The 166,988-nt window shown below is 38.2% G+C and carries 161 protein-coding genes, 2 pseudogenes and 1 CRISPR repeat array; of the genes and pseudogenes, 38 read left to right on the top strand and 125 right to left on the bottom strand.

What is annotated here, in order from left to right:
- Positions 1-141 precede the first annotated feature (141 nt).
- Genes GSF09_RS09015 through idi form a run of 4 tightly spaced genes read right to left on the bottom strand, consistent with a single transcriptional unit; the run spans position 142 to position 2,382 of the window.
- The gene (locus GSF09_RS09015) at positions 142-408 is read right to left on the bottom strand and encodes a hypothetical protein (RefSeq protein WP_159800613.1); all 267 of its coding nucleotides are present in this window, start codon (positions 406-408) and stop codon (positions 142-144) included.
- A 58-nt stretch (positions 409-466) separates the two neighbouring features.
- On the bottom strand, positions 467-1,438 hold the full coding sequence (locus GSF09_RS09010; protein ID WP_159800612.1) for a type I phosphomannose isomerase catalytic subunit: 972 nt from the start codon (positions 1,436-1,438) through the stop codon (positions 467-469).
- 1 nt (position 1,439) lies between these two features.
- Complete coding sequence (locus tag GSF09_RS09005) at positions 1,440-1,850, bottom strand: 6-carboxytetrahydropterin synthase (RefSeq protein WP_159800611.1); 411 nt, start codon at positions 1,848-1,850, stop codon at positions 1,440-1,442.
- 4 nt (positions 1,851-1,854) lie between these two features.
- Positions 1,855-2,382, bottom strand: coding sequence for an isopentenyl-diphosphate Delta-isomerase (gene idi, locus GSF09_RS09000; RefSeq protein ID WP_159800610.1), 528 nt, complete (start codon positions 2,380-2,382; stop codon positions 1,855-1,857).
- Between the two features lie 128 nt (positions 2,383-2,510).
- Here idi and GSF09_RS08995 point away from each other — a divergent pair, with 128 nt between their 5' ends.
- The gene (locus tag GSF09_RS08995; RefSeq protein WP_159800609.1) at positions 2,511-2,927 is read left to right on the top strand and encodes a hypothetical protein; all 417 of its coding nucleotides are present in this window, start codon (positions 2,511-2,513) and stop codon (positions 2,925-2,927) included.
- 15 nt (positions 2,928-2,942) lie between these two features.
- Here the strand turns inward: GSF09_RS08995 and GSF09_RS08990 are convergent, their stop codons facing one another.
- From GSF09_RS08990 to GSF09_RS08975, 4 genes are all read right to left on the bottom strand, one after another.
- Positions 2,943-4,496, bottom strand: a complete 1,554-nt coding sequence (locus tag GSF09_RS08990; RefSeq protein ID WP_159800608.1) for an NAD(P)/FAD-dependent oxidoreductase — start codon at positions 4,494-4,496, stop codon at positions 2,943-2,945.
- A 75-nt stretch (positions 4,497-4,571) separates the two neighbouring features.
- The gene (locus GSF09_RS08985) at positions 4,572-5,366 is read right to left on the bottom strand and encodes a DUF3667 domain-containing protein (RefSeq protein ID WP_159800607.1); all 795 of its coding nucleotides are present in this window, start codon (positions 5,364-5,366) and stop codon (positions 4,572-4,574) included.
- A gap of 3 nt (positions 5,367-5,369) precedes the next feature.
- Positions 5,370-5,630, bottom strand: coding sequence for a hypothetical protein (locus GSF09_RS08980; RefSeq protein WP_159800606.1), 261 nt, complete (start codon positions 5,628-5,630; stop codon positions 5,370-5,372).
- A gap of 24 nt (positions 5,631-5,654) precedes the next feature.
- Positions 5,655-5,921 (bottom strand): hypothetical protein, encoded by a 267-nt coding sequence (locus GSF09_RS08975; RefSeq protein WP_159800605.1) that lies wholly within the window; start codon positions 5,919-5,921, stop codon positions 5,655-5,657.
- A gap of 131 nt (positions 5,922-6,052) precedes the next feature.
- Here GSF09_RS08975 and GSF09_RS08970 point away from each other — a divergent pair, with 131 nt between their 5' ends.
- Entirely contained in the window at positions 6,053-6,286 is a 234-nt protein-coding gene (locus GSF09_RS08970) for a hypothetical protein (protein ID WP_159800604.1), read from the top strand.
- Positions 6,287-6,370: 84 nt separating this feature from the next.
- Here the strand turns inward: GSF09_RS08970 and recQ are convergent, their stop codons facing one another.
- Positions 6,371-8,566: a DNA helicase RecQ gene (gene recQ / locus GSF09_RS08965; RefSeq protein WP_159800603.1), complete on the bottom strand. Its 2,196-nt coding sequence runs from the start codon at positions 8,564-8,566 to the stop codon at positions 6,371-6,373.
- A gap of 87 nt (positions 8,567-8,653) precedes the next feature.
- Between recQ and GSF09_RS08960 the strand changes: the two genes are divergently transcribed.
- From GSF09_RS08960 to lptB, 4 genes are read left to right on the top strand one after another with little or no spacing between them, the layout of a single operon-like run.
- Entirely contained in the window at positions 8,654-9,619 is a 966-nt protein-coding gene (locus GSF09_RS08960; RefSeq protein ID WP_201309340.1) for an SIS domain-containing protein, read from the top strand.
- Positions 9,620-10,444 (top strand): twin-arginine translocase subunit TatC, encoded by an 825-nt coding sequence (gene tatC / locus GSF09_RS08955; protein WP_201309339.1) that lies wholly within the window; start codon positions 9,620-9,622, stop codon positions 10,442-10,444. It abuts the gene before it with no gap.
- A 3-nt stretch (positions 10,445-10,447) separates the two neighbouring features.
- A complete protein-coding gene (locus GSF09_RS08950; RefSeq protein WP_159800602.1) occupies positions 10,448-10,810 on the top strand; it encodes a carboxymuconolactone decarboxylase family protein in 363 nt (120 codons plus the stop codon).
- A gap of 18 nt (positions 10,811-10,828) precedes the next feature.
- Positions 10,829-11,614, top strand: coding sequence for an LPS export ABC transporter ATP-binding protein (gene lptB / locus GSF09_RS08945; protein ID WP_159800601.1), 786 nt, complete (start codon positions 10,829-10,831; stop codon positions 11,612-11,614).
- Between the two features lie 17 nt (positions 11,615-11,631).
- Here the strand turns inward: lptB and GSF09_RS08940 are convergent, their stop codons facing one another.
- Positions 11,632-12,507 carry a glycoside hydrolase family 25 protein gene (locus tag GSF09_RS08940; protein WP_159800600.1) on the bottom strand — a complete coding sequence of 292 codons (876 nt, stop codon included), beginning with the start codon at positions 12,505-12,507 and terminating at the stop codon, positions 11,632-11,634.
- Between the two features lies 1 nt (position 12,508).
- On the bottom strand, positions 12,509-13,255 hold the full coding sequence (locus GSF09_RS08935; protein WP_159800599.1) for a phosphatidylcholine/phosphatidylserine synthase: 747 nt from the start codon (positions 13,253-13,255) through the stop codon (positions 12,509-12,511).
- A gap of 186 nt (positions 13,256-13,441) precedes the next feature.
- Between GSF09_RS08935 and GSF09_RS08930 the strand changes: the two genes are divergently transcribed.
- From GSF09_RS08930 to GSF09_RS08920, 3 genes are read left to right on the top strand one after another with little or no spacing between them, the layout of a single operon-like run.
- Positions 13,442-14,431: a PorV/PorQ family protein gene (locus GSF09_RS08930; protein ID WP_159800620.1), complete on the top strand. Its 990-nt coding sequence runs from the start codon at positions 13,442-13,444 to the stop codon at positions 14,429-14,431.
- An 11-nt stretch (positions 14,432-14,442) separates the two neighbouring features.
- The gene (locus GSF09_RS08925; protein WP_159800598.1) at positions 14,443-15,585 is read left to right on the top strand and encodes a DUF4105 domain-containing protein; all 1,143 of its coding nucleotides are present in this window, start codon (positions 14,443-14,445) and stop codon (positions 15,583-15,585) included.
- Between the two features lie 41 nt (positions 15,586-15,626).
- Positions 15,627-16,340, top strand: coding sequence for a tyrosine-protein phosphatase (locus GSF09_RS08920; RefSeq protein ID WP_236564870.1), 714 nt, complete (start codon positions 15,627-15,629; stop codon positions 16,338-16,340).
- Here GSF09_RS08920 and GSF09_RS08915 read toward each other — a convergent pair.
- The 27 genes from GSF09_RS08915 to recR all read right to left on the bottom strand — a co-directional run bounded on the left by GSF09_RS08915 (position 16,329) and on the right by recR (position 46,627).
- Complete coding sequence (locus tag GSF09_RS08915; protein WP_159800596.1) at positions 16,329-18,704, bottom strand: tyrosine-protein kinase; 2,376 nt, start codon at positions 18,702-18,704, stop codon at positions 16,329-16,331. The two genes, GSF09_RS08920 and GSF09_RS08915, sit on opposite strands and share 12 nt — an antisense overlap.
- Before the next feature lies 1 nt (position 18,705).
- Positions 18,706-19,458, bottom strand: coding sequence for a polysaccharide biosynthesis/export family protein (locus GSF09_RS08910; protein ID WP_236564869.1), 753 nt, complete (start codon positions 19,456-19,458; stop codon positions 18,706-18,708).
- 129 nt (positions 19,459-19,587) lie between these two features.
- Positions 19,588-21,555: a polysaccharide biosynthesis protein gene (locus tag GSF09_RS08905; RefSeq protein ID WP_370515988.1), complete on the bottom strand. Its 1,968-nt coding sequence runs from the start codon at positions 21,553-21,555 to the stop codon at positions 19,588-19,590.
- Between the two features lie 87 nt (positions 21,556-21,642).
- Entirely contained in the window at positions 21,643-22,779 is a 1,137-nt protein-coding gene (locus GSF09_RS08900; RefSeq protein ID WP_159800594.1) for a DegT/DnrJ/EryC1/StrS aminotransferase family protein, read from the bottom strand.
- Between the two features lie 62 nt (positions 22,780-22,841).
- The gene (locus GSF09_RS08895) at positions 22,842-23,468 is read right to left on the bottom strand and encodes a NeuD/PglB/VioB family sugar acetyltransferase (RefSeq protein WP_159800593.1); all 627 of its coding nucleotides are present in this window, start codon (positions 23,466-23,468) and stop codon (positions 22,842-22,844) included.
- Positions 23,461-24,468, bottom strand: a complete 1,008-nt coding sequence (locus GSF09_RS08890; RefSeq protein ID WP_159800592.1) for a sugar-transfer associated ATP-grasp domain-containing protein — start codon at positions 24,466-24,468, stop codon at positions 23,461-23,463. Before GSF09_RS08890 ends, GSF09_RS08895 begins: the two co-directional genes overlap by 8 nt.
- 5 nt (positions 24,469-24,473) lie before the next feature.
- The gene (locus tag GSF09_RS08885; RefSeq protein WP_159800591.1) at positions 24,474-25,079 is read right to left on the bottom strand and encodes a sugar transferase; all 606 of its coding nucleotides are present in this window, start codon (positions 25,077-25,079) and stop codon (positions 24,474-24,476) included.
- Entirely contained in the window at positions 25,072-26,184 is a 1,113-nt protein-coding gene (locus tag GSF09_RS08880) for a glycosyltransferase (protein WP_159800590.1), read from the bottom strand. Before GSF09_RS08880 ends, GSF09_RS08885 begins: the two co-directional genes overlap by 8 nt.
- Positions 26,185-26,186: 2 nt before the next feature.
- A complete protein-coding gene (locus GSF09_RS08875; protein ID WP_159800589.1) occupies positions 26,187-27,059 on the bottom strand; it encodes a glycosyltransferase family 2 protein in 873 nt (290 codons plus the stop codon).
- 1 nt (position 27,060) lies between these two features.
- The gene (locus tag GSF09_RS08870; RefSeq protein ID WP_159800588.1) at positions 27,061-28,134 is read right to left on the bottom strand and encodes a glycosyltransferase family 4 protein; all 1,074 of its coding nucleotides are present in this window, start codon (positions 28,132-28,134) and stop codon (positions 27,061-27,063) included.
- The gene (locus GSF09_RS08865; RefSeq protein WP_159800587.1) at positions 28,124-29,254 is read right to left on the bottom strand and encodes a polysaccharide (de)acetylase; all 1,131 of its coding nucleotides are present in this window, start codon (positions 29,252-29,254) and stop codon (positions 28,124-28,126) included. The genes GSF09_RS08870 and GSF09_RS08865 overlap by 11 nt, the downstream gene beginning before the upstream one ends.
- A 1-nt stretch (position 29,255) precedes the next feature.
- The gene (locus GSF09_RS08860; RefSeq protein WP_159800586.1) at positions 29,256-30,362 is read right to left on the bottom strand and encodes a hypothetical protein; all 1,107 of its coding nucleotides are present in this window, start codon (positions 30,360-30,362) and stop codon (positions 29,256-29,258) included.
- 10 nt (positions 30,363-30,372) lie between these two features.
- On the bottom strand, positions 30,373-31,479 hold the full coding sequence (locus GSF09_RS08855) for a glycosyltransferase (protein WP_159800585.1): 1,107 nt from the start codon (positions 31,477-31,479) through the stop codon (positions 30,373-30,375).
- A 13-nt stretch (positions 31,480-31,492) separates the two neighbouring features.
- Positions 31,493-32,617, bottom strand: coding sequence for an EpsG family protein (locus GSF09_RS08850; RefSeq protein WP_159800584.1), 1,125 nt, complete (start codon positions 32,615-32,617; stop codon positions 31,493-31,495).
- A gap of 104 nt (positions 32,618-32,721) precedes the next feature.
- Positions 32,722-33,813: a non-hydrolyzing UDP-N-acetylglucosamine 2-epimerase gene (wecB, locus tag GSF09_RS08845; protein ID WP_159800583.1), complete on the bottom strand. Its 1,092-nt coding sequence runs from the start codon at positions 33,811-33,813 to the stop codon at positions 32,722-32,724.
- Complete coding sequence (locus GSF09_RS08840; RefSeq protein WP_159800582.1) at positions 33,810-34,799, bottom strand: glycosyltransferase; 990 nt, start codon at positions 34,797-34,799, stop codon at positions 33,810-33,812. Before GSF09_RS08840 ends, wecB begins: the two co-directional genes overlap by 4 nt.
- 9 nt (positions 34,800-34,808) lie before the next feature.
- Complete coding sequence (locus tag GSF09_RS08835; protein WP_159800581.1) at positions 34,809-35,819, bottom strand: ATP-grasp domain-containing protein; 1,011 nt, start codon at positions 35,817-35,819, stop codon at positions 34,809-34,811.
- Between the two features lies 1 nt (position 35,820).
- The gene (locus GSF09_RS13840) at positions 35,821-36,546 is read right to left on the bottom strand and encodes a DapH/DapD/GlmU-related protein (RefSeq protein ID WP_159800580.1); all 726 of its coding nucleotides are present in this window, start codon (positions 36,544-36,546) and stop codon (positions 35,821-35,823) included.
- Between the two features lie 2 nt (positions 36,547-36,548).
- Positions 36,549-37,631 (bottom strand): DegT/DnrJ/EryC1/StrS aminotransferase family protein, encoded by a 1,083-nt coding sequence (locus GSF09_RS08825; protein ID WP_159800579.1) that lies wholly within the window; start codon positions 37,629-37,631, stop codon positions 36,549-36,551.
- A gap of 109 nt (positions 37,632-37,740) precedes the next feature.
- Positions 37,741-39,177, bottom strand: a complete 1,437-nt coding sequence (locus GSF09_RS08820) for a lipopolysaccharide biosynthesis protein (RefSeq protein WP_159800578.1) — start codon at positions 39,175-39,177, stop codon at positions 37,741-37,743.
- The gene (gene rfbA, locus GSF09_RS08815; RefSeq protein WP_159800577.1) at positions 39,168-40,046 is read right to left on the bottom strand and encodes a glucose-1-phosphate thymidylyltransferase RfbA; all 879 of its coding nucleotides are present in this window, start codon (positions 40,044-40,046) and stop codon (positions 39,168-39,170) included. The genes GSF09_RS08820 and rfbA overlap by 10 nt, the downstream gene beginning before the upstream one ends.
- Before the next feature lie 18 nt (positions 40,047-40,064).
- A complete protein-coding gene (gene rfbB, locus GSF09_RS08810) occupies positions 40,065-41,111 on the bottom strand; it encodes a dTDP-glucose 4,6-dehydratase (protein WP_159800576.1) in 1,047 nt (348 codons plus the stop codon).
- 12 nt (positions 41,112-41,123) lie between these two features.
- The gene (locus GSF09_RS08805; protein ID WP_159800575.1) at positions 41,124-42,140 is read right to left on the bottom strand and encodes an NAD-dependent epimerase/dehydratase family protein; all 1,017 of its coding nucleotides are present in this window, start codon (positions 42,138-42,140) and stop codon (positions 41,124-41,126) included.
- A 19-nt stretch (positions 42,141-42,159) separates the two neighbouring features.
- Entirely contained in the window at positions 42,160-43,551 is a 1,392-nt protein-coding gene (locus GSF09_RS08800; RefSeq protein ID WP_159800574.1) for a UDP-glucose 6-dehydrogenase, read from the bottom strand.
- A 22-nt stretch (positions 43,552-43,573) separates the two neighbouring features.
- A complete protein-coding gene (locus GSF09_RS08795) occupies positions 43,574-44,845 on the bottom strand; it encodes a nucleotide sugar dehydrogenase (protein WP_159800573.1) in 1,272 nt (423 codons plus the stop codon).
- 24 nt (positions 44,846-44,869) lie between these two features.
- Positions 44,870-45,841, bottom strand: a complete 972-nt coding sequence (locus GSF09_RS08790; RefSeq protein ID WP_159800572.1) for an SDR family oxidoreductase — start codon at positions 45,839-45,841, stop codon at positions 44,870-44,872.
- 168 nt (positions 45,842-46,009) lie between these two features.
- Positions 46,010-46,627, bottom strand: a complete 618-nt coding sequence (gene recR / locus GSF09_RS08785; RefSeq protein ID WP_159800571.1) for a recombination mediator RecR — start codon at positions 46,625-46,627, stop codon at positions 46,010-46,012.
- An 86-nt stretch (positions 46,628-46,713) separates the two neighbouring features.
- On the opposite strand from recR, the gene GSF09_RS08780 reads away from it, so the two are divergent.
- The gene (locus GSF09_RS08780) at positions 46,714-48,225 is read left to right on the top strand and encodes a sodium:solute symporter (protein WP_159800570.1); all 1,512 of its coding nucleotides are present in this window, start codon (positions 46,714-46,716) and stop codon (positions 48,223-48,225) included.
- On the opposite strand, the gene GSF09_RS08775 is transcribed toward GSF09_RS08780, so the two are convergent.
- The 3 genes from GSF09_RS08775 to GSF09_RS08765 form a co-directional block, all read right to left on the bottom strand.
- The gene (locus GSF09_RS08775; RefSeq protein WP_159800569.1) at positions 48,200-48,568 is read right to left on the bottom strand and encodes a CoA-binding protein; all 369 of its coding nucleotides are present in this window, start codon (positions 48,566-48,568) and stop codon (positions 48,200-48,202) included. The two genes, GSF09_RS08780 and GSF09_RS08775, sit on opposite strands and share 26 nt — an antisense overlap.
- A 67-nt stretch (positions 48,569-48,635) precedes the next feature.
- Positions 48,636-49,703, bottom strand: a complete 1,068-nt coding sequence (locus GSF09_RS08770; RefSeq protein WP_159800568.1) for a carboxypeptidase-like regulatory domain-containing protein — start codon at positions 49,701-49,703, stop codon at positions 48,636-48,638.
- A 64-nt stretch (positions 49,704-49,767) separates the two neighbouring features.
- Positions 49,768-50,229 (bottom strand): gliding motility lipoprotein GldH, encoded by a 462-nt coding sequence (locus tag GSF09_RS08765; protein ID WP_159800567.1) that lies wholly within the window; start codon positions 50,227-50,229, stop codon positions 49,768-49,770.
- Positions 50,230-50,402: 173 nt separating this feature from the next.
- Between GSF09_RS08765 and GSF09_RS08760 the strand changes: the two genes are divergently transcribed.
- Positions 50,403-51,035, top strand: a complete 633-nt coding sequence (locus GSF09_RS08760; protein ID WP_159800566.1) for a MarC family NAAT transporter — start codon at positions 50,403-50,405, stop codon at positions 51,033-51,035.
- 24 nt (positions 51,036-51,059) lie between these two features.
- Here the strand turns inward: GSF09_RS08760 and GSF09_RS08755 are convergent, their stop codons facing one another.
- From GSF09_RS08755 to rpsL, 45 genes are all read right to left on the bottom strand, one after another.
- The gene (locus tag GSF09_RS08755; protein WP_159800565.1) at positions 51,060-52,304 is read right to left on the bottom strand and encodes a sulfate adenylyltransferase subunit 1; all 1,245 of its coding nucleotides are present in this window, start codon (positions 52,302-52,304) and stop codon (positions 51,060-51,062) included.
- A 3-nt stretch (positions 52,305-52,307) separates the two neighbouring features.
- A complete protein-coding gene (cysD, locus tag GSF09_RS08750) occupies positions 52,308-53,213 on the bottom strand; it encodes a sulfate adenylyltransferase subunit CysD (protein ID WP_159800564.1) in 906 nt (301 codons plus the stop codon).
- 1 nt (position 53,214) lies between these two features.
- Positions 53,215-53,934, bottom strand: coding sequence for a phosphoadenylyl-sulfate reductase (locus GSF09_RS08745; RefSeq protein WP_159800563.1), 720 nt, complete (start codon positions 53,932-53,934; stop codon positions 53,215-53,217).
- A complete protein-coding gene (locus GSF09_RS08740) occupies positions 53,903-54,166 on the bottom strand; it encodes a DUF2061 domain-containing protein (RefSeq protein WP_201309338.1) in 264 nt (87 codons plus the stop codon). Before GSF09_RS08740 ends, GSF09_RS08745 begins: the two co-directional genes overlap by 32 nt.
- Before the next feature lie 77 nt (positions 54,167-54,243).
- Complete coding sequence (locus GSF09_RS08735) at positions 54,244-54,657, bottom strand: Rrf2 family transcriptional regulator (protein ID WP_159800562.1); 414 nt, start codon at positions 54,655-54,657, stop codon at positions 54,244-54,246.
- A gap of 6 nt (positions 54,658-54,663) precedes the next feature.
- The gene (gene ctlX / locus GSF09_RS08730) at positions 54,664-55,599 is read right to left on the bottom strand and encodes a citrulline utilization hydrolase CtlX (RefSeq protein ID WP_159800561.1); all 936 of its coding nucleotides are present in this window, start codon (positions 55,597-55,599) and stop codon (positions 54,664-54,666) included.
- A gap of 10 nt (positions 55,600-55,609) precedes the next feature.
- A complete protein-coding gene (locus tag GSF09_RS08725; protein ID WP_159800560.1) occupies positions 55,610-56,524 on the bottom strand; it encodes a dimethylarginine dimethylaminohydrolase family protein in 915 nt (304 codons plus the stop codon).
- Between the two features lie 188 nt (positions 56,525-56,712).
- Positions 56,713-57,996: a citrate synthase gene (locus GSF09_RS08720; protein ID WP_159800559.1), complete on the bottom strand. Its 1,284-nt coding sequence runs from the start codon at positions 57,994-57,996 to the stop codon at positions 56,713-56,715.
- Positions 57,997-58,173: 177 nt separating this feature from the next.
- Positions 58,174-60,228 (bottom strand): T9SS type A sorting domain-containing protein, encoded by a 2,055-nt coding sequence (locus tag GSF09_RS08715; RefSeq protein WP_159800558.1) that lies wholly within the window; start codon positions 60,226-60,228, stop codon positions 58,174-58,176.
- A gap of 19 nt (positions 60,229-60,247) precedes the next feature.
- Positions 60,248-61,009, bottom strand: a complete 762-nt coding sequence (locus tag GSF09_RS08710; RefSeq protein ID WP_159800557.1) for a LytTR family DNA-binding domain-containing protein — start codon at positions 61,007-61,009, stop codon at positions 60,248-60,250.
- Between the two features lie 2 nt (positions 61,010-61,011).
- Complete coding sequence (locus GSF09_RS08705) at positions 61,012-62,976, bottom strand: tetratricopeptide repeat protein (protein WP_159800556.1); 1,965 nt, start codon at positions 62,974-62,976, stop codon at positions 61,012-61,014.
- Between the two features lie 143 nt (positions 62,977-63,119).
- Complete coding sequence (eno, locus tag GSF09_RS08700) at positions 63,120-64,412, bottom strand: phosphopyruvate hydratase (RefSeq protein WP_159800555.1); 1,293 nt, start codon at positions 64,410-64,412, stop codon at positions 63,120-63,122.
- Between the two features lie 123 nt (positions 64,413-64,535).
- Complete coding sequence (gene carA, locus GSF09_RS08695) at positions 64,536-65,651, bottom strand: glutamine-hydrolyzing carbamoyl-phosphate synthase small subunit (RefSeq protein ID WP_159800554.1); 1,116 nt, start codon at positions 65,649-65,651, stop codon at positions 64,536-64,538.
- A gap of 147 nt (positions 65,652-65,798) precedes the next feature.
- Complete coding sequence (gene rplQ / locus GSF09_RS08690) at positions 65,799-66,308, bottom strand: 50S ribosomal protein L17 (protein ID WP_159800553.1); 510 nt, start codon at positions 66,306-66,308, stop codon at positions 65,799-65,801.
- 33 nt (positions 66,309-66,341) lie between these two features.
- Complete coding sequence (locus GSF09_RS08685; protein WP_159800552.1) at positions 66,342-67,334, bottom strand: DNA-directed RNA polymerase subunit alpha; 993 nt, start codon at positions 67,332-67,334, stop codon at positions 66,342-66,344.
- 20 nt (positions 67,335-67,354) lie between these two features.
- Positions 67,355-67,960 (bottom strand): 30S ribosomal protein S4, encoded by a 606-nt coding sequence (gene rpsD, locus GSF09_RS08680; protein ID WP_159800551.1) that lies wholly within the window; start codon positions 67,958-67,960, stop codon positions 67,355-67,357.
- 85 nt (positions 67,961-68,045) lie between these two features.
- Complete coding sequence (gene rpsK, locus GSF09_RS08675; RefSeq protein ID WP_159800550.1) at positions 68,046-68,429, bottom strand: 30S ribosomal protein S11; 384 nt, start codon at positions 68,427-68,429, stop codon at positions 68,046-68,048.
- A 12-nt stretch (positions 68,430-68,441) separates the two neighbouring features.
- Positions 68,442-68,816 carry a 30S ribosomal protein S13 gene (gene rpsM, locus GSF09_RS08670; RefSeq protein WP_159800549.1) on the bottom strand — a complete coding sequence of 125 codons (375 nt, stop codon included), beginning with the start codon at positions 68,814-68,816 and terminating at the stop codon, positions 68,442-68,444.
- Positions 68,817-68,818: 2 nt separating this feature from the next.
- On the bottom strand, positions 68,819-68,935 hold the full coding sequence (ykgO, locus tag GSF09_RS08665) for a type B 50S ribosomal protein L36 (RefSeq protein ID WP_074961360.1): 117 nt from the start codon (positions 68,933-68,935) through the stop codon (positions 68,819-68,821).
- A gap of 10 nt (positions 68,936-68,945) precedes the next feature.
- Positions 68,946-69,161: a translation initiation factor IF-1 gene (gene infA, locus GSF09_RS08660; protein ID WP_108369278.1), complete on the bottom strand. Its 216-nt coding sequence runs from the start codon at positions 69,159-69,161 to the stop codon at positions 68,946-68,948.
- A 9-nt stretch (positions 69,162-69,170) separates the two neighbouring features.
- On the bottom strand, positions 69,171-70,514 hold the full coding sequence (gene secY / locus GSF09_RS08655) for a preprotein translocase subunit SecY (protein WP_159800548.1): 1,344 nt from the start codon (positions 70,512-70,514) through the stop codon (positions 69,171-69,173).
- A gap of 13 nt (positions 70,515-70,527) precedes the next feature.
- Positions 70,528-70,980, bottom strand: a complete 453-nt coding sequence (rplO, locus tag GSF09_RS08650; RefSeq protein WP_159800547.1) for a 50S ribosomal protein L15 — start codon at positions 70,978-70,980, stop codon at positions 70,528-70,530.
- Between the two features lie 11 nt (positions 70,981-70,991).
- On the bottom strand, positions 70,992-71,174 hold the full coding sequence (rpmD, locus tag GSF09_RS08645) for a 50S ribosomal protein L30 (RefSeq protein WP_159800546.1): 183 nt from the start codon (positions 71,172-71,174) through the stop codon (positions 70,992-70,994).
- Positions 71,175-71,186: 12 nt separating this feature from the next.
- The gene (rpsE, locus tag GSF09_RS08640; protein WP_159800545.1) at positions 71,187-71,711 is read right to left on the bottom strand and encodes a 30S ribosomal protein S5; all 525 of its coding nucleotides are present in this window, start codon (positions 71,709-71,711) and stop codon (positions 71,187-71,189) included.
- Between the two features lie 7 nt (positions 71,712-71,718).
- Positions 71,719-72,069, bottom strand: a complete 351-nt coding sequence (gene rplR, locus GSF09_RS08635) for a 50S ribosomal protein L18 (RefSeq protein ID WP_159800544.1) — start codon at positions 72,067-72,069, stop codon at positions 71,719-71,721.
- Positions 72,070-72,089: 20 nt separating this feature from the next.
- Positions 72,090-72,632: a 50S ribosomal protein L6 gene (gene rplF, locus GSF09_RS08630; protein ID WP_159800543.1), complete on the bottom strand. Its 543-nt coding sequence runs from the start codon at positions 72,630-72,632 to the stop codon at positions 72,090-72,092.
- Positions 72,633-72,649: 17 nt separating this feature from the next.
- The gene (gene rpsH / locus GSF09_RS08625) at positions 72,650-73,048 is read right to left on the bottom strand and encodes a 30S ribosomal protein S8 (RefSeq protein ID WP_159800542.1); all 399 of its coding nucleotides are present in this window, start codon (positions 73,046-73,048) and stop codon (positions 72,650-72,652) included.
- A gap of 21 nt (positions 73,049-73,069) precedes the next feature.
- A complete protein-coding gene (gene rpsN / locus GSF09_RS08620) occupies positions 73,070-73,339 on the bottom strand; it encodes a 30S ribosomal protein S14 (protein ID WP_159800541.1) in 270 nt (89 codons plus the stop codon).
- 3 nt (positions 73,340-73,342) lie between these two features.
- Positions 73,343-73,894 (bottom strand): 50S ribosomal protein L5, encoded by a 552-nt coding sequence (gene rplE / locus GSF09_RS08615; RefSeq protein WP_159800540.1) that lies wholly within the window; start codon positions 73,892-73,894, stop codon positions 73,343-73,345.
- Positions 73,895-73,896: 2 nt separating this feature from the next.
- Entirely contained in the window at positions 73,897-74,211 is a 315-nt protein-coding gene (gene rplX / locus GSF09_RS08610) for a 50S ribosomal protein L24 (RefSeq protein WP_159800539.1), read from the bottom strand.
- 11 nt (positions 74,212-74,222) lie between these two features.
- Positions 74,223-74,591: a 50S ribosomal protein L14 gene (gene rplN, locus GSF09_RS08605; RefSeq protein ID WP_035129796.1), complete on the bottom strand. Its 369-nt coding sequence runs from the start codon at positions 74,589-74,591 to the stop codon at positions 74,223-74,225.
- 2 nt (positions 74,592-74,593) lie between these two features.
- Entirely contained in the window at positions 74,594-74,851 is a 258-nt protein-coding gene (gene rpsQ, locus GSF09_RS08600) for a 30S ribosomal protein S17 (RefSeq protein ID WP_159800538.1), read from the bottom strand.
- Between the two features lie 19 nt (positions 74,852-74,870).
- The gene (gene rpmC / locus GSF09_RS08595) at positions 74,871-75,062 is read right to left on the bottom strand and encodes a 50S ribosomal protein L29 (protein ID WP_159800537.1); all 192 of its coding nucleotides are present in this window, start codon (positions 75,060-75,062) and stop codon (positions 74,871-74,873) included.
- A 12-nt stretch (positions 75,063-75,074) separates the two neighbouring features.
- Complete coding sequence (gene rplP, locus GSF09_RS08590; RefSeq protein ID WP_054407931.1) at positions 75,075-75,494, bottom strand: 50S ribosomal protein L16; 420 nt, start codon at positions 75,492-75,494, stop codon at positions 75,075-75,077.
- A 20-nt stretch (positions 75,495-75,514) separates the two neighbouring features.
- Entirely contained in the window at positions 75,515-76,261 is a 747-nt protein-coding gene (rpsC, locus tag GSF09_RS08585; protein ID WP_159800536.1) for a 30S ribosomal protein S3, read from the bottom strand.
- A gap of 8 nt (positions 76,262-76,269) precedes the next feature.
- Positions 76,270-76,683, bottom strand: a complete 414-nt coding sequence (gene rplV, locus GSF09_RS08580) for a 50S ribosomal protein L22 (protein WP_159800535.1) — start codon at positions 76,681-76,683, stop codon at positions 76,270-76,272.
- A 9-nt stretch (positions 76,684-76,692) separates the two neighbouring features.
- On the bottom strand, positions 76,693-76,971 hold the full coding sequence (gene rpsS / locus GSF09_RS08575; RefSeq protein ID WP_159800534.1) for a 30S ribosomal protein S19: 279 nt from the start codon (positions 76,969-76,971) through the stop codon (positions 76,693-76,695).
- A gap of 11 nt (positions 76,972-76,982) precedes the next feature.
- Positions 76,983-77,807, bottom strand: coding sequence for a 50S ribosomal protein L2 (gene rplB, locus GSF09_RS08570; protein ID WP_159800533.1), 825 nt, complete (start codon positions 77,805-77,807; stop codon positions 76,983-76,985).
- Positions 77,808-77,813: 6 nt separating this feature from the next.
- On the bottom strand, positions 77,814-78,104 hold the full coding sequence (rplW, locus tag GSF09_RS08565; protein ID WP_159800532.1) for a 50S ribosomal protein L23: 291 nt from the start codon (positions 78,102-78,104) through the stop codon (positions 77,814-77,816).
- 7 nt (positions 78,105-78,111) lie between these two features.
- Positions 78,112-78,741 (bottom strand): 50S ribosomal protein L4, encoded by a 630-nt coding sequence (rplD, locus tag GSF09_RS08560; RefSeq protein ID WP_159800531.1) that lies wholly within the window; start codon positions 78,739-78,741, stop codon positions 78,112-78,114.
- The gene (gene rplC / locus GSF09_RS08555) at positions 78,741-79,358 is read right to left on the bottom strand and encodes a 50S ribosomal protein L3 (protein WP_159800530.1); all 618 of its coding nucleotides are present in this window, start codon (positions 79,356-79,358) and stop codon (positions 78,741-78,743) included. The genes rplD and rplC overlap by 1 nt, the downstream gene beginning before the upstream one ends.
- Before the next feature lie 99 nt (positions 79,359-79,457).
- Positions 79,458-79,763 (bottom strand): 30S ribosomal protein S10, encoded by a 306-nt coding sequence (gene rpsJ / locus GSF09_RS08550; protein ID WP_020213633.1) that lies wholly within the window; start codon positions 79,761-79,763, stop codon positions 79,458-79,460.
- Between the two features lie 11 nt (positions 79,764-79,774).
- Positions 79,775-81,898: an elongation factor G gene (fusA, locus tag GSF09_RS08545; RefSeq protein WP_159800529.1), complete on the bottom strand. Its 2,124-nt coding sequence runs from the start codon at positions 81,896-81,898 to the stop codon at positions 79,775-79,777.
- 20 nt (positions 81,899-81,918) lie between these two features.
- Entirely contained in the window at positions 81,919-82,395 is a 477-nt protein-coding gene (rpsG, locus tag GSF09_RS08540) for a 30S ribosomal protein S7 (RefSeq protein ID WP_159800528.1), read from the bottom strand.
- A 25-nt stretch (positions 82,396-82,420) separates the two neighbouring features.
- Positions 82,421-82,828, bottom strand: coding sequence for a 30S ribosomal protein S12 (gene rpsL / locus GSF09_RS08535; RefSeq protein WP_159800527.1), 408 nt, complete (start codon positions 82,826-82,828; stop codon positions 82,421-82,423).
- A gap of 182 nt (positions 82,829-83,010) precedes the next feature.
- On the opposite strand from rpsL, the gene GSF09_RS08530 reads away from it, so the two are divergent.
- Positions 83,011-84,681: a hypothetical protein gene (locus GSF09_RS08530; RefSeq protein WP_236564867.1), complete on the top strand. Its 1,671-nt coding sequence runs from the start codon at positions 83,011-83,013 to the stop codon at positions 84,679-84,681.
- Positions 84,682-84,743: 62 nt separating this feature from the next.
- Here GSF09_RS08530 and GSF09_RS08525 read toward each other — a convergent pair whose 3' ends face one another.
- A complete protein-coding gene (locus GSF09_RS08525) occupies positions 84,744-87,485 on the bottom strand; it encodes a fibronectin type III domain-containing protein (protein ID WP_159800526.1) in 2,742 nt (913 codons plus the stop codon).
- A 213-nt stretch (positions 87,486-87,698) separates the two neighbouring features.
- On the opposite strand from GSF09_RS08525, the gene rlmB reads away from it, so the two are divergent.
- Complete coding sequence (gene rlmB, locus GSF09_RS08520; RefSeq protein WP_159800525.1) at positions 87,699-88,433, top strand: 23S rRNA (guanosine(2251)-2'-O)-methyltransferase RlmB; 735 nt, start codon at positions 87,699-87,701, stop codon at positions 88,431-88,433.
- Positions 88,434-88,439: 6 nt separating this feature from the next.
- On the opposite strand, the gene GSF09_RS08515 is transcribed toward rlmB, so the two are convergent.
- Positions 88,440-89,228, bottom strand: a complete 789-nt coding sequence (locus GSF09_RS08515) for a rhomboid family intramembrane serine protease (RefSeq protein WP_159800524.1) — start codon at positions 89,226-89,228, stop codon at positions 88,440-88,442.
- Positions 89,229-89,354: 126 nt separating this feature from the next.
- Between GSF09_RS08515 and GSF09_RS08510 the strand changes: the two genes are divergently transcribed.
- Both GSF09_RS08510 and GSF09_RS08505 read left to right on the top strand, forming a co-directional pair.
- A complete protein-coding gene (locus GSF09_RS08510) occupies positions 89,355-91,076 on the top strand; it encodes a S41 family peptidase (RefSeq protein ID WP_159800523.1) in 1,722 nt (573 codons plus the stop codon).
- A gap of 56 nt (positions 91,077-91,132) precedes the next feature.
- Positions 91,133-92,410 carry a replication-associated recombination protein A gene (locus GSF09_RS08505; protein WP_159800522.1) on the top strand — a complete coding sequence of 426 codons (1,278 nt, stop codon included), beginning with the start codon at positions 91,133-91,135 and terminating at the stop codon, positions 92,408-92,410.
- A gap of 4 nt (positions 92,411-92,414) precedes the next feature.
- On the opposite strand, the gene GSF09_RS08500 is transcribed toward GSF09_RS08505, so the two are convergent.
- From GSF09_RS08500 to radC, 7 genes are all read right to left on the bottom strand, one after another.
- A complete protein-coding gene (locus GSF09_RS08500; RefSeq protein ID WP_159800521.1) occupies positions 92,415-93,128 on the bottom strand; it encodes a hypothetical protein in 714 nt (237 codons plus the stop codon).
- A gap of 2 nt (positions 93,129-93,130) precedes the next feature.
- Positions 93,131-93,820: a YjjG family noncanonical pyrimidine nucleotidase gene (locus GSF09_RS08495; protein WP_159800520.1), complete on the bottom strand. Its 690-nt coding sequence runs from the start codon at positions 93,818-93,820 to the stop codon at positions 93,131-93,133.
- Positions 93,820-94,308, bottom strand: a complete 489-nt coding sequence (locus tag GSF09_RS08490; RefSeq protein ID WP_159800519.1) for a hypothetical protein — start codon at positions 94,306-94,308, stop codon at positions 93,820-93,822. Before GSF09_RS08490 ends, GSF09_RS08495 begins: the two co-directional genes overlap by 1 nt.
- Complete coding sequence (locus GSF09_RS08485) at positions 94,301-95,725, bottom strand: ABC transporter permease (protein ID WP_236564866.1); 1,425 nt, start codon at positions 95,723-95,725, stop codon at positions 94,301-94,303. Before GSF09_RS08485 ends, GSF09_RS08490 begins: the two co-directional genes overlap by 8 nt.
- Positions 95,722-96,351 carry an ABC transporter ATP-binding protein gene (locus GSF09_RS08480; protein WP_159800518.1) on the bottom strand — a complete coding sequence of 210 codons (630 nt, stop codon included), beginning with the start codon at positions 96,349-96,351 and terminating at the stop codon, positions 95,722-95,724. The genes GSF09_RS08485 and GSF09_RS08480 overlap by 4 nt, the downstream gene beginning before the upstream one ends.
- 84 nt (positions 96,352-96,435) lie before the next feature.
- A complete protein-coding gene (locus GSF09_RS08475; protein WP_159800517.1) occupies positions 96,436-96,864 on the bottom strand; it encodes a cytochrome c oxidase assembly factor Coa1 family protein in 429 nt (142 codons plus the stop codon).
- A gap of 15 nt (positions 96,865-96,879) precedes the next feature.
- Complete coding sequence (gene radC / locus GSF09_RS08470) at positions 96,880-97,578, bottom strand: DNA repair protein RadC (RefSeq protein WP_159800516.1); 699 nt, start codon at positions 97,576-97,578, stop codon at positions 96,880-96,882.
- A 90-nt stretch (positions 97,579-97,668) separates the two neighbouring features.
- Here radC and GSF09_RS08465 point away from each other — a divergent pair.
- Positions 97,669-98,242: pseudogene (locus GSF09_RS08465) on the top strand (DUF1287 domain-containing protein).
- A 128-nt stretch (positions 98,243-98,370) separates the two neighbouring features.
- Here GSF09_RS08465 and murC read toward each other — a convergent pair.
- The 4 genes from murC to GSF09_RS08445 form a co-directional block, all read right to left on the bottom strand.
- Complete coding sequence (gene murC / locus GSF09_RS08460; RefSeq protein WP_159800515.1) at positions 98,371-99,729, bottom strand: UDP-N-acetylmuramate--L-alanine ligase; 1,359 nt, start codon at positions 99,727-99,729, stop codon at positions 98,371-98,373.
- A 113-nt stretch (positions 99,730-99,842) separates the two neighbouring features.
- Positions 99,843-101,987 (bottom strand): S46 family peptidase, encoded by a 2,145-nt coding sequence (locus GSF09_RS08455; protein ID WP_159800514.1) that lies wholly within the window; start codon positions 101,985-101,987, stop codon positions 99,843-99,845.
- 161 nt (positions 101,988-102,148) lie between these two features.
- The gene (locus GSF09_RS08450; protein WP_159800513.1) at positions 102,149-103,561 is read right to left on the bottom strand and encodes a S41 family peptidase; all 1,413 of its coding nucleotides are present in this window, start codon (positions 103,559-103,561) and stop codon (positions 102,149-102,151) included.
- Positions 103,558-104,358 carry a DUF5694 domain-containing protein gene (locus GSF09_RS08445; protein ID WP_159800512.1) on the bottom strand — a complete coding sequence of 267 codons (801 nt, stop codon included), beginning with the start codon at positions 104,356-104,358 and terminating at the stop codon, positions 103,558-103,560. Before GSF09_RS08445 ends, GSF09_RS08450 begins: the two co-directional genes overlap by 4 nt.
- Before the next feature lie 222 nt (positions 104,359-104,580).
- Here GSF09_RS08445 and GSF09_RS08440 point away from each other — a divergent pair, with 222 nt between their 5' ends.
- Positions 104,581-105,615 carry a sensor histidine kinase gene (locus GSF09_RS08440; RefSeq protein ID WP_159800511.1) on the top strand — a complete coding sequence of 345 codons (1,035 nt, stop codon included), beginning with the start codon at positions 104,581-104,583 and terminating at the stop codon, positions 105,613-105,615.
- 4 nt (positions 105,616-105,619) lie between these two features.
- Positions 105,620-106,318, top strand: coding sequence for a LytTR family DNA-binding domain-containing protein (locus GSF09_RS08435; protein ID WP_159800510.1), 699 nt, complete (start codon positions 105,620-105,622; stop codon positions 106,316-106,318).
- Here the strand turns inward: GSF09_RS08435 and obgE are convergent.
- The 5 genes from obgE to hpt form a co-directional block, all read right to left on the bottom strand.
- Positions 106,315-107,316 (bottom strand): GTPase ObgE, encoded by a 1,002-nt coding sequence (gene obgE, locus GSF09_RS08430; protein ID WP_159800509.1) that lies wholly within the window; start codon positions 107,314-107,316, stop codon positions 106,315-106,317. The two genes, GSF09_RS08435 and obgE, sit on opposite strands and share 4 nt — an antisense overlap.
- An 83-nt stretch (positions 107,317-107,399) precedes the next feature.
- Entirely contained in the window at positions 107,400-108,041 is a 642-nt protein-coding gene (locus GSF09_RS08425) for a carboxypeptidase-like regulatory domain-containing protein (protein ID WP_159800508.1), read from the bottom strand.
- Between the two features lie 88 nt (positions 108,042-108,129).
- Positions 108,130-109,404: a hemolysin family protein gene (locus GSF09_RS08420; RefSeq protein ID WP_159800507.1), complete on the bottom strand. Its 1,275-nt coding sequence runs from the start codon at positions 109,402-109,404 to the stop codon at positions 108,130-108,132.
- An 11-nt stretch (positions 109,405-109,415) separates the two neighbouring features.
- Positions 109,416-109,991, bottom strand: a complete 576-nt coding sequence (locus GSF09_RS08415) for an adenylate kinase (protein WP_159800506.1) — start codon at positions 109,989-109,991, stop codon at positions 109,416-109,418.
- Between the two features lie 18 nt (positions 109,992-110,009).
- Positions 110,010-110,537: a hypoxanthine phosphoribosyltransferase gene (hpt, locus tag GSF09_RS08410; RefSeq protein ID WP_159800505.1), complete on the bottom strand. Its 528-nt coding sequence runs from the start codon at positions 110,535-110,537 to the stop codon at positions 110,010-110,012.
- A gap of 188 nt (positions 110,538-110,725) precedes the next feature.
- Between hpt and GSF09_RS08405 the strand changes: the two genes are divergently transcribed.
- From GSF09_RS08405 to GSF09_RS08395, 3 genes are all read left to right on the top strand, one after another.
- Positions 110,726-112,000 (top strand): sorbosone dehydrogenase family protein, encoded by a 1,275-nt coding sequence (locus GSF09_RS08405; protein WP_159800504.1) that lies wholly within the window; start codon positions 110,726-110,728, stop codon positions 111,998-112,000.
- Positions 112,001-112,081: 81 nt separating this feature from the next.
- Entirely contained in the window at positions 112,082-114,160 is a 2,079-nt protein-coding gene (locus GSF09_RS08400) for a TonB-dependent receptor (RefSeq protein ID WP_159800503.1), read from the top strand.
- Positions 114,161-114,179: 19 nt separating this feature from the next.
- The gene (locus GSF09_RS08395; RefSeq protein ID WP_236564865.1) at positions 114,180-114,728 is read left to right on the top strand and encodes a hypothetical protein; all 549 of its coding nucleotides are present in this window, start codon (positions 114,180-114,182) and stop codon (positions 114,726-114,728) included.
- 4 nt (positions 114,729-114,732) lie between these two features.
- Here GSF09_RS08395 and GSF09_RS08390 read toward each other — a convergent pair whose 3' ends face one another.
- Complete coding sequence (locus GSF09_RS08390; protein WP_159800502.1) at positions 114,733-116,016, bottom strand: MFS transporter; 1,284 nt, start codon at positions 116,014-116,016, stop codon at positions 114,733-114,735.
- Between the two features lie 62 nt (positions 116,017-116,078).
- On the bottom strand, positions 116,079-117,542 hold the full coding sequence (locus tag GSF09_RS08385) for a glycoside hydrolase family 130 protein (RefSeq protein ID WP_159800501.1): 1,464 nt from the start codon (positions 117,540-117,542) through the stop codon (positions 116,079-116,081).
- A gap of 211 nt (positions 117,543-117,753) precedes the next feature.
- Here GSF09_RS08385 and GSF09_RS08380 point away from each other — a divergent pair, with 211 nt between their 5' ends.
- The 3 genes from GSF09_RS08380 to GSF09_RS08370 are packed head-to-tail and all read left to right on the top strand — an operon-like array spanning position 117,754 to position 121,451.
- Positions 117,754-118,908 (top strand): 5-(carboxyamino)imidazole ribonucleotide synthase, encoded by a 1,155-nt coding sequence (locus tag GSF09_RS08380; RefSeq protein ID WP_159800500.1) that lies wholly within the window; start codon positions 117,754-117,756, stop codon positions 118,906-118,908.
- 2 nt (positions 118,909-118,910) lie between these two features.
- Positions 118,911-119,399: a 5-(carboxyamino)imidazole ribonucleotide mutase gene (gene purE, locus GSF09_RS08375; protein ID WP_159800499.1), complete on the top strand. Its 489-nt coding sequence runs from the start codon at positions 118,911-118,913 to the stop codon at positions 119,397-119,399.
- Between the two features lie 24 nt (positions 119,400-119,423).
- Positions 119,424-121,451, top strand: coding sequence for a M3 family metallopeptidase (locus GSF09_RS08370; RefSeq protein WP_159800498.1), 2,028 nt, complete (start codon positions 119,424-119,426; stop codon positions 121,449-121,451).
- Between the two features lie 29 nt (positions 121,452-121,480).
- Here the strand turns inward: GSF09_RS08370 and GSF09_RS08365 are convergent, their stop codons facing one another.
- Positions 121,481-122,302, bottom strand: coding sequence for a hypothetical protein (locus GSF09_RS08365; protein ID WP_159800497.1), 822 nt, complete (start codon positions 122,300-122,302; stop codon positions 121,481-121,483).
- 137 nt (positions 122,303-122,439) lie between these two features.
- Between GSF09_RS08365 and gcvP the strand changes: the two genes are divergently transcribed.
- The 3 genes from gcvP (at position 122,440) to GSF09_RS08350 (ending at position 126,880) form a co-directional block, all read left to right on the top strand.
- The gene (gcvP, locus tag GSF09_RS08360) at positions 122,440-125,289 is read left to right on the top strand and encodes an aminomethyl-transferring glycine dehydrogenase (protein ID WP_159800496.1); all 2,850 of its coding nucleotides are present in this window, start codon (positions 122,440-122,442) and stop codon (positions 125,287-125,289) included.
- Positions 125,290-125,327: 38 nt separating this feature from the next.
- Positions 125,328-125,699, top strand: coding sequence for a group III truncated hemoglobin (locus GSF09_RS08355; protein WP_159800495.1), 372 nt, complete (start codon positions 125,328-125,330; stop codon positions 125,697-125,699).
- Between the two features lie 122 nt (positions 125,700-125,821).
- Positions 125,822-126,880 carry a 3-oxoacyl-ACP synthase III family protein gene (locus GSF09_RS08350; RefSeq protein WP_159800494.1) on the top strand — a complete coding sequence of 353 codons (1,059 nt, stop codon included), beginning with the start codon at positions 125,822-125,824 and terminating at the stop codon, positions 126,878-126,880.
- Between the two features lie 2 nt (positions 126,881-126,882).
- On the opposite strand, the gene GSF09_RS08345 is transcribed toward GSF09_RS08350, so the two are convergent.
- The 4 genes from GSF09_RS08345 to GSF09_RS08330 are packed head-to-tail and all read right to left on the bottom strand — an operon-like array spanning position 126,883 to position 131,182.
- Positions 126,883-128,316, bottom strand: a complete 1,434-nt coding sequence (locus GSF09_RS08345) for an oligosaccharide flippase family protein (RefSeq protein WP_236564864.1) — start codon at positions 128,314-128,316, stop codon at positions 126,883-126,885.
- 38 nt (positions 128,317-128,354) lie between these two features.
- Complete coding sequence (locus GSF09_RS08340; protein WP_159800492.1) at positions 128,355-129,242, bottom strand: glycosyltransferase family 2 protein; 888 nt, start codon at positions 129,240-129,242, stop codon at positions 128,355-128,357.
- A gap of 36 nt (positions 129,243-129,278) precedes the next feature.
- Positions 129,279-129,911: a T9SS type B sorting domain-containing protein gene (locus GSF09_RS08335; RefSeq protein WP_159800491.1), complete on the bottom strand. Its 633-nt coding sequence runs from the start codon at positions 129,909-129,911 to the stop codon at positions 129,279-129,281.
- Positions 129,908-131,182, bottom strand: coding sequence for a hypothetical protein (locus tag GSF09_RS08330; protein WP_159800490.1), 1,275 nt, complete (start codon positions 131,180-131,182; stop codon positions 129,908-129,910). Before GSF09_RS08330 ends, GSF09_RS08335 begins: the two co-directional genes overlap by 4 nt.
- A 73-nt stretch (positions 131,183-131,255) precedes the next feature.
- Here GSF09_RS08330 and GSF09_RS08325 point away from each other — a divergent pair, with 73 nt between their 5' ends.
- The 3 genes from GSF09_RS08325 to GSF09_RS08315 all read left to right on the top strand — a co-directional run bounded on the left by GSF09_RS08325 (position 131,256) and on the right by GSF09_RS08315 (position 133,721).
- Positions 131,256-132,104 carry a glycosyltransferase family A protein gene (locus GSF09_RS08325; protein WP_159800489.1) on the top strand — a complete coding sequence of 283 codons (849 nt, stop codon included), beginning with the start codon at positions 131,256-131,258 and terminating at the stop codon, positions 132,102-132,104.
- 82 nt (positions 132,105-132,186) lie between these two features.
- Positions 132,187-132,927 carry an ABC transporter permease gene (locus GSF09_RS08320; protein ID WP_159800488.1) on the top strand — a complete coding sequence of 247 codons (741 nt, stop codon included), beginning with the start codon at positions 132,187-132,189 and terminating at the stop codon, positions 132,925-132,927.
- A complete protein-coding gene (locus GSF09_RS08315) occupies positions 132,927-133,721 on the top strand; it encodes an ABC transporter ATP-binding protein (protein ID WP_159800487.1) in 795 nt (264 codons plus the stop codon). Before GSF09_RS08320 ends, GSF09_RS08315 begins: the two co-directional genes overlap by 1 nt.
- Positions 133,722-133,744: 23 nt before the next feature.
- Here GSF09_RS08315 and GSF09_RS08310 read toward each other — a convergent pair whose 3' ends face one another.
- The 10 genes from GSF09_RS08310 to porU form a co-directional block, all read right to left on the bottom strand.
- Positions 133,745-137,530: a gliding motility-associated C-terminal domain-containing protein gene (locus GSF09_RS08310; RefSeq protein WP_159800486.1), complete on the bottom strand. Its 3,786-nt coding sequence runs from the start codon at positions 137,528-137,530 to the stop codon at positions 133,745-133,747.
- A 113-nt stretch (positions 137,531-137,643) separates the two neighbouring features.
- A complete protein-coding gene (locus GSF09_RS08305) occupies positions 137,644-138,711 on the bottom strand; it encodes a mannose-1-phosphate guanylyltransferase (RefSeq protein WP_159800485.1) in 1,068 nt (355 codons plus the stop codon).
- Between the two features lie 74 nt (positions 138,712-138,785).
- Entirely contained in the window at positions 138,786-139,382 is a 597-nt protein-coding gene (locus GSF09_RS08300; protein ID WP_159800484.1) for a SprT-like domain-containing protein, read from the bottom strand.
- Between the two features lies 1 nt (position 139,383).
- Positions 139,384-140,061: an SDR family oxidoreductase gene (locus tag GSF09_RS08295; protein ID WP_159800614.1), complete on the bottom strand. Its 678-nt coding sequence runs from the start codon at positions 140,059-140,061 to the stop codon at positions 139,384-139,386.
- Complete coding sequence (locus tag GSF09_RS08290; RefSeq protein WP_159800483.1) at positions 140,061-141,017, bottom strand: M20/M25/M40 family metallo-hydrolase; 957 nt, start codon at positions 141,015-141,017, stop codon at positions 140,061-140,063. Before GSF09_RS08290 ends, GSF09_RS08295 begins: the two co-directional genes overlap by 1 nt.
- A 109-nt stretch (positions 141,018-141,126) precedes the next feature.
- Positions 141,127-142,788: a pyruvate dehydrogenase complex dihydrolipoamide acetyltransferase gene (locus GSF09_RS08285; RefSeq protein ID WP_159800482.1), complete on the bottom strand. Its 1,662-nt coding sequence runs from the start codon at positions 142,786-142,788 to the stop codon at positions 141,127-141,129.
- Positions 142,789-142,790: 2 nt separating this feature from the next.
- Complete coding sequence (gene pdhA, locus GSF09_RS08280) at positions 142,791-143,792, bottom strand: pyruvate dehydrogenase (acetyl-transferring) E1 component subunit alpha (RefSeq protein ID WP_159800481.1); 1,002 nt, start codon at positions 143,790-143,792, stop codon at positions 142,791-142,793.
- A 196-nt stretch (positions 143,793-143,988) separates the two neighbouring features.
- The gene (cdd, locus tag GSF09_RS08275) at positions 143,989-144,471 is read right to left on the bottom strand and encodes a cytidine deaminase (protein ID WP_159800480.1); all 483 of its coding nucleotides are present in this window, start codon (positions 144,469-144,471) and stop codon (positions 143,989-143,991) included.
- Between the two features lie 3 nt (positions 144,472-144,474).
- A complete protein-coding gene (gene porV / locus GSF09_RS08270; RefSeq protein ID WP_159800479.1) occupies positions 144,475-145,653 on the bottom strand; it encodes a type IX secretion system outer membrane channel protein PorV in 1,179 nt (392 codons plus the stop codon).
- A gap of 41 nt (positions 145,654-145,694) precedes the next feature.
- Positions 145,695-149,546 carry a type IX secretion system sortase PorU gene (gene porU / locus GSF09_RS08265; RefSeq protein WP_159800478.1) on the bottom strand — a complete coding sequence of 1,284 codons (3,852 nt, stop codon included), beginning with the start codon at positions 149,544-149,546 and terminating at the stop codon, positions 145,695-145,697.
- A 206-nt stretch (positions 149,547-149,752) separates the two neighbouring features.
- Between porU and gldJ the strand changes: the two genes are divergently transcribed.
- From gldJ to GSF09_RS08230, 7 genes are read left to right on the top strand one after another with little or no spacing between them, the layout of a single operon-like run.
- Positions 149,753-151,417, top strand: coding sequence for a gliding motility lipoprotein GldJ (gene gldJ / locus GSF09_RS08260; RefSeq protein ID WP_159800477.1), 1,665 nt, complete (start codon positions 149,753-149,755; stop codon positions 151,415-151,417).
- Positions 151,418-151,474: 57 nt separating this feature from the next.
- On the top strand, positions 151,475-152,749 hold the full coding sequence (gene murF / locus GSF09_RS08255; RefSeq protein ID WP_159800476.1) for a UDP-N-acetylmuramoyl-tripeptide--D-alanyl-D-alanine ligase: 1,275 nt from the start codon (positions 151,475-151,477) through the stop codon (positions 152,747-152,749).
- Between the two features lie 38 nt (positions 152,750-152,787).
- Positions 152,788-154,563 carry a hypothetical protein gene (locus tag GSF09_RS08250; protein ID WP_159800475.1) on the top strand — a complete coding sequence of 592 codons (1,776 nt, stop codon included), beginning with the start codon at positions 152,788-152,790 and terminating at the stop codon, positions 154,561-154,563.
- 4 nt (positions 154,564-154,567) lie between these two features.
- The gene (locus GSF09_RS08245; RefSeq protein WP_159800474.1) at positions 154,568-155,032 is read left to right on the top strand and encodes a hypothetical protein; all 465 of its coding nucleotides are present in this window, start codon (positions 154,568-154,570) and stop codon (positions 155,030-155,032) included.
- Positions 155,007-155,492, top strand: coding sequence for a hypothetical protein (locus tag GSF09_RS08240; protein WP_159800473.1), 486 nt, complete (start codon positions 155,007-155,009; stop codon positions 155,490-155,492). Before GSF09_RS08245 ends, GSF09_RS08240 begins: the two co-directional genes overlap by 26 nt.
- Positions 155,493-155,496: 4 nt before the next feature.
- Positions 155,497-155,952 (top strand): hypothetical protein, encoded by a 456-nt coding sequence (locus tag GSF09_RS08235; RefSeq protein ID WP_159800472.1) that lies wholly within the window; start codon positions 155,497-155,499, stop codon positions 155,950-155,952.
- A 4-nt stretch (positions 155,953-155,956) separates the two neighbouring features.
- Entirely contained in the window at positions 155,957-156,409 is a 453-nt protein-coding gene (locus GSF09_RS08230; RefSeq protein ID WP_159800471.1) for a hypothetical protein, read from the top strand.
- 253 nt (positions 156,410-156,662) lie between these two features.
- Positions 156,663-158,934: direct repeats of the CRISPR family, unit length 47 nt; unit sequence GTTGTGAATTGCTTTCAAAATTGTATCTTTAGTAGATGATTCACAGG.
- Between the two features lie 723 nt (positions 158,935-159,657).
- Here the strand turns inward: GSF09_RS08230 and cas2 are convergent.
- The 4 genes and pseudogenes from cas2 to GSF09_RS13780 form a co-directional block, all read right to left on the bottom strand.
- Positions 159,658-160,005 carry a CRISPR-associated endonuclease Cas2 gene (cas2, locus tag GSF09_RS08225; RefSeq protein WP_159800470.1) on the bottom strand — a complete coding sequence of 116 codons (348 nt, stop codon included), beginning with the start codon at positions 160,003-160,005 and terminating at the stop codon, positions 159,658-159,660.
- Positions 160,006-160,014: 9 nt separating this feature from the next.
- Positions 160,015-160,923: a type II CRISPR-associated endonuclease Cas1 gene (gene cas1 / locus GSF09_RS08220; RefSeq protein WP_159800469.1), complete on the bottom strand. Its 909-nt coding sequence runs from the start codon at positions 160,921-160,923 to the stop codon at positions 160,015-160,017.
- A 31-nt stretch (positions 160,924-160,954) separates the two neighbouring features.
- Positions 160,955-165,601, bottom strand: a complete 4,647-nt coding sequence (gene cas9 / locus GSF09_RS08215; protein ID WP_159800468.1) for a type II CRISPR RNA-guided endonuclease Cas9 — start codon at positions 165,599-165,601, stop codon at positions 160,955-160,957.
- 282 nt (positions 165,602-165,883) lie between these two features.
- A pseudogene (locus GSF09_RS13780) lies at positions 165,884-165,967 on the bottom strand (transcriptional regulator); the annotation flags it as partial.
- A 608-nt stretch (positions 165,968-166,575) separates the two neighbouring features.
- On the opposite strand from GSF09_RS13780, the gene GSF09_RS08210 reads away from it, so the two are divergent.
- Positions 166,576-166,764: a hypothetical protein gene (locus GSF09_RS08210; protein ID WP_159800467.1), complete on the top strand. Its 189-nt coding sequence runs from the start codon at positions 166,576-166,578 to the stop codon at positions 166,762-166,764.
- Positions 166,765-166,988: the final 224 nt, after the last annotated feature.

Below are 166,988 nucleotides of genomic sequence, written 5' to 3'. Positions count from 1 at the left end.
GACTCGAACCCACGACCTGCTGATTACAAATCAGCTGCTCTAGCCAGCTGAGCTACACCGGCATCTCAATTCGGGTGCAAATATAATCCTGAAACTGATATTTCCAAAAAAAAACATGCACTTTTTACAAGTGTTTTTACGTTATAAATCGTTCACCTTGTCTACCAGCTTTTTAGCAGAATCTTCAAGCTCTTTATTAATTTGCCTGAAGTGCTGTTTTTTATTTTCTACATCTTTTTGGTTTACTTTTTTAATAAGGCTGTCAAAAACTGCAATAGCTTCATCCACCACAGCGTCAGATTCGGCAGTCGGCTTTCCGGTTGTAGTCATCTCCCAAATATAAACTGCCTCTATAATATCACCTAAAACGTAGTTGATATCCTTTTTTAAATTTTTTACGCTTGCCATTTTTATTATTTGTTTAAATTAATGTTGCAAAATTACAATTATTAGCGGGTTCAATTTGTTAAGAAATATATATTTCTAACAGTGTGGCATTGCCGTTAAGCGTAAAAGCCTTAACTGCTGCCGGAACCAGTATGGTATCACCTTTTTTAAAGTTGTGGCTTTTGCCTTCCAATTGTATGGTATATTCCCCTTCCGTACAAATATAAACCGAAAAACTTCCCCCATCCTTTTCAATTGATGCGTTACCATTTATGGGTAAATAATTGGTAGTAAAATAAGGGCAGTCAACCATCGGGTTACTTTTATTTTCCTCGGTAGTATACTGCTTTTGTGTATCGGTAGTGTTATAGTTCATTGCATCAAGTGCCTGCTCAACGTGCAGTTCCCTTGATTTGCCATTGGCATCTACCCTGTCCCAGTCATAAATCCTGTATGTAATATCAGAAGTTTGCTGTATTTCAGCAATTACAATGCCTGCACCTATAGCATGTATGGTTCCTGTTTCCAGAAAGAAAACATCGCCCTTTTTTACCTTTACCTCATTAAGTATTTCAATAAGATTTTTGTTTTGCAGGTGCTCAAGGTATTCTTCGGGGCTGGATTTCTTTTTAAAGCCTACAATAATGCGTGCGTCGGTATCTGCCTGCATTACATACCACATTTCTGTCTTGCCGAAAGAATTATGCCGTTGCTTTGCCAGTTCATCATTAGGGTGCACCTGTATTGAAAGGTCTTCGCGGGCATCAAGAAACTTAAACAGTAAAGGAAATTGCTTACCAAAACGGCTGTAAACCTTTGTGCCTAATAATTCTTGGGGAAAACTATCCAAAAGTTCAGTAAGCGGTTTGCCTTTATACGGTCCGTTATTAACAATGCTTACATCCCCCTGCACTGCCGAAAGCTCCCAGCTTTCACCTGTAGTTTCGGTAGGAAGGTTTTGTTTACCCAGGTTATCCCTAAGCTTTGTCCCGCCCCATATCCTGTCTTTAAGTATGGGTTCAAAAATTAATGGATATAATTCCATGCTCATATTATTCTCCTCTATAGGTTACAAAATTTCGTGGTGTTTCATACAATACTACCTCAAGAGCCATTGTATAATCCAGCCTTCTCCTTAGCTTGTTCCATATAACTATGGCTATATTTTCGGCAGTAGGGTTAACACCTGCAAATTCGGGCACATCAAGATTAAGGTTTTTATGGTCGAAAGCTACTTCAACCTCCTCATAAATAATATCCTTCAGTATCTTCATATCTATAACATAACCTGTTTGGGCATCAACAGGGCCTGTAACACTTACAATAAGTTCATAATTGTGGCCATGAAAGTTAGGGTTATTGCATTTACCGAATACAGCATCATTACGCTCATCATTCCACTCCGGGCGGTAAAGGCGGTGTGCTGCATTAAAATGTGCTTTGCGGCTAACGGTTACTTTCATCAGGTTATATTTTATGTTCTTCCAGGTAGTGGTAAAATTCTTCAAAAATTATTTTAAACCAAACAGTATAAATATCAGGGTTTGCCTTCATATCTTCCTTAACGGCATCTATACCCATCCATTTCCAACTCTCGGCCTCCTCGGTATTTATATCAGGCTCGCCGTCATAATAACCTATCATTACATGGTCAAGCTCATGCTCTGTAAGCCCGTTATCAAACGGTGCTTTATAAATAAACCAAAAAAGTTCTTTCAGTTCGGTTTTAATACCCATTTCCTCCATGAGCCTGCGGCTGCCTGCCTGCAGGTTAGTTTCACCTTCACGCTGGTGGCTGCACGTGGTGTTAGTCCATAAAAGGGGCGAGTGATATTTGTGTGCAGCACGCTGCTGCAGCATAATTTCATTTTTGGAATTAAGTATAAAAACCGAAAAGGCCCTGTGAAGCAATGCTTTTTCATGGGCTTCCATTTTTGCCATGAGTCCTATCTGCTCATCCTTTTCGTTTACCAGTATTACTTTTTCTTCTGCCATACCCTTTATTAGCTTTCAAAAATAAGAAAATCTTTGCGTTTTAAAAGTGCTTTAACCTTTCAACAACATGCGTTGATACTTAACTGCTGCATTTTACGTTTGTAATCTTAATCTTAAATAACGCAGAAATGAATAAATTTTCACTTTTTTTATGTTTCTCACTCTTAACCCTAAGCTGTAACAGCAATCAATGCCTTAACAGTAATGATACGCTGGAAAATAATCCACCTTCATCGCAGCAATATATTAATGCACTGGTAAGTGAACTAAAAAAGGCTTCTCCATCCGGTATTAATTACTATCTGGAAGATTACCGTGAGGAAAATGGCAAAACCTACATGGATGTAAAAATTTCCGGCGATAGTATATGTGCCAAAGCTACTTTAACTGTAAACATTATAGATGAAAAACTCGATAATATAGCAAAAACGAAAGGAATGGGGTATCGCGGTGCCGAACTGAAAAACCTTTCTTTCACTATAAATAAAGACACTGCCAATAATATAAGCCTTATATATAAAGATTTGGAAAAAGTAATAGACTAAAGCAGTCCTGAAAAATTAAATACACTTAAGCGCACATTTTTCGCCATCTATGGCGGCGGAAATAATACCGCCTGCATAGCCTGCCCCTTCACCACAGGGAAACAGTCCCTTAATCTGTACATGCTGCAATGTTTCAGGGTCGCGTGGTATGCGTACTGGCGACGACGTCCTTGATTCCGGAGCATGCAATATGGCCTCATTAGTAAGATAGCCCCGCATGGATTTTCCGAACTCGCTGAAACCCTGCCTTAGTGTTTGCGTAATAAACCCCGGGAAAACCTTTCCCAACTCAACGGGTGTTGTGCCGGGAACATAAGAGGTTTTAGGTATATCTGCCGATATTTTACTTTGGGTAAAATCAACCATCCTTTGTGCAGGTACACGCTGTGTTTCGCCTGCAAGATGCCATGCGTTCTGTTCAATACTTTTTTGAAATTCCATTCCGGCAAGGGCGCCAAATTTGGCAAAAGGCTTAAAATCTTCAAGCTTAAGTTCAACCACAATACCTGAATTGGCAGTTTCCTGGTCGCGTTTGGATGGGGACCATCCGTTGGTTACCACTTCGCCCGGGCTGGTGGCACAGGGGGCTATAACCCCGCCCGGACACATGCAGAAAGAGTACATGCCCCTGCCGCCCACCTGCTTTACTATGGCATAAGGTGCCGGCGGTAGGTATTCACCACGCCCTGCGGTAAAATCGCAACTGTATTGTATGCTGTCAATCAACTTTTGAGGATGTTCCGCCCTTACACCAAGTGCAAAAGGTTTTGCCTCTATGTATATTTTTTTCCTGTCCAGCAGTTCAAAAATATCACGTGCCGAATGGCCTGTAGCCAGTATTATCTTGTCGGCCTTTATAATATCATTAGTTTGTGTTACTATGCCCTCAACACAATTATTTTTAACAAGTATATCGGTAACCCTTGTATTAAACAATACCTGCCCACCATATTCAATTATTTTTTCGCGCATGGCTTTAATAATTTTGGGCAGCTTGTTAGTACCAATATGCGGGTGTGCTTCCACCAATATATCTTCCGATGCACCAAAGGCAACAAACAACCTTAAAATCCTTTCTACATCGCCCCGCTTTTTGGAACGCGTATATAATTTGCCGTCAGAATATGTGCCTGCCCCACCTTCGCCAAAGCAATAATTGGAATCTTCGTTAACAACATGGTCGCGGTTAATGGCTTTCAGGTCGCGGCGGCGTTCCTGCACATCCTTTCCTCTTTCTATAACCAGGGGTTTCAGCCCCAGTTCTATAAGCTGTAATGCCGCAAAAAGGCCTGCAGGCCCTGCGCCAATAACTATTACTTCCCTGCTGTTGGAAACATCATTATACTTTGGTAACGGTATGGTGCTTTCCTTAAAAGCCTCATTAATATACACCGCTACCTTAAGGTTTATTTTTACTGCTTTTTGCCGCGCATCGACAGAGCGTTTTACTATAGCCACGTGGCTTACCTCATCAGGTTTAACCTGTATAAGCTTTGCAACGTGGGCAGCAAGCAATTGTGGCTGTGCAGCCACTTCGGGCGCAACCTGTATCTGGAGTTCTCTTGGCATGCCGCAAAAGTAAATAATTTTCTACTGATTATACTTCTGCTTTATTTTGGGCAGGCTTTCATAAAAATAAAGTATTTATTGCGGTTTAAGGTACTGCAAAGCTTCCGGGCCTTTTATTGTTGCATAAAGAAACCCTAAAAGCGCAATTAACGTTATAAATACTATAAAGCTTGCAATTAACAATAAAACTATCCACACCATGCGCAAAAGTATTTGGCCTAAAGGCTTTTCATGATAAAATGACCTGAAGAACCATAGTAAAACAAGGGGGGTTATAAACATTGATTTACCTGAAATAGACATAACAAGCTCATGGTCATCCTTCAGGATAAACAATAAAGGATAAAGCAGCAAAATGTTTATTAAGGTATAAAATGACAATATATAAGCATTGATAATTACATGCTCATAATAATTATGCCCCCATTTCCTAAAAGCCAGTTTAGTAATCAGTGCAAAAAATGGAATTAGCAGCAACATTATGATTGAATTGTAACTTGATGTAAAAGTTACATAATCACTCATAAATTCCGAATTCATGTTTTGGTTTGAGTAATATTCACTCACAATTTCTTTAAATCCTATAATTTTAAAGGATATAAAAGCTGATATACCACTCAATACAAATGCCAGCAATATAGGCTTATAATGGTTAACCCTGTTGCCCTCAATAAATTCCCTTGCAGTTTTACCAGGATTTTTAATTATATTTTTTACGGAGTAAAGAAACCCTTTGTTGGTATGCAGGAAAGTGTATTGCACTTCATCCCATACATATTTACGGTCAATCCTTTTATACTTTTTCTGCCCACAATTAATACAGAAATTTCCTGTAATGCTTTCATGGCAATTTTTACATTTATCCTCCATCGGTTACAAATTTCTTGTTTTAATTTCCTTTAGCAGTAAATTTAAGTTTATCAGTATTGGAATAAATGTTAAAGGCATAGCAAAAAAAGGAATTAGTGCTCCCATAGGAATTTCCTTAAGTCCCTTTGTGGCAAAAAGATAAATCAAAATTGCAAACCCAATTAAAAAAACAATCCCAAATCCAATCACCACACCTTTCAGCAGGTCTTTTCTTTTTATCAGTTCTTTATCTGTAAGCCCTTTGTAATAATTATTCTTTTCCATAAACTTAAATACGTGATTTTTTGATTAGATTTTTTTAGTTAGGCGCCTGCTTTCCATTTCCTTCTTGATTTCGCCCTCTAAAATTTTATTGTTCTTTGAATTCTTCACTATCAGGTAAACAATCAGGAAAGGAGATAAAGTAAAAATATTAAAGCCGTTTACGGCACTATAAACCACAACACCCATTGAAAACCCAATAATTAACGAATCAATAATTTTGCCGTTCCTCAGTTTATTCATTTGCTGTAAAAGCTCCTTGTCGCTTAAGTCAGCAATTTTTTTATCTGTCATAAATAATAATTTTATGTGTACCCCCTTACAGGGCAAATATAAAAAAAGTACTATATAAGTTATATTTCTTTTTACAAGCAAGGGCAACATATAAAAATACCCTAATTTTACTGACTATTTTAAAAGAAGGTATGCGGAAAATTAAACTGATATGGGATTTCAGGGGGCCGGCGTCAGCAAAAACTGCCGAACATCATGAAATTCACCTTAAGGAGTATATAGCCATTGAGAAATTACCGCTTAATATAACGGGCTTTGATATAATAAATGATATGCACGCCACAGCATGGATGATTGTTACTGATGACTATATGATAACCGTAAGGGACGCGCTAAAACCGCACAGGGGAGAAATAGCGTCCTGACATAAAAATGAAATCATAAATTTAACTCTATAAAAAAACCGTGATTGCTATACAATCACGGTTGATATTTATTGCCTTAAAAGCTTAATTGGCTACCTCGCTTATAAATTTAATCCGCATAAGCCTGAGCTCTTCGGTGTCATAATCCCCATCAAACTCTTTAAGGGCATCCTTAATATTATCAGATTCCGATTCCATAAAATACTCATGTATTTCCTCCTGCTGGTCTTCATCCAGTATGTCATCAATCCAGTATTTAATATTCAGTTTGGTGCCCGAATATACTATCTGCTCCATTTCCTTTAGCAGTGCATCCATTTCCAGCCCTTTTGCCCTCGCAATATCATTTAGCGGAAGCTTCCTGTCTATATTCTGTATAATATACAGTTTAAGCCCCGAATTTGCTCCTGTAGATTTTACAACAAGGTCATCAGGACGCATTATATCATTATCCTCAACATAACGGGCTATAAGTTCGGCAAACTCTTTACCATATTTTTTTGCTTTACCCTCACCTACTCCATGCACACTGCTTAATTCTTCTATAGATATAGGATATTTTAAAGCCATATCCTCTAAAGAAGGATCCTGGAATACCACAAATGGCGGAACACCCAGTTTTTTGGCTACCTTTTTACGAAGGTCGCGCAGCATTGCCATTAAGGCCTCATCCGAAACACCTGATGATTTTGCCGAAGTTACTGTGGCTTCCTCATCACTTTCATTAAAGTCATGGTCTTCACTCATCATGAAGGACTGCGGGTTTGTAATGAACTCCCCGCCTTTTGGTGTGAGTTTTAACACTCCGTATGACTCTATGTCTTTAGAAAGGTAGCCTTCCACAAGTACCTGCCTTATTAAAGCCATCCAGTACTTTTCATCAAAATCCTTACCCTTGCCAAAAAACTCCTGTACATCGGTTTTATGGGCTTTAATCAGGGCATTAATTTTACCTGTAAGTGTAAAAATAACTTCCTTTGACTTATATAACTGGCGTGTATTTTTAACTGTTTCCAGCAGTAATTTAACCTGTTCCTTTGCCTCCGATTTTTTCTTGGGATTGCGCACGTTGTCATCCATATCGGCACCTTCGCCTGTTTCCTCGTCAAATTCCTCACCAAAGTAATGCAGCAAAAATTTACGCCTTGACATTGAAGTTTCGGCATAAGCCACCACTTCCTGTAATAAGGCAAAACCTATTTCCTGCTCAGCCACCGGTTTGCCGCTCATAAACTTTTCAAGCTTTTCTATATCCTTATAGGAATAATAAGCAAGGCAGTGCCCTTCGCCACCATCACGCCCGGCGCGGCCTGTTTCCTGGTAATAGCTTTCCAGCGACTTGGGTATATCATGGTGTATTACAAAACGTACATCAGGTTTATCTATCCCCATACCAAAAGCAATGGTTGCCACCACTACATCAACATCCTCCATAAGGAACATGTCCTGGTGCTTGGCACGTGTCTTGGCATCAAGTCCAGCATGGTAAGGCACGGCACTAATACCGTTAACCTGCAACACCTGTGCTATTTCCTCAACCTTTTTACGGCTAAGGCAGTAAATAACTCCTGATTTGCCTTTATGCTGGCGGATAAAACGTATTATATCCGACTCAACCGTTTTGGCTTTCGGGCGCACCTCATAATAAAGATTTGGCCTGTTGAATGATGCCTTAAACACATTGGCATCTGGTATATCAAGGTTTTTAAGTATGTCTTCCTGTACTTTTGGCGTGGCAGTAGCTGTAAGCCCTATAATGGGCACATCACCCAACTGCCTTATAATATTCCTTAAATTGCGGTATTCAGGGCGAAAATCATGCCCCCACTCCGAAATGCAGTGCGCCTCATCTATAGCTACAAAAGACAGTTTAACACCTTTAAGGAAATTTACATATTCCTCTTTGGTAAGAGATTCGGGTGCCACGTAAAGCAGTTTTGTTATGCCCGAAGTAATATCGCTTTTAACCTGGTTAACCTCTGTTTTGGTAAGGGATGAGTTTAAAACGTGCGCTGTACCCGGCTCTGATGACAGGCTGCGTATGGCATCAACCTGGTTTTTCATAAGTGCAATAAGCGGGGAAACTACTATAGCTGTACCCTCAAGCACCAGGGCAGGTAATTGGTAACATAATGATTTACCGCCACCTGTGGGCATTATAACAAATGTATTGTGGCCTGTTATTATACTTTTTACAACATCTTCCTGAAGCCCCTTAAATTTGTTAAAACCAAAATATTTTTTTAACTCTTTATGTAAGTCAATTTCGGTCGATTCCATTATTTATTCCTAGTAATTACATAAATTTGCAGAACATAAAGATACAAAAATCTTTAATACGCACAACTTTTTAAACATTTGCAAAGCTTGATAAATAAAGACGCTATACTGGCTTCTGCCAAAAGAACCATACTTTCTGAAAGTGAGAGTATTGCTGCCCTTGTTCAGTTTCTTGATGATGATTTTTACAAGGCTGCCGAAATTATTTACAACAGCAAAAACAGGGTTGTGGTTACCGGCATTGGTAAAAGTGCCATAATTGCAAGCAAAATTGTGGCAACGCTAAACTCTACAGGTACACCATCCCTTTTCCTACATGCTGCCGAAGCCATACATGGCGACCTTGGCATGGTACAGCCCGGCGATGTTGTAATATGTATATCAAAAAGTGGCAACAGCCCCGAAATTAAAGTACTGGTGCCTTTACTAAAACGCTTTGGCAATGTGTTAATTGGGATGACTGCCAATAAAGAATCTTTCTTAGGCACCGAATCCGATTATGTATTGCATGCGTATGTAGATAAAGAAGCCTGTCCTAACAACCTTGCCCCTACCAACAGTACCACAGCGCAACTGGTTTTGGGTGATGCCCTTGCCGTGTGCCTCATGGAAATGCGCGATTTTAAAAGTGATGATTTTGCAAAATACCATCCCGGTGGCGCTCTTGGCAAAAAGCTGCTGCTGCGCGTGGGAGATATGCTGGATACCACACATAAACCACAGGTAGGCCCTGCAAGCAGCATTAAAGAAGCAATTGTTGAAATTTCGGAAAAAAGGCTGGGTGTTACAGCGGTAGTGGAAAATAATAAAGTAACAGGTATTATTACCGATGGCGATATAAGGCGAATGCTGAATGACAGGGATAACATAGCAGGGGTAACAGCAGCCGATATTATGACAAGAAACCCAAAAACAATACAAACAACAGATATGGCTGTGGATGCGCTTAATAAAATGGAAAATTTTGCCATTACGCAACTGGTAGTGGTTGACGAGGGAGAGTATAAGGGCGTACTGCACCTGCACGATATTTTAAAAGAAGGATTGGTATAAATGGCTAAATCAAAAAAGAATAAATCCGGCGAAATGTCATTCCTTGACCATCTTGAAGAATTAAGATGGCTGCTTGTAAGAAGTTCTATCGCTATAGTAATTGGAGGATGTATAGCTTTTACCTTCAGCGATTTTATTTTTGATGAAATAATTTTCGCTCCAAAGAGAGGTGATTTTATTACGTATCGCTTTTTTTGTGATATAGCTACAAAGTATGACCTCGACAAGAGTTTTTGTATGGACGAGCTGCCTTTTGAAATACAAAGCCGCACGCTCGACGGGCAGTTTTCAACAGATTTATGGACTGCAATTACAGCAGGCTTTATACTTGCATTTCCCTTTATACTTTGGGAGTTTTGGAAATTCATAAGTCCTGCACTGTATGAAAAGGAGCGCAAGTATGCAGTATCTTTTATCATTACCACTTCTTTGCTTTTCTTTTTAGGCGTGCTTTTCGGTTATTACCTTATCACTCCCCTGTCGCTTAATTTCCTGGGCAATTACAGGATTAGTGCAGTGGTTAAAAATGACATAGACCTGCAATCCTATATAAGCGTTATAAAAACAACGGCTATTTCCTGCGGTTTGGTTTTTGAACTGCCTATTATAATTTATTTCCTTTCGAAAGTAGGGCTTGTAACCGCCGCTTTTTTAAGAAACTACAGGCGTTATGCCTATGTTATTATATTGATAGTAGCCGCAGTTGTTACACCGCCAGATGTGGTAAGCCAGCTTATAGTTACCTTTCCGCTGGTAATACTGTATGAAATGAGCATATTCATTTCGGCAAAAATGCATAAGAATAAAGAAGCTAAAACAGAATAAGAAATGGCAGATTTAGTACAGGAGTTTAATGATTACCGCCAGAAGATGAACGACAAGCTGCTGGCCGACAACAATAAAATTATAAAGCGTATATTTAACCTTGATACCAATGCCTATATGGAAGGTGCGCTTGATGTAAAAACCAAGGAACTTCTGGGCTTGGTAGCCTCGGCGGTATTGCGTTGCGACGACTGTATAAAATACCACCTGGAAACCTGCTATAAAGAAGGTTTAAGCAAGGAGCAGGTTATGGAGGCTTTAGGCATAGCCACACTTGTGGGTGGTACTATTGTAATACCCCATTTAAGAAGGGCGTACGAATTTTGGGAAGCACTGGAAAATAATGCAGGTACTACCTCCGTTTAAAAAGTATAGCATAAGCAAATGAAATTAAGGGCAGATAATTTAGTAAAAACATATAAGGGCCGCAGTGTTGTAAAAGGCATTTCGGTTGAGGTAAACCAAGGCGAAATTGTGGGGCTGCTTGGGCCAAACGGTGCCGGAAAAACCACATCTTTTTATATGATTGTAGGGCTTGTGAAACCTAACAGCGGTAAAATTTTCCTTGACAACATGGAAATTACCGATTTCCCTATGTACAAGCGAGCGCAGCACGGCATTGGCTACCTGGCTCAGGAAGCATCTGTATTCCGGAAACTGAGTATTGAGGATAATATTTTAAGTGTTTTACAGCTCACCAAATTATCCAAAAAAGAGCAGGAAGCTAAAATGGAGGAACTGATTGACGAGTTTTCATTACAGCACATACGCACCAACAGGGGCGACCTTTTATCGGGTGGTGAAAGAAGGCGTACCGAAATTGCACGTGCACTTGCTACCGACCCAAAGTTTATACTGCTTGATGAACCGTTTGCCGGGGTTGACCCGGTAGCTGTGGAGGACATACAGCGTATAGTGGCACAATTGAAAAATAAGAATATCGGCATACTTATTACCGACCATAACGTACAGGAAACACTTGCCATTACCGATAAAACCTACCTGATGTTTGAAGGCGGTATCCTAAAGGCGGGTGTCCCTGAAGATCTTGCCAGTGATGAAATGGTGCGTAAAGTATATTTAGGGCAAAACTTTGAGCTTCGTAAAAAGAAGCTGGACTTTCAACAGCATGTTAAAGCACCGGAAGTACCGGATGATGAAAGTTTTTAAGCAATATAAAGAAGGGCTTACTTTAAAGTAAGCCTTTTTAATTTTTCATAACTGCCGTTATAAATATTTACATCTACATTGCTGTTAATGCCTTTTATGCGAGCTTTATCAGTAAACTGCCAGAAAAGCCATTCTTTTCTTATCTCTTCTTCAAAAAAACTATAATTGGCAATCCATAAATTGTACCCGGCAAACTCCTTTTTTAAAAAATCGGTATAAAAGCTTTCACCGCTGTAAATAATGGGTGTCACACCATAATGCCGTTCTACCTTGTATAGCCATCGCTTTAAGCCACTTACTAAGCTGTCTGTACTTTGCCTGGTTGGTAATTTTTCAATGTCCAGCACAGGCGGTAAATCTCCCTTTTTCAGCTTAACGTTCTTAATAAAATTTTCAGCCTGCCTGATGGAGTTTTCGTCTGGCCTGTAATAATGGTATGCCCCTTTTATGAACCCTTTTGACGCTGCCCCTTTCCAGTTACGAAAATATTCAGCATCAGTCATATCAGTTCCCGCTGTAGCCCTGATAAAAACAAAATGGAGAGGAAATTCATTTTCTTCAGCATTAAAGTCTGCCCATGAAATCCTGCCTTGATAATGGGAAACATCAATGCCAAAAACTTTGTCCTTATGCCTTGATACAATTTCATAGATACGTAAATCAGCCAGTTTACGTTCTTCTTTTGTTAAGGCTTCCACACGCTTATTGGTTTTAAAGCCTAAATAATAAAGCAGACCGTTACGGTACTGGTAAACCATTGCCGTTAAAAAAGCAACAAGCAAAACAAGGAAAGAATACTTTAGTATTATACCCGGAGTTATCTTCTTGGTTTTTTTCCTTCGGGCAGCAGGCCTGCTATATGTATTACTTTTTCTTTCCGGATTACGGTTCATACTAAACCTGCCGTGATGAAGTAATGTTATTAACTACTGAAAGCAGTACATATAATAAAATAATAAGCGGAATGCCCAGGTACTGAAAGAAAAACAGCAGTAGTGCCGAAAGTATCAGGAATACAAACTGGATTTTATTGGTTTCCCAGTTAAAGTACTTAACTTTTAAAGAAAACAAAGGTATTTCAGCATTTAGTATAAAAGCACTTAAAAGGCTTATGGCTACCAGCACATATGGGTTGCTTAATGCCTCAAATATAAAGCCTGTTCCGTCAGAATGGTTCAAAATAACCGGCAGGCTCATTATCAGTAAGGCATTGGCCGGTGTAGGCAAGCCGATAAAAGAATCCGTCTGGCGGGTATCCACATTAAACTTAGCCAGCCTGTAGCATGAGGCCAGTGTAATAACAAAGCCCACATAGGGTAAAATGCCTAAATAAAAATTATCTGCAGTGAGGTTGTACTCTTCCCTTAAATCAACAATATTGGCTAATAGCTGAAACATTGCCACGCCGGGCACAACCCCGCTTGTTACCATATCTGCAAGGGAATCAAGCTGAAGCCCCACCTTGCTTTGCGCATTAAATATCCTTGCAAAGAAGCCGTCCCAAAAATCAAAAAAGATACCCATGCATACCCAAAAGAAAGCCATTTGCAGGTTAGTATCAAAAGCATACACCAAAGCTATAAGGCCGGATGCAAGGTTAAGCAGTGTTATAAAATTCGGAACATATTTTTTTATGGACATAGTAAAGCAATTTTATTACTGCAAAGTTAACACAATAAGTTAATAGAAATGGAGTTTAGTAATTGAGATTTTTATGTCATATTTGCACACAAAATAAAAGCTTTGAGAAAGTTATTATTAATTTCACCTTTATTCCTTTCCATCATTTCGTATGGCCAGTCAGTAAGGAAATACTCCAATGAATTTATGAATATTGGGGTTGATGCTGCTGCCCTGGGCATGAGTAATGCGGTTACAGCCCATACTTCTGATGTAAATTCAGGGTACTGGAACCCTGCAGGGTTGCTAAAGGTGGAAGACAAGCAGCTTTCTTTAATGCATGCCAGCTATTTTGCCAATATTGCACAGTATGACTATGCGGCCTTTGCCATGCCTATAGATGAAAGGAGTGCTTTTGGCGTATCGCTTATACGATTTGGTGTGGACGATATACTGAACACAACCCAGCTTATTGACAGCGAAGGCAATATTGACTATAACCGTATCAGCCTTTTTTCGGCAGCAGATTACGGCGTTATTTTTTCCTACGCCCGCTCCTTACCTCTTGATGGTTTAAACTATGGCGTTAATGCAAAAGTAATCCGGCGTATAATAGGCAAATTTGCCAATTCATGGGGGTTTGGTTTTGATATAGGCATACAGTATGAAACAGATAATGAATGGAAATTCGGCCTGATGCTTCGCGATATTACCACAACCTATAATGTTTGGAATATTGACGAAGACGAGTTTGAAACTATAAAAGATGCGGTACCGGGCGAAAACCAGGAACTGCCCGAAACCACAGAAATAACATTACCAAAGGCACAACTGGGCATTGCCAAGAAATTTGTAATACGCTATGATTACAGCATACTGGCTGCTGCAAACCTTAATATGCGCTTTGCCCAAACCAATGATATTATTTCTACAGAAGTAGTGAGTATAGACCCGGCTGTGGGGTTAGAGTTTGGCTATATTGATATTGTTTACCTGCGTGCGGGTGCCGGCAACTTTCAAAATATAATACAGCTTGACGGTTCGGAAAAATTAAGTTTTCAGCCCAATATTGGCGTAGGCTTTAAATATAAAGGCATAGCTGTTGACTATGCATTGACTGATATTGGCGACCAAAGTGCCGCACTATATTCAAATATTTTTTCTTTAAGGGTAGATTTGGGTATCTTTAGGCGATAAAAACAAACAAAATGCGCCGTTTAAAAGTACTATTAGTTTTACCGCTTCTTCTTTTATATTGCCAAAACTTTTTTGCCCAGATTCCGCTTTCAGACAAAGCCGAAATCACATTGCTTACCTGCGGGCCGGGTGAAGAACTGTATTCTGTATTCGGGCATACGGCTATTCGTATATATGATAAGGAAAGCAACATTGATGCGGTATATAATTTTGGCACGTTTGATTTTGACACACCCAATTTCTACCTGAAATTTGTTAAAGGCGACCTTAAATATTTTGTTTCTGTCAGCTCTTATGAGGAGTTTATTTACCAGTATGTTTACTACAACAGGGATGTATATGAACAGGTGCTTGATATAAGCCAGCGCCAGAAACAAAACATTTATAATGAACTTAACAGTACCTTGCTATCGGAAAAGCGCTACTACACCTATAAATTTATTGACCGCAACTGTACCACCATGGTAGCCGATATTTTGAGCAGGAATATCCCGGGAAAAATTTCTGAAGAAACATCAGATAAGGGTAAAACCAACAGGGAGATTATACATTCATACCTCGACAATATGTTTTTTGAAAATTTAGGCATCAACCTCATGTTTGGATATAAAACCGATAAAGTTTCCGATAAGCTTTTCCTGCCTCAGGAACTGCTGGAAGGAGTTGATAATACTAAAATTAAAGGAGAGCGATTAGCCCTACCCCCCGTACATGTATATAAAGCCAAAGAAAAAGAAAGCAACAAACCTTTTTGGAATAACTATTACTTCTTCTCAGCTATTATGCTGGCTTTAATGTTCTTTACCCGTAGTAAAACTGTTCTAAGAAGCTATCTCGCCTTAACCGGGCTGCTGGGGCTTTTCTTCTGTTTTGTAGGCTTCTATTCTTATCATACAGAGATAACACAAAACTATAATGCCTTATTAATTAACCCGTTGTTTTTACTATTATTGTACTTTACAATAGCCGGGAAAAAAAATACAATAGTAATAACATTATATATATGCATAGGGTTATTAATTTTATACCTTATTTTCACCTTTAATAAGCCTCATTTTGTTATGATACTGCCAATAGCCGCTACGAATATCATCATATTTATAAGGATATTGATGCAGGTTAAATTAAAGCAAAATACTATTACTAATCCTTAAAATTTATAACGTTGTTTATTTTTAATAAGCCTAAAGCTATATTGGCAGATTTAATTCCTGAAGGATATGTAGATATCCATTCGCACCTATTACCCGGAATAGACGATGGTGCAAAAACTAATGAGGATACCGTACAGCTAATACAAACACTAAACTCATATGGCTTTTCGGAATTTATAACAACCCCGCACGTTTTAACCGGGATGTATAATAATACCAGGGATGGCATACTCGAAACAGAAGAAACAACCAACAAACATTTACACTTAAATAATATATCACGGCTGTTAAAAGCTGCCGCTGAATATATACTGGATGAAACCTTTGTAGAACTTTTTAAAAAGGAACCGCTACTTACATTAAAGGATAATTATGTGCTGGTAGAAATGTCTTACCTTAATCCGCCTATACAGCTTTATGAAATATTGTTTGAGTTACAATTGGCAGGATATAAACCAGTACTTGCACACCCGGAGCGATACCTGTTTTACCACCAAAATTTTGAGGAGTATAAAAAACTAAAAAAAGCAGGCTGTTTGTTTCAAATCAACCTGCTTTCAGTAACCGGCTATTATGGTAAGCCAGTTTTAGATATCTGTAAAAAGCTTTTGGATAATAACCTCATTGATTATACCGGTTCAGATGTTCACCATGAAAGGCATGCGCAGTCTTTTAAAAATAAAATACTGTTGAAAAAACACGACGCCCTGCTGGCTGCACTTAATAATAACAGCTTTTTTAAATTATCTTCTTAAAATCCTGTCAAGCCAGCTTTTCTTGGGTACATCCTGCCCATAGCCATAACCGTAGCCGTAGCCGTAACCATAGCCGTAGCCGTAACCATAGCCATAGCCTTTTTTCTTACCTGTATCATTAATTATGATAGACATATTAGGCAGCTTGCCCTCTTCATATAATGATTGTGGTACAGACAGCATTCTCTTATCCAGATGGTTTGCCCTCACTACATATAGGAAGCTATGGGCATATTTAGCTATAATTAGCGTATCCGTTACAAGGCTTATAGGCGCTGTATCTACAATTATATAGTCAAATTCCTTTTGTAATTCAGTAAATATCATCTCTACTTTAGGATGCATAAGCAATTCGGCAGGATTAGGCGGGACTATACCCGGTGGGAGGACATAAAAGTTATCGTAGCCATCCAGCTTAACTATATAATCATTAACATTAGCATCATTGGTAGAAAGGTAATTGGTAAGCCCTTTTGAAGGGATATTGATGTATTCATCCAGTTTAGGATTACGGATATCCATACCGGCCAATAAAACTTTTTTTCCAGACAATGCAAAGGTTGAAGCAAGGTTTACTGATATAAACGTTTTTCCTTCCTTAGGTATTGTTGATGTAACAAATATAGTTTTGGCAGTGCCATTAGGAACCTGCCCCAGCATAAATTCGAGGTTAGTCCTGATTATCCTTAATGATTCTGCAGTGCTTGACCTGCTGTTAAGTGTAATGATTTCATTATTCATTTCCGCCTTAGGAACATCACCTAAAAACGGAACGGAAAGCGCATCAAGGTCATGCCTGCTGTGTACTTTAGTATCAAGAAGTTTAGCACCATAAATAAAAGCAAAAGGCAAAAATAACCCAATCATGCATGCAGCCAAATAAACCATTCTACCTTTGGGTGAAATAGGTATAGGGTTAGCATAGGCTTCATCAATAACTTTAGATATAGGTGCAGTTACAGCTAGTGATATGGCATTTTCCTCACGCTTTTGTAATAAGTATAAATATAAAGCTTCCTTTACTTTTTGTTGCCTGTCTATAACGCGGTACTCCCTTTCTTGGCGAGGCACTTCCTGAAGTTTACCCCCAAGCAGCCTTTCCTGCTTTTGTAAATCACGCTGCGCTATTTTTAATGAAGATTTTTTGTTTAGCAGGCTCTCCTTAATTGAACTCCTTACACCGGCTATCTGGTTATTAAGGTTAGCAATTGTAGGATTATCTGCAGTAGCATTTTCCTTGTAACGCTGCAGGTCTAAAACCAACTGGTTATACTCCCCTATTAAGTTAACGGAACTTCCATCATCTAATAAATTAGCCGGTATTAAATCATCATTTGATGCTTGGTTTACATAATTAATGAGGTAGTCAACAACTTTCATTTGGGAGGCTGTTTCTATAACATTCCCTTCATATTGATTTGAGGTTGATAAAAATAACTGTGCTTCCGAAACAATATCTGTTACCCGCTCTTTGCGTTTAAAAGACTCGGCATCAAGCTCCACGCTATCCAGCTCTTTAGTAATAGAATCAAGCCTTTGGTTGATAAAAATATCTGTTTTCCTTGCAACCATATTTTTATCATTAATAGCATCTTCATTATACTTTTGGATAAGCATATTCAGGAAGTCAACTCCTTTTTCCTTAACAGCATCAACAACCGATAATGTTATTACACTACTGGTCATTTTATTGGCTGCTGCAACTTTCAATGTCCCCCTGTATGTATTGGCAACTTTATCCAAGGAGCTTATTTTTACAATAATCTGCGGGGTTTTACCGGATAAGGCTGTAGAAGTTACTATCATGTCGCCCATGACAGTATTTATCTTATTCCCAAAATTATAGGTTCCCGATTTTTTTTCATTCATATCATATATCTCAAACTTTTCCTGAGATAATGCCTTAATGGTGAAAGTGGTATCGGTTTCATAAAAATCTTCTTCCCTGTTTATAAAATTAACTTTAAACGGAGACTTTTTATAGGCCTGAGATGTCCTTAATTTACCCTCATTAAAATAAGTAATATTAAAACCAAGCTCCTTAACGGTATTTTTAATAAGAGTCCTGGCTTTAAGTATCTCCATTTCATTATCAACATTGCTTTTTACGCTCGCCAGAGCGCCTAATTCGCTAAAAGCAGTTAACTCAGAGGCCATACCTCCCTTTTTATCATCTTTTATAAGTATAGTAGATGATATTTCATATTTGGGCGTAGAATAGCGCAGGTAAAGTTTTGCACATATCATACATATAACTACTGACAGTAAAAACCACCGCCAGTTAACCAAATAATCCAGCAGTAACTCCCGCAGCCTAAATTTGCTATCCTCTTCGTTTTGTATTACAGGTATATTTTGTTGCATGTTATCTGGTTACTAACGCTATAATTGTAATTAATAATGATATAGCCGAAATACCCACGGTTATGTTAGGTCCTACAGCAGAAGAATTCGCCTTTGTCCGGTTAGGGTTAACATAAACCAGGTCATTCTGGTCTAAATAGTAATAAGGTGAATTTATAAAGTCAGCTTTTGTAATATCAATATAAGCATGGGTCTTAACCCCTTCCATCTCGCGCACCACCAAAATATTTTTCCTGTTGCCGTAAATAGTCATGTCACCTGCCAACGCCAGGGCTTCTGGCAATGTAATCCTTTCTGTACCTACAGAATAGGCTCCCGGCCTTGCAACCTCCCCTAAAACTGATATCTTGAAGTTGTTAATACGCATATTAATTATTGGATCCTTAAGGTATTTTGGGTCTAACTTAGATTTTATAAAATCCACTGCCTCCGCTTTATTAAGTCCTGCCAACTTTAATTTTCCAAGTACAGGGAAGTCAATATATCCTTCTGCATCAATCAGATAGGATTGATAACGCACTCCACCGCCCAAACCATCATTACCGGAATTTATAATACCTATGGCAGGAAGGTTAAATGGTTCGGCCAGGGCCGCAAGAGATGGATCGGGTGCAGAAACAATTATCATTAATAAATCATCCGGCTTTAGTTTAGGCTCATAAGATTCACTATTACCGTTTTGAATTTCATCAATATTTTGCAGGTAAGTAATCTTCTTTTTGGAAACACAGGATGTTAACACCAGGGATAACATAAAAAAACACAATATTTTTTTGGCCATACTAAGGACTTTAGTTCTCTTTAAATTGGGTCAGGTAAATATAATTTGGGCAAATATAGTTTTTATGGAATAGCATTTATATTAAAATAAATTATTTTTAAGTTATAAAATCACTCTTTTACTATCCAAAGCTTCAAATCCGGAATTCATACTTATATACTCAGGTAAAATAGTTTTCATTTTAGCTACTATCTTTTCATTTTCAAAGCCATTGGCTATTGTTATAAGGTCATTAACAGAAATATGCAGTGTATCATATTCATCACATACTTCCTGGGCTATCATAATCTTATCATGATGCGTTGGCAGCGTTTTTGAAGTATCGTTCAACAACTCTTCATATAACTTTTCTCCCGGCCTTAAGCCTATAATCTTTATTGCAATATCCTTATCAGGCACAAAGCCTGCAAGCCTTATCATTTTACGGGCCAAATCAATAATTTTAACCGGCTTGCCCATGTCAAAAATAAAAATCTCCCCTCCTTTACCCATAGCACCTGCCTCAAGAACTAACTGGCATGCTTCGGGAATAGTCATAAAATAACGAATAATATCGGGGTGCGTAAGAGTAATAGGCCCGCCATTTTCTATCTGTTTGGTAAACAAAGGCACAACCGAACCGTTTGAACCCAATACATTACCAAATCTTGTAGTTATAAACTTGGTTTTGCAGGATTTATCATTACTTAATTTAACATACAACGACTGAACATATTTTTCTGCAATCCGCTTGCTTGCCCCCATAACATTGCTGGGGTTAACGGCCTTGTCTGTAGATACCATTACAAAGCTGTCCACATTATACTCGCAGGCCAAATCCGCTAAATTTTTTGTTCCTTGTACATTTACGAATATTGCCTGCGAAGGATTTTCTTCCATTAAAGGCACATGCTTGTATGCCGCAGCGTGGTAAACCACATCGGGTTTATAAACTTTGAATAATTCGGTAAGGGCACTTTTATTCCTTACATCCGATATAATAGTAAGCATCCTGATATCAAGCCCTAACTTACCCATTTCCAGCCCCAAGTGGTGCAAAGGTGTTTCTGCCTGGTCAAGCATAATTACTAATTTAGGCCTGAATTGCACTACCTGCCTTACTATTTCACTGCCTATAGACCCTGCTGCACCTGTAATTAAAACTACTTTATCCTTAAGCTGAGAGGATATCGATTTATTATCTAAAACAATCTGCTTCCTTTCCAGCAGGTCTTCTATCTGGAAATTCTTGATTTTTTTAGATATTTCTTTCTGGTCTTCCCAATCAGAAACCAAAGGGACTGTATAAACCTTATAATTAAACTCAAGGCACTCGTCAACTATAGTAAGTTTCTCTTCCTTCGAAAGGCTTTTATCGGCAATTATCAATGCCTGAGCCCCGAAAACCCTCATAAGGATTGAAACTTTTTTCTTGTGCTGTAAAATAGGCAGCCCGAGGATCATTTTCGATTTATTCTGGCTGTATTTATCAATAAAGCCAACCAGTTTAAATCTTCCCGGAACTTCCGATTTTAATGCATTAGCCACTGCTATTGCATTAGCATCAGTACCATAAATAATAGCCTTTATTAACTGGCCTTTCCTTATATTATAAAAATAGCTCTCAAAAAACTGTTTAACCAAAACCCTGTATAAAAACAAGCAGCTAAACGAAAAAATGGCATTTATTAATATACCTATGTTAAGGTAAAGCAAACTGCCTTCTACAGCTTTATAAATACTGTTTATTGCAAGGAGCAGGAAAGCTGTTGTAAATTGAGAGAAAAATATTTTTACAGCATCAATGTAAGAGGAATGCCTTATGATACCGGAGTAGGTCCTGAATGTCCTGAAAGAAAGTACACTTATAAATAAATATACAGGAATACTAATAACAAAAAGGCTTGGCTTTACATATAAAACCCCTGTCCTGTATATTAGTATATAGGATAAAATACCTGTTATTGAAACCACAAGTAAGTCCAATAGAAGGATAATCCATCTTGGTAAATATCCCAGATTGTGGATGCTTTGCCATAGCTTAGTATTCCCTAAAGCATGATCTACAGCATGATTTAAATTATCTTTAATCTTATTATCCACAAGTTAGTTGTAAGTTTATGTTAATGCAAATTTAACATTTTGCCGTATTTATCTTTGAAAGATATTCAAAATATTTTAAAAAAGCCCTGTAATTACTTCTTTTATCCTATCTCTTTCATTACCAGTTAAATTTGATCCTGAAGGAAGGCAAAGCCCGTCTTCAAATAATTTTTCGGATACCTTGCCGCCGTAATAAGGATATTTTTCAAATACCGGCTGCATATGCATCGGTTTCCATAATGGCCTGGATTCAATATTTTCAACTTCTAATGCTTTTCTTAAATCTTCACGTGTCAGGCTTTTGTCATTATCGGGTGAAATTGTAATTGCACTAAGCCAGTGATTAGAAAAATAATCAGAAGTTGGCTCTGTAAGCACAGTAACTGAATCATTACTTTTAAATAACCCGCTGTAAAAACTATTCATAGCCCTGCGCTTTTCTATATGGGCATCCAGCACCTCCATTTGTCCGCGGCCGATGCCTGCACATATATTACTCATCCTGTAATTATAACCAATCTCACTATGCTGGTAATGCGGGGCATTATCCCTTGCCTGAGTAGATAAAAAAACAGCTTTATCCTTTTTTTCTTTACTTTTTGTTACCAGCGCACCTCCACCGGATGTGGTAATTATCTTATTGCCATTAAAAGATAAAACCCCAAACTCACCAAACGTTCCGCATTTTTTTCCTTTGTAAGTACTTCCCAATGCTTCGGCACTGTCTTCCACTACCGGTATTTCATACCTGTTAGCTATTTCAAGTATTTCATCAGCTTTAAAAGGCATGCCGTATAAATGTACCGCAATGATAGCTTTAGGTTTTTTCCCTTTTGCTATACGGTCTTTAATGGCATCTTCAAGGGCATTAGGGCATAAATTCCAGGTATCAGGTTCGCTATCTACAAAAACCGGCGTAGCCCCCTGATATACAATAGGGTTGGCACTTGCCGAAAAAGTCATGCTCTGGCATATAACCTCATCACCGGCACCCACACCCAGCATTATCAGGCTTAAATGCAGTGCTGCCGTACCTGAACTCAAGGCAGAAACATACACATCCTGCGAAAGGTATTTTTCAATATCCTGTTCAAACCCATTTACATTGGGCCCAAGCGGCGCAACCCAGTTACTGTCAAATGCATCTTTTATATAAGCCTGCTCATTGCCACCCATATGTGGTGACGAAAGCCATATTTTACTCTTCTCCATGTATTATTGTGGATTTATTTGCTGCAAAAGTATTAATTTGAAATTTAGCTAAACATTAAATATTAAAATTCTGCTGCAGGCACACCTTTAACTTTAACGTTTTCCTCTATATTTTTAACCAGCATAGCCTGACCTCCCACAAGTGAATTATTGCCTACAACAACACCCTGCCTTGTTGAAGCACCTATACCCATATCTACACCTTCTCCAAGCTTTGTAAAACCAGCCAGGTTAACACCGGGTGCCAAAGATGAAAACCGGGAAATTGTGCAGTTATGCCCTATGGCACAATTCATATTCATTATTACAAAATCCTGTATTTCAGTTTCATAATTTACCGAAACACCCGGATACAATATAATGCCCTTACCTATACTTACCTGGCGGGATAACCAAACATTTTTAGAGATGAAATTAGGAAAATCCAACCCTTTGGAGCTTAATAGCTCCGCTGTTTTTTTCTTAGCCTGCGGATTGGCAATCCCAATAACTACGCTTAAGTCATCACTAAGATAATTATCGATTGACGAAACAGCACCTAAAACCTCCCTGCCATAAAAAATTTTGCCGTGTTTTTCCGGATTGTCATCCAAAAACCCTAAAACATCATAATCTCCAAAATCCTCAATATTGTAAGAAATATACCCCCCAACATTACCGGCACCAATAATCAATAATTTTTTAGCCATTTACAGCAAATTTTTCCAGTTCGTTTTTAAGGCCTTTCCTAACCGGCAGCTGCCATAAAAGTTTACACCAGTTATGGTTTCCTTCAATAAGCTCCGGCCCCTTTTCTGTTATTGCAATATCCCAGCCTATAGAGCGGTTTTCCGGAACCAAAAAAACTGCTTTTTCAAGCATTTCTTTTATCTCCTCCCAAAAAGGTATGGTAAAGCCAACTATCTGTGCTCCCGTAATAGGATGTACAGTTATGCCTTCGCGTGTTATATCGCTGAAAATTGCCGGGCCGTTAACTTTGCCCGTTTCAATATCAATAGGGGCTGCTGGATTACCTGCCGCCATATTATCTACAGCAGAATTTATAGTTATCCTGAAACGTGCACCCAGGTAATAAAGTTTTCCGTTTTCTATTTGTGTAAAAACCCGTATGGTATTTAAACCTGAAGGTGAAACCGCCATAATATCAGGGTGCTGCACAACATAATCTTCCAAAAGGTCAAGATTATTTTCCTTCATGTATTTTAAAAGCGATTCGGCAGTATAATCCTGGGTTTTAATTATTTTAACCTCAGCACCCACCTGTCCTTTTGAACCTTTTGCAACCAGTTTTCCAGACGGATTACTTAAAAATTCCTCAAGCAGTGATTTATTTGTTTTAAGAGCAGCATAGGTACTGTGTTTCCTTATAACAAAATCTTTATATTTTTCAAGAAACAGTATTTTATCTTCCAGCACATTGCGGTGGGCAGGCGGATTCATTTTAAGTTGGTATTCATACATATATCCTGTTCCGGCATAAGCTTTACGCTGCTCACTGTCAAGCTCATAAAACCTGAAATAAAAATAATCAAGTATAGATATATTGTATTTTAAAGATGAAGAAATTACATCTTTCCATAATTTAAAACCCGATATATTTTTTGCCCTTTTTACTTCACTTGTAAATTTTTTAAGCTTGGCTTTATCAAGCTCTTTCATATAATAGGCCAGGTAGATAATTCTTTTCATTACTTTTAATTTTTACCATTAAAGGGTTCCATAGGCCTGTCATCACTTTGATTTATGCCTTCCTTGCGGATAACTTTAAGCAGTGTGAGCCATAAAATTTTAATATCCAGCCATAAAGATACGTTGTCTATATAATATACATCAAGCCTGAATTTATCAGTCCAGCTTATACTGTTCCTACCGTTTACCTGTGCCCAACCGGTAATTCCCGGGCGCATTTCATGCCTTCTTAATTGTTCCTCATTATAAAAAGGAATATACTTAAACAACAGCGGCCTTGGCCCTATAAGGCTCATTTCCCCTTTTAGAACATTTATAAGCTGTGGCAATTCATCAACAGATGTTTTACGCACAATTTTTCCAAGTTTTGTTATACGCTCATTATCAGGCAATAGTTTACCCTCATTATCGCGCGCATCTGTCATTGACTTAAACTTTATAATATAAAACGGCTTGGCATTTTTACCCGGCCTTTCCTGAAAAAAGAAAGGCTTTCCATTATTTTGTATCGACAATAGAATTATGACTATTAACAATATAGGCGATAAAATTACCAGCCCGATAAGTGCTGCCGTAAAATCAATAACTCTTTTAAAGAAAAATTTATACATATGCCTTATAAATTTGTATCATTTGGGCCAAAGAATTGTGAATTAAAAATTTATCAACAGATTTCTGGCCTTTGGCGCCTATATCATTCCTTAATTCCTCATCTGCATACAGTCTCTTTACATAGTTTATAAATGCACTATGGTCATTCTGGGCAAACATAAATCCGTTTTCTTCATTCTGCACTAATTCTTTATGCCCCCTGTCTTCTGATATTATAACCGGTATGCCGTTAAACATCATCTCTGCCACTCCTAAACCCAAACCTTCCTGTTTGCTGGATGAAACCCCTATATCAGCAACAGAGATAAACTTTCCTATATCTTTTTGAAAACCTAAAAAATCGGTATAGTTATCAAGATTGTTTTCAGAAGCAAAATTCATCATTTTATCCCGTAAAACACCACCTCCGGCAAACAAAAATTTAATATTGGGGCAGGATTTTATAATTTCGGGCATTGCCTCTAAAATAAATCTATGGTTTTTCCTGTCAATAAATTCCGCTATATATAAAACAAGAATTCTGTTATTATAATTAAGGCTTTCCTTTGTAGCCTGCTTTTGAGATTTATCCGTAAGCTTAAGCCTCTTAGGGTCTATCCCTATACCGTTAATCATATACTTACCTTTACATCCAAATTTTTTTGAATGTAAATAGTCATAATCTTCTTTATTAATAGTTATCATGCCATCTGTTATATGAGACATAAGCCATTCCACCGGAAAAAATAAAAGCCAGTTGCTTAAAGGCCCGCCTTTATAAAAATGAAAGCCATGTGCAGTATATAATACTTTTGCACCCTTCCTCCTTGCTTTAATTGAGGCAAGCCTGGTTACAAAAGAAGCCATAGGAGTATGGCTGTGGATAATGTTATAATTGTTGGAATCTATAATTTTTTTAAGCTTCCTGTAAGCTTCTATATTTGTTTTGTCTAATGGTGACCTGCCAAAAGGAATATTCCATTGTTTATCTGCAAAAGGAATGGGGTTAGTGCCTTTATATGCCACATGAACCTCATATCCCTGGTTTTTAAACCATTCAAGATAAGGAATATGAAAGCTAAGCAAATGTATTTCAGTTGACGCTGTATAAAGAATTTTTTTCATTATTAATCATTCCTGTTTATGCGTTTTAAAGCATCATTAAATTTTTGTAATTCGGCTTTATCAGGGTATGCGCCTCTTTTCTTTAAAAAATAATCCTTACTTACAAACGGCGATAATACAGCAGTATATACAAATTTTAAAGAATTTATAGTAAATTCCTTAGCTGACTTTGCCGGGCTACTTTTAAAGGTAAGAACATTATTCCTTAATACATAATAGTATGTTTTTAATATTTTTGATTTAGTTACCGAGTTAAATTCTGAATAAAAATAAAGTACATCCTCTATATTGATATAAAATTTATCATCCATATACCTCACAAAATAATCCGTATCCTGTGCATATTTAAGGTTGAGATTGTATTTAATAAATTTGGCATCGGGAAGCCTTACCATAGCTGCAGCACGCGCTGGCTTATAGTTTTGCCCCATTTTATATTTAACAGGCTTAGTGGTGTAATTACATCTTATCCTTTCCAACTGAAAACCATCATTAAATGAGCCCATCCCGCAGCTTACAAGGCTAATTTGAGGATTTTTGATAAAAACATCCAACTGCTTCTGTATCTTTTCAGGATGGTAAAAATCATCTGCATCAAGATATGCCAAATATTCTCCTTTTGCAGCTTCCAGGGCAGCCTGCCTTGCATAAGGCCTGCCTTTATTAACTTCAAAATGAATAATTTTAAACCTCGGGTCAGTAAGGTTATCCAAATACTCCTTAGTACCATCTGTTGATCCATCATTAACAATAATACAAAACCAGTTAGCATGAGTCTGGCTCAACAGGCTGTTAACAGCCAGTGGCAATGTATTTATCCCATTATATACCGGCATCATTACACTTACCAGAGGAGATTCTTCATTATATGCCATACTACAAGTGAGAAGTTATAAAGTTTAAAAATTTATTTCCCGATGATTCCAGCGAAAGCTGATGCTGTAATTTAGAAGCCTCCATCCCCAATTGCTCCCTGTAGCTCTTGTCTGTTATTAAATTTTGCAATTGTTTTGCCAGTTCTTTAATATCCCCATCGGGCACCAGCAAACCATTTTTACCATTTTCAATAATATCCGAAGGCCCTGCAACTATATCAAAGCTTATACATGCCATTCCTGCCGCCATTGCCTCACAAAGGGCATTAGGCAACCCTTCGCTTCTGGAGGTAAGGCAAAATATTGATGCCTCAGAATACACCTTGTCAATTTCCAGTACCTTACCCAGAAAAGTAACTTTATCCTCTACATTTAGTTTTTTTACAAGCTCTTTAAGGTTGTCGCTTTCCGGGCCACCTCCGCCGGCCAACACAAGTTGCCAATCTGTATTTAACAGTGCATAAGCCTCAATAAGCCTGTCAAAGCCTTTTACTTTATAGTGGCGCCCCACGCCTAATATTTGTGGTTTTCTTTCCACATCATAAAGCTCTATTTGCCTTACAGCATTAGGAATAACTACCAAATTGATATTATTACCCAACATATTATATTTTTGCTGCGCTGCCCGGTTTGTTTGTGCTATAATTCCTTTTGCATCTTTATATGTCCATTTTTTAAGCATGGTAACAAGTTTGCCAAATTCCTTATCAGGGCTTGACCTGTCAGAAACATAAACAGGATATTTAAGTCCTTTTAATGACAGCAAAACTAAAGCATTATGATAATCCCCAAAAGACATAATGGTTGAAGGGCTAATATTTTTTACATTCTTCCTGATGTACTTTATCATTTTAATATAATACAGCCCTTTCGATATGTTATAATCAAAATCGGGTTCTATTAACTCTATACCATCATTAAGCTCATAAAACTTTTCAAACCTGTATAAAACTATATAATATACCTTATAGCCTTTCGAGTTAAAATAATTACCCAAACCTGACATAGCCCTTTCCAGCCCTCCCATTTGTAATGAGGGTGATATAAGGCATATTTTAGTATTATTATTTTCCATTCAGGTAGTCATTTAACTGATTTGAGCTTATAAATATTGCTTCAGGCCATTTTTGGGTAATTTTTTTTAAAAGCACATCAAGCTGTCTTAGGCTGTTATCCCTGTTAGATTTTTCTATTGCGCCTATATAATTTACCCTGTGGCTGCAAATTATAGCAGGCTTTTTCCATTTAAAGGCAACATCAATTCTATGGAGGCAATTATTTACCCAATCAGTGCCTGTTGAGAAAGAAGGCTCAAAAAAAGCGTTTCTTACGCTATAGCTTAATCCATACTTGTTTTTTTGGCCTATATAATGCATTACTTTTTTGTACTGCTCCTTTTTTAGGGAAGGCTTAAACTGATACAAGCCGCTTTGCAACTGCTTAATGCCTTGTTTTGCAACAGCCTGCTCAATAGCATCGTGCCATATATAGTTAGGTGCAATAAATGATTCTGCCGGATACCCTATAATATCTTTAAAAATTTCAAGCCCCTGCTGAACTGCTAAAACCTGGTCATTAATATCGTTTTCATTATCAATATCAAAAGCAGCCATATAATTTGTATAAAATGGTGACCTGGCATCTAAAGGGTATCCAAAAATGTTTTCATCAAATGCTGCAACAGCATCTTTATTCCCCTGCTTTAATGATGAAAGCCAACGTTTATAATTAAGGTGCTCGCGCCCATGAAACTGTGGGATAAATACTTTACTCTTAATACCCTCTTTCCAAAGATCAAATGAATTTTGATGCGTGTTAGAGTATTTCTTTAAAGTATCAGGAAAAAGTTCGTAATGGTATTTTTCAAAATTATCTTGCCTTATTCTTTCAAAATCCGGATTCACTACTATGGTATTTGCGGTAATAACAGGACTATTGCCACGTTTGTCTTTATATTTTGACAGTACATGGAACAAATTTTCTAAGTCTTCTGAACTCGCAAGTGAATCGTACTTATTATAGAAAGATTTATTTACAGGAATACCTTTATCCAGTAATGAATTGTAAGCCCTTTTCGAACTCATCCTTATACTGCCCCAGTCATCAGATTCAATAATAATTATTTTTTCATCTACCCTTTTACCCGGTATGGATTGCAGGTTATAAGATGCCGATTTGAGAATATGTTTAAACATATTATTTTTCTTCTATTAATTTACCCAAATCGGATACATTCATAAATTCAACTGACGGCCAGCGCTTTACTATATTTGCAAGCAGGTCGTTCAAATTTTTTAAACCTTTTTCCCGGTTGCCTTCATCAATAGAACCAACATAGTTAACCCTGTGTGAGCTTATTATAGCAGGTTTATTCCACCTGAAAGCAATTTCAATATCTTTTAAAACAGTACCTACGCTATCAGCATTAGTATCGTTAGGTTCAAACCTTGAGTTTCGTGTAATATACACTTGACCAAGGGAATTTTTTTGTCCCAGTTTATATACTCTAGTTTTATAATTTCCTTCACCCAAAGGCTCCAGATGTTTTTTTGCAACATCTATATACTTAATACCATTATCATTCAGAAAGGTATCTATCTTAGCAGTATGCAGTAATCCACTGGATGTGAAGTGACGGGCTTTATAACCAAATAGTTTTTCAAAAATAGTAAGTCCTTCACGTATTATTTTCTCCTGCATTTGCAGGCTTTTTTCGTTTTTGTAATCAAAAGCGGAAAGATAACCACCTTTATATTTCTGTAATAAATCCGATTTAATACCCAGGCTATTATTTTCAAAAGCTGCTATTACATTCTTATCACCATCTTTTAAGGCATCTAACCACAATTCAAAATTAAGGTGCTCCCTTCCATGAAATTCAGGATAAAACAAGCCTGTCTCAATCCCTTGTTTCCATAAGGAAAACACATCTTCATTAGGATAATACCTTTTAAGTGTTTCGGTTAATTCTTCATAAAAATATTCATTATAGCCTGAAGCCTTTATTTTATCAAAATCAGGATTAGCCACAACACTAACTGCAGTAAAAACAGCGGGATTTCCCTTGCTATCCTTATGTTTGGACAAAACATCAAACAAAGCTTGTAAATCCGTACTCCCCGCAAGGGTATCATAATAGTCAAACCTGTTCTTCTTCAGGTTAAGACCCTCATCTATCATAGTATCTCTCGCCTCTTTTGATCTTGTCCTTACGGCTCCCCAATCGTCCACTTCAAACACTACAATTTTGCGCTTGGTGCTCCAGCCTGGAATATTAGAAATATTTTTAATTAAATTTTTCATTAAGCTTTGATTAGTTAGTTAATTCTAAGAATTTCTTTGCTACATTTTTGATGTTATAATCATCTATATTATCAATTTTATGCGCATTGCTATAATTAGCATCAAAAAATTCATCAATAACTTTTCTGTCAACACTGCTATATTCTACATTTAAAATTGGCCTGCCCGAAAGCTTATAGTCTATAAGCTTGCTTGGCGACTGAATCACATCAGCATTATTAAAATTAACCAGGAAATCAGCCTGTGATAATATTTTTAAAAGTTCATTTCTATTAATGTAGGGCCTTACTTCAAGCTTATCTCCAAGCTGGCTTATAAATGGCTTTATTAAAGTATTATTTTTAGTGTATATAATAAATTTAAAAGGTTTATCAATAGTAACAAGTTCCTTTAAAAAAGGCACCGGATCCCTAAATCCAGGTATAAAACCTCCTGCATATATAAATGTGGGAACAGGGTTTGGCGTATAACTGCCTTTATCAACTTCATCAAAGTTAAAACCCTGTGGTATAATAACCATTTTTTTGTGAAACTCAGGATAATATCCTTTTTTGGCACTTTCAATCGGTATAGATATATAGTCGGTTTTCTTAAAAAACCACTTTTCTACATACTTAAAGTAAAACAGTTTTTTAAAGGAATCTGATATGTCGCCCATATAAGGGTCTCCGCAATCGGCAACCCATACTTTGGCAGGCTTGTGTGATTTCCCTATTGATGCTGCCACGCCCCAGTGAATAGGGTAAGGTACTGCTATAGAAATGAGCAAGTCGTATCCAGATTCATTTTTTAATGCTTTACTCACTCTGCCTACCAGTTGAACATCAGGATATTCCAACAATAAACCTAAGGCTCTTTTGAGCCCCCTTTTAATTGTACCGGATACACCTCCTCCTGAAAAGGTTATTTCAGGAAATTTATTTTTACCTAAGTCTTTTATAACAATATTATGTTCTTTTTCAAACTCTAAGTGTACGCTATCTTCTTTAGGTATATAAACTGTTACATCATGGCCCTGCCTTGCAAGTTCCTTTACCAGTTCTGTAGCACGGAACGCACGGGGAGATAACATTGGAAAAAAGCTTTTGGCAACAATCAATACTTTTTTTGTATCCATAAAGAAATTTATCTTAAAAAATAGAGTTTAACAATGGGTTGCTAAAGGTATACAAGCTAAAGGTATCCTTCGCTATGATTTTAAAATTATAAAAAACAACATACAAAATTAAAGGACTTGCAACATATACAAATCTTCTGGCAAATAAACTGGTTGAGTATTGTGTGTATATAAAATATAATGAAAATACAAACAATGATGCTGCCGAAATAAACCTACCCCCAGAGGGTATCAGTTGAAATATATTTGCAAATCCATAAAACAGCAGCGTAAAACTTAGCAGGCTATTTAAAGGCTTACTGTTTTTTATTTTTTTATAATTAAAATAAACAATTAGTAACATGGCTACCCTTATAAAAGTACCCATATATTTACTTAACGTATTAAATATTGTAACATTCGCACTCCGTTCTTCAACTACATCAATATAAACATCTGAAGTATATGCTTCAATTTTCGTACTGAATATATCAGGCAGATAGAGGGTTAATATCTCCCTTACGGCAGATACATTTAATTCTGCTATAAAAAAAGTTATTAAAAAGAATATAAAATATATATGAACCCTATTACCTGCAAAATAGTAAAGGGCAAGTATCGCTATTGGAAAAAGGAAAGAGAAGTGCATGAATGCAGAAAGGAGTATAAAAATTATATACTTTTTTTTGCCTTGCATAATAAACGGAAAGGCTCCATAAAAAAAGATGTGGCATGAGCACCAAAACCTGAAACCATTTATTTCCCAAATACCTATACTAAAGGCGAATAAAATAAAAATTATAAAATTAGTATATGACCATTTGTAGTTATGAGATAAAAGAAACCACAAATTCCTTGAGTAGAAAAAACCGAATATTATACCATAAACTCCAAATAATATTTGGGGATTATCTGTAAACTGTGCTAAAGTATAAGATATAATCGGCTCTATTATATCTACAGTTCCGTTTTCTCCACCATATAAATATTCTGAAAAACTATTGGAAGACAATTCCGTATGTGCAATCTCTATAAAACGTTCCTGATATGCAAATCCATCTGCTCCCTCATTTGGAATAACAAAATTATAACCATAGAAAGCAACAAAAAACCAAATAATATTTTTAGACCATAACTGCCTGTTGTTTTTTAATGACACAATTACAGCAATAAATGGCCATATAAAAAAAAGCAGATAGGAAAATAAGATTTCGTTTAAGTTACTTTTAAGTACAATATTGTATTTTTTGTCCTGAAGCAAGTTTAGTTGTATAATTTTATAAGTTGATCAACAATCCTTTCAGCTGCATGGCCATCCCAAAATGGTGGTATATCTCCTTTTTTCCACTCTCCTGAAATCAATTTATCAAGATTAGGCTTTATGCTGGCAGGATTTGTACCTATCAGCATATTAGTACCTATTTCAATTGTTTCAGGGCGTTCAGTATTATCCCTAAGAGTCAGGCACGGAATTCCCATTACGGTAGTTTCCTCAGTAATTCCTCCAGAGTCAGTAATTACTGCCTTACAGTTTTGTACCAGATAATTGAATTCATGATATCCTAATGGGTCTACAATAAATAAATTATCTGCCTTAATACCTAAATCGGTAAAGATTTTTGCAGTCCGGGGGTGTATTGGAAATATTACGGGAATACCTTCAACATTATTTACAATTTCATCTATAAGCCTTTTTAATTTCTCACCCTGGTCTACATTAGCCGGTCTATGAAGCGTCATGACTATATAGCCTTTTTCTTTTAAATTCAGTTCATCGAAAAAAACTGGTTTGGTAAACTTAGGCTTATTTGCCATGAGGGTATCAATCATAACATTCCCAACAAAAAAGATGCGATCTTCACTTACCCCACTTTTTTTAAGGTTTTCATTGGCAAATGTACTGGTAGTGAAAAACAGGTCTGTAATGCTATCCGTTACCATACGGTTAATTTCTTCAGGCATTGTAAGGTCAAAAGAACGTATGCCCGCCTCAACATGAGCTACATCTGTATTCAGTTTTTTCGCAACTATTGCACAGGCCATTGTTGATGTAACATCACCTACAACCAATACTAAATCTGTCGGATTGGCGGTTAACTCTTGTTCAAAAGCTATTAAAATAGCAGCTGTTTGCTCAGCCTGTGTACCTCCGCCACAACCTAAATTAGCATCTGGAGGAGGAATATTAAGTTGTTTGAAAAAAGTATCACTCATTTTTTCATCATAATGCTGACCCGTGTGCACTAAACGATATTGAACATTTTTACCATTTTGCTGTACCGATTTTATAGCATGAATAATAGGTGCTATTTTCATAAAATTCGGACGTGCACCAGCTATGAGTGTTATTTTCATTTTATAAGTTTACTTATGATGATTTTGAAATAGTTAGGTTTTGTTCTTAATTTAAGAATACTTCTTATCCAATTGATTTTTGAGTATTTATTTATAAATAAATGTATGGGTTGTGGATCGATTAATTGGTACATTTCTTTATAATTGTTGTTAAATAGCTTATAATTTAAAAGAGCATTATTATAAATAAGTTTTATATTTTCTGGAATTTTTTTATTGTAATCTTTCAAAAAATATATTCTCATTTCAGCCGATGACAATTTAAAACGTAATTTTTTTTCTAAATTCCCCGGTCTTGAAGCACTATTAGCTGAAAATCTGTAAACTGCAAGGACTTCGTCAATATAGCAAAAATCATATTTTGATATCATTAAAAGCCACATTGGTGTATCACCCATTAAAAATTTGCCTCTTACACTATCAATCTTATCACTTATTGAATCATACAGGCTTTTTCTAAACATTACTGTAGCAGTTCTTATTTTATAATCAGCTGCTATAAGTCCATTAAATATGTCATTTCTCGTTGTATATTCAACATTTTTAGTTGAGTATTTGTTAACATTCTTTTCCTCTCTTCCGTTAGAATATAGAAAATTACAATCACCATGGACTAAGCCATAATTATCATTGCTTTCTAATATATCAACCTGCTTTTGCAATTTATAAGGATCTGTCCAGAAATCATCTCCTTCACATATTGCTATATATTTGCCTTTAACTCTAGAAAAATTATATATCTTAGAAACTGGAATACCTTTACTATATTGGTTTTCTAATTGGTATATAGGTTTGATTAAGTCAGGATATTTCAACTCATAATGCCTAATAATTCTAGAAGTATTATCACTTGAAGCATCATCATGTATAAGTATTTCAATTTTAAATGATATTATTTGAAATAAAAAGCTTTCTAAACAAGCTTTTATATACTTCTCGTGATTATATGCTAAACAACATATACTAACTAATGGTAATTGATTCATTTCAGAATTTTATAAATTCACAACTCTCGGGACTAAATCTTTAGTAATAAAAAGTCCTTCTTTATAATTAAAATTATTCATGTCAGTAGGTTTATTTTCGAGCCATTCAATTATTTGCTTTGGTAAGTTTGCTCCAGCAATATGACTTAATGGATAATGTCCCGAAATACGACAATTCATTTCAATTACCTTAATCTCTCCATTATATTCAAAACAATCTACTGATAGTATTACTTCGTGTTTTAATAAATTACTCAATTTTATCCCCAAAGAGTTGAAATTATCAGAACTTATAGTCTGGCCGAGGTCAGTTTCTCCTGCTCGCATTTCAAGTTTGGATTTTGGAATTACCTTAACGAAATTGCCTTTCAAATCATTAATTACATCAAGCCCATATTCTTGACCTTTAAGCTTTTCTTGAATTAAAACCATTTCTTCAGGTGTTAGGCTTGACTCATATTTCAAATAACTATTATTTATTGCTTTTAAAGATTTATTGTAAAACACGTTCAACTCTTCATAATTATCAGCTATAAATATACCCATTGACGCCATTCCCCATCTAGGTTTAATGATAACTGGGAAATTTATTTCTTTGCTACTAATTGCATTTATAGCAGTCTCCTTTGATTTAAATGTTAAGGGCGTGCCAATATTATTATTTTTTAGAAATAAATATGTATTCCATTTGTCATTACAAATTTCAATAACATTTTCACCTGATAGTAAAAGCTTTATTCCATGACTTTCAATATTTTCTTTATTCTTTGCTAAAATTAATAAATCGATATCAAAAACTGATATTATTGCTTTTATATCATTGGATTTACAAAATTCAATGAGACTATCTATATAAGTATCATCATAAATTAAAGGTGATATAAAACTGCCATCAGCATCTTGTGTTGCAAGTGAAGGTGAAGAATTTGACGCATATACTTTACCTTTACCCTTAAGAATATCTTGAAAATACCTTATTAAATAACTTCTTCTGCCTGCTGATGTTACTAGTATATTCATTTTAATATTGTTTTAATGTTTTTATTATTTGTTTCACATCATCGGATTTAAGTAGTTGATAATTATCTTTTAGTATATTTTCCGACAAGTTCCACCACTGTAACTCATTTAATTCTGCAATAATATCATCACTAAATCTAAATTTTAAAATTTTAGCAGGATTTCCTACTACAATTGCGTATGGCGGAACATCTTTTGTTACAATTGAATTTGCGCCTATTACAGCACCATTGCCTATCTTTACACCATTTGAAATTGTAGAATTAGCACCAATCCACACATCATTTCCTATATTAGTTTTATTTATAAACCTTTCATACGCTGGCTCTTCACCTTTAGGTTTTATTCCATATACATCATTATAAAAAAAATCGTGCGTTGAGATTTTACTATAATCATGATTTGCAGCTCCAATAGTGATTCCCCAAGATATAGAGCAAAATTTTCCAATTACGGAATGCATAACTACATCGTTGCTTCCAAAATAGGTATGACTTCCAATATTAGAAAAATAAATTAATGTTGATCTATCAATTTTATTATATCTTTCTAGAAAACTATTAGTTAGTCTAGTGAAATCGCCAATTATACATTTTTCACCAACTGTAGAATTTATTACTCTGCAATCCCTGTATAAATATGAATTTGCTTTGATTTCAGAATTTTCAATGTGAATATCTTTAGCTTTAAAAACTGATTCATCAATATTTGAATTCTTTAAAATCATAATTAATTATTTTGAACTCTTAATAACAGCCTGCATATTAAATCTACCTCCTCCAAAGATAAATCAAAATATAAGGGCAGGCACAAAACTTTTCTTGAAATACTATCTGTTACATCAAAATCAGCGGGCTCCAGATAGGGTAATGTATTTGCCAGTGATGGATAAAAATACCTCCGCGTGCCAATTTCGTTAGTTTTTAATTTCTCAATACATTTAAGCATCAGCTCCTCACTATCAAAAACAAGCGGATAATAAGCATAATTCAGCGTACCTTGTTTATGCCAAACCGGCCTTACAGCTTTAAGTCCTGATAATTTACTATTATAATATTCTGTAATTTCTTTTCTTTTTTTATGAATAGCGTCTATAAAGTTAAGGTTTGTTAAACCCATAGCTGCATGAAATTCAGAATTTTTTCCATTAATTCCCAACTCTGCAAATGATTCCGGGCCGCTAAATCCAAAATTCCTGATGAGTGCAAGCTTTTTAAGTAATTCAGGATCTTTTGTTACAATTAAGCCTCCTTCCCCCGAATGGTATAATTTGGTAGCATGCAGGCTGCATACAGATATATCACCATATTCAAATATCGATTTCCCGTTTAGCTTTACTCCAAATGCATGGGCACCGTCATATATAACTTTTAGCCCGTGCCTTTTTGCAATCTCTTCAATTTTATGTACATCGCATGGGTTGCCATATACATGGGTAGCTAATATTGCAGTAGTATTATCAGTAATAGCCTCTTCAATTTTTGAGGCATCTATATTTAAGGTGTTTTTATCTATATCTACAAAAACCGGCTTACACCCTTCCCACACTATACTGCTTGTTGTGGCTACAAATGAAAAAGGTGTAGTGATAATTTCCCCCTTTAAATCTAATGCCTTTATAGCCATTTGCAAGGCAACCGTACCATTAGTTACAAAAAGCAGGTGCTTTACATCTAAATAATTTTTCAACTTCATTTCCAGGTCGCTGGCAAGGGGCCCCATATTGGTTAGCCATTGCCTTTGCCATATTCCGTCAAGGTATTTAGTATATTCCTCAATTGGAGGTAAAAAGGGCTTTGTTACGGGTATCATTTCAGCTTGCTTATTTCTGTTAAATGCAAATTAAAGTATTTCTTAAATAAATATGTTTTTATTAAATCAAATAAAGATAAATAAATTCATCATGTATATAAATACAACCTTATCTCCTTAATAAAATGTTTTTAATATCGTTATAGGAATCAAATTTTAATAGCCATGAAAATGCAAGGTATAACACCAGCCCTAAAGCAGGCCCCAAAGTTATCCTTACTATATCTGCTGTGGTTACCAAGGCGAAATAATCAAGTGCATAAATCCCCATACCCACAGCAAAAGATAATATAATAGCCGGCATTATATCTTTAAGCTGGCTTAGTGCAGGGTAATTAATATATTTACCAGTATAATATGAGTTTATAAAAAATGCAATAAAATTAGTAACCACCTGAGACCATATCAAACCCATAATACCAAACCTGATACTAATAATTATGCTGATTGAAATTATAACTTTCTTTAATATTTCAAGTCGCAAAAATAAATCGCTCCTGCCCTTTATTTTCAGTATACTTAAATTATAAGAATGTATAGGGAATAAAATTCCTGTTATACATAAAACCTGAAAATAGGGTACGGCCGGCAGCCATTTTTCAGTAAACAGGAACCTAAAAAGCGGCTCTGCCACTACGCCCATAAAAACCAATACCGGTGAAAGGCAAAATATAACAGTCTGCATAATTTGCCTGTAAACCCTTTTCAATCTTACATCATCATTATTAATTGATGCAAACAGAGGGTATGTTACCTTGTTTAAAGTGTTTGATATATTAACAACCGGCAATTGTTTCAAGGCATTAGCCCTTGTAAAGAAACCTACCTGGGCAGGTGAAAAAAAACGTCCTATAACTATCTGGTAAATATTTTGAAAAACTGTATTCAATATCCCTGAAATGGCCAGATTATAACCAAAACTAAAGTGCTCCTTAAACTTTGCCTTATTAAACACGAACGAAGGCGCCCATCCGGAACGAATCCATAATTGGATGCTGCTGAACAGTGATTGGAAAACCCCCATCCAAACCAGGCTCCAAACCCCATAATCCAGATAAGCAAGTGCAATACCCAGTAAACCTGAAACCAGTATTGACGGCAATGCAACCATCATCTGCATTTTAAAGTTCATTTCTTTTGTAAGCCTTGTTAACTGGACGGCAGAAAATGAATTTATTATAAATGACAAGCAATAAACCCTTACAATAGGGGTTAATATGGGCTGATCATAAAAATCGGCAATTAATGGGGAACAGAAAAAGAGTAACAGGTAGATGAAAATACTCATACCAAGATTAAAGAAAAAAACAGTGGAAAAATCTTCCTGGTCTGGTTTTGATTTTCGTATCAGGGATTGTGTCATCCCGCTGTCAACAAGAGAGGTTGCAAGTGCCATAAAAACACTAATCATTCCAATAAGGCCAAATTCGGCAGGCTCTAATATCCTTGCCATGACTAATGAAACAACAAAAGTGATACCCTGCGAACCAAACTGTTGGGTAAATGTCCAGACCATGCCGGACATGGCTGTTTTTTTTAAAGACATGCCCTTCTTTCTTTTATAATATCATTGAGATAAGCACCATATTTTGACTTTGCATAACGAACAGCAGCCTGTTCTAACTGTTCAATAGTTATAAAACGGCGTTCATAAGCTATTTCTTCTATACAGCCTATAACAGCACTTTGGCGGTTTTGTATTACCCTTATAAATTCTGTGGCATCATCAAGGGAATCTACTGTACCTGTATCAAACCAGCTCATACCCCTGGTCATTACACCTACTTCCAGTTCATTCATTTCAAGGTACATCTGGTTAAGAGTGGTAATTTCTTTTTCTCCCCTTGCCGAAGGCTTAACGCTTTTTGCCATCTCCACTACCCTGTTATCATAAAAATAAAGGCCGGGTACTGCGTATTTTGATTTTGGCTGCGCAGGTTTTTCCTCAATGCTTACAGCTTTAAGATCTTTATCGAATTCAACCACCCCATAACGTTCAGGGTCTTTAACAGGATAAGCAAATATTGCCGCTCCTTTAATATCTGTCTTGCTCCTTAAAAGCGTGCCTAACCCGTTACCGTAAAATATATTATCTCCCAGTACAAGGGCAACACTGTCATTTCCTATAAAGTCAGCGCCTATTATAAATGCCTCTGCCAAACCGTTTGGTTGTTCTTGTATGGCATATTCAAATCGGCAGCCTACCTGTGTTCCATCCCCAAGAAGTTTTTTAAATGCTTCCTGGTCATGCGGAGTAGTAATTATGAGTATTTCATTAATACCTGCCAACATTAAAACTGATAGCGGATAATATATCATAGGTTTATCATAAACAGGCAACAACTGCTTGCTTACGGATATTGTTAATGGATATAACCTGGTTCCTGAACCTCCCGCTAAAATAATGCCTTTCATAATACTCCGCTTTAAATTTTATTGATATTGTTTGCTGTAATACTCGGTATATGCCCCTGATGTAACATTTTTAAGCCACTCTTCATTATTCAGGTACCATTCAATAGTTTTTTCAAGTCCCTGCTCAAAAGTAACAGATGGTTCCCATCCCAGTTCCTTATTTATTTTTGAAGCGTCAATCGCATACCTCAGGTCATGCCCGGGGCGGTCTTTTACATAAGTTATAAGTTTTTCACTTTCGCCTTCAGTACGCCCTAATTTAACATCCATTAAAGTGCAAAGCAATTTAACCAGGTCAATATTCTGCCACTCGTTAAAGCCTCCTATATTATATGTTTCATGATTTTTACCTTCATGAAATACAAGGTCTATGGCACGTGCATGGTCTTCCACATAAAGCCAGTCGCGTGTATATTTTCCATCGCCGTAAACAGGCAGCGGCTTGTTATTGATAATATTATTTATGAATAACGGAATCAATTTCTCAGGAAAATGATTTGGCCCATAATTATTAGAGCAATTAGTGATAACGTAAGGCAGGCCGTATGTTTCTCCATAAGCCCTTACAAAATGGTCTGATGCTGCCTTTGATGCAGAATAAGGGGAGTTTGGAGAATAAGGTGTAGTTTCTGTAAATAACCCTTCAGTACCTAATGTACCATACACTTCATCGGTGCTTACATGGTAAAATCGTTTTCCATCATAATTATCTTTCCATAAATCACGAAAGGCATTAAGCAGGTTCATGGTACCTATAACATTTGTTTTTACAAATGCTAAGGGGTCTGTTATCGACCGGTCAACATGCGATTCAGCCGCAAGGTGTATTACCCCTTCAAACTTATGTTCATTAAAAAGGGAGTTTATAAAATCAGCATCAGTAATATCCCCCTTAATAAAAACATAGTTAGGCTGATTTTCTATATCCTTAATATTTTCAAGATTACCCGCATAGGTTAGAGCATCCAGATTAAATATATTTAAATCGGGATAACGCTTTACAAAACGCCTAACTACATGAGAACCTATAAATCCGGCCCCGCCGGTAATCAGAATTTTTTTCATTTTTTAAAATAATTAATTCTTGCAAGGATAATATTTCTTATACCACTCTACAAACTGCCTGACTCCGTAATCTATATCAGCAGAAGGGCTATAACCATAATCTTTTTGAAGCCTGCTCACATCTGCCCAGGTTTTTTCTACATCGCCCGGCTGCATGGGTAAATATTCTTTTAACGCCTGTTTACCTGTAACTTTTTCAATTTCAGTAATAAAATCAAATAATTTTATCGGCTTACTGTTGCCAATATTGTAAAGCCTGTACAATTCGCCACCCGGTACTTCCCTGGTTATAGTGGCTACAACTCCATTAACTATATCATCTATATAAGTAAAATCACGCCACAGGTTACCTTCATTAAATATTTTAATGGGCTTATCATTACATATTGCATCCGTAAAAAGGAACATTGCCATATCCGGCCTTCCCCACGGCCCGTAAACTGTAAAAAAGCGAAGGCCAACGGTTTCTATACCAAATAAATGGCTGTATGTATATGCCATAAGCTCATTGCTTTTTTTTGTTGCGGCATATATACTGATAGGCTTATCTACATTGTCATTTACAGAAAACGGAATTTTGTCATTTAAGCCATATACACTGGAACTGCTTGCAAATACAAGCTTTTTTATATTATAATTGCGGCAGGCTTCCAGTATATTTACAAAACCTGTTACATTACTATCAATGTAAACATCCGGGTTTTCTATACTATAACGCACTCCTGCCTGTGCTGCAAGGTTGCAGGCACAATCAAATTTATTATCGGTAAATAATAATGGTAAATTCTCCCTGTCCTCCAGGTTTAATTTTATAAACCTGAATCTTTCTGCATGTATTTCACTATTTACAAGAACATTATATTCCGGCTCTGATGCTATGCCCAACTGGCTTAGCCTTTGCAGTTTCAGGTTAACATCGTAGTAGTTATTTAAATTATCCAACCCCACCACTGTATGCCCCATGGAAAGTAATTTTTCACACAGGTGATAACCAATAAATCCCGCAGCACCGGTAACTAATACATTCATAAAACGTTAGCTTTATAAGCTATTTGCCTATTTCACTAAAAACAAATCCTATTTGCTCCAGCTTCTGGCCTTCTAAAATATTACGCCCGTCAAATACAAAAGCAGGCTTTTTCATGTTGTCATAAATTCTTTGCCAGTCATATTGCTTAAACTCATCCCATTCGGTAAGTATGGCAATTGCGTGCGCATCCCGGCAGGCCTCATAAGGGTCGGTATAAACCGTTACATTTTCCCTGTTTGCATCAGCAGGCCTTGTACCTAAATAATCCAGGTCCCTGTAAATAGTGCCTTTTTCTACCTTGGGGTCATATACCGCAATATTTGCCTGCTCAAAAAGTAAATCGTCAGCTACATAAATTGCAGCTGACTCCCTTGTGTCATTCGTATCTTTTTTGAATGCCCAGCCCAAAAAAGCTATTTTTTTTCCTGAAACAGTATTGTATAATGTCCTTACAATATTAGATGCAAAACGCCTCTTCTGGTGGTCATTCATTATAATAACCTGCTCCCAGTAATCGGCCACTTCATGCAGTCCGTAGGATTTTGCTATATATACAAGGTTAAGGATGTCCTTTTGAAAGCATGAGCCTCCAAAACCTACCGAAGCTTTAAGGAATTTTGGGCCAATACGGCTATCCATCCCGATAGCTTTCGCCACTTCATTAACATCGGCTCCCGTTTTTTCACACAACTCAGAAATAGCATTTATTGAAGATACCCTTTGGGCTAAAAATGCATTCGCTGTTAATTTGGAAAGCTCAGATGACCACACATTAGTAGTCAATATATTTTCGCGTGGTATCCAGTTTGCATAAACCTCAACAAGCGCCTCTATTGCTTCCTGCCCTTCCTTTGTTGTGTCGCCGCCTATAAGCACCCTGTCAGGATTAAGTAAATCCTGTACAGCTGTACCTTCTGCTAAAAATTCCGGATTAGAAAGTATCTGGTATTGTACCCCGTTCCCTGTATTATCGAGAATATCTTTAATAGCCTGTGCTGTCCTTACAGGTAATGTAGATTTTTCAACTACAATTTTATCATTTTTGGCAACTGCGGCAATCTGCCTTGCACACAACTCAATATATTTTAAATCGGCGGCTTTGCCTTTACCAAGGCCGTATGTTTTTGTAGGTGTGTTTACCGATATAAATATCATTTGAGCTTCATCAATAGCCTTTTCTACATCTGTAGAAAAAAACAGGTTCCTTCCCCTTGCCGACGCAACTATATCGGCCAAGCCTGGTTCATATACCGGAAGGTTATCCAGATTTTCATCATTCCAGTCTGCTATCCTCTGCTCATTTATATCAACAATGGTAACTTTTATATCCGGACATTTATGTGCAATAACTGCCATTGTTGGACCCCCAACATATCCGGCACCTATACAACATATATTTTTTATCCTCATTCTTTTTGCTCTTATCAGAAGGTTATAATTTACCGTCTGCCTTATTTCCTAAAATACCTTTCACATCATAAACTATGCTCTTCTCTTTTTTCAGCGAAGAAAGGTCTGTATCTAAAAACTCCTTATGCGCCACCCCTAAAACAATAGCATCAAACTTCTCTTGAGGAAGTTCATTAATGGTATTTAAACCATACTCATGTTCAACTTCCGCAGGGTTTGCCCATGGATCATAAATAGTAATATCAATCCCATACTCTTTTAAGGCCTTAACTACGTCTACAATTTTGGTGTTCCTTACATCGGGGCAGTTTTCCTTAAAAGTAATTCCTAACATCAATAACTTAGAGCCATTAACTATAACTCCTTTTTTAATCATCAGCTTAACAACCTGCGAAGCTACATACTCTCCCATACTGTCATTAAGCCTTCGCCCAGCCAGTATAATTTCAGGATGATAGCCAACTTCCTGCGCCTTTTGTGCCAGGTAGTATGGGTCAACACCTATACAGTGCCCACCTACCAGTCCCGGCTTAAACGGAAGGAAATTCCACTTAGTACCGGCAGCTTCTAGAACTGCATGCGTATCAATATTCATACAGTTAAATATCTTCGAAAGCTCATTTACAAAAGCAATATTTATATCGCGCTGTGAATTTTCTATTACCTTGGCCGCTTCAGCTACTTTTATAGTAGGCGCAAGGTGAGTACCCGCAGTAATAACAGACTTATATAAGTTATTCACCTTTTCACCCACTTCAGGCGTTGAGCCTGCGGTTACTTTTAATATTTTTTCAACAGTGTGTTCTTTATCACCCGGGTTAATCCTTTCCGGCGAATAACCGGCAAAAAAGTCTTCATTAAATTTTAGTCCACTTATCCTTTCAAGTACCGGTACACATTCTTCTTCAGTAACACCCGGGTAAACTGTAGATTCATAAATAACAATATCGCCTTTTTTTAGTACCCTGCCTACGGTTTCGCTTGATTTATAAAGGGGTGTTAAGTCCGGCCTGTTGTTTTTATCAACAGGTGTCGGCACAGTAACAACATAGTAATCACAATCCCTTATATCATCAATATTTGTAGAACAATACAGCCCGTTCCCGGAATTAGGATTGTTAACTAATACTGACTGGAGAAGCTCATCTTCCACCTCCAGTGTGCTGTCTTTACCTGAATTTAATTCGTCAACACGTGATTTATTGATATCAAATCCAATTACGGGGTACTTTGTAGCAAAAAGCCTTGCCAGAGGCAGACCCACATAACCTAATCCTATTACTGCAATTTTCATATATTGAATATATAAGTTACTTTATTATTTTAAATTTTCCCAATACCACTTAACCGCTTGCTTAAGCCCTTCCTGCATTGAATATTTTGGCTTATAACCTAACAGTTTTTTAGCTTTGTCTATACTTGCCAATGAGTGAGGAATATCCCCGGCCCTGTTGGGGCCGTAAATTACCTCAACCTCTTTTATAGCGTTATCAAATTCAGATAAATATAATTTAAGGCTGCTTACAAGATCGTTTAATGTGGTACGGTCACCAAATGCTGTGTTATAAACTGTATTTACAGCTTCCGGATTTTCCGAAAGCATTGCAAGTTCGTTCATTTGCACCACATTGTCAATATAGGTAAAATCCCTGGAGTAATTCCCGTCTCCGTTAATTACAGGGCTTTCATGCTTCATGAATTGCATAACAAATTTTGGTATAACAGCAGCATAGGCACCATTGGGATCCTGCCTCCTGCCAAACACATTAAAATAGCGTAACCCTATAGTTTCTATACCATAGGTTTTACTGAAAATTTCAGCATACAGCTCATTTACATATTTAGTTATTGCATAAGGAGACAATGGCTTGCCTATTTTATCTTCAACTTTGGGCAATGCCTCAGAATCTCCGTAAGTTGATGAACTGGCAGCATATATAAATCTTTTAACTCCTTCATCCCTTGCTGCTACCAGCATGTTTAAAAAACCGCTGATATTAACATCATTACTGGTTATGGGATCAGCTATAGAGCGGGGTACCGAACCTAATGCCGCCTGGTGTAAAACATATTGCACCCCTTTAACCGATTTTCTGCAATCATCCATATTGCGGATATCGCCTTCTATAAGTGTAAAATCAGGGTTTGACAACAAATGCTGAATATTTTTGCGGTGGCCTGTTGCAAAATTATCAAGGCACACTACCTTATATTCTTTATTTATAAAATGGTCGCACAGGTTAGAGCCTATAAATCCTGCACCGCCTGTTATAAGAATTGTAGCTGGCATTAAGTTGTTTTGTTTTATGCGTGCAAATATATATACTAATATTTTAACAAAGTATTATTTATATGTTTACTTAACTTTTTTTTGTCTTTTTTACTTACACCTTTAATATTCAGATTAATAATACTTAACTGTTATTAAATGTTTTACGGTTGTAAATTACAAAGATAATTACCTGCTGAGCGAATTTTCAAAAGGCACCCTGTGCAATATGCTCCTGCCCAGTGTTACTTCATCTGCAAATTCAAGTTCATCGCCTATAGCTACTCCCCGCGCTATGGCAGAAATAACCACGCCGGTATCTTTAATTTGCTTGTAAATATAAAAATTAGTCGTGTCGCCTTCCATAGTAGAGCTAAGTGCAAATATTAATTCCTTAATGGTTCCCTGCCTTACTTTTTCAACAAGCGTTGCAATATTAAGCTGGCCAGGCCCTATACCGTCAATAGGAGATATTTTACCTCCCAGCACATAATAGCTGCCTTTAAAAAAACCTGTATTTTCTATAGCCATTACATCCCTTATATCTTCCACAACACATATAACAGTTTTATCACGCAATGGGTTAAGGCAAATTTCGCACACATCAGCATCAGAAACATTGTGGCATTCCCTACAATATTTAATATCCTGCCGCATAGCCTTTAATGCACCCGAAAGCTGCACTGTCTGTTCTTCAGGCTGCCTTAACAGGTGCAATGCAAGCCGTAATGCCGTACGCTTGCCTATACCGGGTAATTGTGAAATTTCTGCTACTGCTTTTTCAAGCAACTTTGATGACATTTCCATATATGCAAATGTACTAAACACAAAATGTATAATAAGGCATATGTTTAAATTTCAATTAAATTTACTTGCTTTGTAAAAAACATTTCATGCAGCCCATAACCATACTTTCTATAATCATACTATATTTTGGAGTCTTAATACTCATTTCCCGCATTGTAAGTAAAAAAGACAGCGGTAACGATGCTTTTTTTAAAGCCAATAAAAATTCCAAATGGTATCTTGTAGCCTTCGGCATGATTGGTACTGCCCTTTCTGGCGTCACTTTTATATCGGTACCCGGCGAAGTGGGCTCCCCAAATGGCGAACAGTTTAAATATTTCCAGTTTATTTTAGGCAATGCCATTGGGTTTGTAATAATTGCCAAAGTACTGCTTCCTCTTTACTATAAAATGAACCTTACCTCCATTTATGGATATATAGAGGAAAGAATGGGATATTACAGCTATAAGACAGCCGCCATGATATTCCTTATAAGCAGGACAATAGGCTCTGCATTTCGTTTATATCTTGTTGTTATAGTATTGCAGCGGTATGTTTTTGATGCTTTTGGCATACCGTTTTGGGTAACTGTTTTAATTTCGCTGCTGCTTATTTTTGCCTATACTTATAAAGGCGGACTCAAAACAATAATCATTACCGATACATTACAGACATTTTTTCTTGTATCCTCGGTGTTTTTTACTATATGGTTTATATGCAGCAGCCTTAACCTTAGCCTGCCGGAAGCTTTTGAAACAGTAAAAAACAGCAGTTACTCCAAAATATTTTTCTTTGAAGATTTTATAGGAAGCCGCTACCATTTTGTAAAACAGGTGTTGGGAGGAATATTTGTTACCATAGCCATGGTGGGGCTGGACCAGGATTTAATGCAGAAAAACCTTAGCTGCAAAAATATAGGCGAAGCACAAAAAAACATGTTTACGTTTACAGGTATTTTTGTAGTTATCAACCTGTTTTTCCTGGGGGTTGGAGCGTTATTGTATATATATGCCAATAATAACGGTATTGCCATACCGGCTGATGCTTCAGGAACGCCGAGAACCGATTTGCTTTTCCCTGAAATTGCTTTTAAGCACCTTACTATAATCCCTTCGGTTATTTTCCTGCTGGGGCTAACAGCAGCAACCTTTGCCACAACCGATTCTGCACTTACTGCACTAACCACCTCTTTTTGCGTAGACTTTCTTGGCATGGACAAGCAAACCAATGCGCAACGCCCCAATATGGTAAGGACAAGGCACTGGGTTCATATCTCCTTTTCGTTCCTGATGTTTTTGGTAATTATAGTATTTAATGCTATTAATGATGCTTCGGTGGTAAGCATGATTTTTCGCATAGCATCCTATACGTATGGCCCATTGTTAGGGTTGTATTCTTTCGGGCTGCTATTAAAAAGCAGGAATGTAAATGATAAGCTTGTACCATTCATCTGCCTTGCCTCCCCTTTTATAACATTATTTATCAGCCTTAACTCTTCCTTACTTTTTGGCGATTATGTATTCGACAATGAATTAATTGTAATAAACGGACTGATTACTTTCCTTTTATTGTGGGTAACAGGCAAAAAAAGCACTAATACTGGTTTGTTGAAAGCATAACCAAAGTACAGCCCACTTCCACCTCAATATTATTCTCCCTTAAAAGCGCATAAAGCTCCGGGTTTTCAGTTCCCGGGTTAAAAATAACACGCTTGGGCTTTAAGCTTATAATATAATTATAATATTGTTTTTGGTTCATAGGGTTAAGGTATAGTGTAACGGTGTCCACATTTTCAAAAGGCACCTGTTCCCTCTCTATTTTTACCCCGTCAAGGTTATCCTCTTTTTTGCCCACAGCCACTACAGGATGACCGTATCGTTGCAGCATCCTGATTGCTTTATACGCATAGCGTGTCGGCTCTGTAGAAGCTCCCATTACCAGTGTTTTCTTTTCTGTACTCATAAAACCTTTTTTTATAAAGTTAGCCAATACATGTTATATAAAAGGCATATTTAGGCAATCTATAACATTATTCCTTATAACTAAAATTGGCAGGGAGCATATCGCCTACTTTAAGTTCGCCCAGATAACCACCAAAAACCACTCCGTCAATAGGAAAGAAAAGGCCATCTTTATCTATATAAAAATAACCGTTACTGCAAATAATAAATGATTGTTCCTTTTTATCGCGCAATATGGTGTACCGGGTAGTGGCAAATTTATTAACAGGTAGCTGCCTGCCGCCTGCCATTACAATATTTGATTTTTTCTCAGGCAGTACAAGGTTTACTTTTTTATAATCCAACGTATCCTTAACCTTGAAATAGTTTGCAGGATAAACGGGAAATTTATCAATATAAAGCTGGTATTTTTCATTTTCCCAGTTTCCCGAGGCAACTGTTTTCATAAAATGTACCTGAGAGCCTGTATAGGCTGTATTCCTTTTCCTTATGGGAGGCTTACCGCCGGAAATATCAGTAAAGAAAGTTCCCCCGGCAAAAAAAGAGCTTTCAAGGTACGCGTCAGAAAGTGTGGTGGTATTATAATTAAGTGTAAATTCTGTAAGGTCGAACGTTATATTATACTGTAGCTGCTTATTTACAATACGGAGCGGGCTTGCAGACCATGCTTTTAACTGGTTGGTTCCTGCATCATAATAAATTTTTATAGCATCTTCATTTTCTATACGGCAGGATTTGGCATATTTTGATGTCCCCAAAAAATGCTTCCTGAAAGCTTTTAGCATCTGCCGCCTGGAAAATAATTCCCGGCCTTTGTTTATAACCACCTCATCAAGGGTAATAACATTTTCCTTCAGCATTATTTTTATAGGCTTATCATAGCTGAAAGGATTTTCTACCCTAAACAGTTCATAACCCACATAACTAACAACAAGTGGTGCATTAATCTTTTCGGGCATAGTAAGCATAAAAAAACCTCGGGCATCTGTGCTTACTGCATAGGTAGTACCATCAATATAAACAAAAGCCCCTTCCAGGGGGAAATTTTCTTTACTGTCATATATATAGCCCGAAACCTGCTGTGCAAAACACCCCAAAGTAAAAAAGAAAACAAATACACATACAATGGTTTTCATAACAGCTAATATAGCAAAAAGGCAGCCATTACAGCCGCCTTTTATTGAATCAATGAAAAAACAATTACTTACTTTTATCCTTTACTTCTATACCCAAAGCCAATACATTAGGGAGGTATTTATCCGGAAATCCGTTATGTACTGTAATTTTATATTTGCCTTTTGTCAGTGCAATACCTTCTTTTAAATCTACCCTTAAATCACATATATCCCCCATACATTCCGACATGGTTTTACCCGATGAATCTTTGAGTTGCAGGTTAAGATAAATTTCACCAACAGTGCCATCAGGGTTTGTAATGGTAACCATAAGCGGTACATTTTGATACTGCGGGTCTATTATATGTGAAAATAACAATTCAATATCTGCGGAAGCAATATCTTTTTTCACCTCAAACTCAAAAGTTTTGGCATCATTCATTTGCCACCGGTTATCGCTGAAATTTTTTAATGTTTCTGAAAAAACAGTGGTTTTCTCACATGATGAGAAAGCTATCAGTACAAAGAATAGTAGAAGTCTTTTCATATACCAAACCTTTAAAAGTTATATAATCAATAATACAATAAAAGTAAACTGTTCGCAATTATAGATGCACCACAAACAAATATAGTTAATTTTTTAACAATTTAAATAATAAACTATACTAATTTGTACGATAAAACATATTAAGTATCTTTATCTTAACAAAAACAATATGCATGGAGTTATTTATATACATTTTTGCAGCCTTATTTTCAGTTATCAATCCGTTAGGCGCCGTACCTATATTTGTAGGGCTTACACAGAACGACAGTAAAGCGGAACGCTCCCGGATTTCGCTCTGGGCTGCTATTAATGTTTTTATTATATTATTGATTTCATTTTTTGTCGGGCAGTATGTCCTGGCATTTTTTGGGATAAGTATAGATGCATTGCGTATAGCTGGAGGGTTTATAATAGTAAATTCAGGATTTTCCCTGCTAACCGGTAAGTTTAGCAAAACCCGGGGTATTAATAAGGAAGTTGAAAATGATGCCCAAAAGCGTAATGATATAGCGCTTACACCCCTTGCCATACCTATGCTTGCAGGGCCCGGTTCCATATCATTGTTAATAGCTCTGTATCAGGAATATGCCGAGGTTTACCAGCAGGTAACGGCATGCCTTGCCATGGCAGCAGTAGCCATAGTTATATTTTTGGTTATGCGTAGCGCCCATTACCTATCGCGCATACTGGGGGCATCGGGCATAGTAGCTATTTCAAGGGTGATTGGCTTTATAGTAATTGCCATTGGTGTGGAATATATAAGCAGTTCTATTGTAAATATATTGCAGACTATAGATTTTAAATAAAAAAAAATCCGCCAATGGCGGATTTTATGCTTTGGCAAAACCTACGGCAACTGTATTGTTGGTTTGCAGGTCTATAAGTATAAAAGCCCCGTTATTCCTGTTATCCTCAAAAGCATCAAGAAAAACGGGTGAGGCAGTTTTTAATGCTACCGTGGCTATATCGTTAAGGTGGAGGCTTGCAGCATCTTTAAGTTCTTTAGGGTTTTCGGGCGGTATCAGCGCATGTATGGCTTCAAGTTTGCATAATGCTGTACGGCAACCGGCCTGTAAAAGATATTTGCCGCCTGGCAGTGCCTGCTTTTCATCCATCCATACAAGTGTTGACCTAATATTTTTTTGTAAAAGATTTTCGTTTTGCTCCTTAACCAGCATCATTCCCCTGCTTATATCAATATCATTTTCAAGGCGCAGTTGTACTGATTCCCCCTCTACGACCTGGGCAGGTGTAGCTGTAAATTTGCGTATTTCAGCAACTCTGGAGGTTAAACCCGAAGGCAGAGCGGTAACAATATCTCCCACTGCTATTGCTCCGCTTATAATTCTGCCTGAGTAAGACCTGTAATCTTTAAATTCTTTATTCTGTACATGCATTACCTGCTGTACATCCATTCTGAATATGTTGTTTTCGGTATTTCGCGGTTTAATGCCGTGAAGCACTCCAGATAGCGTTGCCCCTGAATACCAGGGCATATTAAGCGAACTGTTTACAATATTATCTCCTTTAAGCGAACTTACTGGTAAAATAAAAATTTCAGGCTTATACTCAAAATCTCCTGTCATTTTATTGATATCGGTAGCTATTTTAAGGAAAACATCCTCACTGTAGTTAACCAGGTCCATTTTGTTAATACAGAAAACAACCGCTTTAAGCCGCAAAAGGTTGCTTATAAAATAATGCCTGTGGGTTTGCTCCTGCAAACCTTTACGGGCATCAACCAGTATAATTGAAACCTCAGAGTTTGATGCCCCGGTTACCATGTTTCGTGTATATTCCACATGGCCAGGGCTATCGGCAATAATAAATTTACGGGTGGTCGATGAAAAGTAAATATGCGCCACGTCAATAGTAATACCCTGCTCCCTTTCAGCTATAAGCCCATCGGTTATAACAGAAAAATCAAGGTCATCCAGCCCTTTTTCTTTTGTTTTCCTTACAATAAGTTCTTCCTGCTCGATAGTCAGTGCATGGCTGTCATTCAAAAACCTCCCTATAAGCGTGCTTTTACCATCATCAACACTGCCTGCCGTATTTATGCGTAATAAATCCATAATTTAAAAGTATCCCCCTTTCTTTCTTTGTTCCAAGGCCGCTTCCGAGCGTTTATCATCCATACGCGCACCCCTTTCCGAAGATTTAGAAGCTTTATTTTCATACATTATATCTTCAATTTCAGATGCTTCCGAAAGGAAAGCCGCGGTACAGGTCATATCTCCTACTGTCCTGAAGCGCACAGTTGCTTCTGTAATTTCATCTGTATCTACAAGGTTCAGGTATCCGGAATAGGCAAGGTAAGCCCCATCCCTTTTTACCAGTTTGCGCCTGTGGGCAAAATATATGGAAGGCAGGCCAATACCTTCCTGTTTTATATAATTCCACACATCTTCCTCTGTCCAGTTACTTATAGGGAAAGCCCTTACATTTTCCCCAAAGTGTATTTTACCGTTAAGTATATTAAACAGCTCAGGACGTTGCTTTTTGGCATCCCACTGCCCAAAATCATCCCGCACTGAAAAAATGCGTTCCTTTGCCCTTGATTTTTCTTCATCCCTCCTTGCACCACCCATGCAGGCATCAAACCCAAACTCTTCAATAGCGTCTAACAGAGTTACTGTTTGCAATGCATTACGGCTGGCATATTTGCCGGTTTCTTCCTGCACTTTTTTTTGGTTTATGCTGTCCTGTACATAACGCACAATAAGTTCAACACCCAATTCATTAACCAACTGATCCCGAAACTTTATTGTTTCAGGGAAATTATGCCCGGTATCTATGTGCAGGAATGGGAAAGGTATCTTACCGGGATAAAAGGCTTTTTGTGCCAGCCTTGCCAGCGTTATGGAATCTTTACCCCCTGAAAACAGCAGCACAGGCTTTTGAAACTGTGCAGCCACTTCGCGTATTATGTAAATACTTTCATCTTCCAGCATTTGCAGGTGTGATTGTGTATGCTTTGTCATATTAATAATTTTTATCTGAATGAATGTGCAGCCCGCATTCCTTTTTGCCATTTTCCCACCACCAGCGCCCGGCCCTGAAATCCTCTCCCGGTAAAAGCGCACGTGTGCAGGGTGCGCAGCCTATACTTAAATAGCCTTTTTTATAAAGGCTGCTCACAGGTATTTTATTCATAGTGGTTAATTGCTCCACCTCCTGTAGAGTATAGTGCAGTAATGGGTTGTATTTTACTAACCGGTTGGCATCATCCCATTCAAGGTACTGCATTCCCTCACGGTTGGGTGACTGCTCTGCCCGCAATCCTGTTATCCATAATGATGCCCCGCTTATGGCACGCTGCAAAGGCTTAACCTTCCTTATACAACAGCACTGTTTGCGTTTTTCAATACTGTCATAAAAGCCATTTATACCATTTTGGTTTGCATACTGCCTGACATCTTCCTCCTCCGGGAAATAAGTCTGTATTTTTAATGAGGGGTATTTACTCTGGGTTTTATGGAATACTTCGTAGGTTTCATTAAACTGCCTACCTGTATCAAGTGTAAAAATGCTAACCTCATCAGCGTGCGGTGCTATATAATGCGTAAGCAACTGGTCTTCTATACCAAAGGATGTTGAAAACACTTTTTTACCTTCGGTGTTTTTAAGCACAAAGGCAATTGCACTGCTAAGAGGTAAATCTTCAAGTGCCTTATTCAGGTAGTTCAGTTTGTGCTTCTCCATCTTTCCTTGTTATTTTAGCCCATGCCCTTTCGTGCAAAAAGTACAATACCATTTTTGAAAACACTTCCAGTCCGCCTATAGAGACAGCAATTGTTGCATTACCTGTAAGTATAAATGATATAATCATGGTATCAATAGTACCTACAATGCGCCAGGTAACCGCCTTAATGGCAGATATCTTAGGACTGTCTTTAATAGAAACGCCTTTACCCGGCTTTATCAAGTCCATCATAATAATGGTTGTTTTGTATTTTTTTCAAATATACTATTACTCTATAGATTTTATAGACTATTATAATAAATTTTTTTTCAGGCAAATGCAAGGTCATGCAACGAACGCTGCTGTAACAGGTTTAACGTATTATCCCTAACCTGCGCCATAAAGTGGTTCAGGCTGCATGCCTGCTCATCGGGGCAGTCATCGCATGGCTCATAAAAATTAAGGCTTACACAGGGCAGCATTGCTATAGGGCCGTCCAAAACCCTGATTAAGGTTGCCACAGTAACGGTTTTAGGGTCTTTCATTAAATAATAGCCTCCACCCTTACCTTTTTTTGAGCCTAAAACCCCAAACTTTTTAAGGTCGAGCAATATTGCTTCAAGAAATTTTTTTGGAATCCGTTCTTTTTCTGAAATATCTGAAATAAGGACAGGCCCAAATCCATCCTGCTTTGCAATATAGATAAGGGCCTTTAATCCGTATTTTGTTTTTTTTGAAAGCATAGGCTGCTATTGTTTTTGCAGGAACACCTCAGCCATCATGCATCGGGCGCTACCGCCCCCGCAAGCCTCAATAATATCAAGGTTGGCAGAAAGTATTTCTGTGTGTTTTTCAAGTTTTGCTACCTGCTCCGCAGTAAGGCTTTGGTATGCCGAAGCACTCATAACAAGATAACTTTTATTGTTGCTGCCCTTTACCTGAAGCATATTGCCCGCAAAATGGTTAAGCTGCTCCTCTGTCAGCAATATTACTTCCTTTCCATCTTCCCTAAGGCTGGAAAGCACCATTTTACGTTCCTTTTTATCATCTATACAGTCCGCACAAATCACAGCAAAAGTTTCGCCGATACACATCATCACGTTGGTATGGTAAATGTGCATGCGCTCACCATTTACCGTTTGGAAAGCTTCAAATATTATTGGGGTAAACTCAAAGTCTTCGCAAAATTCAATCAGCAGCTCTTCATCTGCCCGTGGTGAAAGTGCACAATAGGCTTTGCCGTTTGCCCTGTCAAGAACAATACTTCCCGTACCCTCTAAAAAAATGCCTTCTTCCTCAGCACTGGTATAATCTATAATATTTTCAATGGCAAAGCCTTTATCCTCCAGCAGTTCAAGTATGTCTTCCCTACGCTCGCTGCGGCGGTTTTCGGCAAACATAGGGTACAATGCCACATCGCCGTTTTGATGAAAAGATACCCAGTTATTGGGGAAAACAGAATCAGGCGTATCGGGCGATACAGTATCCTCAACCACTATAACATTTACACCCACCGACTCCAGCTTTTGCACAAACGCATCAAACTCCTGCTGTGCCTTTGCATTAACCGTTTCTGGCAAAAGGTTATCCAGCACCTTTTGGTAATAATTGTTTACAGCCGTTTGCTCATTCATCCTGAAGGCAACAGGCCTTATCATTAATATAGTATCCGTAATTTGTTTCATATCCTTAAAATTATTCCCTTATTAATGGCAGGGTTGAACAACGCAGCAATCCTTCCTGTTTTGCAATCTCGGCATAAGGCACCTCTTCCACAATAAAATCATGTTTAAGCAGCCAGTTTTTTAGCCTGTGGAAACCTTTTTCAATTACTACCACATTGGTATCTATAGAAAAGAAATTAGATGTCATGTTATACATCTCTTCCCTTTCTATATGGAAAAGGTTTTCCCTGCCGAATAAATTTACAAGGTACATATAATCAGCTTCCTCGCGGAAACCACTTTTATAAATTACTCCTTTATTTTTTCCTACGGGCTGAAAGCAGCAGTCAAGGTGCAGAGCATTATCACGCGGCTCAATCCTTGACTTTACAAGGTCGAATTCCTTTACAGTTTTATGCGGAAATAATTGCTTTATATAATTAACACCGTGCATATTGGTGCGTGCCGTAATATAGTCTTTATAATCGCTGCCTTTGTATGTACCTATAAAAATATGGTCATCCCAAAGCATTACATCTCCCCCTTCAATATGCACTTCTTCGGGTGGGCGAACCACTTTTGCAGGGTCAATCTGGTCAATCACATATTGTATGGCTTCCAGTTCGCGCTCCCTGTCAGGCAATATGTTTGCTTTTATAAAAATATCATCTATAACAAAGCCTATATCCCTGCTGAATATCTGGTTGTAATCCTTTATAATTTCAGGACGGTAAACTTTTACATTATATTTTTCAAAAACAGCATTCAACGCCTCCATTTCTTTAACCATATCCTCCTCTACAGGATAAGTACCAGCCATTATATGTTCCAGCGATTTTGGGTCGTATGCCTCATGAGCCTGCGGAGTTGGGCCATTGCTTTCGGCTGTGCCCAGTATTACTGCCTTTAATTTTGATGTTTCGTTTTTTACATTTAATTGCAACATGGCGTTTGGCTTTTTGGCAAATATAAAAAATGCCCCTTAATAATATACAATCCTAACATTATAACTTATTAGCTGACAATTATAAAAATTATTAAAGGCAATATTTGGTTTTGTTATATAATCTTCAATTTAGGATGATAAAAAAACCCGGCAATAACTACCGGGTTTAAATTTATAAAGGCTGAAATTTATCTTTCATTTATCGGTTTAAACTCCCTTAACGGGCTGCCGGTATAAATTTGCCTTGGCCTGCCTATAGGTTCTTTGTTTACACGCATTTCTTTCCACTGCGCAATCCAGCCAGGAAGCCTTCCTATGGCAAACAATACGGTAAACATTTCTGTTGGTATACCCATTGACCTGTATATAATTCCTGAATAGAAATCTACGTTAGGGTAAAGATTCCTTGATTTAAAATACTCGTCCTGCAAAGCTGCTTCTTCAAGCTTCTTAGCTATTGAAAGTACAGGGTCGTCAACACCAAGGTCGTTTAGCACTTCATCGGCTGCCTTCTTAATGATTTTTGCCCTCGGGTCAAAGTTTTTATATACCCTGTGCCCAAAGCCCATAAGTCGGAACGGATCTTCTTTATCTTTAGCTTTGGCAAGGTATTTCTCAACATCACCACCGTCTTTTTGTATTGCCTCAAGCATTTCAAGCACAGCCTGGTTGGCACCGCCATGAAGCGGCCCCCATAATGCCGATACACCTGCCGAAATTGAGGCAAACAGGCCAGCGTGAGATGAGCCCACCATCCTTACTGTAGATGTAGAGCAGTTTTGTTCATGGTCGGCATGCAGTATAAACAATTTATCCAGCGCATTAACCACAACAGGGTTGGCTTTGTATGGCCCTGTAGGTAATGCAAACATAAGCTGCATAAAGTTTTCTACATAGCTCTTTGTGTTATCATAGTAATTTAACGGATAGCCCATTGCCTTCCTGTATGTCCAGGTAGCGATAACAAGGAATTTAGCCATAGTTTTACATACAGCCTCATACATTTCCTTATCATTGGCTACATTAACCGATTTTGGGTTAAAAGCCGTAAGGGCACTTGTTAATGATGCCAAAACTCCCATTGGGTGGGCAGTTTTAGGGAAACCGTCAATAATATTTTTCATTTCCTCATGAACAAGGGTATATTTCCTTATATCATTTTCAAACTTTTCAAGTTGCGAGGAAGTTGGCAGTTCGCCAAAAACCAAAAGGTAGGAAACTTCAAGAAAATCAGATTTTTCAGCAAGGTCTTCAATAGAGTAGCCCCTGTAGCGAAGTATCCCTTTTTCGCCATCAAGGAATGTTATTTCGCTTTTGCATGAACCTGAATTTTTATAACCGGGATCCATTGTAATCGCGCCGGTTTCTCCGCGTAATTTATCAATATCAATGGCAACTTCATCTTCAGTCCCCACAATCAAGGGAAACTCATATTTTTTGCCATCAAATTCCAATATTGCAGTTTTTGACATGATAATAGTAAAGATTATTACGTTTAAAAATATATTCCTGCGAATTTAGTGAATTACAATTTATTTATAAAGAAAATTACTTATTAAAATAGTTAATTAAGCATATAATAAACAAAAGTCAGCACAATGAAATGCTGACTTTTGCCAAATGTTTAAAAAATTAATATCTATCTGTAATTACTTCTTTACAAGCTTCTCTACTTTAGTACCCTTGCCAGTAATTACCTTAATAAAATAAATACCTGCCGCCCTGCCTGAAATATCAATTTCAGCTTCAGTATTATTTATTACAGAAGTTTGCAGCAGCCTGCCCTGAACATCAAACAGCTGTATAGTATTAACGGTAAAATCTGCAGTAATGATAACATGGCCTTCGGCCGGGTTAGGATACACCTTAACAGAGCTATCCAGGTTATAATCATTCCTGCCCAGCGTTTCAAACAAAGTGGTTGCTTCGTTAGTTTCCACAGGATAATTATAATCAAAATAAATGTTGGCACGGTTGGCTACCTGGCTGCCAGCCGTAAGGCTGTTTTTAGATTTTACCTTAAACAGTATATTACCATGCTCGGCAGCATTAAGGTTAATGCTTTTAAAAATAAACTCCACAACATTTCCCCTCACCCTGGCTTCCATCCCGTGCGAAGTATTCAATATCTGCAAGCTGCCCACATTATACTGGGTTTCGTCAAACTCATGTTTTACAACTACAAAATCAGCAGCGGCAGTACCGGTATTTTCAAAATTAACTATATAATGCAGGTATTTGCCAATAGCTTCGGCAGGTGCTGTACTCCCTTCAAGGCACACAATATTATTAGGATCGGCAGAATTTACAACTACCTGATTTAAAATATAAATGTTATCATCCGGCATTTCGTCAGCACCTATTGAGGCAGTAGCTGTAAACGGCAATATATCGCCTGCATTAACAGGTGGATTTTCCACCTGGCTGTTTACATTAAGCGTCATGGTTATTTCCCTGCTTTCAAAAGGCTGTAACCCGTTAAAATTCCATGAATAACTGCCCACACCGGCTATATCGGCAGAGGGAACCATACTGACAAACTCGAGTAATGAATAGTCCCATAAGCAATTTATATTTCCTGAAAGCACCTGGTTACCCTTATTTTTATACACAATTTTATATACTGCATCAAAACCGGGCCTTGCAGCTACCACCGGCACCATTACCACTTCAATATCAGGGTTTACACCTGTAGCAGTAATACAAAAATCCTGCAACGATTCAGAGTTATCAGCCGCTGGAAAGTTAACCATTGCCATAGCCGGGGCTGCAGTAAAATAATCTTCTTCAAATTCCGGTGTTAATGTAAAATTACCTGCTCCGGTATAAAAAGCATACGCTCCCAAACCGTCGGAAAATGCTGAGCCTGACTGCGTGCCATCGTCAAGTGTTACCTTAATGTACTTGCGCGGCGCATCGCCTGTATCGCATCCGTTATTATCAGCATCAAAAGTAAGCTTGCCTTTAATGGTATTATAGCTGCCGCCGGGAACAAATGAGCAGTAGGCATTAACATTTATATTCTCGCCCAAATCATCCAGCGATTGTTGTACTGATTCCACATCTTCATCGTCCACGCATAAATAAACAAGATTAGGATTTAATGCCACACCCACCTGGCTTTCAGAATTTCCGTTTTTTAGGTTTACCGATACAAGGTTATTGTTATTGGTGCACAGCAAACCTTCAAAGTTTGGCGAATTGCTTAAATCCAGCGATACTATATTGGTTTGTATGCAAACCAACTGAACTAAATTAGGCAGGTTTTCAGTACTTAATGATGTAAGCGGGTTTGATGTGCAAAATAATTTATAAAGGTTAGGCGAAAGCTGCACACCGGTTAACTGATTACCTGCACAATCCAGCAATTCCAACACGGGCAGCATGGATACATCAAGCGCATTTAAGTTATTTGTTGAGCAGTCCAGTGATTTAAGGTTAAGGAATGCTTCAATACCCTGTAAGGAAGCTATTGATGCATTGGAAACATTTAACCCTATTACTGCCAAGGCTTCCGTTTCCTCTATTTGGTTATTGCCGTTCACATCAATAATTATAGGGTTATCATTACTATCCTTAGCCACACCATTGGAAGCATTAGCAGAAAGCAGCTTGTTTTTAAAGTAAACATCGGGTATGTTTACTACCTGCGCCAAAGCAAGTGCAGGTAAAAAAAGTAAAATAAAAAGTAATTTTTTTTTCATAACGTTTTAATTGATGATTTTATAATGATTTAAGCAATTCCTGCAGGCGTTCCTTTTTACGCTGCGATATAGGCAAATGGCTGTTGTCAGCCATTACGGCATATCCGCCATCTTTTTTTATGTAGGATTTTAAATAGGCAAGGTTGATAAGGTGCGACTGGTGTATGCGTTCAAAACCCTGCTCCGAAAGCAGGTCCTCATATTCCTTTAAGGTTTTTGCTATTAACACCGGCTTATTATTTTTTATATAAAACTTGGTGTAATTATCCTGTGATTCGCATCTTATAATATCGCTCACATCAAACAGGTGGATGCCGTCTGAAGTGGAAAGTGCAATGCGCTTAAACTTATCTACCTTTTTTCTGATGTTTTCCAGAAGCAGGTCTATATGGGCATAAGTACCTGAACCGGTTACCACCTTTTTAATCTTCTCTATAACCTTGGCCAAATCTTCCGGGTCAACCGGCTTTAGGAGATAATCCAGTGCACTGAAACGAAAAGCCTTTACGGCATACTGCTCATGCGCAGTAATAAAGACTACATTAAACGAAAGGCTTCCCCGCTTTTGCATTAACTGCTCCAGTATATCGAATCCTGTACCGTCTCCAAGCTGTATATCAAGGAAAACAACATCAGGCTGAAAATGCTCTATGGCTTTAATACCGTTTTTAACGCTGTCCGCCTCGCCCAATATATTAATATCCGGCGCATATCGTGCCAGCAGCCCTTTCATGCCGTTTCTCAGGTTTAAATCGTCGTCTATTAGTAATGCTGTTATCATAATTAATTGGTTGCAAACTGAACGGGCAGGTTAAGCACAATACGCGTACCTGAAGGCCTGCCTGCTTCATCAGTAATTTCTTTTATTTCAACATGTGAGGCTTTTGCTGTAAATGCCTGTATTACCTCAAGCCTCTTTCTTGTAATATCCAGTGCCATAGATTTGTGTACAGTTACACTGTTTTCTTTCATTTCTTTTGATTTGGCAAAACCAATCCCATTATCGGTAACAGTGCAAACCAACTTATCATTTACCAGTGAGAAATTGATGACGATACTGCCTTTCTCTTTTTTAGGCACTATACCATGTATGATGGCATTTTCTACAAAAGGTTGCAAAAGCAGGGGTGGTATGGCCATATCATCTTCAATAGCCGAGTCTTTGGTTATTGTAAAATCAAACATTTTATTAAAGCGGAGCTGCTCCAGTTCCAGGTAATTTTGCAAGCCTTCAATTTCCTTATCGATTGGGATAAGCGACTCTTTAGAATATTCAAGGGTAAGCCGCATTAACTTGGAAAATTTTGAAAGGTATTTTATAGCCGAATCGGTTCCGTTTTGTACTATAAAGCTGGAAATTGACCCCAGGCAGTTAAATACAAAATGAGGGTTCATTTGCAGGTGCAGTGCCTTTTGCTCATACTCGGCAAGGTCTTTTTGCAGTGTAAGTGTTTTTTTAAGCTGTAGCCTGTTATAAATAACAAAAGCCAGCCCAAACAGCAAAATGGCAAAAAGCCCCGTAAAAAGTGTCTGCTGCCTGTGCCTTTTAGATTGCTCTATATACACAGCCTCCCGTTTTTCATTTTCAGCTTTTTGCAATTCGGCTTTGCGCTCCATTTCAAAGTTCATTTCCTCGCGTACAAGGTTTTTTATATTTTCAGCATTATTAATGCTATCCTTAGCTGCTGTATAAAGTTTATAGTGCTTTAGTGCCCCGGCAAAATCCCCCTGGCTTTCATAAATACTACTGATACTTTTTTCCGATTCCTTAACCTGTTCCAGCACCCCTATACGGGCAGCCATATCAACCGATTGTTTCAGGAATACCAACGCTTCTTCATTTTTATGCTGCCCTGCGTAAAGCTGCCCTAAAAAAGCCATTGATGCCGAAGCCCCGTAATCTTCTCCTGAAACCCGGAAAATTTCAAGTGCCTTTTTATAATTTTTTTCAGCAAGCTGTGTGTCGCCCGTTTTTTTGTAGTAATTACCAAAGCTGTTATACAGTTCAGCTTCTCCCCTTTTATTTTCATGCTTCTTAAAAAACTCCTCAGCACTTTTATATGATTTCAGTGCTTTATCATTATCACCATTAAGGAAATATATATTACCTATGTTGGTAATAGTAACGCCCGAAGTATTATCTGCTGTTTTTTGCTGAAGCTGCAATGCTTTATTGAAATATTGCAGGGCCTTGGTATATTCCTTCTGCGTTTTATAAACTATACCAATATTATTGTAAGCTGTAGCTAAAATTTCATCTTCTCCTGCTTCACGGTATATTTTTATTGCCTTAAAATAATATTCCAGTGCTTTGGCATAATTGTTTTGTTCTGAAAACACTATACCTATACTGCCATAAGCCCTTGCAAGGCCGCTCATAATTTCTTCAGAGGGATTACCGGCTTTTTTTATGCCTTCATAAATATCCTGGGCATTGGTAAAGCTCTTTAATGCTTCGGTATAACGGCTCATCATAATATTGGCATTCCCCATATTGAGCCATGAACAGGCCTCTCCTTCCTTTAGTTTTTTAAGCTGTGCCAGTTTTAGCCCCTTTTGGGCATACTGCATCATTAAGGCAGGATTATTTTCAATATATTCTGACGCTATTGCATTATACAACTCTACTTTTTTGGCATCGCTTCCTGCTTTGCCGAGCTCAGTAAAAAGGCTGTCGGTAATTTTGTTTTGCGAAAAAGCGCTTTGGCAAAAACAAAACACAAGCAATAATAACTTTAATGCTTTCATAAACTGCAAATTATGTTAAACAAATGTATTATATCTGGTTTAACATTTAACTTCTTATTGAGAATTAATGCAGTTTGATTTAGAATTTGAAAAAACAAAGGCTGCCAACAGGCAGCCTTTGTTTTTTATAGTTAAGCGCTATATTATCTTTTTACTTTAAAAGCTTTTTCTTTAGGGAAATAAGCAACTTCGCCTAATTCTTCCTCAATCCTGAGCAGTTGGTTATACTTAGCCATACGGTCAGAGCGTGATGCAGAACCTGTTTTAATCTGCCCGCAATTTAATGCAACGGCAAGGTCGGCAATAGTATTATCCTCGGTTTCACCGGAACGGTGCGACATTACGGAAGTATATCCTGCATTATGCGCCATATTTACGGCCGCAATAGTTTCGGTAAGTGTGCCTATCTGGTTTACTTTAATAAGTATTGAATTGGCAATATCCTGTTCAATACCCCTTGAAAGGCGTTCAACGTTGGTAACAAACAAGTCGTCACCCACAAGCTGAACTTTGTTGCCTATCTTTTCTGTAAGATACTTCCAGCCTTCCCAGTCATCCTCATACATACCGTCCTCAATAGAAATTATAGGATACTTTTCTGCAAGTTCTGCAAGGTAATCTGCCTGCTCTTTAGAGTTCCTTATGCTGCCGGTTTCACCCTCAAATTTAGTGTAGTCATATTTCCCGTTTACATAAAATTCAGAAGCTGCACAGTCAAGCGCAATCATAACTTCCTCACCAAATTTGTAGCCGGCATTTTCTACAGCTTTTTTAATGGTATCAAGTGCATCTTCTGTACCTTCAAAAGTAGGTGCAAAACCACCTTCATCGCCCACCGCCGTACTTAAGCCACGGTCATGCAGCACTTTTTTAAGGTTATGAAAAATTTCTGTACCAATCTGCATAGCGTGGGTAAAGTTATTTGCTTTTACAGGCATAATCATAAATTCCTGGAAAGCAATAGGAGCATCTGAATGCGAGCCACCGTTAATAATATTCATCATTGGCACAGGCAGTGTATTACCCGAAACACCGCCCACATAACGGTATAAAGGCAGGCCAAGTTCATTAGCTGCGGCCTTAGCCACTGCAAGCGATACGCCAAGGATAGCATTGGCTCCAAGCTTTGACTTGTTTGCAGTGCCATCCAGTTCTATCATTAGTTTATCTATAGCATTTTGTTCAAAAACCGACATTCCCACAACCTCTGCAGCAATAGCAGTATTTACATTTTCAACTGCTTTGCCAACACCTTTACCCATATAGGCTTTTCCTCCGTCGCGCAATTCAACAGCTTCATGCTCACCTGTAGATGCACCTGAAGGTACAGCTGCCCTTCCCAATACGCCATTTTCGGTAATAACATCAACTTCTACTGTAGGATTTCCGCGCGAATCCAATATTTGCCTTGCATGTACTTTAATAATAATACTCATCGGTTTTAATTTAATAATTTAAGGTTGACTTTTTTGTTTAAATAACAAATTTATAGAATTTAAAATTCGAAATGTTTTAAAATTCAAAAACTTATAAACGCAAACGTTTTAGAAAACAAGACTTTATGCTTTTTGTTTACTTTTTTCAATGTTGGCAATAAACTGGTCAAATAAATAACCGGCATCATGCGGGCCAGGGCTTGCTTCAGGGTGGTACTGCACCGAAAAACAATTTTTATTTTTCATGCGCATCCCAGCCACGGTGCCATCATTAACATGCTCGTGTGTTATTTCAAACTCAGGATTTTTTTCAAGCTCCTCCCTCCTTACGGCAAATCCATGATTTTGGGAGGTTATCTCTCCTTCCCCTGTAAGTATATTGCGCACCGGGTGGTTAATACCCCTGTGGCCGTTAAACATTTTGTAGGTAGGTATCCCGTTTGCGAGTGCCAATACTTGGTGCCCAAGGCAAATACCAAATACAGGCTCATCTTTTTCCAGTATGCGACGTGCCGTTTCCTGTGCCACTAAAAGCGGTGCAGGATCCCCAGGCCCATTAGATAAAAAATAACCGTCAGGATTAAAGCTCTTTAAATCTTCGTAACTCGAATCATAAGGAAAAACCTTAATATAACAATCCCTCTTTACAAGGTTGCGCAATATATTCTTCTTAATTCCTAAGTCCAGTGCAGATATTTTATATTTAGCGTCTGGATTACCCATAAAGTAAGGCTCTGTAGTAGAAACCTTAGAAGAAAGCTCCAGCCCCTTCATATCCGGCACCTGTGCCAACTGCTTCCTTAGTTCTTCTATAGATGTACCGTCTGTAGAAATTGCGGCATTCATAGCGCCATTATCCCTGATATAGCTAACAAGGGCACGGGTATCTACATCTGAAATGGCAACAAGGTTATATTTATCAAAATATTCCTTTAAGCCATTTGTTGAATTTGTCCTTGAATGGTTAAAGCTAAAGTTTTTACAAACAAGTCCTGATATCATTATTTTATCGGCTTCAATCTCCTCATCGTTAGTACCGTAGTTGCCAATATGTGCATTAGATGCCACCATAATTTGGCCAAAATACGATGGGTCAGTAAAAATTTCCTGGTATCCTGTCATACCGGTATTATAGCATACCTCCCCAAAAACAGTACCCTCAATGCCTATTGATTTTCCGTAAAAAATTGTACCGTCAGCTAAAAGTAGTATTGCTTGTTTCCTGTTAGAATATTTCATGTAGTGTTGTGTTGTTGTGGTTGCAAATTTACTTTAAAAAAATGTTTTACTGAAATTTTGCGCAGTGCATTACAAAAAGCCAAAAAAAAAGGACAAACCGTTAAGTTTATCCTTTTTAATATTATTGAAAAATCAGTTGCTTCATGATTATTCAGTAGCTTCTTTATTTTCTTCAGTTTCAGCAGCCGGAGCCTCTTTAGCCGGTGCAGCCTCAGCAGCAGGAGCAGTTTCAGCTTTTTTAGCAGACCTGCTACGGCGTGTAGATTTTTTAGCTTCTTTCTTAGTAACGTTGTATAGTTCGTTAAAGTCCACAAGCTCAATCATAGCCATATCTGCGTTGTCACCAAGACGGTTACCAAGCTTAATGATACGTGTATATCCGCCCGGACGGTCGCCCACCTTGGCAGCTACTTCCCTAAAAAGTTCGGTAACGGCATATTTGTTACGAAGGTAAGCAAATACAATACGCCTGTTGTGTGTTGTATCTTCTTTAGATTTTGTTACAAGTGGCTCAATAAACTGTTTTAGCGCTTTAGCTTTGGCAACAGTTGTATTAATACGCTTGTGCTCTATAAGTGAGCAAGCCATATTGGCAAGCATAGATTTCCTATGCCCCCTTTGCCTGCTTAAATGATTTATTTTTTTTCCGTGTCTCATTGCTTCTGTAATTTAAACCGAATACGGTTCAGATTATTCTTTATCTAATTTATATTTCGTTAAATCCATTCCGAAGTGTAAATTTTTAGAGGCAACAAGCTCATCAAGCTCAGTTAATGATTTTTTACCAAAGTTACGGAACTTCATTAAGTCATTTTTATTGAACGATACTAAATCTCCTAATGTATCAACTTCAGCCGCTTTTAAACAATTTAATGCCCTAACGGAAAGATCCATGTCAACAAGCTTTGTTTTAAGAAGCTGCCTCATGTGCAATGATTCCTCATCGTATGATTCCGTTTGTGCTATTTCATCGGCCTCCAGTGTTATCCTTTCATCAGAGAACAGCATAAAGTGGTGTATAAGTGTTTTTGCTGCCTCTGTAAGCGCATCTTTAGGGTGAATAGAACCGTCGGTAATAATTTCGAATACAAGTTTCTCGTAGTCGGTTTTTTGTTCCACACGGAAGTTCTCTATTGTATATTTTACATTCTTTACAGGAGTAAAGATTGAATCTGTAAAAATAGTCCCTATAGCCGCATTTTGCTTTTTGTTTTCTTCAGCCGGTACATAACCCCTTCCTTTTTCAATAGTTAGTTCAAGGTTAATGTTAATCTTGCTGTCCATGTTACAAATAACAAGTTCAGGATTTAATACCTGGAAACCGGAGATGAACTTTTGGAAATCGCCTGCAGTCAGCTGGTCATTTCCTGAAAAAGATACGGTAACCGATTCGTTATCTATATCCTCTATCTGGCGCTTAAAGCGAACCTGTTTTAAGTTCAGTATAATTTCTGTAACATCTTCAACAACCCCGGGTATTGTAGAGAACTCATGGTCTACTCCTTCAATACGTACTGAAGTTATTGCATAACCTTCCAGTGAAGAAAGCAAAACTCTTCTAAGTGCATTACCAACAGTCAAACCATAACCGGGCTCCAGTGGACGGAATTCAAATTTCCCCACGAAATCCGTAGAATCGACCATTATAACTTTATCGGGCTTTTGAAAATTAAATATTGCCATATTTCGACTAATGTCAATTATTATTTGTTATACAACTCAACGATTAGTTGTTCTTTGATGTTTTCCGGAATTTGTATCCTGGCAGGTACAGAAACAAAAGTACCTTCTTTAGTATCGTTGTTCCAGGTTATCCACTCATATACCTGAGATGAATTAGATAAAGAGCGCTCAATAGCATCTAGTGATTTTGATTTTTCGCGCACAGAAACTTTATCTCCGGGCTTAAGGTGGTATGAAGGAATGTTTACCACTTCGCCATTAACTGTAATGTGCCTATGGGAAACTATTTGCCTTGCAGCCCTTCTTGAAGGGGCAATACCCATCCTGTAAACAACATTGTCAAGCCTCGCTTCACAAAGTTGTAAAAGCACTTCACCTGTTACACCTTTGGTAGCAGCGGCTTTTTCATACAGGTTCCTGAATTGCTTTTCAAGGATACCGTAAGTATATTTTGCTTTTTGCTTTTCCATTAACTGGATAGCATATTCAGATTTTTTACCCCTTTTCTTTGCAAGGCCGTGTTGCCCTGGAGGGTAATTTCTTTTTTCGAAGGCTTTATCGTCTCCGAAAATCGCCTCACCAAATTTACGGGCGATTTTAGTTTGTGGACCAGTATATCTTGCCATTTTAAAAAATTAATGACAGGGGATTATGAATTCAGGTCATCCTCCGATAATCCTTTTATCCTGTCGTGATTATACTATAAAAAAATTAAACTCTTCTTCTTTTTGGAGGGCGGCATCCGTTGTGTGGTAGCGGAGTTACATCAATAATTTCAGTAACTTCAATTCCTCCGTTGTGGATAGACCTGATGGCAGATTCCCTACCGTTACCAGGACCTTTAACGTAAACTTTCACCTTTTTAAGGCCAGCCTCAAGAGCAACTTTGCTGCAATCTTCAGCAGCCATCTGCGCAGCATATGGAGTGTTCTTTTTAGAACCCCTGAAACCCATTTTACCTGCAGAAGACCAAGAGATAACTTCACCTTTCTTGTTAGTTAAAGAAATGATGATGTTATTGAATGTTGCGTTAATATGAGCTTCGCCTGTAGACTCTACAACAACTTTACGTTTTTTTGTACTCGCTTTAGCCATACTACTTACTTATTATTTAGTTGCTTTTTTCTTGTTAGCAACAGTTTTTCTCTTACCTTTTCTTGTCCTGGAGTTATTTTTAGTGCGTTGCCCCCTTAATGGAAGGCCAGCTCTGTGGCGGATACCCCTGTAGCATCCAATATCCATTAAACGCTTAATGTTAAGCTGGATTTCAGAACGCAACTCTCCTTCAATCTTGAAGTAAGAAACTGCATCACGAATTGCACTGATGTCATCATCATTCCAATCCTGTACTTTTTTATCTTCGCTAACCTGGGCTTTTGCAAGTATTTCCTGCGCCCTGCTTTTTCCTATACCAAAGATATAGGTTAAAGCAATAACTCCTCTTTTATTTTTAGGTATATCTACCCCTGCAATTCTTGCCATAATTATCCTTGTCTTTGTTTAAATCTAGGATTCTTTTTATTAATTACATATAATCTGCCTTTTCTGCGTACAATTATGCAATCGGCACTTCTTTTCTTAACTGATGCTCTTACTTTCATTTTAATAGCTTTAGTATCTATAAGTAATTCTTGCTTTAGACAAATCGTAAGGACTCATTTCCAGTTTCACCTTGTCGCCCGGAAGCAACTTAATGTAGTGCATTCGCATTTTTCCTGAAATATGAGCAATTACTATATGCCCGTTTTCTAATTCAACACGGAACATGGCATTTGACAACGCCTCTATTATTGATCCGTCTTGTTCTATTGCTGCTTGTTTTGCCATAAAAATTTTTTAAGCTACCGCTTTTCTATTTTTACCACTTTTCATCAAACCGTCATAATGTCTGTTCAACAGATAAGAGTTTATTTGCTGAATAGTATCGATTGCAACCCCAACCATAATTAACAGCGATGTTCCGCCATAAAACAATGCCCATTGAGACTGAACACCAAAACTCACCACCACTGCCGGGAACACGGCAATAAATGCTAAGAATAATGCACCTGGAAATGTGATTAGTGACATGATTTTGTCAAGGTAATCTCCGGTTTCAACACCTGGCCTAACACCGGGTATAAAACCGCCACTTCTTTTAAGGTCGTCTGCCATTTTATTGGTAGGCACCGTAATTGCGGTGTAAAAGTACGTAAAAATTATAATTAATAATGCAAAAACAATATTATAGGCTAAACCAAACACGTTTTGAAACTGTGTGGTTATGGTTTGAGCCGCATCAGACTTGGATAAACCTGCCAATGCTGCAGGTATAAACATAATAGCCTGAGCAAAGATTATAGGCATAACGCCCGAAGCGTTAAGCTTTAAAGGTATCCACTGCCTGTTGCCTCCCATCATATCCTGCTCAAAATCGCCCGATACAGTACGCCTTGCATACTGAACCGGTATTTTTCTAACAGCCATGGTAAGCAATACGCAAGCTACAATAACTAAAAGCCACACTACTATTTCGATAACAAGAAGCATAGGCCCCCCATTATTTTCTGTAACCACAGTAGTAAACTCCTGGATAAAAGCCTGTGGCATCCTGGCAATAATACCAACAAGTATCAATAACGAAATACCGTTACCTATACCTTTATCAGTAATTTTTTCACCAAGCCACATTGCAAATATTGTACCTGTTGTTAATATAACAACGGCAGAGAACAGGAACGAAAATGAATTGAAACCTAACATGAATGCATCGGCGGGCAAAGTCCTGTACAGATTGTATATGTAACCTGGACCTTGCACTAATGTAATGGCAATAGTAAGCCAGCGGGTTATCTGGTTTATTTTTTTCCTGCCGCTTTCTCCCTCTTTTTGCAGCTTTTGCAGGTAAGGCACCGCAATACCCATTAGCTGTACAACAATTGAGGCAGAAATATAAGGCATGATACCTAATGCAAATACAGATGCCTGCGAAAACGCACCACCTGTAAATACATCGATAAGCCAGCCAATACCTTCCTGAGTCTGGTTTGTTAAGCCATTTAATTTTGTAGCATCAATACCCGGAAGTGTTACATGCGCACCAAAACGGTACACAAGCAATAAACCAAGAGTTACTAAAATCCTGTTTTTTAGCTCCTCTATTTTCCAGACATTGGCAAACGCTTCGAAAAACTTCTTCATGTTATTATAAAGATTATAAACTTACAGCTTCACCACCGGCAGCTTCAATAGCTGCTTTTGCAGTTGCAGTAAATTTGTGAGCAGTTACTTTTAGTTTTGCTTTAAGCTCCCCTCTTCCTAAAATCTTTACCTGTTCATTTTTAGTAGCAAGGCGGTTTTCTACCAATACAGTAAAATCTACAGTATCGGTAACAACGCCGTTATCTACAAGAGCCTGAAGCGTGTCAAGGTTTACACCGGCATATTCTTTACGGTTTATGTTTTTAAAACCAAATTTAGGAACACGTCTTTGTAATGGCATCTGACCACCTTCAAAACCTATCTTTTTAGAGTATCCTGAACGTGATTTGGCACCTTTATGGCCACGTGCGGCTGTACCGCCTTTGCCAGAACCTTCACCACGGCCCACCCTTTTGTTTTTATTGTGAACTGAACCTTCAGCCGGTTGTAAGTTACTTAAATCCATTTCTGTAATTGTTATTTAGTTTCCTCTACAGAAACTAAGTGTTTAACTTTGTTTACCATTCCAAGGATAGCAGGAGTTGCATCGTGTTCAACAACCTGTCCAATCTTACGAAGGCCTAATGACTCTAAAGTCAGCTTTTGAGTTTGCGGACAGTTGATTTTACTCTTTACTTGTTTTACTTTAATTTTTCCCATGATTTCCCTGAATTAACCTTTGAATACTTTTTCTAAAGAAACACCCCTTTGTTTTGCAACAGTGGCGGCACTTCTCATTTGAAGCAAAGCATCAAAAGTAGCTTTAACAACATTGTGAGGGTTAGATGAACCCTGTGATTTAGACAATACATCGTGAATACCAACAGACTCAAGAACCGAACGTACAGCACCACCGGCAATAACTCCGGTACCGTGAGACGCAGGCATTAGCAATACACGCGCACCGCCAAATTTACCTTTTTGCTCATGAGGAACAGTTTGGCTGGAAAGAGGTATGCGAACAAGGTTTTTCTTGGCATCTTCAACCGCTTTGGCAATAGCCTCAGAAACGTCTTTAGATTTACCAAGGCCGTGGCCCACAACACCATTCTCATCACCAACTACTACAATGGCAGAAAAACCGAAAGCCCTACCACCTTTTGTAACTTTAGTAACACGATTAACAGCAACCAGGCGGTCTTTCAATTCAAGTCCGCTTGGCTTTACTATTTCTACATTTTTATAATTATGATACATAATTTCTTTAGAATTTAAGTCCGGCTTCCCTTGCGCCTTCAGCTAATGATTTAACACGTCCGTGGTAAAGATAACCACCCCTGTCAAAAGTAATGGTTTCTATACCTGCCTGTAAAGCTTTTTCAGCGATAAGTTTTCCAACAGCCGAAGCAGTTTCTGTATTGGTACCTTTAGCAACTCCTTTATCTCTTGAAGAGGCCGAAGCTATAGTTACACCATTAACATCATCTATGATTTGAGCATAGATTTCTTTGTTACTCCTGAAAACAGAAAGTCTTGGCTTAGCAGCAGTTCCGCTTACAATCTTTCTGATTCTGAACTTAATTCTTTGTCTTCTTTCAGATTTGTTTAATGACATAGTCTTAATTTTTAAGATTATTAAGCTGATTTACCTGCTTTTCTCCTTAATACTTCACCTACAAACTTAACTCCTTTTCCTTTGTATGGCTCCGGCTTGCGGAAAGAACGGATTTTAGCCGCTACCTGCCCTACAAGCTGTTTGTCATGAGAAGTTAATTTAATGATAGGGTTTTTACCTTTTTCAGATACAGTTTCTACAGTAACTTCAGGCACAACCTCAAAAACTATATTGTGTGAAAAGCCAAGGGCAATATCCAGTTTTTGTCCCTGGTTAGAAGCCCTGTAACCTACACCAACAAGCTCAAGCTGTTTTGTAAATCCTTCAGAAACACCTATAATCATATTATTAATAAGTGCCCTGTATAAACCGTGTTTAGATCTTTGCTCTTTATCATCAGACGACCTTTCAACCAAAACAGTTCCTTCTTCAACCTTAACGGTAACATCAGAAAAGTTTTGGGTAAGTTCGCCTTTTTTGCCTTTTACCTTAACAACATCTCCGTTAACCTCTACAGTTACACCGGCTGGTATTGTAATTGGATTTTTACCTATTCTTGACATCGTATAAGTCTTTATTATTAGTATACGTAGCAAATTACCTCACCACCCACATTAAGCTGTTTAGCCTGTTTGCCAGTCATTAGCCCTTTTGATGTAGAAACTATGGCAATACCCAATCCGTTAAGGATTCTTGGTAGGTTAGATGAACCTGCATATTTACGTAAACCTGGTTTACTAATTCTCTGGATATCTTTAATTACCGGCTCTTTGGTATCTTTATCATACTTAAGAGCTATTTTGATTGTACCCTGTACTGAGTTGTCATCAAACTTGTAGCTTAAAATATATCCCTGATCGAATAAAATTTTTGTGATTTCTTTTTTCAGATTAGAAGCAGGAATCTCAACCACTTTATGGTTAGCCCTTACTGCATTCCTAATTCTGGTCAGAAAATCTGCGATAGGATCTGTATACATTTTTTTTCCTTTTAAACTTAATTACCAACTTGACTTTTTAACTCCCGGTATCAATCCCTGATTGGCCATTTCACGGAATGTTACACGTGAAATACCGAATTGACGCATATACCCTCTTGGCCTTCCGGTAAGTTTGCAGCGGTTGTGCAAACGTACTGGAGAAGCGTTTTTAGGTAGTTTTTGTAAACCTTCATAATCTCCGGCTTCAAGTAAAGCTTTCCTTTTTTCGGCATACTTAGCTACCAATGCCTCTCTTTTTGCCTCGCGGGCTTTCATTGATTCTTTAGCCATATCTTAATTCTTTTTAAAAGGTAATCCTAATTCTGCTAATAATGACTTCGCTTCTTTATCAGTTTGTGCAGAAGTTACAAAAGTAATATCCAAACCTGATATTTTGTTTACTTTATCAATATCAATTTCAGGGAAAATGATTTGTTCAGTAACACCAAGGTTGTAATTACCCCTGCCGTCAAAGCCATTAGCCTTAATTCCGTTAAAGTCCCTTACACGTGGCAGGGCGGCTGTAATAAGCCTGTCAAGGAATTCATACATCCTTTCACCACGAAGTGTTACTTTAGCGCCAATTGGCATACCTTTTCTAAGTTTGAAAGACGCAACGTCTTTTTTAGATATGGTAGAAACAGCTTTTTGTCCGGTTATTTTTGTTAACTCATCTACTGCATAATCAATCAATTTCTTGTCTGATACAGCTGCACCAACTCCACGGCTCAATACGATTTTTTCAAGTTTAGGAACCTGCATTACGTTTTTATAGCCGAATTCGTCTCTAAGGGCAGGAACAATCCTGTCCTTATATTCTTGTTTTAATCTTGGTATATAAGCCATCACTATAATACTTGATTAGATTTTTTTGAAAATCTCACTTTCTTATCTCCCTCAGTCCTAACACCCGTTCTTGTAGTTTCCTTTGTTTTAGGATCTACAAGTGCAATGTTAGAAATATGAATAGGAGCTTCTTTCTTCACGATACCGCCTTGAGGGTTTTTAGCGCTTGGCTTAGTGTGTTTAGACACCATGTTTACGCCCTCAACTACCGCTTTATTTTTCTCACGAAGTACACGTAATACTTTACCTTCGCTACCTTTATGGTCGCCGGCAATTACCCTTACTGTGTCTCCTGATTTTATCTTTAGCTTTATCATCTCTAAAACAATTAAAGCACTTCAGGTGCCAATGATACAATTTTCATGAATTGTTTTTCACGAAGTTCTCTTGCTACAGGACCAAAAACGCGGGTTCCCCTCATTTCACCAGCAGCATTTAACAATACGCAAGCGTTATCGTCAAACCTGATGTATGAACCGTCGGCTCTCCTCACTTCTTTTTTGGTACGTACAACAACTGCAGTTGAAACAGCACCTTTTTTAACGTTTCCGTTTGGTGTTGCATCTTTTACCGAAACTACAATTTTATCTCCAACAGAGGCATAACGTCTTTTTGTTCCCCCTAATACACGGATAGTCAAAACTTCCTTTGCACCCGTGTTATCTGCTACTTTAAGTCTGGATTCCTGTTGTACCATAATTACTTCGCTCTTTCAATGATTTCTACTAATCTCCAACATTTTGACTTACTTAAAGGACGTGTTTCCATAATCCTTACAGTATCACCAATGTTACAGTCGTTTTTTTCGTCGTGCGCTACAAACTTTTTAGTTTTTAACACGAACTTACCATATAATGGGTGTTTTACTTTAGTAGTTTGGGAAACCACAATTGATTTCTCCATTTTATTACTGGTAACTACACCTATTCTCTCTTTTCTTAAATTTCTTTTTTCCATCTTTCAGCTTGGATTACAATTATTGTAACTCTCTTTTGCTTAACTCAGTTGCTACCCTTGCAATAGACCTTCTTACAGTTCTTATTTGTAATGGGTTTTCTATTGGAGAAATAGCGTGAGCTGATTTTAGGTCGGCATATGTTTTCTGTAATTCACCAAGTTTACTTTGTAACTCAGCTGCAGATAGATCTTTAATTTCTGATTGTTTCATAATAAATTTAGATTATGCTTCGAAATCCCTGGCAACAATAAACTTCGTTTTAACGGGAAGCTTTTGAGCAGCTAAACGCAATGCTTCTTTAGCTACAGAAAGAGGTACACCTCCTACTTCAAACATAATTCGTCCCGGTTTAACAACTGCAGCCCAATATTCAACTGCACCTTTACCTTTACCCATACGTACCTCTAGAGGTTTTTTGGTTATTGGCTTATCCGGGAAAATTTTAATCCACAATTGACCTTCCCTTTTCATAAAACGGGTTGCCGCAATACGGGCAGCCTCAATTTGGCGGGAAGTAATAAAAGATGAATCTAAAGATTTTATACCAAACATTCCATTAGAAAGCTCGTGTCCTCTTTGGGAAACGCCTTTCATCTTACCTTTTTGTACCTTGCGGTATTTAGTTCTTTTAGGCTGTAACATTTTTCTTTAGTTTAAAATAATTACTTTCTTTTGCGTTGGCCAGATTTACCATCCGGGCGGCCTCCTGGCCTTCCGTCTCTTTGAGATCCTGAAGATTTGGATTGTTTTTTATCCATACCTACTAACGGAGAAAGATCTCTTTTTCCATAAACCTCGCCTTTCATGATCCACACTTTAATACCCATCCTACCATAAGTAGTGTGAGCTTCTGCAAGTGCATAATCAATATCAGCCCTGAAAGTAGAAAGAGGTATCCTACCTTCTTTGAACATTTCAGAACGTGCCATTTCAGCACCGTTCAAACGGCCGGAAATCATAACCTTAACACCTTCTGCATTCATACGCATAGCAGCCGCTATTGCCATTTTAATAGCCCTTCTGTAAGAAATACGGCTTTCAATCTGGCGCGCAATGCTGGATGCAACAAGGTAAGCATCAAGTTCTGGCCTTTTAATTTCAAAGATGTTGATTTGAACCTCTTTGTCAGTAATTTTCTTAAGCTCCTCTTTCAGCTTGTCTACCTCCTGGCCACCTTTACCGATAATGATACCGGGACGGGCAGTGGTGATAGTAACGGTTACAAGTTTAAGAGTCCTTTCGATTATTACTTTAGACACACTTGCTTTTGATAAACGGGCATGGATATATTTCCTGATTTTATGATCTTCGGCAAGTTTATCACCGTAATCATTTCCACCATACCAGTTAGAATCCCAACCCCTGATAATACCAAGGCGATTTCCTATTGGATTTGTTTTTTGTCCCATACTGCTTATTAATTGCTTTGTGTGTTATTGTTATTAGCTCCAAGCACAATAGTAACATGGTTAGAGCGTTTTCTTATCCTGTGTGCACGACCTTGAGGAGCCGGGCGAAGCCTTTTAAGCATCATACCACCGTCTACCCTTATCTCTTTAACAAATAGGCCTGCTTCCTCAAGACTTTCCTCGCTGTTTTTTTGCTGCCAGTTATTAATAGCAGAAAGTAACAGCTTTTCAAGTTTGCGAGAAGCTTCCTTAGAATTGAATTTTAATATATTAAGAGCTGATTCAACTTTTTGTCCCCTTACCAAATCTGCAACAATGCGCATTTTTCGTGGTGAAGTTGGGCAGTTGTTAAGCTTGGCAAATGCTACCTGCCTGTTAGCTTCTTTTATCTGCTCTGCTCTTTCTCTTTTACGAACTCCCATAGCTTCTTATTATTTTTTACCTTTATTTTTAGCACCGGCATGCCCTCTGAAAGAGCGTGTTGGTGAAAATTCTCCTAGTTTATGACCTACCATATTCTCTGTTACATATACAGGAACGAACTGGCGCCCGTTGTGTACTGCAATAGTCTGCCCAACAAAATCAGGGGTAATCATAGAAGCGCGAGACCAAGTCTTAACAACCGCTTTGTTACCTTTCTCTATATTTTCCTGAACTTTCTTCTCTAATTTATAGTGAACGTAAGGTCCTTTTTTTAATGAACGTGCCATATCTTACTTTCTTATTTTTTTCTACGTTCTATAATATACTTATTACTCGGGTTAACTTTAGAACGAGTCCTGTAACCTTTAGCCGGAAGACCTTTCCTTGAGCGTGGGTGACCTCCAGAAGAACGTCCTTCACCACCACCCATCGGGTGATCTACAGGGTTCATAGCTACAGCTCTTGTTCTTGGCCTCTTACCTAACCATCTTGACCTACCTGCTTTACCAGATACAATCAACTGGTGGTCTGAGTTGGAAACAGCTCCAATAGTAGCCATACAGGTTAAAAGGATTAACCTTGTTTCCCCTGAAGGCATTTTTATAGTAGCATATTTACCATCCCTTGCCATTAACTGGGCAAAAGTACCGGCACTACGTGCTATAACAGCACCCTGGCCAGGACGTAGCTCTATGCAAGATATAACAGTACCAAGAGGAATTTTGCTTAAAGGCAATGCATTTCCAATTTCAGGAGCAGCATTTTCGCCAGAAACCACAGTTTGTCCTACTTGTAATCCGTTTTGTGCAATTACATAAGTTTTAGCACCATCAGCATATGATAATAGGGAAATAAATGCTGAACGGTTTGGATCGTATTCAATAGTTTTAACTACAGCGGGAACACCCACTTTAGCCCTTTTAAAATCAATTACACGATACTTTTGCTTATGCCCACCGCCTGTATAGCGCATGGTCATTTTTCCTTGACTATTTCTACCGCCTGAGTTTTTTTTCGGCGCGAGCAATGAACGCTCCGGCTTATCAGTTGTAATAGTGTCAAAGCTATTAACAACTCTAAAACGCTGACCCGGGGTAATAGGTTTTAATTTTCTAACTGACATTTTCTATTAGATATTGTTGTAAAAATCTATTGTTTCTCCTTCTTGTACTTGTACAACCGCTTTTTTGTAAGCGTTTGTCTTTCCTGATATCAGTCCACTTTTAGTGTACTTAACTGTTCTATCAGCCCTGTAGTTCATTGTATTAACATCAACCACAGATACTCCGTAAGCAGCCTCAACAGCCTGCTTAATCTGTATCTTGTTGGCTTTTTTGTCAACAATAAAACCAAAACGGTTAAAAACTTCACCGTCTTTGGTTATTTTTTCAGTGATGATAGGCTTTACTATAATGCTCATATCCCTATTATTTGCTTAAATTTTCCTCAATTCCTTCTAAAGCACCTTCCATAACAACTAAACTATTCGCGTTAATTATAGCGTAAGTATTTAATTCTGAAGAAGTTACAACATTAGAAGCTTTTAAATTGCGAGACGACAAATATACATTTTTATTTGTATCACCCAATACAAATAAAGATTTTTTATTCTCTAACCCTAAAGCTTTCAAAACATTAATGAAATTTTTAGTGTTTGGAGTTTCAAAATTGAAATCTTCAAGTACCACTAAATTCGATTCTTTTGCTTTTATAGCAAGAGCCGATTTTCTTGCAAGGCGCTTAAGGTTTTTGTTAAGCTTGAAAGAATAGCTTCTTGGCCTTGGGCCGAAAATTGTTCCTCCACCTTTAAACAAAGGGTTTTTAACGCTGCCTGCACGTGCAGTACCAGTACCTTTTTGCTTTTTAATTTTGCGTGTACTGCCGGTTACCTCGTTACGCTCTTTTGATTTGTGTGTACCCTGCCTTTGGTTAGCAAGATATTGTTTAACATCAAGATATACAGCGTGGTTGTTAGGCTCAATTGCGAATACTGAATCAGAAAGGGTTACCGTCCTGCCAGTTTCTTTTCCGTTGATATCTAAAACTTTTACTTCCATTACTTCTGAATGATTACATACGAGTTTTTATGTCCCGGCACAGCACCTTTAAGTACAAGAAGGTTTTTCTCTGCCACTACTTTTAAAACTGTAAGATTTTGTACTGTTACTTTCTCTCCACCAGTTCTTCCTGCCATACGCATACCTTTAAATACCCTTGAAGGATATGAAGATGCACCTACAGAACCCGGCGCCCTTAAACGGTTGTGCTGACCGTGAGTAGACTGACCTACACCACCAAAGCCATGACGCTTAACAACACCCTGGAAACCTTTACCTTTAGACACACCCTGAACGTCTACGTACTCTCCTTCTTTAAAAAGATCTACAGTAAGAACATCACCTAAGTTGTGCTCTTCTTCAAAATACTTGAATTCAACAACTTTTTTCTTAGCATCAGTACCTGCTTTTTTAAAGTGGCCGGCAGCCGCTTTAGTAGCATGTTTTTCTGCTTTGTCATCGAAACCAAGTTGCAACGCCTTATACCCGTCAACCTCATTGGTTCTGACTTGGGTAACTACACATGGCCCAGCCTCGATTACTGTACACGGAATATTTTTTCCGTTTTCATCGAAAATACTGGTCATGCCGATTTTTCTACCAATTAACCCAGACATATAAATAATTATTAATTAAAAATTCTTGTTTTGCTAATAAGATATAATAATTGAGTACCGGGATGCTTCCCGATACTCAATATAATCTACTTTTTATTATCACACTTTTATTTCAACCTCAACACCACTTGGAAGCTCAAGCTTCATAAGCGCATCAATAGTTTTAGAAGAAGAACTGTAAATATCAAGAAGCCTTTTGTATGAGCTTACTTCAAACTGTTCCCTTGATTTTTTATTTACGTGCGGCGAGCGCAGTACGGTAAAAATCTTTTTGTGTGTAGGTAACGGAATTGGCCCGGTTACCACAGCTCCTGTACTTTTTACAGTTTTTACAATCTTCTCGGCAGATTTATCTACCAGGCTGTGATCGTATGATTTTAGTTTTATTCTGATTTTCTGACTCATTTTCTTTAAGATTAAGCGTTTCCTTTAGCTTTTTTAATAACTTCCTCAGCAATGTTAGAAGGTGTCTCAGCATAGTGAGAGAATTCCATTGTTGAAGTAGCCCTACCAGAAGACAATGTTCTTAGTGTAGTTACATAACCAAACATTTCTGAAAGCGGAACGCTTGCTTTAACTACTTTAGAACCTGCCCTGTCGTCCATGTTGTTAATTTGGCCACGACGACGGTTAAGGTCACCAACAATATCACCCATGTTTTCTTCCGGAGTAAGCACTTCCAGTTTCATTATCGGCTCAAGGATAACTGCACCTGCAGATCTGGCAGCTTCTTTATAACCAAGCTTTGCAGCAAGTTCAAAAGAAAGAGCATCAGAGTCAACAGGGTGGAAAGATCCGTCAAGTAATGTTACTTTAAGGCTATCAATTTCATAACCTGCAAGAGGCCCTTCTTTCATAGCTTCTTTAAAGCCTTTTTCTACAGACGGTATATATTCTTTAGGAACGTTACCACCTTTAACCTCGTTTACAAACTGAAGTCCTACCACGTTTTCATCTGCCGGCTCAATCTTGAAAACAATGTCAGCAAATTTACCGCGACCACCGGTTTGTTTTTTGTAAACTTCCCTGTGGTTAGCAGAACGTGTAATAGCTTCTTTATACTCCACCTGAGGCTCACCCTGGTTAACTTCTACTTTAAACTCACGTTTAAGGCGGTCAACAAGAATGTCAAGGTGAAGCTCACCCATACCTGAAATAATAGTTTGTCCTGAAGCATGGTCAGTCCTTACCGTAAACGTAGGATCTTCCTCTGCAAGTTTTGCAAGTGCCATACCCATTTTATCAACGTCAGCCTTAGTTTTAGGCTCAACAGCGATACCGATTACCGGATCAGGGAAATTCATACTTTCAAGTACTATAGGATGTTTTTCATCACATAGTGTATCACCGGTTTTAATATCTTTAAAACCTACAGCCGCACCAATATCTCCAGCCTCGATGTACTCAATTGGATTTTGCTTGTTGGCGTGCATCTGGTAAATACGTGATATACGCTCTTTACTTTCACTACGTGTGTTAAATACATAAGAACCCGCATCAAGACGGCCTGAATAAGCCCTGAAGAATGCAAGACGCCCTACATAAGGGTCGGTTGCAATTTTAAATGCAAGTGCAGAGAAAGGCTCTGATGCAGATGGCTTACGCACAATAGCTTCGCCAGTATCAGGGTTTGTACCTTCAATAGCTTCTTTATCAAGCGGAGAAGGAAGGAATTTACAAACCGCATCAAGCATAAACTGTACACCTTTGTTTTTAAATGAAGAACCACAAAGCATTGGTATAATAGCCATGTCAATAGTAGCCCTGCGAAGTGCATTGTTTATTTCTTCCTCTGTAATAGAATCTTCATCTTCCATGAATTTCTCAAGAAGGTTTTCGTCATAAGCCGCAACCTCCTCGATTAACTGAGCCCTGTATTGTTTTGCATCATCTACAAGGTCATCAGGAATAGGCACAATATCAAAGGTAGCACCCTGGGTTTCATCATGCCATATAATAGCCTGGTTTTTAATAAGGTCAACCACACCTTTAAAGTCTGCTTCATCACCAATTGGTAATACCAATGGAACAGCGTTAGACTTTAGCATATCTTTTACCTGCTGGCAAACTGCAAGGAAGTTAGATCCCTGGCGGTCCATTTTATTAACAAAGCCCATACGTGGTACTTTGTAGTTATCAGCAAGCCTCCAGTTGGTTTCAGACTGTGGCTCAACGCCATCAACAGCACTGAAAAGGAACACAAGCCCATCAAGAACCCTTAATGAACGGTTTACCTCAACGGTAAAGTCAACGTGTCCGGGAGTATCAATAATATTAAAGTGGTAACCCTGTGTTTCAGGAAGCGGTTTTCCCTGCTCTGTAGGGAAATTCCAGGTACAGGTTGTAGCAGCCGAGGTAATTGTAATACCCCTTTCCTGCTCCTGTGCCATCCAGTCCATAGTAGCAGCACCATCGTGTACCTCACCAATTTTGTGTGATTTACCCGTGTAAAAAAGGATACGCTCTGTTGTTGTGGTTTTACCCGCATCAATGTGAGCAGCAATTCCTATATTTCTTGTATATTTTAAATCTCTTGCCATTGTATTGTTTTCTTTATGAATTAAAACCTAAAGTGAGAGAACGCTTTATTAGCTTCTGCCATTTTGTGAGTATCCATTCTCTTTTTAACCGCAGCACCCTCTTCTTTAGCAGCAGCTAAAATTTCGGAAGCAAGCCTTTGAGCCATAGATTTCTCGTTTCTTTTCCTTGCATAAAGAATCAACCATTTCATTGCCATAGAGATTTTCCTGTCCGGCCTAATCTGCATAGGTATCTGGAAAGTAGCTCCACCCACCCTGCGGCTTCTTACCTCTACGTGAGGCATTACATTGGTTAATGCATCCTTCCAAGTTTCCAATGCTGATTTTTCAGCGTCCTGCTTTTTGTTTTCAACGATGTCGATAGCATCATAAAACACTTTAAAAGCAGTTGATTTCTTACCGTCCCACATAAGGTTGTTTACAAAACGCGTAACCAACTGGTCATTAAACCTTGGATCCGGCAAAAGAGGTCTTTTTTTAGCCTGTCTTTTTCTCATGTCTTTTCTTTAAAAGTTCTTTAAATTACTTTTTCTTTCCGGGTGCTGCAGCAGCTTGTCCTGGCTTAGGCCTTTTAGCGCCGTATTTAGACCTGCGTTGTGTTCTTCCGGCTACACCGGCAGTATCAAGAGCACCGCGAACGATGTGATACCTAACACCTGGCAAATCTTTTACCCTTCCGCCCCTAACTAATACTATCGAGTGCTCTTGAAGATTGTGTCCTTCTCCAGGGATGTAAGCATTTACCTCGTTACCGTTTGTCAAACGAACCCTTGCTACTTTACGCATTGCAGAATTCGGTTTCTTAGGTGTTGTAGTGTAAACACGTGTACACACGCCCCTTCTTTGAGGACAAGAATCTAAAGCAGCCGATTTACTCTTCTTAGTTATCTGGGCCCTTCCTGTTCTTACTAATTGTTGAATTGTAGGCATAATTAATACTAAAAATTTCTTATATTTAAAAAAACCCGCTTTTTACGGGGTTGCAAATGTAGGAATTATAATTAATAAAACAAATCTTAAATCATTAATTTTCAAACGAATTCCAACCGCAAAATATGCTTTATATTTTTTCGGTAAATTTTACGTTATTTTACCCTCATAACATTTATAAGTTGAAAAATTTCCTGCCCATATTCCTGCTCATGATTATCGGCCTGCCGTTACAGGCGCAAAATTTATACCTGCAGATTGAGGGGCGCACTACTGCCGAAACCGGTATAATAGATTCTGTTTCCTATAAAAGGAAGCATGAAAATGCCAAATCAATCTCGCAGGAGGTACAGCAGCTTTCAGCCGCGTTATTTAAAACAGGATATCTTGAAAACCGGGAAACCGCACATTTAAAAATAAATGATTCAACATTTGCGTATAGATTTTCCGTTGGCAACAAAACCGCTGATATACATATTTATACGGGGCTGCTGCGCAACAGGGACAAAGAGCTGCTTTCCATAGCAAACGATACTATTATATTACCTATAGTTGAAGTAGAAAATTATATGCAGGGCACTGTAGCTGCGTTAGAACGCAAAGGTTATTCATTAAGCTCTGCCCAGCTTGTAAATTACAGGAAGTACAAAAACAGACTTTATGCAGATTTAACTCTTAAAATCGAAAACAGGAGGATATTGGATGATATTATACTGGAGGGCTACACCAAATTTCCTGAAGGTGTTAAGCGCAGCACACTTCGCCAGTATAAAGGCAAAACCTTTAACCGGGAAACACTGCAAAAAATAAATAACGATTTTAAAAACCTGCGGTTTGTAAACCAGTTACGCTACCCCGAAATACTTTTTAAGGAAGATACTACAAAGGTTTACGTTTATATTAAAAAGGCAAGAACAAACTCTTTTGACGGTTTTATAGGGTTTTCAAATGATGAAGACGAAAACAGGCTGCGGTTTAACGGCTATGTGGACCTGGCATTGAATAATGTTCTTAATACAGGTGAAAAATTTAACCTGAACTGGAAGAATAATGGTGATGAGCAAACTACATTTAATATAGGTGCAGAACTGCCTTATATATTCAGGAGCCCGGTAGGCCTAAAAGCCAGCCTTATGATTTTTAAGCAGGACAGTACTTTTCAAAATACGGTAACCGACCTGAACCTGGGCTACTATTTCAGCTATAATTCAAAATTATATCTCGGATTCAGGCAAACACAGTCCGTAGATATACAAGACCTCAATAATTCGCTGCTAAGCGATTTTGATAATACTTTCTGGACATCAACCTATGAATACTCCCGATATAATGTAGATGATTTTCTTTTCCCTGAAAAAACCACACTACTATTTAAAGGAGGCCTTGGCAACCGCCAATCGAAAAGCGGAGGGAAAGAAGACCAGTATTTTATGCAGTATGATGTGGCACATAACCTTTACCTGAACCAGCGCAATATAATTAATATTAAAAGTGAGGCATTTTATCTTAGCAGCAACACGTATATTGTTAATGAACTTTACAGGTTCGGGGGAATAAATTCCATACGCGGTTTTAATGAAAACAGCCTGCAGGCCAGCCTGTATGGCGCACTTATGGCTGAATACCGCTATGTGCTTGCTCCTAACATGTATGTACATTCCATAACAGATTACGGCTACTTTCAGGATAAAACCACAGGACTTAAAGATAACCTTTTAGGTTTAGGCTTCGGGTTTGGCCTCCTCACCAAAACAGGATTGTTTAATATAGTATATGCCAACGGCAGTACTAAAGACCAGTCCATAAAATTATCCAACTCTATAGTACACCTCAGCTTCAGGGCAACATTTTAAACAAAAAAGAGGCTGCCGTAAAGGCAGCCTCCTGACACACTACTAACTTAATTCAAAACGAATTAATCTACAATTACTTTTACAGTGTACACTTTATTAGATTTAATTTTCAGTATATAAACACCTGTTGGCAGGCTTTGGTTTATAAGCGAAAAATTATAGTCATTTATATTTTGAGAAGTATAAAAAAGGTTTCCTGTCATATCAAACATATCTATACGCTCAATAGGGTATTTTGATTTTATATAAGTGCGCTCCCCTTTTTTAACCGGATTAGGATATACTACCACACCATTAGCCGATGAAAATTCATCCTGCCCGGCTGTTTCATCTACAACTTCAAAAGATATCCTGTTAGAAACCTCATTGTAGGAATCATTGGTAAACATCACTATAAAATAATCACCCGGTGTTGTTGGCAGTTCTTCGGTTTCTATTACTTTGCTGCCTTCAGGCAACCCGTCAAAATAAGTATATGACACCAAAGGGTCAGAGTTCGGGTCATCGCCTTCATGGTATATACCCAGCCAGTCTTTTATTATACCCGGAGCATCAGTCCATGTAGCTATAATATTTTCATTCAGGTTATATACTGTTTTATTAATTGCAAGCTGGGTAATCTGCTCCCCTACCTGAAAAAATATTTTATTACCTATACTGTTGTAACCATCCTGCAAATAATATTCTGCATAATAATAGCCATCTGCCAGGTTGTTAAAGGTAAAGCTGCCGCTTGCAGCCGTTACATATTTCCATTGTGTCGAATTCTGGTTACCCGGCGTATGACCTACCTTATAAATACCTATCCAGTCATTAGTCAGGTTAGGCCCATTTTGGAAACTTATGGTTACAGGATTTCCTGACTGGTACATTTCCTGCCCAACAGCAAGCTGAACGAAAGGTCCAACATAAAATTCTTTTCTGTCAACCACTTCATTATAAGAATCGTTTTCCATAAGTGTAGCATAATACCTGCCGTATGAAGAAAGCCCGTTAGGAAAAGTTATGCTACCGCTGGTTTGCCCGTTAGTATATGCCCAAACCTGTGAAGGGCTGCTGCCTGAAGGTGTCTGGTTAATTTTATAAAGCCCTATCCAGTCGGTAGCATTTCCCGGAGCATCCGTAAAAGAAACTGTAATTGGCGTACTTGGCTGGTATGCTATAGTATCAAGCTGTATCTGGGCATCGGCATAACTGCTGTTAATCACATTAAATGATTTAACCTCGCTCCACGGCGACCAGTTCAGGTTTTTATCCCTGTGGCGTGCTTTTATAAAATACTGCCCGTTAGGTATTTCATTTTCAGCAATAGTAAGTTTTGTAATATCTACCCCTAAATTAATATTTGCAGTAGTGTCAACCTGAGAGCCTACAGGGCCGTAAAGGTTTTCAAAATCCCTGTAAATATCCTTTTCCACAATTGCAAAATCTGCTGTTTTACCAATAAGGAATTGTGTAGAGTTAAGTTCTTCCTGGGTAGTGGTTGCATAAGCCGATGTTTCGATAGTAACAGGCAGCTCTGTATCCTGGCCTGTAAAGTTATTGGTTATAGCTGGCTGCTGCGGTGCATCAAGCCCCTTATAACGGTGAAACTCATCCATGAGTTCATTATCCTTCCAGTTGTAAACGCTTCCAATAGAATAGGCTTCTACATTAAAAGTGCCATTGTTTACATCAATATCGATAATCTGGTACAGCCAGTTGGAAATTGTTTTTTGTACATCTTCAAAATCCTGCTCTACCGACATACCCCAGTACTGGTCCCATGCTACCCCGCCGGAAATAATCTGGTAAGTAGGCGTGTTTTTAAGCTGCCCTCTGTGGTACAGGTGGTGGTGCGCCCCTATGTGTAAAATATGTTTTGGCGAAGTAACCAGTACAGGCATAACGGTATTGCGTATCCAGGGTGAAATATCCCCTACATACTGTTCTGCCTGGTAAGGCCTGTGCCCTAAGGATATAATCCAGTCAACAGTAGGGTCATTATTAGCAGCCGATAACACCTGCATAACCCAGTTTAACTGCTGTGCACCGGTATGCTCGGTATCCATGCAAATAAACAAAGTATTTCCCACCTGGTTGGCATAATAGTTTTCAGTGCCTGATGATATTCCCTGATAAGACATTTCATCCAGTACATAATGGTCATAATATGCCTGCATCGCCAGTGTACCGTAGGTTTCGTGGTTTCCTACCAATGTTTGTATGGGCAGGAAACCAGACAAAGCCTTATTCTTTTTAAAATGGACATTTTCATAATGGTCAAGCGTGCCCACATCTACCTGGTCGCCCACCATTACAGTCATGGCAATGTTATCGGCAGGATCGGCACTGTTGCCCCATTTTTCTGCTATTTTCCTTTTAGCTGCTGAAACCAGCGAATCAAAACGCGGCACATTGCGCATTTGGTTATCACCCAGCACAAGGAAACGAAGGTGCCCGTCAGCGGTAGCTGCCTGCCCCGGAAGCGGCATGGTTTTAAAAGAATAAACATCTGAAGTAAGGCTGCCGGTTTTAATACGGTAATAATACTTGGTATTAGGCGTAAGTCCTTCAACCTTTACGCTATGGTAATAATAATTGGCAGGATACCCTGTATCGGACATAATTTTATTAGTACCGTTTGCGGTAAAAGTAAGCGCATCAGGAGCAGTGCCGTATTCTACTACAGATTCCGGATTGCTCTCTGTTTTCCAGTTAACGTACATAGATGTACTTGTGGGGGCCTGCAGGTAAGGGTACAGCGTTTGGCCCTCCATAAACATGCTGCATAAAAGCAGCCCCAAGAGGTAAATTTTTTTCATGATGTGTGTTGTGTAATGGTTTAGAAAAATTAATTGCCAAAATTAGCCGTAAGCCTTTTATAAAAGTTTACTTCATCTTTAAGTTAGGGTTATGATAAATGCACTTGTATAATGTGAATTTTAGCTTTATATTAAATATGCATACTATGCTTGACAGGAAAACTTTTATATGCCAAACTTATAGCTGGATACTAATTTGCTATCTTTGCGGCTATGGAAAAGGATCACCAGATATTCGGCATAAGGGCAATAATAGAAGCAATACATTCGGGCAGCGAAATTGATAAGGTTTTTATACAGAAAGATGCGCAGGGCGACCTGATGCGTGAACTGATGAAAACCATAAAGCAGAAAAGCATAAATTTTAGCTATGTGCCTGTAGAAAAACTAAACCGCCTTACACAAAGTAACCACCAGGGTGCTGTAGCAACAATAGCCCCTGTTAAGTTTTATCAGTTAGAAGAACTGGTGGATTCGGTTATGGAAAATGTTGAAAAACCTTTATTCCTGATACTGGACCAGCTTAGTGACGCAAGGAATTTTGGCGCTATTATACGTACGGCAGAATGTACAGGCGTGCATGGCATAATAGTCCAGAAGCAAGGGTCGGCACCTGTTAACGGCGATACCGTTAAAACATCGGCCGGAGCTGTATTTAATGTCCCTATATGTAAGGTTGAGCATATTAAGGATGCTATTTTTTACTTGCAGGGTTCGGGTATTAAAACCGTTGCTGCCACCGAAAAAACGGACAGCCTTATTTATGATATAAACCTTAATGAACCTGCCGCTATCATAATGGGGTCTGAAGACAGGGGCATTAACCCATCTGTTTTAAAAATTGTGGATGAAAAGGCAAAACTGCCTATGTTTGGCACTATATCTTCACTAAATGTATCTGTGGCCTGTGGCGCATTTTTATATGAGGCGGTAAGGCAACGAAACTGATAAAGTTTACTCGTTTATTTCTTTATCGGAATCTTCCCCTTTGGCTTTTTCCACATATTTATATACTATCCTTACAGGGAGTGTTTGCTGTTGCAAATTATCATCGTCAGCTATTTCCTCTTCTTCAGGTTTTGGAGGATTTACAAAGTTGCCGTTTTCATCAAACCTTTTCATAAAAGGATCCTGCTGTGGGTCAAAGTCGGGCCGCTGCCAGTCATAAACTATAGGTTTTTTATATTCAGGAGTTTTAAAAATACGTGAAAACAATAATCCGGTTATAAGCCCTCCAAGATGGCCTTCCCATGATATTTCCTCTCCCGCATCGGGAAAAACATACCATATCATGCCCCCATACAGCATAGCTATTGTAAGTGACAAGGCAACCAGCCTGTAATAACCCGTTTGGATGCCTTTAAAAAATATAAAACTTACCAATACATATATAAGCCCGCTTGCACCAATATGATAAGACTCCCTGCCAATAAGCCACGTTATAAACCCTGAAAGCAAAATTCCATATACTATTACTTTAATTGCCTGTCTCCTGTAAAAATAACGCAGTGCCGCCACAAGTATAAATAGCGGGATAGTGTTATTGTATAAATGCTCCAGGCTGCCATGCAGGAACGGGCTGAATATAATTCCCCTTAACCCTTGGATTGTTCGTGGGTATATACCCAAAGTTGTCAGGTCTTCAAATTTAACCTCAAACCAGTATACTACCCAAAGAAGCAGTATAAAGTAAAGCGGCCATGCGAGGACTGAAGTAGAGAATTTAAACTGATTATCATTCACTTTATATTGGTTTTTTGTGTAATGCGTACCTCAACAATTTAACCAATTTTAATTTTGTGAAATTTTGTCAGTCAACACACTTAACTTGTAAGTAATGCGTTTATTTTTTAAACCAACCTTACTGTAATGAAAAAATTTTATTTATTGCTTTCAGCCATACTGCTCACATCGTGTTTTGACAAACCTCTTGCGCAAAGTGTGAACCCTGAAACAGATAAAGTATTTTTAAACGGAAAGTACAAAAGTACTGCCCAAGTAAATGAATTTACAGAAACCGGAAAACAATACTACTTTATTAAAGTGTGGGGATTCCTTAAATACTATGGAAATTTTAACGGGACAGATACAGACTGGGATGATTACTTCCTTAAAAATATTGGCCGCGTTGGCAGTATGGATAAAATGGAGTACCAGAATTTTATAAAAGGCACTATCTCCCTGTTTCCCAAACCTGAGAAAAAAACTATACAAAACAATGAAAAAGATTATTGCCTTATTGATAATGCCTGGTTTGGCAATAAAAAATATTTTAATAAAGATATTGCAAAAAGCCTTTCTTTCCTTTTCATAAACCATGACGCTGCTGATAATGAATTTGCCGAACAAAACAGGATTGGGACTATAAATTTTACTAATGAAAAAAAATATAATGACAGTAACTATCCCGAAAAAAATATCCGGCTGCTTGGACTTTCAAGATACTGGAACATTATCAACTATTTTTATGTATATAAAAATGACATGAGCGAGAATTGGGATGAGCTCCTTTTATATTTTATCCCCAAATTTTCCCACGCTGAAAATGCCAGGCAGTATAGCCTTGCTGTCCAGGAATTATCCAGCAAGCTATATGATTGCCACTCAATGATAAGATCTCAGTATTTAGACCGGGAGGTTTATGGTAGGTATGTACCTAATTTCAGGGTGATGATGATTGACAGTACTATAATGGTTAAAAGCCTGCGTGTACCAAAATGGGATGATGGCAAAGTAAAAATTGGTGACATAATAGTAAAGATTGAAGGTAAAAACGCAATTGAAAAATACAGGGAGTTTAACACTATTATGAAAGGTGCAAACCCACTAAGTGAGCAACGCATAATATGCCCTTATGTATTAAGTTCAGTTAAAAGCACTATGGTATATACCCTGCTGAGAAAAGGAAAGGAGATAGAAGTTGTGGTTGATTTAAAAGATTATTCCACTTTTTCAAGCGAAGAAAAACGCATTAAGAATGAATATCAGGAGGAGATAATTATTAAAGATTACCCTGACAGTACAGCTTATATAAACCTTGATTACATAAGCAACAGTAATTTTGAGGAAAACTTTGATGCGGCGAGAAAATATAAAAACCTCATTATCGACATTAGGAATTACCCTCACGGGCAAACAACTTTAAATCTTATTTCATATATAATGCCCAAACAGGATGTGTTTTTTATGAATACGTATGCCGATGTTACATCTCCAGGCTTACTGCGAAAAAAAATTGGCTATATGCTGGGCAGCAATAACAATAGCCATTATAAAGGTAATGTATATGTTTTGGTGAGTGAGGCTACCCAAAGTGAAGCAGAATTCCTGGTTATGGCATTGCAGAGAAACAATAAGGTGAAAGTTGTAGGAAGCCAGAGCGCAGGTTCTGACGGAAATGTACAGCCATTTCATTTTCCGGGTAAAATAGAAACTGTTTTCACAGGGCTGGGCATTTACTACCCGGATGAAACATCAACACAGCGCAGAGGTATTAAAATTGATGTAAATGTTAACCAGACACTTTCAGGTATTGCAAAAGGCAATGATGAAATACTGGAAAAAGCCCTTTCTATAATTCATAAAAATTAACTGCGTTTAACATCGTTAGCCAATAACTGTAGCAGATAAATATGTAATTTTACGCTATGGAAGCACCTTTGGCAGAGCGCATACGCCCAAAACATTTATCAGAATATATCAGCCAGCTTCACCTGGTGGGGCCGGAAGGCTCATTAACACAGCAAATAGCGCGCGGTATAATACCCTCACTCATTTTATGGGGCCCTCCGGGAACAGGGAAAACCACCCTGGCGCAGATTATGGCCGAAGAATCCAAAAGGCCGTTTTATGTTTTGAGTGCTATAAATGCGGGCGTTAAAGATGTAAGGGAAGTTATTGATAAAGCAAAGCAGAGCGGCGGGCTTTTTACTGCTAAGAATCCTATTTTATTTATTGATGAGATTCATCGGTTCAGTAAATCGCAACAGGATTCTTTACTGGCTGCTGTAGAAAAGGGATGGGTAACACTAATAGGTGCCACTACCGAAAACCCAAGCTTTGAAGTTATTCCCGCATTATTGTCAAGATGTCAGGTTTACGTTCTTAACCCGTTTACTAAGGATGACCTTGAGGCATTATTGCATCGCGCCATCGTTACAGATGAAATACTGAAACACAAAAATATAACCCTAAAAGAAACTGAAGCGCTTATAAGACTCTCCGGTGGAGATGGAAGGAAACTGCTTAATATTTTTGAGCTTATTATAAATGCTTCTGAAGGCGATACTATTGAAATAACCAATGAAAGGGTTATGCAGCTTGTGCAGAAAAACACAGTGCTTTATGACAAAACGGGAGAGCAGCATTATGATATTATTTCGGCTTTTATAAAATCGCTGAGGGGGAGCGACCCTAACGGAGCTGTGTATTGGCTGGCAAGAATGATAGAAGGTGGCGAAGATTTAAAATTTATAGCACGCCGGATGCTGATAATGGCAAGTGAAGACATAGGCAACGCTAACCCTACAGCACTTATTATGGCTAATAATACTTTTCAGGCTGTAACTACCATAGGCTACCCTGAATCCAGGATAATATTAAGCCAATGTGCCGTTTACCTTGCTACATCTCCCAAAAGCAATGCCAGCTATATGGCAATAAACAAAGCACAACAGATTGTAAAACAAACAGGCGACCTTTCTGTGCCCTTGCATTTGCGCAATGCCCCTACAAAACTAATGAAGGAATTGGGCTATGGTGACGATTATAAATATGCGCATGACTATGAAAATAATTTTGCCGAACAGCAATTCCTGCCGGACGAAATTAAGGACACAAAGTTTTATGAACCGGGTAATAACAGCAGGGAAAATTCCACGCGCGAATTTTTGAAAAACCGCTGGAAAAATAAATATGGGTATTAACTAATTAAAACTTAATATTCAGCTTATTGGAAACCAATTGATCGTTGCGGTAAAATTCAAAAACCCAGTTACCATCTTTTTTGAATACCACCCCGTTTATATCTTCCATTTTTGCACTATAGTAATCCGGCTGAGAGGTTTTATACATCTTCAACGCCGTTTTCTTTTTAACGTCAATAAGCTCATAACCATAGGCTGTGGGCACAGCAGTAAGTAAATTTTCATTATCAGCCTTCATTGCAGTACTCACAGGCTGCGAAGTTGTTGATGATGAAGTTAAAACATTATCATTCTTATAAACATAATTCAGCTCATCCAAAGATTTTGATGCTTCCCGCAGTGCTTCATAATAAGCCCTTTGAAATTGTTTTTCCTTGCTTTTTCCTGTTGCCGATTTAAAAAGCAGTTCGCCACGGCAGTCTTTTAATGTAATAAAAAGATTGGTGCTTAAAAAAGCCCGTTCCTTTTCCACATCACCATAAAGGGCATTACAACGGTTTATAACCATATCGTCGGGCAAAGTGTCCTGCTCAAAATAAACCTCAAAGCCATATTTTTCAAACATCAGCTTAGAAATCTGGCTAAGATTAAATTCATTAGGCTCTTTCATAAAACCGAAAGCGCGGGGCAGTATTATGTATTTGTAATCATTAACGCTTTGCTGGGCAAATGCCATGCCTGATAAAAACAAGGCAAACACAAGTAGTAGTTTTTTCATAGTTAAAGTAGGTTCCTTAATTCAAGAAGGTGGTTTACCTGTTTTATTGAGGTATGTGCTTCCTTACGGAACTCATTAAAATAAATAGCATCAATACCAAAGTCAAGCGCACCCTGTACATCTGCCTCAATACAGTCGCCAATCATTAAACTGGTTTCCTTTTCTGCACCGGCTGCTTTCAGCGCATACTCATATATGGCAGGATTTGGCTTTTTACAACCCGCCAGTTCCGAATTAGTTACCGTTTGAAAATAATGGTGGATATTGGAATTTTTTAATTTACCTGCCTGCACCTCATGAAAGCCGTTGGTAATAATATGAAGCGAATATTTTGCCTTAAGGTACTCAAGCACTTCAAGCGCACCGTCATAGAGATGGTTGTATAAAGGCAGGTGCTTTATATAATCTTCCGAAAGCTGTTGAATTATATTTTCAGCAGCAACATAATTTAAAATATCAAAGGTTTCTTTTAACCTGCCATAACGGAGCTGCTCCTGTGTAACATTCCCGTCCCGGTACAGTTTCCAGTATTTAATGTTTATGGGCACATATTGCTTTATAAACTCCTCCCTGTCAACTTTAACAGCATATTTATCCAGTACAGTATTAAAAGCCAGTGCAGAATTCTTTTCGAAATCCCACAATGTATGGTCAAGGTCAAAAAATATGGTCTTCTTATTCTTTATCCTCATTACCTGCCCTTTACAATTACTGCATCTTCAATGTGGTAAATCCAGTCATCCACATCAGAATCGTTATACCTGAAAGTACCTTTTAAAGTTACATACTGGTCGGTTTTAAGTTTTATGCCCGGCTCCCTGAACTTTATGCCCATTATGGTTTCAGGGCCTGCCTGCCCACAAAAAAAGCAGGATGCAAATACATTTTTGCTAAGCGCATAAGTTTTATTATCAATAGGAATAATAAAACCGCTCATAACAATAGGCTTGCTCTTTTTTGCTTTTAATGTACTGTTTATAATAGGGTACATAACCCCCTCCGGGTATTCTTTGCTGGGTTTCTTTTCATACTTAATCTGCCCCAGCAGCTTCCACGATAAGGTGTCTGCCACTACAGTAGTATAGCCGGCAGCAGTAAAAGCTTTTTCAGGCTGGCCAACAGAAGTCAGCATGAAAGCAGAAATCAGCAGAACAGGTATAAAGAAAAATAATTTACGCATTTGCAAGTGTTTTTGATATGTTTAAACTGTAAGCCTTAACAGCCGGTATTACTGCTGCCACAATACCTACAAAGATAGTGAGCAGTAACAGATATCCTTCCTTATCCCAAACAAACTCAAAGGGATTAAAAGCCATTTTAAATTCTTCTTCGGAAGAACCGGATATTATGCTTAATGCTATCCTACCAACAATCGTTCCAAACAGGAAGCCTGTAATACATAAAATAAGGCTTTCCATAAGTACTAATGCCAGTAGCTGGAAACGTGTTGCTCCGTTTACACGCAAAAGGGCAAATTCATATTTTCGCTCCTTAAGGGTATTGTACAACGCTATAAAAATACTGATGCCAGAAATAAGCATGATACCATAGGCAAGATATTGCAATGCTTGCAGCCCGATACCAAACAACGAAAATAACCTGTTGATTTCAAGCCCCGGAGATGCAGCCTGCATTTTGGTATTCTGAGGGATAATACGCGGCCATGTCATTATAGCCATTTTATTTTTCATTTTAAGGAGTACGGCGGTTATTTCTTTTCCTTCCTCATTTACAGGCCACTCAATATGCTCATCCGCTTCCGCATTATCTATTTCATGCCCGTGGCCGTCATGCCCTGCATCATGGCTATGTGCTTCATGATTGTGCTCCTCATGGCCTTCATGATCATGATTGTGTGCATCATGGTCATGGTCTTCATGGCTATGTCCTTCATGATCATGGCTATGGTCTTCATGTTGATGACTTTCATGGTCATGTTCACCTTCTTCATGGTCATGTGCTTCCCCTTCAGCATGTTCGTGGCCGTGGTCATGCATTGCCCAAACACTCGGTATATTGCCTACAATTAAGTTATCCGTTACCTTTCCTGTTTCCGAGGCTATACCAACTACTATATAAGCATGGTGTTTATGCACTTCTCCTTCCTCACTGTCACCATGTGAACCGAAAAATTTATCTCCCGTTTTTAAACCTGTTTTTTGTGCAACAGCACTGCCCAGCACCACTTCAAAATTTTTATCGAAAATCCTGCCCTGTTTAATTTCTGCACCATACTTTTTTAAATAGGCCGGTGTAGTCCCCACGATGCGAAAACCACGGTAATTATCTCCAAAAGCAAGTGGTATTGCGGTTTCAACAAATGGGTTGTCCATCCATTTTTTTGCTTCCTCATAACTTATATTCCCGGTAGGGGCATCTACCTGGTAAACCGATGAAAGTATAAGCTGTAAAGGGCTGCCCTGTGCACCCAATACAAGGTCAATATTATCTATATTGCTGTTAAAGCTTTTTTCAAATTGTTTTTGCAATAGTATCAGTAAAGTAATAATAGCCACACTTGCCGTAAGCAATATTATGCTAAGTAAAGTATTAAGCGGCTTAAACCAAATATTTCTCCAGGCTATTTTAGTAATCATGATAATGTAATTTGGTTAGGAAAACGATCTTTAAGCCTTTGGTCATGGGTAACAATTACCAGTGCAGTACCAAACTGTTTTGCAAGCGCCGACAGCATATCGGCTACTTTATAGGCATTTTCATCATCAAGGCTGGAAGTAGGCTCATCGGCTAGTAAAAGCCTTGGCTCGTTAATTAAGGCGCGGGCTATGGAAACCCTTTGCTGCTGCCCTATACTTAACTGCGAGGGCAGTTTGTGCATCTGTTCTTTTAAATCAAGCTGCTCCAAAAGCTGTTTTGCCTTTTCCGCTGCCTGCCTTCCGGTTGCCAGCCACGAAGCCAAAACTACATTTTCCACCACATTTAACGATGCAACAAAATAAGATTGTTGTAAAACCAGCCCTATATTTTTCCCCCTGAAATGGTCAAGCTTTTTTTCGGAAAGCGTTGCAATGTCGGTATCATCCACAATTATCTGCCCTGACTGCGGCCTTAAAAGCCCTCCCAAAAGGTGAAGCAAAGTAGTTTTACCTTTACCTGAACCTCCGGTTATCAACAGGGTTTCCCCTTTTTGGGCTACAATATCAGGAAAATGAAAGATGGTTCCTTTGCCATAGGAAAACCGTATGTTAGTTGTAGTTATCATTACACTTTATAATATGCACTGCAAGTTAGCGAATTTGGAAGTATTATAAAACTGTAACGGGCTGCTTATACGTAAGAAAATATGTTAATCCTTAAGTATTACTATTTCCTGAACGGGCTTTTTTGTCCTTACCTTTAGTAAACTGTAACTCCAACCTGAGCCCTGCCTGTTGGCAATTATATCCATTTTGGCTTTTGTTTTGCTCCCTTTTATTGTTACTGTAGCTGTAATATTATTTTTGTCATCCGAATATTCAACAGCTCCCTCGGCTATCGTCATTTTATCAATGGGTTTGATGGTACCCAACAACTGTAAAGCCTCTTTATTATCCTTAACTTTTTCAAGCGCATTTTCAAACAGGGGCATATCTGTATAAGCCTGTGCAAAATCGCCCATATATTTATTGCCACTGAATAAAAAAGCCATACCTGCCAACAATAGTAAAACTACAGGTATAAACCATTTTTTGTTACGCTGCCACCATGTAGTTTCATTAATCAGTTCGTTTTCCATTTAGTATTATTTATTTTATAAGATACCTTCATCAGCAAAGCTTAAATACGCCTTTTCGGTTATAATAACGTGGTCCAGCACGTTTATGCTAAGACTGTGCCCTGCCATTTTAAGCTGGCGTGTTACATGTTTATCCTGTTCGCTGGCCTGCAAAGCCCCCGATGGGTGGTTATGTACCAGTATTATACCTGTTGCATTATGTTCTAACGCGGTTTTATAAACAATTCGTACATCTATAATTGTGCCTGTTATACCGCCTTTGCTCAACTGGGTTTTATAAATAACCTTGTTGGAGTTATTAAGGAATATAATCCAGAATTCCTCATGGGGCAGTTCCCCTATTATGGGCTGCATAATTTCAAACACAGCACGGCTGGAAGTAATCTGCTTTAAGTCTATCCCTTCTTCTTCCCTTCTTCTCCGGCCAAGCTCCATAGCTGCTGCAATGGTTATAGCCTTGGCTTCCCCTATGCCTTTAAAATTCATTAGCTGTGGCAGCGAAAGTTTACCTAAGGCATTAAGGTTATTATCTACACTGGCAAGTATGCGTTTGCTTAACTCAACCGCACTCTCATTACGGCTGCCCGAACCGATAAGTATGGCTATAAGCTCGGCATCACTAAGTGCTGCACGTCCTTTAAGCATTAATTTTTCACGGGGCTTGTCATCTTCTGCCCAGTATTTAATTGAAAAGGAATTTTGGGTTTCTTCCATAGCAATATGTATGGGTACGAATTTAACAAAATTATTACCTCATAATACTATGAATGTAAATTGCTTCGTTTTATTTAAAACTAACTGGTTATGAACAAACTGCTATTTTTATTTATCTTCACTTTTTTACCTGCTATACAATCAGGCTTTTATGAAAAACTTTCGGATGCCGCCATTTCGCTAACAAAAGACAAGGTAAGATATAACGGAAAGTATTATAAAATACCTTATCCTAATGGTGATGTACCCAAAGGAATTGGTGTTTGTACGGATGTAGTAATACGTGCCTACCGCAAACTTGATATTGACCTGCAAAAAGAAGTACACTTAGATATGAAAGCCAACTTTTCTAAATATCCTAAAAACTGGGGACTTAAAGGCACTGATACCAATATTGACCACAGGCGCGTACCCAACCTACAGGTTTTCTTAACCCGAAAAGGTACGGTTAAGCCTATTACTAATAAAGCAGAAGATTATAAGCCCGGCGATATAGTTACATGGACGCTTCCCGGCGGGGCTGCCGCACATAGGCATTATGGTAAATAAAAAATCACGGGATGGTAAACGGCACCTCATTGTGCATAATATTGGCAGCGGACAGGAAATGGAAGACTGCCTATTTAGTTATAAAATAACAGGGCATTATCAATATAAAAAATAAATAGGCTGTATCAAAAGTGTAAAAAAAATATTTTTGTCTTTCCGATGACAAAAGTATCTTAACATAATTAATCACTTAAGATTCTTCACTTATTCAAATAACACTTTTGATACCGTCCCTTTATCAGTTTACAAAAGTGTTTTAACCTCATCAAAGTTAAGGCCGCCATAATTGCCTGAACTCATTAAAAGCAGTGCAATCCCTTTCGTGTCCTGCTTAATGCTGAATAAATACTCCTTAAAAGCAGCAGGATTGGTATAAATAATAAGGTCTTCCCTGTTAAATGCCTTAGCTATCTGCTCATAAGTAACCTCTTCGAGTTGTTTAATTTTAACAGCGTCCGGCGAATAGAACACTACTGCTTTATCGGCTGCATCAAGTGCTCCCTCATATTCTTTTAAAAATTCGGCATTAAGGCTGCTGTAAGTATGCAGTTCAAGGCAGGCTATAAGCGTTTTATCAGGATATTGCTCTTTTACAGCTTTTGTTGTGGCTGCCACTTTACTTGGGGAGTGCGCAAAATCCTTATAGGCTACATTATTGCCTTTTTTCCCAATCTTTTCAAGGCGCTTGCTCGCCCCTTTAAAGCTGGCTATCGCTTCATAAAAATCAGCTTCATCCACACTCATATTCTGGCATATCCATTTAGCCCCTGCAAGGTTATTAAGGTTATGCGCCCCAAAAACCTCTATTGGCATAGGCCCTTCGGGAGTTTGCAAATAAGTTATACCGTTTTCTACAGTATAGTCGGGAGTATAGTACGGTATCTTGCGTATTGGGTTTGTTGCAGCTTCGGCAACGCGCTTTACTTCGGCATCATCTTCATTGTAAACCAAAATACCGCCATTGGTTATCTTGCTGATAAAAATTTCAAATTGTTCCACATAGTTTTCATACGTAGGGAATACATTTATATGATCCCACGCTATGCCGCTTATTAGTGCTATATTGGGCTGGTACAAGTGAAATTTCGGCCTGCGGTCCATAGGGGAAGAAAGGTATTCATCGCCTTCCAGCACAATAAAATCACTATCTTCAGTAAGCTTTACCATAGTATCGAAACCTTCAAGCTGTGCCCCAACCATGTAATCAACATCAATATTATGGTAGTGCATTACATGCAGTATCATACTTGTAATTGTGGTTTTGCCATGCGAGCCGCCAATTACCACGCGTGTTTTATCTTTAGACTGCTCGTATAAAAATTCCGGGTAAGAATAAATTTTAAGCCCCAGTTCCTGTGCTCTTAGCAGTTCCGCGTTATCAGGCTTGGCGTGCATACCTAAAATAACGGCATCAATGGTATTATCCAGCTTTTCAGGAAACCATCCTAACTCCGCCGGAAGCAATCCTTTCTTTTCCAGCCTTGAGCGCGAAGGCTCAAATATGGCATCATCACTGCCGGTTACTTTATATCCTTTATCATGAAGTGCCAGTGCAAGGTTGTGCATGGCCGCGCCGCCTATGGCTATGAAGTGTGTACGCATTTTATAAATGGTTAATATCTTTCAAATGTAGTTAAAATAGAACATACATAAAAAGAAAAATCCGTACTGCAAATGCAGCACGGATTTAAAGAACACTAAATATTATACTATAACTATTTTACTATTGTCATTTCGTCAACAATGTGTTTTGCACCTGAGAATTTGTCAATTATCCACAATACATAACGGATGTCAACATTAATAGTCCTTTGCAGGTCCTTATCAAATATAACATCACCGGCCATAGCCTCAATATTACCATCAAAAGCAATACCTATAAGCTCACCTTTGCCGTTAAGCACCGGTGAACCTGAGTTACCACCAGTAATATCATTATCTGTAAGGAAGTTTACCGGCATATAGCCGTCTTTATCAGCATAACGCCCAAAGTCTTTCTTCTCATACATTTCCAGCAGCTTTTTAGGCAGGTCAAACTCCTCGTCATTTGGCTTGTATTTAGCTACTTCACCTTTCATGGTAGTATAGTAGTTAACTTTGGCATCATTCCTTTTATCTTTTGGCAACGACCTAACCTTACCATACGTTAAACGAAGCGTGCTGTTGGCATCAGGATAATATTTTGCATCAGGGTTTGCTTCCCTCATACCCTGAACAAGAAGACGGAATGCCCTTGAGAACTCAGCATCCAGTTCAGCCTGCTCGTCAGATTTAGCCCTGTACTGAGCAATCAGGTCATTAGAAAGCAGGTATAAAGGGTCTGCTTTTAATACTTCCAGGCTGGGGTGTAAAATAAACTCGCCAAGCCTTTCCTTAGTTGTAAAAATACTTGTTTCAAAAGCCTTATCAACAAAAGCCTTAAAGTCATTATTATACTCAGCTCCTATTTTTGCAACATAAGGGGCAATTTTATAACCTGTAGATTTAGTTGCATAAAGCTTAAGTTGTGCAGCAAGCACATCTTTTTCAAGCGGTTCATACAGGTTGCCATAATATTCGTCTATAGCTGCCTGCAACTGCGGAAGTATCTGCTGCCTTGCAGCATCATCTGCACTCGCATACGCATCAAGCCCACGGCCCATGCTGTATGGCAATGCTGCAAATGCACTTGTCCTTAACAGCCCTACAAGGTAGTTGTCATGGCGCGCTTTTTCATTTGTTTTAGAGTAGTAATTATTAAGCGTAGCTATAACATTTCCGTATTTTTCCTTGTTGCCAGGCTTATTGGCCCATTTATTAAACTCAGCCTCGGCCTTGGCTTTGGTTGCAGCAGTTTTATGCTTGGTTAAGGCATCAATCATCCCCTGGCGGTTTTTCCAGTAATTGGCCACACCTGCATATTGCGAAGCATAATCAAGGCGCACTTTATCATTTTTATCCATATGCACCTTCATTTTATCCATGCCCAGTTTTGAAGATTCAACCCATGCAGGATAAGCATATTTTACATTTTGCTCTATTCCCCCTGAAGGCATCCAGCGGTTGGTACGGCCGGGATAACCCAGTATCATGGCAAAATCATTTTCCTGCACACCGTTAAGGCTTACAGGCAGGTAGTGCTTCGGCTTTAACGGAACATTCTCAGGCGAATATTCGGCAGGGTTTCCATCTTTATCTGCATATACGCGGAACATAGAAAAATCACCTGTGTGGCGGGGCCACTCCCAGTTATCTGTATCACCACCGAATTTACCAATGCTCTCAGGAGGTGTACCTACTAAACGCACATCAGTATAATCCTGGTAAACAAAATAGTAATATTCGTTACCCTGAAAGAAAGAACGTACGGAAACTGTATATTTACCTCCTTCGTTATTTTCCTTTTCAATAAGGGCTATTTCCTCATTGATGGCTTTTTCCCTTTCCGCTTCTGTCATTTTATCGTTTACTTTTGAAAGTATCCTTTTAGAAACGTCATCCATCCTTACAAAAAAGCGTACATAAAGGCTTTTTGGTTTTAGTTCGTCTTTGCGTGAAGCCGCCCAGAAACCATTTTTAAGGTAATTGGCCTCAGGAGTGGAAAGCTCGGCAATAGCATCATACCCGCAGTGGTGGTTGGTAAGCACAAGACCGTCTTTTGAAACAATTTCGGCTGTACACCCGCCATCAAACTGTACAATGGCATCTTTTAAGCTATGGTTGTTAATGCTGTAAATTTCTTCTGCCGTTAGCTGAAGCCCCATTTTTTGCATATCCCTGTGGTTTAAACGCTCAATGAACATTAAGAACCACATGCCTTCGTCTGCCCTTACGGGTAAAACCATGATAAACATGGTAACGAATAAAACAAGTTTTTTCATTATGATTTGATAAAAGTTAATTGTTATAAGCTTAATAGTATGCCAATTTGAATATTTGTTACAAAAATGCACTATTAAACTTTATTTATTAATGTGCGAATATAACGCATTTTTACAAATAGGCTTGCCGCAGCCATGCAATTTAACTTTAATACTGCCTGCTATTTCATTATAATTTGCAGGGCTCTTTCCAGAGCATCCTGATTGCTTTCCACATAAACATCAGGCTCTATACTATGGTCATCATTTTGCCCGTTAGGGCGCAGGTTAAAACTGGTGGAAACCTGAAATGTAATACCTGAATTGGGCAGTTTATACCATAATATCGGGTCGGCATAAAAAGACGATAAGTTACCTGTAGGCTCCCCTACTATTATGCCCAGCTTATAGTCTTTTACCATAGCTGCAAACATGGAGCCTGCCGAAAATGTATAATTATCTGTAAGCAGGTAAACATTTTTAGGATGCCTTAGTGCTGTTGCCTTTGGTTTTATAAGCTTATGGTTTACAACCGCAACCTCGTTATCTTTTGCACTGTATATTGCTTTTGTGTGCTTATTGATACCATACAGGAATTTAGCCCAGCGCATAATACCGGGAATATACATTTGCGCAAAGTTAGTCCTGAATTCGGGTGTTACCTTCCAGTGTGTTGCCGCACTTGCCCGGAATGGCTTATCGGCAAAATATTTTGCGAGGTCTTCGCCATAGCGGCTATCTCCCCCATCATGGTTCCTAAAGTCAAGAATTATATTTTTAACCTCTCGTTTATTTATTTTCCTAAACGTTTTCCTGTAAAACTTTTTATAGCCCTTACGCGACATACTGTAAAAGTCCCTGATTTTTATGAGTGCAATAGTATCCTTAATAAAAGTGAGTTCACATACCTGCTTTCCAGCTTTATTTCGCTCTTCCTTTTCTTTTAAATCCTGGTAGGTTACGCCGTCAAGTTCTGCATATTGTAAATTACCCGATGCATTAATAAAACCTATCGTATAGGGAGGCTGCCAATTAAAGGTTTTCCAGAAATAAAAAATAAAGGAGTCTGAAACATACCTGTCGTCCAATGCGTCAAGTTCTTTCCCTGAATGTAATTTCATCATGGCAAACACACTATCAATAGGCTTATCATTAATAGACTTTATGTAGGTAAGGTTATTATTAATTAAAGTATCATTACCATATACTTTTGAAACAGTATAGTTACTGCCGGCCTTTTTAATATTCAGTGGAAAAAACATGCCCCCTGCCTTTATATAATCCCTGTAATATGCCGATGGATATGTTCGTGTGTGGGCATCATTCATAAAAACAAAAATTTCCTCTGTTTTTCTCCAAAAATCAAAAAGTGCCAGTGTGTCGGGCAGTCCCTGTTTCATATTTTCAATATAATCCTGCCACTCTTCCCTGCTCCTGTAATGATAAGAGTTAATGTGCGCATAATGCACTCTATCCACAAGCAGGTCAATATCCTGTATCATTTGCTGCTTTGTTAACTTTAGAGTATCCTGTGAAAAAGCTTTTTGGATATACCCGAAAAAAGTGAGTAGTATAAAAATTATAATGCGTATCATTTCAGTATATCTTTTAGTTCAACAATTTCAAAAATGGCATCATGCCTTATTAAATCCCTTAATAAAGCCGTATGCCCCGCACCCAGCAGTACCATTACCTTATCATCTTCAGCAGATGTGATTTTTTGCAGTTGTGAATACATATAAATATTCCTGCGGTACCATTCTGAAACCAGGTAGGCTCCTGCAAAACTATCCTTATTGCCTCCCCTGTTGGCAAATGTTATATACCAGCCTAAATTTTCATTATCCTCCTCTGGAGAATTAATGTCAAGAAGCAATTCAGTAAGGGTATAAGAAGTAATTTTTTTATTCTGTCCTGTTTCATATTCTTTTCTTCTTATGTCATCCAAAGCTATCATCTCCTGCTGCCCGGCATATTGCATCGCCTCAATAAGGCTGTCATAAGGGAATAGTGCATTATTATAATCAATAGCATACAGCGTTTTATGCTTCAGCTTTTTAGCACTGCGCAATGCCAACTGTACAATTTCATTTGTATTTTTTTTAAGCAGGCTATCGGTATCCCGCTTGTAGTACGCATCAAGCGCAGGCTGCTGTTCATGGTTCCACTCCACAAATATTTTATCCGGTGCAAAAGCCTTAATTTTATTACTGATGTTTTCCAGTTCCTGCTGGCTTCTTTCACTCATTACATTAAAAGTTTTTACTTTAGTAACATCGCGCCCCGGATTGGAAAAATGGAATGTTCCTATTACAAGTATCTGTTTCTTTTTCTCCTGTGCTGAAATGGTAAGTGCACCTATAAGTGTAAATAATAATACTGCTTTTTTCATTGTAATTATTTTTAAATTCTAATCAAAACTACAATGCCGGCTAAGCTCCTTTTAAAACTTTTGATGAAACAGCAATTCAGCTTTATTAAACAGTACATATGGATGGCTGTTATTTTTTGTATAAATTTTCAGGGGTTTCATCTAAAGAAAATACAGGTTCGTACAATTACATGCTTTTATTTATACGTGTAATGTACTTTTGGAAGATAAACACTTATAACCATGGACAGCAAAATTCCTTTTAAATACCATTTACTACTATTTTTGGCTGCTTACATAATATTTACGCTGTGGGATATAGGCATAAAAGGTGAGGATATACAATCTGTTACCGATTTTTACAGTATATTGCTAAGCACTACCCATCTTTTAGCTGTTTTCCTTATTTACCTGCTTAATTTTTATGTGTTATGCCCGTGGCTGCTGCAAAAAAAGATTGGTTTTTATGTACTCTCAATCCCTTTTTCCCTTGTATTGTTTGCAGGTGTGCGCTATGTGCTGCAGGAAGTAATTGTTTATGAACTAACAGGAATACATAATTACTTTGAAACTTCACGCCTGTTTGCCTATTACCTTAAAGATAATTTCTTTTTCGGTCTTCCGTCAGTAATATTAAGCGCGGGTATGTATATTATATGGCAGCTTTACAATTACCGCCGCCGCGCCCAACAGTTACTGATTGAAAATAAAAAAGCCGAATTCCAGCTTTTAAAATCGCAGGTAAGCCCGCACTTCCTTTTCAATACGCTCAATTCCTTTTACAGTGAACTGGTTGAAAAAGATGAAAAACTTGCTGACGACTTACTGGTTTTATCTGACCTTTTGCGATATGTTATAACTGAAAATGATAAAGAAATGGTGTTGCTCTCAGATGATATTGATTTTATAAAAAACTATATTGCCCTGCAACAGCGCCGGTTTGAAAATGAAATGTATCTGGAATTTAACATTAACGGTAATTACACGCACCAAAGCATACTTCCTTCTGTCCTGATACATTTTACAGAAAATGTATTTAAACATGGTGTACTGAACAGGCCTGATAAAAAAGCTAGTATAACCATAACTATTACTAATGACAGGCTGGAAGTTTCAACCTTTAATCATGTACAGCAGGGAGAAAACTATTACTCAACCGGAATAGGCTATAAAAACCTTACCGACAGGCTAAACTTTGCCTATGGGAATAACTATATCCTGGAAAAGAACAGTAAAAACGATACCTTTATAACTTATTTAAATATCCCTTTAAAATAATAGTATGAAACTGACCTGTATAATAGTTGATGATGAACCGCCTGCTATACGCCTGCTGGAAAAGCATGTGGAAAAAGTTTCCTACCTGGATAAAAAAGCATCCTTCAACGATTCCTTAAAGGCACTTGAATATTTAAATACCAACCCTGTTGATGTTGTGTTTCTTGATATCCAGATGCCGCAGCTAACAGGATTGCAGCTTTCTAAAATATTATCAGATAAGATTAAGATTATATTTACAACCGCCTATCCTGACTTTGCCCTTGAAGGCTTTGAACTTAATGCTGCTGACTACCTGCTGAAACCAATATCTTTTGAGCGGTTTTATAAAGCTGTTTCAAAGCTTGCACCGCAAAATGTGCAGGAACCACAGGAAAATAAAACACAGAACTATCTTTTTATAAAAACGGATGGCAAAAACAAGTTTGCCAAAGTTTTTACCAGTGATATTTTATATATAGAAGCCCTGCAAAATTACATTTGCCTGCATACTGCAAAAGGCATGGTAATAACCCACAGTTCATTAAAAAATATTGCAGGTTTGCTGCCTGCTAATGATTTTATACAAATACACCGCTCTTACATAGTAGCATTAAAACATATTGATACAACCGATAATTTTTCGGTTTTTGTAAACGAGAAAGAATTGCCCGTAGGCGAAACCTATAAGGAAGCGTTTTTTAAAAAAATAGCAGACAATTAATTATTCAGCATTTGCCAAAGCTTATCCTTAAGTTCAGTTAAGCCCTGCTGTGCAACCGAGGAAATAAACAGGTAAGGTATCCCTTCAAAATCCTTATCTAATTGCTGCTTCATTTCGGCCTTTAGCTCAGCATCAAGCATATCGCTTTTAGATATTGCCACAAGCCTGTCTTTATCCAGGAGTTCAGGATTATACCTGCGCAACTCATCCAAAAGTATTTCATACTGTTCCTTAATATCTTCGGCATCCGCCGGAATTAAAAACAGCAGTGTTGAGTTACGTTCAATATGCCTCAGGAAATAATGGCCAAGCCCCTTACCCTCGGCAGCACCCTCAATAATACCGGGAATATCAGCAATAACAAACGACTGGAAGTCCCTGTAAGCAACAATACCAAGGTTAGGTTTTAAGGTAGTAAAAGGATAATCTGCAATTTTTGGCTTTGCCGATGTTACAACCGACAGCAAGGTAGATTTACCTGCATTGGGAAAGCCTACAAGGCCTACATCTGCAAGCACTTTCAGTTCAAGGATAATATCCAGTTCCTCACCCGGCAGCCCCGGTTGTGCATAACGCGGCGTCTGGTTGGTAGAACTCCTGAAATGCCAGTTCCCCAGGCCGCCCTTGCCGCCTTTAGCTATAATTTTTTGTTCGCCGTCTTCGGTAATTTCAAAAAGCACTTCATTGGTTTCTTTATCGCGCACCACGGTACCTAACGGTACTTCTATGTATTTATCCTCACCATCAGCACCTGTACTGCGGGAACTGCCACCATCGCCGCCATGCCCCGCTTTTATATGCCTTGCAAATTTAAGGTGAAACAATGTCCACAGGTTTTTATTGCCCACTAAATATACGTGCCCACCACGGCCTCCGTCACCACCATCAGGCCCTCCCTTTTCAATAAATTTTTCCCTGTGCAAATGTGTAGATCCCCTGCCTCCTTTACCTGAGGCAACATAAATCTTCACATAATCTACAAAGTTCCCTTCTGTCATTATCTCCTTTTTTAATCAATATTTATAAAAAAACAGTGCCGTTATACGGCACTGTAAACTTACTATAAAATTTTTGATATACCTTAATTATATGTAACTCCGAAATCAATATTGCTTTGCGCATCTTTAGCTTCCTCAACAGTAATAACTTTTACTTCCATTTTAGGTGCTACAGAACCCTTAAGCCCAAACTTTTCCTGAAATTCCATTGGTATTGATTCTTTCAGTTTCTTTTCTTTTTCCTTTAATTCATCAGAATACTTATAATAATCTTTCAGGTACACATCAGCATTAGATATATTTTCTTTAGCATCGGCCATTGCCTCATCCATCTTCATTTCCAGTTCCATCATACTTATTAATGTAAGGCCTATTGCCTTTAAATCTACACCAAATATAGTATTCACAGCTTCAGAATTCTCTTTAAACTGCATCAATATATCCCTCACCAAAGCGGTGGTATTTTCAGATTTTACAATAACCAGGTAATCACCGGGAACAACATCTGCTATTTTATAATTACCCTGAACATCGGTTGTAGCTTCATAAGTAACCTCCTGATTGCCATCAGCAAGGCTGTACATTTTAATTTCTGCGCCGGAGTCAGGCTTATTGCCCACAAAATTATTATACTTGTAATACACGTTACCTGATACAGAACCCGGTTCTTTTGAGCAGGCAGTTAATAGCAGACATGCTATTGCGAAAGATAAAATTTTTTTCATGCTGTTTTAAATTAAATTAATACAGCAAACATACTATTTATTTTTAAATAAAAATCTAAAAAGTAATTTTTTTTCTATTTTAAGCAATTTATTCCTTTATTGAACGGATTAAAACCTTTTCAATTTTAACCCCGTCCATTTTTAAAACCTGAAGTTCATATAAATGCCATGCCAGCTTTTCCCCTTCTTTGGGTATATAGGAGAGTTCAGTCATTATAAGCCCGCTCACTGTGGTTACCTCATATTCGCTAATCAGTTCGTCAAGCTCAAAATAAGTAAGGAAATCATGTAACGGGTAATGCCCATCTACAGTCCAGGTACCATCGGCGTTAGCCACAAGCTGGAATTCATCGTGGTAAAAGTCTGACGCATCCCCTACCAATGCCTCAAGAATATCATTAAGCGTAATTATACCCTGAAATACTCCATATTCATCGGTTACAAATGCATAATGTACTTTGGTTTCCTTAAAAATTTCAAGTGCCTTATAAGCCGAGGTATGCTCTATTAAGTAAACCGGCTCTTTGGTTATTTCCTTAAGGTTGAATTTTTCTTTTTCATAATTGGCAAATATATCTTTCAGCAATACCACGCCAATCACATCATCAAGATTATCCTCGCATACCGGGTAAACCGAGTGCAACTCATCCAGCATTATCTCTCGTATGCGGTTTTTATCAGAACCGAAAGTAAGGTAGGCTACTGATTTACGGTGTGTCATAAGTGAATTAACCTTCCTGTCGCCAATATGGAACACACGCTCCATAATGTCGTGCTCAATTTCCTGCACTTCACCGCCTTCTGTGCCTTCCTTGATTATTGCCTTTATTTCTTCTTCGGTAACCTTTCCGTCAGCAGTAGGGCGAATCCTTAAAAGTTTCATCATGAATTCGGTAGAAACCGTTAAAAGCCATATAAATGGTGCAGTTACCACCGATATGAATTTCATGGGCAGTGCTACAGTCTTGGCAATGCCTTCAGGATAGGTAAGCCCCACCCTTTTGGGCAGTAATTCTCCTAAAACCAAAGAGAAAAAAGTCAGAATAACCACCACTACACCCACTGCAATATTTTCTGCATAAGGCCGCAGGGCTTCATACTGGATAAAAAATGCCTCTACATCATCGGTTACCTTATCACCACTATAAATACCTGTCAATATGCCTATAAGTGTAATACCTATCTGTACGGTAGAAAGGAACTTGTTTGGCGAATTGGCCAGGTCAAGCGCGGTCTGCGCGCTTTTATTACCCTTTTTTGCAGCATTTTCCAAACGGTTTTTTCGTGCCGATATCAGCGCAATTTCCGACATCGAGAAAATACCGTTCAGTAATATCAAAAAAACTATTATAGCTATTTCCAAATGCTTGTGTTTTAATTGAGCTTATCAATAACCAGGCTTAGCCTTTCGGTTATTTCGGCAATAGAGCCTATACCGTTAACAGCATAAAATTTATCCTGCGCCCGGTAATAATCCATCAGCGGAGCTGTTTTTTCATTGTACTCCTGGTAACGGTTCCTTATAAGAGTTTCATCTTGGTCATCGGCACGTCCACTTGTTTTTCCACGTTCTAAAAGGCGCTGTACCAGTACTTCATCGTCAGCCTCAAGTGCTATTGTGGCGGTTACCTGCCAGCCTTTGCTTTTTAAAAAGGCATCAAGTGCCTGTGCCTGCGCAATAGTACGCGGAAAGCCGTCAAAAAGGAAACCGGCTGTATCAGGGTGTTTTTCAACCTCATCCTGCAACATTTTAATTGTAAGCTCATCAGGCACAAGGTCGCCCCTGTCCATATAAGCCCTTGCCTGTTTTCCAAGCTCCGTGTCATTTTTTAAATTATAACGAAACACATCGCCTGTGGAAATATGGGTTAAGTTGTATTTGGTTTTTAAAAATTCTGCCTGGGTGCCTTTGCCTGCCCCCGGCTTGCCGAATAGCACAATATTGATCATTGTATTTAGTTGAGTTGATTATTGCAGTTGGTATATTTCAGGTATGTTACGGCCCAGCCCGTCATAATCAAGGCCATAGCCCACTATAAATTTATTAGGTATCTCAAAACCCACATAGTCCAGCTTAATATCTTTTTTATAAGCTTCGGGCTTAAGGAAAAGTGTTGCTATTTTAAGCTGTTTCACTTCCTGACCGTCAAACATTTCCTTAAGGGCTACAATTGTATTTCCGGTATCAATTATATCTTCTATAATTACTACGGTACGGCCCTTAAGGCTGTCATTTAAGCCTATAAGCTGTTTTACACTATTGGTTGTGGAAGTGCCCTCGTAAGAAGATAATTTTACAAAACTAACCTCACAGGGCTTTTTATACTGTTTCACAAAATCAGACACTACCATAAAAGCACCATTAAGCACACCTATAAATACCGGTATTTCGTCCCCCATATCATTTTCAACCTGCCGTGCCATACGGGCTATGGCTTCGTTAATTTGAACCGCATTTATAAAAGGTACAAAATGCTTGTCATGAAGCTGTATCACTTTTCAATAATTTTAATAATAAACTGCAAATATACTAATTACAAAACAGCAGCCCTTATTAGCCTGAGTATTTTGCAATATTTTTATGAATGTTAAAATATATTTAATATTCAGGGCTTTACTACAGCATAAAAGGCTGAAATAAGTAAATTCGTTCATCTGAAATCCACTTTCAAACAACCTTAAACATGAAAAAAACATCACTTTCATTCGCGCTTTTGGGGCTTATTTTTTTAAGTTCCTGCAAAGGGCAGGTAACTAAAGAAGAAAAAGAACAGGCTAAAGAGCAGGGCAGTACAACAGTTACAACCGCTATAGGCGATATTACATTACCCGCACCTTACTCATCGGAATCAGTAACAAAACGAAGCGGTATGGAAGACTGGCCGGAAGGCAGTACCCCAAAAGCCCCGGCGGGGTTTACCGTTACAAAATTTGCGGGCGATTTAAAAAACCCTCGCAACACTTATATTGCTCCTAACAATGACGTTTTTATAGTAGAGTCGGGCACTCATAATAGTGCCGACAGGGTTACGGTTTTCAGAGATAAGGATAATGACGGAATATTTGAAACCCGTAATGTTTTCCTGGAAGGTTTAAACCAGCCTTACGGCATGCTTGTGTTAAACAATTATTTTTATGTAGCAAATACCGATGGGCTTTACCGTTACCCCTATAAAAATAACACCTTAAAACTGGAGGGCAAAGGAGAAAAAATTGTTGACCTGCCGGCCGGCGGTTATAACAATCACTGGACGCGCAACTTAATAAGTAATGCCGATGGCTCTAAAATTTATATATCGGTAGGCTCTGCAAGTAATAACGCAGAACATGGCATGGAGGAAGAAGTGCGCCGTGCCAATATACTTGAAATTAATCCTGACGGAAGCGGAGAACGCATTTATGCAAGCGGGCTGCGCAATCCGGTAGGCATGGACTGGAACCCTGCAAATAATGAACTTTGGACAGCAGTTAACGAACGTGATGAACTGGGAGATAATTTAGTACCTGATTATATAACCAGTGTAAAAGAAGGCGGATTTTACGGTTGGCCGTATTCTTACTTTGGGCAGATTGAAGATCCAAGGATGAAAGGCAAACGCCCTGACCTGGTAAAAAAAGCTATAGTGCCAGATGTTCCCGTGGGCAGCCATACAGCCTCACTCGGTATTGCGTTTTACGATAAAGATGCATTTCCTGCAAAATATAAAAACGGTGCATTTGTAGGCCAGCATGGTTCATGGAACCGTTCAGTGCTAAGCGGGTATAAAGTACTATTTGTGCCTTTTAAAAATGGAAAGCCAAGCGGGCAGCCAGAGGACTTCCTTACAGGCTTTATAGCAGATGAGAAAAAAGCAAAGGTATATGGACGCCCTGTTGCCGTTACCGTTATGAATGATGGCTCCTTACTTGTAAATGATGACAGCGGCAATACCGTTTGGAAGGTAAGCGCAAACAAATAAACAAAACCTCAACAGGCTGTTTAAATAGTATTCCACTACATGGTTTGGAAAATATTTAAGCAGCTTTTTTAATTATTAATTATGCCCTACAGGTATAGCCTATTGCTTTTAATGTGCAGTTACGCATTAGCCCAAACCCCTGCTGACTCCCTAAGCAATAACAAAGTTTTGCAGGAAGTGGTTATAAGCAACTATCATGTTAATGACAGCCTTTTGAATACACCCGCTGCAATAGGGTTGCTTTCTCCCTCCGAAATACAGCGCAATAACCTTAGCGATATTGCTCCCGTACTTAACACGCTTCCCGGCATATTTATGCAATCAGGGAGCTTAAATACCAACAGGATAAGCATAAGGGGTATCGGTGCACGCACGCCCTACGGTACAAATAAAATAAGGGCGTTTTATGGCAGCATACCGCTTACATCGGGTGACAGTGAAACCACTATAGAAGATATAGACCTTGAAGCTATCAGTACTATTGAAATTATAAAAGGCCCGCTTTCCAGCCTTTATGGTGCAGGGCTTGGGGGTGCTATAATAATTAACCCGAAGCACAGTGCTGGCCCAGGCAGCCGTGTTGCGGTAAGCAGTACGCACGGCTCTTTCGGTTTAGCGAAGAACACTATAAATTACGGGCTTGAAACCAAAGGCGGCAGCCTTAACCTTAATTACCATAAATTGGAAACCGACGGCTACAGGGAGAACAGTTCCTATAACAGGGAAGGCATAACACTGGCAGGCGATATTTTAAGGAAAGGGAATAATAACCTTACATATTTTGGCAATTATACTTATATGAAAGCCTACATACCAAGCTCTGTAGATAAGTCTGCTTTTGAAAATAACCCGCGTGCCGCTGCCTTTACCTGGAAAGCTGCAAAAGGGTATGAAGAATATGACTCCTATTTAGGTGGGCTTTCCTATAACTGGCAGGCTGCCCGCTGGCTGGAAAATGCCACATCGGTGTTTATAAATGCAAAAGAAAATTATGAGCCCCGCCCGTTTGATATCCTAACCCAGAAGAATATAGCCTACGGTGCACGTACTCAATTTTCGGGAGATTTTAGCACAGGGAGTGTAAAATTTCACTTCATAGCAGGGATGGAATATTTTAAAGATGGCTTTAAAGGCGGTACTTTTGAAAACCTTTATGAGCAAAACAACGGAAAAGGCAGCCTGCAGGGAGAACGGTTAACACAAAATGAACAAAAGCGCAACTTTATTAATGCCTTTAGCCAACTGCGGGTACAACTGTCAAAAAAAATTGAAGTACAGGCAGGTTTAAATTATAATAAAACGCAATTCAGGCTCGACAGCTCTTTTCCTCCTGAAAATGCTTCCTCACAGGATTATGAATATAGAGCCATTTGGCTGCCACAGGCATCATTATTATATAAGTTTAGCCCAATACAAACATTATATGCCTCCGCAAGCCGGGGCTTTTCAATGCCGGCAATAGAAGAAACACTTACTCCCGAAGGCAGAATAAATCCTGACATTAAACCTGAAAGCGGCTATAATTTTGAAATTGGCGGTAAATTTTACCTGCTCAAAAAAACGCTTTATGCAGAATTTGCTGTTTACAACATGCAGATAAACAACCTGCTTGTAGCACAGCGTGTGGACGATGACAGGTATGTTGGTGTAAATGCAGGCCAGACACTGCACCAGGGTATTGAAGCGCTTGTTAAATATTTTTATCCGTTTACAGCAGGATTTTCAGTTCAGCCGTATGCAAGTGCCTCTATAGGTAATTATGAATTTAAGGATTTTATGAATAACGGCAGCGATTATTCCGGCAATGAGCTGACTGGCGTACCCAGAAATAAATTAAATGCAGGCTTACTGGCTGAAAGCAGTACAGGCTTATACTTTTCAGCCGATTACTATTTTACCGACAGCATACCGCTTAATGATGCTAATTCGGCCTATGCAGATTCTTATAACCTGCTTAATATAAAGGCAGGCTACCGCTTTAACCCGTTACCACAGTTAACAGCCCACATTTCAGCAGGGGCAAATAACGTAACCAATACCCATTATGCCTCAATGGTGCTTGTTAATGCTACTGGTTTTGGCGGTGCAGCACCCCGCTATTACTACCCCGGGCAGCCCGTAAATTACTATGGTAATATTTCTGTAAGCTACCTGTTTTAATTTTTGCTATTTTCGTTTTGTGGAAATAAAAAACTCATTTCGCCGTAAAGTAGCGGGCAGTACCGCACACCGCCCCATACGCGATGAGCTTTCGGGCATGGTATTAGCCGATATATCCCTGTTTTCGGATTTGCTTGGCATGGCAACGGATGTTAAGGATAAGGATTACCATAAAGCCTGCTGGATACTTGAACTGGTATTAGAACAGCAAATTGAATGGCTTTTACCCTATCTTGACCATTTCTGCAATTCAATAAGCAGCCTTAAACATGATGGTGCCATACGCTCTTTATCAAAAATCTGTCTTTTTGCCGTACAGCACCAGGAGGAGAGCGACTTTCTAACAAAAGGCCATATACAGCTTATTACAGAAGCCTGTTTTGACTGGTTAATCAACCCGGAGGGCAAGGTCGCTGCAAAAGCGTATGCTATGAGAGCACTTTATTTACTCGGCAAAAAACAGGATTGGATTTACCCTGAACTGAAACATATATTACAACAGGATTTTCAACACCATACCGCGGCTTATAAAGTGGCCGCAAGGGAAGTACTTAAAAGTATAAAGTAAAGGTTTACTCTTTAACTTCTTCCTCTTCATAGCCAAATTTACGCAGTTGCGGTGCACTGAAAAATGTAACTGCCACTACCCCCAAGGTAAGGCAGCCCCCTACCACAACAGCCCTTACGGTGCCAAGCCAGTGCGCCATTACGCCACTTTCAAAATCGCCAAGCTCATTTGAGGAACTAACAAACATAGTATTTACCGAAGCAACTCGTCCCCGCATATTGTCAGGTGTTACAAGCTGTAATATGGTACTCCTTATTACCACACTTACAGCATCGAACATACCTGAAAAAAGCAGCATAAAAAAAGAAAGTATGAAGTTGGTTGATATACCGAAACCAATTATACAGAGTGCAAAGCCTGTTACTGCAGCAAAAAGTTTCCTGCCGGGATGTGTGCGCAATGGCAAAAAAGCAAGGATGCCTAGCGTAAGCAAAGCGCCTATTCCCGGGGCAGCCCTTAAAATACCAAAGCCAACCTCATCTACATGCAGTATTTCCTTTTGATATACCGGAAGCAACGCTATAGCACCGCCAAAGAGTACAGAAAACATATCCAGTAACTGTGCACCTAATAGCGCAGGTGTTTTTACAACAAACTTTATCCCCATGGTAAGGCTTTGCAGTATAGGTTCCTTTTCCTTTTTAAGTATGGGCTTTGTACTTATTGAGAGTATGGGTATAAGTAAAAGCAGCTCTACAGCAACTACTGCAAGCATACCTGCTATAACCCCATCAAAAGCGATAAGTACACCTGCTGCCAAAGGCCCGATAACAGAACCTGTCTGCCATGCCATACTACTCCAGCTTGTAGCATTGGCATAATTTTTACGCGGAACAATAAGCCCGAATAGTGAAAATACCGAAGGCCCCATGAAGGAGCGGATTACCCCACCGCAAAATACCAGGAAATAAATAAGGTATAATGTGGGCTGTAGGCCAAGCGCATTAAAAGAATAAGGTGTGGTAAGTATAAAAAGTGAAGCACCTAGCAATATGTAGGCTATAATACAGGTAAGCACCATTTTACGCTTTTCGGAAAGGTCAACAAAATGGCCTGCAAAAAGCGAACAGCCTATAGCAGGTATAACTTCAGCGAGACCTACAAAACCCAACGCAAGTTTATCATTGGTTATATGGTAAACCCAATAAAAAATAATTGTGATTTGCATGTTGAGCGCAAAAATGAGCCCAAACCGTATGCTTAAAAATGAAAGGAATTCACGGATTTTCAGTACCGGGTTCTTTTTAAAGAAACCGGACCGGCTGTTATTGCCCCCGTCCTGCTCCATACCTGAAAAATTTTGGCAAATATACAACAGTAAGGGGGAAGGGTTTTAAAAAAAGAAAATAATTAACCGCCCTGCATAAGCCTTTCCAGCAGTGTTTTAAGATTTACGGTAGCAAAGCCCGAACTGTGGTCAGAAAGCCCATAGGGTATTACAAGTTCGCCATTATGTATAATAGACCCGCAGGAATATACCACGTTGGGTACATATCCTTCCCGTTCGTCAGGGTTGGGCATAATTAAAGGTTCTTTAAGCCTGCCTATTTCTTTTTCAGGATTATTTATATCCAGCAGGGAAGCCCCTATACTGTAGCGGCGCATAGAGCCTACTGCGTGGGTTATTACCAGCCATCCGTATTCTGTTTCAATTGGCGAGCCGCAGTTTCCAATCTGCACCAGTTCCCATGGGTGCTCAGGCTCCTGTATTTTAATAGGATTTTCCCATTCATTAATGTTGTCGGAATACATCAGGTAATTGTTCCAGCCGTCAATCCGTGAAAGCATGGCATACCGCCCATTTATCTTACGTGGAAAAAGTGCAAGGTTTTTATTGCGCGCACCCTCCCCATGAAGCGGGCTGGTTTTAAATTCGTAAAAGTCGGTGGTTTTTAAAAGTTTGGGCATTATGTGCAATCCATCGTAAGCCGTATATGTGGCATAATATACCACCCTGCCGTTATCCTCTGTAAAGCGTACAAAACGGGCATCTTCAATACCTTTAATCTCAAAGTCCGAAATAGGGAAAATAACCCTGTCGCTTATATCGGTATCCTTTGAAAAGCTTATCCTGCGATAGCTGTCAGACAATGCCAAAATGGAATTATACTGCATTATTGTTTTCCTGTCGGTGGTATTCTTTTTTACTTCCAGTATAAGTGCCTTCAGCTGTTGGTAATCAAAGCGGTCTTCCAGCTTTTCATCCACTATTTTAAGAAACTCATCGTTTATGTCTTCTTCCTGCGCCTTTTTTATAAACTGCCTTTTATGATATACCAGGTTATGTATTTTCTCGGCCTCATCAATATAATTACCTGCCGGTATTACAGTAATATTATTATTCCTGTCAATAATAGCCCTGCGGAAAACAACCGATGAAACATGCCCCTCTCCTACCGCACGAAAACTTAAGATAACACGAAGCTGGCCTTCTTCAAGGTTTGTCTGGTCAGGATCCTGAACCACCGAAGGATTGAAAAACGCCGCCGATTCAATAGAATATTCATGGGTAAAATAGGAACCTATCAGCAGTTTTGTAAATTCATCCAGGGCATTATAGTCAGCACCCAGCTTTTCTATAATCGGCCTCACCCTTTCACAGTGCTGTAAAAGCTTTTTTGTAATACTCCTGTGCCTTTTGGAAAAATCCTGCAGCAAGGGTGATGTTATGGAAAACACCTTTTCCTTATCCATTGCAAGTATTTTCTTTATCAACTCCAGTGCACGTTCTTCCCCATTAAAAAAGAAACGTGCAATAACCCTTTTAGTATCCGGTAATACCTTTACAGGTTTGCGCTCTACTGATAACCTCATCTTTCTATAATTTTCAAACGGCCCTACAACTTTTCTTAATCACAAATTACAACTTAATTTGTAATAATTGACTTTCACAAATGCTAAAATTACGTAAAATTACTACAGGAATTACTCTTGCACCTGCTGGCCGCTTTTATAAATATTGCTTAATTAATAGCAAATTTTTAAGGCTTTAAGTATCTTTGGCACTATAAACAACAACACAAAAATGAATTATTTTTCTTCCGATTTTAAACTTGGAATATTAGGAGGCGGCCAACTGGGAAAAATGCTCCTTACCGAAACCCGGAAATTTGATATACAAACCTATGTTTTAGACCCAAGTGATGAAGCGCCCTGCAAAACAGGCTGCAATAAATTTGTAAAAGGAAGCCTTATGGACTTTGATACTGTCTATAACTTTGGCAGGCAGGCCAATGTGCTAACCTTTGAAATTGAGCATGTAAATGTACAGGCCCTTGAAAAACTGGAAGATGAAGGAATTAAGATTTACCCTTCGCCAAAAACATTAAAACTGATACAAAATAAGGGCACACAAAAAGATTTTTATTCTGAAAACAATATACCTACCGCAGCCTATAAAAGATTTGAAAACGCCCATGATTTAAAACAGGCTGTAGAAAACGGCAGCGTAGTTATACCTTTTGTATGGAAAAGTACAGAAGGCGGCTATGACGGCATGGGAGTAAAAGTTATAAAAAATAAAGAAAGCCTTGATAATTTACCCAATGTACAGTGCATAGCAGAAGCTATGGTTCCGTTTAAAAATGAGCTGGCGGTAATTGTTGCCCGAAACCCGCAAGGAGAAATTAAAACCTATCCGGTGGTGGAAATGGAGTTTCACCCGGAAGCCAACCAGGTTGAATATGTTATTTGCCCAGCACGAATTGATAATAAAGTTGCCGAAAAAGCAAAAACTGTTGCGCTTGAAGTGAGCCGCGCATTTAACCACGTGGGGCTTTTGGCTGTTGAAATGTTCCAGACGGAAGATGACGATATATTGGTAAACGAAGTTGCCCCCAGGCCGCACAACAGCGGGCATTATTCAATAGAAGCAAGTTATACATCGCAATTTGAACAGCATTTAAGGGCAATATTAAACCTGCCTTTGGGTAACACCGGTAGTAAAGCAGCAGGCATAATGGTAAACCTTGTAGGCGCGGAAGGTTTTACAGGCGATGTAGTTTATGAAAATATTGAAAAAATATTAAGCCAACCCGGGGTAACACCACACATATACGGAAAAAGGGAAACAAGGCCTTTCCGTAAAATGGGGCACGTAACAATAGTTAATGAGGATGTTGCCACGGCAAGAAAAATAGCAGAAGAAGTAAAGAATACAATTAAGGTAATCAGTAAATAATTATGAAGGTAGCAGTAATAATGGGCAGTATATCCGATATGCCCGTAATGCAGGAAGCTATAAACATCCTTAAGGATTTTGGCATTGAAACCGAAGTAGATATAGTATCGGCACACCGCACACCGGAAAAACTGTATGAATTCAGCAAAGATGCACATACAAAAGGGATAGCCGTAATAATTGCAGGGGCAGGCGGCGCAGCGCACCTGCCGGGCATGGTTGCCGCTATGTCGCCGCTTCCGGTTATTGGCGTGCCTGTAAAGTCCAGTAATTCTATTGACGGGTGGGACAGCATGCTTTCCATATTGCAAATGCCGGGCGGAGTTCCCGTAGCTACTGTGGCACTAAACGGAGCTAAAAACGCCGGCATACTGGCAGCACAAATACTTGGCAGCCAAAACAAAATAATACAGGCTAAAATAATAGCCTATAAGCTTAGCCTTAAAGACGCAGTGAATAAGGCATCTGCAGAACTGAAAACAAATGAATAATTGTCAATAAAGGCAATATAAACTATGAATGTACTTACACATAAATTTACCACTAAGCACGATACAGCACCTTTCAGCAAAATAAAAAATGAAGACTTCCTGCCTGCATTTACAGAAGGTATTGAAAAAGCAAAAAAGGAAATTGACGATATAGTAAACAATCCGGAAGAACCAACTTTTGAAAATACCATTGCTGCCATGTCCTACAGCGGCGAAATGCTGGAAAGGGTTTCTTCCATTTTTTTTAACCTGCATTCGGCAGAAACAAATGACGAAATACAAAAAATAGCACAGGAAGTTTCGCCAATGCTATCTGAATTTGGGAATGATGTAAGGCTCAACAAAGATTTATTTGAAAGGGTAAAAGCCGTTTATAACAAAAGGGACAGCCTTGAGCTTACAACAGAGCAGAAAACACTTTTGGAAAAAAAATACAAAGGCTTTTCTCGCAACGGGGCCAACCTGCCGGAGGACAAAAAGAACAGGCTGCGCGAAATTGATAAAGAACTTTCCAAACTAAGTTTACAGTTTGGCGAGAATGTACTGGCAGAAACTCACGCTTTCCAACTGCATATTACTGAAGAAAAAGACCTTTCCGGATTACCGGAAGGTACTGTAGAAGCGGCACGTGAGCTTGCCATGAGCCTGGAAAAAGAAGGATGGGTTTTCACCCTTGACTTTCCAAGCTATATGCCTTTTGTAACCTATGCAGACAACAGGGAACTGCGCAAAGAAATGGCAATTGCTTTTGGCGCGAAAGGGTTTAAACGCAATGAGTTTGACAATCAGGAAATAGTATTGCAAATAGTAAAACTGCGCCATGAGCGCGCTAACCTTTTAGGGTATAAATCGCATGCAGATTTTGTACTTGAAGAGCGCATGGCCGAAAGTCCGCAAAAAGTAAAAGAGTTTTTAAATGACCTGTTACTTAAAGCCAAACCTGCCGCGCAAAAAGAGTTTAGTGAATTAACCGCTTTTGCAAAGGAAACGGGCGGGCCGGAAAAACTGGAAAAATGGGATGGTGCTTATTATAGTGAAAAGCTGAAGCAAAAACTTTTTAATCTTGATGATGAAAAGCTGAAGCCTTATTTTAAACTTGACAATGTGCTGAATGGCGCTTTTACCATAGCCGGAAAACTTTACGGATTGCAGTTTAATGAGGTTGAAGATATAGATAAATATCATAAAGATGTAACCACTTATGAAGTTACAGATGAAAACGGAAACTTTATTGCTGTTTTTTATGCTGATTTCTTCCCACGTAAAGGAAAACGTAATGGCGCATGGATGACATCCTATAAACCTCAGTACATCAAAAACGGGATAAACGAAAGGCCGCATGTTTCTATCGTGTGTAATTTTACAAAACCTACCGAAACAAAGCCGTCGCTACTTACTTTTAACGAGGTTACAACGCTGTTTCATGAATTTGGGCATGCGCTGCATGGCATGCTTGCGAATACTACCTATCCCAGCCTGAGTGGCACCAGTGTATATTGGGACTTTGTGGAACTGCCAAGCCAGGTTATGGAAAACTGGTGTTATGAGCCGGAAGCACTGGCACTTTTTGCACGCCATTATAAAACCGGCGAAATGATACCCATGGAATATATTGAAAAAATAAGGGAAAGCGCCAGCTTTATGGAAGGTATGGCAACACTTCGCCAGCTAAGTTTCGGATTGCTTGATATGGGTTGGCACAGCGAAAACCCGCAACACATTAATGATGTTAAAACTTTTGAAATGGAGCAATTTGCACCCACACAGCTTTATCCTGATGTTTCAGAAAACGCGATGAGTACTGCCTTTTCACATATTTTCCAGGGCGGTTATTCCTCAGGGTATTACAGCTATAAATGGGCTGAAGTACTGGATGCAGATGCTTTTGAATATTTTAAGGAAAAAGGCATATTTAATAAAGAAGTTGCAACTAAATTCAGGGATAATATCCTTTCCAAAGGCGGTACCGAACATCCTATGATTTTATACAAACGTTTCAGGGGGCAGGAACCCAAACCGGATGCGTTACTAAAAAGAGCTGGCTTGCTTTAAATTAAATTAACTTTTGAAAGCAGTTTCTTTTAGTGAATTATACTTTTAAGCACCACCAGGCCGTACCATAGTATAGGTATGCTTTCAACCCAAAAAAGAGTATATAATTTGGGACGGTTCGGGGTGGCAAAAACAGTAAACAGTGCTACTGCTATAACCAGTATTATGTTTATTATAAGCTGGTAACCATCTATAACCGATTTAAATAATTCCAGTACATAAAAAGGAATTAAAAGTAAAAGGTTCAGTATTTTGGTATTTTTAACCCCTACTTGCTGCGGTATCGTTTTCAGGTGGGGGTCATCTTCCTTAAGGTCGATTATCTCGAAAATCAATATCAGTACAATTATCAGCAGGAAGCGTTGTGCAAATTTTAAATAAACATCTGTAGATAAGGCAACACCGGCGTCTAATAAAGGCAAAAGGGTTGTAATCCCTGCCCAGCATAATGCCACAATATAAATTTTTATACCACTCCAGTTTCTCAGGCTTTTTGTATTAGGAAAAAACGGAACGGTATAAAGTGCTGTAAAGCCTAAAAACAACACTGCAGTTATTTGCGTAACCTCCCTTAGGAAAAAAAAGCAAAATCCGGCGGCTACCAAGGCAACTGTACTAAGCGCTACTATGAATTTAACTCTTGCGGAAGCAACCTTTTTTACACGAAAAAGCCCGTCGTATTTCATAAAATTATAACTGAACATAGTGCCGCAAAAGGCAAACACAGCTATAGCCCAATCAAAGGGCAGGGCAAACATATGGTTAGTCATCAGCACCAGCGAAAGTACAGATACTGCTACATGTATGCTGCCATATATATAAATATTAAAAAGCTGCTGCAAAAGTTTCATTCAGTAAAAATAATGAATATCACAAAAGTTATTATCAATTGTTGAAACATTCACAAAATACCCCTATGTAACGCATAAAAATTTGAACATAAATAATTACTTTTGTGCCACTAAAAAACAACACCTAGTTAAATATAATGAGAACAGATGCTTTTGCTTTAAGACACATAGGCCCAAGGGAAAACGACCTTCAGCATATGTACAAAACAATTGGTGTAAATGATATGGACCAATTGATATATGAAACCCTGCCGGATGATATCAGGTTAAAGGCCCCGCTTAAGCTTGATGCAGCCATGACAGAGTATGAATATTTAAACCATATTCAGCAACTGGGTAATAAAAATAAACTATACCGTTCATATATAGGTTTGGGTTACCATAATACTATTGTACCTGCACCCATACAAAGGAATATTTTTGAAAACCCGGGCTGGTACACAGCCTATACGCCCTATCAGGCGGAAATAGCACAAGGGAGGCTTGAAGCATTGCTTAATTTCCAGACTACAGTTATTGAACTTACAGGTATGGAAATAGCTAATGCATCTCTGCTTGATGAAGGTACAGCCGCCGCTGAGGCTATGGCATTATTATTTGATGTGCGCACCCGTGACCAAAAAAAGAACAATGTAAATAAGTTTTTTGTAAGCGAGGAGGTAATGCCGCAAACCCTCTCTGTATTGCAGACGCGCTCTACACCTATTGGTGTGGAACTTGTTATAGGAAACCATGAGGAGTTTGATTTTTCTGAAGCATTTTTCGGTGCTTTACTTCAATACCCGGGCAAGCAGGGCCATGTAAATGATTATGCAGGTTTTATTGCTAAAGCAAAAAACAACGAAATAAAAACAGCAGTAGCTGCCGATATATTAAGCCTTGTAGCATTAACTCCGCCAGGCGAAATGGGAGCTGATGTGGTAGTAGGCACAACACAGCGATTTGGTATCCCAATGGGATACGGAGGCCCTCATGCGGCTTATTTTGCCACTAAGGAAGAATACAAGCGCAGTATGCCGGGCAGGATAATAGGAGTTACTATTGATGCCAACGGCAACCGTGCATTGCGCATGGCACTGCAAACACGCGAGCAGCATATTAAGCGTGAAAAAGCAACATCTAATATTTGTACCGCGCAGGTATTGCTTGCGGTTATGGCAGGTATGTATGCCGTATATCATGGCCCAAAAGGATTGCAGTATATTGCTGAAAAAGTACATCGCTCTGCTGCTACCGTAGCCACTGCATTAAAAAATTTAGGGCTTAGCCAGGTAAACAATACTTTTTTTGATACTGTAACTGTAAAAGCAGCAGATGCAGTAAAAGTAAAAACCATTGCAGAGCAAAAGGAAATTAACTTCTATTATATAGATAATAACACCGTTTCTATAGCTTTAAACGAAACAGCTTCTTTACAGGATATTAACGATATTGTTGCTGTATTTGCAGAAGCTGAAGGTAAAACCGCCGAAACTGTTAAAGAACTTTCACAGGCAACTATACCGCAAAACCTGAAAAGGGAAAGCAGTTTCCTGACACACGAAGTTTTTAATAAATACCACAGTGAAACGGCATTAATGCGCTACATTAAAAAACTGGAGCGCCTTGACCTTGCACTTAACCACTCCATGATATCGTTAGGTTCATGCACTATGAAGCTTAACGCCGCTGCCGAAATGCTTCCGCTGAGCCTGCCTGAGTGGAACAGCATCCATCCTTTTGCACCTGTTGAACAGGCTGAAGGCTACCAGGAAATGCTTAAAAAGCTGGAACACCAGCTTAATATAATTACAGGATTTGCAGGCACTACCTTACAACCCAATTCAGGAGCACAGGGCGAATATGCAGGCTTAATGGTAATAAGGGCATATCATGAATCACGTGGTGAAGGCCACAGGAATATCGCGCTTATACCGGCATCTGCACATGGCACCAATCCTGCTACGGCAAATATGGCCGGAATGAATGTAGTGGTTACCAAAACATCTGAAAACGGTAATATTGATGTGGAAGACCTAAGAGCAAAGGCAGAGTTTCATAAAGACAATCTTGCCTGCCTTATGGTTACCTATCCTTCCACCCATGGTGTGTATGAAGCCTCTATTATAGAGATAACCAAAATTATACACGAAAACGGCGGGCAGGTTTATATGGACGGAGCCAATATGAATGCGCAGGTGGGCTTAACAAACCCTGCAACGATTGGTGCTGACGTATGCCACCTTAACCTGCATAAAACTTTTGCTATACCGCATGGCGGCGGCGGCCCGGGTGTTGGCCCTATATGTGTGGCAAGCCATTTGGTACCATTCCTGCCAGGCAACCCGGTAGTAAAAACAGGAGGAGATAAAGCCATTACTGCTATTTCTGCTGCACCCTGGGGCTCAGCTTTGGTATGCCTTATTTCTTATGGTTATATAACCATGCTGGGGGCTGAAGGGCTTACAGAAGCTACAAAATATGCCATCCTGAATGCCAATTATATTAAAGAAAGGCTATCCGGTTATTACGAAACACTTTATACAGGCGAAATGGGACGTGCAGCGCACGAAATGATTTTAGAATGCCGTCCGTTTAAAACTAAAGGTATTGAGGTTACCGATATTGCCAAGCGTTTAATGGATTATGGCTTCCATGCCCCAACAGTTTCTTTCCCTGTGGCAGGCACACTTATGGTTGAGCCAACTGAAAGTGAAAACCTTGAGGAGCTTGACCGTTTTTGCGATGCCATGATAGCCATACGCAAAGAAATTGACGAAGCAAATGCCGATGACAAAAATAATGTGCTGAAAAATGCTCCGCATACTCTGGCTATGCTTACATCTGATTCCTGGGACTTGCCTTATACACGCGAAAAAGCAGCTTTCCCGCTGGATTATTTATACGATAATAAATTCTGGCCGGGTGTGCGCCGCGTTGATGATGCCTATGGCGACCGTAACCTGGTATGCTCCTGCGCACCCATTGAAGCTTACATGGAAAATTAATTATAGCAAAGCTGCCTAAAGGCAGCTTTTTTTATACAATGAAAGATATAGAAAACCGCGCCGACCTTGAAAAACTGTTGTGGGAATTTTACTCACGGCTGTTGAATGACCCTGCCATAAATTACATATTTACGGATGTTGCAAAAATTAACCTTGAAGAACATATGCCTTCATTAACTGATTTTTGGGAGCAAAGTTTACTTTATAAAGGCAGCTACCGTAAAAATGTTATGCAGGTTCATCTTGACCTTAATGGTAAAGAACGTTTAACTGATGAGCATTTTACTATATGGCTTAAGCATTTTAATACCACAGTTGATAATTTATTTAATGGAGCTACTGCCGAACGGGCAAAAACCAGGGCTGAGTCTATTGCCACTGTTATGAAAATAAAATTATTTGCCTCATAAAATTAATTTTCCTGCAACAAATTAAACTGTAAATTAATTTTTCAAAAAAATAATATGCACGCATAACATAATTTACTATTTTATCGTTTTTTATAAGTATCTTTAAATTATAAACAAACAATATGAATATTAAAATAACCGGAACCGGAAGTTATATACCAACACGTGCAATAGCCAATGCAGAATTTGCAAACCACGATTTTCTGGATGAGCAGGGCATACCCCTCATCTATTCAAATGAAGTGGTTGCCGAAAAATTCAGGCAGATAACAGGTATTGAAGAGCGCAGGTATGCAGAGGATAACCTGCTTACCAGTGATATAGCTTTTTTTGCTGCTGAAAAGGCAATTAAGGATGCCGGCATAGACCCAGAAACTCTTGATTATATTATTATGGCCCACAACTTTGGCAATGTAAAGCAGGGAGCCATACAATCGGATATACTGCCAAGCCTGGCAAGCCGTGTAAAACACAGTCTTAAGATTAAAAACCCTAAGTGCGTTGCTTATGATATATTGTTTGGATGCCCCGGCTGGGTTGAGGGTGTTATACAGGCACAGGCTTACATAAAATCGGGCATGGCAAAAAAATGCCTTGTAATAGGGGCCGAAACCCTTTCGCGTGTAATTGACCCGCATGACCGGGACAGTATGATATATTCTGACGGGGCGGGTGCCAGCATAATTGAAGCTACAGATGATGAAGGCGGTATACTTGCGCATGAAACGGCATCATTTACCTATGATGAGGCTTATTTCCTTTTCTTCGGAAATTCTTATAATAAAAATCATGACCCTGACATAAGGTATATAAAAATGTATGGCAGGAAAATTTATGAATTTGCACTAAACCATGTGCCCGATGCCATGAAATCATGCCTTGACGAAAGCGGCGTTGCAATTAATGATGTGAAAAAAATACTGATACACCAGGCCAACGAAAAAATGGATGAGGCAATTATACAACGGTTCTTTAAGCTATACGATAAAACTCCGCCGGAAGGTGTAATGCCCATGAGCATACATAAATTTGGTAACAGCAGCGTAGCTACTATACCTACCTTGTATGACCTGCTGATAAAAGGGCAACTGGAAAACCAGCAAATTAATAAAGGCGATGTGGTGATATTTGCCTCTGTGGGTGCAGGTATGAATATTAATGCTTTTGTTTACCGCGTGTAAGTTTATCTTTTAAACTTATCTATCACTTTATCAATCCAAACGTTTACCTGATAAACAAGCCTTAGCCTATACACTGTTGTTATATTAATGGTAAGGCTTAATCCTGTATTAAAAACTAAATCGGCTAACGGGTTAGTAAAGCCCGGCAGAAAATAGCATAAAACACCTGACAAGGCGAAAACTGCTGCAAGTTTAAAAAACGCAGCATCAAAAGGCAGCAGCCTGAATTTTTTATATATAAATATAAGTTTGGACAGGTTAAAAAGTGTCATGGAAATGAATGAGGCTATTGCTACACCTATAAAACCTAAATCTGTGTGATATATAAACAACAGGTTTAAAGCTATGTTTACCCCCACAAGTGTTAATATGGCAACCATATTAAACTTGTAGTATTTGGAGTAGGTTATAATTTCGGTATTAAAACCTGTTGCCATATTAATCAGCACACTAAACCCCAAAATAAAAATAACGGGTATGCTTCCCTTTAGTTGCTCATAAGTAGGTAAAAGGCGGAATAAATCTTCTACCCCCAGCACCACACAGCTAAAAAAAACTGCCCCAATAAAAAACAGCAGCCGGGCTGTTTCTTTATATTTTACATTAAGGTCAGTAAAATTATCATCCTGTAAATAGCCTGAAATGATTGGGGCATACAAAGCGAACATACCTATGGCGGGAATTTGCAGGGTTGAAGCAAGGTTAACCCCTATATTAAAGGTTCCATTCGCTTCTTCCGAAATAAGGTTAAAAATAAAAATACCATCTATACGAAATGCAAGGAGCGAGCCTATACTCCCGGCAAAAGCATAAAGGCTGTACCTGAAATAATCTTTTCTGGAAATAGAACCGAAAAGCGTTGAAAACCTGTAGTTAAAGCCCGGCTTGTAATGCCGGAAAAGATACATACCCGTAATTAAAAATATAATTATATATGCTAAAGCATACAAAAACAGGGACTGAAAAACACCTAATATTTTTGCAAATAAGGCTATAAACAGTAATGGCAATACAACCTTCGGTATTATTTTTTCAAATAATGTGGGCACTGCAAGCTTTTGCAAATCCTGGGCCTGCTTCCTGAAAAGCTCAATAAAAGCCAGTGAAACAGCTACGGGAAATGCATAGAAAAACAGCATGGAATTTTCATCCTCAGCAAAAGTACCGTAAAGCAATATCCCCGAAAATACAATGATGCTTATTACACTTATGGAAGCCAGGCTGTAGTTAAATAGCTGCCTTTTCTTTTGTTCGTCGAGCGTGGGGTAAAATTTTATAAGCGCATGCGAAGCTCCCAAAACCATTACAGGATATAAAAGCTGGGCTATATTTTCAACATAGCGCACAGTTCCCAGAAAAACCTTATCTTTTGGATAAATAAGCAATGTGGAAACAACACCTATGGCGGTACCAATATAATTAATGATTGAGTACAAAACAACTTGTTTTGCAAAGGATGAATTTTGTACTCTCATTATAAAGCGCGCTTTCTAGCTTTAACCACTTGTCGAGATTTAATAATAAAATCTCCATAATATGTCAATAGCTCACCTACCATATATACTATTTTTCCTATGTTGTAAAATTTGCTGAAATATTTTGGCAATCCAAACACCTCCTTTAAACCTAATAGGTACGCATGTAGAATGTTATGATTAGGGTTTATAAGCGTTGTTAATATTTTATATTTACTTTGGATAAGATCTTTACTGAAGCTACGGATAATTTGACGATCATGCACTATTTCAGCTTCTTTGGTGATTAATATCGTATATCCTTTATATAAAACACGATCACAGTAATTCCTATCCTCCCCATAATGTCCGAACATTGTCTCGAAAAAACCTACTTTTTCAATACATTCTCTACTTAACATCCATGCTGCGGCATTGACAAATTCAGTTGAATACAATTTTTGTTGTGCATCAATAATTAATGAGCGGCTCAAATATGTTTTAAAACTAGTATCCAGTTCACTTTTGGTGGCTGCATAATGGAATGGACTGACAATTCCATTTTTACTACTCATTTTCATTACTTCAATTAAATTGAGGATGGTATCCTCAAATATCCATGCGTCTTGATTAAGAAGAAAGATATAATCTGCTCCTTTATCCAAAGCGGTACGAATCCCTATATTATTAGCTTTTGCAAAACCAAAATTTTTTTTTAATTGAATTAAATCTACTGTGGAATACTTTTTAAGTAATTTTAGAGTATCATCTGTTGAATTATTATCAATGACTATAATTTTTACAGGGTATGAAGAGAGTAATAAAGATTGTATATTTTTATCAATCCAAATACTACCATTATAAGTAACGATTATTATATATACTTCTTTGTATAATAAATGGGGCATGCCTATATTTTTAATTTTTTTTCATCTTAAACATTTTTATCGTAGTAAGGAAAAGTGTGATGAAAATTCCGATAATTTTCCGTAGCAGTCTTTATACCGAAGAACATACCAATAATCCGTGGCCGGGAGTTTTTGACCGTTATATGTACCATCCCATCCTTTATGCTTATTATAAATAAAATTAATTAACAATTTCCCATATCTATCAAATATATAAATCTCAATATCTGACATATTACTAACCTCATGTATATTCCAAAAATCATTATTATTGTCTCCATTTGGACTAAAAAACTTATCTGCAGTAAAACTATTTGAGCATGAAGGGCGGCATTCTTCTATTGCAGCAAGATAACTATTATCTCTTAATATAGTTGTCCCAGGTTTCAAAACAACAGTAAACCCAGCCTTCATTGTTATATTAGCCCCTCCGTTTAAAGAAATTTTATATGACCCAAAAGTCTCTATTATATTATTGGCACGATATATAAAATTTTTATTAAATTCAGGAGAAGATAATAATATATGCGACTCACAATCTTGAAAAAATCCTCTCTTATGTAAATATATATTTAAGGTATCGCTACTAATAGAAGAAAATAAAATATCACATCCCCCATATGATTTAATAATAATAAAAAGTATTATAATTGTAAATTTTATTTTCATCTCCTTACCCCTATCAATTTATCTATTTCTCTTTGTTGATTTTCCAGCTTTTTATTTAACTCTATTAAGTGAAGAGTTAGCTCTTCTATTTTTTCTAATAATAATCTATTCATGTCTAAAAGATTAATCCCATTCGCCTTTACCTCTTTTTCAGAAGGAATATTCTTTAAATGTCCGTTTTGTTGAATGTATTTCTCTACTTCAGCAAGAGTGGCTAAGTCATAATTTTCTCTAAATACATAATCAGCCCAGTCTTCTACTTTAGACACTCTTACTTCTTCTGTAAGAATTCCTCCAGTAACAAAAAGATTATAAAAACTCACGTCTTCAGTTCCTACATGAGAAGGAAATACATTCGTATTAATACCTACTTTTCCATTTGTATAAATCTCATCATTAATATTTATTGCTTGATTTCCGTCTACTTTTAACCAATCCGAATCAGACGCAGCTACAACCGGGATAGGATATTCAAATACATTACCATCAACATCAGTGCCAAGTAAATTTAAAGGGTTAGTAGAACGTTGCAAATTTTGAAAACGTATTGAGCCATTACTATGAATATTCGCTGTTGGGTTTTGAATATTAAATCCAACAAAACCATTTGTGTAAATATTATCATTTATTGATGTTGCCACACTATTATCTGATTTTAGCCAATCGATATCTTGCGTATTTCCTGTTCCACTTGTAGGTATGGGATATTCATAAACGTTTCCATTTATATCTGTTCCTAACATAAAACTTGGATTTGTGTTATTTGGAAGATTTTGTAATCTTACTGTGCCTATCGTATGAAATAAAGCAGTTGGTAAAGTGGTTCCTAGGCCGAGATTCCCATTAGCACTTATTGTCATTAATCGTGTATTTCCATTTTCCCAAGCAAAAACTGGTCTTACAGATACATCCGCTGCAGAATTACCCCATGGAAAAACAGTTCCTTGAGGTGCATTAAGATTAATCGAATTTCTTAATTCTGATCTGAAAACCATTATTGGACTATTTCCATTATCCAATGATGCTATTGTTGAAGCAAATAGTCTTAGTACAAAGCGGTTATCTGATTCCTGATGTCCCCATATGGAAGGAATGAAAATATTGTCATCTTGTGTAGAATTAGTTATTTCTAAAAAATCATTTGGTGTCTGAGTAACACCAAAACCTGCGATACGTTCTGCTGAACCATTAGAAGTAGTATAGTTTTGAAAAGGCACTTGGGCATCAACAATAATAGGTATTAATAGAATAAATTGTAATATCTTCCTCATAGAATGATTATAGTTTAATTTGCGCGGATAAATATAAAAAATTTAAAGACATTTGTAATTTATTATTTATCTAATGAAATACTACGTTATCATACCTGCTTATAATGAAGAAGAAAGCATAGCACAAATGCTGGAATCGTTAGCAGCCCAAACGGTACTGCCCAATAAGGCAGTAGTAGTGAATGACAACTCCACCGATGCCACAAGAAATATTGTAAGCCGTTTTATAAGTAAATATAAATGGCTACAACTTGTAGATAATACATCGGATGCAGTGCATATGCCCGGCAGTAAAGTAATAAATGCATTCTTAAAAGGGTATTCTGTTTTAGATGAAAGTTATGATATAATAGTTAAGCTGGATGCCGACCTTATACTTCCGCCTGATTACTTTGAAACCATCCTTACTGTTTTTAAAGAAGATGAAAAAACAGGAATGGCCGGCGGTTTTGCCTACATCTTTAAAAACGGCAGTTGGGTGCTGGAAAGCCTTACAGATAAAGACCACATCCGCGGGGCTTTTAAAGCCTATCGCAAAGAATGCTTTTTACAGATAGGCAAACTTAAGCCCGCTATGGGATGGGATACTGTTGACGAATTACTTGCAAAATTTTACGGATGGAAAGTTACCACCGTGCAAAGCCTTAAAATAAAACACTTAAAACCTACAGGTGCAAGCTATACTAAAGCAGCCCGCTATAAACAGGGTGAAGCATTTTACACACTTGGCTATGGCTTTGCCATTACTGCAATAGCATCTGCAAAGCTGGCACTCAGGAAAAAGAAGCCTTTGCTTTTTATTGATTATATTAATGGCTACCTCAAAGCCAAAAAATCCAACAGCCCTTTACTGGTAGATAAACACCAGGCAAAGTTTATACGGCACTACCGCTGGAAAAAGATAAGGGAGAAGCTTTTTTAATAAGATAATTATTAAAAAACTATTAAGGACGGGCAAAAAGTGACTACAATTCGGTACTTTAGCCGTTAATATTACTATTTAAATGATTAAAGCTTTACATCAGATAGGCTCTTACTTCCTTATGCTTAAGGAAGTGTTCAGCAAACCAACCAAATGGAAGGTTATGAAGCCTTTAATTTTCAAGGAAATAGATGACCTTATAATCGGCTCGCTGGGTATTGTGGCATTCATTTCTTTCTTTATAGGTGGGGTTGTTGCCATACAAACGGCACTTAACCTTACCAACCCGCTTATACCTAAATCGCTTATTGCGTTTGCCACAAGGCAGTCGGTAATACTGGAATTTGCACCCACTTTCATATCTATAATCATGGCCGGCCGTGCAGGCTCCTACATTACCTCAAGTATAGGCACCATGCGTGTAACCGAACAGATAGATGCACTGGAAGTAATGGGTGTAAATACATTAAACTACCTCATTTTTCCTAAAATAATTGCCCTACTGCTTTACCCGTTTGTTATTTCCATTTCCATGTTCCTGGGCATTACAGGCGGATGGCTTGCCGGTGTATATGGGGGTTTTGTGGGCAGTGATGAATTTATACAGGGTATCCAGACGGATTTTATTCCTTTCCATATTTTTTATGCCTTTCTTAAAACATTCCTATTTGGTTTCCTTTTGGCAACCATACCTTCATTTCATGGGTTTTATATGAAAGGCGGTGCGCTTGAGGTAGGTAAGGCAAGTACAACATCGTTTGTATGGACCAGCGTTGTAATTATACTTGTAAATTATATTGTAACCCAATTACTGTTAAGCTGATGATAGAGATTAAAGATATAGAGAAGTCATTTGGGGACACTAAAGTACTTAAAGGTATTTCCACCACATTTGAAACAGGAAAAACAAACCTGATAATAGGACGAAGCGGTTCGGGTAAAACCGTTATGCTGAAAACCCTTTTGGGCATACATACACCTGATAACGGTACAATATCATTTGACGGGCGTATATATTCTGAACTTACCGCAGATGAGAAAAGGGATTTAAGGACAGAGATAGGAATGGTATTTCAGGGCAGTGCACTTTTTGATTCAATGAATGTTGAAGACAATGTAGGGTTCCCTATGAAAATGTTTACCAGCAAGAGAACACGCGAAATACGCGACAGGGTTAATGTTGTACTGGAACGAGTAAACCTTAAAGATGCCAATAAAAAATTCCCGAATGAGCTTTCGGGCGGTATGCAAAAAAGGGTAGCCATTGCAAGGGCTATTGTAAATAACCCTAAATACCTTTTTTGCGATGAGCCAAACTCCGGGCTTGACCCCGAAACCTCTATACTTATAGATGAACTGATACAGGAAATTACACGTGAGTATGATATTACTACCGTAATTAATACCCATGATATGAACTCAGTATTACAGATTGGCGAGAAAATTATTTTCCTAAAAAATGGCGTAAAGGAATGGGAAGGCAATAATGAACAGGTATTGCAAACCAAAAATAAATCTATTATAGAGTTTGTTTACTCTTCTGACCTGTTTAAAAAATTACGGGAAAGCCTTTTAGCTGAAGAAGATGAAAACCACGATACAGAAAAAAAAGCTTAGGCATTGCCTAAGCTTTTTTATTTTTATTTTATTTCCCTTTGCAGGTAAACCCATCCGGTTACATTTTTACCCTGCGATAGTGTTACCACATAATAATATGTCCCTGTAGGCAGCTCGCCTTTATCAGACTGGCCATACCATTCGTTTATATAATTATCTTTCTCATATACCTTCAGCCCATAACGGTTAAATATTTTTATATGCCTTACATCAAGGTTGGAAAGGTCAAAATTCTCGTTAAAAGCATCCCCGTTTGGCGATATACCCCTCGGTATAATGCATGAAGTATTTTCTACAGGAATTACTGCCTCTGCACTACAGCCGTCAGTATTTAAAACCACCACTTTATAATCCCCTGTAGGAAGCCCTGTTATTACTGCTTCATCACCTGAATGGGAATAACCTTCCGGCCCTGTCCATTCAATCGACTGCACATCTATATCATTAAGGTTTGTTACCGACAGTACATATTCATAGTTTTTACATCCGTTATCCGTAATAAGCGTGAATGCGTTGGTGCTTAGCGCCACTGTAAACTGCTGCGGCATCTCGCAGGAACCATTGGCAACTACAGCCCTGTAAACACCGGTTTCCGAAATTTCAATAACGGGAGCATTAACCCCCGGCAGCAGTATGTCATCATGATACCATGTATAGGTAACTCCTAAAGGAAGGTTATTCCCCACCACTTCAAGTTCTGCAGTCTGTCCATCGCAAATACTGCTTGCACCGGATATTGTAAAATCAGGAAAGGCATTAACTGTAGCATTAACTGTAGCAGGTGCCGATGTACACCCATTTACAATTACAGTAACGCTGTACACTCCTGTAGCTGGCGTTCCCGCTCCTGTAATAACAGGGTTTTGCTGGCCGGATGTAAATCCATTAGGCCCGCTCCATTGGTAGGATGCTCCCGCTTCGGTGCTATTTGCCTGTAATTGTACATCGCCGCCTTCACAAACTTCAGGAACGGGCAATACCGTGGGTGCATCAGGTATATCATTAAATATTAATGTAACTACTGCTTCATCAAAAGTACCGCAAATACCATTTACTGTATATTTATAGGTATAAGTCCCCTGAGTTATTGATGTTAAATCCAGCGAGCCGCCGTTAAGCCCCCCGCTGCCATCCAAATCCTGCCATGTGCCTCCACCGTCAAAAGGCGGTACTAAATAGGATGCCAGTGTTAATGTACTTCCATCATTACACAATGTAACAGGTGGCGCATCAGCCCCTGCATTTGGCAAAGTATTAGCCTGTACTGTATAGGAAAGCGTTTGGTTAAGGCACGAACCATCATATGGTGATGTTATGCTCACTACATATATTCCTGCCTGCGTTGCCGACTGGTAAGCCGGAAATTCCAAAACGCTATTGCTGCTTAAAATAACCCCAGGTGCATCCTGCCTGTACCATTCATAGTTAAGGAATGAATATGGCTGTACTGACAATGTACTTGCTTCACCTTCACAAAATCCGGATGCAGTTATGGCAACAGGGTCAAGTGCATTTAGTGTATAAGGTGCCGGCCTTACCCTGCCGCAGTTATCAGTAACCTCAAACTTATATTCAGCAGCTTCAAGCCCCCAAAATATATTGCTGGTACCATTTTCCACTATAAAAGGCTGCCCGTTTTTTTCAATAATACGGTACGTAAAAGGCGGTACGCCAAATACCTCAACAATTACTTCGTTTGTGCCCCCGGCACATGGAAAATTATATATATCTGTAATCCTTGGGCCATCTTCAAAAGTAAAGGTTTTAATTACATCTGTGCAGCGGGTATTTGCCGCAGCACCATTACTAAATACGTAAAATGCTTTTATAATCCTGAACTTTCCTATGTAAGCAAGGTTTAACGTAGTATTGTTATTAACAAGATTAACAGAGTTTGAAACTCCGGGTAAAGTACCTTCCGTATAGGGTTGCCCACCGCCCAAATATCCCCACTTACCCGTTGCTTCGTTATATTGCTGAAGCCAGAAAGAAGGAATAGCAATATTTGTACTGCTGTGGTTTATAAATATATCAAAAGAGCCGCAATGGGGTATAAGTTCCACCTTGTTGTTCAAAATTTCATAGTCCTCAACAAAAACTTCTTTTGTACGGGTTATTCCGCAAACATCTACTGTTACAAAAATATAAGGCCCTCCGGCAGGCAGGTTATTCATATAAAAGTCGCCCACACCGCTTGAACCAGATGTTACAATATTATTAGACACATCCATAGGCCCTGTAGGGCCCTGTGTAATAATAACAGAAGTAAAATTGTTTTCGGCATCCAGCTTGATTGAGCCAAAACCTGCACTACAGCCTGGGCGCTGTGTAACCGTTATATTAGGATTAAACGAATTAGGTGCAAGTTCTACATCTTCCCTGATAAACTGTTTGCCGCAGTTATCGGTAATTATAAAATCGTAAAGCCCCAAAGGAAGGCCCTCCATTAAAAAGGAACCGGCTGTTATCAGGGCAGAAGCATCATAATCCAGCGCACCGAAAGCAGTGATAAAATCCTGGGGTGCACCAGTAATTATAACCGATGTAACATTCCTGTCGGGTATTTCAATGGCTATACTTCCCGTAGGGCTGCAACCCAAAACCTTTGGTGTTATACCAGGCTCCGGCTCCGGCATTTTTACTTCAAAACTTTTAGTTACTATCCTGCCGCAGGCATCGGTAACTTTAATAGTATAATCTCCTTCAGGAACAGAATTCCCCACTCCGCCATACTGAATTTCGCTGCTTGTAAAACTGGGGTGCTGTGCATTAAAATCTATCGGATTAAAATTGCTGTTTTCGGGAACCGACGTAAACTGCACAGTATAAGGCGGCACAAAAAGGGTAGTTTTAACCTTAAAGAAAAGATCGGTACAATTTGGGTTTTCTATAGAAACCTGTGTATCCATCTTTTCATTTACTGTATTGCCGTTTTTAGTATATACAGCCCCGCAGGCATTGGTAACTTTAATATTATAACTGTATTGCTGCCCGTGATAGAAAGGTATTAATGTTTCAAAAACATCGTTCAGGACATTTCCGTTAGGCACAACTTGTGTAATTACAGTAGGCGTTCCACCACCGGGTGGGTAAACCGTAATTTCAAATGTTAAGGGAAAAAATATTTCTTTGCCGGGTTCAGTATTATAAGCATGGCTTATGCCGATAGAATTACAGTCAGGCAGCACCTCATCTGTAGTAATAGAACCTGCATTTATACTTAAAGATGTTTGGGCCGCTGTTAGGGTAAAATTCTGTGTTTCCACATCACCGCAGCTATTATATACTTTTACAAGATAAAAGCCTGCCTCAAGGTTACTTAAAACATTTGATGCTTGTACAGGCAAATTTACCGGCCCTGTTATTGAATACCCTGTTGCTTCCCCGGAAGTAAGGCTGACGGTTATAGCACCATCGGCACCACAACGCACTTTGGTTTCGGTCAATGCAATTTGTAAGGGAGAATAATTATCGGCAATTGTTACCGTTTTCGTTTTTTGGTTTGACTCCGCTCCGAGCGACTGTGTTGCTACAACCAGATACTGCCCGGCAAAAAGATTGCTTACAGTATTGGAGGTAACTACCGTTAAAGGATTAGTGGTATCCGGCAGAAGGTAAATGGTATAATCTATAGATGCAGCAGGATTAGTACCCGAAACGCTTAAATTTAATGCCCCGTTGCCCAGGCAGGTTTGCGGTACTGTTGTAACAGTTAAATTAAAATCGGGTAATTGGCTGTAAGATGATAGTGTAATGAAAAGAAATATCAGCAGGGATATTGCTTTTTGCAAAGTGGCTGGTTTAAACATAAATTGGTTTTTGGCTTGGCTTTAAAGGTAAAAATTATGTTAAGATATGTATTATCATACAATAACTTTAACATAAACATTTTAAAGCTTTAAAACCCTACCTCCTGCCGTGTTTAATCGTGCTTTGTAACCAGCTCTGTAATCTTTTTAATTTCCTGCTCTTTCTCTTTAGGATATATAAGCAGTATATTTTCCTTATCTACCACTATGTAATCATTAAGCCCGTCTATCACAACCGTTTTATCCTTATCGGTACGGATAATGTTATTTGACGAATTCTCAATAAAAAGCCTTGCATTAACTACTGTATTATTGTTTTCATCCTTAGCCAGTTTTTCATGAAGCGAACCCCATGTACCTAAATCATTCCAGTCAAAAACTGCCGGTAAAACATAAACATTATCGGCATTTTCCATTATTGCATAATCTATGGAAATATTATCGGCCTTGGCATAATTCTCTTCAATAAAACTGCTTTCTGAAGCTGAATTATAATCGTCATAACCACTTTCAAAAAGTGAATACATTACCGGCTGGAATTTTTTAAAGGCTTCGGTAACCGACTTTATGCTCCATATAAAAATACCAGCATTCCATAAAAAGTTGCCGCTTTGCAAGAAAGCTTTAGCCGTTTCATAATTAGGCTTTTCCCTAAACTGGCTTACTTTTTTAATTGTATTTGTGTCCTGCTTGTTATATTCTATATACCCATATCCTGTATTGGGAAAAGTTGGCTGTATGCCAAGCGTCATTAAAACATTATCTTCTTCGGCACGGTTAAATGCAAGTTGAAGGTTATCAATAAATGCACTTTCATCTTCAATCCAGTGGTCACTGGGTGCCACTACCATAACAGCATCCGGGTTCAGTTTTTTTATTTTTAAAGCTGCATATAAAATACAGGGTGCCGTATTGCGCATTGCAGGTTCAGTTAAAACCTGCTCCTTGTTTACTTCAGGAAGCTGTTCCATAACAAGGCCGCTGTAGGCGGCATTGGTAAGGATAAGTATATTTTCTGCAGGGATAAGCCTGGAAAGCCGGCTAAACGTTTTTTGTATAAGGGTTTCACCTGTGCCCAACATATCGTGAAACTGCTTAGGATATTGTACTGTACTAACGGGCCAGAAGCGGGATCCTACTCCACCCGCCATTAATACTGCATAATAATTTTTATTACTCATTAACCGTATACGTTTTATTAGTAAAGGTATTATTAATACCTAAAACTTAATATTGTTTGTTTTTTCTTTAACAATTATGGCAGCAGCTCTACTTCGGCATTAGGATTAAAAAGATAAATTTTACCTGTGCTTATTTCAACACATTCAAAACGCTTAACGCGCTGCGCCCCCTTTTTAAATATTTTGCCGTTATAAATCCTGAAACTGCTTCCGTAAGGAATTTCAAAAATATAATTCTTTTCCGACTTTTCATCAAATTGCTTTAAAGCAAGTGAAAGTGTTGCATCGGTATCACTGCTGGCTTTCGGATTCCTGAAATGCCTTGCCAGCAATGGGAGCAATTGCGGCGGGAATATTTCCGGGCGTATAAACGGTACCATCAGCCTTTGGAATGTTGATTTCCACTCATCACCATGGGGCTTTATATTGCGTCCGTATTTTTCAAATGCAGCCAAATGTGCAACCTCATGCACAAGCGTAATTAAAAACCTGTATTTATTAAGGCTCCCGTTCACCGTAATGCGATGGTAGCCTTTTTCATCGCGGCGGTAGTCACCATGCCGTGTTACACGTTCATTCACAATTTTTAAGTGTACGCCATATACCTTTATAAGCTCAAAAACACTATCAACAGCATGCTCCGGCAGGTATGGCTCTATAACATGTTTCACTTTAAGGCGTGCTTGAGGAAACCTGTAATACCTTACCGTTAAAATACCTGTTCCCTGTTAATGTAAAATTATATATATAATTAGCCATTTCAACTGCCGAAAGCGGTGCATTATAACCGGGAAATGCCTGTTGCAGCATTTCGGTATTTACAGCACCAAGTGCAAGCACGTTAAAGGCTATACCTTTATCCTTATATTCTTCTGCCAGTAATTCAGACAATGTAATTACAGCCCCTTTACTGGAACTGTAAGCCGCAAGCCCGCTGAACTTCATTGTACCCTGAACGCCTCCCATACTGCTTATGGTTACCACATGTGCCCCTTTGTACATAAAAGGCAATACAACCCTGTTAAGTGCAGCAACGCCAAACACATTCACTTTATAAATGTATTCAAATTCATCTGCTGTTATCTGCTCAAAAGGTTTTAATAATAATGCACCCGCATTATGTATTATGGCGTCAACCTTTTTCCAGCTTGTTTTAATAAAATTTTTCACCTGAACAAGGTCAGTTTCAAGTGTTAAGTCAACACGCAGGCAGGTAATATTTTCATTTTCAACCAATGCCTTCGGCGCCTTTCGGGATACAGCAAGCACCTTATAGCCTGCATCTGCAAACATAAGTGCAAGTTCATAACCTATGCCGCGGCTGGTGCCCGTTATAATTATATTCTTCATCATTCTGTAAGTACTATTTCTTTTACCCTGGCATTAGCCATCTTTTCAACAGCCGGTATCATTCGTTTTATAAACCCGGCCATGTGGTTAATATCCATCATGTCAAACTCATCATCCACATGGTGGTATAAGGTAAACGTTTCCATATTAGTTGTGCTTATGGTATGGGCAGGAATTTTAAATTCCGTATAAAAGGAATAGTTATCTGCCCTCCTGAATAGCTGGTAGCGCATCTCAAATTCGCTTGAACCAACCAGCATGTCATTCCCAGCATATTCATTAAGCTTGTGCGCCATGTTAGATTTTGCATAACCTGTAATATAAGACGCAGCCTCTTTACCCAATGGCACGCCTATGAGTTCAAAATTAAGCATGGCATACAGGTTAAAATCAGCCTGCTTTAGTTTGGCTGCCAAATGCCTGCTGCCGTACAAGCCTTTTTCCTCGGCAGTAAAAAAGCAGAACATGATGCTGCGTTTGTTTGATTTGCTCCTGGCAAAATAATTTACCATCTCGGCAACGGCAACACACCCCGAAGCATCATCATTAGCGCCGTTATATATACTGTCGCCCGCAACAGGGAAATTAGATAGGCCGATATGGTCATAATGGGCACTTAATATTATATACTCTTTCTTAAGTTCAGGGTCATTCCCTTCAAGATAGCCCACTATGTTATAAGCAGGTTCCTGATAGTTTGACAGTGTATCCCTGTAAGTGGTAAAATAAGGCTTAACACTATTTTTTGCAAAGATATCTTCAAGGTATTTGGCCGTAATTTCTATCCCTTCAGATGCAGTGGCACGCCCACCCAATTCATCAGACGCCAAAAATTTAAGTTTATCGGCAACTGATTTTTGTGTTACTTCATATTTATCAGCCCTTTTATTTTTTTGGGCAGTGCAGGCCGCAATAATACAACACCAAAGAGCCAGTGCAAGAAAAATCTTTTTCATAGTAAAAAGCTTTGTATGGCTAAAATAAGAAATTTAAGGCGAAACATAATAGCATATTAAAACAATACCCGCCAAAAGGCGGGTATCATGTATTTGATAGCTATGTGGCTTATACCAGCATTGTTACAGGATTTTCTATATACTGCTTAAGCGTTTGCAGGAACTGTGCCCCGGTAGCACCATCTACAGTCCTGTGGTCGCAGGTTAAGGTTACTGTCATTGTGTTGCCTACTACAATCTGCCCGTTTTTAACAACCGGCTTTTCAACTATAGCACCTACCGAAAGTATGGCAGAGTTTGGCTGGTTGATAATTGAAGTAAATTCCTGTATACCGAACATACCAAGGTTAGACACCGTAAAGGTACTGCCTTCCATTTCGGCAGGTTGTAATTTTTTATTCCTTGCTTTACCCGCCAGGTCTTTTACATTTGCACCTATCTGAGATAAGCTCATCATGTCGGTAAATTTCAGTACCGGAACCACAAGCCCCTCTTCAACCGCAACTGCAACACCTATGCTGATATGTTTGTTATAAACAGTTACATCATCTTTCCACTGCGTGTTAATCTGCGGATGTTTTCTTAGTGCCATAGCGCAGGCCTTAATTACCATGTCATTAAATGACACCTTAGTATCCGGCAACGAGTTGATAACTCCCCTTGATGCTATTGCAGCATCCATATCAAGCTCAATGGTAAGGCTGTATTCAGGGGCTGTAAATTTAGATTCTGAAAGGCGGCGCGCTATGGTTTTACGCATTTGTGAGTTTTTCACTTCTTCAGTGCTTACCTCCCCTGCAGGTATATAAGGTTTTTCTGCTGCCGCCTGCTCTTTTGCAGGGGCTGCCTGTGCAGGCTGTGCAGCCTGAGGTGTATAATTTTCTATATCTTTTTTAACGATACGCCCATTTTCGCCTGTACCTTTCACCTCGTTAAGGTTTACACCTTTCTCTTCGGCAATTTTGCGTGCCAGCGGCGAGGCAAATATCCTGCCACCATCATTATTAGGCGCGGCTTTTTGGGTTTCTTCCTGCTTAGGCTGTTCATCTTTGCTTTCTGCAGCAGGTTTTTCTTCTGATTTTGTTTCAGCAGGCTTGCTGCCGCCTTTACCATAATTTTCAGCAATACCGGAAACATCTGTCCCCTCAGGGCCAATTATGGCAAGTACACTGTCAACAGGTGCAGACTGCCCTTCTTCAATACCAATATATAAAAGGGTTCCACTGTTAAATGATTCAAACTCCATAGTAGCCTTATCGGTTTCAATTTCTGCAAGGATATCTCCCTCGCTTACTTTATCGCCTACTTTTTTAAGCCATGAAGCCACTGTACCTTCGGTCATGGTATCACTTAAACGTGGCATGGTAACTACCTTAACACCTTCAGGCAATTCAGCCGGGGCTGATTTTTCCTCTTTAGCATCAGGCTTAGCCTCTTCTTTTTTATCCTCTGTACTTTCAGCAGGTTTTTCCTCTTTTTTATCATCTGTAGAAGGCTGCGCCTTACCATCCAGTAAAGATGAAACATCTTCACCTTCTTTACCAATTATGGCAAGTACAGAATCAACCGGGGCCGATTCACCTTCCTGAACTCCTATATGCAATAAAGTACCTTCATGGAACGATTCAAATTCCATAGTAGCCTTATCGGTTTCAATTTCTGCAAGTATATCGCCTTCTTTAACTTTATCACCCACTTTTTTAAGCCACGTAGCCACTGTACCTTCAGTCATGGTGTCGCTTAAGCGCGGCATTGTAATAATTTCTGCCATGGTTATTGTAGTTTATGTGGTAAAAACGGATAATCTTCCTGTGCGTAAACAACGTCATACATCACGTTAAGGTCAGGATACGGAGAATCTTCCGCAAATTTTTCACATTCAGCAACCAAATCCTTAACCCTTTCATCTATAGTTTCTATTTCCTCATCAGTTGCATAATTATTTTCTTTAATAATATCCAGCACCTGGGTAATAGGGTCTATTTTTTTGTATTCCTCAACCTCATCCTTAGTCCTGTAATGCTGGGCATCACTCATAGAGTGGCCCCTGTAACGGTATGTTTTCATTTCAAGGAAAGTAGGGCCATCGCCACGCCTTGCCCTTTCAATAGCCTCATGCATTGCTTCGGCAACTTTTACCGGGTTCATCCCATCAACAGGGCCGCACGGCATTTCATAACCAAGGCCAAGTTTCCATATATCGGTATGGTTAGCAGTACGCTCTACAGATGTACCCATTGCATAACCATTATTTTCAACAATAAATACAACAGGAAGTTTCCAAAGCATAGCCATATTAAAGGCCTCGTGCAAAGAACCCTGGCGGGCGGCACCATCACCAAAATAAGTAAGGGTAACGCCTCCTGTTTCAAAATATTTATCAGCAAATGCTATACCTGCACCCAACGGAATCTGGCCGCCCACAATACCGTGGCCACCATAAAAACCGTGCTCTTTGGAAAAAATGTGCATAGAGCCGCCCAAACCTTTTGAAGTACCTGTTGCCTTACCTAAAAGCTCGGCCATTACTTTCCTTGGGTCAACACCCATACCTATAGGCTGCACGTGGTTACGGTAAGCTGTAATCATTTTATCTTTAGAAAGGTCCATTGCGTGCAATGCACCCGCAAGAACAGCCTCCTGCCCGTTATACAGGTGAAGGAAGCCCCTTACCTTTTGCTGAATGTACAACGCCGCAAGCTTGTCTTCGAACTTTCTCCAAAATTGCATGTCCTCATACCATTTCAGATAAACTTCCTTTGTAATTTCTTTCATTGCTGATTATTTGCTGATGTGATTTTAAAAAATTCCAACTAAAATAGATGTGCAAAAATGTACCTGATACAAATTTGCGAATTGCAAAAATAAGATATCCCCCTTTAATACCGAAAATTTTACACAAAGTATTTGTTATTTTTTTGCGACTTAAGGATATAAAAAAAAGGGGATTTAATTAAATCCCCTGTATTGTTTATAAATAATGACTGTCGAAAACTAACGGCAGCAGATTTTTCAGCGAGTCCGACTGCAGCACTTTCCCAGTTTCGCCCATAAAGTAAATTTCTATAGGGCTGTCCTGTTTCTGCTCATACTCGGCTATGGACTGCCTGCAAGCCCCGCAGGGAGGAATAGGCGCGGTTACGGTTTTTTCATCCGATGCTGCCGATATGGCTATACGCCGGATTGTAACACCGGGATGCACTGCCCCAGCGTGGAATACTGCAACCCTTTCGGCACACAGTCCCGAAGGATAGGCTGCATTTTCCTGATTGGAACCTATAACAACTTCTCCGTTTTCAAGCTCTAACGCAGCACCAACACGAAATTTAGAATAGGGCGCATAAGCCTTTTTCCTTGCCTCAACAGCTTTTTTCATAAGTTCATTTACCTCTTTTGGTAATTCTTCAGCAGAATTATAGGCGGTAAATGATGTGATTACATTTATTTTTTCCATCCACTAATATTCGTAATATTCATCGCCGAAATTGAACGACAGCGAGAAACGCAATGTGTTTTCCAGCGGATTCCTTACCTGCGATGCAGAGAAAAGATATGATACATCTATACGTATGGTAGTGTACCTGAAACCGGCGCCAAGCGAAAAGAATTTCCTCGCGCCTTTCAATTCGTTTTCATTAAAGTATCCTAAACGGAAAGCAAAGGCATCCTGGTACATATATTCTGCACCTACCGCATAAGTAACTTCCCTTAGTTCTTCTTTAAACCCTCCCGGCGCATCGCCAAAAGATTTAAATATACCCGAAACCCAGCCAATATCATTATATTCACGGTTTGTTTCATTATATTCTTCTGTAGTTATTTCCCCGTCTCCATTCCTGTCAGGGTCCTGTGGTGTAGGTACCAAAAGTTTAGTAAACTCAACATTTACCCCTACCTTGTTATATTCATCAAAAATAAAGTCGAAACCACCACCAAGCCTCATATTGGCAGGCAGGAAGTTAGAGCTTATTTCAGGATCGTTATCATAGCTGATTTTAGGGCCTAAGTTCTGCAGGTTAAGCCCGGCTCTCCAGCGCCCGTTAAAATCGGAAAAAGCTGTTTCTTCCGATTGGTAGTAAGCAGCAACATCAAAGGCATAAGATATGGCTGCGCTTGCATCGCCACTGCTTCCTGGAGCTTCGGGTATCCTTAAATTAGAACTTATAAACCGGCCGGCTACCGCCATTGAAAATTGTTCGTCAAGTTTTAATGAGTAAGATAAATCTACCGCAAGCTCGCTTGGTTTCCTTGTAGTTACAGGACCGTCAATGGTTTCCCTCAGTTCAATTTCACCAAGCCCAAAATAACGAAGGCTTCCGGCAAAGGCCATCCTTTCCTGAAACCTGTTGTAATAGGTTACCTGCGCAAGGGAAATATCATTGGCAATATCTGTAAGGTATGGAGTATAACTGGCAGAAACACCCTGCTTTTGTAGTGAAAAAGCATATTTTGCCGGGTTCCATTGCTGGGAATATGTATCGGGAGAAGTTGCAACGCCCATATCACCCATACCTGCCGCACGTGCATCGGCAGCAATTAGCAGGAAAGGTACACCGGTTGTTATTGGTCTTTCAGATTGCGCTTTAGTTAACTGTGCTCCTAAAAGGCAAACTGCAAATAAAAGTATCTTTTTCATTCTTTTTATTGAAATTTTAAGGTAACAAATATAGTATTTTCTTATAGCAATACAAGTTTCTCATATTTTTCAGCCCGTTTGTTGGTCACTGTTGAACGGACTGTTAGTTTATAAATATACACCCCCTTGCCTATCCTGTCGCCAAAATCATCTTTGCCGTCCCATTTAATGTCGCGGCACAAAAAGCCTTCGGTTGTTACCGACTGGTTAATGGTTTTTACCACCTTGCCGCTCACGGTAAATATCTGAACCTGTACATCAAGCGGCTCATAGGGTTTGTTATGCGTAAACCAGAATTCGGTATAGCTGACAAAAGGGTTTGGGTAATTAAGCACCTTTTCCAGTTTCATAACATCGTCGCCTGTAACAACAAACTGTATTTCGGCAGTAACGAGGTTGTTATATACATCCCACGCTTTAAAGGTTATGGTATGCAGCCCCTTTTCAAGGTCAGTAAAAGGAAAGCGCAGGCTTCCCCTTGTATAATTATCCTTTTCAGATTCATAATAATCATTCAACAGATAAGGGTTGGTTTCATCCCCATCCAGTATGGCTATCATATCATGCCCTATGCCGCTTGCCGTATTAATACCGTTTTCATCTTCAAGGAAAGCCAGGAAGAAAGGAGAATCGTTTGTGATGCCGCCGGATATAAATGTTTCGTCGTTCATGTAAAGCCTGACGCGGGGCGGCGTATTATCGGCTGCAGCATTTTCATTTACCCCGCCAATTTTTATAGTAGCATCATACCCTGTCTGGTCTTCCAAAATATTATCCCTTTTGGCATAAAAGCTGATACGCCCTTCGCCTACCGGTATTTTAATATCGCGGGGCACAACAAAACCAAACTCAAAGTTACCGTTAACCACGCTGGCGTTACCCCTGAAAATAGTTTCACCCAGCGTATTGAAATTATGCAGTATTAATGCCCCTGCTGAATTTTTTATTCCGTCATTACCTAGTGTTGTCCTTTGTATTTCCTTGTCAAAAACAGTGACTGCCAATTCACCGTTGTAGGTATTTAGCGGGTTTCCTGCTTCATCTGTAACACGCCCCGCCAACTTAACATAAGACAGTGATTTTAAAATATCCGTAGATTCTGCAACAGGCACATCATTAATTTCCGTAAGCTCTATTTTAGGCCTAGGGACAGCAAGCTTTAAAGCGGGGTCGCCCACAAATGCCACAAGGCTTAATGAGCCTGACGCTATTGCAACCTTGGACAATCTTAAAGCTTCGGCCATTGTAGGATATTCGCTTAACCCGAAAGCATATAATTTTTCAGGCAGGTCTTTTGTTATATCAAATGCAGAACTTATGAATATAGACCTTGTGGTTGTAATCATTGCTATAGCCCCGCCGGTAGTGCTCCAATAAAGGTCTTCGCCCACCGTTGGCCTGTAGGGATTATCAAATTTTGTTAATTCGCAGGTAGCAGTAATAAACAGCGGATATTTATATTTATTGGTAAGCCTCTGTACATCGCTCTTTTCAAAAATCCTCTCACTTGCCATACCGTCTTCACCACCATGCCCAAGATAATTTACTACCAGCGCCCCATAATTTATAGTGCGCACAATCTGCTCCTTTACTTCAGGATAGCGGTTACCCCCGGCTGATGTTTCCTGCACATAGGCATCGGCATGTATTTTCCGGATATTTACAAATGGCCTTTGTGCGTTTATTGTGGCAGCAGCATTTTCCAGTGTAGGTATAAATTCAGAACCACTGTCTTCCAGGTCATCTGTAATTACAATAAATTCATTGCGCCACCTTCCATAGGACTCCTCGCTTACATAATCAAAAACCTTTTGCACCATTTCATTTGCCTGGCGCACACTGCTAACCAGCATCCTGCCAACCGCTATATCAGCCCCCTGAAAAGTATTAAACCTCAAATTACCCTCTCCGGGATCCATCAACACAAAAAAATCATCAGAGACAAATGTGGTTACTGTGGAATAATTAGCCCCGTTTTCCTCATAAGCGTGGAGCGATGGCACTATATTGGTATTATTAGGTATCCTGTCCTTATAATCAAAAGAAGCATCACCAAACAAGTTAAGGTACTTTATCCTTTTATCAGGAGAAGAAGCATTGAAATAAACGTATTTAACAAAATTCCGTATCCCGGCTATATCCTGCTTGCCGGAGGAAAACTCCTCATAGATGTTTTCAAGGTTTACAACCTTAACATTAAGCCCTGATTTTGTGCGGTGGAAATTAGCCAGCTTCTCGGCAGGGGAGTGTAAAAATTTCGGAGTAATAATAATATAATCTATATCCTGGAACTGGCCCTGCTGGTTATTAAAAATTGTACCCTTTAGGTTCTGGTTGGCAACCCTTGTTTTTGATTCGTATTGCGGTGTATAATAATCTGACGGCGCTACTGCTATGTACTGCCTTACCTCGCCTAACTGCGCCTTAAAAGAAAACTGCGACTGCCCTGTTGTATTTTCAACTTTTGTGGCATTATATATATCTGTAATATCCCATATTTGCGAAATACCGCCGGCATTTGCAACCTGATACTCTGCAACACCAACATTGCTGGCCGCATCATTATAACGGAACCTGAACTGCTTGCCGTTACCTCTCAAATTACGCTTGGCCCTTACTATAATATAATCAAGCCAAGCATTAGAGCCCGGCACGCCACCGTTACTGTAAGTCAAAGTTACTTTAATGGCACCGCCCGCAGGTGTAAAAGAACCCGTAAGCTTCCTGTCAACACCATAATTATCATCAGGAGTTGCTGAAAAATTCATTACCCCTAAGTCTTCATTGTTGGCTTTAACAGCCAAAGATGTTTCTGAAGGCGAATTTGCCGCTGCGCTTACTGTTACAGATACCGGGCTGCCTGATACAATATCCGGAATTGTAAAATCAAAACTCTGCTCGTTAGTTACGTTAAATTGTTCGCCATGCCACTTCCTGCCCAGCCTGGCAATACTAACCAAATCCCTTTCATGATACTGGTACTCATCAAAAGCTGTAATGGCAATATCTGCCGGTTGTGATGGCTGCGGCATTGCCTGCATCCTTTTTCCCTGCCCGCCTGAAGATGTTACATAATAATATGACCTGTCGGCATAAAGGTTATTATGGGTGCCGCTTTCCTGGTTCCAGTTGTCAACACCCTCGGCATAAAACAATATGTAATCACTGTTATTAAACTCGCCATCTTCCTCCCCTACAAAAACAACGGCATTTTCAGCATTGTCCATTGGGTAGTCAGTATTGTTAAGCAAAGGTGCCATGCGCCCGCCATTACCGTATACCTTTATAGTACGGGGGTCAACGTTGGTATTAAAGCCAAGTTGCTGTAAAAAACTCTTGGATATTTTATAAACTCCTGATTTTTCCACATAAAACCTGTACCACGAACCCGTTGCCAAAACCGAATTGGTTATTCCCTGCGTACCCATACCTCCCCGCAAGGCAATTGCAGGTGCCCCCGAGAAAGAATAACTGAATGATTTTAACCTTTTATAACCGCTGCCTTCCTTTATAATAGGAGATAGCGTAACTATAGCGAAATATTGCTCCCTTGCTTTTTTATTGTGCAGCTTTGCGTTTAAGTCCGCAGGAATTTTACTTGGAGAAAGGTCGCCCAACTGTGCGGCTGTAATAGTTTCATAAACAGCATCGGTAATTACAAGCGAGTTTTCCTCTACCGCCGTATTAAAGGGTATGCTCGCTGCAAAGGAGATGGTTTTTTGATAAAAATCAAGTTCCATAAATTCCGGCTGAAATTGCGGAACGTTATAAGTAACATTACCTATAGTAGTTTTAACGTTATCCTTCCAGTTTAGCACAATAGTGCCGTTTTGCTGTGCAAGCAGCGTGGCCGGAACCAATAATAATAGAAGGATAAGTAACTTATTTTTCATCATTGAGAAAACGCAGATACTATTAATATATTACCCCGCAACTGAAAAATATTTTTACCGGGCTGTTGCAATATTACTTTAAAAAAGGCGTTAACTAAAAACAGATATAACATAATTTTTGAAAAACATTAAAAAATTTAAAAACGTGTTGCGGTTTAATGGTTAATTATTATATTGCGCCACGAAATTTATTTACCTACAGAAAGATGAAAATTAACAAAATCACAGCTTTAAAATTGTTACTCGCCCTGGCGGTAACCGTTGGTTTTACAGGTTGTAGCAAAAAAGGAGGCTCAGGAAACACCTCTACTGCCACAGGTTGGAAAATTAATGACAAGAAAGGTGGATTTCAGCACAACTCCAAGTATAAAAAGCAGGAAACTGCTCCGGGACTGGTTGAGGTTGAAGGAGGAACATTTACCATGGGTAGGGTTGCTGACGATGTAATGCATGACTGGAATAACACCCCAACTCAGCAGCACGTTCAGTCTTTCTTTATGGATGAAACCGAAGTAACCAATGTAATGTACATGGAGTACCTTGACTGGTTAAAAAGGGTTTTTCCACCAACAGAAGAAAATTACAAAAACATATATATAGGTGCATTACCTGATACTTTGGTATGGAGGGAAGCGCTTGGTTATAACGAAACCATGACCAATAACTACCTTAGGCACCCTGCCTATGGCGATTATCCGGTGGTGGGCGTTAACTGGATACAGGCTGTTGAATTCAGTAAATGGAGGACAGACCGTGTAAACGAGGCTGTGCTTGAAAAAGAAGGCTATATTAAAAGAGATGCCAAAGTAGTAGATGTTACTGCAGAAAGCACTTTCAGTACAGAGGCCTACCTTGAGAGCCCAAGCAAAAGCTATGGCGGCAACGAAGAAATTGTACTAAAAGGGCCAAGAAACAGGCTTGCCGATAAAGAAGATGCTACCAATGTATATGCCCAAAGGACTTCTGGCCTTATATTGCCTGAATACAGGCTTCCAACTGAGGCTGAATGGGAATATGCTGCAATAGCACTTGTAGGCAACCGTGAGTATAACCTGTACAGGGGTAATAAAAAATATCCATGGAAAGGACAATATACACGTTCCGGTAAAAGGCAGAGCCGCGGCGACCAATTGGCTAACTTTAAGCAAGGAAACGGTGACTACGGCGGTATTGCAGGATGGTCTGACGACAACGCTGATATTACAGCTCCTGTAAAATCTTACCCTCCTAATGATTTCGGCCTTTATGACATGGCTGGCAACGTTGCAGAGTGGGTGGCAGACGTTTACCGTCCGATAATAGACGATGAAGCTAATGACTTCAACTATTACAGAGGTAACGTTTACATGAAGAATAAAATTGGTGAAGATGGCAGGGCTGAAATTGTAACTGCTGAAACTATAGAATATGACACGCTGAGCAACGGCAGGATACAGTACAGGAACCTACCGGGACAAATAGCACAGACTCAAATTACAGAAGAAGATACTTACTTAAGGCAGAACTATACCCGCAGCGACAACAGGAACTACAGGGATGGCGACAGGCAATCTTCAAGGTTCTTTGATAATGGCTCTGAAAGCGGTGAACTTTCTGACGAGCAAAGAATGTATGATTCTCCTAAACACCTTGTTACTAAAGACAGTTTAGGTAACATGATAAGGGAGTATGACAAATCTTCTAAAAGGACTACTTTAGTTAATGATAATGTAAGGGTTTATAAAGGTGGCTCATGGAGAGACAGGGCTTACTGGCTGGATCCTGCACAAAGGAGGTATTATCCTCAGGACATGGCAACTGACTACATAGGTTTCCGTTGTGCAATGTCTAAAGTAGGACCTAAGAATTCAAGAAAAAAAGCAAGAAATTAATTTTCTTAACAAATAAAGAAAAGCCCTATATTCGTAGGGCTTTTTTATTTTTATGATATGACGACAGAGGTTCTTTACTCCTATTTTCAACAATGCGGTTCGGTATCAACAGATACAAGGAAAATTATACCCGGCTCCTTATTCTTTGCTTTAAAAGGAGATAAATTTAATGCCAATGCATTTGCTGCGGAAGCGCTTTTGAAAGGCGCAAAATTTGCCGTTATAGATGATGAAAGCTATAAAGCCGGTGATCAAATGCTTTTGGTTAATGATGCGCTTGCATCATTACAGGAATTGGCGCGATACCATAGGAGACAACTTGGCCTGCCTGTTATTGCGCTAACCGGCAGTAATGGCAAAACTACTACCAAAGAGTTGATTAATGCAGTACTCTCCAAAAAATATAACACTAAGGCCACAGCAGGCAACCTTAACAATCACATAGGCGTTCCGCTAACGCTTTTATCATTTAATAATGATACTGAAATAGGTATTGTGGAAATGGGAGCCAACCATCAAAAAGAAATTGAATTTTTATGCTCTATTGCTGAGCCTAACTTCGGCTATATTACCAATTTTGGCAAAGCCCACCTTGAAGGCTTTGGCGGTGTGGAAGGTGTTATTAAAGGAAAAAGCGAATTGTACAACTATTTACAGGAAAATACTAAAACCGCTTTTGTAAACCTTGATGATAAAATTCAAAAGGATAAAACGGAAAACCTGCCACGTTTCACTTTTTCATCGCTCAGCTATAACTGCGACCTGAAAATAAGTAAAACCGAAGCCAACCCTATGGTAGTGATAGAATACAATGGCGTAGCCATAAATTCCAATTTAATAGGTATATATAATGCTGCCAACATAAGTGCTGCTATTGCAATAGGCTCCTACTTTAAAGTAAGTGATAAACAAATAAAAGAAGCCATTGAAGAATATATTCCTGCAAATAACCGTTCTCAGCTTATGGAGCGGAATGGCAATAGAATAATACTTGATGCTTATAATGCCAACCCAAGCAGCATGATGGCTGCAATAGATAATTTTTCTAAACTGGAAGGCATCAATAAGATTGCTATTTTAGGCGATATGTTTGAGCTGGGCAATGACAGCACCAATGAGCATAAAAAAATTGTTGAAAGCGTGGAAGACACCGGAATAGAAACTTATTTTATCGGAAAGGATTTTTATAGCAATAAGCTTAATAATCCGCAACTGAAATTCTATAAAAGTTATGAGGATTTTAGCCGTGAATTTAAATCATTTTCGGGAAAAACTGTTTTAATAAAAGGCTCCAGGGGTATGGCACTTGAAAAGGTTTTAGAGCTTATTTAAATAAACATAAATATTTTTACAACACTCATTTATAAATTATGAAACAAACCGTTACCAAAATCCTTACCTTCTCTATTGTATTACTGCTATTTGTTAGCTGTCAGAATGATGATTTAAATGAAATAAGTGAAACTACCCGAGAAGCTAAAAATACAGAAACTTATGTAAATCTGGATTTTTTAAAAACCCAAAAATTAGAGATTTATAATATAATTAAAAATTATAAATTAACGGGTGAACCTTTAAACAACAAATCTGTTTACAATACAAAATATAAATTTACTATCGATACTGACAGGGTACTGATGATTAATGCAAATGGAATAGTTAATTACACTTTTAGGATAATAGAAGATAATAACAATAATAATGTTGTAAAAAATCTTGTGCTGAGGAGTAATGTTGAAGGCAGTTATGATGCTACTCTTGTAAAATATAACTTTACTCAAGAAGATATTGAAAAAGTACAGAATGGTGAAATAATTAATGACATTGAGCAAAAAACCGAATTTGAAAATCTTCCTGGCTTTGACCCTGAACAACTAACATTAAAAACCATATATATACATTGGTCATGTTCGTATGTTAGAGAAGCGTATTACTACTACCCAGACAACGGTGACTTGGTAGGCGGTTATAATCCTGTAGAAGTACGTTACAAATGGACGGCTGTAAACTGTTCTGTTGTTAGTTATATAGATACCGAAGCCCCCGGGGACGGCTCCGGTGGTGGTGGATCTATTGGAGGTGGTGGAGGTGGTGGAATATCTCCCGGAGGAGGCGGTGGCGGTGGAACAAACCCTAATCCTAACCCTATTACTACAGGGCCACAGTTGGAACTTTCCCCTCAGCTTAATTTTTTCATGGGACTTGAACAGGATCAAAAAGACTTCCTTAATACCAATACTCCCATAAAAGATGATGTTTTTAATTATATAAAACAAAATCATACCGATGCTGATAAAAATTTTGCTCTGCAGGCTATTGACCAAATGATGAAAACTGGGCTAAAATTTGATATGATACGCTCAAACAGCTCTCCTGGCAATATTGACTTGACAGCGGTACAGGGAAATACCGTAGAGGAAATAAAATTTAGGGATATATATGATAAGCTTTTACAATCGGATAAATATAAAAATTTATTTGTAAATTTATTTGGCAACAATGATGTGCATAATATAAAATTTAAAATAGGTGCCGTCCAAGCAAATGATCCATATGTAAATGCAACATCACAGCTAACTAAAACGCCTGAAAGTATGTATAATGAAATAACCATAACGCGCAGCCATTTAAATGATGCTTCAAATGTAAGTATAGCCGTTACAATTGTTCATGAACTGATACATGCTTTTTTAAACGTAAAAATGCGGTATCCTGATGCCGGCCCACAATTTGGTTTAGATGTTATTAATGGAATGACATTTGTTGAGGCTGCAAACACTCATTACGGAGGGTTGGTTGGCCAAAATAACCAGCATAACTTTTTTGTGGATTATATGATACCGACTTTAGCAGATATAATTTCTCCGTTAAAAGACAAGCTTTTAACACCACTACAGATAAACCGGGTGGAACATCCTGAATTACACGAAAATTATTTCTTAAATGAGCCTATGCTAAAAGACGATAACACTTATGGACCTTCAGATATTATAGAAGCCTTTAATTGGGATGACTACTTTAATTATATTAGCATGGTAGGTTTGCAACACTGTACAGCCTTCAATTCACTTTATCCAGAAAATTCAAAAGAAAGATATTACTTTCTTAATTATATTCGATTAGACGCAATGGCTCTAAAAAATTAATAATATGAAAATTATATTTATAATATTTATTTTAATTGCAAACCTTAATCTTTATTCACAAGATTTAGAACATCTTGCTAAACAAGATACTATTTATATTGTTTTAAAAGATATTGATAAGAACTATAGCAAACAGTATGAAGGCTTTAAATACAGAAGTACGGTATATCCAAAATTCTCTGAATTCCAGCTTACAGGAGAGGATGGAATACCAATTATAATCCATGCCCCTAAGGCTTATCCAGTATATAGTGTAAAGAAAAAGATATTTACACATAAAAACATTTTTAATATTATTGACTTAGAATATATAGAAAAGATTGGTATTGCAAAATTATTTGCTCAAACATTAGGCTTAATAAACCCAAGCCGAAAAATATTTTTTGTATTGGATGAAGAAGATTTGAAAAAGAAATATGTAAGGCTAAAAAAAGTAGAAGTAATTGGAGTATTATTTAGCAAAATATGATTTAGGACTGAGGTTTGTAATTTTGTTCATTACAACTGTTTCATTTTCACAAGATTTAGAAAACCTTGCTAAACAGGATACAATATATATTGCTTTAAAGGATATTGATAAGAACTATAGCAAACAGTATGAAGGCTTTAAATACAGAAGTACAGTACACACAATTTTTGCTGAATACCAAATTATTGAACCAAACGGAAAGCAAATTATAATTCATGCCCCTAAGGCATACCAGCTCTTCTCAGTTAAAAGAAAAGAGTTTTTTAAAAAAAATAAAAATAATATTATTAACTTAAAATATATAGAAAAAACAGGTGTTGTAAAAGTATTTATCGAAACCTTTAAATTAATTAACCCAAGCCGAAAAATATTTTATGTATTTGACGAGAGGGATTTGAAAAAAACACACATGAAGCTAAAGAAAGTTGATGTGGTTGCTGCTGTGTATAGTAAAATATAAGTAAATGTTGAGACTTCTAATTCTATTTATTACAACTGTTTCATTTTCGCAGGATTTAGAACATCTTGCTAAACAAGATACTATATACCTTGCTTTAAAAGATATTCATACAAGTTTTAGTAAACAATATAAAGGGTTTGAATATATAAGTACAGTACATCCTAATTTTGCTGAATACCAAATTATTGAGCCAAATGGTAAACTCATCGTGATTCATGCAGCTAAACCTTATCCATTATTAAGAGTGAAAAGCAAAAAATTTCTAAAAAAAAATGGCTTAAATATTATAAACTTGGAATATGTGGATAAAATCGGAGTAAGCAAACTATTCCCTGAAACATTGGGTTTAATAAATCCAAGCCGGAAAATATTTTTCATTTTTGATGAAGAGCACCTGAAAAAAAAATATATCAATTTGAAGCAAGTCGATTTAGTTGCAGTGTTTTATAGTAAAATATAAATAAATGCTGAGACTTCTAATTCTATTTATTACAACTGTTTCATTTTCACAAGATTTAGAACATCTTGCTAAACAAGATACTATACATATTGCTTTAAAGAATATTCATACAAGTTTTAGTACAAAATATAAAGGGTTTGAATACATAAGTACAGTACATGCTAACTTTTCTGAATATAGAATTATTGAGCCAGACGGTAAGCAGATTATTATTCATGCTGCAAAATCATATCCTGTACTAAATCTAAAAAGGAAAAAATTTCTTAAGGAAAATAGTTCAAACATTATTAAACTTGAATACGTTGAAAAAATTGGTGTAGCTAAATTATTTCCTCAAACATTAAATGTAAACTCATTACGGAAAATATTTTTTGTATTCGACGAGAGAGACTTAAAGAAAAAGTATATTAAGCTAAAAAAAGTTAATGTGGTTGCTGCTGTATACGATAAAATATAATTAAATGCTGAAATTCCTATTTCTATTTATTGCAACTGTTTCATTTTCCCAGGATTTAGAACATCTTGCTAAACAAGATACAGTTTATATTTTTTTAAAAAATATCGATAAAAATTTTAGTGATAATATAAAGGGTTTGAATACAGAAGTACAGTACACACAATTTTTGCTGAATACCAAATTATTGCTTTCAAAATTGTATCTTTAGTAGATGATTCACAGGAAAGAGATGCGGTAAAGCGTTTAGGCTGGGGTTGTGAATTGCTTTCAAAATTGTATCTTTAGTAGATGATTCACAGGGTGCGCTGTTTTTTGCCGTTGTGGCTTACCGTTGTGAATTGCTTTCAAAATTGTATCTTTAGTAGATGATTCACAGGAATCCTGCCTGCAAAGGCGACCCAATAAAAGTTGTGAATTGCTTTCAAAATTGTATCTTTAGTAGATGATTCACAGGCTTTATTATATCACTCCACCGGGAAGTGTGTTGTGAATTGCTTTCAAAATTGTATCTTTAGTAGATGATTCACAGGGAAATTAACGCCTTTACTTTTACATCACTAGTTGTGAATTGCTTTCAAAATTGTATCTTTAGTAGATGATTCACAGGAAAAAGCAAATAATAAATTAGGCAATCTAAGTTGTGAATTGCTTTCAAAATTGTATCTTTAGTAGATGATTCACAGGCTGCTGAAAACTACATCTATTCTGATTTAGGTTGTGAATTGCTTTCAAAATTGTATCTTTAGTAGATGATTCACAGGTCTATATTTGTATCAACATCATCAACATCAGTTGTGAATTGCTTTCAAAATTGTATCTTTAGTAGATGATTCACAGGTTGCCAAATCCATTAACTATATGTTTTTCGTTGTGAATTGCTTTCAAAATTGTATCTTTAGTAGATGATTCACAGGAAATGGAAGATATTGACCCAAGCAAAATAGGTTGTGAATTGCTTTCAAAATTGTATCTTTAGTAGATGATTCACAGGAGTGTGCCAATGGGTATTTACACTTCGCAGTTGTGAATTGCTTTCAAAATTGTATCTTTAGTAGATGATTCACAGGGCAACAAATGAAACTATGGCACGATACTAAGTTGTGAATTGCTTTCAAAATTGTATCTTTAGTAGATGATTCACAGGTATTTAACAATTAATAAAGAGCAAAAACAGTTGTGAATTGCTTTCAAAATTGTATCTTTAGTAGATGATTCACAGGTCACCAATTTGTAAGGCAGTGCCCTTTTTTGTTGTGAATTGCTTTCAAAATTGTATCTTTAGTAGATGATTCACAGGTAGGGTAATGACAATAATGGGAGTGGTAATGTTGTGAATTGCTTTCAAAATTGTATCTTTAGTAGATGATTCACAGGTTCCACTTTTGGGGAAATTACCGAAAGATGGTTGTGAATTGCTTTCAAAATTGTATCTTTAGTAGATGATTCACAGGTGTAGTTTTCTGAACATCACCCATAGCATCGTTGTGAATTGCTTTCAAAATTGTATCTTTAGTAGATGATTCACAGGTTGAATTGCAAATTTGATAAACATTTTAGCGTTGTGAATTGCTTTCAAAATTGTATCTTTAGTAGATGATTCACAGGCGCTTATACTGGTCGATATCACCATCATCTGTTGTGAATTGCTTTCAAAATTGTATCTTTAGTAGATGATTCACAGGACATCGCTATTTTTCAACATCGGCAGGCGGTTGTGAATTGCTTTCAAAATTGTATCTTTAGTAGATGATTCACAGGCGCCTTTATGGAAATTTGCGAAGCTTACAGTTGTGAATTGCTTTCAAAATTGTATCTTTAGTAGATGATTCACAGGCCATTCATGCCTTAATTTATGTCTTTGCTCGTTGTGAATTGCTTTCAAAATTGTATCTTTAGTAGATGATTCACAGGAAACAGCCGGTGTTAAAGTTTCAGGTTCCAGTTGTGAATTGCTTTCAAAATTGTATCTTTAGTAGATGATTCACAGGACCCGGACAGGGTGCTAAATGAGCTTAAGGGTTGTGAATTGCTTTCAAAATTGTATCTTTAGTAGATGATTCACAGGCAACGCAAAGAAGCAGAAAAGGAAACTGCAGTTGTGAATTGCTTTCAAAATTGTATCTTTAGTAGATGATTCACAGGTTTCAGGATTTATCAATCAGCAATTTTGATGTTGTGAATTGCTTTCAAAATTGTATCTTTAGTAGATGATTCACAGGACCATAGAATATGTTAAGCAGGAAGTTTTTGTTGTGAATTGCTTTCAAAATTGTATCTTTAGTAGATGATTCACAGGCTGCTGAAGTAATAGGACCAGGAAGACCGGTTGTGAATTGCTTTCAAAATTGTATCTTTAGTAGATGATTCACAGGCGCTTCCTGATGTCGCTATTCAATGATTTAGTTGTGAATTGCTTTCAAAATTGTATCTTTAGTAGATGATTCACAGGTGTAAAGAGAATGGGGTTTGATATCATTCGTTGTGAATTGCTTTCAAAATTGTATCTTTAGTAGATGATTCACAGGAGAACCATTACAACGGGTATATTAGGTATGGTTGTGAATTGCTTTCAAAATTGTATCTTTAGTAGATGATTCACAGGCGTGCGTGTACGCAGGGATAGCGACAATACGTTGTGAATTGCTTTCAAAATTGTATCTTTAGTAGATGATTCACAGGATATCCTTTGCAAGAAAAAGGAATAGGTTGTTGTGAATTGCTTTCAAAATTGTATCTTTAGTAGATGATTCACAGGTACAATCATTACTAAGAATGGATAAAGCACGTTGTGAATTGCTTTCAAAATTGTATCTTTAGTAGATGATTCACAGGATAAGATGGTTTCAGAATACCCTGCAGCGTGTTGTGAATTGCTTTCAAAATTGTATCTTTAGTAGATGATTCACAGGGTTCCTGATAGTATCATATGTTTTGAGGTAGTTGTGAATTGCTTTCAAAATTGTATCTTTAGTAGATGATTCACAGGCCACTATCATCAATGCTTTGTTTTAAGCCTGTTGTGAATTGCTTTCAAAATTGTATCTTTAGTAGATGATTCACAGGATAGAATGGTTTGGCAAATATTCTGGGATAGTTGTGAATTGCTTTCAAAATTGTATCTTTAGTAGATGATTCACAGGATACCAGCGCTAAAAATCTGGTATCCTGTTATTTACTGTTGTTTTTAGAATTTGAAAAAACATCTGTCTTTTAGCAAATTCTCAAATGTAAATCAGGAATTTTTAATCCTAAAACAACTCTAATTGTTGTCCTGGGGTGTCCTTGGGCATTTCTTTCTGGCCATAAAAAATTTCCATCATGCCAAATTGCTTATCCGTTATTTGCATTACACCTACTTTTCCATGTTTTGGTAAAATTCTTTTTACACGTTTTGTATGCACTTCTGCATTTTCTCGGCTTGCGCAAAACCTCAGGTATATTGAAAACTGAAACATCGTAAAGCCATCGTCCAATAACTCTTTTCTAAACTTTGTTGCGGCCTTACGATCAGTTTTTGTTTCTGTCGGAAGATCAAAAAACACTAATACCCACATAGTACGATATTGGTTTAATCTTGAGTAATGGTCAGGCCCCATACACCATTTTTATACTGTTAGTTCAAAAACCGGATACAGTATTTTTCTGCTTACGCCTGTATAGCATTCATATAGACTGTTTGTGGTACGGCTCATAGCAACCATAAGCGGGCTACGTTTTCCTTCTATAACAACATCCAGTGCAGGTATAGTTAGCAACTGCGCCTTGATTTGTGTAGACAGTTCCTCAAAATTATCAACCCGTTTGGTTAAGTTATATACTAATGCATCAACATATATCCTGTAAGGCTCCATAATATCGTCTGCCAGGCAAAAAGAATTATATTTATTACTGTGAAAAATACCTACAGAGGGCAATAACCCCGTACTTATTAATGCCCTTGCGGTTATGGCTCTTAGTATTGCATACCCATAATTTAATAGTCCGTTTGGCGCCACACCCTTTTGATTTCGGCTAAAGTCCGGTACGTGTGTAAAAAGGTTCTGGAAATAAAATGCTGCAGCTATAGCTTCGTGATTTTCTGAATCGCCGCTTTTGACTTCATCTGCCCAACGCCTTAATTTTTTGGCATCTACTTCTCTGGCATTTAAATGATAAGCCTGGTTGCTTATTTTAGCACTAATAGTTTGCTGCCAAAGGTTTTTCTTGAGTGGGACACTGGCATTTAGCTGGTGCCTGTAGCGTTCGGTTTGTTCGCTATGGCCGGTAAGCGGCTGCAAAAAACCACAGGGCAGGTGTTGTTTATCGCAGGTTATCACGGCAGTCTTGTTTTCTATGAGCTTAGTTAAAACTCCTGCTGTAATTGTAATTTGCGGGTGCTCCAGTACTATATACCCTAAATCTTCTATTGGAATGGTGACTGGTGATTTGTCTTCATCAGGAAAACTCACCACCAGCTGTTCATTCTTTGTACTCAGATAAGCGGGGTTGCCGAAAAAGAGGGTTCGCTTTATCATTTACTTTAGGTTTAAAAATTTCAGACTATCATCATGCTTTAGTGATATTGCCTAAGCGGTCGACATTTAATTTTATACAAAATTCAGATATCTTCATCCTATCTGGAGTCATTGTAGTTTGCAGCTTATTCTGACTTTCTAACTCTCCTAATTTTGTTTTCGCGTCGTATTGCTTAATCAAATACGCAATATCATGCCTTACAAAATAGCTTTCAGTTCCAGACGCTTTTTCAAGCTTATAGATTCTATTCTTTTGCTCCTTGGTTAAGTTTTTAAAATCTATAGCCTTCATAGGATCCCTTTCCTCTTCTGTGGGTACATATACCAAATCATTTGGCGAAATGCAATACAGCAATGCATTGCCTTTCTCATTTGTTTCAGGCACTGAGTTTAACCCTTGCTTTTGGCGTTCAATAACTATATTCAACGGAACCGTTTCATAGCTTCGCTTACCGTTTTCATCTTGGTATATGGCAAAAAACAGGTTGGTCCCTTTATCGGCTTCAACCCATTTATGCCTTGTGCCAATTTTTACACCAACAGAAAATCGGCTAGTGCCACTTTCTGCGATGGGTACTCTGTATATGGGTACTTTTCTTTTGGAATTAAAATTACCAATTCCATCAATACTGAAAGCTTTGTTGATATCATCATTTGAAATTCTTAAATGTTCCAATAGCTCTTCTCTTATTTTAAAGTCTGGAATCTTATCAATAAATTTCTTTGCATCTTCAGCCGATTTTATACCTCCTTGACCTCGATTTGAAAGTTCGAATATAGATTGCCTCCGTCTAAATTTTTCAGTCTTTAATTTAAATGCAGTTGAAATAATAGGCATATTAGTTTTGCCAATTATTGGATATTTATCTAAATATTTTTGAGTGTCAGTAACTTTAGAATTATTGGCTATAAATACTCTTTCGACCTCTGACCTTATGAACTCATCTGTAATGAATTCTCGTTTTCCTACATTCTTACTAATCTTTAAAATTTCAAATTCATACATCTTTTTACTATATGGCATTGGAGTATGCATTGATTTGCGTATCGCCCAGCTATCACCTTTAACTTGTTTTATAAAATCCTTTTTAGGTTTACCGTCCTTGCCAATCCTTACATTTCCATTTTCATCTTTATAGCTTTGGTACTTGTTAACAGCTTTATTAATTACCCTAAGGTTTTGTTTAAAACTCACTACAATACCTCCAAGAATATTTTTTGCATCTTCAGTAAATGTTCCCCAGGGTTTTAAAAAGTCTTTTGGCACTTCTTTTTCTATTATTTCACCCGTTTTTGATTCAATGTAAGATACCTTTACAAATTTTCTGAGTTTGCGGTTTAGGTCAAAACGCTCGTTAGATTTTGCAAACCTGTTATTTAACAAATTAATATGGTCTCGGGTAGCACAAGCAATTACCAGTGCATCTAAAGCATGGTGACGGTGGTCTATACGTTTTTTCTGGAAAACTTTTTGTAATGTAATAGGCTGTAATTCCGGTATAGGTTTTCCATTCTTATTTAAGGCTATAAAACTTACACCTTCTGAAATATCTTTTTCTGTCCGTAATTGCTGCATTCTTTCAAAACGCGGTATAATCAATTCGTTCCACACATCGTTAAGGCCCCAGTCCTGGCGGAGTATGCTTGTTATCTGTCCGTTTCCGGGCAATACATTTTTAGAATTTACCCCGTCATCGTTAGTGTCTTCCCTCACAATATTTGACAGCGTTTTCGAAATAAATTTACTAATATAGCGCGTGTCATTCATCTGGCGCTCTATCATCTTGTCAGGAATTTCCTCAAGCAAAAGTTTAGTGCGCTTAGCTGGGTTTTTTGCGTAGTTTTCCTTTACAAAAGATTTATAGGTGTCTTCAGTCATTATATAAAGCCCCTTTATAACCTCCGTGCCATAGTGTTTTTTTATAAACTCAAGCCCAAGTTGCTTGTCCTTGAGCTTATTGACTGCTGATTCACAGATTACTTTATTACTAAAACTATCGTCAAAATAGCGGCTTTGCGGTATTATATGCTCTATTTCATACTCGTGCGTAAACAGCTTATTAAGTGGTATTATTTGCCCAGTATATGGAGAACAATATTTTTGCTCCAGCCACAGTTTATAGCGTTGCAATTCTGATTTAGTAGGCTGGGCTGTTTTACTTATTTTAAGTATATCGTCAGGAATTGGTATACTGGAATTTAAAACTCCATCTTCATATATTTTAAGTGCTTCCTGCTGCATGGGTGAAAATGGCCGTACGTTATCTACATTACTATCAACTAATAATTCAGCCAGCAAAGCTTTTATGCGCAAATTGGTGTTTTCATTATCAGAAATTTTATTAGTAAGCCTTTTACGTTCATCAGCCGTTTTTTTCATTTCACGTCCCAGCTCTACATGAATTTCATTGAAAAAACCTTTTTCGCCTTTACCGTATTTTACCCATATATCCCTAACTACACGCAATGCTTCTGTAACAACCTGTTCCACTATAGGATTGCGTAACGAATGTTGTTCAAAATCTTTTAAAAATTCTTCAAGGCCTGTTACAGAATCCCATTTACCTGCCAATGCCGCTTCAGAATGGCGGTCGTATACAACATATTGAGCAAGCCATAGCTGTAATCCCTTAAAATCAGTTTTTGTAGTAAGGTGAATTGCTTTTTCGCGCACACGGTTTTTTATTTCCTCGTCATATTCACCGGTTATTATCTTGTCAATCCTGATTTTGGTTTTAGCATCTATAGCATCCCAATCCCAGTACTTACCCATTCGCATAAGGGGCAACAGTTTTTTTACGGCTTTTTCTGAAAATGAACCATATTCACTTTTAAAAGGAGGAAATTTTTTAAACTCTTCTGCAAAGGAGTGCTCATCTATACTGTGTTTCCTGGCAAATGATTTTAATGCCTCTTCATATTGCTTTTTATCATTAACAGAATATATAATATGCCAAAGCCTATATTCTATCTCAGGGGATAGGAAGCCGTCTGGAAGGTTTTCTACCTTTTTAAGTCTCTTACTTATTTCAAAACCGGTTTCGTTGCAGGGGTATGTTTTAGATTTATCATCTTCTTTTTCCTTGGTATCGTCAAATACATAGTTCCAGCGGAACTTAGCTATTTCTTTTGCAAGTTCTTTATTAAATGCGGCAGGTTTAGCAGATGGGAACTTCTCTTTAAGTACCGGCGTTAGCAAATAATTGAGTACGCCTTTGTGGTTAACCTCTTTTTGCGACATTAAAAAATCAAATAGCTTTTCTAAATCCTCACTGGTTTTTAAAAATAAAGACGTAACATCGGTATCATCATCTTTGTTAATAATTTTTAAGTTAAAAAGCCATTGCCACACCCTAAATTCCTGATAAAGCGGGTGCGATTTAGGAATAGCCTTCAGGTATTCTTTTTGATCAACCGTGTTTCCTTCTTTATCTTTTGTCTTAAACACACGGTACTCTAAGGTACAATTGCTTACAGACGATTTTTGGCTGCGTAGCGGGCGTTGGTAAAACAGTATGTCATCTACAAAAAGATGTACAAAATCTCTTTTACTAAGATTAAGCCGGTGTGCCTCATTATTACGGTAGAGTTCGCGTACACAGTCGTTATAAAGTTCGTCTGTAAAAAGCTCAGGCTGTAATGCAATTTGATTTTTAAGAATAGCTATAAGCTCATCCTTGTAAAATTTACGCTCTATGGTACGTACTAACTTGCCTTTGATTTTCTGGTTAGGGTTTTTAAGCAGGGCATCATAAATATAAGTACCTACTGTTTTATTTGAGGACTCTATTTCATGCTGTGTTTTTGCTTTTACAAGTCCCCAGTCATCTGCGCCGGGAGCTCTAAAACTTCGCTTTTCTACACCGTCTTTATCGGTTTTGATACTACCATCGTCATTTAAATCGGTAGTAACTATAAAATCACGGATCTTATCTTTCCAGTCTACTAAAGATATTTTACTGGAACGGCGGTATATCCATCCATTTTCTAAAATTAACGAATACCATGTTTCACCTTTTTTATTAGGCTCTTCATCAGCAGTAACGTCAACAATTTTCAAGGAGTAAAAAGCTACTTCCTTATTCTTATTTTCCTCGTACTCTTCACCACGCAACTGATAGTAGCCGCGTTTTTGGTTAAAGTTTAAAAGTATCCAGGCAAGTTCTTCACCACTTAGCTTTTGCGTCAGCGCCTTTTTACGCAAATAAAAAATAGTCCAGTCATAAGGTACCTTTTTACCACCACTAACTAATTCGGGCTGGTGTATCTTAAAATCCTCAAGCATTTCTTCAAATGCTTTCTTAAAGATAAAGTCTTTATTATTGTAAGCCAGCTTAGGTTCAGTATTTTCATAGAACTGCCCTAATTTCTTTTCAAAATCTATTTGCGCGGCAAAGTGCTGGGGTAAAAAACCTAAGATGTTTAAAACCCTGTGCAGGCGTTCGCGGCGCAGTAAGCTACGCTCGCGCAAGTGCCGTGTACCCCTGAAACCTGTGCGGGAAGCAGTTTGGGTTTCAGTGGGTTTTCCACTTCCAAAATTATCTATAATATCCTGGCTCATGGGAATTATACGGCTGCCCATTCCCAGTATTTTTCCTTGTTTCTGTTTAAAATCCTGTTCTACTAAGGCCCAGCCTATACTGTTTGTGCCCAAATCTAATCCTAAAACAATACTCATATATGGTTGATTTATTTGTAAATGATAACATTATAATAAATATTCAATTATAATGTTTTTATGGAAATAATTTCTACCCATTAATAGGTATTTTACTACTTTGCTATTGTGAGTAAAAGATATTTAATTATATTGCACTACAATTTGAAAGCAATTCACAATAAGGATTATTCCGTTGTGTAAACATTTGGGTTGCCTCTTGTCCATAATCAGGAGGCTTTTTTTATGGATTTTAGTATTAGAAGAGAGAAATGCAATTTTAGGTAATGATAAACAAAAATTCTCCAAGTAAGCTACTTTATCTTTTTCTGCCTGAAACAAACGCTCATAAAGTTCGACAAGTTTATCTAATAAATTAAAATTGCATGTATTGTGTTTCTATCGGGCCTTGATTAATATTATATCACTAACTCTTTGAACAGGACAGCTCCCTAAACGTATTTTTGCGTTGCTTAGTGCCCATCTTGTACCTTGGTTACAAGCAGAAACAACCAAAAATTAAGGTTAGGCGTAGTAAAATCATGGCACTTTCGGATATCAAGATTTTACCAACATACCATAAATACTTTAAGGAGCTATAGGTTATGGAGTATATCCGTTACACGCCTTGTTACCATCCTTGGTATAGAAGTGACATTGAGTTGTTAGTTTGACTTAATTCTGCCATCAGTGATGGCAGAATTGGAAATGCACAATTGTGCTTGATTGTAATAGTAAGATTTTTTAGACTTTGTATAGTTAGTATTTTAGCCTATAGCTGAATGATTAGGGTTTGTAAACTTTTAGATTATTTACTGCCTCCATTGAATTTTAGAAATCAGTATGTCTAAATTCAAACAGATAAGGGAGCTACAAAATTTGATACAGGAAGAACTCTCTGCAAATTCCCGGATTTTCGGTCGGACTATCCAAAGAATAGAATCTGGATAGTACCAAAAGTACATAACCTTAAAGCACTTGCAAAAGCACTCAACATGGCAGAAAATGAACTGTCTGGATTATCAGTTAAGACAGAATATATCCCAGTTGAAGAAAATCATATTCAAGTAGAAGAAGTAAGAACTAATTTAGATTACCAGAGGATGAAACTAATCAACCTTTCTTCGATTCTATTTGTCATACTACCACCGCTAAATATACTTGTTTTACATTGTATTTTGTGACACATTTTTAAAAATTTCTTTGGTGCCACAAAAAGCGCCACAAATTATGGACGTTTTCAAAATTTTGACCGTACAGTGATAAAATAAAAAAACCTGCAACTTCGTAAAGTGCAGGTTTTATGCGATTTAGCGTACTTTATAAAAAATAAAGTTAGATTTTAGTGGGCGATGAGGGATTCGAACCCCCGACCCTCTGGGTGTAAACCAGATGCTCTGAACCAACT

The organism is Flavobacterium sp. MK4S-17, from assembly GCF_009848495.1.
GTDB lineage: Bacteria > Bacteroidota > Bacteroidia > Flavobacteriales > Flavobacteriaceae > Flavobacterium.
This window is presented reverse-complemented; position numbering and strand designations above follow the sequence as displayed.

Excerpts from the sequence above, each read along its gene's own strand:
- GSF09_RS08800 (WP_159800574.1), bottom strand. The coding sequence starts at position 43,551 with ATGAGGATAAAAAATATATGTTGTATAGGTGCCGGATATGTTGGGGGT.
- GSF09_RS08825 (WP_159800579.1), bottom strand. The coding sequence starts at position 37,631 with ATGATACCCGTAACAAAGCCCTTTTTACCTCCAATTGAGGAATATACT.
- GSF09_RS08310 (WP_159800486.1), bottom strand. The coding sequence starts at position 137,530 with ATGTTTAAACCAGCCACTTTGCAAAAAGCAATATCCCTGCTGATATTT.
- GSF09_RS08705 (WP_159800556.1), bottom strand. The coding sequence starts at position 62,976 with ATGAAAGCATTAAAGTTATTATTGCTTGTGTTTTGTTTTTGCCAAAGC.
- GSF09_RS08840 (WP_159800582.1), bottom strand. The coding sequence starts at position 34,799 with ATGAATCAATTACCATTAGTTAGTATATGTTGTTTAGCATATAATCAC.
- porU (WP_159800478.1), bottom strand. The coding sequence starts at position 149,546 with ATGAAAAATAAGTTACTTATCCTTCTATTATTATTGGTTCCGGCCACG.
- obgE (WP_159800509.1), bottom strand. The coding sequence starts at position 107,316 with ATGACAGAAGGGAACTTTGTAGATTATGTGAAGATTTATGTTGCCTCA.
- rpsS (WP_159800534.1), bottom strand. The coding sequence starts at position 76,971 with ATGGCACGTTCATTAAAAAAAGGACCTTACGTTCACTATAAATTAGAG.
- GSF09_RS08715 (WP_159800558.1), bottom strand. The coding sequence starts at position 60,228 with ATGAAAAAAAAATTACTTTTTATTTTACTTTTTTTACCTGCACTTGCT.
- GSF09_RS08525 (WP_159800526.1), bottom strand. The coding sequence starts at position 87,485 with ATGAAAAAAATTTACCTCTTGGGGCTGCTTTTATGCAGCATGTTTATG.
- GSF09_RS08720 (WP_159800559.1), bottom strand. The coding sequence starts at position 57,996 with ATGTCAAAAACTGCAATATTGGAATTTGATGGCAAAAAATATGAGTTT.
- GSF09_RS08835 (WP_159800581.1), bottom strand. The coding sequence starts at position 35,819 with ATGAATATACTAGTAACATCAGCAGGCAGAAGAAGTTATTTAATAAGG.
- secY (WP_159800548.1), bottom strand. The coding sequence starts at position 70,514 with ATGAAGAAGTTTTTCGAAGCGTTTGCCAATGTCTGGAAAATAGAGGAG.
- murF (WP_159800476.1), top strand. The coding sequence starts at position 151,475 with ATGACGACAGAGGTTCTTTACTCCTATTTTCAACAATGCGGTTCGGTA.
- GSF09_RS08285 (WP_159800482.1), bottom strand. The coding sequence starts at position 142,788 with ATGGCAGAAATTATTACAATGCCGCGCTTAAGCGACACCATGACTGAA.
- rpsM (WP_159800549.1), bottom strand. The coding sequence starts at position 68,816 with ATGGCAAGAATTGCAGGGGTAGATATACCTAAAAATAAAAGAGGAGTT.
- rplQ (WP_159800553.1), bottom strand. The coding sequence starts at position 66,308 with ATGAGACACGGAAAAAAAATAAATCATTTAAGCAGGCAAAGGGGGCAT.
- GSF09_RS08775 (WP_159800569.1), bottom strand. The coding sequence starts at position 48,568 with ATGAGTACAGAAAAGAAAACACTGGTAATGGGAGCTTCTACAGAGCCG.
- GSF09_RS08985 (WP_159800607.1), bottom strand. The coding sequence starts at position 5,366 with ATGGAGGATAAATGTAAAAATTGCCATGAAAGCATTACAGGAAATTTC.
- rplO (WP_159800547.1), bottom strand. The coding sequence starts at position 70,980 with ATGGATTTAAGTAACTTACAACCGGCTGAAGGTTCAGTTCACAATAAA.
- GSF09_RS08500 (WP_159800521.1), bottom strand. The coding sequence starts at position 93,128 with ATGAAAAAACTACTACTTGTGTTTGCCTTGTTTTTATCAGGCATGGCA.
- gldJ (WP_159800477.1), top strand. The coding sequence starts at position 149,753 with ATGAAAATTAACAAAATCACAGCTTTAAAATTGTTACTCGCCCTGGCG.
- rfbB (WP_159800576.1), bottom strand. The coding sequence starts at position 41,111 with ATGAAAAAAATTCTGATTACCGGCGGGGCCGGATTTATAGGTTCTCAT.
- GSF09_RS08860 (WP_159800586.1), bottom strand. The coding sequence starts at position 30,362 with ATGAAAAATTTAATTAAAAATATTTCTAATATTCCAGGCTGGAGCACC.
- GSF09_RS08315 (WP_159800487.1), top strand. The coding sequence starts at position 132,927 with ATGATAGAGATTAAAGATATAGAGAAGTCATTTGGGGACACTAAAGTA.
- rplR (WP_159800544.1), bottom strand. The coding sequence starts at position 72,069 with ATGTCATTAAACAAATCTGAAAGAAGACAAAGAATTAAGTTCAGAATC.
- GSF09_RS08485 (WP_236564866.1), bottom strand. The coding sequence starts at position 95,725 with ATGATTACTAAAATAGCCTGGAGAAATATTTGGTTTAAGCCGCTTAAT.
- rplD (WP_159800531.1), bottom strand. The coding sequence starts at position 78,741 with ATGGAAGTAAAAGTTTTAGATATCAACGGAAAAGAAACTGGCAGGACG.
- GSF09_RS08350 (WP_159800494.1), top strand. The coding sequence starts at position 125,822 with ATGAATATTAAAATAACCGGAACCGGAAGTTATATACCAACACGTGCA.
- GSF09_RS08445 (WP_159800512.1), bottom strand. The coding sequence starts at position 104,358 with ATGAAAAAAGCAGTATTATTATTTACACTTATAGGTGCACTTACCATT.
- rpsH (WP_159800542.1), bottom strand. The coding sequence starts at position 73,048 with ATGTATACAGATCCTATCGCAGATTTTCTGACCAGAATTAGGAATGCA.
- GSF09_RS08980 (WP_159800606.1), bottom strand. The coding sequence starts at position 5,630 with ATGGAAAAGAATAATTATTACAAAGGGCTTACAGATAAAGAACTGATA.
- cas1 (WP_159800469.1), bottom strand. The coding sequence starts at position 160,923 with ATGATAAAGCGAACCCTCTTTTTCGGCAACCCCGCTTATCTGAGTACA.
- cysD (WP_159800564.1), bottom strand. The coding sequence starts at position 53,213 with ATGACAAAGCATACACAATCACACCTGCAAATGCTGGAAGATGAAAGT.
- GSF09_RS08820 (WP_159800578.1), bottom strand. The coding sequence starts at position 39,177 with ATGTCTTTAAAAAAAACAGCCATGTCCGGCATGGTCTGGACATTTACC.
- GSF09_RS08780 (WP_159800570.1), top strand. The coding sequence starts at position 46,714 with ATGCAGCCCATAACCATACTTTCTATAATCATACTATATTTTGGAGTC.
- GSF09_RS08505 (WP_159800522.1), top strand. The coding sequence starts at position 91,133 with ATGGAAGCACCTTTGGCAGAGCGCATACGCCCAAAACATTTATCAGAA.
- GSF09_RS08210 (WP_159800467.1), top strand. The coding sequence starts at position 166,576 with ATGGCAGAAAATGAACTGTCTGGATTATCAGTTAAGACAGAATATATC.
- rpsK (WP_159800550.1), bottom strand. The coding sequence starts at position 68,429 with ATGGCTAAAGCGAGTACAAAAAAACGTAAAGTTGTTGTAGAGTCTACA.
- GSF09_RS08790 (WP_159800572.1), bottom strand. The coding sequence starts at position 45,841 with ATGCCAGCTACAATTCTTATAACAGGCGGTGCAGGATTTATAGGCTCT.
- GSF09_RS08380 (WP_159800500.1), top strand. The coding sequence starts at position 117,754 with ATGAATTATTTTTCTTCCGATTTTAAACTTGGAATATTAGGAGGCGGC.
- GSF09_RS08510 (WP_159800523.1), top strand. The coding sequence starts at position 89,355 with ATGAAAAAATTTTATTTATTGCTTTCAGCCATACTGCTCACATCGTGT.
- rplP (WP_054407931.1), bottom strand. The coding sequence starts at position 75,494 with ATGTTACAGCCTAAAAGAACTAAATACCGCAAGGTACAAAAAGGTAAG.
- GSF09_RS08390 (WP_159800502.1), bottom strand. The coding sequence starts at position 116,016 with ATGGAGCAGGACGGGGGCAATAACAGCCGGTCCGGTTTCTTTAAAAAG.
- GSF09_RS08355 (WP_159800495.1), top strand. The coding sequence starts at position 125,328 with ATGAAAGATATAGAAAACCGCGCCGACCTTGAAAAACTGTTGTGGGAA.
- GSF09_RS08870 (WP_159800588.1), bottom strand. The coding sequence starts at position 28,134 with ATGGAAAATAATAATACTAAAATATGCCTTATATCACCCTCATTACAA.
- wecB (WP_159800583.1), bottom strand. The coding sequence starts at position 33,813 with ATGAAAATAACACTCATAGCTGGTGCACGTCCGAATTTTATGAAAATA.
- ctlX (WP_159800561.1), bottom strand. The coding sequence starts at position 55,599 with ATGAAACAAATTACGGATACTATATTAATGATAAGGCCTGTTGCCTTC.
- rpsL (WP_159800527.1), bottom strand. The coding sequence starts at position 82,828 with ATGCCTACAATTCAACAATTAGTAAGAACAGGAAGGGCCCAGATAACT.
- GSF09_RS08330 (WP_159800490.1), bottom strand. The coding sequence starts at position 131,182 with ATGAGGAAGATATTACAATTTATTCTATTAATACCTATTATTGTTGAT.
- GSF09_RS08760 (WP_159800566.1), top strand. The coding sequence starts at position 50,403 with ATGGAGTTATTTATATACATTTTTGCAGCCTTATTTTCAGTTATCAAT.
- GSF09_RS08440 (WP_159800511.1), top strand. The coding sequence starts at position 104,581 with ATGGACAGCAAAATTCCTTTTAAATACCATTTACTACTATTTTTGGCT.
- rplN (WP_035129796.1), bottom strand. The coding sequence starts at position 74,591 with ATGGTACAACAGGAATCCAGACTTAAAGTAGCAGATAACACGGGTGCA.
- GSF09_RS08895 (WP_159800593.1), bottom strand. The coding sequence starts at position 23,468 with ATGGCTAAAAAATTATTGATTATTGGTGCCGGTAATGTTGGGGGGTAT.
- tatC (WP_201309339.1), top strand. The coding sequence starts at position 9,620 with ATGGCTAAATCAAAAAAGAATAAATCCGGCGAAATGTCATTCCTTGAC.
- GSF09_RS08855 (WP_159800585.1), bottom strand. The coding sequence starts at position 31,479 with ATGGATACAAAAAAAGTATTGATTGTTGCCAAAAGCTTTTTTCCAATG.
- GSF09_RS08885 (WP_159800591.1), bottom strand. The coding sequence starts at position 25,079 with ATGTATAAATTTTTCTTTAAAAGAGTTATTGATTTTACGGCAGCACTT.
- lptB (WP_159800601.1), top strand. The coding sequence starts at position 10,829 with ATGAAATTAAGGGCAGATAATTTAGTAAAAACATATAAGGGCCGCAGT.
- rlmB (WP_159800525.1), top strand. The coding sequence starts at position 87,699 with ATGGAAAAGGATCACCAGATATTCGGCATAAGGGCAATAATAGAAGCA.
- GSF09_RS08340 (WP_159800492.1), bottom strand. The coding sequence starts at position 129,242 with ATGCCCCATTTATTATACAAAGAAGTATATATAATAATCGTTACTTAT.
- rplC (WP_159800530.1), bottom strand. The coding sequence starts at position 79,358 with ATGTCTGGGTTAATTGGTAGAAAAATCGGCATGACCAGTATTTTCGAT.
- GSF09_RS08930 (WP_159800620.1), top strand. The coding sequence starts at position 13,442 with ATGAATATTGGGGTTGATGCTGCTGCCCTGGGCATGAGTAATGCGGTT.
- rpsG (WP_159800528.1), bottom strand. The coding sequence starts at position 82,395 with ATGAGAAAAAGACAGGCTAAAAAAAGACCTCTTTTGCCGGATCCAAGG.
- GSF09_RS08935 (WP_159800599.1), bottom strand. The coding sequence starts at position 13,255 with ATGTCCATAAAAAAATATGTTCCGAATTTTATAACACTGCTTAACCTT.
- GSF09_RS08970 (WP_159800604.1), top strand. The coding sequence starts at position 6,053 with ATGCGGAAAATTAAACTGATATGGGATTTCAGGGGGCCGGCGTCAGCA.
- GSF09_RS08450 (WP_159800513.1), bottom strand. The coding sequence starts at position 103,561 with ATGATACGCATTATAATTTTTATACTACTCACTTTTTTCGGGTATATC.
- GSF09_RS09010 (WP_159800612.1), bottom strand. The coding sequence starts at position 1,438 with ATGAGCATGGAATTATATCCATTAATTTTTGAACCCATACTTAAAGAC.
- GSF09_RS08365 (WP_159800497.1), bottom strand. The coding sequence starts at position 122,302 with ATGAAACTTTTGCAGCAGCTTTTTAATATTTATATATATGGCAGCATA.
- GSF09_RS08900 (WP_159800594.1), bottom strand. The coding sequence starts at position 22,779 with ATGGAGAAGAGTAAAATATGGCTTTCGTCACCACATATGGGTGGCAAT.
- GSF09_RS08455 (WP_159800514.1), bottom strand. The coding sequence starts at position 101,987 with ATGAAAAAACTTGTTTTATTCGTTACCATGTTTATCATGGTTTTACCC.
- rplF (WP_159800543.1), bottom strand. The coding sequence starts at position 72,632 with ATGTCAAGAATAGGTAAAAATCCAATTACAATACCAGCCGGTGTAACT.
- infA (WP_108369278.1), bottom strand. The coding sequence starts at position 69,161 with ATGGCAAAACAAGCAGCAATAGAACAAGACGGATCAATAATAGAGGCG.
- GSF09_RS08385 (WP_159800501.1), bottom strand. The coding sequence starts at position 117,542 with ATGAGGTTATCAGTAGAGCGCAAACCTGTAAAGGTATTACCGGATACT.
- GSF09_RS08975 (WP_159800605.1), bottom strand. The coding sequence starts at position 5,921 with ATGACAGATAAAAAAATTGCTGACTTAAGCGACAAGGAGCTTTTACAG.
- GSF09_RS08335 (WP_159800491.1), bottom strand. The coding sequence starts at position 129,911 with ATGAAAATAAAATTTACAATTATAATACTTTTTATTATTATTAAATCA.
- rplX (WP_159800539.1), bottom strand. The coding sequence starts at position 74,211 with ATGATAAAGCTAAAGATAAAATCAGGAGACACAGTAAGGGTAATTGCC.
- rpmC (WP_159800537.1), bottom strand. The coding sequence starts at position 75,062 with ATGAAACAATCAGAAATTAAAGATCTATCTGCAGCTGAGTTACAAAGT.
- rpsE (WP_159800545.1), bottom strand. The coding sequence starts at position 71,711 with ATGTATCATAATTATAAAAATGTAGAAATAGTAAAGCCAAGCGGACTT.
- cdd (WP_159800480.1), bottom strand. The coding sequence starts at position 144,471 with ATGGAAAAAATAAATGTAATCACATCATTTACCGCCTATAATTCTGCT.
- fusA (WP_159800529.1), bottom strand. The coding sequence starts at position 81,898 with ATGGCAAGAGATTTAAAATATACAAGAAATATAGGAATTGCTGCTCAC.
- GSF09_RS08685 (WP_159800552.1), bottom strand. The coding sequence starts at position 67,334 with ATGGCAATATTTAATTTTCAAAAGCCCGATAAAGTTATAATGGTCGAT.
- purE (WP_159800499.1), top strand. The coding sequence starts at position 118,911 with ATGAAGGTAGCAGTAATAATGGGCAGTATATCCGATATGCCCGTAATG.
- GSF09_RS08990 (WP_159800608.1), bottom strand. The coding sequence starts at position 4,496 with ATGCCAAGAGAACTCCAGATACAGGTTGCGCCCGAAGTGGCTGCACAG.
- recQ (WP_159800603.1), bottom strand. The coding sequence starts at position 8,566 with ATGGAATCGACCGAAATTGACTTACATAAAGAGTTAAAAAAATATTTT.
- GSF09_RS08405 (WP_159800504.1), top strand. The coding sequence starts at position 110,726 with ATGAAAAAAACATCACTTTCATTCGCGCTTTTGGGGCTTATTTTTTTA.
- radC (WP_159800516.1), bottom strand. The coding sequence starts at position 97,578 with ATGGAAGAAACCCAAAATTCCTTTTCAATTAAATACTGGGCAGAAGAT.
- GSF09_RS08740 (WP_201309338.1), bottom strand. The coding sequence starts at position 54,166 with ATGATGGACTTGATAAAGCCGGGTAAAGGCGTTTCTATTAAAGACAGT.
- GSF09_RS08245 (WP_159800474.1), top strand. The coding sequence starts at position 154,568 with ATGAAAATTATATTTATAATATTTATTTTAATTGCAAACCTTAATCTT.
- GSF09_RS08295 (WP_159800614.1), bottom strand. The coding sequence starts at position 140,061 with ATGAAGAATATAATTATAACGGGCACCAGCCGCGGCATAGGTTATGAA.
- rplV (WP_159800535.1), bottom strand. The coding sequence starts at position 76,683 with ATGGGAGTTCGTAAAAGAGAAAGAGCAGAGCAGATAAAAGAAGCTAAC.
- gcvP (WP_159800496.1), top strand. The coding sequence starts at position 122,440 with ATGAGAACAGATGCTTTTGCTTTAAGACACATAGGCCCAAGGGAAAAC.
- rpsN (WP_159800541.1), bottom strand. The coding sequence starts at position 73,339 with ATGGCTAAAGAATCAATGAAAGCCCGCGAGGCAAAAAGAGAGGCATTG.
- GSF09_RS08495 (WP_159800520.1), bottom strand. The coding sequence starts at position 93,820 with ATGAGGATAAAGAATAAGAAGACCATATTTTTTGACCTTGACCATACA.
- cas2 (WP_159800470.1), bottom strand. The coding sequence starts at position 160,005 with ATGGGGCCTGACCATTACTCAAGATTAAACCAATATCGTACTATGTGG.
- GSF09_RS08480 (WP_159800518.1), bottom strand. The coding sequence starts at position 96,351 with ATGATAACTACAACTAACATACGGTTTTCCTATGGCAAAGGAACCATC.
- GSF09_RS08940 (WP_159800600.1), bottom strand. The coding sequence starts at position 12,507 with ATGAACCGTAATCCGGAAAGAAAAAGTAATACATATAGCAGGCCTGCT.
- ykgO (WP_074961360.1), bottom strand. The coding sequence starts at position 68,935 with ATGAAAGTAAGAGCATCAGTTAAGAAAAGAAGTGCCGATTGCATAATT.
- GSF09_RS08880 (WP_159800590.1), bottom strand. The coding sequence starts at position 26,184 with ATGAAAAAAATTCTTTATACAGCGTCAACTGAAATACATTTGCTTAGC.
- GSF09_RS08435 (WP_159800510.1), top strand. The coding sequence starts at position 105,620 with ATGAAACTGACCTGTATAATAGTTGATGATGAACCGCCTGCTATACGC.
- GSF09_RS08795 (WP_159800573.1), bottom strand. The coding sequence starts at position 44,845 with ATGAAAATTGCAGTAATAGGATTAGGTTATGTGGGTCTGCCTCTGGCA.
- GSF09_RS08290 (WP_159800483.1), bottom strand. The coding sequence starts at position 141,017 with ATGAAAAAGATTTTTCTTGCACTGGCTCTTTGGTGTTGTATTATTGCG.
- GSF09_RS09015 (WP_159800613.1), bottom strand. The coding sequence starts at position 408 with ATGGCAAGCGTAAAAAATTTAAAAAAGGATATCAACTACGTTTTAGGT.
- GSF09_RS08915 (WP_159800596.1), bottom strand. The coding sequence starts at position 18,704 with ATGCAACAAAATATACCTGTAATACAAAACGAAGAGGATAGCAAATTT.
- GSF09_RS08235 (WP_159800472.1), top strand. The coding sequence starts at position 155,497 with ATGTTGAGACTTCTAATTCTATTTATTACAACTGTTTCATTTTCGCAG.
- GSF09_RS08320 (WP_159800488.1), top strand. The coding sequence starts at position 132,187 with ATGATTAAAGCTTTACATCAGATAGGCTCTTACTTCCTTATGCTTAAG.
- carA (WP_159800554.1), bottom strand. The coding sequence starts at position 65,651 with ATGAAATATTCTAACAGGAAACAAGCAATACTACTTTTAGCTGACGGT.
- GSF09_RS08710 (WP_159800557.1), bottom strand. The coding sequence starts at position 61,009 with ATGATAACAGCATTACTAATAGACGACGATTTAAACCTGAGAAACGGC.
- porV (WP_159800479.1), bottom strand. The coding sequence starts at position 145,653 with ATGAAAAAGATACTTTTATTTGCAGTTTGCCTTTTAGGAGCACAGTTA.
- eno (WP_159800555.1), bottom strand. The coding sequence starts at position 64,412 with ATGAGTATTATTATTAAAGTACATGCAAGGCAAATATTGGATTCGCGC.
- GSF09_RS08865 (WP_159800587.1), bottom strand. The coding sequence starts at position 29,254 with ATGTTTAAACATATTCTCAAATCGGCATCTTATAACCTGCAATCCATA.
- GSF09_RS08925 (WP_159800598.1), top strand. The coding sequence starts at position 14,443 with ATGCGCCGTTTAAAAGTACTATTAGTTTTACCGCTTCTTCTTTTATAT.
- GSF09_RS08805 (WP_159800575.1), bottom strand. The coding sequence starts at position 42,140 with ATGAATGTATTAGTTACCGGTGCTGCGGGATTTATTGGTTATCACCTG.
- GSF09_RS08425 (WP_159800508.1), bottom strand. The coding sequence starts at position 108,041 with ATGAAAAAAATTTTATCTTTCGCAATAGCATGTCTGCTATTAACTGCC.
- GSF09_RS08745 (WP_159800563.1), bottom strand. The coding sequence starts at position 53,934 with ATGGAGAAGCACAAACTGAACTACCTGAATAAGGCACTTGAAGATTTA.
- pdhA (WP_159800481.1), bottom strand. The coding sequence starts at position 143,792 with ATGAAAGAAATTACAAAGGAAGTTTATCTGAAATGGTATGAGGACATG.
- GSF09_RS08875 (WP_159800589.1), bottom strand. The coding sequence starts at position 27,059 with ATGGCATATAATGAAGAATCTCCTCTGGTAAGTGTAATGATGCCGGTA.
- rpsJ (WP_020213633.1), bottom strand. The coding sequence starts at position 79,763 with ATGAGTCAGAAAATCAGAATAAAACTAAAATCATACGATCACAGCCTG.
- rpsC (WP_159800536.1), bottom strand. The coding sequence starts at position 76,261 with ATGGGACAAAAAACAAATCCAATAGGAAATCGCCTTGGTATTATCAGG.
- rplB (WP_159800533.1), bottom strand. The coding sequence starts at position 77,807 with ATGTCAGTTAGAAAATTAAAACCTATTACCCCGGGTCAGCGTTTTAGA.
- GSF09_RS09005 (WP_159800611.1), bottom strand. The coding sequence starts at position 1,850 with ATGAAAGTAACCGTTAGCCGCAAAGCACATTTTAATGCAGCACACCGC.
- GSF09_RS08370 (WP_159800498.1), top strand. The coding sequence starts at position 119,424 with ATGAATGTACTTACACATAAATTTACCACTAAGCACGATACAGCACCT.
- GSF09_RS08995 (WP_159800609.1), top strand. The coding sequence starts at position 2,511 with ATGAATAAATTTTCACTTTTTTTATGTTTCTCACTCTTAACCCTAAGC.
- GSF09_RS08305 (WP_159800485.1), bottom strand. The coding sequence starts at position 138,711 with ATGAGTAATAAAAATTATTATGCAGTATTAATGGCGGGTGGAGTAGGA.
- GSF09_RS08490 (WP_159800519.1), bottom strand. The coding sequence starts at position 94,308 with ATGCGTAAATTATTTTTCTTTATACCTGTTCTGCTGATTTCTGCTTTC.
- GSF09_RS13840 (WP_159800580.1), bottom strand. The coding sequence starts at position 36,546 with ATGATTTTAAAGAATTCAAATATTGATGAATCAGTTTTTAAAGCTAAA.
- rfbA (WP_159800577.1), bottom strand. The coding sequence starts at position 40,046 with ATGAAAGGCATTATTTTAGCGGGAGGTTCAGGAACCAGGTTATATCCA.
- GSF09_RS08950 (WP_159800602.1), top strand. The coding sequence starts at position 10,448 with ATGGCAGATTTAGTACAGGAGTTTAATGATTACCGCCAGAAGATGAAC.
- GSF09_RS08765 (WP_159800567.1), bottom strand. The coding sequence starts at position 50,229 with ATGAAAAGACTTCTACTATTCTTTGTACTGATAGCTTTCTCATCATGT.
- GSF09_RS08770 (WP_159800568.1), bottom strand. The coding sequence starts at position 49,703 with ATGAAAACCATTGTATGTGTATTTGTTTTCTTTTTTACTTTGGGGTGT.
- rpsD (WP_159800551.1), bottom strand. The coding sequence starts at position 67,960 with ATGGCAAGATATACTGGTCCACAAACTAAAATCGCCCGTAAATTTGGT.
- GSF09_RS08910 (WP_236564869.1), bottom strand. The coding sequence starts at position 19,458 with ATGTTATCCCTGGTGTTAACATCCTGTGTTTCCAAAAAGAAGATTACT.
- rplE (WP_159800540.1), bottom strand. The coding sequence starts at position 73,894 with ATGGCTTATATACCAAGATTAAAACAAGAATATAAGGACAGGATTGTT.
- GSF09_RS08325 (WP_159800489.1), top strand. The coding sequence starts at position 131,256 with ATGAAATACTACGTTATCATACCTGCTTATAATGAAGAAGAAAGCATA.
- GSF09_RS08735 (WP_159800562.1), bottom strand. The coding sequence starts at position 54,657 with ATGCTTTCAAAAAAAACAAAATACGGATTAAAGGCCCTTATCTATATT.
- recR (WP_159800571.1), bottom strand. The coding sequence starts at position 46,627 with ATGGAAATGTCATCAAAGTTGCTTGAAAAAGCAGTAGCAGAAATTTCA.
- cas9 (WP_159800468.1), bottom strand. The coding sequence starts at position 165,601 with ATGAGTATTGTTTTAGGATTAGATTTGGGCACAAACAGTATAGGCTGG.
- murC (WP_159800515.1), bottom strand. The coding sequence starts at position 99,729 with ATGCGTACACACTTCATAGCCATAGGCGGCGCGGCCATGCACAACCTT.
- GSF09_RS08415 (WP_159800506.1), bottom strand. The coding sequence starts at position 109,991 with ATGATCAATATTGTGCTATTCGGCAAGCCGGGGGCAGGCAAAGGCACC.
- GSF09_RS08250 (WP_159800475.1), top strand. The coding sequence starts at position 152,788 with ATGAAACAAACCGTTACCAAAATCCTTACCTTCTCTATTGTATTACTG.
- GSF09_RS08755 (WP_159800565.1), bottom strand. The coding sequence starts at position 52,304 with ATGGATTTATTACGCATAAATACGGCAGGCAGTGTTGATGATGGTAAA.
- GSF09_RS08725 (WP_159800560.1), bottom strand. The coding sequence starts at position 56,524 with ATGTTGCAATTAAATGTAAAAAACGAAACATCAAAATTAAAGGCAGTA.
- GSF09_RS08890 (WP_159800592.1), bottom strand. The coding sequence starts at position 24,468 with ATGAAAAGAATTATCTACCTGGCCTATTATATGAAAGAGCTTGATAAA.
- GSF09_RS08230 (WP_159800471.1), top strand. The coding sequence starts at position 155,957 with ATGCTGAGACTTCTAATTCTATTTATTACAACTGTTTCATTTTCACAA.
- GSF09_RS08400 (WP_159800503.1), top strand. The coding sequence starts at position 112,082 with ATGCCCTACAGGTATAGCCTATTGCTTTTAATGTGCAGTTACGCATTA.
- rplW (WP_159800532.1), bottom strand. The coding sequence starts at position 78,104 with ATGAGCATTATAGTAAAGCCTATCATCACTGAAAAAATAACCAAAGAC.
- GSF09_RS08475 (WP_159800517.1), bottom strand. The coding sequence starts at position 96,864 with ATGGAAAACGAACTGATTAATGAAACTACATGGTGGCAGCGTAACAAA.
- idi (WP_159800610.1), bottom strand. The coding sequence starts at position 2,382 with ATGGCAGAAGAAAAAGTAATACTGGTAAACGAAAAGGATGAGCAGATA.
- rpmD (WP_159800546.1), bottom strand. The coding sequence starts at position 71,174 with ATGGGAAAAATTAAAGTAAAACAAGTAAAGAGTAAAATCAACTGTCCG.
- rpsQ (WP_159800538.1), bottom strand. The coding sequence starts at position 74,851 with ATGGAAAAAAGAAATTTAAGAAAAGAGAGAATAGGTGTAGTTACCAGT.